This is a genomic window from Mycolicibacterium thermoresistibile, assembly GCF_900187065.1.
GTDB classification, from domain to species: Bacteria; Actinomycetota; Actinomycetes; order Mycobacteriales; family Mycobacteriaceae; genus Mycobacterium; species Mycobacterium thermoresistibile.
Map to the genome: position 1 here is coordinate 1377826 of NZ_LT906483.1, position 227336 is coordinate 1605161.

At 68.9% G+C, this 227336-nt stretch carries 213 protein-coding genes, 1 tRNA gene, 1 other RNA gene and 2 pseudogenes (2 of these 217 only partly in view); 108 read left to right on the forward strand and 109 right to left on the reverse strand.

The genetic code is table 11. The features are described 5' to 3' along the window. The 4 genes in view from CKW28_RS06380 to CKW28_RS06395 are tightly spaced (at most 7 nt apart) and all read right to left on the reverse strand, a layout consistent with a single transcriptional unit that may run on beyond the window. On the reverse strand, positions 1–337 hold the 5' portion of the coding sequence (locus CKW28_RS06380) for an enoyl-CoA hydratase/isomerase family protein (RefSeq protein WP_003927896.1). 377 nt of this gene lie to the left of the window's left edge; only the first 337 of its 714 coding nucleotides appear in the window; its start codon is at positions 335–337; the stop codon falls past the left edge of the window. Between the two features lie 7 nt (positions 338–344). Further along, positions 345–1595 (reverse strand): acyl-CoA dehydrogenase family protein, encoded by a 1251-nt coding sequence (locus tag CKW28_RS06385; RefSeq protein ID WP_003927895.1) that lies wholly within the window; start codon positions 1593–1595, stop codon positions 345–347. Next, entirely contained in the window at positions 1592–2398 is an 807-nt protein-coding gene (locus CKW28_RS06390) for an enoyl-CoA hydratase/isomerase family protein (RefSeq protein ID WP_003927894.1), read from the reverse strand. The genes CKW28_RS06385 and CKW28_RS06390 overlap by 4 nt, the downstream gene beginning before the upstream one ends. Next, a complete protein-coding gene (locus CKW28_RS06395; protein WP_003927893.1) occupies positions 2395–3645 on the reverse strand; it encodes a hotdog family protein in 1251 nt (416 codons plus the stop codon). The genes CKW28_RS06390 and CKW28_RS06395 overlap by 4 nt, the downstream gene beginning before the upstream one ends. 84 nt (positions 3646–3729) lie before the next feature. Here CKW28_RS06395 and CKW28_RS06400 point away from each other — a divergent pair, with 84 nt between their 5' ends. After that, positions 3730–4542, forward strand: a complete 813-nt coding sequence (locus CKW28_RS06400; RefSeq protein WP_003927892.1) for an enoyl-CoA hydratase/isomerase family protein — start codon at positions 3730–3732, stop codon at positions 4540–4542. Here CKW28_RS06400 and CKW28_RS06405 read toward each other — a convergent pair. Then, on the reverse strand, positions 4529–5410 hold the full coding sequence (locus tag CKW28_RS06405; RefSeq protein ID WP_040548580.1) for an SDR family NAD(P)-dependent oxidoreductase: 882 nt from the start codon (positions 5408–5410) through the stop codon (positions 4529–4531). The genes CKW28_RS06400 and CKW28_RS06405 overlap by 14 nt on opposite strands. Positions 5411–5490: 80 nt before the next feature. Here CKW28_RS06405 and CKW28_RS06410 point away from each other — a divergent pair, with 80 nt between their 5' ends. Beyond that, entirely contained in the window at positions 5491–7056 is a 1566-nt protein-coding gene (locus CKW28_RS06410; protein ID WP_003927890.1) for a class I adenylate-forming enzyme family protein, read from the forward strand. Between the two features lie 6 nt (positions 7057–7062). Here the strand turns inward: CKW28_RS06410 and CKW28_RS06415 are convergent, their stop codons facing one another. Beyond that, positions 7063–7440, reverse strand: coding sequence for a Zn-ribbon domain-containing OB-fold protein (locus CKW28_RS06415; protein WP_003927889.1), 378 nt, complete (start codon positions 7438–7440; stop codon positions 7063–7065). After that, positions 7437–8585 (reverse strand): acetyl-CoA acetyltransferase, encoded by a 1149-nt coding sequence (locus CKW28_RS06420; protein WP_003927888.1) that lies wholly within the window; start codon positions 8583–8585, stop codon positions 7437–7439. Before CKW28_RS06420 ends, CKW28_RS06415 begins: the two co-directional genes overlap by 4 nt. Before the next feature lie 128 nt (positions 8586–8713). Here CKW28_RS06420 and CKW28_RS06425 point away from each other — a divergent pair, with 128 nt between their 5' ends. The 5 genes from CKW28_RS06425 to CKW28_RS24065 are packed head-to-tail and all read left to right on the forward strand — an operon-like array spanning position 8714 to position 12904. Further along, entirely contained in the window at positions 8714–9451 is a 738-nt protein-coding gene (locus CKW28_RS06425; RefSeq protein WP_003927887.1) for an HpcH/HpaI aldolase family protein, read from the forward strand. Between the two features lie 40 nt (positions 9452–9491). Next, positions 9492–10601, forward strand: a complete 1110-nt coding sequence (locus CKW28_RS06430; RefSeq protein WP_040548573.1) for a TauD/TfdA family dioxygenase — start codon at positions 9492–9494, stop codon at positions 10599–10601. 2 nt (positions 10602–10603) lie between these two features. Next, the gene (locus CKW28_RS06435) at positions 10604–11698 is read left to right on the forward strand and encodes a hydroxyacid dehydrogenase (protein ID WP_003927885.1); all 1095 of its coding nucleotides are present in this window, start codon (positions 10604–10606) and stop codon (positions 11696–11698) included. Beyond that, positions 11695–12519: an enoyl-CoA hydratase/isomerase family protein gene (locus CKW28_RS06440; protein ID WP_003927884.1), complete on the forward strand. Its 825-nt coding sequence runs from the start codon at positions 11695–11697 to the stop codon at positions 12517–12519. Before CKW28_RS06435 ends, CKW28_RS06440 begins: the two co-directional genes overlap by 4 nt. 34 nt (positions 12520–12553) lie before the next feature. Further along, a complete protein-coding gene (locus CKW28_RS24065) occupies positions 12554–12904 on the forward strand; it encodes a hypothetical protein (protein WP_003927883.1) in 351 nt (116 codons plus the stop codon). 312 nt (positions 12905–13216) lie between these two features. Here the strand turns inward: CKW28_RS24065 and CKW28_RS06450 are convergent, their stop codons facing one another. Beyond that, positions 13217–14428, reverse strand: a complete 1212-nt coding sequence (locus tag CKW28_RS06450) for an amidohydrolase family protein (RefSeq protein WP_040548569.1) — start codon at positions 14426–14428, stop codon at positions 13217–13219. A 212-nt stretch (positions 14429–14640) separates the two neighbouring features. On the opposite strand from CKW28_RS06450, the gene CKW28_RS06455 reads away from it, so the two are divergent. Beyond that, positions 14641–15453 (forward strand): TetR/AcrR family transcriptional regulator, encoded by an 813-nt coding sequence (locus CKW28_RS06455; RefSeq protein WP_003927881.1) that lies wholly within the window; start codon positions 14641–14643, stop codon positions 15451–15453. Here the strand turns inward: CKW28_RS06455 and CKW28_RS06460 are convergent. After that, a complete protein-coding gene (locus CKW28_RS06460; protein ID WP_003927880.1) occupies positions 15450–16583 on the reverse strand; it encodes an acyl-CoA dehydrogenase family protein in 1134 nt (377 codons plus the stop codon). The two genes, CKW28_RS06455 and CKW28_RS06460, sit on opposite strands and share 4 nt — an antisense overlap. Positions 16584–16686: 103 nt before the next feature. Between CKW28_RS06460 and CKW28_RS06465 the strand changes: the two genes are divergently transcribed. Continuing rightward, on the forward strand, positions 16687–17691 hold the full coding sequence (locus tag CKW28_RS06465) for an acyl-CoA dehydrogenase family protein (RefSeq protein ID WP_003927879.1): 1005 nt from the start codon (positions 16687–16689) through the stop codon (positions 17689–17691). 63 nt (positions 17692–17754) lie between these two features. On the opposite strand, the gene CKW28_RS06470 is transcribed toward CKW28_RS06465, so the two are convergent. Together CKW28_RS06470 and CKW28_RS06475 are read right to left on the reverse strand one after the other, a co-directional pair. Continuing rightward, a complete protein-coding gene (locus tag CKW28_RS06470) occupies positions 17755–18141 on the reverse strand; it encodes a PaaI family thioesterase (RefSeq protein WP_040548660.1) in 387 nt (128 codons plus the stop codon). 45 nt (positions 18142–18186) lie between these two features. Beyond that, positions 18187–19095: an enoyl-CoA hydratase gene (locus CKW28_RS06475; protein WP_003927877.1), complete on the reverse strand. Its 909-nt coding sequence runs from the start codon at positions 19093–19095 to the stop codon at positions 18187–18189. A gap of 79 nt (positions 19096–19174) precedes the next feature. On the opposite strand from CKW28_RS06475, the gene CKW28_RS06480 reads away from it, so the two are divergent. Genes CKW28_RS06480 through CKW28_RS06490 form a run of 3 tightly spaced genes read left to right on the forward strand, consistent with a single transcriptional unit; the run spans position 19175 to position 22129 of the window. Further along, complete coding sequence (locus CKW28_RS06480) at positions 19175–20368, forward strand: amidohydrolase family protein (protein WP_003927876.1); 1194 nt, start codon at positions 19175–19177, stop codon at positions 20366–20368. Positions 20369–20411: 43 nt separating this feature from the next. Beyond that, entirely contained in the window at positions 20412–21497 is a 1086-nt protein-coding gene (locus CKW28_RS06485; RefSeq protein ID WP_040548567.1) for an NAD(P)H-dependent amine dehydrogenase family protein, read from the forward strand. Then, positions 21494–22129 (forward strand): nitroreductase family protein, encoded by a 636-nt coding sequence (locus CKW28_RS06490; protein ID WP_040548657.1) that lies wholly within the window; start codon positions 21494–21496, stop codon positions 22127–22129. Before CKW28_RS06485 ends, CKW28_RS06490 begins: the two co-directional genes overlap by 4 nt. On the opposite strand, the gene CKW28_RS06495 is transcribed toward CKW28_RS06490, so the two are convergent. From CKW28_RS06495 to CKW28_RS06505, 3 genes are all read right to left on the reverse strand, one after another. After that, on the reverse strand, positions 22113–23288 hold the full coding sequence (locus CKW28_RS06495; protein WP_003927873.1) for an NDMA-dependent alcohol dehydrogenase: 1176 nt from the start codon (positions 23286–23288) through the stop codon (positions 22113–22115). The genes CKW28_RS06490 and CKW28_RS06495 overlap by 17 nt on opposite strands. A gap of 10 nt (positions 23289–23298) precedes the next feature. Further along, positions 23299–24084: an SDR family oxidoreductase gene (locus CKW28_RS06500; protein WP_003927872.1), complete on the reverse strand. Its 786-nt coding sequence runs from the start codon at positions 24082–24084 to the stop codon at positions 23299–23301. A 96-nt stretch (positions 24085–24180) separates the two neighbouring features. Further along, entirely contained in the window at positions 24181–24807 is a 627-nt protein-coding gene (locus CKW28_RS06505) for a TetR/AcrR family transcriptional regulator (protein ID WP_003927871.1), read from the reverse strand. 40 nt (positions 24808–24847) lie between these two features. On the opposite strand from CKW28_RS06505, the gene CKW28_RS06510 reads away from it, so the two are divergent. Both CKW28_RS06510 and CKW28_RS06515 read left to right on the forward strand, forming a co-directional pair. Then, complete coding sequence (locus CKW28_RS06510) at positions 24848–25993, forward strand: ABC transporter substrate-binding protein (RefSeq protein ID WP_040548565.1); 1146 nt, start codon at positions 24848–24850, stop codon at positions 25991–25993. 31 nt (positions 25994–26024) lie between these two features. Beyond that, positions 26025–27263 (forward strand): cytochrome P450, encoded by a 1239-nt coding sequence (locus tag CKW28_RS06515; protein WP_003927869.1) that lies wholly within the window; start codon positions 26025–26027, stop codon positions 27261–27263. Here the strand turns inward: CKW28_RS06515 and CKW28_RS06520 are convergent. After that, positions 27206–28012, reverse strand: coding sequence for an SDR family oxidoreductase (locus CKW28_RS06520; protein ID WP_050812103.1), 807 nt, complete (start codon positions 28010–28012; stop codon positions 27206–27208). The genes CKW28_RS06515 and CKW28_RS06520 overlap by 58 nt on opposite strands. Positions 28013–28034: 22 nt before the next feature. Beyond that, on the reverse strand, positions 28035–29678 hold the full coding sequence (locus CKW28_RS06525; RefSeq protein WP_003927867.1) for a class I adenylate-forming enzyme family protein: 1644 nt from the start codon (positions 29676–29678) through the stop codon (positions 28035–28037). Between the two features lie 296 nt (positions 29679–29974). Between CKW28_RS06525 and CKW28_RS06530 the strand changes: the two genes are divergently transcribed. From CKW28_RS06530 to CKW28_RS06555, 6 genes are read left to right on the forward strand one after another with little or no spacing between them, the layout of a single operon-like run. Further along, positions 29975–31258, forward strand: a complete 1284-nt coding sequence (locus CKW28_RS06530) for an MCE family protein (RefSeq protein WP_003927866.1) — start codon at positions 29975–29977, stop codon at positions 31256–31258. Then, positions 31255–32277, forward strand: coding sequence for an MCE family protein (locus tag CKW28_RS06535; RefSeq protein WP_003927865.1), 1023 nt, complete (start codon positions 31255–31257; stop codon positions 32275–32277). Before CKW28_RS06530 ends, CKW28_RS06535 begins: the two co-directional genes overlap by 4 nt. Next, entirely contained in the window at positions 32277–33353 is a 1077-nt protein-coding gene (locus tag CKW28_RS06540) for an MCE family protein (RefSeq protein WP_040548563.1), read from the forward strand. Before CKW28_RS06535 ends, CKW28_RS06540 begins: the two co-directional genes overlap by 1 nt. Positions 33354–33358: 5 nt before the next feature. Continuing rightward, on the forward strand, positions 33359–34687 hold the full coding sequence (locus tag CKW28_RS06545; RefSeq protein ID WP_003927863.1) for an MCE family protein: 1329 nt from the start codon (positions 33359–33361) through the stop codon (positions 34685–34687). Further along, positions 34684–36003 (forward strand): MCE family protein, encoded by a 1320-nt coding sequence (locus CKW28_RS06550; RefSeq protein WP_003927862.1) that lies wholly within the window; start codon positions 34684–34686, stop codon positions 36001–36003. The genes CKW28_RS06545 and CKW28_RS06550 overlap by 4 nt, the downstream gene beginning before the upstream one ends. After that, the gene (locus tag CKW28_RS06555; protein ID WP_003927861.1) at positions 36003–37472 is read left to right on the forward strand and encodes an MCE family protein; all 1470 of its coding nucleotides are present in this window, start codon (positions 36003–36005) and stop codon (positions 37470–37472) included. The genes CKW28_RS06550 and CKW28_RS06555 overlap by 1 nt, the downstream gene beginning before the upstream one ends. A gap of 3 nt (positions 37473–37475) precedes the next feature. Here CKW28_RS06555 and CKW28_RS06560 read toward each other — a convergent pair whose 3' ends face one another. Beyond that, entirely contained in the window at positions 37476–38015 is a 540-nt protein-coding gene (locus CKW28_RS06560; RefSeq protein ID WP_131588078.1) for an Rv2253/PknI dimerization domain-containing protein, read from the reverse strand. A gap of 234 nt (positions 38016–38249) precedes the next feature. Here CKW28_RS06560 and CKW28_RS06565 point away from each other — a divergent pair, with 234 nt between their 5' ends. Together CKW28_RS06565 and CKW28_RS06570 are read left to right on the forward strand one after the other, a co-directional pair. After that, positions 38250–39656, forward strand: a complete 1407-nt coding sequence (locus CKW28_RS06565; RefSeq protein WP_040548560.1) for an MDR family MFS transporter — start codon at positions 38250–38252, stop codon at positions 39654–39656. Between the two features lie 16 nt (positions 39657–39672). Then, complete coding sequence (locus CKW28_RS06570; protein ID WP_003927858.1) at positions 39673–39891, forward strand: PLDc N-terminal domain-containing protein; 219 nt, start codon at positions 39673–39675, stop codon at positions 39889–39891. Here the strand turns inward: CKW28_RS06570 and CKW28_RS06575 are convergent. Next, entirely contained in the window at positions 39878–40849 is a 972-nt protein-coding gene (locus CKW28_RS06575) for an NADPH:quinone oxidoreductase family protein (RefSeq protein ID WP_040548557.1), read from the reverse strand. The two genes, CKW28_RS06570 and CKW28_RS06575, sit on opposite strands and share 14 nt — an antisense overlap. A 175-nt stretch (positions 40850–41024) precedes the next feature. Between CKW28_RS06575 and CKW28_RS06580 the strand changes: the two genes are divergently transcribed. Further along, positions 41025–41990, forward strand: a complete 966-nt coding sequence (locus CKW28_RS06580) for an alpha/beta fold hydrolase (protein ID WP_040548554.1) — start codon at positions 41025–41027, stop codon at positions 41988–41990. Between the two features lie 11 nt (positions 41991–42001). Here CKW28_RS06580 and CKW28_RS06585 read toward each other — a convergent pair whose 3' ends face one another. Then, positions 42002–43363 (reverse strand): flavin monoamine oxidase family protein, encoded by a 1362-nt coding sequence (locus tag CKW28_RS06585; RefSeq protein ID WP_003927855.1) that lies wholly within the window; start codon positions 43361–43363, stop codon positions 42002–42004. Positions 43364–43419: 56 nt separating this feature from the next. Here CKW28_RS06585 and CKW28_RS06590 point away from each other — a divergent pair, with 56 nt between their 5' ends. Both CKW28_RS06590 and CKW28_RS06595 read left to right on the forward strand, forming a co-directional pair. Beyond that, positions 43420–44391 carry a TIGR03617 family F420-dependent LLM class oxidoreductase gene (locus CKW28_RS06590; RefSeq protein WP_003927854.1) on the forward strand — a complete coding sequence of 324 codons (972 nt, stop codon included), beginning with the start codon at positions 43420–43422 and terminating at the stop codon, positions 44389–44391. A gap of 30 nt (positions 44392–44421) precedes the next feature. Beyond that, on the forward strand, positions 44422–45942 hold the full coding sequence (locus CKW28_RS06595; RefSeq protein ID WP_050812116.1) for a flavin-containing monooxygenase: 1521 nt from the start codon (positions 44422–44424) through the stop codon (positions 45940–45942). 4 nt (positions 45943–45946) lie between these two features. Here CKW28_RS06595 and CKW28_RS06600 read toward each other — a convergent pair whose 3' ends face one another. Both CKW28_RS06600 and CKW28_RS06605 read right to left on the reverse strand, forming a co-directional pair. Beyond that, a complete protein-coding gene (locus tag CKW28_RS06600; RefSeq protein ID WP_003927852.1) occupies positions 45947–47086 on the reverse strand; it encodes an Rv3169 family protein in 1140 nt (379 codons plus the stop codon). Then, on the reverse strand, positions 47086–48225 hold the full coding sequence (locus CKW28_RS06605; RefSeq protein WP_040548549.1) for a phosphotransferase family protein: 1140 nt from the start codon (positions 48223–48225) through the stop codon (positions 47086–47088). Before CKW28_RS06605 ends, CKW28_RS06600 begins: the two co-directional genes overlap by 1 nt. A 40-nt stretch (positions 48226–48265) precedes the next feature. Between CKW28_RS06605 and CKW28_RS06610 the strand changes: the two genes are divergently transcribed. Genes CKW28_RS06610 through CKW28_RS06620 form a run of 3 tightly spaced genes read left to right on the forward strand, consistent with a single transcriptional unit; the run spans position 48266 to position 49992 of the window. Beyond that, positions 48266–48874, forward strand: a complete 609-nt coding sequence (locus tag CKW28_RS06610; protein ID WP_003927850.1) for a TetR/AcrR family transcriptional regulator — start codon at positions 48266–48268, stop codon at positions 48872–48874. A 33-nt stretch (positions 48875–48907) separates the two neighbouring features. Then, the gene (locus CKW28_RS06615; protein ID WP_003927849.1) at positions 48908–49297 is read left to right on the forward strand and encodes an SgcJ/EcaC family oxidoreductase; all 390 of its coding nucleotides are present in this window, start codon (positions 48908–48910) and stop codon (positions 49295–49297) included. A 2-nt stretch (positions 49298–49299) separates the two neighbouring features. Next, positions 49300–49992 (forward strand): PIG-L deacetylase family protein, encoded by a 693-nt coding sequence (locus tag CKW28_RS06620; protein WP_003927848.1) that lies wholly within the window; start codon positions 49300–49302, stop codon positions 49990–49992. Here the strand turns inward: CKW28_RS06620 and CKW28_RS06625 are convergent. Together CKW28_RS06625 and CKW28_RS06630 are read right to left on the reverse strand one after the other, a co-directional pair. Beyond that, on the reverse strand, positions 49979–50443 hold the full coding sequence (locus tag CKW28_RS06625) for a DUF1942 domain-containing protein (protein ID WP_003927847.1): 465 nt from the start codon (positions 50441–50443) through the stop codon (positions 49979–49981). The genes CKW28_RS06620 and CKW28_RS06625 overlap by 14 nt on opposite strands. A 3-nt stretch (positions 50444–50446) precedes the next feature. Next, positions 50447–51220: an enoyl-CoA hydratase gene (locus CKW28_RS06630; protein ID WP_003927846.1), complete on the reverse strand. Its 774-nt coding sequence runs from the start codon at positions 51218–51220 to the stop codon at positions 50447–50449. Between the two features lie 94 nt (positions 51221–51314). On the opposite strand from CKW28_RS06630, the gene CKW28_RS06635 reads away from it, so the two are divergent. After that, positions 51315–52823, forward strand: coding sequence for an FAD-dependent oxidoreductase (locus tag CKW28_RS06635; RefSeq protein ID WP_003927845.1), 1509 nt, complete (start codon positions 51315–51317; stop codon positions 52821–52823). After that, on the forward strand, positions 52820–53446 hold the full coding sequence (locus CKW28_RS06640) for a TetR/AcrR family transcriptional regulator (protein WP_003927844.1): 627 nt from the start codon (positions 52820–52822) through the stop codon (positions 53444–53446). Before CKW28_RS06635 ends, CKW28_RS06640 begins: the two co-directional genes overlap by 4 nt. 20 nt (positions 53447–53466) lie before the next feature. Here CKW28_RS06640 and CKW28_RS06645 read toward each other — a convergent pair whose 3' ends face one another. From CKW28_RS06645 to CKW28_RS06770, 26 genes are all read right to left on the reverse strand, one after another. After that, the gene (locus CKW28_RS06645) at positions 53467–54975 is read right to left on the reverse strand and encodes an HNH endonuclease signature motif containing protein (RefSeq protein WP_197700616.1); all 1509 of its coding nucleotides are present in this window, start codon (positions 54973–54975) and stop codon (positions 53467–53469) included. Positions 54976–55106: 131 nt separating this feature from the next. After that, positions 55107–56669 carry an NADH-quinone oxidoreductase subunit NuoN gene (gene nuoN, locus CKW28_RS06650; RefSeq protein WP_003927353.1) on the reverse strand — a complete coding sequence of 521 codons (1563 nt, stop codon included), beginning with the start codon at positions 56667–56669 and terminating at the stop codon, positions 55107–55109. A gap of 1 nt (position 56670) precedes the next feature. Beyond that, entirely contained in the window at positions 56671–58272 is a 1602-nt protein-coding gene (locus tag CKW28_RS06655) for an NADH-quinone oxidoreductase subunit M (RefSeq protein WP_003927352.1), read from the reverse strand. Further along, on the reverse strand, positions 58266–60146 hold the full coding sequence (nuoL, locus tag CKW28_RS06660; protein ID WP_003927351.1) for an NADH-quinone oxidoreductase subunit L: 1881 nt from the start codon (positions 60144–60146) through the stop codon (positions 58266–58268). Before nuoL ends, CKW28_RS06655 begins: the two co-directional genes overlap by 7 nt. Before the next feature lie 7 nt (positions 60147–60153). After that, complete coding sequence (gene nuoK / locus CKW28_RS06665) at positions 60154–60453, reverse strand: NADH-quinone oxidoreductase subunit NuoK (protein WP_003927350.1); 300 nt, start codon at positions 60451–60453, stop codon at positions 60154–60156. A 22-nt stretch (positions 60454–60475) separates the two neighbouring features. After that, positions 60476–61237 (reverse strand): NADH-quinone oxidoreductase subunit J, encoded by a 762-nt coding sequence (locus CKW28_RS06670; RefSeq protein ID WP_234785016.1) that lies wholly within the window; start codon positions 61235–61237, stop codon positions 60476–60478. After that, a complete protein-coding gene (nuoI, locus tag CKW28_RS06675) occupies positions 61237–61770 on the reverse strand; it encodes an NADH-quinone oxidoreductase subunit NuoI (protein WP_085975181.1) in 534 nt (177 codons plus the stop codon). Before nuoI ends, CKW28_RS06670 begins: the two co-directional genes overlap by 1 nt. Further along, complete coding sequence (gene nuoH, locus CKW28_RS06680) at positions 61763–63010, reverse strand: NADH-quinone oxidoreductase subunit NuoH (protein ID WP_003927347.1); 1248 nt, start codon at positions 63008–63010, stop codon at positions 61763–61765. Before nuoH ends, nuoI begins: the two co-directional genes overlap by 8 nt. After that, positions 63007–65406 (reverse strand): NADH-quinone oxidoreductase subunit G, encoded by a 2400-nt coding sequence (locus tag CKW28_RS06685; RefSeq protein WP_003927346.1) that lies wholly within the window; start codon positions 65404–65406, stop codon positions 63007–63009. The genes nuoH and CKW28_RS06685 overlap by 4 nt, the downstream gene beginning before the upstream one ends. Further along, positions 65403–66755 carry an NADH-quinone oxidoreductase subunit NuoF gene (gene nuoF / locus CKW28_RS06690; protein ID WP_003927345.1) on the reverse strand — a complete coding sequence of 451 codons (1353 nt, stop codon included), beginning with the start codon at positions 66753–66755 and terminating at the stop codon, positions 65403–65405. The genes CKW28_RS06685 and nuoF overlap by 4 nt, the downstream gene beginning before the upstream one ends. Continuing rightward, on the reverse strand, positions 66752–67501 hold the full coding sequence (nuoE, locus tag CKW28_RS06695) for an NADH-quinone oxidoreductase subunit NuoE (protein ID WP_003927344.1): 750 nt from the start codon (positions 67499–67501) through the stop codon (positions 66752–66754). The genes nuoF and nuoE overlap by 4 nt, the downstream gene beginning before the upstream one ends. Further along, positions 67498–68808 carry an NADH dehydrogenase (quinone) subunit D gene (nuoD, locus tag CKW28_RS06700; protein ID WP_003927343.1) on the reverse strand — a complete coding sequence of 437 codons (1311 nt, stop codon included), beginning with the start codon at positions 68806–68808 and terminating at the stop codon, positions 67498–67500. Before nuoD ends, nuoE begins: the two co-directional genes overlap by 4 nt. Further along, entirely contained in the window at positions 68808–69506 is a 699-nt protein-coding gene (locus CKW28_RS06705) for an NADH-quinone oxidoreductase subunit C (protein WP_003927342.1), read from the reverse strand. The genes nuoD and CKW28_RS06705 overlap by 1 nt, the downstream gene beginning before the upstream one ends. After that, on the reverse strand, positions 69503–70057 hold the full coding sequence (locus tag CKW28_RS06710; protein ID WP_003927341.1) for a NuoB/complex I 20 kDa subunit family protein: 555 nt from the start codon (positions 70055–70057) through the stop codon (positions 69503–69505). The genes CKW28_RS06705 and CKW28_RS06710 overlap by 4 nt, the downstream gene beginning before the upstream one ends. Then, complete coding sequence (locus CKW28_RS06715) at positions 70048–70419, reverse strand: NADH-quinone oxidoreductase subunit A (RefSeq protein ID WP_003927340.1); 372 nt, start codon at positions 70417–70419, stop codon at positions 70048–70050. The genes CKW28_RS06710 and CKW28_RS06715 overlap by 10 nt, the downstream gene beginning before the upstream one ends. A 180-nt stretch (positions 70420–70599) precedes the next feature. Next, complete coding sequence (locus CKW28_RS06720) at positions 70600–71010, reverse strand: Rv3143 family two-component system response regulator (RefSeq protein WP_003927339.1); 411 nt, start codon at positions 71008–71010, stop codon at positions 70600–70602. 60 nt (positions 71011–71070) lie between these two features. Continuing rightward, positions 71071–71472, reverse strand: coding sequence for a nuclear transport factor 2 family protein (locus CKW28_RS06725; RefSeq protein WP_040548044.1), 402 nt, complete (start codon positions 71470–71472; stop codon positions 71071–71073). Positions 71473–71513: 41 nt separating this feature from the next. Then, complete coding sequence (locus CKW28_RS06730; RefSeq protein WP_003927337.1) at positions 71514–72884, reverse strand: phosphotransferase family protein; 1371 nt, start codon at positions 72882–72884, stop codon at positions 71514–71516. Then, positions 72884–74122, reverse strand: coding sequence for an acyl-CoA dehydrogenase family protein (locus CKW28_RS06735; RefSeq protein ID WP_003927336.1), 1239 nt, complete (start codon positions 74120–74122; stop codon positions 72884–72886). Before CKW28_RS06735 ends, CKW28_RS06730 begins: the two co-directional genes overlap by 1 nt. Before the next feature lie 49 nt (positions 74123–74171). Next, on the reverse strand, positions 74172–74783 hold the full coding sequence (locus CKW28_RS06740; protein ID WP_003927335.1) for a TetR/AcrR family transcriptional regulator: 612 nt from the start codon (positions 74781–74783) through the stop codon (positions 74172–74174). Positions 74784–74792: 9 nt separating this feature from the next. Continuing rightward, complete coding sequence (locus tag CKW28_RS06745) at positions 74793–75695, reverse strand: hydroxymethylglutaryl-CoA lyase (RefSeq protein ID WP_003927334.1); 903 nt, start codon at positions 75693–75695, stop codon at positions 74793–74795. Next, positions 75696–76901: a CaiB/BaiF CoA transferase family protein gene (locus CKW28_RS06750; protein ID WP_003927333.1), complete on the reverse strand. Its 1206-nt coding sequence runs from the start codon at positions 76899–76901 to the stop codon at positions 75696–75698. Beyond that, entirely contained in the window at positions 76898–78127 is a 1230-nt protein-coding gene (locus tag CKW28_RS06755) for an alpha/beta hydrolase family protein (protein WP_003927332.1), read from the reverse strand. The genes CKW28_RS06750 and CKW28_RS06755 overlap by 4 nt, the downstream gene beginning before the upstream one ends. Then, positions 78127–79242: a homogentisate 1,2-dioxygenase gene (locus CKW28_RS06760; protein WP_003927331.1), complete on the reverse strand. Its 1116-nt coding sequence runs from the start codon at positions 79240–79242 to the stop codon at positions 78127–78129. The genes CKW28_RS06755 and CKW28_RS06760 overlap by 1 nt, the downstream gene beginning before the upstream one ends. 111 nt (positions 79243–79353) lie before the next feature. After that, positions 79354–80520, reverse strand: a complete 1167-nt coding sequence (locus CKW28_RS06765) for an acyl-CoA dehydrogenase family protein (RefSeq protein ID WP_003927330.1) — start codon at positions 80518–80520, stop codon at positions 79354–79356. A gap of 147 nt (positions 80521–80667) precedes the next feature. After that, complete coding sequence (locus CKW28_RS06770; protein WP_050812068.1) at positions 80668–81246, reverse strand: TetR/AcrR family transcriptional regulator; 579 nt, start codon at positions 81244–81246, stop codon at positions 80668–80670. Positions 81247–81592: 346 nt separating this feature from the next. On the opposite strand from CKW28_RS06770, the gene CKW28_RS06775 reads away from it, so the two are divergent. Continuing rightward, positions 81593–82564, forward strand: coding sequence for an esterase family protein (locus tag CKW28_RS06775; RefSeq protein WP_040548014.1), 972 nt, complete (start codon positions 81593–81595; stop codon positions 82562–82564). Positions 82565–82651: 87 nt separating this feature from the next. Continuing rightward, positions 82652–83236 (forward strand): TetR/AcrR family transcriptional regulator, encoded by a 585-nt coding sequence (locus CKW28_RS06780; RefSeq protein ID WP_003927327.1) that lies wholly within the window; start codon positions 82652–82654, stop codon positions 83234–83236. Here the strand turns inward: CKW28_RS06780 and CKW28_RS06785 are convergent. From CKW28_RS06785 to hisN, 5 genes are all read right to left on the reverse strand, one after another. After that, positions 83233–84150: an alpha/beta fold hydrolase gene (locus CKW28_RS06785; RefSeq protein ID WP_003927326.1), complete on the reverse strand. Its 918-nt coding sequence runs from the start codon at positions 84148–84150 to the stop codon at positions 83233–83235. The genes CKW28_RS06780 and CKW28_RS06785 overlap by 4 nt on opposite strands. A gap of 133 nt (positions 84151–84283) precedes the next feature. Further along, positions 84284–85282 carry an acrylyl-CoA reductase family protein gene (locus CKW28_RS06790; protein ID WP_003927325.1) on the reverse strand — a complete coding sequence of 333 codons (999 nt, stop codon included), beginning with the start codon at positions 85280–85282 and terminating at the stop codon, positions 84284–84286. A 130-nt stretch (positions 85283–85412) separates the two neighbouring features. Then, on the reverse strand, positions 85413–86642 hold the full coding sequence (locus CKW28_RS06795) for an acyl-CoA dehydrogenase family protein (RefSeq protein ID WP_003927324.1): 1230 nt from the start codon (positions 86640–86642) through the stop codon (positions 85413–85415). 52 nt (positions 86643–86694) lie between these two features. Then, a complete protein-coding gene (locus tag CKW28_RS06800; protein WP_003927323.1) occupies positions 86695–88101 on the reverse strand; it encodes an acyl-CoA dehydrogenase family protein in 1407 nt (468 codons plus the stop codon). Positions 88102–88248: 147 nt separating this feature from the next. After that, positions 88249–89061 carry a histidinol-phosphatase gene (gene hisN, locus CKW28_RS06805; protein WP_003927322.1) on the reverse strand — a complete coding sequence of 271 codons (813 nt, stop codon included), beginning with the start codon at positions 89059–89061 and terminating at the stop codon, positions 88249–88251. A gap of 23 nt (positions 89062–89084) precedes the next feature. Here hisN and CKW28_RS06810 point away from each other — a divergent pair, with 23 nt between their 5' ends. Beyond that, positions 89085–89441 (forward strand): hypothetical protein, encoded by a 357-nt coding sequence (locus tag CKW28_RS06810; RefSeq protein WP_003927321.1) that lies wholly within the window; start codon positions 89085–89087, stop codon positions 89439–89441. On the opposite strand, the gene CKW28_RS06815 is transcribed toward CKW28_RS06810, so the two are convergent. Further along, a complete protein-coding gene (locus tag CKW28_RS06815) occupies positions 89418–90785 on the reverse strand; it encodes an FAD-dependent oxidoreductase (protein WP_003927320.1) in 1368 nt (455 codons plus the stop codon). The two genes, CKW28_RS06810 and CKW28_RS06815, sit on opposite strands and share 24 nt — an antisense overlap. Before the next feature lie 163 nt (positions 90786–90948). Here CKW28_RS06815 and prfB point away from each other — a divergent pair, with 163 nt between their 5' ends. From prfB to CKW28_RS06880, 14 genes are all read left to right on the forward strand, one after another. After that, positions 90949–92076 carry a peptide chain release factor 2 gene (gene prfB / locus CKW28_RS06820; RefSeq protein WP_003927319.1) on the forward strand — a complete coding sequence of 376 codons (1128 nt, stop codon included), beginning with the start codon at positions 90949–90951 and terminating at the stop codon, positions 92074–92076. Between the two features lie 39 nt (positions 92077–92115). Next, positions 92116–93096, forward strand: a complete 981-nt coding sequence (locus CKW28_RS06825) for a mechanosensitive ion channel family protein (protein ID WP_003927318.1) — start codon at positions 92116–92118, stop codon at positions 93094–93096. Between the two features lie 3 nt (positions 93097–93099). Next, a complete protein-coding gene (locus CKW28_RS06830) occupies positions 93100–93612 on the forward strand; it encodes an Rv3103c family proline-rich protein (protein ID WP_064774581.1) in 513 nt (170 codons plus the stop codon). 87 nt (positions 93613–93699) lie between these two features. Further along, on the forward strand, positions 93700–94389 hold the full coding sequence (gene ftsE, locus CKW28_RS06835; RefSeq protein ID WP_003927316.1) for a cell division ATP-binding protein FtsE: 690 nt from the start codon (positions 93700–93702) through the stop codon (positions 94387–94389). Beyond that, the gene (gene ftsX, locus CKW28_RS06840) at positions 94390–95283 is read left to right on the forward strand and encodes a permease-like cell division protein FtsX (protein WP_003927315.1); all 894 of its coding nucleotides are present in this window, start codon (positions 94390–94392) and stop codon (positions 95281–95283) included. Between the two features lie 4 nt (positions 95284–95287). Then, entirely contained in the window at positions 95288–95794 is a 507-nt protein-coding gene (gene smpB / locus CKW28_RS06845) for an SsrA-binding protein SmpB (RefSeq protein WP_003927314.1), read from the forward strand. 43 nt (positions 95795–95837) lie between these two features. Further along, positions 95838–96701 carry a maleylpyruvate isomerase family mycothiol-dependent enzyme gene (locus tag CKW28_RS06850; RefSeq protein ID WP_040548011.1) on the forward strand — a complete coding sequence of 288 codons (864 nt, stop codon included), beginning with the start codon at positions 95838–95840 and terminating at the stop codon, positions 96699–96701. Between the two features lie 140 nt (positions 96702–96841). Further along, positions 96842–97208: a transfer-messenger RNA gene (gene ssrA, locus CKW28_RS06855) on the forward strand. Between the two features lie 94 nt (positions 97209–97302). Then, on the forward strand, positions 97303–98550 hold the full coding sequence (locus CKW28_RS06860; RefSeq protein WP_003927312.1) for an MFS transporter: 1248 nt from the start codon (positions 97303–97305) through the stop codon (positions 98548–98550). Further along, positions 98547–98699, forward strand: coding sequence for a hypothetical protein (locus CKW28_RS23530; RefSeq protein WP_003927311.1), 153 nt, complete (start codon positions 98547–98549; stop codon positions 98697–98699). Before CKW28_RS06860 ends, CKW28_RS23530 begins: the two co-directional genes overlap by 4 nt. Before the next feature lie 35 nt (positions 98700–98734). Beyond that, the gene (locus tag CKW28_RS06865) at positions 98735–99472 is read left to right on the forward strand and encodes a DUF4189 domain-containing protein (RefSeq protein ID WP_003927310.1); all 738 of its coding nucleotides are present in this window, start codon (positions 98735–98737) and stop codon (positions 99470–99472) included. Between the two features lie 124 nt (positions 99473–99596). Then, positions 99597–101357: an N-acyl-D-amino-acid deacylase family protein gene (locus CKW28_RS06870; RefSeq protein ID WP_040548032.1), complete on the forward strand. Its 1761-nt coding sequence runs from the start codon at positions 99597–99599 to the stop codon at positions 101355–101357. Next, the gene (locus tag CKW28_RS06875) at positions 101357–101788 is read left to right on the forward strand and encodes a DUF4267 domain-containing protein (protein ID WP_040548008.1); all 432 of its coding nucleotides are present in this window, start codon (positions 101357–101359) and stop codon (positions 101786–101788) included. The genes CKW28_RS06870 and CKW28_RS06875 overlap by 1 nt, the downstream gene beginning before the upstream one ends. Before the next feature lie 137 nt (positions 101789–101925). Further along, on the forward strand, positions 101926–102624 hold the full coding sequence (locus CKW28_RS06880) for an Ntn hydrolase family protein (protein ID WP_003927307.1): 699 nt from the start codon (positions 101926–101928) through the stop codon (positions 102622–102624). Positions 102625–102640: 16 nt separating this feature from the next. On the opposite strand, the gene CKW28_RS06885 is transcribed toward CKW28_RS06880, so the two are convergent. Then, a complete protein-coding gene (locus CKW28_RS06885) occupies positions 102641–102862 on the reverse strand; it encodes a hypothetical protein (protein ID WP_003927306.1) in 222 nt (73 codons plus the stop codon). A gap of 17 nt (positions 102863–102879) precedes the next feature. Between CKW28_RS06885 and CKW28_RS06890 the strand changes: the two genes are divergently transcribed. Continuing rightward, complete coding sequence (locus CKW28_RS06890) at positions 102880–103245, forward strand: DUF488 domain-containing protein (protein WP_040548005.1); 366 nt, start codon at positions 102880–102882, stop codon at positions 103243–103245. 70 nt (positions 103246–103315) lie between these two features. After that, positions 103316–103933 (forward strand): GNAT family N-acetyltransferase, encoded by a 618-nt coding sequence (locus CKW28_RS06895; RefSeq protein ID WP_003927304.1) that lies wholly within the window; start codon positions 103316–103318, stop codon positions 103931–103933. Between the two features lie 39 nt (positions 103934–103972). Here CKW28_RS06895 and mbtN read toward each other — a convergent pair whose 3' ends face one another. From mbtN to crcB (CKW28_RS06920), 5 genes are all read right to left on the reverse strand, one after another. Then, complete coding sequence (gene mbtN / locus CKW28_RS06900) at positions 103973–105136, reverse strand: mycobactin biosynthesis acyl-ACP dehydrogenase MbtN (RefSeq protein ID WP_003927303.1); 1164 nt, start codon at positions 105134–105136, stop codon at positions 103973–103975. Next, a complete protein-coding gene (mbtM, locus tag CKW28_RS06905) occupies positions 105133–106725 on the reverse strand; it encodes a long-chain-fatty acid--ACP ligase MbtM (RefSeq protein ID WP_003927302.1) in 1593 nt (530 codons plus the stop codon). Before mbtM ends, mbtN begins: the two co-directional genes overlap by 4 nt. Further along, on the reverse strand, positions 106722–106991 hold the full coding sequence (gene mbtL / locus CKW28_RS06910) for a mycobactin biosynthesis acyl carrier protein MbtL (RefSeq protein ID WP_003927301.1): 270 nt from the start codon (positions 106989–106991) through the stop codon (positions 106722–106724). Before mbtL ends, mbtM begins: the two co-directional genes overlap by 4 nt. Before the next feature lie 63 nt (positions 106992–107054). Continuing rightward, positions 107055–107435: a fluoride efflux transporter CrcB gene (crcB, locus tag CKW28_RS06915; protein WP_003927300.1), complete on the reverse strand. Its 381-nt coding sequence runs from the start codon at positions 107433–107435 to the stop codon at positions 107055–107057. Continuing rightward, on the reverse strand, positions 107432–107827 hold the full coding sequence (crcB, locus tag CKW28_RS06920) for a fluoride efflux transporter CrcB (protein WP_003927299.1): 396 nt from the start codon (positions 107825–107827) through the stop codon (positions 107432–107434). Before crcB (CKW28_RS06920) ends, crcB (CKW28_RS06915) begins: the two co-directional genes overlap by 4 nt. A gap of 68 nt (positions 107828–107895) precedes the next feature. Between crcB (CKW28_RS06920) and pgm the strand changes: the two genes are divergently transcribed. From pgm to CKW28_RS06935, 3 genes are all read left to right on the forward strand, one after another. Beyond that, positions 107896–109545, forward strand: coding sequence for a phosphoglucomutase (alpha-D-glucose-1,6-bisphosphate-dependent) (gene pgm / locus CKW28_RS06925; RefSeq protein ID WP_003927298.1), 1650 nt, complete (start codon positions 107896–107898; stop codon positions 109543–109545). A gap of 44 nt (positions 109546–109589) precedes the next feature. Continuing rightward, on the forward strand, positions 109590–110813 hold the full coding sequence (locus tag CKW28_RS06930; RefSeq protein ID WP_050812070.1) for an MFS transporter: 1224 nt from the start codon (positions 109590–109592) through the stop codon (positions 110811–110813). A gap of 54 nt (positions 110814–110867) precedes the next feature. After that, positions 110868–110940: transfer RNA gene (locus CKW28_RS06935), tRNA-Ala, on the forward strand. Positions 110941–111048: 108 nt separating this feature from the next. Here CKW28_RS06935 and CKW28_RS06940 read toward each other — a convergent pair. Then, the gene (locus tag CKW28_RS06940) at positions 111049–112002 is read right to left on the reverse strand and encodes a lytic transglycosylase domain-containing protein (protein WP_040548030.1); all 954 of its coding nucleotides are present in this window, start codon (positions 112000–112002) and stop codon (positions 111049–111051) included. Between the two features lie 165 nt (positions 112003–112167). On the opposite strand from CKW28_RS06940, the gene CKW28_RS06945 reads away from it, so the two are divergent. The 3 genes from CKW28_RS06945 (at position 112168) to CKW28_RS06955 (ending at position 114652) form a co-directional block, all read left to right on the forward strand. Next, the gene (locus tag CKW28_RS06945) at positions 112168–112998 is read left to right on the forward strand and encodes a DUF1460 domain-containing protein (RefSeq protein ID WP_003927295.1); all 831 of its coding nucleotides are present in this window, start codon (positions 112168–112170) and stop codon (positions 112996–112998) included. Between the two features lie 132 nt (positions 112999–113130). Continuing rightward, the gene (locus CKW28_RS06950) at positions 113131–113973 is read left to right on the forward strand and encodes an aldo/keto reductase (protein ID WP_003927294.1); all 843 of its coding nucleotides are present in this window, start codon (positions 113131–113133) and stop codon (positions 113971–113973) included. 4 nt (positions 113974–113977) lie between these two features. Further along, on the forward strand, positions 113978–114652 hold the full coding sequence (locus tag CKW28_RS06955) for a nucleoside/nucleotide kinase family protein (RefSeq protein WP_003927293.1): 675 nt from the start codon (positions 113978–113980) through the stop codon (positions 114650–114652). On the opposite strand, the gene CKW28_RS06960 is transcribed toward CKW28_RS06955, so the two are convergent. From CKW28_RS06960 to CKW28_RS06975, 4 genes are read right to left on the reverse strand one after another with little or no spacing between them, the layout of a single operon-like run. Then, positions 114634–115047, reverse strand: coding sequence for a Zn-ribbon domain-containing OB-fold protein (locus CKW28_RS06960; protein ID WP_003927292.1), 414 nt, complete (start codon positions 115045–115047; stop codon positions 114634–114636). The two genes, CKW28_RS06955 and CKW28_RS06960, sit on opposite strands and share 19 nt — an antisense overlap. A 2-nt stretch (positions 115048–115049) precedes the next feature. Continuing rightward, positions 115050–116255 carry a thiolase family protein gene (locus CKW28_RS06965; RefSeq protein ID WP_003927291.1) on the reverse strand — a complete coding sequence of 402 codons (1206 nt, stop codon included), beginning with the start codon at positions 116253–116255 and terminating at the stop codon, positions 115050–115052. Positions 116256–116275: 20 nt separating this feature from the next. Continuing rightward, positions 116276–117418 carry an acyl-CoA dehydrogenase family protein gene (locus tag CKW28_RS06970; protein ID WP_003927290.1) on the reverse strand — a complete coding sequence of 381 codons (1143 nt, stop codon included), beginning with the start codon at positions 117416–117418 and terminating at the stop codon, positions 116276–116278. Positions 117419–117430: 12 nt separating this feature from the next. Further along, entirely contained in the window at positions 117431–118663 is a 1233-nt protein-coding gene (locus CKW28_RS06975) for an acyl-CoA dehydrogenase family protein (RefSeq protein WP_003927289.1), read from the reverse strand. Between the two features lie 238 nt (positions 118664–118901). Here CKW28_RS06975 and CKW28_RS06980 point away from each other — a divergent pair, with 238 nt between their 5' ends. Beyond that, positions 118902–119834, forward strand: coding sequence for a hypothetical protein (locus tag CKW28_RS06980; RefSeq protein ID WP_003927288.1), 933 nt, complete (start codon positions 118902–118904; stop codon positions 119832–119834). Here the strand turns inward: CKW28_RS06980 and CKW28_RS06985 are convergent. The 3 genes from CKW28_RS06985 to CKW28_RS06995 all read right to left on the reverse strand — a co-directional run bounded on the left by CKW28_RS06985 (position 119787) and on the right by CKW28_RS06995 (position 124655). Continuing rightward, positions 119787–121580 carry a putative bifunctional diguanylate cyclase/phosphodiesterase gene (locus CKW28_RS06985; protein ID WP_276007336.1) on the reverse strand — a complete coding sequence of 598 codons (1794 nt, stop codon included), beginning with the start codon at positions 121578–121580 and terminating at the stop codon, positions 119787–119789. The genes CKW28_RS06980 and CKW28_RS06985 overlap by 48 nt on opposite strands. A gap of 37 nt (positions 121581–121617) precedes the next feature. Continuing rightward, positions 121618–123834, reverse strand: a complete 2217-nt coding sequence (locus CKW28_RS06990) for an Rv1355c family protein (RefSeq protein WP_003927286.1) — start codon at positions 123832–123834, stop codon at positions 121618–121620. A 68-nt stretch (positions 123835–123902) separates the two neighbouring features. Beyond that, positions 123903–124655, reverse strand: a complete 753-nt coding sequence (locus CKW28_RS06995; RefSeq protein ID WP_003927285.1) for a hypothetical protein — start codon at positions 124653–124655, stop codon at positions 123903–123905. 676 nt (positions 124656–125331) lie between these two features. Here CKW28_RS06995 and CKW28_RS07000 point away from each other — a divergent pair. The 3 genes from CKW28_RS07000 to CKW28_RS07010 all read left to right on the forward strand — a co-directional run bounded on the left by CKW28_RS07000 (position 125332) and on the right by CKW28_RS07010 (position 128145). Continuing rightward, positions 125332–125784 carry a MaoC family dehydratase gene (locus tag CKW28_RS07000; RefSeq protein ID WP_003927284.1) on the forward strand — a complete coding sequence of 151 codons (453 nt, stop codon included), beginning with the start codon at positions 125332–125334 and terminating at the stop codon, positions 125782–125784. Positions 125785–125884: 100 nt separating this feature from the next. After that, the gene (locus CKW28_RS07005) at positions 125885–127237 is read left to right on the forward strand and encodes a flavin-containing monooxygenase (protein ID WP_003927283.1); all 1353 of its coding nucleotides are present in this window, start codon (positions 125885–125887) and stop codon (positions 127235–127237) included. Then, complete coding sequence (locus CKW28_RS07010; RefSeq protein WP_003927282.1) at positions 127234–128145, forward strand: alpha/beta hydrolase; 912 nt, start codon at positions 127234–127236, stop codon at positions 128143–128145. Before CKW28_RS07005 ends, CKW28_RS07010 begins: the two co-directional genes overlap by 4 nt. Before the next feature lie 42 nt (positions 128146–128187). On the opposite strand, the gene CKW28_RS07015 is transcribed toward CKW28_RS07010, so the two are convergent. Then, positions 128188–129009 (reverse strand): mycofactocin-coupled SDR family oxidoreductase, encoded by an 822-nt coding sequence (locus CKW28_RS07015; protein ID WP_003927281.1) that lies wholly within the window; start codon positions 129007–129009, stop codon positions 128188–128190. Positions 129010–129017: 8 nt separating this feature from the next. After that, on the reverse strand, positions 129018–130202 hold the full coding sequence (locus CKW28_RS07020; RefSeq protein WP_040548025.1) for an acyl-CoA dehydrogenase family protein: 1185 nt from the start codon (positions 130200–130202) through the stop codon (positions 129018–129020). 129 nt (positions 130203–130331) lie between these two features. Between CKW28_RS07020 and fabG the strand changes: the two genes are divergently transcribed. The 4 genes from fabG to CKW28_RS07040 are packed head-to-tail and all read left to right on the forward strand — an operon-like array spanning position 130332 to position 134177. Then, the gene (gene fabG, locus CKW28_RS07025; RefSeq protein WP_003927279.1) at positions 130332–131072 is read left to right on the forward strand and encodes a 3-oxoacyl-ACP reductase FabG; all 741 of its coding nucleotides are present in this window, start codon (positions 130332–130334) and stop codon (positions 131070–131072) included. A gap of 27 nt (positions 131073–131099) precedes the next feature. Beyond that, on the forward strand, positions 131100–132314 hold the full coding sequence (locus CKW28_RS07030; protein WP_003927278.1) for an acetyl-CoA C-acetyltransferase: 1215 nt from the start codon (positions 131100–131102) through the stop codon (positions 132312–132314). Beyond that, the gene (locus tag CKW28_RS07035) at positions 132311–133504 is read left to right on the forward strand and encodes an acyl-CoA dehydrogenase family protein (RefSeq protein WP_003927277.1); all 1194 of its coding nucleotides are present in this window, start codon (positions 132311–132313) and stop codon (positions 133502–133504) included. Before CKW28_RS07030 ends, CKW28_RS07035 begins: the two co-directional genes overlap by 4 nt. 1 nt (position 133505) lies before the next feature. Beyond that, entirely contained in the window at positions 133506–134177 is a 672-nt protein-coding gene (locus CKW28_RS07040) for a GntR family transcriptional regulator (RefSeq protein WP_003927276.1), read from the forward strand. Positions 134178–134186: 9 nt separating this feature from the next. On the opposite strand, the gene CKW28_RS07045 is transcribed toward CKW28_RS07040, so the two are convergent. From CKW28_RS07045 to CKW28_RS07070, 6 genes are read right to left on the reverse strand one after another with little or no spacing between them, the layout of a single operon-like run. Next, on the reverse strand, positions 134187–135758 hold the full coding sequence (locus CKW28_RS07045; RefSeq protein ID WP_003927275.1) for a class I adenylate-forming enzyme family protein: 1572 nt from the start codon (positions 135756–135758) through the stop codon (positions 134187–134189). Beyond that, entirely contained in the window at positions 135751–137301 is a 1551-nt protein-coding gene (locus CKW28_RS07050) for a class I adenylate-forming enzyme family protein (RefSeq protein ID WP_040548023.1), read from the reverse strand. The genes CKW28_RS07045 and CKW28_RS07050 overlap by 8 nt, the downstream gene beginning before the upstream one ends. Next, positions 137291–138772, reverse strand: a complete 1482-nt coding sequence (locus CKW28_RS07055; RefSeq protein ID WP_003927273.1) for a class I adenylate-forming enzyme family protein — start codon at positions 138770–138772, stop codon at positions 137291–137293. The genes CKW28_RS07050 and CKW28_RS07055 overlap by 11 nt, the downstream gene beginning before the upstream one ends. Then, positions 138772–139563: an enoyl-CoA hydratase/isomerase family protein gene (locus tag CKW28_RS07060; RefSeq protein ID WP_003927272.1), complete on the reverse strand. Its 792-nt coding sequence runs from the start codon at positions 139561–139563 to the stop codon at positions 138772–138774. The genes CKW28_RS07055 and CKW28_RS07060 overlap by 1 nt, the downstream gene beginning before the upstream one ends. Positions 139564–139571: 8 nt before the next feature. Next, a complete protein-coding gene (locus CKW28_RS07065) occupies positions 139572–140384 on the reverse strand; it encodes an enoyl-CoA hydratase/isomerase family protein (RefSeq protein WP_003927271.1) in 813 nt (270 codons plus the stop codon). 25 nt (positions 140385–140409) lie between these two features. Then, a complete protein-coding gene (locus CKW28_RS07070; protein ID WP_003927270.1) occupies positions 140410–141231 on the reverse strand; it encodes an enoyl-CoA hydratase/isomerase family protein in 822 nt (273 codons plus the stop codon). Positions 141232–141342: 111 nt separating this feature from the next. Here CKW28_RS07070 and CKW28_RS07075 point away from each other — a divergent pair, with 111 nt between their 5' ends. The 4 genes from CKW28_RS07075 (at position 141343) to CKW28_RS07090 (ending at position 144974) form a co-directional block, all read left to right on the forward strand. Further along, positions 141343–141996 carry a hotdog family protein gene (locus tag CKW28_RS07075; protein ID WP_003927269.1) on the forward strand — a complete coding sequence of 218 codons (654 nt, stop codon included), beginning with the start codon at positions 141343–141345 and terminating at the stop codon, positions 141994–141996. After that, positions 141996–142769, forward strand: coding sequence for a FadR/GntR family transcriptional regulator (locus tag CKW28_RS07080; protein WP_003927268.1), 774 nt, complete (start codon positions 141996–141998; stop codon positions 142767–142769). Before CKW28_RS07075 ends, CKW28_RS07080 begins: the two co-directional genes overlap by 1 nt. Positions 142770–142781: 12 nt before the next feature. Next, on the forward strand, positions 142782–143660 hold the full coding sequence (locus CKW28_RS07085) for an enoyl-CoA hydratase/isomerase family protein (protein ID WP_003927267.1): 879 nt from the start codon (positions 142782–142784) through the stop codon (positions 143658–143660). 138 nt (positions 143661–143798) lie between these two features. Further along, positions 143799–144974: a thiolase family protein gene (locus CKW28_RS07090; RefSeq protein WP_003927266.1), complete on the forward strand. Its 1176-nt coding sequence runs from the start codon at positions 143799–143801 to the stop codon at positions 144972–144974. A 29-nt stretch (positions 144975–145003) separates the two neighbouring features. On the opposite strand, the gene CKW28_RS07095 is transcribed toward CKW28_RS07090, so the two are convergent. Then, positions 145004–145717 (reverse strand): TetR/AcrR family transcriptional regulator, encoded by a 714-nt coding sequence (locus CKW28_RS07095; RefSeq protein WP_003927265.1) that lies wholly within the window; start codon positions 145715–145717, stop codon positions 145004–145006. A 262-nt stretch (positions 145718–145979) separates the two neighbouring features. On the opposite strand from CKW28_RS07095, the gene CKW28_RS07100 reads away from it, so the two are divergent. Together CKW28_RS07100 and CKW28_RS07105 are read left to right on the forward strand one after the other, a co-directional pair. Continuing rightward, complete coding sequence (locus CKW28_RS07100; protein WP_003927264.1) at positions 145980–146777, forward strand: SDR family NAD(P)-dependent oxidoreductase; 798 nt, start codon at positions 145980–145982, stop codon at positions 146775–146777. Positions 146778–146791: 14 nt separating this feature from the next. Beyond that, the gene (locus tag CKW28_RS07105) at positions 146792–147799 is read left to right on the forward strand and encodes a dihydrodipicolinate synthase family protein (protein ID WP_003927263.1); all 1008 of its coding nucleotides are present in this window, start codon (positions 146792–146794) and stop codon (positions 147797–147799) included. A 71-nt stretch (positions 147800–147870) separates the two neighbouring features. Here CKW28_RS07105 and CKW28_RS07110 read toward each other — a convergent pair whose 3' ends face one another. Continuing rightward, positions 147871–149586, reverse strand: a complete 1716-nt coding sequence (locus CKW28_RS07110) for a hypothetical protein (RefSeq protein ID WP_157997566.1) — start codon at positions 149584–149586, stop codon at positions 147871–147873. A gap of 336 nt (positions 149587–149922) precedes the next feature. On the opposite strand from CKW28_RS07110, the gene CKW28_RS07115 reads away from it, so the two are divergent. From CKW28_RS07115 to CKW28_RS07140, 6 genes are read left to right on the forward strand one after another with little or no spacing between them, the layout of a single operon-like run. Then, positions 149923–150786, forward strand: a complete 864-nt coding sequence (locus CKW28_RS07115) for an enoyl-CoA hydratase (protein WP_435405813.1) — start codon at positions 149923–149925, stop codon at positions 150784–150786. A gap of 55 nt (positions 150787–150841) precedes the next feature. Next, positions 150842–152053, forward strand: coding sequence for an amidohydrolase family protein (locus CKW28_RS07120; protein WP_040548018.1), 1212 nt, complete (start codon positions 150842–150844; stop codon positions 152051–152053). 15 nt (positions 152054–152068) lie between these two features. Then, positions 152069–153721: an acyl-CoA synthetase gene (locus CKW28_RS07125; protein WP_003927259.1), complete on the forward strand. Its 1653-nt coding sequence runs from the start codon at positions 152069–152071 to the stop codon at positions 153719–153721. Then, positions 153718–154557: an amidohydrolase family protein gene (locus CKW28_RS07130; protein ID WP_003927258.1), complete on the forward strand. Its 840-nt coding sequence runs from the start codon at positions 153718–153720 to the stop codon at positions 154555–154557. The genes CKW28_RS07125 and CKW28_RS07130 overlap by 4 nt, the downstream gene beginning before the upstream one ends. A 5-nt stretch (positions 154558–154562) precedes the next feature. Beyond that, the gene (locus CKW28_RS07135; RefSeq protein WP_003927257.1) at positions 154563–155606 is read left to right on the forward strand and encodes an acyl-CoA dehydrogenase family protein; all 1044 of its coding nucleotides are present in this window, start codon (positions 154563–154565) and stop codon (positions 155604–155606) included. A gap of 10 nt (positions 155607–155616) precedes the next feature. Next, on the forward strand, positions 155617–156810 hold the full coding sequence (locus tag CKW28_RS07140; RefSeq protein ID WP_003927256.1) for an acyl-CoA dehydrogenase family protein: 1194 nt from the start codon (positions 155617–155619) through the stop codon (positions 156808–156810). Positions 156811–157094: 284 nt separating this feature from the next. On the opposite strand, the gene CKW28_RS07145 is transcribed toward CKW28_RS07140, so the two are convergent. Then, positions 157095–158240, reverse strand: coding sequence for a thiolase family protein (locus tag CKW28_RS07145; protein ID WP_003927255.1), 1146 nt, complete (start codon positions 158238–158240; stop codon positions 157095–157097). Positions 158241–158373: 133 nt separating this feature from the next. Next, positions 158374–159588 (reverse strand): CaiB/BaiF CoA transferase family protein, encoded by a 1215-nt coding sequence (locus tag CKW28_RS07150; protein ID WP_003927254.1) that lies wholly within the window; start codon positions 159586–159588, stop codon positions 158374–158376. 83 nt (positions 159589–159671) lie between these two features. On the opposite strand from CKW28_RS07150, the gene CKW28_RS07155 reads away from it, so the two are divergent. Beyond that, complete coding sequence (locus CKW28_RS07155; RefSeq protein WP_085975179.1) at positions 159672–161231, forward strand: aldehyde dehydrogenase family protein; 1560 nt, start codon at positions 159672–159674, stop codon at positions 161229–161231. Positions 161232–161240: 9 nt separating this feature from the next. Here the strand turns inward: CKW28_RS07155 and CKW28_RS07160 are convergent, their stop codons facing one another. Further along, positions 161241–162428 carry a cytochrome P450 gene (locus CKW28_RS07160; protein WP_003927252.1) on the reverse strand — a complete coding sequence of 396 codons (1188 nt, stop codon included), beginning with the start codon at positions 162426–162428 and terminating at the stop codon, positions 161241–161243. Positions 162429–162463: 35 nt separating this feature from the next. Then, the gene (locus CKW28_RS07165) at positions 162464–163249 is read right to left on the reverse strand and encodes a coniferyl-alcohol dehydrogenase (RefSeq protein WP_003927251.1); all 786 of its coding nucleotides are present in this window, start codon (positions 163247–163249) and stop codon (positions 162464–162466) included. Positions 163250–163410: 161 nt separating this feature from the next. Between CKW28_RS07165 and CKW28_RS07170 the strand changes: the two genes are divergently transcribed. Continuing rightward, positions 163411–164904, forward strand: coding sequence for a coniferyl aldehyde dehydrogenase (locus tag CKW28_RS07170; RefSeq protein ID WP_003927250.1), 1494 nt, complete (start codon positions 163411–163413; stop codon positions 164902–164904). 7 nt (positions 164905–164911) lie between these two features. Further along, positions 164912–166120 carry a cytochrome P450 gene (locus CKW28_RS07175; protein WP_003927249.1) on the forward strand — a complete coding sequence of 403 codons (1209 nt, stop codon included), beginning with the start codon at positions 164912–164914 and terminating at the stop codon, positions 166118–166120. A 7-nt stretch (positions 166121–166127) separates the two neighbouring features. Here the strand turns inward: CKW28_RS07175 and CKW28_RS07180 are convergent, their stop codons facing one another. Genes CKW28_RS07180 through CKW28_RS07190 form a run of 3 tightly spaced genes read right to left on the reverse strand, consistent with a single transcriptional unit; the run spans position 166128 to position 169704 of the window. After that, on the reverse strand, positions 166128–167018 hold the full coding sequence (locus tag CKW28_RS07180) for a metal-dependent hydrolase (RefSeq protein WP_003927248.1): 891 nt from the start codon (positions 167016–167018) through the stop codon (positions 166128–166130). Then, a complete protein-coding gene (locus CKW28_RS07185; RefSeq protein WP_003927247.1) occupies positions 167015–168106 on the reverse strand; it encodes a hypothetical protein in 1092 nt (363 codons plus the stop codon). The genes CKW28_RS07180 and CKW28_RS07185 overlap by 4 nt, the downstream gene beginning before the upstream one ends. Then, positions 168103–169704, reverse strand: a complete 1602-nt coding sequence (locus CKW28_RS07190; protein WP_003927246.1) for a flavin-containing monooxygenase — start codon at positions 169702–169704, stop codon at positions 168103–168105. The genes CKW28_RS07185 and CKW28_RS07190 overlap by 4 nt, the downstream gene beginning before the upstream one ends. 100 nt (positions 169705–169804) lie before the next feature. Between CKW28_RS07190 and CKW28_RS07195 the strand changes: the two genes are divergently transcribed. Continuing rightward, positions 169805–170452, forward strand: coding sequence for a TetR/AcrR family transcriptional regulator (locus CKW28_RS07195; protein ID WP_003927245.1), 648 nt, complete (start codon positions 169805–169807; stop codon positions 170450–170452). A 53-nt stretch (positions 170453–170505) separates the two neighbouring features. Here the strand turns inward: CKW28_RS07195 and CKW28_RS07200 are convergent, their stop codons facing one another. The 3 genes from CKW28_RS07200 to CKW28_RS07210 are packed head-to-tail and all read right to left on the reverse strand — an operon-like array spanning position 170506 to position 173808. After that, positions 170506–172161 (reverse strand): medium-chain acyl-CoA ligase Mig, encoded by a 1656-nt coding sequence (locus tag CKW28_RS07200; RefSeq protein WP_003927244.1) that lies wholly within the window; start codon positions 172159–172161, stop codon positions 170506–170508. After that, the gene (locus CKW28_RS07205; RefSeq protein ID WP_003927243.1) at positions 172158–172784 is read right to left on the reverse strand and encodes a cysteine hydrolase family protein; all 627 of its coding nucleotides are present in this window, start codon (positions 172782–172784) and stop codon (positions 172158–172160) included. The genes CKW28_RS07200 and CKW28_RS07205 overlap by 4 nt, the downstream gene beginning before the upstream one ends. 7 nt (positions 172785–172791) lie before the next feature. Next, the gene (locus tag CKW28_RS07210) at positions 172792–173808 is read right to left on the reverse strand and encodes an aromatic ring-hydroxylating oxygenase subunit alpha (protein ID WP_003927242.1); all 1017 of its coding nucleotides are present in this window, start codon (positions 173806–173808) and stop codon (positions 172792–172794) included. A gap of 114 nt (positions 173809–173922) precedes the next feature. On the opposite strand from CKW28_RS07210, the gene CKW28_RS07215 reads away from it, so the two are divergent. The 3 genes and pseudogenes from CKW28_RS07215 (at position 173923) to CKW28_RS07225 (ending at position 177821) form a co-directional block, all read left to right on the forward strand. Continuing rightward, positions 173923–174942: an NAD-dependent epimerase/dehydratase family protein gene (locus CKW28_RS07215; RefSeq protein ID WP_040548016.1), complete on the forward strand. Its 1020-nt coding sequence runs from the start codon at positions 173923–173925 to the stop codon at positions 174940–174942. Between the two features lie 96 nt (positions 174943–175038). After that, a pseudogene (locus CKW28_RS07220) lies at positions 175039–176653 on the forward strand (flavin-containing monooxygenase). A 124-nt stretch (positions 176654–176777) separates the two neighbouring features. Beyond that, positions 176778–177821: a TIGR03857 family LLM class F420-dependent oxidoreductase gene (locus CKW28_RS07225; protein WP_003927240.1), complete on the forward strand. Its 1044-nt coding sequence runs from the start codon at positions 176778–176780 to the stop codon at positions 177819–177821. Positions 177822–177875: 54 nt separating this feature from the next. On the opposite strand, the gene CKW28_RS07230 is transcribed toward CKW28_RS07225, so the two are convergent. Then, positions 177876–179372, reverse strand: a complete 1497-nt coding sequence (locus CKW28_RS07230; protein ID WP_003927239.1) for an acyl-CoA carboxylase subunit beta — start codon at positions 179370–179372, stop codon at positions 177876–177878. Between the two features lie 61 nt (positions 179373–179433). Here CKW28_RS07230 and CKW28_RS07235 point away from each other — a divergent pair, with 61 nt between their 5' ends. Beyond that, on the forward strand, positions 179434–180516 hold the full coding sequence (locus tag CKW28_RS07235) for an LLM class F420-dependent oxidoreductase (protein WP_003927238.1): 1083 nt from the start codon (positions 179434–179436) through the stop codon (positions 180514–180516). Continuing rightward, on the forward strand, positions 180513–181748 hold the full coding sequence (locus CKW28_RS07240) for a cytochrome P450 (RefSeq protein ID WP_003927237.1): 1236 nt from the start codon (positions 180513–180515) through the stop codon (positions 181746–181748). The genes CKW28_RS07235 and CKW28_RS07240 overlap by 4 nt, the downstream gene beginning before the upstream one ends. Before the next feature lie 15 nt (positions 181749–181763). Here CKW28_RS07240 and CKW28_RS07245 read toward each other — a convergent pair. Then, positions 181764–182102, reverse strand: a pseudogene (locus tag CKW28_RS07245) (amidohydrolase family protein); the annotation flags it as partial. Positions 182103–182160: 58 nt separating this feature from the next. Between CKW28_RS07245 and CKW28_RS07250 the strand changes: the two are divergent. Further along, the gene (locus CKW28_RS07250) at positions 182161–183504 is read left to right on the forward strand and encodes an IS256 family transposase (protein WP_003924898.1); all 1344 of its coding nucleotides are present in this window, start codon (positions 182161–182163) and stop codon (positions 183502–183504) included. Here CKW28_RS07250 and CKW28_RS07255 read toward each other — a convergent pair. The 4 genes from CKW28_RS07255 to CKW28_RS07270 all read right to left on the reverse strand — a co-directional run bounded on the left by CKW28_RS07255 (position 183406) and on the right by CKW28_RS07270 (position 188694). Beyond that, on the reverse strand, positions 183406–184596 hold the full coding sequence (locus CKW28_RS07255) for an amidohydrolase family protein (RefSeq protein WP_081475455.1): 1191 nt from the start codon (positions 184594–184596) through the stop codon (positions 183406–183408). The two genes, CKW28_RS07250 and CKW28_RS07255, sit on opposite strands and share 99 nt — an antisense overlap. A gap of 68 nt (positions 184597–184664) precedes the next feature. Further along, positions 184665–184802 (reverse strand): CstA-like transporter-associated (seleno)protein, encoded by a 138-nt coding sequence (locus tag CKW28_RS07260; protein ID WP_003924901.1) that lies wholly within the window; start codon positions 184800–184802, stop codon positions 184665–184667. Next, positions 184802–187093, reverse strand: a complete 2292-nt coding sequence (locus CKW28_RS07265) for a carbon starvation CstA family protein (RefSeq protein ID WP_003924902.1) — start codon at positions 187091–187093, stop codon at positions 184802–184804. The genes CKW28_RS07260 and CKW28_RS07265 overlap by 1 nt, the downstream gene beginning before the upstream one ends. A gap of 77 nt (positions 187094–187170) precedes the next feature. Then, positions 187171–188694, reverse strand: a complete 1524-nt coding sequence (locus tag CKW28_RS07270) for an ATP-dependent DNA ligase (protein ID WP_003924903.1) — start codon at positions 188692–188694, stop codon at positions 187171–187173. A 153-nt stretch (positions 188695–188847) separates the two neighbouring features. On the opposite strand from CKW28_RS07270, the gene CKW28_RS07275 reads away from it, so the two are divergent. From CKW28_RS07275 to CKW28_RS07285, 3 genes are all read left to right on the forward strand, one after another. Next, positions 188848–189615, forward strand: a complete 768-nt coding sequence (locus tag CKW28_RS07275) for an SDR family NAD(P)-dependent oxidoreductase (RefSeq protein WP_003924904.1) — start codon at positions 188848–188850, stop codon at positions 189613–189615. Between the two features lie 67 nt (positions 189616–189682). Then, positions 189683–191854, forward strand: a complete 2172-nt coding sequence (locus tag CKW28_RS07280) for an acyl-CoA dehydrogenase family protein (RefSeq protein WP_003924905.1) — start codon at positions 189683–189685, stop codon at positions 191852–191854. 132 nt (positions 191855–191986) lie between these two features. Beyond that, the gene (locus CKW28_RS07285) at positions 191987–193051 is read left to right on the forward strand and encodes a phosphotransferase family protein (protein ID WP_003924906.1); all 1065 of its coding nucleotides are present in this window, start codon (positions 191987–191989) and stop codon (positions 193049–193051) included. Between the two features lie 6 nt (positions 193052–193057). Here CKW28_RS07285 and CKW28_RS07290 read toward each other — a convergent pair whose 3' ends face one another. Then, on the reverse strand, positions 193058–193813 hold the full coding sequence (locus tag CKW28_RS07290) for a sulfite exporter TauE/SafE family protein (protein WP_040546519.1): 756 nt from the start codon (positions 193811–193813) through the stop codon (positions 193058–193060). 212 nt (positions 193814–194025) lie between these two features. Between CKW28_RS07290 and CKW28_RS07295 the strand changes: the two genes are divergently transcribed. Then, positions 194026–194529 (forward strand): hypothetical protein, encoded by a 504-nt coding sequence (locus tag CKW28_RS07295; protein WP_040546514.1) that lies wholly within the window; start codon positions 194026–194028, stop codon positions 194527–194529. A gap of 120 nt (positions 194530–194649) precedes the next feature. Here the strand turns inward: CKW28_RS07295 and CKW28_RS07300 are convergent, their stop codons facing one another. Next, positions 194650–196131 carry a cytochrome P450 gene (locus CKW28_RS07300; RefSeq protein WP_003924909.1) on the reverse strand — a complete coding sequence of 494 codons (1482 nt, stop codon included), beginning with the start codon at positions 196129–196131 and terminating at the stop codon, positions 194650–194652. A gap of 119 nt (positions 196132–196250) precedes the next feature. Here CKW28_RS07300 and CKW28_RS07305 point away from each other — a divergent pair, with 119 nt between their 5' ends. Then, on the forward strand, positions 196251–196886 hold the full coding sequence (locus CKW28_RS07305; protein ID WP_003924910.1) for a TetR/AcrR family transcriptional regulator: 636 nt from the start codon (positions 196251–196253) through the stop codon (positions 196884–196886). Positions 196887–196928: 42 nt separating this feature from the next. Further along, the gene (locus tag CKW28_RS07310) at positions 196929–197798 is read left to right on the forward strand and encodes an SDR family oxidoreductase (protein ID WP_003924911.1); all 870 of its coding nucleotides are present in this window, start codon (positions 196929–196931) and stop codon (positions 197796–197798) included. 4 nt (positions 197799–197802) lie between these two features. Here CKW28_RS07310 and CKW28_RS07315 read toward each other — a convergent pair whose 3' ends face one another. From CKW28_RS07315 to CKW28_RS07325, 3 genes are read right to left on the reverse strand one after another with little or no spacing between them, the layout of a single operon-like run. Next, positions 197803–198954 carry an AAA family ATPase gene (locus CKW28_RS07315; RefSeq protein WP_003924912.1) on the reverse strand — a complete coding sequence of 384 codons (1152 nt, stop codon included), beginning with the start codon at positions 198952–198954 and terminating at the stop codon, positions 197803–197805. A 25-nt stretch (positions 198955–198979) separates the two neighbouring features. Continuing rightward, positions 198980–200074, reverse strand: a complete 1095-nt coding sequence (locus tag CKW28_RS07320; protein WP_040546521.1) for a DNA polymerase IV — start codon at positions 200072–200074, stop codon at positions 198980–198982. Then, positions 200071–200700 carry a TetR/AcrR family transcriptional regulator gene (locus CKW28_RS07325; protein WP_050811930.1) on the reverse strand — a complete coding sequence of 210 codons (630 nt, stop codon included), beginning with the start codon at positions 200698–200700 and terminating at the stop codon, positions 200071–200073. Before CKW28_RS07325 ends, CKW28_RS07320 begins: the two co-directional genes overlap by 4 nt. An 87-nt stretch (positions 200701–200787) precedes the next feature. On the opposite strand from CKW28_RS07325, the gene CKW28_RS07330 reads away from it, so the two are divergent. From CKW28_RS07330 to CKW28_RS07355, 6 genes are all read left to right on the forward strand, one after another. Next, complete coding sequence (locus tag CKW28_RS07330; protein ID WP_040546525.1) at positions 200788–201372, forward strand: NAD(P)H-dependent oxidoreductase; 585 nt, start codon at positions 200788–200790, stop codon at positions 201370–201372. Positions 201373–201923: 551 nt separating this feature from the next. Next, on the forward strand, positions 201924–202163 hold the full coding sequence (gene nrdH / locus CKW28_RS07335) for a glutaredoxin-like protein NrdH (protein ID WP_003924916.1): 240 nt from the start codon (positions 201924–201926) through the stop codon (positions 202161–202163). Between the two features lie 12 nt (positions 202164–202175). Beyond that, the gene (gene nrdI / locus CKW28_RS07340; protein ID WP_003924917.1) at positions 202176–202619 is read left to right on the forward strand and encodes a class Ib ribonucleoside-diphosphate reductase assembly flavoprotein NrdI; all 444 of its coding nucleotides are present in this window, start codon (positions 202176–202178) and stop codon (positions 202617–202619) included. Next, complete coding sequence (nrdE, locus tag CKW28_RS07345; protein WP_081475457.1) at positions 202586–204769, forward strand: class 1b ribonucleoside-diphosphate reductase subunit alpha; 2184 nt, start codon at positions 202586–202588, stop codon at positions 204767–204769. Before nrdI ends, nrdE begins: the two co-directional genes overlap by 34 nt. A gap of 255 nt (positions 204770–205024) precedes the next feature. Then, on the forward strand, positions 205025–205513 hold the full coding sequence (locus CKW28_RS07350; protein WP_040546527.1) for an MTB12 C-terminal domain-containing protein: 489 nt from the start codon (positions 205025–205027) through the stop codon (positions 205511–205513). 7 nt (positions 205514–205520) lie between these two features. Beyond that, positions 205521–206213 carry an ABC transporter ATP-binding protein gene (locus tag CKW28_RS07355; protein ID WP_003924920.1) on the forward strand — a complete coding sequence of 231 codons (693 nt, stop codon included), beginning with the start codon at positions 205521–205523 and terminating at the stop codon, positions 206211–206213. A 29-nt stretch (positions 206214–206242) separates the two neighbouring features. On the opposite strand, the gene CKW28_RS07360 is transcribed toward CKW28_RS07355, so the two are convergent. After that, on the reverse strand, positions 206243–207472 hold the full coding sequence (locus tag CKW28_RS07360; protein WP_095176431.1) for an IS110 family RNA-guided transposase: 1230 nt from the start codon (positions 207470–207472) through the stop codon (positions 206243–206245). A 233-nt stretch (positions 207473–207705) separates the two neighbouring features. Here CKW28_RS07360 and CKW28_RS07365 point away from each other — a divergent pair, with 233 nt between their 5' ends. Genes CKW28_RS07365 through CKW28_RS07380 form a run of 4 tightly spaced genes read left to right on the forward strand, consistent with a single transcriptional unit; the run spans position 207706 to position 210378 of the window. Next, a complete protein-coding gene (locus CKW28_RS07365; protein WP_234785038.1) occupies positions 207706–208512 on the forward strand; it encodes an ABC transporter permease in 807 nt (268 codons plus the stop codon). After that, positions 208509–209312: a class I SAM-dependent methyltransferase gene (locus CKW28_RS07370; RefSeq protein WP_003924923.1), complete on the forward strand. Its 804-nt coding sequence runs from the start codon at positions 208509–208511 to the stop codon at positions 209310–209312. The genes CKW28_RS07365 and CKW28_RS07370 overlap by 4 nt, the downstream gene beginning before the upstream one ends. A gap of 13 nt (positions 209313–209325) precedes the next feature. Then, a complete protein-coding gene (locus CKW28_RS07375; RefSeq protein ID WP_003924924.1) occupies positions 209326–210006 on the forward strand; it encodes a FaeA/PapI family transcriptional regulator in 681 nt (226 codons plus the stop codon). 30 nt (positions 210007–210036) lie between these two features. Next, positions 210037–210378: a cupin domain-containing protein gene (locus tag CKW28_RS07380; protein ID WP_003924925.1), complete on the forward strand. Its 342-nt coding sequence runs from the start codon at positions 210037–210039 to the stop codon at positions 210376–210378. A 202-nt stretch (positions 210379–210580) separates the two neighbouring features. On the opposite strand, the gene CKW28_RS07390 is transcribed toward CKW28_RS07380, so the two are convergent. Then, the gene (locus tag CKW28_RS07390; protein WP_003924926.1) at positions 210581–211759 is read right to left on the reverse strand and encodes an NAD(P)/FAD-dependent oxidoreductase; all 1179 of its coding nucleotides are present in this window, start codon (positions 211757–211759) and stop codon (positions 210581–210583) included. Positions 211760–211935: 176 nt separating this feature from the next. Between CKW28_RS07390 and CKW28_RS07395 the strand changes: the two genes are divergently transcribed. The 3 genes from CKW28_RS07395 to nrdF all read left to right on the forward strand — a co-directional run bounded on the left by CKW28_RS07395 (position 211936) and on the right by nrdF (position 215454). Further along, entirely contained in the window at positions 211936–212688 is a 753-nt protein-coding gene (locus tag CKW28_RS07395) for a TetR/AcrR family transcriptional regulator (RefSeq protein WP_040546530.1), read from the forward strand. A gap of 173 nt (positions 212689–212861) precedes the next feature. Then, complete coding sequence (locus tag CKW28_RS07400; RefSeq protein ID WP_040546531.1) at positions 212862–214376, forward strand: flavin-containing monooxygenase; 1515 nt, start codon at positions 212862–212864, stop codon at positions 214374–214376. Between the two features lie 115 nt (positions 214377–214491). Beyond that, positions 214492–215454 (forward strand): class 1b ribonucleoside-diphosphate reductase subunit beta, encoded by a 963-nt coding sequence (gene nrdF / locus CKW28_RS07405; protein WP_003924929.1) that lies wholly within the window; start codon positions 214492–214494, stop codon positions 215452–215454. 29 nt (positions 215455–215483) lie between these two features. Here nrdF and CKW28_RS07410 read toward each other — a convergent pair whose 3' ends face one another. The 6 genes from CKW28_RS07410 to CKW28_RS07435 form a co-directional block, all read right to left on the reverse strand. Further along, on the reverse strand, positions 215484–216230 hold the full coding sequence (locus tag CKW28_RS07410) for an ABC transporter ATP-binding protein (RefSeq protein ID WP_003924930.1): 747 nt from the start codon (positions 216228–216230) through the stop codon (positions 215484–215486). After that, entirely contained in the window at positions 216206–217084 is an 879-nt protein-coding gene (locus CKW28_RS07415) for an ABC transporter permease (protein ID WP_003924931.1), read from the reverse strand. The genes CKW28_RS07410 and CKW28_RS07415 overlap by 25 nt, the downstream gene beginning before the upstream one ends. Then, positions 217081–218145: an ABC transporter substrate-binding protein gene (locus tag CKW28_RS07420; protein WP_003924932.1), complete on the reverse strand. Its 1065-nt coding sequence runs from the start codon at positions 218143–218145 to the stop codon at positions 217081–217083. Before CKW28_RS07420 ends, CKW28_RS07415 begins: the two co-directional genes overlap by 4 nt. 11 nt (positions 218146–218156) lie before the next feature. Continuing rightward, positions 218157–219506 (reverse strand): LLM class flavin-dependent oxidoreductase, encoded by a 1350-nt coding sequence (locus CKW28_RS07425; protein ID WP_040546533.1) that lies wholly within the window; start codon positions 219504–219506, stop codon positions 218157–218159. A gap of 98 nt (positions 219507–219604) precedes the next feature. Further along, complete coding sequence (locus tag CKW28_RS07430; RefSeq protein ID WP_003924934.1) at positions 219605–220651, reverse strand: NAD(P)-dependent alcohol dehydrogenase; 1047 nt, start codon at positions 220649–220651, stop codon at positions 219605–219607. Between the two features lie 92 nt (positions 220652–220743). Next, positions 220744–221802, reverse strand: a complete 1059-nt coding sequence (locus CKW28_RS07435; protein WP_040546546.1) for an iron-siderophore ABC transporter substrate-binding protein — start codon at positions 221800–221802, stop codon at positions 220744–220746. Positions 221803–222019: 217 nt separating this feature from the next. Between CKW28_RS07435 and ctaD the strand changes: the two genes are divergently transcribed. After that, the gene (gene ctaD, locus CKW28_RS07440) at positions 222020–223765 is read left to right on the forward strand and encodes an aa3-type cytochrome oxidase subunit I (protein WP_003924936.1); all 1746 of its coding nucleotides are present in this window, start codon (positions 222020–222022) and stop codon (positions 223763–223765) included. Between the two features lie 42 nt (positions 223766–223807). Beyond that, positions 223808–225094, forward strand: a complete 1287-nt coding sequence (gene serB, locus CKW28_RS07445) for a phosphoserine phosphatase SerB (protein WP_003924937.1) — start codon at positions 223808–223810, stop codon at positions 225092–225094. Positions 225095–225122: 28 nt separating this feature from the next. On the opposite strand, the gene yczR is transcribed toward serB, so the two are convergent. Beyond that, a complete protein-coding gene (yczR, locus tag CKW28_RS07450; RefSeq protein WP_040546535.1) occupies positions 225123–226583 on the reverse strand; it encodes a MocR-like transcription factor YczR in 1461 nt (486 codons plus the stop codon). Positions 226584–226647: 64 nt separating this feature from the next. Here yczR and CKW28_RS23535 point away from each other — a divergent pair, with 64 nt between their 5' ends. Further along, positions 226648–226806 (forward strand): hypothetical protein, encoded by a 159-nt coding sequence (locus CKW28_RS23535; RefSeq protein ID WP_003924939.1) that lies wholly within the window; start codon positions 226648–226650, stop codon positions 226804–226806. An 83-nt stretch (positions 226807–226889) separates the two neighbouring features. Beyond that, positions 226890–227336, forward strand: the 5' portion of a protein-coding gene (locus CKW28_RS07455; RefSeq protein ID WP_003924940.1) for an ABC transporter ATP-binding protein. The gene runs 405 nt beyond the window's last position; 447 of the gene's 852 nt are visible here — the first part of the coding sequence; its start codon is at positions 226890–226892; the stop codon falls past the right edge of the window.

A 227336-nucleotide genomic window follows, 5' to 3' on the forward strand; every position in this document is an offset into this window, starting at 1 on the left:
CGGCGCACACCCCGTTGACCGCGGCGATCACCGGTTTGGCCACCCCGCAGTGCCAGGAGGAGATCTTCAACTCCGCGTCGCGGGTGCGCCGCGAGTGCAGGCGCATCGCGTCCTTGTCCCGCGCCACCTGCACGACGTCCATCCCGGTGCAGAACGGTGTGCCGTTGGCGGTGTTGATGATCACCCGCACCTCCGGATCGGCGTCGAATTCGGCCCAGGCCAGTTCCAGTTCGTCGAGCATGCGCGCGTCGAAGGCGTTTCCGGCCTCCGGACGATTGAGGATCAACCAGCCGATGTGGCCGTCCTTGTCGACGACGAGGCGCTGATAGTCGGTCATGACCCGCTCACGACCTCGGAATGTCCTTCCACGGCTTGCCCTTCCCCGGATCGGGTTCCTTGGGCAGGCCGAGCACCCGCTCACCGAGGATGTTCTTGTTGATGTCGGTGGTACCGCCCTCGGTGCTGTTGGCGAGGCTGCGCATCATGCCGTGCACCTCGCGGGGCAGCGCGTCGGGGTTCTCGGAAGGCTCCCACGCCAATGCTGCGGTGCCCAGCAGATCCACCATCAGGTCCTGGATCTGCTGGTTGAGCGTGGCCTGGTGCACCTTGCCGATCGACGATGCCGGACCCGGCGTCTGACCGGCCGAGAGTGCCGCCCGGACACGATCGTTGGTCCATCCGCGGATCTTCTCCTGCGCCCACAACCGCGCCACCTTGGTGCGCACGACGGGGTCGTCCCACCGTCCGTGTGCCTTGGCGACCTCGATCAGCCGTTCGGCGCTGGAACCGCCGAGTCGGCCCATCCCGCCGGACCCCGATCCGGACACCATCTGCCGCTCACTGGTCAGCGTCGACGCGCTCACCCGCCACCCGTCGTTGACCGCGCCGATGCGGTGCGCATCCGGAATCCGGGCGCCGTCGAGGAACACCTCGTTGAACTCGGCCTCACCGGTGATCTGGCGCAGCGGCCGAACCTCGACGCCGGGCTGATGCATGTCCAGCGCGAAGTAGGTGATGCCGGCGTGTTTGGGGGCATCGGGATCGGTGCGGGCCAACAGGATCGCGAAATCGGCGACGTCGGCCCAGGTGGTCCACACCTTCTGCCCGGTCACCACCCACTCGTCACCGTCGGGCACCGCCCGGGTGGCCAGCGACGCGAGGTCCGACCCGGCGCCGGGTTCGCTGAACAGCTGACACCACACCTCTTCGTTGCGCACGATCGGGGGCAGGAAGCGCCGCCGCTGCTCCTCGGTGCCGTGGCTGAACAGTGCTGCGGCAGCGTTGTTGAGGCCCAACGGGTTCAGCCGGGTCAACCGCAGCGGTGCCAGCACCCGCTCGACGGCCCGCGCCGTTGCCGGAGCCAGTCCGAGTCCGCCATACTCGGGGGCCCAGGTCGGCACCACCAGGCCCGACCGGGCGAATGTCGGATACCACTGCCGGTACTGATCGGGGGAGCGGACCGCACGCAGCGCCGCGGGACCTTCGGCCGCCGCCGCGCGCCAGTGCTCGGGCACGTGGGCTGCGACCCAGTCCTCGACGGCGGCCACGGCGTCGTCGACCGGGGTGGCGGCGGTGATCGGTAGTCGTGCGTTCATCGGCCCCGAAACCGTGCTTCGCGTCTGTCCCGGAATGCCGCCAGTCCTTCCTTGAAATCGTCGCTGCGGAAAGCGAGTTCCAGCGCCATCGCCTCGTTGTGCAGTTGGCGGTCCCGGTCCAGGCCGTTGCCGGTCTGCAGCAGCCACTTGGTCAGACCCAGCGCGACCGTGGGCGCCTGTGCCAGCCGTGCGACCAACTCCTCGGCGGCCTCGGACAACTCGTCGTCGGGGTGGGCGGCGTGGATGATCCCCCACTCGGCGGCGGTCGCGCCGGAGATCTCCTCACCGAGCATGAGCAGACGGCGGCTGCGGGCCAACCCGATGAGCCGCGGCAGCAACCAGGTGGCGCCGCTGTCGGGAGTGAATCCGCGCGCCATGAAGGGTTCCCAGAACCGGGCATCGGTTGCGGCGACACAGAAATCGGCTGCCAGCGCGAGGTGGAAGCCCAGCCCGGTGGACCAGCCGCGCACCACGGCCACGATCGGCACCTGGGTCTCCGTCATCACCGCGATGAGCCGGTTCGCCTTGTGCGGCAGCCGCCGCTGGGTGCTGCCCACGCGCGGTTTGCGGTCGGACCGCGCGGCGTTGGCGATCAGATCCGTACCCGCGCAGAAGTCGGGTCCGGCCGCGTCGAGTGCGATGACGCGCACCCGTTCGTCGGTGTTGGACGCCGCGATCGCGGTCACCATCGCGTCGAGCATCACGTCGTTGACGGCATTGCGCCGGTCGGCGCGATCCAGCGTCAGGCGCAGCACCGGCCCGTCGAGCGTGGCCCGCAGCCCGGGAACACCGGCGTAACTCATCGGTGCTCGAACTCCGCGATCACGGCCTGCAGGACACCGGTGAGAGTGTCGGCGCCGCCGGGCGGGTCGGGCAGTCGGACCGGCCCGTGGCGCCGACTCGGCAGCAGGACGGTGGCGTGGCCGGGTGTGGTGACCTCCCCGCGCTGGTTGGTGGCGGCGAGATCGAGGTCGACGGCGGGCCGGTCACCGTCGGCGAGGTACTTGCGCGCCACCGTGCCGGTGATGGTGTGCAGATCGCCGACGTAGTTGAATCGCCGGAACTCGCAGTCGAGTCGCCACAACCAGCCGTCATCACCCATCCAGTCCGTGCACAGGTGGATCAGCCAGGTCTCCCGCATCCGGCCGTAGTCGAAGGTGGTGGGATTGCCGACGTCACGCGCCGCCCCGGGATCCCAGTGCACACGCTGCGCGACATCGGGTACGCCCTGCGCATCGGGGGTGTAGAAGCGGGGGATGCGCCGGCGGTTCTGCCAGGCCAGCCGTAGCGGCCGCACGCCGTAGAGGCCCATGCCCATGCCGACGTGCCAGCAGACCATGTCGGTGACGGTGAGCGGACCCTTGGTCAGCGGGCCGAGGGTGTCGCCCTCGGCGACGTCCTCCCACCAGCGGGGTTCGGCGCCGCGCGGGTGTTCGGCCGCGTACCGGGCGTCGATCTCGGCGATCTCCTCCGGTGTCCAGGTCTTCGGCTCGATGTCGTCGTACTTGCGCCGGCTGCGGGCGCGGGACCGTTCGGTGCGGATCATGTTGCGGTACTGGGCGCCGAGTAGCGTGCCCGCCTCGTCGCGGAACACCTCGGCGGTCCACTCGTGCACGGCGCGGCCGGCGAAGTCGCTGCGCTTGTCCAGCGCAGCCACCAGCGCGTTGCGCCGGAACACCCGCCGGTCGGCATACAGCGGTGCCCACCACTCCCGCATCGATGAGGCGTAGAACGCGTGCACCCCGCGCAGCGGATCGCCCTTGGTCAGCTCGCGCTCTCTGTCGGAGAGCGTGGTCACCTCGTTCTCGCCGACAAGGGTGTCACCGCCGACGAGCGCCGGGGGTGCGATCGACCCGTCCCAGCGGGTCTTGGCCGCATACTCCGGATCGCACCAGAGCGGATTGGGATCGCCGTAGCACTCGGCGACCTGCCGGAAGCAGTCCTCATTGGGGCGCCGGTAATGGGGTGGCTGGGGGTGCGGAACCGCGATACCGATGGTGGCGCGCAATCGGGCCAGGCCTTCATCGGTGATCCGACCGGTCGCCGTCACGAATGTCCTCCTTCGACGCCGGATCCGCGGCAGTGGAAATAAGATACCCGAAAAGTGAGAATGCGCGTTAACGCAGGGGGCGCAATGGCAGACATGGCCGACGAGCAGCCGGGAATCGGTGTGGTCACCGACGGCGACGGGGTGCGAAGGATCACCATCGATCGGGTCGATGTCGGGAATTCGTTGTCGCCCTTGGCTCGTGATGCACTCACCGAGGCGATCCGGGACGCTGACCGGGACCCTGCCGTGCGTGCGGTGCTGTTGACGGCGGCCGGGAGCCGCCACTTCTGCACGGGTGCGGGAATCTCGGCCGATTCCCGGCCCGGGCAGCGCAGGCCGGGGGATGTCGCCCGGTTGCTGCAACAGGGCTGGCAGCGGTTGGTCGCATCGATCCTCGACTGCGCCAAGCCGGTGGTGGCCGCGGTCAACGGCACCGCGGCGGGTGCGGGCGCCGGCCTCGTGCTCGCGGCCGATCTCGTGGTGATGTCGGAGCGGGCGATGCTGGTCGAACCGTTCGTGGCGCGCGGCATCCTGCCCGACTCCGGTGCGGTGTACCTGCTGACCCGCATCGTCGGGTTGCGCCGCGCCACCGAACTGCTCATGTTGGGCGAACCCGTCGACGCCGCGAGGTGTGAGCAGCTCGGGCTGGTCAACCGGGTGGTGGCGCCGGATGCCGTGTATCCGTCCGCGCTCGAGCTGGCGCGTCGCCTGGCGGCCGGCCCGACGGTGATGCTGTCGCTGACCAAACGGCTGCTCGCGGTGTCCTCGGAGTCGAGCCGGGACCGTGCCTTCACCGAGGAGGCCTGGGCGCAGGAGATCGTCTCGACCACCCGGGACCTGCAGGAGGGGCTGTGTGCCTTCGCCGAACGGCGCGAACCGCGGTTCAACGGGTACTGACGTCGACCCGGACCGGCCCACCCCGGATGGTGAACGACGACGGGTCGTCGATCTCATCGATGGCGGCCGCCACCGACTCCGGCGTGAGTGCGGGGTGGGCTATTCCCTCGCTCACGCCGATGAACACCCGCGACACCTTGCCCCCGCCGACGGAGTAGATGTGGGCGGTGCGGTCGCAGTCGCGATGCGCCAGATAGATCACCACCGGCGTCACCAGTTCCGGATCCATCGCCTTGCCTGCCTCGCCCATGATGTCCTCGGTCATCCGGGTCCGGGCGATCGGCGCGATCGCGTTGACGGCGATGTTGTCGCGGGCGCCCTCGATCGCCAGCACGTGCATCATCCCGATCAACCCCATCTTGGCGGCGCCGTAGTTGGCCTGGCCGAAGTTGCCGAACAGTCCGGTGCCGGAACTGGTCTGGATGATCCGGCCGTGGTTCGCCTCGCGCATGATCGGCCACACCGCCCGAGTGACGTGGAACGCCCCGGCCAGGTGCACGTCGAGCACCGCGGCCACCTGCTGCGGCGTCATGTTCTTGAACGCCGCGTCGCGCAGGATGCCGGCATTGTTGACCAGGATGTCGACCCGGCCGAACGCCTCCATCGCGGTCTTTACGATCGCGGCGCCGCCCTCGGGGGTGGCCACCGAGTCGGTGCTGGCGACGGCGGTGCCGCCGGCGGCGGTGATCTCGTCGACGACCGCCTGGGCCGCCGACGCGGACGCGCCGGTGCCATCGACGTCGCTGCCGACGTCGTTGACCACCACACGCGCGCCGCGGCGGGCCAATTCGAGGGCGTGACACCGTCCGAGACCGCGGCCCGCGCCCGTGACGATGGCGACTTCATTGTCGAAAGTCATTGTTCGCATGCCTGAGAGGTTACATTTGCGATAGTGAGAACGCGCGTTTGCGGTAAAGGTGGCAGAGGAATTCACATGGGATTCGGGTCATGACTGCGACATCCGACCTGCTCGGACATGTCCGTGAGCGGGTGGAGGAACGCCGTGCGCGCTACCGTGCGGCAGGCTTCTGGTCGGCCGAGCCGCTCGACGTGGTCCGGGCGGCGGCCCGGCGGGAGCCCTCCGCCCCGGCACTGGTGCACCGCGGCGGACAACTCAGCTACGCCGAACTCGACACCCGTGTCGACCGGTGGTGTGCAGCGCTGAGACAGGCCGGTGTCGGGCCGTCGGCGGCCGTGCTGCTCGTGGTCGGTAACGACGCGGAATCCGTGGTGGCGGTTCAGGCTGCCATCCGTGCCGACGCGGTCGTCATGCTGGTGCCGCGTAGCGCCGGGGCCGCCCAGGTGGCCGAGATCGCCCGGCGTACCGGGGTCCGGTTCGGGCTGGCGCCGAACCGGCCGCAGCCGCCGGTGACCGGTCTGCCCGACGGCTTCACGTGGCTGTCGGTCACCGGCGAGCCGCCGGGGGTGTCGCTTCCGGAGCCGGTCCGGGCCGCCGACGAACCGTCGTTCGTGCTGTTCACCTCGGGAACCACGGCCGCCCCCAAGGGGGTCGTCCACTCGCTGAGCACCCTGGCCAAGGCCTCGCGCAACTACATCGACGCCGCCGGTCTGACACCGGACGACCGGCTGTTCCTGATCAGCCCGCTCGGTTCGATCACCGGCGTGGTGCAGGCGCTGTTCATCGCGCCGATGCTCACCGCGCCGGTGGTGCTGGAGGATCACTGGGATCCCGCCGCCACCTGCGCGCTGCTCGTGCAGACGCGATCGACCTGGTACGGCGGACCGGACCGGTTGCTGAACCGGCTTCTCGACGAGGCCGTCGCGGCAGATCTCGAGATCCCCCTGCGGGCCGTGTATCTCGGCGGCACCATGCTCGACCGGCGCATCGTCGAACGCGTCGAGGACACCGGCATCGTGGTGATGCGAGCCTACGGATCCTCGGAGGTGCCGGTGAGCACCTCCGGTCTGCGGCACGAGCCCCGCGATCTGCGGCACGGCGATGACGGCCGCCCGCTGGCCGACGTCGAGGTCAGGCTGGGCTCGGCGACGGAGCCGACCGAGTGCTGCATCCGGGGACCGCACGCCTTCCTCGGCTACACCGACGCGGCCGACGAGACGAACGCGTTCGAGGGGGACTGGTTCCGCACCGGCGACGCCGCCGATCTCGTCGACGGCCGGGTGCGCATCGTCGGGCGCCTGCGCGAAATCGTGATCCGCAACGGGCTGAAGATCCCGGTCGCCGAACTCGACGAGGCCATCGGCCGGATACCCGGAGTGCGCGAGTGCGCAGCGTATCCGGTGCCGGACGCCACCACCGGAGAGCGGCTCGCGGTCGCGGTGGTGACCGAGCGGGGCGCCCCGCTGTCCCTGCGCACGGTGGTCGACTCGCTCACCGAAGCGGGTCTGCCGAAATACAAGCTGCCGGAGGAACTGGTGGTGTGGGAGGAGCCGCTACCGGTCAACGCCAACGGCAAGGTGGAACGCACATCGCTGCACGACCGTTCGCACGGCCGGCCGAGGCAGGTCGCGTCCCGGTTGGCCGGGTCATCCTGAGCCCGGTCACCCTCCGCACAGCCGGAACACCGGCACGGTGAACCCGCCGTCGTCGGTGCGGTACGCGACCTCGAGTTCGGCGTCCGCGGCCAGAGCGTCGATGTCGCACCCCTCGACGGCGGTCATCACCCGCGGGCCTTCGAGCAGATCGACCATCGCCACCACGTACGGGTCCCGGCCGGACTGGTGGACGACACTCCAGGTATAGAGCCGCCCGCGGCCGCTCGCCGGTCTCAGTTCGACGCTCTCGCTCCAGCAGTGCGGGCAGAACGGGCGCGGGTACAGTGAGTTTCGCCGGCAGGCCCGGCAGTGGTTGACCATCAGGGTGCCGTCCTGTATCGCGGCCCACCAGGCTTCGCTGTCGGTGTCGATCTCGGGTGTCATCGGTCCCTTCCGAGGATCATGGTGGCGCTGTGTGAGAAGAATCCGCCCATGGCGTGCACACAGGCGAGTTCCGCGTCGGCGACCTGACGCGGTCCGCACTCGCCGCGCAGCTGACGTACCGCCTCGACCATCAGGAACATGCCCCGCATGCCCGGGTGGCACGCGGCCAGCCCACCGCCGTCGGTGTTGGTGGGCAGCGCCCCGTCCGGGCGCAGCGTACCCGACGCGATGAACGGCCCGCCCTCGCCCTTGGCGCAGAAGCCGAGGTCCTCGACGGTCAACAGCACCGTCGACGTGAACGAGTCGTAGAGCTGGCACACGTCGATGTCGGCCGGGGTCACCCCGGCCCGGGCGAACGCCTTCGGGCCGGACTCGGCGGCCGCCGAGGTGGTGAAATCGGCCCACTCGTCCATGCTCACGTGTGATGCGGCGCTCGCCGTGCCGAGAATCCACACCGGCTCGCCGGCGCAGTCGCGGGCGATCCGTTCGCCGGCCAGCACCACCGCGCCGCCGCCGTCCGTGCGCAGGCAGACGTGTCTGGTGGTGAACGGATCGGCGAGCATCGGGGCAGCGGCCACATCCTCGATCGTCAGGCGCTCCCGGTCGAATGCGTTCTCGTTCATCGCCGCCCACTCGTGTGCGGCGACGGCGACCTCCGCCAGTTGGTCGATGGTCGTGCCGTACTCGATCATGTGACGGCGGGCGGCCATCGCGTACTTGGCGATCAACGTCGCCCCGTACGGGGTCTCGTACTGCATCGCCCCGCCGGTCGGCATCGCCGCGGCGGGGGCCCGCTTGCGCCGCTTCACATCCGACCGGGCCGTCGACCCGTAGGTCAGCAGCGCGACGTCGATCTCGCCCGCCGCGATCGCCGCGACCGCGTGCTGGGCCATGACCTCCCAGGATGAACCTCCGACATCGGTGGAATCCACCCATGTGGGCCGCAGCCCGAGGTACTCGCCGACCTCGATCGGCGCCAACAGGGATCCGTGCGCACCGAGACCGTCGATATCGTTCTTGTGCAGGCCCGCATCCGAGATGGCCCGGCGAGCCGCCTGCGCCATCAGTGCGGTCGCCGTCTTGTCGGGGACACGTCCGCAGTCGGAGAGCCCGACACCCACGATCGCCACACCCTTCGCCGCCATTCCTCTTGGGTATCACAACTGATAACGGCATTGACGAAAAAGTGGAATACGCGTTCTCAGTCGGTTAACGTGGCATTGTGCCGGGATCGCTGCGGAATACGCTACGGGGTGACGACCTCGTCCTGTGCATGGCGCTGATGCACTCCCGCACGCCCGATGTCCCCGGCCTCGCCGCGGCCGCCGGATACGACGCGGTGTACATCGATCTCGAACACACCGCCACACCGCTGGAGACGGTGGCGATGTTGTGCGCAGCCGCGGCGGGTGCGGACATCTCGGCCCTGGTCCGGGTGCCGTCCCACGATCCCAGTGTCATCGCCCGGGTGCTCGACATCGGGGCAGTGGGAGTGATTGTGCCACATGTGAATTCGAAATCAGAGGCGGAGTCGGTCGTGCATTCGGCACGATTCCCACCGGCGGGGCGCCGGTCGATCTCCGGGCCGAATCCGGTCACCGGATTCCGGCCCCGGACGGCTCCGGAACTGGCGGCCGAGATCGACCGGTACACCGTGGTCGCGGCGATGGTCGAGACACCGCAGGCGGTGGAATCGGTGGATGACATCGCGGCGGTGGCCGGCCTGGACATGATCCTGCTCGGGCCGAGTGACCTGACCGCTGAGATGGGCATCCACGGCGATTTCGAGAATCACCGTTTTCACGAGGCCGTGGGCGCGGTGGCAGAGGCCTGCCGGGAACACGGTGTCGCGTTCGGCATCGCCGGGATCAGATCGCCGGATCTGCTCGCGCACTTCGTGGACCTGGGCCTGCGGTTCATCTCGGCCGGCACCGACGTCGGAATGCTCACCGACGCCGCGAGTGCGCGGGCGCGGGAGCTGCGCGCGCTGCATCGATCGCACCGGACTTGACCGGCCACACAGGCCGCACACCACAGGGAGGTACACCCGAATGCCGACACCGATATACCGCAGCCCCGTGACCGATGCGATGGCGTGGACCGGCGCGGATTTCACCGGCAAGGAGGATTTCGCCTTCGACCTGACACCGCGTCACGTCGCGGCACTGGAATCCATCCTGCACCCCACGGCGCACAAGGATCGCGACGAGATCACCCCGGAAGACGCCCGCCACCCGGACCTCGACGACGACCTGCGCCGGCTCTACGAGGAGATCATGTTCGGCCGTGGCCTGGTCTGCGTGCGCGGGTTTCCGGTCGAACAGCACTCCATCGACGAGCTCGAACGCATCTACTGGGCGTTCTGCACCCACCTGGGTTACCTGGTGTCGAACAACTCGTTCGGCCATCGCATGGTGCGGGTCCAGGAGGAGGTCCTGCCCGGCGGGAGGCAGCCCGCGCGGGGCACCAAGTCACGGGCGGAGCTGGCCATGCACAATGACGCCGCCGACATCCTCGGACTGCTGTGCGTGTATCCGGCCGCCCATGGCGGCGAGAGCCAGTTCTCCAGCGGCCCGGCGGCGCACAACCGGATCCTCGCCGAACGGCCCGACCTGTTGCCGGTGCTCTATCAGGGCTTCCCGCACCACCGGCGCAGCGAGCAACCCGATGACCAACCCGACGTGACACCCTATGACGTGCCGGTGTTCTCCCAGGTCGACGGCAAGATCTGCATCAATTTCACCTACAGCAGCATCCTGCCGGCGATGCGGACGCTCGGGCGCGAATTCACCCCCGAACAGGAGGAGGCCATCGAGCTGCTGCGCCGGGTGCTGGTCGAGCAGCAGGTCGAGTTCAAGCTGGAGTCGGGTGAGGCGGCGATCGCGAACAACTTCGCGATGTGCCACTCCCGGTCGGACTTCGTCAGCAGTACCGATCCGAAGCGGGCGCGGTGCTTCCTGCGGGCCTGGATGGAGGTGCCGCGAGCGGATCGCCGGCTTCCGTTGGGGCGGGAGTACTTCCACATGGAGAACAAGGATCTGCGACTGGGGTACGACCCGGTGCCCGGACGGGAGGGCCGGATCGCACGCAACGACTACGCCAACGTCGACGAGTCGCTCGCCGAGATGTTCAAGGCGGCGCAGGCGAAACCGAAGATCTGACGGTGAGCGGGATCTCCCGTCCGCGGCTGGTGTTCGAGCGGTGGACCGATCCGGCCGCAGGCGAACTGCTCGGCGCCGCGGACATCGAACTGGTGCGGCTGGACCTGACCGCCGACCCCGCCGACGGGTGGGCGGCACTGGAGTCGGCGCACGGATATCAGGTCGCGACCCGCACCGACGTGGCGTCGATGGCCGACGGCGGGCAGTGGCTGGCCGACCGGAACCTGGTGCGGCGGTGCGGGTTGCTCCTGGCGGTGTGTTCGGCCGGGGCCGGTTATGACGTGATCGACGTGGACGCCTGCACCGAGGCCGGAATCGCGGTGTGCAACAACTCCGGCCCCGGTGCGGAGGCGGTCGCCGAACACGCGCTGGGACTGATGCTCGATCTGGCCAAGAGGATCACCGTCGCCGACCGGATGCTGCGCCGCGGCGACCTCGGCGACCGGCTGGTGCTGCGCGGCAGCCAGCTGCAGCACAAGACCATGGGCATCGTCGGACTGGGCGCGATCGGCCGCCGCCTGGTCCAGCTGGTTGCTCCGTTCGGCATGAAGGTGCTGGCCTTCGATCCGTACGTCGACGAGAAGACCGCCGAAGCCCTCGGGGCTCGATCGGTGTCGTTGGAGGAGTTGCTGGGCTGCTCCGACTTCGTCCAGCTGACCTGTCCGCTCACCGCGGAGACCGAAGGGTTGATCGGGCGGGCGCAGTTCGCCGCGATGAAGCCGACCGCGTTCTTCGTCACGACCGCGCGGGGGCGGGTCCACGACGAGGCCGCGCTCTACGAGGCGCTGACGTGCGGGGAGATCGCCGGAGCCGGGCTCGATGTCTTCCACGACGAGCCGCCACGTGCGGACCATCCGCTGCTCACCTTGGACAATGTGGTGGCCACCCCGCACATCGCGGGTATCACGGCGGAGGCCGCACGCGACATCGCGGTGGCCACCGCCGACCAGTGGCAGACCATCTTCGCCGGCGGGGTTCCGCCCAGGCTGCTGAACCCCGAGGTGTGGCCGCGGTACAGCGCGCGGTTCGCGGAGATCTTCGGCTTCGCTCCGGAGCCGGTCAGCAGGACCCGGGAGAGGGAAGCGGTCGGCAGGTGAGTGGGTACGACACCATCGAATTCGAGGTCCGGGGCCACACCGCGTGTGTCACCCTGAATCGGCCCGACGTGCTCAACGCGATCAATGACGAGATGATCGCGGAGCTGGCTGAGGTCTACGCCGAGATCGAACGGTCCGAGAACATCTGGACGGTCATCATCACCGGCGCCGGACGGGCGCTGTGTGTCGGTGCGGATGTGAACAAGGCCGCCGACCACGACATGGAGAACGCGCCGGGCATCGACAATCAGGGCGAGCCGGTGCTGAGCTCGATGCGACAGTGGGACGCACCGCAGGAGGCCACCCCGCCGTGGCTGCAGATGACCAAACCGATCATCTGCGCGGTCAACGGCATCGCCTGCGGAGCGGGGCTGGATCTGATCACCACGGCCGACATCACGGTCGCCTCGGAGCGTGCGTCGCTGATGGACCCGCACGTCAGCATCGGCGTCACCTCCGGCCGGGAAGGAGTTCGGCTGGCGCGGATCCTGCCGCTGCCGGTGGCCATGCGGTTGATCCTGATGGGCAGGCACGACCGGCTCGACGCGCAGCGGGCCTACGATCTGGGCGTCTTCACCGAGGTCGTGGCCCACGACGCGTTGATGTCGCGGGCGTGGGAGATCGCCGAGATCGTCAACTCGAATGCGCCGCTGGCGGTACGCGGTTCACGGATGGCGGTGCGCAAAGGCCTCACTCTGCCGATCTACGAAGCCGAACTGCTCGCCGAGAACTACCGGATGAAGGTGGCACTGACCAAGGACGCCCTCGAGGGACCCCGTGCCTTCCTGGAGAAGCGCACACCGAACTGGCGGTGCCGGTGACCGCCCGCGCGCACCGACCACTCCGGAGAGTGACATGCAGGGACGAGTCGAATTCGACGTGATCCGTCAGACGCCCACCCTGGCGCATTACCGCCGGGACCGGGTGCCCGCCGCCGGGCTCGGACCGGCCGGAAGCTGGGTGGGGGCGGTCGTCAGCGACGCCGGCGGCCGGCAGTACCGGGGTGTGCGCGGGTGCGACGACTTCGTCACCGGGATGACGACGCATGTGGTGTCACCGATCTGCGGCTTCCGCGCACTTCCGGACCGGCTGGACCTGCCCGCGCCGCACCTGTTCGCGGAGTACTCGACGCTCGACTGGTTCGAACCGATGCGATACCACGACACCGGCGCCGCCGTGGCGCTGAGTTTCACCGCCACGAACTGATTCTCCTCACCGGCACCGTCTCGACGGGCCGGGACGGCGTGCCGTTCGGTCCGGGCTATCAGGTCAGGAAAGGGGTCACGACCGTGCACACCGATGTGGGTGGTGCAACCCGGGTTCCGACTCCTACACGTTCTCGTTCTCTGCCGGCGGCAGTCCCGTCCACGTCTTCGGTCGGGTCACCGGCGCGTCGGCGGAACCCGAGCCGGTCCGGAGCTGGTGCTGGGTGGAATACGCCGGTGCGCAGATGACCCCCGAGGTGTTGGACGCGGCCACCGCGATGTCCGCACTGGCCCGCGGGTGCTGACGGTCACATCAATCCGAAGAAAGCATTCCGAAGAAACGTTTCGCATTGGTGCACAACACCTTCCGCTTTGTCTCCTGATCCAGCCCCGCGGTGGCCTTGTTGGCGACCTCCATACTTCTCGGCCAGTTCGTGTCGTTGTGCGGGTAGTCGGTCTCGAACATCAACTGATCCGGCCCGACCAGGTCGAGAATGCGGAACGCGACCGGGTCGCCGAAGGTGGAGAAGTACACCCGGCCGGGCACCTGGGTGCTCGGCGGATCGGTCAGCAGGGGATGGACGCCGCCCCAGCCGCGACGGTCGTGCCAGACCTCGTCGACCCGTTGCAGGTAGTACGGGATCCAGCCGGCCTGAGCCTCGGCGAAGGCGATCTTGAGGTTGGGGAACTGGATCAGTTTGGCCGAGAACAGCCAGTCGACCAGGGCGATGGTGCAGTTGACGGCCATCAGCGCGCTGGTGACGACGTGCGGGGCGTCCGGCGAGGATTTGGTCAGCGAGGAACTGGACCCGATGTGCAGCATGATGCCGACCTCGTTGCGCTCGCAGGCGGCGAAGAACGGATCCCAGTACCCGCTGTGGATGGACGGCAGGTCCAGCCGGGAGGGCAACTCGGAGAAGCAGACGGCGCGCATGCCCTTGGCGGCCACCCGTTCGATCTCCTTGACGGCCAGGTCGACGTCCCACAGGGGGATGATGCCCAGCGGTATCAGCCGGCCGTTGCTGCTTCCGGCCCATTCGTCGATCTGAAAATCGTTGTAGGCCTCGACGCACAGCCGGGCGAGTTCCTTGTCCTTGGCGTACAGGAAGCGCTGGCCGCAGAATCGGACCAGGGTGTTGGGGAAGCACGCGGAGGCTTCGATACCGGCGATGTCCATGTCGGCGAGCCGATCGGCCGGGCGATAGCAGCCCGGGCGCATCTCGTCGTAGGTGATCGGATCGGTGGTCAGTTCATCGATCTCGTACCCGGCTGCGGCGCTGATGAGCGGGATCGGGATCACCGCGTCCTCGTAATGCCAGATGTCCGCGTCCCTGCCGTCCTCGTCCTCGATGAACGCCACGTCGGTGGTCACGGTCGGATCCATCCGCCCCCGGAGCCGGACGATCCGCGGTCCGACGTCGCGGTAGCGCGCCGGCAGCCGGCTGGTCCACAGATCGGCGGGCTCCACCAGGTGGTCGTCCGGAGAGACGATTCGGATATCTGGGCTCGACACCGCACTGCTCAACGCTGCGCTCCTTCCGGCCTGGAGACGGCGGCCCGCCACACGGACCCCACCACGCAGACCCGTCACGGACCCCGGCACACGGACCCCGACATACGAACGGAGAAATTCCCGAAAATGAGAATGTTCATTTCCAGTGTACGTCATGGAGGCGGCGCGTGAGGGGGACTCGCGGCCGAGCCGGGCCGGTGAGAATAACGGTTTACGATGGGGGCATGAACCGAACCAACGGCGACGAGCAGAACCTCGCGGTCGTCGAGGGCCTCGACGACTCCCCGATCGAGTTGTCGGCCAAGTGGCAGGAACGCACCCTCGAGCGGCGGTTGAGCAACGCGCGGGCCCGGGCGCTGGCCCGCAGCTCCCGGTTCCTCGCCACCGCACTCGAGCTGGTGCAGGAGTCCGGGCGGGCCGACTTCACCATCCAGACGCTCATCGACCGGTCGAACCTGAGCCTGCGAGCGTTCTACCAGCACTTCGCGGGTAAGGAAGAGCTGCTGCTCGCGCTGTACGAGAACATCACCAGCCAGTTCACCGAGGACATCCGGCAGGAGGTCGCGGCAGCCGACGGCCCGATGGAGCAACTCGAGGCGTTCTGCCGGGGGTTCTTGTCCCGTGCGGAGTCCTCCCAGAAGGTCGGCGGCCGGGTGGCGACGATCTACAACCTGGCCCTGGAGATCGAGCGGCCCGCCGACTTCGCCAAGGTGTGGGAGCCGCAGCAGAAGCTGCTCACGAAGATCCTCACCGCCTGCTCGAAGGCGGGTCTGGTGCGCACCGATCTCACCCCGGCGCAACTGACCACCCTGCTGAACTCGACCCTGACGGCCCTCGCACAGATCGGCGTCTTCGGCGGGGACACCCGCGGGGCGGAATTGACCGAGGACGACATGTGGGCCTGGTGCAAGCAGGCCGTGAGTCCGCCCGCGCAGGCCGAGAAGCCCAAGGCGGCCAGGTCGAAAACGGCCGCGGGTTCGCGGTCCCGGTCCGGTTCGACCGCCCGGGCCGCCGGGGGTCGGCGGGCGAAGGGTTAACGGGGTAAACCCAGACCCCGCTGGGCGATGATGTTGCGCTGAACCTCACTGGTACCCGCGTAGATCGTGGTGCCCAGGGAGAAGCGCATCAGGTACTCGAACCGCCCCTGTTCGACGGCGGTGGGTTCGAGCCGGCTGCGCAGGGCGTCCGGGCCGACCATCTCGTTGACGTCCTGGGCGGCGCGGACCAGTGCCTCCGTGCTGAACAGCTTGGACATCGGCCCCTCGGCCACCGGGGTCTGACCCTGTTCGGTCATCCACACGCAGCGCCGCTGCAGCAGCGTCGCGACCTCGAGTTCGATCGCGATGCGCGACAACCGCCGCCGCACATCGGTGTCGCAGATCCGCGCGGTGCCGGACGGATCGGTGGTGTCGCGGGCCCAGTGCTCGGCGTGGTCGAGCAGACGCGCGAGGTGCGGACCCCATCCGGAGGAGTGTTCGTCCTGCAGCGCCAGGCCCAGCACGGCCCAGCCCCCGTCGACCTCGCCGATGCGGTACACGTCGCTCACCCGGACATCGCTGTAGAAGGTGATGTTGGTGCGTTCCCCGGACAGCGTCCACACCGCCTGCGCCTCGACTCCCGGGCTGTCCAGCGGCACCAGGAACATCGTCAAGCCCTTGTGCTTCGGCTTCTCCGGGTTGGTGCGAGCCAACAGGAACACGTAGTCGGCGATGTGTCCGTTGGTGGTGAACATCTTGGAGCCGTTGATGATCCACTCGTCACCGGATCGCACCGCACGGGTTCTGGCCGCGGCCACGTCCGAGCCGCACTCGGGTTCGGTGAAACCGAGCGCGATCGTCAATTCGGCGGCCATCGCCTTCGGAATGATCCGCTGCTTCAGTTCGGGTGAACCGGTCTTGTCGATCACCCCGGCGACCATCCGGGTGGTCTCGGAGAGGTAGACCGGGGCGTCGGCGTACATCAGCTCGTCCTGCAACAGCTGCCATTCCAGTGGCCGGCGGTCCGGGGCGAGCAGGTCCCGGGCGACCAGTCCGCGGGCGAAGTCGTCGTCGTGTGCCACCCCGCTGCGGTAGAGGCGCTCCTCCAACTCCGCGGTCAGCGTCTCCTCCAGGTGCGCCCGCACCGCTTTGCGGAACGCCTGCACCTCGTCGTCGAGTTGAAAGTGCACGGCTCTGAATGCTCCTCACGCCGGCGACCGGAACCGGGACAGCTTGCGGAAATGCTACTCTCAATTCGGAGAGTGTACATATTCACCCGGATCGGTTGACCATATGGACCTGAGCCTGTCCGGCGAGCAGCGTCAGCTCGTCGAGGCGTTCATGACGTTGTACGGCCGGATGTGCGGCCCGGAGCGGGTGCGTGCGGCCGAACCGCTCGGTTTCGATGCGGAGCTGTGGCGCGCCCTGGTGGACACCGGTGCCGTGGAGATGGCGGTCGGCGAGGCCGACGGCGGCGCGGGCGACCTCGAACTCGCGCTGATCGCCGAGCAGCACGGCAGGGCGGTCGCGCCGGCGCCGCTCATCGAGACACAGGTCGCGGCAAAGGTTCTGGCCCGGTGTGGTTCGGACCTGCTCCCGGCGGCGGTGTCGGGTGAGCGGATGGTCACGTTCGCGCCCCGCCCCGCGCGGACCGGCTGCGCCACACTGGTGCCCGCCGGAGCGGTCGCCGATGTGGCGATCGTGTTGCACGACGACCGGTTGCTCGCCGTTCCGGCCGGTGGTATGCGGCAGGTGGCCAACCTGGGCTCGATGCCACTGGCCGACATCCCGATCGGTGCGGACGCCACCACCCTGGCAGCGGGGGAGACCGCCCGCACCGTGCATGCCGACGCCGTCGACCGGTGGTTGGTGCTCACCGCGCTGGCGCTGGTGGGGATCGCCGCCCGGGCCGTGGAGATGGGTGCCGACTACGCCAAACAGCGCGAGGCTTTCGGGGCGCCGATCGGGACCTTCCAGGGGGTGGCGCATCCGCTGGCCGACAGCGCCACCGCGGTCGACGGGGCACGGCTGCTGGGGTACCGGGCGGCCTGCGCGGTCACCGACGAACCGGACCGGGCAGCCGAACTGGCGGCGATGGCATTCGTCTTCGCCTATGAGACCGCCCGCGACGCGACGCTGCGCAGCCTGCACATCCACGGCGGCTACGGGTTCGGGATGGAACACGACATCCAGCTGTACTACCGGCGTGCGCGGGGTTGGGCGATGGTCTACGCCGAACCGGCCGCCGTCCTGGACCGGGTGGCCGATGCTCGCTACGGCCCGGTCCCGGCCCGCTGATCTCCCTGCCGGGCATCCGCAAAGTGACCTGAAATCCGCTGGAACAGGTCACTTTGCGGCTGCTCACGAAACGGAGAGCACCGCGAAGCTCAAGGTCGCCCTGGCCGCATGCCGGTCGGCGCCCACGTCGACGACGTCCACGGCCACCACGATCGAGCGGCGTCCGGCCCGCACCAGGGTGGCGGTGGCCCGCGCCGGGCCCCGCATGATCGGCGCGAGGTAGTGGACGGTCATGTCGGCGGTGGCGGCCGCCGCGAGGTCGCCGGCGTACTTCACCGCCAGCCGGCCGGCCGCGATGTCGATCAGCGTCGCGACCAGCCCGCCCTGCAGGGCCCCGCGGATATTGGTCAGGTCCGGGCGGTTGTGCAGGTCGATGACCACCCTCTCGTCGGAGTCGACCACGTCGAAGAACGGCAGCTTGCCGAACAGGTGGTCGCGGGTCGTGGTCATCGGCCGCGGTGCGGCCACCTCGGTGTTGTCGGTCACGACGGATGATTATCCGTCAGCACGCACTTTGTCCTTGACCGAGACCACGATGGGTGGGGCGGTGCGCCAGTTCGGGACGCCGTGCTCCTCACCCGCGCGGGGCACCTTGTCCTCGCGCACCTCGGCCCAGTGCGAGTGGTTGAGCTGGTGCAGTGAGAAGCACGCCTGCAGCGAGTTGTAGAAGCCCATGTTGTCCATGGTCTGGTTCACCGACTCCTTGATCAGCAGCGCGGCCATCGTCGGCACCTGGGCGATCCGCCGTGCCATCTCCAGCGTCCGCTCGGCCAACTCCTCGCGCTTGAACACCTTGCTGACCATGCCGAGCTGATACGCCTCGTGAATGTCGATGGCGTCGCCGGTGAGCATCAGTTCCTTGGTCTTGCGCGGCCCGAATTCCCAAGGGTGACCGAAGTATTCCATCCCACACATGCCCAGCCGGGTGCCGACGACATCGGCGAAGCGGACCTCTTCGCTGCCGACGATCAGGTCGCACGCCCACATCAGCATCAGCCCCGCCGAGAACACGTCGCCGTGTACCTGCGCGATGGTGATCTTGCGCAGATTGCGCCACCGCAGGGTGTTCTGGAAGAAGTAGTGCCACTCCTGCAACATCCGGCTCTCGGCACCGTCGCGGGTGCCGCCGGTGATCTTCATGGTCGGATGCTGGTCGGGGCCGGGCCGGTACTCCGCCTTGGCCACCGCGGAGCCGATGTCGTGGCCGGAGGAGAACATCTTGCCCTCACCGGCGAGGATCACCACCCGCACCTTGTCGTCGGCCTCGGCGCGGCCGAACGCGTCGTCGAGTTCGACCAGCATGCCCCGGTTCTGCGCGTTGCGTGCCTCGGGCCGGTTGAGCAGGATCCGCACGATCGTGCCGTCGTCGTGGCTCTCCCACATCAGGAACTTGTAGTCGCTCATGAGTCCTCCGGTCCGATAACAACGTTGTCTCAATGTGAGAAGCTATATTCTCATAAGGCCCTGCCGAAGGAGACGCGACGTGACAGCACCAGCTCTGGAGATCTGGGACGCCGACAACCACCTCTACGAACCCACCGACGCCTACACCCGCCACCTGCCCAAGCAGTATCGCGGCGCGATCCAGTGGATTCAGGTGGACGGGCTGACCAAGCTGATGATCAAGGGCCGGCTCACCGACACCATCCCGAACCCGACCTACGAGGTGGTGGCCTCACCCGGCGCGTGGGCCGACTACTTCCGCGGCATCAACCCCGAGGGCAAGAGCCTGCGCGAGCTGGCCAACCCGATCCGCTGCCCGGAGGAGTTCCGCCACGCCGAGCAGCGCCTGCGGCTGCTGGACGCCCAGGGCATCCAGGCCTGCGTGATGTTCCCGACCACCGGCGGCATGCTCGAGGAGCGGATGCTCGACGACATCGAGCTCACCCACGCCGTCGTGCACGCCTACAACGAATGGCTGCTCGAGGAGTGGACCTTCGACTACGCGGGCCGCATCTTCGCCACCCCGGTCATCACGCTGCCCGACGTCGACAAAGCCGTCGCCGAACTGAACTGGTGCGTGGAGAACGGCGCCCGCGCGGTGCTGGTCAACCCGCGCCCGGTGGCCACGATCACCGGTCACACCACGTCGATGGGCCAGCCCTATTTCGATCCGTTCTGGCACCGCGTCGAACAGCTCGGCATCCCGGTGCTCATGCACGCCTGCGACTCCGGCTACGACCGCTACAGCCGTGACTGGGAGGGCAAGGGCGGCGAGTACACCCCGTTCAAACCCGACGCGTTCCGCACCATCGTCTACGAGGACGCCCGGTCCATCCTCGACACCTGCGCCGCGCTGGTCGCCCACGGCGTGTTCACCCGCCATCCCGGCGTGCGGGTCGGAGTCGTCGAGAACGGCGGCGCCTGGGTGCCGCGCCTGATCGACCTGTTCGAGCGGGTGTACAAGAAGATGCCGAACGAGTTCGGCGCACACCCGGTCGAACAGTTCCGGGAACACGTGTGGGTCAATCCGTTCCACGAGGAGGACCTGTCCGGGCTGATCGATCTGATCGGCGCCGACCGGGTGCTGTTCGGCTCGGACTTCCCGCATCCGGAGGGTCTGGCCGAACCGGCGAAGCTGACTCCCGAGATCGCCGAACTGCCCGAACCCACCATCGAAGCGGTGATGGGCGGAAATCTGCGCGAGCTGCTCACGGCGGTGCCCCATGGCCGCTGAAACAACCGATCGGACGGCCATGAGCGCACAGCGGACGTTCCGAGTGATCCTGTGGGGCCCCGGTCAGGTCGGGGTCGGCGCCCTGCGGGCGGTGATCGCCCACCCCGGTCTGGAGCTCGTCGGACTCGTCGTGCACAGTCCGGCCAAACACGGCAAGGACGCCGGCGCCCTGTGCGGTATGCCGGAGACCGGCATCCTCGCGACGAACGACATCGATGCCGCCCTGGCGGTCGACGCCGACGTGGTGGCCTACTTCGCCTCCGGGGATTACCGGTACCGGGAGGCGGCCGAGGACATCGCCCGCTGTCTGCGGGCCGGCAAGAACGTCGTCACCACGTCACTGGTGCCGCTCTGCTATCCACCGGCAGCCGACGCCGAGACGGTGGACCTCATCGAGGCCGCGTGTGCGGAGGGGCGGACCACCTTCTTCAACAGCGGTGTCGATCCCGGCTGGGCCAACGACCTGATGGCGTTGACCATGACCGGTTTCAGCAGCCGCGTCGACACCATCACGATGCTCGAGATCCTCGACTACGCGCCGATAAACCAGCCCGAGATCATGTTCGACTTCATGGGTTTCGGGCATCCGCCGGAGCACCCCGCGCCGTTGTTCGACCCGGAACGGCTGGCCGCGCTGTGGGCGCCGACGGTGCATCTGGTCGCCGACGGTGTGGGTCTGCCGCTGGACCGGGTCGAGACCACCATCGACAAGTGGCTGGCCACCGAGCGGTACCGGGTGGCCTCCGGTTGGATCGAGCCCGGCACGATGGGCGGGATGCGGTTCAAGCTCGCCGGCATCGTCGATGGTGAGCCCAGGGTGGTGCTCGAGCACATCACCCGGATGGGCGAGCACTCCGCGCCGGACTGGCCGCGGCATCCGTCGCCGCACGGCGGGTACCGGGTGGTCGTCGACGGGCTGCCGACCTACACCGTCGACATCGAGATGCACGGGCGGGGCAACAACATGCGCGGTCTGACCTATGCGACGGTGATGCGGGAACTCAACGCGATCCCGGCCGTCGTCGCCGCGCCTCCGGGGCTGCTGTCCACCCTCGACCTACCGCTGGTGACGGGTCCGGTCCGCGGCGGTCGGTGGACCGGCACGCTGCCGCCGACGACCCGGCGATGACCTCGCCGGACCTGTGGACGGTGCTGCGCACCGCCTCGGCGGTGCGCAGGTACCGGGACGAGCCCGTCGACGACGTCGTCGTCGAGAGATGTCTGCGGGCCGCGAGCTGGGCGCCGTCCGGAGGCAATCAGCAGCCGTGGCGGTTCGTGGTGCTGAGGTCGCCCGAGGTGCGCGCGGTGATCACCGCCGCCGCGCGGCGCACCTGGGACGTGATGGCCGACTTCTACGGATTCGACAAACCGGGCACCGCAGATGACCCGAAATCACGTGTGCTGGGGGCGATGTACGAGCACATGCAGGTGGGTGGCGGTGCCCCGGTGTGTGTGCTGTTCTGCCTGCGGCCCCAGCGCGGTGCGTCCGATCTGCAGCAGGGCGGCTCGATCTTCCCCGCCGTGCAGAATTTCCTGCTCGCGGCCCGCGCTCAGGGGCTCGGCGCCGCGATCACGCTGTGGCACGATGCGTGTGAATCCGAATTGCGTTCGTTGGTGGGCATTCCCGACGATTGGCGAATCGCCACACTGGTCACGGCGGGATGGCCCCGGGGCGGACACCACCCGGTGCGCCGTAAGCCGGTGTGCGAGGTCGCCGCGGTGGACCGGTGGGATCAGGCGTGGGTCAGTCGAATGCGATGACGCCGCGGATGTTCTTGCCCGCGCGCAGGTCCCGCATCGCCTCGTTGATGTCGTCGAGCTTGTAGCGGTTCGTGATGAGCTCGTCCAGTTTGAGCGTGCCCGCCTCGTACATCGACAGCAGTTTCGGCATGGCGTCCCGGGGGTTCATCTCCCCGTAGAGCACACCCTTGAGCGTCTTGCACGAGCTGACCATGTCGGGCAGGCTCAACGGCACGTTCAGGTCGGACACCTTCGCCATCCCGGTGAGCACGCAGGTGCCGCCCTTGCGAAGCAGCATCATGGCCGCCATCACCATGTCGGGCGGAACGACGCCCGGGGTGAGCACCACCCGGTCGGCCATCACCCCCCAGGTGATGTCCTTGACCAGGTCCAGGGCGGCGCCGATGTCCGCGACGGCGTGTGTGGCGCCGAAGGTCGGCGCGATCTCGCGCTTGAACTCCACCGGATCCACCGCGACGATGTGCTTGGCGCCGGCGGTTCTCGCGCCCTGCACGGCGTTCATGCCGATACCGCCCACCCCCACCACCACGACGGTGTCGCCGGGCTGGGTGCCCGCGGCCACCGACCCGGAACCGAAACCGGTGGTGACGCCGCAGGACACCAGCGAGGCTGCGGCCAGCGGAATCCAGTCGTGCACCTTGACCAGCGAACGTTCCGAGGCGACCACGTACTCGGCGAACGTGCCCACCTGCATCATCGCCATCAGATCCCGGTCACCGTCCGGGTCGGGCAGGTGCCGTCGCGCGGTGCCGTCCGTGGTCATCCTCTTGCTGTACAGATCGGCGCCGACATCGCAGAGGTAGGTGTGGCCGGAGGCGCACCAGCGGCAACTCCCGCATGCGGGAAGGAATGAGACCGCCACGTGGTCACCGGGTTTGAGGGTTCGGACCTCGGGTCCCACGTCCTCGACCACCCCCGCGCCCTCATGGCCGCCGAGCATCGGAAACCATTCGGGAACCGGCACGCCGGAGGCCCGCATCATCTCCTCCATCTCCTTGCTCGGCACGCTGTCACCGGTGTAGAAGTGCTCGTCGGAGTGGCAGATCCCGGCATAGGCCATCTTCACCAGGACCTCGCCGGCGCGTGGCGGGTCCAACTCGATCTCGGTGACCTCCCAGTCGACCCCGACACCACGCAGCACCGCGGCCTTGGTTCTCATCGGCAACTCCTCATCTCAGGTCGTCCACCGCGCTCGACGGTCGCGGCGCGAGTGTCAGGTGGGGGATGAAACTGCTCTTGCCGCAACGGAGGATCGCGTCGACGGTCTGCACCAGATGGTCGGCCTCCACCAGGCCGCCCTGCATGTAGCCGTGCTCCATCCAGAAGTTCACCGCGTCGTCGAACGCCGCCGGGTCCCAGGACTTGTTGAACTCGGTCTGGGAATCTCCGGTGCCGCCGAGACTGTCGCCGACGGCGAGGCGGGTGAAACCGATCTCGGGATGTTCGACCCGCCATGCCTCGACCAACTTGTCCAGCGCGGCCTTGGTGACGGCGTAGGAACCCAGGCGGGGCCAGGGTGTGGTGTACGACGCGCTGAGCGAGGACAGGTAGACCGCCGATCCGCCGGCCGCGCTCAGATGGGGTGCGGCCGCGGCGGTGATCAGCGCCGCGCCGGTGACGTTGGTGGCGAACAACTGCGCCCACTGATCGGCGGTCATCTCGACCAGCGGGGACAGGATGCCCATGCCGGTGGTGTAGACCAGCGCGTCGAGCCGGCCGAGCGCATCGACGACCTCCGACATCGCCCGTCGACAGGACCCTTGGTCGGTGACATCGCACACCACCGGTACCGCACCGTTACCGGCTTCGCGCGCGGCGTCGGCCAGCCGCTCGCGTCGCCGGGCCAACATGGCCACCTGTGCCCCGCGCTCGGACAGCCCGACCCCGATGCAGCGGCCGAGCCCGGCCGACGCACCGACGACCGCGACCCGCAGTGGCCGGTCAGGTTCGGACATGGCGGAGCGCCTCCTGTCGATCCACGGTGAGAGTGACGTTAGCAGGAATCGGTGAATCAACCTTTCCATTTTCGGAAACGAATGTTTCCGGTGCGCTCAACGCGAACGGCTGCGCCGGCGGGTGAGGGCGTTCAGCAGGGTGTCCAACACGGCCTCCGCATCGGACCGGGCCCGCTCCGGGTCGGTCGAGTGGGCGATGAGCAGCGAGGCCTCCTCGACGGCCGACACGAGCATGTGGGTGAGCGCGGTGACCGGTTGCTCCTCGATGCTTCCGTCCGCGATCGCGCGACGCAGGATCTGCTGAATCATCGCCAGGCTGCTGCGCTCTTCGATCGATCGCAATGTCTGCCAGCCCAGCACGACCGGCCCGTCGATGAGGATGATGCGTTGCACCTCCGGTTCCGCGGCGGCGTCGAGGAAGCCGTGCAGACCCCGGGTGAGGCGTTCCCAGGAATCGCTGCCCTCGGGCGGTGAGGCGATCGAGCGCAGGGTCAGATCCTGCTCCACATCCTCGAACACGGCGCGGAACAACGCCGCCTTGTCGGGGAAGTGGTGGTAGAAGGCGCCGCGGGTGCCGACCCCGGACCGTTCTACGAGGTCGCCCACGCTGGTGTGGAAATAGCCGGGGTCGACGAACAGGGCCCGGCCGGCGTCGATGAGGTCGCGTCGGGTCTGATCGCCGCGGGCGCGCCGGTCCTCGACTCGGCCGCCACGTTTCGACATAGCGGTGATCCTAGCAACATTCATGATGTAGGTTGCGCGTATGGCAGCAGGAGGTACGCGCGCATACGGATCCGTGGCGCCTCTGAAAGTGGGTCTGCTCAACGACTATCCGACCCGGGCCGCATCCGAGGACAACACGGTGGACGCCCTGCGGCTGGTCGTGGACGAAGCCGTCGACGCGGGGGTGCTGGACCGGCCGGTCGAGTTCGTCCGCCGCGATGTCATCGGCCTGCCCAACGGTGAGTACAAGGCGGTCCAGCGGGCCTTCGACGAACTCGTCGAGGCGGGGTGCCTGGTGATCTTCGGGCCGTATGTCTCGGACAACGCGGTGCCGCTGTGCGCACATGTGGAGCGCACCGCGGAGGTGCCCATCATCGTGTTGTCGGGGTCGGAGGGCGCGTTGGGGGAGTGGTGCTTCGCGCTGAACAACGGTTCGATGCCGGAGGAGCCGCGGATGCTGGCCGCGATCCTGCGCGGGGACGGGCACCGGCGGATCGGGATCGCGTGGGAGTCCTCGCTGATCGGCAAGGAGTACCTGGGGTACGCCGAGCGGGCCTACGCGGAAGCGGGTCTGGATCTGGTGGCCACGGTGCCCATACCCCAGGTGGAGGCCGGCAAGGCGGCCGCCGTGGCGGCGCTGCGGGAGGCCGATCCCCAGGCCGTGGTGCACGTCGGCTTCGGGCACGGACTGTGGGGATTCAACGACGCGCTGAGGGCCGCCGGGTGGGATCCGCCCCGCTACACCACGACCGCGTTCGAGATGGCCCACATCGACGACGAGTGGATGCGCCAACTCGCCGGGTGGATCGGGCTGGACAGTTACGACGAGCGCAACCCGGTGGGGCAGGCCTTCCTCGACCGTTTCGAGGCTCGATACGGCCGCCGTCCGGCCTATTTCATGCCGTGCCTGTGCCATGACGTGGCGACCGTGATCGTGCGCGGGCTGGCCGGTGCCCGCCCGCTGACCGGGGCCGGGGTCAGAGAGGCCATCGAGGACATCAAGTTCGTGCCCAGCGCGAGTGGGGCGCCCGGGACCTGTCTGCGATTCGGTCGCCACATCCGGCAGGGCTGGATGGGGGTGGACTACCTCGTCGCGCGCCGGGTGTTGCCCGACGCCAGCGCTCACGTGTTTCATGCCGCGCCGAGCCGGTACATCTCATTGATCGGCCGGTCGTTCGCCGGCTAGCGCAACAGTGCTCACTCGGGAGGAGTCGTCGATGGTGGAGCCGACAGGGGTAAAGGACCCGGATCAGAGCATCCGGGAGGCACAGGCGAGGTTCAACACCGGCATGGGCGCCGACGGCGACGCCTCGCCCTATCCGCTGTTGCGGGAACTGCGCGCGCAGGGTGCCGTGCACGCCGGCTGGCCCGAGATGGGCATGTTCGGCAACTCCGGCGACGGACCGCCCACGTTCACCGCCTACACCTTCGACACCGTCAAGGCGATCCTCACCGACAACGTGACGTTCAGCACGCGCTGTTACGCCGATGTGGTCCGGCCGCTGCAGGGGCCGACGATCCTGGAGATGCAGGAGCCCGAGCACGCCGTCTACCGCAGGCTGCACGAGTTCGCCTTCGCCCGGTCGTCGATGAAGCGCTGGGACGCCGAACTGGTCGGGCCGCTCGTGGCCAGGACCATTCGGAAGTTCAAGGATGCCAAGCGGATCGACCTGGTGTCCGCAGTGTTCATGCCCATCCCGGTGCGGGTGATCGCCGCCCTGCTCGGGCTTCCGGAGACCGACGTCCCGGCGTTTCACCGCCTGGCCATCGACCTCCTCGGGTTCCGTGCCGACATGGACCGCGCCCTGAAGGCATCGGCGGAGATGAAGGAGTACTTCGTCGAGATCCTGGCCGACAAGCGCCGCACGCCCGGAGACGACATGGTCTCGATCCTGGCCGGCGCCGAGATCGACGGCGCGCGTATGTCCGACGAACAGATCTACGGCTTCATGCGCAATCTGCTGCCGGCCGGAGCGGAGACCACCGCGCGCTCCACCGCGAGCCTGGCGCTGGGTCTGCTCACCCATCCCCGGCAACTGGACGCGGTGCGGGCCGACCGCAGCCTGTTGCCGCAGGCGATCGAGGAGGGGATCCGTTGGGAGACACCGCTGCTGAACTTCATGCGCGCGGTCACCCGCGACACCGAGATCGGCGGGGTGCAGGTGCCCCAGGGTGCGACGATGATGCTGAACCTGGGTAGTGCGAACCACGACGAGACCCGCTGGGACGACCCGGAGTCGTTCGACATCTTCCGGGAACGCAAACCCCACATCGGGTTCGGGCACGGCGCGCATGTGTGCCTGGGAATGCATCTGGCGCGGCTGGAGACCACGAAGATCTTCAACGCGCTGTTCGACGAACTGCCGAACCTGCGATTGGATCCGGATGCGCCGGAACCCTATGTGTCGGGGTTGATGTTCCGCTCGCCACCCCGGTTGGACGTGATCTGGGACTGATGCGGTGTCCGCGGGGACAGGTGCACGATCTCGGGCACCACCGACGGATTTGCCCGCGCGACCGCGATGAACGACAGCATCGTGTTGGCGACGTCGTCGACCGCGGACATCGTCGCCGGAATCTGCCCCTGCTGGGCCCAGGAGCGGTACAACTCACCGAGCAGGTCCCGGTCGGCGCCGCGCAGGATCTCGGTGTCCTGCGTCGGTCCCACACTGACCCGGATCACCGGAAGGTCGGGGTGTTCGGTCCGCCACGACCGCATCATCTCGTCCAGTGCGGCCTTGCTCGCGTTGTAGGCGGACACCCCCATCCGCGGGCGGCCGACATCGTGGCTGGAGGCGACCACGATCACGGCGTCGTCGGCGAGGTGGGGCAGGGCGGCGCGTAGAACATGGGTGGCCCCGACCGCGTTCACGGCGTAGGCGTGCAGCCAGGTCGTGACGTCGGTGTGATCGACCAGGGCGAAGGGCACCGTCGCGGTGGTGAACACGATGGCGTCGAGTCGGCCGAACCGCTCGGCGGTCGCCTCGATGACCCGCTCGATCGCGCGCGGATCGGCGACGTCGAGTTCATGGGCCGAGCCGTCCAATTGCTCTGCGAGCTTCTCGAGCAGCTCGATGCGGCGGGCGGCCAGGGCCACCCGCGCGCCGCGGGTGTGCGCGGCCGCCGCCAGCGCCTGTCCGATGCCCGACGATGCACCCACCACGAGCAGGCGGAGGCCGTCGATGTTCGAATGCCGATCAGTCATCCGGTGTCCTCCGCTGTGGTGCTTACAGATCCGCCGTGGCCTGCTGCCGGAGCCTGGCGCTCAACTGTTCGGCGAGCTCGGATCGCACGATCTTGCCGGTGTCGGTGAAGGGCAGGTCCGCCTTGTCGGCGACCCAGATGTGTCTGGGAATCTTGTAGGCCGACAGCATCGTCCGCAGTCCGTCCCGCAACGCCGCGGCGTCGAGCTCATGTCCGCGTCCGGGGACCGCCGCCGCCGCGACCACCGTCGCCCCGTGGGGGTCTCGCGCGCCGACGACGTATGCCTCGAGCACACCGGGAAGCTCGCACAGCGCCGACTCCACCTCGGCGGGCGTGACATTCGTCCCCGACCCCGTCTTGATCAGGTCGCCGAGCCTGCCGGTGAACCGGATCCAGCCGTCGGCGTCGGCGGCGCCGCAGTCACCGGTGCGGTAATAGCCGTCCTCGGTGAAGACGTCCTCCCGTTCGCGCTTGTGCAGCCGCTGCATCAGCGAATAGCCGCGCACCCAGATCTCTCCGGTCTGCCCCGTCGGAACCGGTTCTCCGGTCTCGGGGTCGGCGATGCGATGGGTCAGCCCGTCGATCGACGGACCCACGGTGTCGCGGCGGTGCGGCGGCTGCTCGGCGTAGGGATCGGCGCCCAGGTGGTTCCCGCACAGTTCGGTCATTCCCAGCGAATCACAGGCGACAGGTCGGCGGTCCGGCGGCACCATCGCGGGCATGCTGGTGCGCCGGACGGAGCTGAGATCGCGGATGGCGAAGTCGGGATGTTCGGACAGTGTCCTGCCCTGTTGCGGCCAGCCCAGGGTGATCGTCGCACGGTGGGTTTCGATGAGACGCAACGCGTCTGCGGGATCGAACGCCGGTTGGGTGACCAGGGTGGCGCCGTGGTGGACCACCGCGTGCAGGCCCGTGATCAGTCCGCCCACCCAGAAGAACGGCATCGACGTGAACAGCACGTCGCCGGGACGGACCACATAGACATGGGTGAGGTTGAAGCTGTGCCGGATGAGGGCACCGTGACTGTGCACCGCCCCCTTCGGATCTCCGGTGCTGCCCGAGGTGTAGATCACCGCGACGTCATCGGCGGGGGTGACGCACGCCTCGACCGCGGTCAGATGCCCGGCGTCGACCCCTGGCACGTCCCCGGGCGCGTCACCGAGCGCATCGTCGGCCACCGGGGTCGCCCACCTCCGGTCGGGGGATCCCCACACCGCGACGGTGCGCAGGAACGGCGCCCCGCGGACGGCGATCCGTCCGCAGCGCTGTCGGTCCAGTCCGGGCAGCGCCTCCTCGAGGCGGGCCAGGAAATCGTTGGTGCCGAAGTCCGCCCAGGCGAGCACCGCACGCAGGTCCGCGTGGCGGACCGTCCAGGCCAGTTCGCGGGGTTTGGAGAAGGTGTTGATCGGCACCGCGACGGCGCCGATCCTGGTGACCGCGAACCAGGCGACAGCCCAGTCCACGCTGTTGGGCATCAGGATCCCGACATGATCGCCCTTACCGACACCGTGCCGCAGCAGCGACATCCCCAGCCGGGCCGACCGCCGGTTTAGGTCGGCATAGCTCAGCGTGCGGCCTCCGGCGATGAGGAAATCGGCCGATCCGAACCGCTCACCGCACCACCGCAGCAGCGCCGGCACGGTCGGTTCGATCGTCGGGAAGGGCATAGGCCGCTATGGTAATGCCTTGATCGCAAAACGAGAATACAAATTCTCGACAGTGGCGCGGCGCGGGCGGCGGGGTGCCGCGGGTGTTCGTGACGGCGGTGTGCCGATAGTCGGATCCGTAAATAAATGTTGTCACTCAGTGAAATTAGAAACTCTCTAAAGTGAGAGGCCGCATTGACGTACGATCGGGCAGTGCTGGTCAACGTGGGCTGGTCAACCTGGGCCGGTCGGGGTTGGACCGGTGAGGAAAGACCGATGAGGGTGGTACGCGTCTGGGCATCAGGGGGTTGACGGGGATGCGGCACCTGGGTCCGGGGCCGATGGACCGGTCGGAGACCGCGTCCGCCGCGGTTCCGGCCGGTGTGATGGTCGGCGGTCACTTCGGGGCGCGGAGTGTCAAGCGTCCGTTGGCCGGCCTCGCCACCGTCGCGGTGGTCGTGCTGATCATCGCCCTTGCGGCCACCTTGTTCCGGGATGGATTCACCAGAACCGTTCCGGTGACGGTGATCTCGGATCGTGCCGGTCTGGTGCTGAACCCGGAGGCTCGGGTCAAGATGCGTGGTGTGCAGGTCGGTCGCGTGTCGGAGATCCGCAGCCGGCCCGACGGCAGTGCCGAGCTGCAGCTGGCGATCGATCCGGCGCAGTTGCCCAACATCCCCGACAATGTGCTCGTCGACATCACCTCCACCACCGTGTTCGGCGCCAAATACGTGCGGTTCCAGCCGCCCCCGCAGCCCTCGGCGGCCACCCTGCGCGCCGGTCAGGTGCTCACCGGAGAGCAGGTCACCGTCGAGACCAACACCGTCTTCGAGCAGCTCAGGCAGATCCTCGACCGGATCGACCCACCGAAGGTCAACGCGATACTGTCCACCCTGTCGCGTGCGATGAGCGGGCGTGGCGAGGTGCTCGGTCAGACCGTGACCGATCTGAACACCGTGCTCGCCACCCTGGAGCCGAGTCTGGACAATCTTCGATACGAAATCCGCTCTGCCCCTGCGGTTCTGACCGCTTACGCCGATGTCGCCACGGATATGGCCGCGATCGCCGACAGCGCGGCGGCGATCAGCCGCACGATCGTCGACGAACAGAACCACCTCGACGCGTTGCTGGTGGGCACCATCGGATTCGCCGACCTCGGCCAGGAGGTGCTGAACACCAATCGGCGGGCACTGACCGACGTGGCACACCTGCTGGTCCCGACGACGGATCTGCTCAACCGGTACCACGAGGTGCTGAACTGTTCGCTGAAGGGGCTGATCCCGTTGACGAGCAGTCCGCCGCTGCCGGTGCCCGGGGTGTACATCCTGGCCGGGCTGATGCCGGGCCGGGAGCGTTACCGGTACCCGCGGCACCTCCCCAAGAACAACGCGGACATCAACCCGGAGGTGTGTGAGCTGCTCGGGCTGCCGGAGCTGCTGCCCGGCGAGGTTCCGCCGTTCGTCGTCACCGACGTCGGCGCCAACCCGTGGGAGTACGGCAGCCCGACCATCACCCTCAACACCGACGGGCTCAAACAGTTGCTGTTCGGTCCCATCGACGGGCCGCCCCGCAACTCCGCCCAGATCGGGATGCCCGGATGACGGCCGCCGCGCCCGTGGTCAAACTCGGGGTCTTCGCGACGGTGATGGTCGTGCTGACCGCGGGATTGATCATGGTGTTCGGGGACTACCGGGGCGGGGAGAGCCGGAACTATTCGGCGGTGTTCACCGATGTCTCCCGGCTCGAGGTAGGCGATTCGGTGCGGATAGCCGGTATCCGGGCGGGCACGGTCAACCGCATCCGGTTACGTGACGACCACACCGTCGTGGTGTCATTCGACGTCCGCCGTGACGTGGCGCTGACGACCGGCACGACGGCCGCGGTGCGCTACCTGAACCTGGTCGGCGACCGCTACCTCGAACTGCGCGACGGCCCGGGACCGACCGGTGTGCTGCCCGCCGGCGCGGAGATTCCGCGCGAACGCACGATGCCCGCGCTCGATCTGGACCTGTTGCTCGGCGGCCTCAAGCCGGTGTTGCGCAGCCTCAATCCGGAGGACGTCAACTCGTTCAGCGCCTCGTTGGTCGGAATCCTGCAGGGGCAGGGTGGCACCCTGGAGTCGCTGCTGTCCCGGACGTCGACCTTCACGACGGCGCTGGCCGACAACGGCGCCGTGGTGCAACAGGTGATCGACCGGCTGCAGACGGTGCTGGCCACACTGTCGGAACGGGGCCCGGAGTTCGCGGCCGCCGTCGAGCGGTTGGAACGGTTCATCACCGAGCTGTCCGTCGAACGCGACCCGATCGGTTCGGCGATCGAGGCGCTCGAGTCGGGATCGGCCTCGCTGGCGGACCTGCTCGCCGGCGTCCGTCCCCCACTGGACGGCACGGTCGACGAACTGGCCCGGCTGACGCCGTTGCTGGACGCGGACAAGGACCGGATCGAGGTGGCGCTGCAGAAGGCGCCGCACAACTACCGCAAGCTGGTCCGGCTCGGCGCCTACGGCAGCTTCATCAACTACTACTTCTGCGCGGCCACGATCCGGGTGTCCGACCTGCAGGGGAGGACCGCGGTCTTCCCCTGGATCAGGAACCCCGGCGCCCGGTGCGGGGAGCCCTGATGCTCAGATATCGCGGCGCACATCTGGTACGGAGCGGCTTCATCGGCCTCGTCGTGATCATTCTGATCATCGCGGTCGGCCTCGACTCCGAGGGATTGCTGACCCGGGCCACCGCGGTCCGCTACCAGGCGGTCTTCGCCGAAGCCGGCGGCCTGTCCGCCGGCGCGGACGTCACGCTGTCCGGACTCACCGTCGGGCGGGTCTCGGCGGTGACGCTGCAACGCGGCAAAGCCCATGTCGTGTTCACCGTCGACGGGACGGTCGGGCTGCGCGACGCCACGACGGCCCACATCAGGACCGGGACCCTGCTCGGTGAACGGGTCCTGACGCTGCGGTCGGCCGGAACCCACCGGTTGCGGCCCAACGCCACGATTCCCGAATCGCGCACATCGGCGCCGTACTCGCTGACCGACGCCGTCGAGGAGCTGACGGCCAACGTGGCCGCCACCGACACCGACACCCTGACCCGGTCACTGGACGTCCTGTCCGACACCATCGAACAGATCGCACCCCAGGTCGGGCCCACGTTCGAGGGCCTGACCAGGATCTCCCGGCTGCTCAACGAGCGGGACAGCAGGGTGCGCGATCTGCTCACCGAGGCGGCCGCGGTCACCGACGTGCTCGCCTCGCGCGCCGAGCAGGTGAATGCGCTGATCCTGAACGCCAATGACCTGATCGCGGTGCTCAACGACCGTCGGCAGCACATCGTGCGGCTGCTCGGCTACGCCTCCGCGGTGGCCCGCGATCTGCAGGGGCTGGTGGCCGAGAACGAGGCCGAGCTGGCACCCGCGCTGGAGCGACTCAACTCGGTGACCGCGATGCTCGAACGCAACCGGGACAGCATCGAGGCGGCGTTACCCGGTCTGGCGAAGTTCCAGACCACCCAGGGCGAGACGGTGTCGAACGGCTTCTACTACACCGCGAACATCCCCAATCTGCTGCCCGGTCAGCTCCTGCAGCCCTTCCTCGACTACGCACTCGGATTCCGCCGCGGCGTCAATGCCGGCCAGCCTCCCGACAACGCCGGCCCGCGAGCCGAACTGCCGTTCCCGCGCAACGGGATTCCGGGAGGGTGAGCGTGATGCGCCGACCGAGCACCGGCCTCGTCGCGGTGGCACTGGCGGTGTCACTGCTCGGCGGCCTCGCGTTCGTGGTCGTCAACCGGGTGTTCGCCCCGATGACGATCACCGCGCACTTCACCTCCGCGACCGCGATCTATCCCGGTGACGAGGTGCGGGTGGCCGGTGTGCGGGTGGGCACCATCGAGCGGATCGACACCGGCGCCGACAGCGTTCGGATGACGCTGTCGATCGAGCGCGGACACCGGATCCCGGCCGAAGCCCATGCGGTGATCGTCCCGCAGAACCTGATCTCCGCCCGCTACGTCCAGCTGACGCCCGCCTACGTCGATGAGGGGCCGACCCTTGCCGACGGCGACGAGATCCCCGTCGAGCGCACCGCGGTGCCGGTGGAATGGGACGAGGTCAAGACGCAGCTCATGCGCTTGGCGACGGAGCTGGGGCCGGACGAGGACCCGTCGACCAGTGCGTTGGGCCGGCTCATCGACACCGCGGCCACGGCGATGGACGGCAACGGTGCGAAGCTCCGCCGGACGTTGACCGAGTTGTCCGGAGCCGCCAGGATTTTCGCCGACACCAGCACCGATGTGGCAGAGATCGTGGTGGCGCTGGAGACCTTCGTGTCGGCCCTGGAACACTCGACCACCCAGATCGCGGAGTTCGAGAACAGGCTGGCCTCGCTGACCGGGGTCGTCGACGCCAGCCGGTCCGACCTCGATACCGCACTGCGCGAGATCGCCGCCGCGGTGGGGATCGTGCAGCGCTTCGTCGCCGGCAGCCGGCAGCAGACCTCCGAACAGGTGCAGCGGCTCGCGAACGTGACACAGAGCCTGGTCGATCAACGGCCGGCACTGGAGAACCTGCTGCACGGGGCCCCGACCGCCTTCGCGAACTTCTACAACATGTACAACCCCGACACGGGAACGGTGGTCGGGACCTTCGCGTTGCAGAACTTCTCCAACCCGGTGCAGTTCATCTGTTCGGCAATCGGTTCGGTGCACAACGCCACCGCCCCCGAAACCGCCAAACTGTGCAGCCAGTACCTGGGGCCCGCGTTGGCCGCCATGGATTTCAACTACCTGCCGTTCCCGATCAACCCGTTCCTCGGCCCCTCCGCCCGCCCCGAACACATCGTCTATTCCCCGGCCGAACTCGACCCGGCCGTCGGGGGCCCACCCCCGGGCCCGGCGGACCTCCCGCCGGCGGTGTCGGCATACACCGGGGAAGCGCACGGGCCACCGCCGCCGGGCCCCGCCGGAGGAGAACCCGCCACCACCGACGGTCTGTTGCTGCCCGACGTGCCGCCGCTGCCGGCCGAGGAGGGGCCGTGAGGGGCGGTCTGTGGCGGCGGATCCTGGCACCCGCGGTCGCGGGCGTGCTGGCGGCCGGGTGCTCCTTCGAGGGGCTGAACTCGCTGTCGCTGCCGGGCACCGTGGGCACCGGGCCGGATGCGCACGTCTACCACGTCGAACTCGAGAACGTCGGGACGCTGGAGTCGAACTCGCCCGTGCTGCTCAACGACGTGGTGGTCGGCGCGGTCGGGCGGATGCGGATCGACGGATGGCACGCCCGGGTGGACGTCTCGGTCCGCCCGGATGTGGTGGTGCCGGCGAATGCGGTGGCGACCGTCGGCCAGACCAGTCTGCTCGGGTCGATGCACCTGGCTCTCGACCCGCCGGCCGGGGCGCGCCCGGAAGGGGTGTTGCCGCCGGGGTCGACGATCCGGCTCGATGCGTCGTCCACCTACCCGAGCACCGAACAGACCCTGGCCTCGCTCTCCGCCCTGATCAACGGCGGCGGGCTCGGGCAGATCGGCGAGGTGCTGGGCAACGCGGAGGCCGCGCTGCGCGGCCGCGGCGACCAGGTGCGCGACGTGCTCACCCGGCTGAACGACATCGCCGGGGTCCTGGAGAGCCAGCAGGCCGACGTCGTGGAGTCACTCGAACAACTCGGGCGGCTGTCCGGGGACCTCGCTGCCCAGCAGGACAGCCTGACCAGGGCACTACAGGCGGTTCCCCCGGCGCTGGAGGTGCTGATCCGGCAACGTCCACGCATCACCACGGCGTTGCAGAAACTCGGTGAACTGTCCCGCACCGCGACCGGACTGATCCACGACACCCATACCGAACTGGTGACCAATCTGCAGAACCTGGAGCCGGTGTTGCGGGCGCTGGCCGATGTGGGTCCCGAGTTGGACAGGGTGCTGGCCTATCTGCCGACCTACCCGCTGAGTCAGGACATCATCGACCGCGGGGTCCGCGGCGACTACATGAACCTGTTCGCGGTCATCGACCTGACCGTGCCGCGGTTGAAACGCAGTGCCCTGCTGGGCACCAGGTTCGGTCAACCGCGCACTCCGCTGATACCGGCGCCGGGCGATCCGTGGCACCTCGCATACACCTACGATCCGCTCGGGGTGCCCGTCGTCCCGGTGCCGGATCCGATGGCCGACCCCACGGGGTCGGATGACGAACCGGCCGCGCAGCCGGCCGTGCCGGACGAGGCGGTCGCCGCGACGGACACCGGGATACCGGCCTACGACGGAGCGATCCTGCCGGTTCAACCACCGATTTTCAGCATGTCGGCCGCCGGGCCGTCGGCTCCGTTGTTCGCCGGGCCGTATCCGCACGACCGGGGCGGTGGTTGATGCTCACCCGGTTCGTGCGGACCCAACTGGTCATCTTCGTGATCTCCTCGATCATCGGCATGGCCGTCATGGGGCTGGTGTACATGCAGATCCCCACCCTGCTGGGCATCGGCCGGATCACGGTGCAGGTCGAACTGCCCGACACCGGAGGTCTCTACCGGTTCGGCAATGTGACGATGCGCGGGGTGAAGGTCGGCAAGGTGACCGGGGTCGGCCTGCGCCCCACCAGCGCGGTGGCCACCTTGTCGCTCGAGTCCTCGGCGCGGATACCGGCCGATCTGACCGCGGAGGTGCGCAGCATCTCGGCGGTGGGGGAGCAGTACATCGATCTCCTCCCGCGCCGGGACGGGCCGCCCTATCTTCGCGACGGTTCGGTGATCCCCGCCGCCGACGTACGCCTCCCGCAACAGGTCGGCCCCATGCTGGATCAGGTCAGCGCGTTGCTCGACACCATCCCGCGGGATCAGCTGCAACGTCTCATCGACGAGAGCTACACGGGACTGTCCGGCGCCGGATACGAGCTCGGATCGCTGTTCGACTCGTCCGCGCGGGTCAGCGCCGACATCGGCGCGGTGTCCGAGCGGCTCCGCGACCTGGTCGACGGTGCGGCGCCGCTGACGGATTCGCAGGTGCAGACCACCGAGGCGCTGCGCACCCTGGCGCGCAGCAGCGCGGGGATCACCGGACAGGTCCGGCGGAACGACCCGGATGTCCGCAGACTGCTGGCCGACGGGCCCGGGCTGACCACCGAGGTGTCGGCGCTGTTGGCTCAGGTGAAGCCGACGTTACCGGTGTTGCTGGCGAATCTGGTCTCGGTCGGACAGGTGGGCGTGACCTACCGCAACAACATCCGGCAGCTGATGGTGATGTTGCCGCTGACCGCCTCCGGCATCCAGTCGTACGCCGCCCCGAACAACAACCCGACCGGTATCCCGTTGTCGGAATTCGCGATCGGCATCGCCGACCCGCCGGTGTGCACGGTCGGGTTCCTGCCGCCGTCGGAGTGGCGGTCACCCGACGACACCAGCGAGATCGACACGCCCGAGGGTCTCTACTGCAAACTGCCCCAGGATTCCCCGATCAGCGTGCGCGGGGTCCGCAACAGCCCGTGTGTGGAACATCCGGGCAAGCGGGCGCCGACCGTCGAGATCTGCAACAGCGACCGACCGTTCGTCCCGTTGGCGATGCGTCAACACGCCCTGGGCCCGTATCCGTTCGACCCCAACCTGATCGCCCAGGGCATCCCGGTCGACAGCCGCGTCACCGACGAGGACCACCTCTACGGTCCGATCGGCGGGACACCGATGCCCGCCGGGACCCCGCCTCCCGAGCTGCCACCGCCGCCGTCGGTGGCCGTCGCGCCGTACAACCCGCAGACCGGTCAGTACACGGCGCCCGACGGCTCCGTCGGCTACCAACACGATCTGGTGCGACCGGCGACGTCTCCGGACGATCTGTTCCCGCGCTGACCGTCAGGACAGGCGAACGAGCCGGAACGGCAACGTGATCACCGTGGGGTAGCCCACCCCGCACGCACCCGGCTCCCCGGTGGTGGTGTCATCGCCGGCGAGGACCGAGTCGCCGACCACGTAGGTGCCGCCGGTCATCGGATAGAACCGGTACAGCTGGTGCCCGGGATACACGGTGTCGTCCGGGCACGGCTGCCAATGCTCGAGCGTCCGGCGCAGGGTCCACGTCTGCGTCTGGAAGTGGATGTCGGCACTCCAGCCGGCGTCGCTCACCACCTGCCCGTCGCACGTCTGCGGGTCGCTGCAGGACGATTCGATCGTCCACGTCTGCACCACCGTCGGCAGTGGCCGGTACACATCGTCGATCTTGGCCCAGTCGCCGATGGACACCGCCTGATAGGTGCCGTTCAATGCCGGGGTGGGTGGGGCGGGCACACCAGTAGCCGGCGTGGCGGCGGGTGTGCCCGCCCACACCAGCAGCCCCACCGCGGCGGCTGCCGAGACGCGGATGCCCGAGCGGTCCGGGGATTCGACTCGCGGCACGACCGGCCCTCCTGCGAATGGGTGTTTTCGCCTGGCGGAAACGACATTATCACTCAGATCGTCGCGCGCGGCCCGGGTTTGGCGGTTCGGGAGTTGGACTATCAGGACGCCATTGACTACTAAAGACACCGGTACCGGAAACAGCGGGTACCAGATGCGAGGCACCAGCACGGCCGCGTGAACTCCCAGCAGCCGGCCGGGTCACCGCCGGACGCCGGCAGCGGAGGTAGCGGATTGAGGTTGCGACACGATGCGCGCACCCCGGTGTTGGTCGCCTTGATCCTCACCATGGCCCTGGTCGCCATGGACACCACCATCCTGGCCACCGCCGTTCCCCAGGTCGTCGGCGACCTCGGCGGCTTCGACCAGGTCGGCTGGGTGTTCTCCGGCTACCTGTTGGCCCAGACGGTGACCATCCCGATCTACGGCAAACTGGCCGACCTGTACGGCCGCAGACCGATCCTGATCTTCGGGGTGGTGGCCTTCCTGATCGGCTCGGCGCTGTCGGCGGCCAGCTGGAACATGGCGACGCTGGCGATCTTCCGCGCCATCCAGGGGCTGGGCGCGGGCGCCATCTCGGCGACCGTGCAGACCGTCGCCGGCGATCTCTACACCGTCGCCGAGCGGGGCCGCATCCAGGGTTATCTGGCCAGCGTCTGGGGCATCTCGGCGGTCATCGCACCCGCGCTCGGCGGGTTCTTCGCCCAGTACCTGACCTGGCGCTGGATCTTTCTGGTCAACATTCCGATCGGCGTCTTCGCCCTGTATCTGATCGCTCGCGACCTGCACGAAGACGTCGTCCGGCGACCACACCGCATCGACTATCTCGGCGCCGGACTGGTGCTCGTCTCGGCCGGGCTGTTCATCCTCGGCCTGCTCAGCGGTGGGGTGCACTGGTCGTGGACCTCGCCGACGAGCGTCGTCGTGTTCACCGGCGCCGCGCTGGCCGGTGTCGCGCTGCTGGTGGTGGAATCGCGGGCGGCCGAACCGGTGCTGCCGCTGTCGATGCTGACCCGGCGCCTCACCGCGCCCTCCTTCGCCGCCACCGCGACCGCCGGGATGATCGTGATCGGGTTGTCGGTGTACCTGCCCAACTGGGGGCAGACGGTGCTGGGGCTGTCCCCGGTGGCGGCCGGTTTCGTGCTGGCGATCATGAGCATCACCTGGCCGATCTCATCCGGCTTCTCCGCCCGGCTCTACCTGCGGATCGGTTTCCGCGACACCGCGCTGGTGGGCGCGTCGTGCGCGGTCGCCGCCGGGACCGGTCTGGTGCTGCTCGGCCCCGCGCCGCCGGTGTGGCAGCCGGTGGTGTACACCGCGCTGATGGGCGCCGGGATGGGGTTGCTGTTCTCGCCGTTGATCGTCGGCCTGCAGAACACCGTCGGCTGGGATCAGCGCGGCACCGTCACCGGAGGGCTGATGTTCTCCCGGTTCCTCGGGCAGAGCATCGGCGCCGCCGGCTTCGGTGCGGTCGCCAACGCCGTGCTGCGCCGGTACGAACCGGACACCTCGGCGGCGGCGATGGGGGCGGCCAGCCATGCGGTGTTCGTCGGTCTGCTGGTGGCCGCGGTCGCCACGGTGGTGCTGCTGCTCACCGTGCCGCGCCGGTTTCCCACCCACCACGTCGCCGTCGTGGACTGATTGCCACACTGGTGTCATGGCACAGAAGTGGCAGGACCTGTCTCCGGTGCAACGCAGGGTGGTCGCGGTGCTGGCCACCGTCCAGCTGGCGCTCGCGCTGGCGGCGTGGATCGACCTGGCGCGCCGCCCGGCCGATCGCGTCAACGGCAGCAAGGTGAAGTGGGCGGCGGTGATCGGGATCAACTTCGTCGGACCGCTGCGGTACTTCACCAAGGGCCGCATCAGCGGACGCTGAGCACCACCTTGCCCTTGGCGCTGCGGTTCTCCAGCGACGCGATCGCCTCGGCCGCCCGCTCCAGCGGATAGACCACCGGTTCGGGTGCCGGCACCCGGCCGGACGCCAGCAGCGGCTCCAGTTCGGCCCACTGCTCCTGCAGATAGCCGGGATGCGCGAACGTCCAGGCACCCCAGCCGACACCGACCACGTCGACGTTGTTGAGCAGCAACCGGTTCACCTTGACGGTGGGGATCTCACCGGCGGTGAAACCCAGCACCAGCAACCGTCCGCCCGGCGCCAGCGAGCGCAGCGAATCGGTGAACCGGTCACCGCCGACGGGGTCGACCACGATGTCCACCCCGCGGCCGCCGGTGAGTTCCCTGACCGCATCCTTGAAGCCGTCGGCCAGGACGACGTCGTCGGCTCCCGCCGCGGTGGCGACGGCCTTCTTGTCCTCGGTGCTGACCACCGCGATGGTGCGCGCCGCACCCCACGCCGGCGCCAACCGCAGCGTCGACGTCCCGATACCGCCGGCTGCCCCGTGCACCAGCACCGTCTCTCCCCGGCTCAGCCGGCCGCGGGTGCGTAACGCACAGTGCACGGTCAGGTCGTTGAACAACAGCCCGGCGCCGGCCTCGAAGGACACCGCATCGGGCAGCTTGAACACCCGGTCCGGCGCCAGTGCGACCACCTCGGCCATCCCGCCGTGCAGCATCGTCAACCCGGCCACCCGGTCACCCTTCGCGACGTGCGCACCGGCCGGTGCGCTGCGCACCTCCCCGGCGACCTCCGCGCCGGGGATGAACGGCAGTTCGGGTTTGTACTGGTACAGCCCGCGGGTCAGCAGCGCATCCGGGAACGACACCCCGGCGGCGTGCACATCGATGATCACCGCGTCGGAGTCGGTGGGCTCCTCCCACTCGACGACCTCGACCGCCTCCGGACCGTCCAGCCGGGAAACCTGCACTGCTCGCATTCGCCTGCCCTACCTACCTGCCTCAGCTGCCTGTCTTCGCCGGGAGTGTGCCCCGTGATCATCTAACATCCCCGGCGGTGACCCGCGGCGGCCGACGCGCAGACCCGGCCCCGGCCCCGGTCGTTAAGCTGTCCTGCGCAACGGGGCAACGTCGCCGACGTCGAACGGAGTGCGCATGATACGAGGTAGACGAGCCGGACGAGCGTCCAGCACCCTCGCGGCGGTGGAGCAGATGCCGCCCGGCCGGGTCGTGTCGGTGACCGCCCCCGACGGTGTCCGGCTGCACGCCGAGGTGTTCGGCCCCGCCGACGCCCCGCCGATCGTGCTGGCGCACGGCATCACCTGCGCCATCCGGGTCTGGGCCCATCAGATCGCCGAGTTGGCGGACGACTACCGGGTGATCGCGTTCGATCACCGCGGCCACGGCCGCAGCAGCGTCCCCCGGCGCCGGTGGCAGTACAGCCTGGACCACCTGGCCTCCGATCTGGACGCGGTGCTGGACGCCACGCTCGACCCGGGTGAACGCGCCGTCATCGCCGGACATTCGATGGGCGGTATCGCGATCAGCTCGTGGGCGGAGCGGTATCCGGAGCGGGTGTCCGAACGCGCCGCCGCGGTCGCGTTGATCAACACCACCACCGGTGATCTGCTGCACAACGTGCAACTGCTGCCGGTGCCCGACCGGTTCGCCGCCGTCCGGGTGCGCACCGCGAGCGCCGTGATCAAGACGGTCGCCGGGATGCCGGCGCGGTTGGCCGCGGTGCCGAGCCGCTACGTCGTGTCGATGATGGCGGTGGGTCGTGACGCCGACCCCGCCATCACGAACTTCGTGCACGAACTGTTCACCGAGACCCCGCCGGCGGCGCGGGACGGTTGGGCCCGCACCCTGGTCGACGCGATGGGGCCGCGGCACATCGGCCTGCACAACCTCACCGTGCCGACGCTGGTCATCGGTAGCGACCGGGACCGGCTGCTGCCGCTGGTCTCGTCCCGCCGCATCGCCGAGGCCGCGCCCAACCTGTTCGACTTCGTCGAACTGCCCGGCGGGCACTGCGCGATCCTGGAGTGCCCCGACCGGGTCAACGATCACCTGCGGGCGCTGGCCGCGGCGGCAGCCGACGCCCGCCGCGCGACGTCCTGACCGCCGGAGGTTCAACCGCCGGAGGACAATCGGCGGTGGACTTCGGCGGCGGCGCGTTGCCCGGACCGCACCGCGCCATCGAGGAAACCGGTCCACTGGTCGGCGGTTTCGGTTCCCGCCCAGTAGATCTGGTCGACCGGCTCGCGCAACCAGGGGCCGAATTCGGTCCAGGACCCGGGCGGCACCGCGGCCGTGGGTCCTCCTGGGGCGAAATCATCGCAGCCCCAACAGAAGTCGAGATAGTCGATGGGTTTGAGTGCGGCGTCGCCGAACAGTTTGGCGAACCCGTGTAGGGCCTTGTCGCGCCGGCGGTCCGGGCTCAGCGGATCGAAGGTGCGGGCATCGGTGAACCCGAGCAGGATGCCCGGCCCGTTCTCGTCGGGGCTGACGTCGAAGGTGATGAACACCGGGCCGTCGTCGGACAGCGCCTCACCCGACCGGCCGTCGGCCCGCCAGAACGGGGTGTCGTACGCGGCGTAGGCCTTGCTCAACATGCCCTGCGGCCAGTGTCCGGGCAGCGCGGTGTGCCGCGGCGGCAGTGCCGGGTCGAACTCGATGGCATCCCGGTGCGCCGGCGGCACCGCCACCACGACGGCCCCCGCGGTAACCCCGTCCCCGGATCCGGTGTGGACGGTCACCGTGCCGTCGGGGTTGCGGGTGATGCGGCGCACCGGTGCGCCCAGCCGCACCCGCGATCCCGGTTCTGCGCCGTCGAGCTCCTCGGCCATCCGCTGCGCGATCTGCTGGGTGCCCGCCGGGAACCGGTCCTGCTGCGCCCCGCCCTCGACATCGAGCATCCGGCCCAGCCCGCCGGCGGCCTTCACATAACGCGCCGCGTGCAGCATCGACACCTGATGGGGTTCGCACCCCCAGGTCACCCGTGCCATGATCGCCATCAGATCCCGGGTGGACGCGCTGGCGTACACCGACCGCAGCCACCGGTCGAGCGACATCGTGTCGAGCCGGTGCGCGGCCGGTGCCCGCCACGGCTCGCCGACCGGGATCTGCCGGCACAACCGCTCGAACCGCCACTGGATGCGGGACACGTCGAGCAGCTCCAGGATCGACAGCGTCGGGATCGTGCTGCGGTACGACTTCAGCCGGCCCCGCCACAGGATCAGATTGTTGCCCTGGTGATACGTCCCGACCGTGGGGCAGCCGAGCTCGGCGGCCAGCCCGGTGACGGCGGTCTGGCCGGGGCCGACGAACGTCGCCCCCAGATCGACCGGCACCCCGGCCAGCGTCGCGGTGTACGACCGGCCGCCCACCCGGTCGCGGCCCTCGAACACCACGACCTCGTATCCCAGCCCGGTGAGTTCCCGGGCGGCCGTCAACCCGGCGAAACCGGCCCCCACCACCACGACATCAACCACCCGACCAGTGTCGGGGATCGCGGCCGGGTTTGTCGCATACTTGCCCCGTGAAGGTGATGACCGCGCTGTTCGGACCGATCGACGCCGCCGAGCAGGCGCGGACGCTGCGGGAAGCGGGGGTGGCCGGGGTGTTCACCTTCGAGGGGCCGCACGATGTGTTCACCCCGCTGGTGCGCGCCGCCACCGAGCCCGGTCTGGAGCTGCTGACCAACGTCGCGATCGCGTTCCCCCGCAACCCCATCCATCTGGCCCATCAGGCCTACGATCTGCAGCTGCTCAGCGGGGGACGGTTCACCCTCGGCCTGGGCACCCAGATCCGCACGCAGATCGAGAAGCGGTTCGGCGCCGAGTTCGACCGGCCGGTGGCGCGGATGAAGGAACTGGTCGCGGCGCTCCGGCAGATCTTCGCGGCCTGGCAGCACGGGGAACGGTTGGACTTCCGCGGCGAGTTCTACCGGCACACCCTGATGACGCCCACCTTCAATCCGGGGCCGAACCCGTACGGGCCGCCGCCGATCCAGCTCGGCGCCCTGGGTCCGCAGTTGACCCGGGCCGCGGCCGAGGTCGCCGACGGCCTGCTGGTGATGCCGTTCGGCACCACCCGCTACCTGCGGGAGCGCACCATGGCGGCGGTCGACGCCGGGCTGGCGGCCGCGGGCCGCCGGCGGGAGGACTTCGCGGTGGTCCCCGAGATCATCGTGTCGCCCGGCGACGACCACACCGCCACCCGCCGGCTGCTGGCGTTCTACGGTTCGACCCCGGCGTACCGGCCGGTGCTGGATCTGCACGGCTGGGGTGATCTGCAGCCCGAGCTGAACGCGCTGTCCAAGCAGGGCCGCTGGCAGGAGATGGGCGCCCTGATCGACGACGACATCCTGCACACCGTCGCCGCCTGCGGCGGCCCCGCCGAGATCGCCGCCCACATCCGCGAGCGCGTCGCGGGCATCTCCGACCGTGTCTGCCTCTACGCGGCCGGGCCGATTCCGGTCGAGCGCTTGGCCGCGATCGTCCACGAGCTGGCCGATTGACACCTATCGTGGGTGGCAGAGGAGGTCATCATGACTCTTGACCAAGGCCCGGCGGTCGAGCAGTCCGCCCACCACGGAGACGCCGCCGAGTACTTCGACGTGTTGATCATCGGCGCCGGCATCTCCGGCATCGGCGCCGCGTACCGCATCAAGGAGAAGAATCCGGGCGTCAGCTACGCCATCCTGGAGCGCCGGTCCCGTATCGGCGGGACCTGGGACCTGTTCCGCTATCCCGGCATCCGGTCCGACAGCGACATCCTGACCCTGAGCTATCCGTGGGAGCCGTGGACCCGCCCGGAGAACGTCGCCGACGGCCCCGACATCCGGCAGTACCTCGTCGACACCGCGCGCAAGCACGGCATCTACGACAACATCCGGTTCGACACCCATGTGCTGTCGGCGGACTGGGACTCCTCGACCGACACCTGGACGGTGCAGACGACCGAGGACGGGCTGCCCCGCACCTACCGGTCGAGGTTCGTGTTCTTCGGCACCGGCTACTACGACTACGACGAGCCCTACGCCCCCGAGTTCCCGGGCATCGAGAACTTCAAGGGTGAGGTGGTCCACCCCCAGCACTGGCCGGAATCGCTGGATTACGCGGGGAAGCGGATGGTGGTGATCGGCTCCGGCGCCACCGCGATCAGCCTGATCCCGTCGCTGACCGAGCAGGCCGAACACGTCACCATGCTGCAGCGCACCCCGACGTATCTGCTGTCGAGCCCGCGGATCAACCCCGTGGTGCAGGCGCTGCGCAAGATCCCGCCGCGCTGGCTCGGCTACCGGCTGGCGTGGTTGTACAACCTGATCTTCGTGGTGGCCGTCTACGCGATCGCCAAGGCCGCGCCCAGGTTCAGTCGCTGGTTCATCCGCACGGTCGCGAAGATCTACCTGCCCAAGGACTATCCGGTCGACGTGCACTTCAACCCGCCGTACGACCCGTGGGATCAGCGGTTGTGCCTGATCCTGTCCGGTGACTTCTACAAGGCCATCCGCGAGGGCCGCGCCACCGTGGTCACCGACAACATCGACCACATCGACGAGACCGGCATCGTGCTGCGGTCCGGCAACCGGATCGACGCCGACATCATCGTCACCGCGACCGGTCTGCAACTGCAGGCGCTCGGCGGGGTGCGACTCTCGATCGACGGTGAGGAGATCAAGCCGCAGGACCGGTTCGTCTTCAAGGAGCACATGCTCGAGGACGTGCCCAACCTGGCGTGGTGCATCGGCTACATCAACGCGTCGTGGACGCTGCGGGCCGATCTCACCGCACGGGCCTTCGCCCGGTTGATCGCCCACATGCGCAAGCACGGCTACACCCACGGCTATCCGCATCTGGGGGACACCCCGATGAAGGAGAAGCCGGCCTGGAACATCAACGCCGGCTACGTCAAACGGGCGCTGCACGCGTTGCCAAAGTCCGGGACCCGACGGCCCTGGAACGTGCGGCACAACTACCTGCTCGACGTGGTGGATCACCGTTTCGACCGGATCGACGAATCGATGGTGTTCGGCCGGGTCGGCGCCCCGCTCAAACAGCCGGCCTGATCAGCTAGGGGGCGACGGACATCCAGTCGGTGAACCCGGACGGGTCGTGCCGGCCCAGCGCACCGTGTTCGAACAGCCCCCAGCCCTCGACGGTCCGCCCGTCGATGTGACAGGTGGCCCGGCCGACATGGTCGATCACCCCGAACATCGCGCGGCCCGACACACTCGGGTCGGTCATGTCGTAGGTGAGCCGCTCGGTGAACTTCTCACCCTTCCACATCCCGTGCAGCCAGTCGGAATCGCCGCCGTAGCCGCCCCCGATGTGGATCGGCACCGCCAGCTTCGACTCGACCTCGAATACCAGCGGCGTACCGTCAGGGGTCGATGCGGTGATGGTGGCGCCGTAGGGGATTCGAGTGCCCGAGGTGTAGTGGATCTGCACCCGGGGCCAGCCGAGCTGCTCGACCCGGCCGTCCCGGAAGATCCGGGTGCAGTCGTTGAGAGAGCGGAAGCCGTCGGGTTCCTCCTGGATGATCAGCACGATCGCGAAGTCGTCGAACGCCATCGGCACATACAGCCACCACATGCCCTCGAACGGCGGGTCGGCGGGCCGCCCGGCCGGCTCCGGTTCGCCGATCGGCCGGATACCCCACGACCGGTCCCGGGTGCCGATCCAGTGCCGCGGGTCGACGGCGATCTCCTCACCGTCGACGACGATGACGCCGCTCCAGGTTCCGACCTGGGCGAACCGCTGGGCATCCAGGGTCACCCGGTTCCCGGAGCGCAGCACGTGCGGTTGTTCCTGCACCGGGTCGAACAGGCCTTCCCAGGTCAGATCGACTGCCATGCCTTCGGTTTCCTCGAGCACGACCCGCAGCTTGCGCAGCGGTTCGAGCACCTCGATGCGGTAACCGTTGACATGTTGGTTCAACCGGTCCTGATCGATGGCGTCGGACAGGTGCACCGCGGTCTGGGTCTCGCCGCATCCGCCTGATGTGCCGCTTCCGCGGCGTGCCAGCAGCACGAAGGCGTCCTTGACGCCCAGGTTCGGGTAGTAGCCGATGCCGGTGATCAGGAAGATGTCGCCGGTGCGGTCATGGGCGTTGAGGTAGGACCGGTCGTAGAAGTTGCGGTCGGAGGACCCCGGCCAGGCGATCGGCTGCGGTATCTGGTGGACCGGGAATTCGTCGAGCGGGCCGAGCATCAGTCTCCAATCAGGCGGCGCAACAAGGATGCATGGTAGAACAGCGACTCCACGTCATCGGGTCGCTCGATCTCACCGAAGTGCACCCGCCGCGCACCGGTACGCATGAACACACAGCACCAGATCACCCCGGAGTAGACGTAGAACCAGTGCAGATCCCCGAGGTCGAGGGCGGTCAGCTCCCGATAGCGGGCGCGGACGTCGTCCTCGCGCATGAAGTCCGGCATCCCGGGCAGCCCGGCCAGACCGGTCAGTTCCTGGAATACCATGTGCGCGAAGATCATCCAGGCCACATCGAGTTCACGCGGCCCGAGGGTGGCCATCTCCCAGTCCAGCACCGCCACCGGCCGGAAATCGGAGTACAGCACGTTGCCGATGCGCGCATCGCCCCACGCCAGCACCGGGTCGCCGGCGGCGACGTCGGTGGGGAGGTGATCGTCGAGCCATGCCAGCGCGCGTTCGACCAGCGGTGAGCGTCCGATGTCGGGAACGGCGAAGTCGTACCAGGACTTCAGCCGGTTCAGGTTCTGTTCGAGCGCGGTGCGGCCCGCGTCGCCGGACAGGAATCCGAACGTCTGCTCCGGCTGCGGGATCGAGTGCAGCTTCGCCAGCACCTCGACGGTGCGGTCCTGCAGTTCGCGCTGCCGTTCGGCGGGGGCGTCGTAGAACCAGTTGTCGCCGAACGTGTACGGCATGACGTCGGGCGGTACCACGCCCTCGACGTGGTCCATCAGGAAGAACGGGGTGCCGAGCACGCTGCCGGTGGGCTCCAGCCACCGCACCCGCGGCACCGGCACATCGGTCAGTTCGGACACCAGTCGCATCACCTCGAACTGATGGTCCAGCCGGTAGGAATCGAAGACCGGTACATCCGTCGCGGCCGGGGCGACGCGGGCGACGTAGCGCTCCGGCGCGCGCTGCTCGGCTCGTCCGCCGTCGCGGCGTCTCCAGTCGACGGACAGCACGATCGTCTCCGACGACATCCCGTTGGCGTCGATGCCGCTGTGCACCTGCACCCGTGGGTCGCTTCCGGGTTGTACGGTTGCCAGCCACCGGGCCAGCGCACCGGGTAGGGTGCTCAGATCCCGGGCGGAGCGCTGCAGACGACTGACATCCTCGACAGCCGGTTCAGTTGCCACTGTTATTTCCTTCGCAAGCACTTACGATACGGGGAACGTTATGACCACGAACTCCACTTCGGTTGACAAGGCCGCGGGTGCCGGTCGCCCCCGCGACCCGCGTATCGACGGTGCCATATTGCGGGCCACGGCGGATCTTCTTGTCGAAATCGGTTATTCGAACCTGACCATGAGCGCCGTCGCCGAGCGGGCGGGAACCACCAAGACCGCGCTGTACCGCCGGTGGTCGAGCAAGCCCGAACTGGTGTACGCGGCGACCGCGCCGACCGATCCCGTCGACACGGTGGAGTCCTCCGATGACGTCGCCGGCATCGTCCGGGCCCTGATCGAACGCAACCGGCAGATCACCGCCACCCCGGCGGCCCGGGCCGCGATGCCCGGGCTGCTGGTCGACATGGCCGCCGACCCCCGACTGCACCGCGGGCTGTTGGGCCGGGTGGGGTCGCTGGTGGAGGCGTTGCGCCGCCGGCTCGCCGAGGCGGCCGGACGCGGCGAGGTGCAATCCGGCGTCGACGCGGACCGACTGACCGAATTGATCGGTGGGTCGGTGATGTTCCGCATGGTGCTGCATCCCGACGAGCCGATCACCGAACGGTGGGCGGACGAGGTGGCGGCCATCCTCATCCGCGGAGTCACCAAAGAGGGTTGACCTGAACCAACGTTGAGGTTCGATACTGGCGCGGTGGACATCGAAGACGAGCAGGACATCGCCGCAGTCATGACCGCGACCACCGATCTGTGGCGAGCGCACGATATGGCGGCATGGGGTCGATACTTCACCGAGGATGCCGACTTCATCGCCCACTCCGGGCTGTGGTGGACGTCGCGGCGAGACAATGTCGAAGGGCACCAGGATGTACCGGCCGACGTCATCGCAGGGAAAACCCATTACACCCAACAGGTTGAGTCCGTCGCCGAGGTGGCGCCCGGCGTCGCGTTGGTGCACACCCGGTGGAACTGGCCCGACCCTGAGCCTGGAGCCCGGGACCGCGCCGGCGTGATCAGCTACCTGCTGGTGCAGCGGGACGGACGCTGGCTGATTCGTGCGGCCCACAACACCAGGAGCCGATAGCCATGGGTATGCAACCGTTCCCGGACGACTGGGACACCGCGCTGGTGCTGGTGCCGCATCCCGACGACCCGGAATACGGGATGGCCGCCGCCGTGGCCAAGTGGACCGCCGCCGGCAGAGACGTCCGGTACGTGCTGGCGTCACGTGGCGAGGCGGGTATCGCCGGCATGCCCCCGGAACGGGCCGGCACTGTCCGGGAGGCCGAGCAGCGCCGGTCGGCGGCGGTGGTCGGGGTGCACGACGTCCGGTTCTGGAACTTCCCCGACAGCCGCATCCGCGACACCCCCGACCTTCGTGCCGCCATCGCCGACGCGATCACCCGGGTCGCGCCGCAGGTGGTGATCACCATCTACGGCGGGCCGGAATGGGGGCCGGGGATGCCCAATCAGCGCGACCACATCGAATTCGCCACCGCGGTCGCCGCGGCGTTCGACGAGTCGGCGCACCCGGCGCGCTGGCTGTTCGAGAACGGGCCGGACCCCACCCATGTCGAGGTGGTGGACGGCTACGTCGATCTCGCGGTCGAGGCGCTCGCCGCGCACGAGGTGTATCTGTCGGTCCTCGACCCGCAGACACCCGTGCTCGAACAGGCGCGGCGGCAGATCGCGGCGGCCACCGCCCCGCAGCCCGGATTCGGCGATCAGAGCACCGTGGGGTTCATCCTGAAGCGCGACCGGGGTGTCAGCGCCAGATGAGCCGGTCCTGCACGGCGTCGTTGTAGACCACCTCTGTCGGCGGGGCGCCGGTCACGTCGAAGTAGATGTTGCCCTCGGTCTCCTGGCCCTGGCCCAGCGTCGCCCCGCTGAGCGCCTCCTCGCCGACCGCGGTGAACAACGCCCGGTAGTTCTGCCCGTCGGCGCTGCGGGCGTTGAAGAACGGGATGACCGGGGTGGCGGCGCCCTCGACCGCTTCGACGGTGACGCTCACCTCCCAGAGTCGCCCCTGTAGCGCGACGTTGCTCACGACGTCGTCGCTGGGTTCGAGCTCCTCGAGCGTGTAGGCGATGGTCACCCCGCCGTCGTGAAGGTGCTGGGTGGCGCCGAAATCGGCGACGCCCGGCCGCGCGGGCGCGGGAGCGGCCGTCGCGAGGGCGAGACCGGCGGCCGTCGCCAGAACCACCGGTGCTGCCAGGATCTTCGAGTTCATCGGCTACCCCAACTGTTGTCTGTTGCGTTGCGATACTGCCATGAAGCGTTCGCCGAGCCCGCCGAAATCGCGTAGCTGCGCGGCCGCGATGTCCTGTTCGGCGGCCAGCGCCGGAGCGATCACCGGTCCGATTCCGCGGGCGTAGATCTCTTTGAGGCCGGCCATGGTGTCGGCGGGCACCTCGGCGATCTGCCCGGCCAGCTCCAGCGCGCGGTCCAGCAACCGGTCGTGCTCGACGACCTCGGTGACCAGCCCGAGCCGTTCGGCGCGGGCGGCGTCGATGACCTCCCCGGTCATCGACATCCGGCGTGCCATCGCGGCGCCCACCACCTGCGGCAGCCGTGCCGTCATCCCGCCGCCGGGGAGGATGCCGACGCGCGCGTGGGTGTCGGCGAACACCGCCCGGTCGGAGGCGATGAGGAAGTCGCAGCCCAAGGCCATCTCGAGTCCGCCGGTGAACGTCGGCCCGTTGACCGCTGCGATGATCGGGGTGCGCAGTTCGGCGGGCTTGGTGATGCAGTCGTGGGTGCGGAACTCGTCGAAGTACGTCATGCCGTCCCGCTGGGCCTCTTTGAGGTCCACCCCGGCGCAGAACGCCGGATCGGCTCCGGTCAGCACCATCGCCCGGACCGAAGCGTCCTGATCGGCCTCCTCGAACGCGGTGTACAGCTCGCGGATCAGATTGCGGCTCAGGGCGTTCCGAGATTCCGGACGATTCATGGTGAGCAGCCGCACGGGGCCGTGGTCCGTGCGCGACACCACCCGGTCAGAGGTCATGGGACGAATCTACATCCGGGGTGGCGATGCGCTCACGGGTTCAATTACTGTACGGATACGTAACGTAAATGGCAGAGGTGAGGCGGCGACGAGGATGGCGCGCGAGACGACGACCGACGTCGTGGTGGTGGGAGCGGGGCCGGTCGGCCTCGCGGTGGCCTGCGGGCTGCTCGCCCACGGGCTGGACGTGCGGGTCATCGACAAGGCGCCGGCCCCGGCGACGACCTCGCGGGCCAACTTCCTGCACGCTCGGGGGTCGGAGGTCCTCGACCGGCTCGGTGCGCTGGGAGGTCTGCCCGAACGTTCGGTGCGGGCCATGCAGATCACCACTCATCTCGGCGGCGAGCCGGTGATGCGGATGCAGTTCGGTGATCCGGGGATGCGGACCGCGGCGCCGCCGATGGTCATCTCCCAGGCCGAGGTCGAGGCGGCGTTGCGGAACCGGCTGGCCGAGCTGGGCGGCCGGGTGGAGTTGGACTGCCCGCTGACCGGTCTGCGCCAGGACGCGTCGACGGTGACCGCCGGGATCGGGGGCGGCGGCGAACTGCGCGGCCGCTGGCTGGTGGGCTGCGACGGCACCGGCAGCAGTACCCGGAAATCGGTCGGCATCGGATACCCCGGGGCGCGGCTCAGCGAGCGGTTCCTGCTCGCCGACGTCTACCTGGACTGGCGGTTGGACCGGTCCGGCACCACCGGGTGGATCCATCCCGACGGCATGGTCGGCGCGATGCCGATGCCGGACGGATTGTGGCGCATCATCGCCTACGATCCCGGGCCGGGCGATCTCGATCAGGGCGCGCTGGAGCGGTTGCTGTACGAGCGGACCGGGCACCGGGTGAAGGTCACCGGCACGGTGTGGCAGTCGGAGTTCCGGGTGCACCGCCGTCTCGCCGACACCTACCGCCGCGGCCGGGTGTTCATCGCCGGTGACGCCGCGCACGCCCACGCCCCGTTCGGCGGTCAGGGCATGTTGACCGGGTTGGGTGACGCGGAGAACCTCGCCTTCAAACTCGCGCTGGTGATCCGGGGCTACGCCGGTCCCGCGCTGCTCGACACCTATGAGGCCGAACGGCGTCCGCTGGCCACCGAGGTGCTGCGCAACACCAGCGCCGCCACCAAGCTCAACATCGCCGACCGCGGCGTCGGCCGGTTCCTGCGCGACCGTGTGGTGCTGCCGTTGCTGGCGCTGCCGTCGGTGCAGCGCCGGCTGACCTATCAGACATCGCAGCTGTGGGTGACCTACCGGGGCGGGCCGCTGGCGCCCCGAACGGTGTCGATGACCACCCCGCGGCCGGGGGACCGGGTGCCCGATCAGCGGTGCGTGCGCGATGACGGGCATATCAGCCGGTTGTACGAACAGCTGGGTGGCCGGTGGGCGGTGCTGGAACCCGGTTCGGGCCGGCATCACCGAGAGGGTCCGGGGCTGCTCGGGACGGCCCACACCTTCCTGGGTGAGTACGTCGTCGGATTGCGCGGAGCCGAGATGCGCGGGTGTGACGCCTTTCTCGTGCGTCCCGACGGTCATCTGGCGTGGCGGGGCCGGGACGCGACCGATCTCGCGGACTGGTTGAAGTCGGCGCTGACTGTCGGGCGGGTACGGTGACCGCCACGGACGCGGCCGCCACCGGCCGGGCCGCCGCGCGGGGGCGGCCCCGAGACCCGGCTCTGGACTCCGCGATTCTCGACGCCGCGCTGGAAATCTTCGTCGAGCAGGGTATTTCCGCGCTGAGCATCGAACAGGTGGCCAGACGCGCCGGTGTCGGCAAGCCGACCATCTACCGACGCTGGTCCGACAAGGAGCAACTCGTCGCCGACGCCATCGAACACCGGGTGAGCGCCGAACTGGCCTGGCCCACTCCGGCCGAAGCCTCGGTCTCGGATCCGTATGAGCTGGTGCGGCGCAACATCTCCGCGGCTGCCCGGACCGCTGCGGACCCCGCGTTCCGTGGTCTCATCGCCGCGATCTACGGTTCGGCGGTGACCCATCCGGCGCTGTTGCGAACCTATTGGGAGCACTACATTCTGCCGCGCCGCACCGCCGCCATCGCCCTGCTCCGGCGGGCCCGGGACCTCGGAACGGTGGCGGCCGACGCCGATCTGGACGTACTCGTCGACATGCTCGCCGGCGCAGTGACTTACCGTGTGCTGCAACCTGAGCCACCCTCGGCACGCCAGCTCCGGTGCTATCTGGAGGTGGCCTATCGCCAGGTCGGGCTGCTGCCCTGACCCGCCGGCGGCCGGAGTGGTCACCCGGGGTCTTCTGGTGGGTCGGTGTGTGCGCGTAGGAGTTCTTCGGGGTGGTGGGCGTGGTTGACGGTGGGTGGGTGGTGGTCGTTGGTCCAGGCGAGTCGGCCGGTGGGGGTGATGGTGGCCTGCCAGCGGCCTTCGGTCAGGCCGCTGTGGTGGGGGCCGCAGGCGAAGAACAGGTGGTCGGCGTCGGTGAGACCGCCGTCCTCCCAGGCGGGTTGGTGGTGGGCTTCGGCGTGGTAGCCGGGCTCACCGCAGCCGGGTGCGGTGCAGCCGCCGTCGCGGGCGTAGCAGATGAGGCGCTGATCGGCGGTGGCGATGCGTTTCTGCCGGCCCAGATACAGTGGGCGTTCGGTGTGGTCGTCGAACACCGCCAGGTAGTGGATGGCGTCGGCGGCCATACGGATCAACTCCCGCATCGGCAGCACCCCGGTACCCCCGGTACGCGCCGGCCCGGGCATCGACACCCTGGGGTCGGCCACGGCGTGGGCGGCCTGATTCAACTCGCCCAGGGTGGTGCGCACGATCACCGTCACCGGATGCCCCCGATGCGACCCCAACCGCCCGGAGGCCACCGCGATCTTCAACCCGAGTGTGAGCCCGTCATGGCGGCGCTGAGCCGCACTGCGCAAATCCACACCCCCGGTATCGATATCCCCAACCCCGTCAGCAGCGGTATCGGCGGCCGTCGCAGCGGTATCAGCGGCGGCCGTCGCAGCGGTGCCGGCGGTATCGGTGGTCTCAGTGGTGCCGGTGGTGCCGGTGGTATCGGTGGTGGTGTGGGGTAGATGGCGGCCCGGGCGGACCGCGGCGGTGACGGCCTCCAGATAGGCGCGCAGTTGCGGGTCGATCCACCCGGAGATCGCCGACATCCCATCACGCTGTTGGTCACCGAGGTGGATGCCGCGGCGGCGGGCCCGGTCCTGATCGTCGTAATGCCCGTCGGGGTTGAAGATCTCCTCGATCCGCCGCCCCGCCTGCCGCACGATGCCGGCATCACTTCGGGCGGCCTCGGCGATAAGGCTGGCTTCCACCGCCTCCCGATCGGTCACCGACACCGCCGACGGCAACGCAGCCATCACCGTGGTGATGACCCGCAGATGCTCCTCACCGAGCAGCCCGGACTCGACAGCCCCGGCCACCCGCGCCAACACCGGCGGCAGCGGTGGGCCGCTGAGCCGGCGGCGCGGCCGCAGCAGTGCGGCCACCCGCAACCGGCGTTTCACCTCACCAGGGGTGATCCGCAACCGCGCCCACAACCGGTCTCTGACCGCCGGCACCATCGCCGGTTCATCAGGCGGGTCGGCCAACTGGGCGAACACCCGATACATCAACCCCCGATTGATCCGACACTGCGTCTCCAACCGCTCGGCCAACTCCAGCCGAAACCCGGTACCGACCTCATCGAGACACAACGCGCGCATCTCGGCATACGCCGCATCCACCGCGGCCAGCAACTCACCCACCCGCGCCCGGGCGGCCCCGGCGGTGACGAACTGCTGACCCATGAACCCACCGTATCGAACACCCATTCGACACAGCAGCCCCCATCACCCCGACTGGGGACAAAACCCCCATTGAGGACAACTTGGCCCAGAACACCCGGGAATGTCACACCACCGTGGTAGGGGCGAGTCGCTCAGCGCAGGAACGGAACCGCGCTGTCCGCCAGATCGAGCAGAGGTTGCGGCAACGCCCCCAGCGCGAACGTCACCGCGGCGGTCACCGTGACCACAGCGGTGGTCAGCCCGCTGGGGGCGACGACCTCGGGCGCATCCGAGGGGGGATCGGTGAAGAACATCAACACGATCACCCGCACATAGAAGTACGCGGCGACGGCGCTGGCGATCACCCCGATCACCACCAGCGGAATCGCACCGCCCTCCCCGGCGGCCTTGAAAACCGCGAACTTGGCGACGAACCCACTGGTCAACGGAATGCCGGCGAACGCAAGCAGAAACAGCGAGAACACCACGCCGGCAAGGGGATGACGGCGGCCCAACCCGGCCCACGCCGCCATCGAGGTCGCCTCCTCACCGTCACGTGACCGCACCAACCCGACGAGGGCGAACGCGCCCAGCGAGCTGAACCCGTAGGCGAACAGATAGAACAGCGTCGACGACACCCCGGCCTCGTTCGCGGCGATCACGCCGGTGAGGATGAACCCGGTGTGGGCGACCGCCGAATACGCCAGCATCCGCTTGACATCCGTCTGCGTCACCGCGGTGACGGTGCCCACCACCATGGTCAGAATCGCCACCGCCCACAACATCGGACGCCAGTCGTCCTTGAGGGCGGGGAGCGCGACGTGACAGATCCGCAGCAGCGCGCCGAACGCCGCGACCTTGGTGGCCGCCGACATGAACGCCGTGATCGCCGTCGGGGCACCCTGATATGCGTCGGGAATCCAGGAGTGGAACGGCACCGCCCCCACCTTGAACAGCAACCCGACCATCAGCAGCCCGATGCCGATCAGCGCCAGCGCGGTCGAACCGCCGGGCGGGGTGGCGACCGCGTCGGCGATTCCGCCGAGCCGCAGGGTGCCGGAGTAGCCGTACAGCATCGCCACCCCGTAGACGAAGAACGCGGACGAGAACGCGCCCAGCAGGAAGTATTTCAACGCGGCCTCTTGGGACAGCAGGCGCTGCCGCCGCGCCAGCCCGCACAGCAGGTACAGCGGCAGCGACAGCACCTCCAGCGCGACGAAGATCGTCAACAGGTCGTCCGAGGCACCGAACAGCATCATGCCGCCGGTGGCGAACATGGTCAGCGGAAACACCTCGGTCTGCACCGCACCCGCCCTGGTGGCGACCTGTTCGGCGACGCTGCCCGGCACCGCGGACGCCTGCGGGGTGAACCCGTCCAGACCGCGGGCCGGATCCCGCGATCCGATCTGGCGTTCGGCGATCAGCAAGACACCCAGGATCGCCAGCAGCACGACGGTGCCCTGCAGAAACAGTGCCGGACCGTCGATGACCACCGCGCCCATCATCGCGGTGTCCCCGCCACCGCCGGAGAGTCGGTCGGTCAGGCCGAGCACCGCGAGCAGGGCCGCGACCAACCCGCCGAGCGTCAACGTCAGCTGGACGCGATACCGGAGCCGGCGGGGCAGGAACGCCTCGATCAGCACTCCGGCGATGGCGACGCCGAACACGATCAACATCGGTAGCAGCAGGCTGTACTCCACGCTGGGGGTGGGCATGTCAGCGCCCCTTTCCTGCCGGAACGGGATCGTCTCCCGCCGTGATCGTCGGCCTCGGGTCGTGTTCGCCGATCGAGGTCAAGGTGTGACCGACCGCGGGGTCGATGATGTCCAGCGCCGGTTTGGGATACACCCCCAGCCCCACCAGCAGCGCGATCAGCGGCGCGACCACGACGAGTTCGCGGGGGATCAGGTCGCGGATCGATCGGTTGTCCTCGCGCACCGGGCCGGCCATCATCCGCTGGTAGGTCCACAGGATGTAGATCGCCGACAGCACCAACGCGGTGGCCGCCAGGACCGCCAACACCGGATACCGCGTGAACGTCCCGATCAGCACCAGGAACTCACTGATGAACGGCGCCAGCCCGGGCAGCGACAGCGTGGCCAGCCCGGCCACCAGGAAGGTGCCGGCCAGCACCGGGGCGACCTTCTGCACCCCGCCGTAATCGGTGATGAGCCGGGTCCCGTGCCGGGTCACCAGGAATCCGGCGATCAGGAACAGCGCGGCGGTGGAGAGACCGTGATTGATCATGTACAGCGTCGAACCGGACTGACCCTGACTGGTCATCACGAAGATGCCCAGGATGATGAAGCCGAAGTGCGAAATCGACGTGTAGGCGATCAGCCGCATCACATCGGTCTGGCCGATCGCCAGAATCGCGCCGTAGACGATCCCGATCACCGCCAGCGCGACGACCAGGGGCCGGAAAAGCGTTGCCGCGTCGGGAAACAGCTGCAGGCTGTACCGCAGCATGCCGAACGTACCGACCTTGTCCATCACCGCCATCATCAGCACCGCGGTTGCCGGTGTCGCCTCCACCGCGGCGTCGGGCAGCCAGCGGTGGAATGGCCACAGCGGCGCCTTGATCGCGAACGCCAGCATGAACCCGAGGAACAACAGGTTCAGCACCGCCGGGTCGATCATCAGATCGCCGGCCGACACCGCGGCGACGATCGCGCGGAAGTCGAACGTGCCCCCGCCCGCGGGACCGGCGAGGGCGTCGCTGCCCGCGGTCACCACGTACAGACCGATCACCGCGGCCAACATGATCAACCCGCCGAACAGGTTGTACAGCAGGAACTTCACCGCCGCCCGGCCGCGGTGGGCGCCGCCGAAGCCGCCGATGAGGAAGTACATCGGGATCAGCATGGCCTCGAAGAACACGTAGAACAGCAGCACGTCCAACGCGATCAGCGACATCAACACCATGCCCTCGACGGCGAGGGTGAGCGCCAGATACAGGTGCACCGCACGCCCCGCCAGGCCGGGGCGCTGATCGGCGTCGTTCCACCCGGCCACGATCAGCAGCGGCACCAGCACCGCGGTGAGCAGCACCAGCGCCAGCGCGATCCCGTCGATCCCGAGGATGTAGCCGGTGCCGAAGGACGGAATCCAGCGGTGCGACTCGACGAACTGGTAACGCTCGCCGCCCGGGTCGAATCCTGCCGTGAGCACCGCGGTGATGCCCAGCACGAGCAGCGACACCGCCAGCGCGAACCATTTGGCCAGGCCGCGGCGGGCCGCGGGCAGCAGCACCAGCGCCGCGGCACCGACGATCGGTGTCGCCCACAACGCGGTCAGCCAGGGAAAACCAGTCACCACGCGCGCACCACCAGAACCATGGCGACCACCAGGGCCGCACCCACGAGCATCGACAAGGCATACGACCGGGCGAAACCGGTCTGCAGGCCGCGCAGGGCCTCCGAGAACCGCCGCACCGTCGCAGCCAGGCCGCTGCCGACGCCGTCGACACCGACCTCGTCGACGTGCACCAGGGTGCGGGTCAGGCCCTGTCCGGTGCGCATGAAGACCGCCTCGTTGAAGGCGTCGCCGTACAGATCGCGCCGCGCGGCCACAGTGAGCGCCGAACCCTCCGGAACCTCGACGGGCACCGGGCGCATCGCATACATCCGGTAGGCGACCACGATGCCGACCGCCACCGTCGCCAGGACCGTCGCGGTCACCACCCAGACCGGCACCACATGGTGGGCCTCGTGGACGCCGACCACCGGCTCCAGCCAGTGCTGCAGGGTGCCGCCGACGGCAAGCACCGCACCGGAGGCCACCGATCCGACGGCCAGCAGGATCATCGGCACCGTCATGACCGGTGGCGACTCGTGGGGCTGCGCGGTCGGCTCCCAGCGCCGTTCGCCGAAGAACGTCAGCAGCATCACCCGGGTCATGTAGAAGGCGGTGATGCCGGCGCCCAGCAGCGCAGCCCCGCCGAGCACCACACCCTTGACCCCACCTGCGGCCAGCGCGACCTCGATGATGGCGTCCTTGGAGAAGAAGCCGGCCAACGGCGGCACCCCGATGATCGCCAGGTAGCCGAGCCCGAAGGTGGCGAAGGTGATCGGCAGCACGGACCGCAGACCGCCGTAACGGCGCATGTCGACCTCGTCGTTCATGGCGTGCATCACCGACCCGGCCCCCAGGAACAGCCCGGCCTTGAAGAACCCGTGGGTCAGCAGATGCATGATCGCGAACGCGTAACCGGCCGGCCCCAGACCGGCAGCCAGCACCATGTAGCCGATCTGGCTCATCGTGGAGGCCGCCAACGCCTTCTTGATGTCGTCCTTCGCACAGCCGATGATCGCACCGAACAGCAGGGTCACCGCGCCGACGGCCACCACCGCGAGCTGCGCGCCCGGCGCCAGATCGAACACCGGTCCGGACCGCACGATCAGATACACGCCCGCGGTCACCATGGTGGCGGCATGAATCAGAGCCGACACCGGGGTGGGGCCTTCCATCGCGTCGCCCAACCAGGACTGCAGCGGCACCTGAGCGGATTTGCCGCAGGCCGCCAGCAACAGCAGCAGCCCGATCGCGGTCAGGGTGCCCTCACCGAGTTGCGGTGCGGCGCCGAAGACCCCGCTGAACGACACCGAGCCGGCCGCGGCGAACATCACGGCCATCGCGATCACCAGGCCCATGTCGCCGACCCGGTTGACCACGAACGCCTTCTTGGCGGCCGTCGCCGCCGAGGGTTTGTGCGCCCAGAAACCGATCAGCAGATACGACGCCAGGCCGACGCCCTCCCAGCCGACGTACAGGCCGAAGAAATTGTCCGCCAGCACCAGCAGCAGCATCGCGGAGAGGAACAGATTCAGGTACGCGAAGAACTTTCGGCGCTCCGGGTCCTCGCGCATGTAGCCGACCGAGTAGATGTGGATCAGAGAGCCAACACCGGTGATCAGCAGCGCGAAACACATCGACAACTGGTCGAGTTGCAGACCGAAGTCGATCTGCAGATCGGCGACGGGAACCCAGGAGAACAGGGTCGCCACGGTGCCGCGCTGATCACCGGGCCGGCCCAGCATGTCCACGAACAACACCGCGGCGACGCCGAACGACGCCAGCGCGGCGGCGCACCCCAGCAGATGACCCCACGGGTCGGCGCGCCGCCCGGCCAGCAGCAGCACGGTCGCACCGACGGCCGGCAGCGCAATCAGCAGCCACAGCGGAATCGTCATCGTTTCCCTAGTGTTTGAGCAGGTTGGCGTCGTCCACCGAAGCCGAACGGCGGGTGCGGAAGATGGCCATGATGATCGCCAGGCCGATCACCACCTCGCAGGCGGCCACCACCATCACGAAGAAGGCGAGCACCTGGCCGTCGAGGGAGCCGTGCAGCCGGGCGAACGTGACCAGCGACAGGTTCACCGCATTGAGCATCAACTCGATCGACATGAACATCACGATCGCGTTGCGCCGCACCAGCACCCCGACGGCGCCGATGGTGAACAGCAACGCCGACAGATACAGATAGTTGTCGGGACTCACTGTGCTCCTCGCGTCCGCACGTTCACTCGTGCTCCTCCCGGGGCCGCAGCATCGGATTGACCGAGATCTCCGCGTCCGATCCGTCCGGCAGCCGGGCCGGCACGTCGACGGCGTTGCGGGTCGCGTACACCCCGGGCGGCGGCAACGTCGTCGGATAGCCGCCTTCGCGGAACCGCTCCTCGGCCAGTTCGCGCTGAGTCTTGCGGCGGCCGAAACGTTCCCGGTGGGCGAGCACCATCGCCCCGAGCGCGGCGGTGATCAGCAGCGTCGCGGTGATCTCGAACGCCCACAGATACCGGGTGAACACCAGCGCGGCGACGCCCTCCACATTGCCGCCGCTGTTGGCCTCGTCCAGACCGGTGAAACCGATCTCGGCCGCGACGCTCCCGATCCCGGCGATCAACAGGATCCCGAACCCGAACCCGGCGGCCACCGCGGCGACACGTTGCCCCCGAATGGTTTCCACCAGTGCCTCGGACGAGTCGACGCCGATCAGCATCATCACGAAGACGAACAGCATCATCACCGCGCCGGTGTACACCACCACCTGCACCACGCCCAGAAACGGCGCGTCCTGGGCGAGGTAGAGCACCGCGAGCCCGATCATCGTCATCGCCAGGAACAACGCCGAATACACCGCCTTCGGTGCGGTGACGACGCCGAGAGCGCCGACGACCGCGAGGCCGCCGACGATCCAGAACAGCACCGCCTCGCCGGTCGAGGTGTGCACGGTATTCACCGCGTCGTCGTTCGCGGCGGCGGCGAACGTGATGACCGCTCCGATCACCGCACATCCTCGGTGATCGGCGACACCCTCCCCAGGTAGTAGTCCTCATCGGTGGCTCCAACCGCCATCGGGTGCGGCGGCGGGACCATCCCGGGCTGCAGCGGGGCGAGCAGTTTGTCCTTCCCCCAGATCAGGTCGGCCCGATTGTCATCGGCCATCTCGTAGTCGTTGGTCATCGTCAACGCCCGGGTCGGACACGCCTCGATACACAGTCCGCAGCCGATGCAGCGCAGATAGTTGATCTGGTACACCCGGCCGTACCGTTCACCGGGGGAGTAGCGCTGCGCTTCGGTGTTGTCGGCGCCCTCGACATAGATGGCGTCGGCCGGGCATGCCCAGGCGCACAACTCGCAACCGATGCATTTCTCCAACCCGTCCGGATACCGGTTCAACTGGTGCCGGCCGTGATAGCGCGGCGCGACCGGGCCGGGTTGCTCGGGATACTGCTCGGTCAGCGGTTTCTTGAACATCGCGCCGAGCGTGACGCCGAACCCGGCGATCGCCTCGAGAAACCTCGACAACCTAGACATCAACCGTCTCCTTGGCGTTCTCGGTGCGCTGCTGACCGGCCGGCAGCGACGGCACGGGGAAGGCGCCGGAATGAGTCTGGGGGAGCGCGGGTTCGGCCTCGTTGCGCCGGCTGAACACCCACCACACCACCGCGATCAGCGCCAGGGCGGTGATCGCCGCGACGCTCGTCAACCCGGTGGACCAGCCCACGTAGCCGAAGACCTGCAACCCGCGCGCGGTGGCGACCACCATGATCCACACCATCGACATCGGGATGAGCACCTTCCAGCCCAACGCCATGAACTGGTCGTAACGCAGCCGCGGCAGGGTGGCGCGCAGCCAGAAGAACACGAACAGGAACACCCACACCTTGGCGGTGAACCACAGCAGCGGCCACCAGCCGGAGTTCGCGCCGGCCCACATGTTGATCGGCCACGGGGCAGCCCAGCCGCCGAGGAACAGGGTGGTGGCCAACGCGGAGACGGTGGCCATGTTGATGTACTCGGCCAGCATGAACATCGCGAACTTCAGCGACGAGTACTCGGTGTGGAATCCACCGACGAGTTCCCCCTCGGCCTCGGGCAGATCGAAAGGCGCCCGGTTGGTCTCGCCGACCATCGCGACCAGGAAGACCAGGAACGACGGCAGCAGCAGGAAGAGATACCAGGTGCCCTGCTGCGCGGCCACGATCCCCGAGGTCGACATGGTGCCCGCGTAGAGGAACACCGCGACGAACGTCAACGCCATCGCGACCTCGTAGGAGATCACCTGCGCGGTGGACCGGAGCCCACCCAGCAGCGGATAGGTCGAGCCCGACGACCAGCCGGCCAGGATGAAGCCGTACACCCCGACCGAGGCGACGGCCAGGATGTAGAGGACCGCCACCGGAAGATCGGTGAGCTGCAACGGGGTGCGGTGGCCGAACACCGACACCACCGGGCCCATCGGGATGACCGCGAACGCCATGAACGCCGGGATGACCGCGATCACCGGCGCCAGCAGGTACAGCGGCTTGTCGGCGGCGCGGGGTATCAGGCCCTCCTTGAGCGCCAGCTTCACCCCGTCGGCCACCGACTGCAGCAGTCCGCGTGGTCCGACCCGGTTGGGCCCGAACCGCATCTGCATCCGACCCAGGATCTTCCGTTCGATGAGGATCGCCGACAGCACCGTCAGCACCAGGAAACCGAAGATCCCGACCGTTTTCGCGACGATCAGCCACCACGGGTCGTGGCCGAATGCTCCGGGATCGGGATAGGTCACGACTCGGCCCGCCGGATCGTCACGATTGCCCCGGGGCCGACCCCGAGCCGCCGGTGCACCGCCGAGCCCGGCGAGTTCAACGGCAGCCACACCACCCGGTCGGCCATCTCCGTCACCGCCAGCGGCAGCACGATCTCACCGCGGTCGGTGCCGACCGCCACCGGTTCGCCGTCGGCCGCCCCGATGTCGGCCGCGGTGGCCGGCGACAGCCGCACCACCGGGGCGCGGGCGGTGCCGGCCAGATGCGGTTCGCCGTCCTGCAGCCGACCGGCGTCGAGCAGCATCCGCCACCCGGCCAGCACGGCCTCACCGGAGCCCGGCTGCGGCGGTTCCGCGGCGGCCACCCTCGGAGCTGCGGGCCACGGTCCGGACCAGCGACCCAGCCGCGCCAATTCGTCGGAGGCGGCGGCCGGTGTCGGGGTCCGGAGATCGACGCCCATCTCGTCGGCGAGCACGTGCAACACCCGGGAGTCCGGCAGCGCATCCGTGGGCACGGCGGTGTCGAACGGCCGCAGCCGGCCCTCCCAGTTGACGAACGCACCCGACTTTTCCGTCACCGGTGCGACCGGGAACACCACGTGGGCGCGGTCGGTCACGGCGCTGCTCCGCATCTCCAGGCTCACCACGAACCCGACCGCGTCGATCGCGGCCAGAGCGGCCTTTGGATCCGGCAGATCGAACGGATCCACCCCGCCGATCAGCAAGGCGCCCAGCTCCCCGGAGCGGGCCGCGGCCAGCATCGCGGCGGTGTCGCGTCCGGGTGCCGAGGGCAGGTCCGCGGCGTGCCACGCCGCGGTGACCTCGGCCCGGGCGGCGGCATCGGTGACCGGGCGGCCGCCCGGCAGCAGATTCGGCAACGCACCCGCCTCGAGCGCACCGCGCTCACCGGCCCGCCGCGGGATCCACGCCAGCCTCGCCCCGGTGGCGTCCGCCAGCCGGGCCGCCGCGGAGTAGGCGCCGGGGTGGCCGGCCAGCCGCTCGCCGGTGAGGATCACCGCACCCGGTCGGGTCAACCAGTCGTCGTCGTGCAGCGCGTCGAGTGCCTCGGCCTCCCCGCCCGGGACGGTGGGCAGCAGCCGGCCCCCGAGCTTGGTCAGTCCCGGGCTCGCGTACGGCGCCACCGACATCACCCGCAGACCGTGTTTGCGGACCGCCTTGCGGAGCCGGAGGAACACGATCGGGGACTCCTCCTCCGGCTCGAAGCCGGCCAGCAGCACGGCCGGCGCCCGTTCCAGGTCGGTGTAGGTCACCGGCATCGGGCGGCCGGCGACCACGGCGGCGAGGAAATCCGCCTCCTCGGCGCTGTGGGTGCGGGCGCGGAAGTCGATGTCGTTGCCGCCCAGGACCATCCGGGCGAACTTGGCGTAGCTGTAGGCGTCGGTCACGGTGGCCCGCCCACCCACCAGGACCCCGGCCCGCCCGACCGCCCCGGCCAAACCGCGGGCAGCGGTGTACAGCGCCTCCGGCCAGGACGCCGAGCGCAGCTCCCCGTCGGCGCCGCGCACCAGCGGTGCGGTGAGGCGGTCACCGACGCGGGTGTAGGTGAACGCCCACCGGCCCTTGTCGCAGTTCCACTCCTCGTTGACCTCCGGATCGTCACCGGCCAGCCGGCGCAACACCTTTCCACGCCGGTGGTCGGTGCGTTGCGCGCATCCGGATGCGCAGTGCTCGCACACCGTCGGGCTGGAGACCAGGTCGAACGGGCGGGCCCGGAACCGGTACGCCGCCCCGGTCAACGCCCCGACCGGGCAGATCTGCACCGTGTTGCCGGAGAAGTAGGACTGGAACGGCTGCTCCGGTGCGATGCCGACCTGCTGCAGCGCACCGCGTTCCAGCAGTTCGATGAACGGGTCACCGGCGATCTGCTGGGAGAACCGGGTGCACCGCGCGCACAGCACACACCGTTCCCGGTCCAGCAGCACCTGGCTGGAGATGTTGATCGGTTTCGGGAAGGTGCGTTTGACGTCCTCGAAGCGGGTCTCCGCGCGGCCGGTGGACATCGCCTGGTTCTGCAGCGGGCATTCACCGCCCTTGTCGCACACCGGGCAGTCCAGCGGATGGTTGATCAGCAGCAGTTCCATCACACCGTGCTGGGCGGCGGCCGCCGCCTCGGAGGTGAGCTGGGTGCGCACCACCATGTCGGGCATCACGGTGGTGGTGCACGACGCCATCGGCTTGCGCTGGCCCTCGATCTCGACCAGGCACTGCCGGCACGCGCCGACCGGGTCCAGCAGCGGATGGTCGCAGAACCGGGGGATCTCCACCCCGAGGAGTTCTGCGGCGCGGATCACCAAGGTGCCTTTGGGCACGCTGATCTCGGTGCCGTCGATGGTCAGGTTCACCATCTCGACCGGCGCCCGGCCGGTGCCCGCCGGTGAGCTCGTCGACGACGTCATGCCCGCACCTCCTCGGTGGCCATCAGCGTCGAGGCATGCGGATCGAACGGGCAGCCGGGGGAAGCGGGGTCGAGATGCGCCTCGTATTCGTCGCGGAAGTACCTCAGCGACGACTGGATCGGCATCGCGGCCCCGTCACCCAACGCGCAGAACGACTTTCCGAGCACGATGTCGGAGATGTCGAGCAGCTTGTCGAGGTCGGCCCGGGTGCCGGCGCCGGACTCCAACCGGGCGTAGATCTGTTTGAGCCAGTAGGTGCCCTCCCGGCAGGGGGTGCACTTGCCGCACGACTCGTGCGCGTAGAAGTCGGTCCACCGCGCCACCGCGCGCACCACACAGGTGGTGTCGTCGAAGATCTGCAGCGCCTTGGTGCCCAGCATCGAGCCCACCCCGGCGATACCCTCGTAATCCAGTGGCACGTCGAGATGTTCGGCGGTCAGCAGCGGGGTGGACGATCCGCCCGGGGTCCAGAATTTCAGCGACCGGCCCGCCCGGACGCCGCCGGCGTAGTCGAGCAGTTCCCGCAGGGTGATGCCCAGCGGCGCCTCGTACTGCCCGGGCCGGGTGACATGTCCCGACAGCGAATACAGGGTGAAGCCTGGTGATTTCTCGCTGCCCATCGACCGGAACCAGTCGATTCCGTTGAGCACGATGGGCGGGACGCTGGCGATCGACTCGACGTTGTTGACCACGGTCGGGCAGGCGTACAGCCCGGCCACCGCCGGGAACGGAGGCCGCAGCCGGGGCTGACCGCGCCGGCCCTCCAGCGAGTCCAGCAGGGCGGTCTCCTCCCCACAGATGTAGGCGCCCGCGCCGGCGTGGACGATCAGATCCAGATCGAATCCGGAACCGCGGATGTCGGCGCCGAGGTAGCCGGCCTCGTAGGCCTCGGCGACCGCCTGCTGCAGGCGGCGCAGCACCGGCACCACCTCGCCGCGCAGATAGATGAACGCATGCCGGGCCCGGATCGCATAGGCCGCGATGATCGCCCCCTCGACCAGGAAGTGCGGGGTGGTCAGCATCAGCGGGATGTCCTTGCAGGTGCCCGGTTCCGATTCGTCGGCGTTGACGACGAGGTAGTGCGGTCTGGCGGCCGGATCGGAGCCGCCTGCGGCGCCCGCCTGGGTCGATGCGGCCTGGGGGATGAACGACCACTTGGTGCCGGTGGGAAACCCCGCACCGCCGCGGCCGCGCAGCCCGGACTCCTTGACCAGGGCGATCACCTCGTCCGGAGCCATCTTCAGCGCCTTCTCCAGGGCGCGGTATCCGTCGTGGCGGCGGTAGGTGTCCAGCGACCAGGGTTCCGGCTCGTCCCAGAACCGGGTCAGCACCGGGGTCAGTGGCGTCATGAGGTGGGCTCCGGCGCCGACATGCCGCGCTCGCGCGCCACCCGCAGCCCGGCCAGCGTCGCCTCGCCCGGGCCGCCCGGGGTCTTCGGCCGCGGATCGGGCAGGCCGGCGAGGATCCGGGCGGTCTGCCGGAAGCTGCACAGTGGTGCGCCGCGGGTCGGTTCCGGGGGCCGTCCCGACCGCAGTCCGTCGACCAGTTCCCGAGCCGACGCCGGGGTCTGGTTGTCGAAGAACTCCCAGTTCACCATCACCACCGGCGCGTAGTCGCAGGCGGCGTTGCATTCGATGTGTTCCAGCGTCACCGCCCCGTCCTCGGTGGTCCCGCCCGCCGGGACGCCCAGGTGCTCCTGCAGGGCGTCGAGGATCGCGTCGCCGCCCATGATCGCGCACAGCGTGTTGGTGCACACCCCGACCAGGTAGTCACCGGTGGGCCGGCGCCGGTACATCGAGTAGAACGTCGCGACGGCGGCGACTTCGGCCGCGGACAGCGACAGCTGGTCGGCGCAGAAGGCGATGCCGGCGCGGGTCAGGTAACCGTCCTCGCCCTGGACCAGATGCAGCAGAGGCAACAGTGCGGAGCGGGCCTGCGGATAGCGGGCGATGATCGTCGCCGCGTCGGCGGCCAACCGTTCGGTCACCTCCGGCGGGTAGCTCGCCGGTCCGGCGATCGGCGGCCCGTCCTCGTCGGGACGCTGTCCCAGCTCGGCCACGCTGATGAACACGGGTGTGCCGTTGCCGCCGGTCATCTGTCCACCCCTCCCATCACGGGATCGATCGAGGCCAGCGCCGCGATCAGATCGGCCACCATGCCGCCCTCGGCCATCGCCGCGACGGCCTGCAGATTGGTGAAGGACGGATCGCGATAGTGCACCCGGTAGGGCCGGGTGCCGCCGTCGGAGACCATGTGCACGCCCAGTTCCCCGCGCGGCGACTCCACCGCGACGTAGACCTGTCCGGGCGGCACCCGGATACCCTCGGTGACCAGTTTGAAGTGGTGGATCAACCCCTCCATGGAGCGGCCCATGATGCGGGCGACGTGTTCGGGGGAGTTGCCCAGCCCGTCGGGGCCCAGCTTCAGATCGGCCGGCCAGGCGAGCTTGCGGTCCTCGATCATCACCGGCCCCGGCCTGAGCCGATCCAGGCACTGTTCGACGATCTTCAGCGACTCGTGCATCTCCTTGACGCGGATCATGAAGCGGCCGTAGGCATCACATCGATCATCGGTGATGACGTCGAATTCGTAGTTCTCGTAACCGCAATACGGCTGCGACTTGCGCAGGTCGTGGGGGAGACCGGCCGAGCGCAGCACCGGGCCGGTGACGCCCAGCGCCATACACCCGGTCAGGTCGAGGTAGCCGACGCCTTCGTTGCGGGCCCGCCAGATGTGGTTCTGGCTCAACAGGTCTTCCAGGTCGCGCAGCCGTCCGGGTAGCAGCTCCAACAACTCCCGGACCCGGGGCACCGCATCGGGTGGCAGGTCGGCGGCCAGCCCTCCGGGGCGGATGTAGGCGTGGTTCATCCGCAGGCCGGTGATCAACTCGAAAACCTTGAGGATTTCCTCGCGTTCGCGGAAACCGAGGAACATCGCGGTCATCGCGCCCAGCTCCATCCCGCCGGTGGCCAGTGCCACCAGATGCGAGGAGATCCGGTTCAGTTCCATCAGCATCACGCGGATCACGTTGGCCCGCTCCGGGATCGCCTCGGTGATCCCGAGCAGCTTCTCCACCCCGAGGCAGTACACCGTCTCGTTGAAGAACGGCGACAGGTAATCCATCCGGGTGACGAAGGTGACGCCCTGCATCCAGGTGCGGTATTCGAGGTTCTTCTCGATGCCGGTGTGCAGATAACCGACACCGCAGCGGGCCTCGGTGACCGTCTCACCCTCGATCTCCAGCACCAGCCGCAACACCCCGTGTGTGGAGGGATGCTGCGGGCCCATGTTGACCACGATCCGCTCACCGGTCTGGTCGGCGGCGTTGCTGCGGGCCTCCGCGACGAGCTGATCCCAGTCCTGACCGCCGAGCGTGATGACCGTTTCCGGCCTGGTACTCATCAGTTGTAGGCCCTCCGCTCATCGGGCGGCGGAATGGTCGCGCCGTGATACTGGACCGGGACGCCGCCCAGCGGATAGTCCTTGCGCTGCGGGTGGCCCTCCCAGTCGTCGGGCATCGCGATCCGGGTCAGGGCGGGGTGACCGTCGAACACGATGCCGAAGAAGTCGTAGGTCTCGCGCTCATGCCAGTCGGTGGTCGGGTAGATCCCGAACAGTGAGGGAATGTGCGGATCGGCGTCGGGGACCGCCACTTCCAACCGCAGCCGGCGGTTGTGGGTGATCGACAGGAAGCCGTACACCGCGTGCAGTTCCCGGCCGGTGTCCTCGGGGTAGTGCACACCGCTGACGCCGACGCACAGTTCGAACCGCAGATCCGGGTCGTCGCGCAGGGCGGTGGCCACCGCACGCAGCTGCTCGCGCCGGATGTCGAGGGTCAGTTCGTCGCGGTACACCACCACGCGTTCCACCGCCGCGGCGTATCGCTGCGCACCGAGCGCGGCGATCAGCGCGTCGACCACCGCGTCGAAACAACCTCCGTAGGGCCGGGTCGCCGCGCCCGGCATGGCGACGGGTTTGACCAGGCCGCCGTATCCGGAGGTGTCACCGCTGTCACCGACCCCGAACATGCCCCGGCGCACCGCGATGACCTCGGGATCGCCCCGGCCGGGTTCGCGGTGGTCAGGGGTGTGGTCGCTCATCGCATCCGGCCCTTGAACTCGACGGTCGTGGGTGCCGCGAGCGCGGCCCGCTCGGTCTCCCGGATCACCTCGTCGCGGTGCACGCCCAGCGGCATCTGCTGAATCTTGTCGTGCAGCTTGAGAATCGCGTGCAACAGCATCTCCGGGCGCGGCGGACAGCCGGGTAGATAGATGTCCACCGGCACCACATGGTCCACCCCCTGCACGATGGCGTAGTTGTTGAACATCCCGCCCGAGGAGGCGCACACCCCCATCGCCAGCACCCATTTGGGCTCGGCCATCTGGTCGTAGATCTGCCGCAGCACCGGGGCCATCTTCTGGCTCACCCGGCCGGCGACGATCATCAGATCGGCCTGACGCGGTGTCGCCGAGAACCTCTCCATGCCGAACCGGGCGATGTCGAAGCGCGGGGACGCCGTCGCCATCATCTCGATGGCGCAGCACGCCAGCCCGAACGTCGCCGGCCACAGCGAGCCCTTCCGGACGTAGCCGGCCACCTTCTCCACCGTGGACAGCAGGATGCCGCCCGGCAGCTGTTCCTCTAATCCCACGTCAACCCTCCGCGCCGGCGCACGTAGACGTAGGCCGCGAACACCGTGAGCATGAACAACAGCATCGCCACCAGCGCGAACACGCCGAGGCCGTCGAACGCCACCGCCCACGGGTAGAGGAACACGATGACGATGTCGAAGATGATGAACATCATCGCGGTCAGATAGAACTTGATCGGGAACCGTTGCGCCGACCCACCCACCGCGGCGGACGGTGGCGTCGGTTCGATACCGCACTCATAGGCCTCGAGTTTCGCCCGGTTGTAGCGCCTGGGCCCGATGGCGACGGCGATCCCGACCGAGACCACCGCGAAAACTGCCGCGATGGCGCCCAGGACCAGGATCGGTGTGTACACGTCCATCCCGGCGAAGCGCCCCCTCGTGACCTTGGCTGTGAACTACCACACAGCCTAGTCCGGTTTGGGATACATGCCACACATTTTGGTTAGTATCGGGTCGCGTCCGGGCGTCGCCGCCCGGCAATGCCCGTTTGCCAGGATCGCACGCGAAGGTACAAGCGGCGCAGAGATTTTGGTGACGGGTCAGGATGTGCGTGTGCGGAGCAGCGACAGCACGGCATCGCCGAGTTCGATCGGGTCGATCGGCTGCGGAACCGCGGCTTCCGCCCGCGACCAGCGGGCCAGCCAGGCGTCGTCGCGGCGACCGGTGAGCACCAGGACGGGCGGGCAGTCGGCCAGCTCGTCCTTGAGTTGTTTGGCGATGCCCATCCCGCCGGCGGGGGTGGCCTCACCGTCGAGGATCACCAGGTCGAAGTGGCCCGAACGGAGGTGCTCGTGCACCATCGGTTCGGTCGCGACCTCCTGATAACCCAGCTCGGGCAGGTCGGGATGCAGCCGGGTGCCGAGGGCCGTCCGGACCGCGTCCCGGGTGCGGGGATCGTCGCTGTAGACAAGGATGCGCAGCGCGGCGGCGTCATCTACCGGGCGAGACACGAAGCCGATGCTACTTCGGCCGGTGCGGTCCGCTGTGGAGACGACGAAATATCCAGGGTGTCAACCATCTTGGGCGGCCAGCAGCGGTGCGATGCCGGCCGGATCGAAGTATTCGTCGATGCGGTTGATCAGCCCGTCGGCGCCGATCCTCACCACCAGACAGACCCGCAATGCGATCGACGCGCCGGTGCGGCCCCGCGCGAGCAGGATGTGTTGCTGGACGAAACCGTCGTCGAACACCTGTCGGTCCAGGACCTCATAGCGGCGCTCGACCGTGCCGGAGATGAACCAGTCGATCACCCGCAGCGCCCGCTCCTTGTCCCGGTCGTGCGGATCCCCGGACTGCCACACCGCGATGTCGTCGGCCCACATCCGCGCCACCGCGGCGACGTCGCCGCCCTCGATCGCAGCGAACAACCGGTCGGCCACCTCGGTGATCCGGTCGGCGCCGTCGGACCTCATCGTGTTCTCCCGTCTGCCGTCCAGGGGATGTCCGGCCCCGGTCACTGATCCTCATAGCCGGGGTGGGCGACGGCCAGCCGTTGCCGCACCAGGGTGCGCAGGCAGGCCGTCAGCTCGTCGGCCCGGTCGTCGAGGTCGCCCGCCCGGATGGCGGCGGCCAGCTGCGCCTCGTCGGAGAACCCCAGCGCGGTCAGCGCCTCGTCGGCGGCGACGGACTCGTCGAGCAGTTCGCGTTCGACGATCCGCAGCACATTGGCGGCCACCCGGGCGTGGAAGTTGACCGAGCCGGTGCAGGCCTCGCGAACATCGGTTTCCAGGAACTCGGCGACCGCGGCGACCAGTTCGGCCGCGGTCGGCCGGCCGTGAATGCCGCCGGACCGGCTCTTCGCGCGAGCGCTCATCGGTGTTTGTCGGCTCTTCGCGCGAGCGCTCATCGGTGTTTGTCGGCTCTCCGCGGGGCCGCCTCGGTCCAGCAGATCGAGCAGGTCCCACTCGGTTTCGGCCACCCGGCGGCCGATCGCCGCCAGCTCCACCGAGCGGGTCTGACCGCTCAGATGCCGTTCGGCCTGGTACCGGCAGATGACCCCCCATCGCAATGTGGCGACCGTCAGCCACCACCGGAACGTCTGCCGGTCCACCGGGCGACCGCCGGCCTCCTCGTAGGCGGTCAGGAAGTCCGCCACGCTGCCCAGCCCACCGGCGCCGAGGTGGCGCGGGGCGCCGAACCGCCAGGCCCGGATGCAGAACCACGCCAGATCCTCGTACACCTCGCCGAGGTGCGTGAGCTCCCAGTCCAGCACCGCCGCGAGCCGGCCGCCGTCGACGATCAGATTGCCCATCCGGAAGTCGCCGTGCACCAGCACCGGCTCCGACGGCGGCGGCCGGTCCGCGGCGAGCCGGCGGAACGTCCACTCGAATGTCGCGGTGGTGTCACCGATCTCGTCGAGTTGGCGGTGCCATTCGGTGAGCTGGTCGCCCACGGTCAGTCCGGCGCCCGTCGGATCGGCCCGGTGGATGGCCGCCAGCGCCTGAGCGCACTGGCGCAGCAGCACCGCCCGCCCGGTGTCGTCGAGGCTGCGCTGAATCCGGCGGACGATGGTCTCACCCGGCACCGCCGCACAGATCAGGTACGGATTCCCCAGTGCGGCGGTGGAATCGTCAGCGGTGAGAATCCGCGGGACCGGGGCGCCGGCGGCGGCCGCCCGCCGCTGCACCTCGGCCTCCAGTTCCATACCGGCGTGCACCTCGTCGGGTGGCCCCATCCGCAGGATCAGCGGGGTGCGGGTCTCGCCGGCGACCGCATCGAACGCCCAGGTGGTGCGGCTGGCGCCGCCGGTCAGCCGGGTGAGACCGTCGACCGTGACGCCTTCGCCCAGCACCGGCGCCAGCACCGCCGCGAGTCGGTCCCGCATCAGCGCCTGCCGAAGCCGAACAACCGCTGGGCGACGCGCCTGATCTGGATCTCCTCGGCGCCCTCGGTGATCCGGTACCGGCGGTGGTGGCGGTAGATGTGCTCGAACGGCTCGTGGCGGCTGTAGCCGATGCCGCCGTGGATCTGCATGGCGCGGTCGGCCGCCTCGCACACCAGCCGGTTGGCCCGGTAGTTGGCCATCGACACCTTGTCGGAGACCTGCATGTGGTGGTCGTGGTCGAGGTGCCAGGCCGCGAAGTACACCAGCAGCCGCACCATCTGCGCCTCGGTCTGCAGTTCCACCAGCGGCCACTGCACCGCCTGGTTGACCGACAGCGGCTTGCCGAACACCACCCGCTCGTTGGCGTATTCCACCGCCCGGTCGATGCAGTACTGCGCGGCGCCCAGGCTGCTGGCCGCCTGCCGGATCCGGTTCTCGTGCAGGAAGGTCTGTCCCACCTCGAGTCCGCGGTCGACCTCGCCGAGCACCGCGTCCGCCGGCACCCACACATTGTCCAGCTCCACCTCGCCGTGGTCGCTGGGCATGTTGAAAGTCCACCAGTAGAACGGCACCTTGAAGCCCTCGGCGTCGGTGGGCACCAAAAACGCGGTGATGCCGTGGGCCTGCCCCGGTTCACCGGAGGTGCGGGCGAAGATCAGGTCGTGGGTGGCCCGGTGCACGCCGGTGTTCCAGCGCTTGCGGCCGTTGATGATCCAGCCGTCGCCGTCGGGCTCGGCACGGGTCTCGAGCCAGGTGGCGTCTGATCCGTGGTTGGGTTCGGTCAACCCGAACGCCATCGAGCGCTCGCCGGTGATCATCGGTTCGATCCACTCCTGCTTCTGCTGCTCGGTGCCGAACCGGTCCATCATGATCACCTGCGGGAAGTTGCCCACGATCGAGGATTCGTCCTGAAGGTCGTTGTGCAGGCCGAGCCCCTTGTGTGCCAGATGTTCCCGGATGACGGCCATGTCCAGGTTGGTGCCGTCGCGTCCGCCGAACCGGGCCGGAAGCCCGTACCGCAGCCAGCCGGCGGCGTCGGCGCGCCGCCGCATCTCGTCGAGCAGGTCCTCCCACTCCCGCCGCGGGATACCGCCGCTCTCCCAGTCGGTCCGGGCGTATTCGCGGCGGTGGTCGAAGTACTGCATGTGCTCGCGTTCGAGCGGTTTGATCTCCGCCTCGATGAAGGCGTCCATCTCGGCGAGCAGCCCCGGCAGATGGTCGGGGAGGGCGAATTCCACGGCGGGGTCTCCTTTCCCGCGCGCATCCGGGTGGCGCGGTCGTGGGCGGTCAGCAACCATACAAGGTCTTCTTCCAGATGGTGGCCAGCGTGCGGACCGCGTCGGCGTCGCTGATCTGCAGTCCGGGCCCGCCCCGGCCGACGAAGACGGCGGTGAAGTTCTCGAACATCAACGCGATCGCCGCGGCGATGTGTTGCGGGTCGAGGTCTGTGCCGTAGCCCTGTTGCTGCGCGTGACGCACCGACGCCGCCACGATGTCCATCCCGAAACGGCGAAACTCGTTCTGCACGTCGGCGAATCGCTGTTGGGTGGCGGCCAGCTGGTCGACGGCGATCATGATGCCGATGTTCTGTTTGAACATGTTCCAGTAGCCGCCGACCACCGTGGTGAAGAACTCGTCGTCATCGGGGGAGTCCGGCAACCGGACGCTCAGCCAGCCCGGTGCGAGCACCTCGCGCAGAAACGACTCGGCCAGCGCGGCCAGCAGATCCTCCTTGTCGACGAAATAGCGGTAGAACACCGCCGGCGACTTCCCGGCCGCCGACGTGATGTCGGCCAGCGTGGTGCCGTGGAACCCGCGTTCGGCGAACAGTTTCCGGGCCGCCTGCTCGAGCGCCAGCCTGGTCTGGCGGCCCTTGGAGCTGAGCGTCTCGGCTGCCATCGGACCGGGTCAGCCCAGAATCCGGTCACCCGCGCGCAGCAGCGCGCTGGGCAGGTCGTGGCCCACCGCGCGGCGGGCGACCTCGGCGGCGGCGATCGCGGCCCCCAGGTCCACGTCGACGTCGATCCCGCTGTCGCGCAGCAGATACACCAGATCCTCGGTGGCGATGTTGCCGCTGGCGCCCGGGGCGAACGGGCAGCCGCCGAGTCCGCCGACCGATGCGTCCAGCCGGGTCACCCCGGCGGTGACCGCGGCCCAGGCACTGGCCAGCCCCGCGCCGCGGGTGTTGTGGAAGTGTGCGCCCAGCGGTGTGTCGCCGATCCGCGGCCGCAGCGCCGAGATCAGGTCGATCACCCGTCCCGGGGTGGTGGTGCCGATCGTGTCGGCGATCGCCAGCCGGTCCGCGCCGGCCGCAGTGGCCGCGTCGGCCACCTCCAGCACCCGCTCCGGCGGTGTCGGTCCGTCGAACGGACAGTCCCAGGCGGTGGCGATGATGACCTCGACGGTGGTGTCGCTGTCGTGGGCGATCGCGACGATGTCGGCGATCTGCGCGGTCGCCTCGGCGGTGGACCGCCCGACGTTGGCGCGGCTGTGCCCGTCGGCCGCCGACACCACGTACTCGATCGAGCGCAGACCGGCCGCGACGGCCCGTTTGGCGCCGTTCGGACTGGCCACCAGCGCCGAGAACTCGATGTCCGGGAACCGGTGCAGTTCGGCAGCCAGTTCCGGCGCGTCGGCCAGCGCCGGTACCTTCGACGGCGACACGAACGCGGTGGCCTCCACCTCCCGCACCCCGGTGGCGGCGATCGCCGCCAGCAGCTCCAGCTTGGCCTCCAACGGGATCGGCTGCTCGATCTGCAGCCCGTCCCGCAGCGACACCTCGCGGATGTCGACCTTGGCCGGCAGATCCACCTAGATCACCCCCTGGGCCCGAAGCTGCCGCAGCTCCGCGGCGGTCTTGCCGAGCAGGCCGGTGTAGATCTCCTCGTTGTGCTGGCCCGGCCGGGCCGGGCCGGCGTTGCGGATGGTGCCGGGGGATTCGGAGAGCACCGGCACGACGCCCGGGCCCTTGACATTACGCCCGATCCGTTCGTCGAAGTGATCGGCGATCATGCCGCGGGCCCGCAACTGCGGGTCCTCGACCACCTCCGCGACGGTGTTGATCGGTCCGGCGATCACCCCGGCGGCGTTCAGGGTGTCGATGATCTCGCCCGGCGCGCGTTCGGCGGCCCAGTCCGCGATGATCTTGTCCAGCTCGTCCTGATTGCGGCCGCGCGCGGTGTGGGTGGCGAACCGGTCGTCGGTGGCCAGTTCGGGCCGGCCCATCGCGGCGCACAACCGCCGGAACACGGTGTCCTGGTTCGCGGCGATCACCACCCAGCTGCCGTCGGCGCTGCGGTAGATGTTCGACGGGGCGATGCCCTCCAGCCGGGTGCCCGACGGGCCCCGCACCACCCCGCCGATGTCGTAGTCGGGGATGGTGGACTCCTGGACGGCCAGACAGGCCTCGGTCAGCGCGGCGTCGACGACCTGACCCTCGCCGGTCACCGTGCGGCGGTACAGCGCCGCCATCGCACCCTGTGCGGCGAACATGCCGGCCAGCGTGTCGCCGAGCGACAACGCCAGCCGCGGCGGCGGCCCACCCGGGAATCCATTGAGGTGCCGCAGCCCGCTGGCCGCCTCGGCCACCGAGGCGTAACCCGCCTTGTGGGCGTCGGGACCCGTCTGCCCGTACCCGGACACCCGGACCAGGATCACCCGGTTGTTGTGGGACCGCAGCACGTCGTAGCCCAGATCCCAGCGCTCCAGGGTGCCGGGCCGGAAGTTCTCCACCACGATGTCGGAGCGTTCGACGAGCTCCAGGAACACGTCCCGGCCGGCTGGTTCCCGCAGGTTCAGCGTGATCGCCTTCTTGTTGCGGGCGTGCACGGTCCAGAAGAAGTGGTGGCCGTCCAGTTCGGCCTGTCCCCAGGTGCGTAGGGGATCCGGCGCACCCGGCAGCTCGATCTTGATCACTTCGGCGCCCATGTCGCCGAGCAGCCGCCCGGCGAACGGTCCCGCGATCAGGGTGCCCAGCTCGAGCACCCGGATCCCGTCCAGTGGCCCGGTGACCGTCACATGCCCTCCTTGACCGGTTGCGAGAGACCGTGCCGATTCAGCCAATCGGTGACGATGGTGACCGCCTGCCGGAGCTTGTCCCGCTGATCCGGGCCCGCGTAATAGTGGTTCGCGCCGGGAATCTCGTGCATCTCCTTGTCCGGGTGCCCGATCGCCTCGTAGAGCCGCCGGGTGTGGCTCGGCGTGCAGGCGTCGTCGGCCAGATTACCGATCACCAGGGTCGGCACCGCGACATCGCGTCCGCACCGCACCCCGTCGGCGTTGGCGTCGTCGTAGCTCCACTGCGACAGCCAGCTGCGCAGGGTGCAGAACCGGGCCAGCCCGACCGGGCTCATGTTCACCACCTGCGGGTCGCCCAGATAACAGGTGCCGGGCGTGCGTTCATTGGGGTCGACGGTGGGGTCGAGCCAGCGCGGGTCGGCCATGGTGCCGTGGACGACGAACGCGAACTCGTCATCCGGGCGTCCCGCCGCCCTGAGTTCGGCGAGTTTGTCCTTGACCCAGGCGGTGATCCGGCGGTTGCGGGCGATCTGCGCGGCCCGGTACCGGTCCAGGAACTCCTGGCTGTAGGGCGGCTGGTTGGGGTTGTCCGGGTTGTACAGGTCCAGTTCGGGATCGCGCTTGGTGGGATCGGTCTCGTCGAGGATCGACGCGTCCAGCCACTCGGTCAGCGTGCCGTGCCGGCTGATGTGCGCGGCCAGCAGCATGAGGCCGTCGGCCGGGATCAACCCCAGTCGCGTGAGATCCGGACCGTCGCCCGACGGGCTGGCGGTCACCGTCGGATGCTGGGCCTGCTGCTGGTAGAACACCGACAGCGAGCCGCCGCCGCTCCAGCCGGCCAGCACGACCCTGCGGTACCCCAGCCGGTTCTTGGCGTCCTTGATGCACTCGCCGAGGTCCTGGACCACCTTCTCCATCAACAGCGCCGAGTCGGTGCCGCGGAACCGGCTGTTGCAGTAGATGACGTGGTGGCCGGCGCGGGCCAGCGCGTTGATCATCGGCAGGTACGCGCCGCCGCCGATCGGATGCATGAACACCAGCACGGTGTCGGACGGCCGGTTCTTCGGCCGCAACAGGTGGCTCTCCAGCACGACGAGTTCGGCGACCCCGCCGTAGACGTCGCGGACCCCGGTGGTGTTCTCGAAGGCGATCAGATACGGGATGCGGTCGTACTCGTGCTTGGTGGGGGTCGGGGTGGTCACGGTGTCCTTCGCGGTGTCGGTCATCAGTGCTGTCCCAGGTCGTTCGCGAGCACCTCGGCCGACGGCACCAGCCGGCGCCGGGTGTCGACGGCGATCACCTGCCAGTCCACCCGGTCGTACTCGTCGAACTTGCGCCGGGCCCGTTCCCGCGCCTTCTCCGGGGCCCCGTGGTGCACCCCCTGCGGGGCGTGGCTGATCAGCCCGGGCGGCATCGGGATGCCGTACAGCGATCCGCCGTGGAAGAACGCGATCTCGTCGTAGTCGACGTTGCGGTGATACCACGGGGTGCGCTCGGTGCCCGGGGCGCCCTCGGCCGGTTTGGGCAGGAAGTTCATCACATAGACGCCGGTGGCCTGCATGAACAACCCCGCGGTGGCCGGCAGATGCACGGTGTCGGAGGTGATCACGTTGTAGTCGGCGATGTTGAAGGTGAACGCGAAGTTGTCGCCCCGCCACCCCTCGACGTCGAGGGGGTGGTGCGGGTAGCGCAGCGTCGTCGAGTCCACACCGTCGATCGGCCGGTGCATCAGCCGCACCTCGTAGGAGTCGCGGCCGTCGTCCTCGTGGGGTTCCGGGTCGGGGATCGACACCTGGGCGGGGTCGAACGGGAAGTGCCGGCCGAGCGGACCCGCCTCCGGTACCCGGAACTCGTCGGTGGCCTCGATCATCAGCAGCGTGCTCGTCGCCGACGGAGTGCCGTCGGGGATCAACCGCCAGGTGCACGCCTTGGGCAGATACACCCAGTCGCCCGGGCGGTAGGTCAGCGGCCCGAATTCGGTCTCCATCCGGCCCGACCCCGCGTGCACGAAGATCAACAGGTCGCCGTCGACGTAGCGGATGTGGAAGGGCATCTCGGCGCTGCGCCGCGACAGCGAGATGCGGCAGTCCGGATTGCTGAACAACAGCAGCGGCGCCCCGGCCGGGTCGGTGAGATCACCCGGCTTCAGTTCCGAGGACAGCACGTCCATCGGACGCAGCGGGCCGGAGGCCCGGAAGTCTGTGGGGTCGTGGCGGCGGAAGAAATTGGCGGTGCGGCCGGTGAACCCGCCGCGGCCCAGTTCGTCGTCTTTCAGGCCGTCCAGATCGGCGTGCAACCGCCGCGGTGTCCGGCCTTTACGCAGGTGGACGAACGACTCCATCGGGTCTCCTTCGACAGCTTCGCACTGTAGGGTCGATCACAAAGTAAAACTGACTTTACTTTTATCTCGACTGCCGGGGCAAGCGCCGGATCGCGAGACCGCCGGAATCCGTCAGATCATGGCGAGCGGCGAGACCTTGAGACCCAGTTCCAGTGCGCCGGCGAGTTCGCGGCTGGTGTCGTAGTCGAACACCACGTGGCCGGCCAGCACGTCGACATCGCGTTGGAACCGCTGCATCGGATGCGACAGGAACTGGACGCTCGCACCCGACGCGGCGAGCAGGTCGCCGATGATCGCGCGGGATTCGTGCACGATGTGCGCCGCCGCCAGCCGGGCGTCGGCGCGCACCGGGCGGGGGACCGGGTCGCCGGCCGCGACGAGCTGCTGGATCTGCCCGACGGTGTCGGCCAGCAGGCCGTGCAACGCGCGCAGCCGCACCCGGGCCCGGCCGAGGTGCGCCTGGGCGATCGGCTTGTCTCGCTGGGCGACGCCCTCGTAGGCGATCACCCGGTGACCGAGCCGTTCGGCGAACAGATCCGTCACCCGTTCGGCGCTGCCCAGCGCCGGCATCGCCGCCAACAGGGCCAGCGCGGGCACCATCGGCCACCGGTAGGCCGCCGCGTCGTGCAGCGCCGCGCCCGGGGTGGTGCCGGCGTAGATGTCGGTGACCCGCAACAGCCGGTGCTCGGGCACGAACGCCTCGGTGACGACGACATCGGCCGAGCCGGTCGCCCGCATTCCGACGGTGTGCCAGGTGTCCTCGACGGTCACGTCAGCGGCCGGCAGCAGGGCCAGGGCGGGATAGATCGCGTCCTCGGGCCCGCACAGGGCGCCGACGAGCACCCAGTTCGCGTGCATCACCCCGGTCGCCCACGACCAACGGCCGGTGAGCCGGACCCCGCCGTCGACCGGGAGCCCGCGGCCGGTGGGCGCCAGCGGGGCGGGCGCCAGGACCGGCCGGTCGGCGAACACCTCCTGCTGTGCCTGTTCGTCGAACAGCGCCAGCATCCAGTTGTGCAGTGCGAAGAAGCCGATGGTCCAGGCGCTGGAGGTGCAGCCGTGCGCCATCCGGCGGACGGGGTCGAGCAGGGCGGGGAACTCGGCCTGCCGGCCGCCGTAACGGGCCGGAACGAGTAGTTCGGTGAACCCGGAGGCGGTCAGGTCGTCGATGGTGGCGGCCGGGAGCCGGCGCAGTTCGTCGGCTTCGGCGGCGCGCTCGGCGAGTCGCTGGACGAATTCGGCGGTGATCTCCGCGGTCTGGGCAGCAGTGGCCGACATGCGCGGCACGCTACCATACCTTTTTGTATGGATGGCGTCGTATGGATGGCGTCGTATGCCGGATGGCGTCGTATGGAGGCGTATAGAAGGCGTAGAGGGCACTTGTGTGGCAGGCCCCGATGCGGCGCGTCCGATGCGGGCCGCCCGTCACGGTGTGAGCATCAGCTCGAGAAACCGTTCGCGGTGGGCGATCCCGTGGGCGCCGGGCCGGTCCCCGGCCAGGTGCAGGAAGCCGATGCCGGCGGCGAAGGTGGCGTTCGCCCGCAGATCCGCGTCCGCGGGATCGAAGCCGTGATCGAGGAACGCCTGCCGGACGGCGTCCAGCACCCTGCGGTCCGCGGTGCGCACGCTGGCGGCGGCCGCACTGTCGGTGCGGGCCCATTCCCGCATCGCGCGCTCCAGCATCCAGTGCCGGGGGCTGGTCAGCGCCGTCATCATCCGGGACAACCGTTCGCGGGGCGGCAGCGCGCCGAGCGCGTCGAAATCGCGGCGATCCCGATCCCGTAGTTCGGCCCACGACTCGACCAGTCGGCGGCGGAAACCGGCCATCGATTCGAAGTGCCAGTAGAAGCTGCCCTTGGTGACCGCGAGCCGTGCGCAGAGCCGATCGAGTTTCAGCGCCTTGATGCCCTCCTCGGCCAGGATCGCAAAGCCCGCCTGGATCCAGTCTTCCTCCGACAACCGGGCGGTCACCTGCGGTTTCCTCGGATCTGTGGGCCGGGTCATGGTGCGCAGCCTACGGTCGCGGCACGGTTGCGGGCGGTGTTGTCGGCAGGCCGGGGTCGGCCGCATCTAAAGGTGAAGTCAATTTCGTCTTCGAGGTCACGGCACAGTATCGGCTCGGTACAGAGCATTTCGATGGGCTTCAATGGGCTTTGTGGATCGCTGGCCGCATGTTTTACTGCTGACGCGACAAGTGTGATACGTGGGCCCGCGCTTCGGCGTCTTCAGACTCGGAGGACGGGCCGTGACAGCGCGGTGAAGAAAGCGCCGCGCTGCCGGTTGTGGCGATCAGCGTGAGATCGCGGGGGTGAGCGTGTTACCGGTAACCGGAAGATGGATGGATTCCTCTATGACGTTCCTTGACAAACTTCGTAGCCGTTGGGTGCGCCGGTTCTCCGTCGCAGCGATCGCGGCCCTGCTGCTGCCCGGCGCGGTGGCGCTGGCCGGTGGATCGGCGACCGCGGGTGCGTTCTCCCGGCCGGGGCTGCCGGTCGAGTACCTCATGGTCCCCTCGCCGTCGATGGGCCGCGACATCAAGGTCCAGTTCCAGAGCGGGGGACCGGGTTCGCCGGCGGTGTACCTGCTCGACGGTCTGCGCGCCCGGGACGACTACAACGGTTGGGACATCGAGACCCAGGCCTTCGAGTGGTTCCTGGACACGGGTCTGTCGGCCGTCATGCCGGTCGGCGGCCAGTCCAGCTTCTACACCGACTGGTACGGGCCGGCCTGCGGCCATTCCGGCTGCCAGACCTACAAGTGGGAGACCTTCCTGACCTCCGAGCTGCCGCAGTGGCTGGCCGCCAACCGTGATGTCCGGTCCACCAACAACGCGGCGGTGGGCCTGTCGATGGCCGGTTCGTCGTCGCTCATCCTGGCGGCCTACCACCCGAATCAGTTCCCCTACGCGGCATCGCTGTCCGGCTTCCTCAACCCCTCCGAGGGCTGGTGGCCGTTCCTGATCGGGTTGGCCATGGGTGACGCCGGCGGCTACTCGCCGGACCCGATGTGGGGCCCGGGCGGCAGTGAGGCCTGGATCCGCAACGACCCGATGGTGCAGATTCCGCGGCTGGTCCAGAACAACACCCGGATCTGGATCTACTGCGGCAGCGGCAAGCCCGGTGAGCTGAGCAACGGCGGGCTGCCGGCGGAGTTCCTCGAGGGTCTGACGATCCGCACCAACATCACCTTCCGCGACAACTACCTCGCGGCGGGCGGGACCAACGGGGTGTTCAACTTCCCGCCGGACGGCACCCACGAGTGGTCCTACTGGGGTGGCCAGTTGCGGGCGATGATCCCGGACCTGCAGGCCCACCTGCTCTGACATCCGACGATCCGCGAGCCGGCGGCCTTCGGGCCGCCGGCTCGGCGGTTTCCGGAGCGGTTTTCTCGGGACTGAGAAAGTGAACAGGTGACTGCGCGCCGCAAACCCCGCCAACGCCGGTCCCGGGAGACCGTCGACTTCATCCTGCAGGCCGCCGCGCAGGTTTTCGACCGCGAGGGCCTGGCGGCCACCACCAACCGCATCGCCGAACGCGCCGGTGTCTCCATCGGCTCGCTGTACCAGTACTTCGCCGACAAGGACGCGCTGCTGCGGGCGCTCGCCGAACGGCATGTGCGCGAGGCGATGTCACGGCTGGAGCCCGAGTTCGCCCGGCTACGGGCGCAGTGCCCGCCGTTCGACGACAGCATGCGGGCGATCATCGACGTGCTGGTCGAGCTGCACAATGACCGGCCCGCGCTGCACGCGCTCATGCATCGGGTGGCGCCACGCACCGTCGCCGAGCTGGACGGGATCCGGGCGTTCGAGAGCCGCGTCGTCGAGGAGGTCGCGTTTCACCTCGACCGGTGCGGGCGCGGCGGCGACGATCCCACCTTGGCCGCGCAGACCCTGGTGCACGCCGTCGACGCCCAGCTGCACCGGGTCATGACGGGCCGCAAGATCGCCGCCGAGCCCCTGCTGCAGTTGGTCGAGCAGCTTGCGCCACCCCGCTAGGACGCCGGGCGGCCGGCCACCCGGTCCCGGATCGCGCGCAGGGTGGCGGCCAGTTGGTCCAGTCCGGGTTGCTCGATGGGGAAGTGGCCGCAGTTCTCCAGCAGCACCAGCTCGGTCCGGTGCGGAATACGTTGCAGGAAGCGGATACTGAGCTCGGCCGGGGTCCACCGGTCCACCGCGGGATGGGTCAGGGTGACCGGTGCCGCGTCGAACTCCTCGGGGCTGGTGTGCTCGAAGTTCATCCAGCTGGCCACAAAGCCCAGCGGAATGCGCACCCCACCGCCCTTGGGGTCGGAGGCGCACAACCGGGACAGCGCCGGATCGTTGCTCATCGCCGGCATGTTCACCAGCCAGCGCACCGGCATCCGCAGCCGGCCGGCCACCGGATCGACGGCACGCAGCACCGCTGGCGCCGCCGCACCGGTCCACGACATCCGCGCGGCGGCGCGCCGGGCGGCCGGATCGGTGGGATCGAGCAGACAGGTGGCCGCGACATGGGCCACCCGCCGGGTGCGGGCCGCGGCCTCATACGCGAGCAGTCCGCCCATGCTCGCGCCGAACAACGCCAGCGGCCGGTCGTCGGCGTCGGTCTCCCGGCGGATCAACTCGCACACCAACTCCACCCAGTCCGGGTAGCGCACCGCGGCCGGATCGGGTTCGACGGTGTCGCCGTACAGCGGCAGATCCGGCGCCAGCAGTTCGACGTCCCCGCCCGCGGCATGGGCAGCGGCCGGCCACAGCGCGCCGGAGTACCCGCCGGCGCCGTGTAACACCATGAGCCGCATCGGGGCCTGCGGCCGCCGGGCGCGGGCGATGTGGACGCGCCGGCCCCGCCACGTCCACCAGGTGGAGACCGGCTCGACCGGCGACCGGGATCCGGAGGGCAGAAACGCCGCATATCTCAGGTGATCCATACCGTCAGCGTGACCGGGGCCGCGGTGCTGCACAACTCGCGTTCGCGGGTCTCGTCTGCGGCTCGCGCACCCGGCGTGACCTGCACGGATATCGGTCGTCACGGTTGGCGCCGGCGGTTGCTCACATTCGCTGCTAGAAGCCGCCCGCCACACGCACCACCGCGCGGCCGGTGAACCGGCCGGCCCGCACCTCGTCGATGACGGTCATGACGTCCCTGACGTCCACCTCGTGGGTGATCTCCGCCAGGTGCCCGGGTTTGAGCGGTCCGCCCAGCCGCTGCCACAGCTCGCGGCGCGGCCCGATCGGCATCTTCACCGACTCGATGCCGAGCAGTCCGACCCCGCGCAGGATGAACGGCATCACCGTGGTGTGCAACGCCGCGCCGCCGGTCAGACCGCCGGCCGCGACCGCACCGCCGTACTGCAGGGTGCTCAGCACATCCGCCAGCGTCACCCCGCCGACGCAGTCGACCGCACCGGCCCAGCGGGCCCGGTTCAGCGGCCTCGGTGTGGCGTGGGGATCGGCCGGCAACCGCCCGATCACCTCGGCGGCACCCAGCCCGGTGAGCAGGTCCGCGGCATGGGGTTTGCCGGTCGAGGCGACGACGTCGAAACCGGCGGCCGCGAGCAGATCGACACTCACCGACCCCACGCCGCCGGAGGCTCCGGTCACCACGATCGGTCCGGCGTCGGCGGTGATGCCCCAGCGGGTCAGCGCCTCCACGCTCATCGCGGCGGTGAAACCGGCGGTGCCGATCGCCGCGCCCTCGCGCGGAGTCAGCGACCCGAGCGCCACCACCTGATCGGCGGGCAACCGGGTGTACTCGGCGTATCCACCGTGACGTCCGGTGCCGATCTCATAGCCGTGGGCCAGGACCAGGTCGCCCACGGCGAATTCGGGTGACTCGGAGGCCACCACCTCACCGGTGAGGTCGATGCCCGGGGCGACCGGATACTCGCGCACCACCCCGCCGCCGGGTGTCACCGCGAGAGCGTCCTTGTAGTTGACGCTCGAATAGTGCACCCGGATCGTCACCTCACCGGGCGGCAGGTCCGCCGCGGTGAGCGTTTCGACGGCGGTGGTGATCTGACCGTTGTCTCGGCGCGCTACCAGCGCCGGAAAGGACTCCACCCCCGAACGATAGCGGCCGTCGGGGTGCGAGCGGCCGCGAACTCACACAGATCGCGCACTCACACAGATCGCGCACTCACATCGATCGGGGTGGCGCCCGTGCGACTCCGCGCCCGTTCGCGGGCGGGGGTCACTTGAGTTCGGCCGACGACAGGCCCAGCAGGCGGCGGGCCACCACCAGCAGCTGGATCTGCTGGGTGCCCTCGAAGATATCGAGGATCTTGGAGTCCCGGGCCCACTTCTCCAGCAGCGTCTCCTCGGAATAGCCGACGGTGCCGGCCAATTCGACCGCCTTGAGGGTGATGTCGCTGGCCACCCGGGCGGCCTTGGCCTTGCTCATCGACGCTTCCTTGGAGTTCGGAATGCCGTTGTCGGCCTGCCAGGCGGCCCGCAGGGTCAGCAGATAGCCGGCCTCCCAGTCCGCCTCCATCCGCAGGAACTCCGCCGCCGGTGCGCTCTGGGCGTGGGCCGGCTTGTCATAGGAGATCTCCACCCCGGCGTCGGTGAGGATCTTGCGCAGTTCCTCCAGCGCGGCGCGGGCGATCCCGACGGCCATCCCCGCCACGATCGGCCGGGTGTTGTCGAAGGTCTCCATGACCCCCGCGAAACCCTTCTCGACGTGGATCTCCGGATCGCCGAGCAGGTTCTCCTTGGGGATGCGCACGTTGTCGAAGCGGATCGTCGCGGTGTCGGACGCCTTGATGCCGAGCTTGTGTTCGAGCCGTTCCACGGTGACGCCCGGATGGTCACGGGGCACGATGAACGACTTGATCGCGGCGCGGCCCTTGGACTTGTCCAGAGTCGCCCACACCACGATGTGGCTGGCCCGCGATCCGGCGGTGACGAAGATCTTCTCACCGTTGATCACATACTCGTCACCGTCGAGGGTGGCGGTGGTCGACACCGCGGCCGAGTCGGAGCCGAACCCGGGTTCGGTGATGGCCATCGCGGCCCACACGTCCTTGCCCAGCCGCTCCAGCTGTTCGGGGGTGGCCACCGACGAGATCGCGGCGTTGCCGAGCCCCTGACGCGGCACCGACAGCATCAACGCCACGTCGCCCCAGCTGATCTCGATGACGTTGAGCACGGCCGACATGTTGCCGCCGTTGACATTGGCCTTCTTGCCGGCCTTGTCGCCGTTCTTGCCGGCCTCGGCGAACGCCTCCGCGCCGGCGAAGGAGATCGTCTTGGCCTCCGAGATTCCCTCGAACAGGTCGGCGAGGGTGTCGAGTTCGACCGGGTAGGCGTGTTCCTGCAGGTCGTACTTGCGCGAGATCGGTCGCAGCATCTCGGCGGCGCCTTGGTGCCCCTTCTGCACGACCGCCTGCAGCTTCTTGGGAAGTTCGAGATTGATTGCCATGACAGGGTTTCCGTTCGTTCGGGAAGTCTGCTATCAGCTCAGAGGGCGCCGCTCACAGCACCACGACACCCTCGGCGACGCCGATGGCCCGCAGGTCGCGGTACCACCGTTCGACCGGGTGTTCCTTGGTGTAACCGTGGCCGCCGAGCAGCTGCACGCCGTCCAGTCCGATCCGCATCCCCTTGTCGGTGGCGAACCGCTTGGCCAGCGCCGCTTCCCGGATGAACGGCATACCCTGCTCGGCCCGGGACGCGCCGCGCCAGGTGATCAGCCGTAGCCCGTCGAGTTCGATCGCGATGTCGGCGGTCATGAACGCGACCGCCTGTCGGTGGGCGATCGGCTCGCCGAAGGCGTGACGCTCCTTGACGTAGGGCACCACATAGTCGAGCACCGCGTGGCTGGTGCCGACGGCGAGCGCGGCCCAGCCCAGGCGGGCCAGCGCGACCGCCTCCGAGTAGTTCTGGTCGTGCTCCTGCTCGGAGACGTCCTCGCCGAGGCGCGCGCTCAGCGGCACGGTGACGTTGTCGAGCTGGAGCCGGCCCAGCGCGGCGGGGCGCAGACCCATGCTGGGGTCGGCCTTCACCGACAGCCCGGCGGTGTCGGATTCGACGATGAACAACGTCGGCCGGCCGCTCAGTTGCGCGCCGACGATGAACAGTTCGGCATCGGCCGCGGCGGGCACCAGCGACTTGACCCCGTGGAGCCGGTAGCCGCTGGGCGTGCGCACCGCCGTGGTCTTGAGCATGGTCGGGTCGAACAGCGGCTGCGGTTCGGCGATCACCACAGCGGACTGGGGCACGTTCTCGCCGGCGTACTCGGGCAGGTAGGTGGCCTGCTGATCGGCGCTGCCCCAGTGGGTGAGCGCCGCCGCGACGCCACCCGGCGCCAGGATCGGCAGGGCCAGGCCCATATCGCCGTACGCCAGCGCCTCGGCGACCAGCGCGCTGGTCACGGTGCTGCGGTGGGCGGCGATACCGTCGAAGTTCTCCGGGATGTTCAGCGCCGTGATGCCGAGCTCAGCGGCCTTGCCCATCAGGTCGGCGGGAAACCTGGCCGCGTCGTCGGCCTCCCGCGCCGCGGGGCGCAGGACCTCCTTGGCGAATTCGCTGACCGTGTCGACGATCATCTGCTGCTCGTCGTCGGGGGTCAGGTCGAAGTAATCCGAACCGCTCGGCTTGAGCCGGGTCGGCTCCCCGCGCAGCCCCTGTACCCGCTTGAACTGGCGGGTGGCGGCGCCGGCGGTGGAGAACGCGGTCTTGACGCCGTAGCGCAACGCCCGGTTGAGCGGGTCGCGCAGGTTGTACTTGTCCAGGAATTCTTGGCCAACCAAGGGCGTGATCAGCGCCAATCCGATATCGGTCGCTGTCCGCTTGTGGCGCTGCAGGCCGACGGCACTTTCCGGGCCGGTCCGCTTGCGGCGCGGTGTGGATCCGTTCGTGGACGGCAGGGTATTGGTCATTTCAGCAGCCTCGCATGGTAGGGGCGGTGCAACCACAACCTATCTTACTCCAAAGTAAGATCGGCAGCCGCTGTAACCAAGTTCACAGTCCGGCGCCGCCCTCACGGGCCGCCACAGGATTTGCTGGGTCGCCGGATCGGGCCGCACTCAGACGCCGCGCAGATGCGCGAGCACCGCATTGTGCAGCCGGCCGTTGGTCGCCACCGCGCTGCCGCCGTGCGGGCCGGGTGCGCCCTCCAGGTTGGTGAACGTGCCGCCGGCCTCGCGCACCAGGATGTCCAGCGCCGCGAGGTCCCACAGCGACACCTCGGGTTCGGTGGCGATGTCCACGGCGCCCTCGGCGAGCAGGCAGTACGAGAAGAAGTCGCCGAAACCCCGCACCCGCCACACGGTGTCGGTCAGATCGATGAAGCGGTCCCGGAGTTTGCGCACCGCCCAGCCGGACAAGCTGGAGAACGACAGGCTGGCCGATTCCAGATCCGACACCGACGACACCGAGATCCGGCGCGGGACGTCGTCGCCCACCACCACGTGTGCCCCCTGTCCGGCGGCGGCGTACCAGCGTCGCTGCAGGGCGGGGGCGCTGACCACGCCGACCGTCGGCACCCCGTCCTGCAGCAGGGCGATCAGCGTCGCCCACACCGGCACTCCGCGGACGAAATTCTTGGTGCCGTCGATCGGATCGATGATCCACTGTCGCCCACTGAAAACCGTTGCGCCGCCGAATTCCTCACCCAGAATCGGATCGTCCGGCCGCTGCTGGGCCAGGGTGCCGCGCAGGATCCGCTCCACCGACCGGTCGGCGTCGGAGACCGGGGTCAGATCCGGTTTGGTCTCGACGTGCAGATCCAGCGAGCCGAACCGGTCCCTGGTCACCACATCGGCCTGATCGGCCAGCAGCAGCGCAAGTGCCAGATCGTCGTCACGGATGTCGGGGGCGTCATCGGGGACCGCAGTCATGTCAGCAGTCCTACCATGTCGGTGTGTGGGAACTCGCCGTGCTGATGCTGCTGATCGGGGCCATCGTGGTGCTGGCGGCGCCGTGGATCCGGCGGCGCGCCGGGATCCGCGGCGACGATGTCGCGCACGGCACCCTGCTGGTCACCGGGGTCAGCCCGCGGCCGGACGGTGTCACCGGTGAGCAGTTCGTCACCATCACCGGTGTGATCAACGGGCCCACCGTCAACGAGCACGTGGTGTATCAGCGGATGGCCGTGGACGTCGAACAGTGGCCGACCATGGGCCAGCTGATCCCGGTGGTGTACTCGGCGCGGAATCCGGACAACTGGCACTTCGCCCCGCCGGAGACCCCGGAGTCAACCGTGTCCGACCCGCAGTAGCTCCGCCACGCTGGCCAGCTTGACCCGCGGCCGGCCGCACTGTTGACCGGCGCCGCGTTCATGCTCGTCGATGACGTTCCAGTGGTCGGCGGTGACCAGCTTCGGCTGGCGGCTCGACAGCCAGGCGGCCAGTTCGTCGTGGTGGTCCGGGCCGAAATCGGCCAGCTCGGCGTCTCGCAGATCGGCCAGCAGGGTGTCGACGGTGTCCTGGGAGTCCTTCTTGTTGCTGCCGATCACCCCGGACGGCCCGCGCTTGATCCAGCCCACCACGTATTCGTTGCGGCTGCCCTCGATCCGTCCGTCGGTGTGCGGAATGGTGCCGGACCGCTCGTCGAACGGCAGGCCCGGGGTGGGCAGACCGCGGTAACCGATCGCGCGCACCACCAGCTGGGCCGGCAACTCCTCCCGGGCCCCGGTGTCCTTGGCGACGATGCGGCCGGTGGCGTCGCTGACCAGTTCGTTGCGGCCCAGCACGATCGACTGCACCCGGCCGTCGCCGCGGATCTCGATCGGTGAGGTCCGGAACCGGAACACGATGCGCCGGGGCGCCCCGCGCACCCCCTGCTCCGCGTAGCCCCGCAGCACCTTCACGTTCTGCTTGACCGTCTTGCCGGCGGCCTCCAGGTCCTCGTCGGTGATGTCGGCGAAGTCGGCCGGGTCGACCACCACGTCGACGTCGGCCAACCCCTCCAGCGCACCGAGCTCGCGCAGCTCCAACGTGGTGAAGGTGGCCTGCAGCGGGCCGCGCCGGCCGACGATCACCACCTCCTCGATGCCGCGGGACCGCAGCGCCTCCAAGGCGTGGTCGGCGATGTCGGTCTTGGCCAGCGCCTCGGGATCGGTGACCAGGATCCGGGCCACGTCCAGCGCGACGTTGCCGTTGCCGATCACCACCGCCCGGCCGCCGGACAGGTCCGGGTCGATGTTCTCGAAGTGCGGGTGCGCGTTGTACCAGCCGACGAAGTCCACCGCCGCGACGCTGCCCGGCAGCTCCTCGCCGGGGATGTTCAGCGCGCGGTCGGCCTGGGTGCCGATCGCGTAGATCACCGCGTCGTAGCGTTCGGCCAGTTCGTCGGGCCGGACATGGTCACCGACGGTGATGTTGCCGAAGAACCGGAACCGGGGGTCGGCCGCCACCTTCTCGAACTGGGCGCTGATCGACTTGATCTTGGGATGGTCGGGGGCGACGCCCGAGCGCACCAGCCCCCACGGTGTCGGCAGCATCTCCAGCATGTCCACCCGCACGTCCCGCCCTTCGGCGGAATCGGCGGATTTCAGCAGCGATGCCGCTGCGAAGAAACCGGAGGGACCTGAACCGACGATCGCTACCTGCAATGGACGCATACCGGCTTTCCTGATAAGCATCGAGTCACCGCCCGGCGGCGCGCAGAGGGCTGTCGCGGCGCCGCCCGGCTGAATACGCCTCCGATGCTAGTCGGAGTGCTGTTCGGACTCTGCTGATCGGCGGCAACCCACGCGATCCGGTAGGTGAGTACGCTGAACTTCCGTGGATCCCGACCGCCAAGCCGAAATCGCCGCCCTCGACGCCACCCTCACCACGGTGGAGCGGGTGCTCGATGTCGAAGGGCTGCGTAACCGCATCCAGAAGCTCGAACAGGAGGCCTCCGATCCCGAGCTGTGGAACGACCAGGCCAACGCCCAGCGGGTGACCAGCGAGCTGTCCCACGCGCAGGGGGAGCTGCGCCGGGTCGAGGAGCTGCGCCGCCGCGTGGACGATCTGCCCGTCCTCTACGAACTGGCCGCCGAGGAGGCCGGCGAGGACGGCGACTCGCTCGCCGAGGCCGACGAGGAACTCGAGGCGCTCAAGGCCGAGATCGAGGCGCTGGAGGTGCGCACCCTGCTGTCCGGGGAGTACGACGAGCGGGAGGCGCTGGTCACGATCCGGGCCGGGGCCGGCGGGGTGGACGCGGCGGACTGGGCGGAGATGCTGATGCGGATGTACATCCGCTGGGCCGAGAAGCACGGTTATCCGGTCGAGGTGTACGACATCTCCTACGCCGAGGAGGCCGGGATCAAGAGCGCCACCTTCGCGGTGAAGGCGCCGTTCGCGTACGGCACGCTGTCGGTCGAGCAGGGCACCCACCGGCTGGTGCGGATCAGCCCGTTCGACAACCAGAGCCGCCGGCAGACGTCGTTCGCCGAGGTCGAGGTGCTGCCGGTGGTGGAGACCACCGACCACATCGACATCCCGGAGAGCGACGTGCGGGTCGACGTGTACCGGTCCAGCGGCCCGGGCGGTCAGTCGGTGAACACCACCGACTCGGCGGTGCGGCTCACCCACATCCCCACCGGGATCGTGGTGACCTGCCAGAACGAGAAGTCGCAGCTGCAGAACAAGCTCTCCGCGATGCGGGTGCTGCAGGCCAAGCTGCTGGAACTCAAACGGCAGGAACAGCGCGCCGAACTCGACGCGCTCAAGGGTGACGGCGGCAGCTCGTGGGGCAACCAGATGCGGTCCTACGTGCTGCACCCCTACCAGATGGTGAAGGATCTCCGCACCGAGTACGAGGTCGGCAACCCGTCCGCCGTCCTCGACGGGGAGATCGACGGATTCCTCGAGGCCGGGATCCGGTGGCGCAACCGGCGCGACGCCGAAGTGACCGCCGAGAAGTAGCCGACAGGCACCGGCCCCGAACCAGCCGCCGAGACGCAGATGACGAACAGCAGCTACCTGGCCTTCAGCGCCGCCGACGCCTGGCACGCGTTCTGGCACGGTCAGGTCGGCGCCTGGATTCTGACCAAGGGTCTGCGGGTCATGCTGCTGCTGATCGGCGCCGTGCTCGCGGCCCGGTTCATCAACTGGGCGGCGATGCGGGTGACCAGCCGGCTGGAGGCGCAGAGCGGGGACGCCCTGGTGCGGTCCGAGGCGACCAAGCACCGGCAGGCGGTCGCCTCGGTGATCTCCTGGGTGTCCATCGTGCTGTTGTTCGTCGTGGTCGCGGTGCAGATCACCAACGAACTCGACATCCCGGTCAGCTCGCTGGTGGCGCCCGCGGCGGTGCTCGGCGCCGCGCTCGGTTTCGGGGCCCAGAAGCTGGTGCAGGATCTGCTCGCCGGGTTCTTCATCATCACCGAGCGCCAGTACGGATTCGGCGACCTGGTGCAGTTGAGCATGCTGGGCGCCCCCGAGGAGGCCGTCGGAACCGTCGAGGAGGTCACCCTGCGGGTGACCAAACTGCGCACCGCCGACGGTGAGGTCTACACCGTCCCGAACGGCAACATCGTGCGGTCGCTGAACATGTCCAAGGACTGGGCGCGAGCGGTGGTGGACATCCCGGTGCCGGTGACCGCCGACCTCAACCGGGTCAACGAGGTGCTGCACGAGGTCGGCGATGCGTCCATGGACGACCCGGTGCTCAAGGATCTGCTGCTGGACCAGCCGTCGCTGATGGGGGTGGAGAGCATCGGGCTGGACAACGTCAACCTGCGCATGGTGGCGCGCACCCTGCCCGGTAAGCAGTACGACGCGGGTCGCCGGTTGCGGGTGCTGGTGGTGCGGGCCCTCGGGCGGGCCGGCGTGGTCACCCCGACCGAGGCGATGCCGACGGTCGGCGGACTGCCCCAGACGGCCGCCACCGGTGGCCGTGCGCCGGAGGAACCGCCGCCCGACCAGGCGCCCGAAAGGGAGCGGTGAGTCATGCCCGACCGCAGACTGCGCATTCCCGGCCGGCTGTTCGGGGGGCGGATCCGCACCTCCACGGTGGCGCTGATCGCCGCGTTCATCGGGCTGGTCTGGCTGGATCAGGTCTACGAACCGCCGCCGCCGCCGGAACCCGTCCAGCAGTGGGTGCCACCCGGTTTCGTGCCCAACCCGGACTACACCTGGGTGCCCCGCACCGCGGTGCGTCGGCCGCCCACCACCGAATCCGAGCCCACGACCACCACAACCACCACCACGACCCCGCCCGCCGACACGCCGACGACCACTCCGCCCGCCGTCACCACGCCCGAGGAGCCGACGACGACCGTCATCGATCCGGACGGGCCCGGCCTGCTGCCGCCCACCACGGTCACCGAGACGGACCGGCCCGACCTGGGGGCGCCGCCGACCCCGTGGGGACCGCCGACGACGACCACCGCGCCGGCATTCGGGCCGGGGCAGCAGCCGCAGAACCAGCCGCCCGGCGCGGCTCGGCCACCCGGTGGCTGACGTGACGGAATCGGGATCGTACCGCCGGTGCGGCGCGCTGTGGCGCGGCCCGTGGAGCTCCGCCGCGCACGGCTACACTGGCGTCCCGTGATCACCCTCGACCGCGTCAGCAAGCAGTACAAATCCTCGGCACGCCCGGCGCTCGACAACGTCTCGGTCAAGATCGAGAAGGGTGAGTTCGTCTTCCTGATCGGACCGTCCGGGTCGGGGAAATCCACCTTCATGCGGCTGCTGCTCGGTGAGGAACAGCCCACCTCCGGCGACATCCGGGTGTCGAAGTTCCACGTCAACAAGCTGCGTGGCCGGCACATCCCGAGCCTGCGGCAGGTGATCGGCTGCGTCTTCCAGGATTTCCGGTTGCTGCAGCAGAAGACCGTCTTCGAGAACGTGGCGTTCGCCCTGGAGGTGATCGGCAAGCGCCGCGAGGTGATCGACCGGGTGGTGCCCGACGTGCTGGAGATGGTCGGCCTGTCCGGCAAGGCGAACCGGCTGCCCGCCGAGCTGTCCGGCGGGGAACAGCAGCGGGTGGCTATCGCCCGGGCCTTCGTCAACCGGCCGCTGGTGCTGCTGGCCGACGAGCCGACCGGCAACCTGGACCCGGAGACCAGCAAGGACATCATGGACCTGCTCGAGCGGATCAACCGCACCGGGACGACGGTGCTGATGGCCACCCACGACCACCACATCGTCGACTCGATGCGCCAGCGCGTGGTCGAACTCAGCCTGGGCCGACTCGTCCGCGATGAGCAGCGCGGCATCTACGGAATGGACCGCTAAGTGCGCTTCGGCTTTCTCCTCAACGAGGTTCTGACCGGGTTTCGTCGCAACGTCACCATGACGGTGGCGATGATCCTGACGACCGCCATCTCCATCGGTCTGTTCGGTGGTGGGCTGCTGGTCCTGCGGCTGGCCGACCACTCCAAGAACATCTATCTGGATCGGGTGGAGAGCCAGGTCTTCCTGACCAACGACGTCTCGGCCAACGACCCGACCTGCGACGCCGATCCGTGTCAGGCGTTGCGGGAGCAGATCGAGGCGCGCGACGATGTGCGGTCGGTGCGGTTCCTCAACCGCGACGCCGCATACGACGACGCCATCAGCAAGTTCCCGCAGTACAAGGACGTCGCCGGGCGGGACGCGTTCCCGGCCTCGTTCATCGTCAAACTCCACGATCCCGAGCAGCATCAGCAGTTCGACGAGGCGATGGTCGGCCAGCCCGGGGTGCTCAACGTGCTGAACCAGAAGGAGCTGATCGACCGGCTGTTCGCGGTGCTCGACGGGTTGAGCAATGCGGCGTTCGCGGTCGCGCTGGTGCAGGCCATCGGGGCGATCCTGTTGATCGCCAACATGGTTCAGGTGGCCGCCTACACCCGTCGCACCGAGGTGGGCATCATGCGGCTGGTCGGCGCCAGCCGCTGGTACACCCAGCTGCCGTTCCTGGTGGAGGCGATGCTGGCGGCGCTGATCGGTGTGGTGATCGCGATCATCGGTCTGATCGTGGTCCGGTCGCTGTTCCTGGAGAAAGCGCTCGACCAGTTCTATCAGGCCAACCTGATCGCCCGGATCGACTACCTCGACATCGTCTACATCTCGCCGATCCTGTTGGTGGTGGGGGTGGCGATGGCGGGCATCACCGCCTACGTCACCCTGCGGCTCTACGTGCGGCGGTAGCGCGATGGCGAAGAAGGGTGCGAAGCAGGCCGGACCGGCGCGCCCCGGTGGCAGACAGGTGATCGCCACCAACCGCAAGGCCCGGCACAACTACACCATCCTCGACACCTACGAGGCCGGGATCGCCCTGGTCGGCACCGAGGTGAAGAGCCTGCGGGAGGGGCACGCCTCGCTGACCGACGCGTTCGCCACCATCGACGACGGTGAGGTGTGGCTGCGCAATCTGCACATCCCGGAGTATCACCACGGCACCTGGACGAACCACGCGCCGCGGCGCAACCGCAAGCTGTTGCTGCACCGCCGCCAGATCGATCAGCTGACCGGCAAGCTGCGCGACGGCAACCTGACGCTGGTGCCGCTCTCGCTGTACTTCAGCGAGGGCAAGGTCAAGGTGGAGCTGGCGCTGGCCCGCGGTAAGCAGGCCCACGACAAGCGTCAGGACCTGGCCAAACGGGACGCGGAGCGGGAGATCACCCGCGCGCTCGGCCGCCGTGCCAAGGGCATGCGCTGATTCGGCCGACCCCGCTGCGCGAGCGCGCCCCGCGCGGGTTACGTTGGCGCCTGTGAGCATCACCGCACTGGACAAGACCGAGATCCTCGACGGGCTGTTCGCGGTGTGGGACGACATCACCGCGCTCGGCGGCCGGCTCACCGACGCGCAGTGGCAGACCCCCACCGAACTGCCCGGCTGGTCGGTGCACGATGTCCTCGCGCATCTGATCGGCATCGAGTCGATGCTGCAGGGGGTCGAGACCCCGGACGCCGACATCGACGTGACCACGCTCGAGCACGTCCACAACGACATCGGCGCATTGAACGAACGCTGGATCCGCGCGCTGCGCGGCCTCGAACCGGCCGAGCTGCTCGACCGGTGGCGGTCGGTGACCGATGAGCGGCGCGCCGCGTTGACGGCGATGAACGACGAGGACTGGAGTGCCGTCACCGCCACACCGGCCGGACCCGACAGCTACGGACGGTTCATGCGGATCCGGATCTTCGACTGCTGGATGCACGAACACGACATCCGCGCGGTGACCGGCCTGACGCTCGGCGATGACGCCCTGGACACCCCGCCGGCCCGGCTGGCGTTGGACGAGATGGCGGCCGCCATGGGCCGGGTGGTCGGAAAGCTGGGCAAGGCGCCCGATGGTTCGCGGGTGCGGTTCGAACTGCTCGGGCCGCTCGCGCGCACCATCGATGTGGCGGTGCAGGACGGCCGCGGGCGGGTGGTGCCCGGTTTCGGCGCCACCGGGGACGGCGATCCCGGACCCACCACCGTGATCAGCTTGGACGCGTGGGTGTTCACCCGGCTCGCAGGGGGACGCAGCACGCCTGAGCGGCACCCCGGCGCCATCGGTTACCGTGGCGACGAGGCCGTCGGCCGGCGGATCGTCGAGAACCTGAACTACGTCATCTGACCCGCCCGGAGGCGGGAACTAAAATCGGGTGCCGCGGCGTTGTGCCTTGCGTACGATGGGTGCTCCTGCCGAAGGTCTGCAGGACCTCTGCAGGACCGTAGAATGCGGGAGTACCAGCGAACACCGACGAGAAGTGGAAAGGGGCTGAAAGGTTTCGACTTCGCGCGTCGAATCAAGGGAAGCGTGCCGGTGCAGGCAAGAGACCACCGTAAGCGTCGTTGCAAACAGATAAGCGCCGATTCTCATCAGCGCGACTACGCTCTCGCTGCATAAGCGAAGCTAGTCTGTCAGACCGGGAGTGCCCTCGGCCCGGATCCTGGCATCAGCCAGAGGGATCACCGGTGAGTCCGGTCGCGGGACTCATCGGGACATCACACAGCGACTGGGATCGTCATCTCGGCTTGTTCGCGTGACCGAGAGATCCGAGTAACGACATAGCGAACTGCGCACGGAGAAGCCTTGAGGAGGCGCCGTAGGACCCGGGTTCGATTCCCGGCAGCTCCACCGGCGTGCGGGCCCCCTACCGGTTCGGTAGGGGGCCTTCGCATGGGATGCGGGGTGGACCGGGCCAGACGGCGGACGGGATGACGACGGGAAGACCATGAGCGAGTCGAAGGCGTCGCAGGACGCGTCGGCCCCGGCGGCCGATCCGGTCGACGCCACCGCACGGCGCACCCCGTGGATCGCGATCCTGGCCGCCGCGCTGGGCATCTTCGTGATGATCACCATCGAGGAGCTGCCGATCGGTGTGCTCACGCTGATCGGTGACGACCTCGGACTGAGCAGCGGTGTGGTGGGGCTGACCGTCACCATTCCCGGCGTGCTCGCCGGCGCGGTGGCGGTGCTGACCCCGACGCTCATCGGCCGGCTCGATCGCCGTCTCGCCCTGGTGTCGGCACTGCTGCTGGTCTTCGTGTCGGCCGCGACGTCGGCGATCGCCCCCAACCTCCCGGTCCTGTTGGCGTCGAGGCTGTTCGCCGGGATGGCCATCGGGGTGTTCTGGGCGCTGCTCGCCGTCGTGGTGGCCCGGGTGGCCCATCCCGACGATCTGCCCAAGGCGCTGACGCTGGCGTTCGGCGGGGTGTCGGTGGCCGTCGTGCTCGGCGTGCCGTTCGCCGCCTGGATCGGCGCGATGGTGGGCTGGCGTTGGGCCTTCGTGCTGGTCGGAGCGCTCGGGTTGATGGTCGCCGTCGCGCTGACGGTGTTGTTGCCGCCGGTCCCGGTGGCGGAGCGGACCACGCTGGGTCAGCTCGGCGCCGCCTGGTCGATCCCGGCCGCCCGTACCGGGGTGCTGGTCACCCTGGTGATGGTCACCGCCCACTTCACCGCGTACACCTATGCGAGTCCGGTGCTGCAGGACCGGATCCACATCACCGAGAGCGGTGTCGGGCCGATGTTGTTCGTGTTCGGGATCGCCGGTTTCCTCGGCAACTTCGCGGCCGGCCCGCTGCTCCGCCGTTCGATGCGCGCCACCTATGTCGTGCTTCCGATCGGGGTGATGGTCGGGGTGCTGGTGCTGGGGCTGCTGGCCACCGGTCTGGCCGGCGGTGCGGCGGCGATGGCGCTGTGGGGGTTGTTCGGCGGCGCGATCAGCGTGGTGACCCAGGCGTGGATTCTGCACACCGCGGGCGATCGGTCCGAACCCGCCACCGCGCTGAACAGCGGCGCGTTCAACATCGCGATCGCCTTCGGCGCGCTCGTCGGCGGGCGTGCGTACGACGGCGGCGGCGTCGGCGCGGTCACCTGGTGCTCCGCCGGCGGCCTGGCCCTGGCCGCGGTCCTGGCGCTGTACGCCGTGGTCGGCGACCGTGAGCGAACCCGAACCGGACAGCCGTCCTCGACCGGGTGAGTTTCGCTGAACCCGGCACCGGACCGCCGAACCGGTGGATGATCGACCTCATCGACATCCGCGAGCGGAAGGGGGCCACGATCCGTCCACGCAACCAGCCCCGTCCGGGCGGTACCCAGCGCACCCACTCGTCATCCCTCGTCTCCTGAGTGCCGCCCCGAGGCCGTACTTCACAGGAGGAACCATGACAACCGGACGAGAGCCGGTCCCGAGGCGTTCCGCCGCCGCCCTGCTGACGGCCGCGATCGCGGTCGTGGCCGGCATGGTGACGGGCGCCGTGGTGGGCCCGGTGGGCGGACCCCCACCGGCCCACGCGGCCGACCAGTTCATCGCGCTGGCACTGGGATTCATCAACGAGAACCCGCCGGTCACGATGGCGGGCGGGTCGGCGATCAGCACCACCGAGGAACAGGCCGCCGGCGGCGCGCTGGCCAACTGTTCGAGCAACGGTGGCAGCCACTGTGTCACCCAGGTGATCGGCAGGAACGAGTGCGCGGCCGCCGCATCGAACGACTACGGCGAGATGACCGGCGCGACCGACCCGTCGCTGGGCGCCGCACAGAGCAAGGCCACCGCCAAACTGCAGAATCAGCAGGGCGCGAAGGTGATCGTGTCCGGCTGTGCGAGCGGGTCGAGCCCGCCGCCGCCGAATGAACCGCCGCCACCGCCGCCCGAGCCGAAGCAGGGGCCGACGGTGTCGTTCGAACCGGTGGTGGGCGGTCTGGTCGCGCACATCACGGACCGCAGCGGTGTGTCCTCACAGTGCACGTATGCCACCGACGATTACAACCGCAGCTTCGCCCTGCCGGCGAACTCCACCTACGACCTGCGGATCGTGCCGGCGGTACCGCGGTTCCGGAACTGGACCGTGACGATCACCTGTGACAACGGAACGAGCACCACCGCGACAACCTACTTCTGAGCAGGTCCCGGCGTTCCGGGCCGAACGCGATCCTGACCCGGATCCCCGAAGACCGGCACCGACGCGTCAGTGCGGTGTTACATTCCGCACCGAAGACGCCGGGCCGGTTCTCGAGGAGCGAATGGTGTTCGACCTGAAGATCACTGGCGGAACCGTGGTGGACGGCACCGGGGCAGACCGGTTCCTCGGCGACATCGGCATCGCGGGCGGCACGATCGTCGAGGTCCGCCGCCGCGGGCCCGGCGACCCGCCCCTCGAGGGCGCGGCCGCCGAGACCCTCGATGCGACCGGCACGATCGTCGCGCCCGGCTTCGTCGACATCCACACCCATTACGACGGTCAGGTCAGCTGGGACGATCTCCTCGAGCCGTCCAGCGGTCACGGCGTCACCACCGTGGTGATGGGCAATTGCGGTGTCGGTTTCGCGCCAGTGCGTCCGGGCCGCGAGGAATGGCTCATCGAGTTGATGGAGGGCGTCGAGGACATCCCGGGAGCCGCCCTGTCGGAGGGCATCAGCTGGGGCTGGGAGAGTTACGCCGACTATCTCGACGTCATCGGCGGGCGGAAGCTGGCGATCGACGTGGGAAGTCAGATCGCGCACGGAACGGTCCGCGCCTACGCGATGGGGGAGCGCGGCGCCCGCAACGAACCCGCGACACCCGACGACATCGCGGCGATGAGCCGGATCGTGCGGGAGGCGGCCGAGGCTGGGGCGCTGGGCTTCTCGTCGTCCCGCACGCTGGCGCACCGGGCGATCGACGGAGAACCGGTGCCGGGCACCTTCGCCGCGGAGGATGAACTGTTCGCGCTGGGCCGGGCGCTGGCCGACGGCGGCGGTGCGGTGTTCGAGTTGGCGCCGCAGGGCGCCGCGGGGGAGGACATCGTCGCCCCCGGGAAGGAACTGGAATGGATGCGCCGGCTCGGCGCGGAGATCGACTGCGCCCTGAGCTTCGCGCTGATCCAGGTCGACGCCGACCCGAACCTGTGGCGCGAACAGCTGGAGATCTCCGCGGCCGCCCACGAGGCGGGCAGTCGGCTGTACCCGCAGGTCGCGGCCCGGCCATTCGGGATGCTGCTCGGTTTTCCCGGCCATCACGCGTTCACCCACCGCCCCACCTACCGGCGGCTGGCCGCCGAATGCGACCGTGAAGAACTCGCCGCACGGCTCGCCGAACCCGCGGTTCGGGCGGCCATCCTGGCCGAGGACGATCTGCCCCCGGATCCGGATGTGTTGTTCGACGGCATGTTCGCGTTCGCCCAGCACGCGGTGGATCGGCTCTACCCGCTGGGCGATCCACCCGACTACGAGCCGACACCCGACCGCACCGTCACCGCGATCGCCGCCGAACGGGGTGTCGACCCGCTGACCGCGATGTACGACCTGATGCTCGAGAACGGTGCGGGCGCAATGCTTCTGCTGCCGCTCTACAACTACGCCGACGGCAACCACGACGCCATCCGGGAGATGCTGACCCACCCCGCCGGGGTGCTGGGACTGTCGGACGGCGGCGCGCACTGCAGCATGATCTGCGACGCCTCCTATCCGACCTTCCTGCTGACGCACTGGGCCCGGGACCGTTCCCGCGGGGACCGTCTGCCGCTCGAATACGTGATCCGCAAACAGGCGCACGACACCGCGCAACTGTTCGGGTTGACCGACCGCGGCACGATCGCGGTGGGCAAGAAGGCCGACCTGAACGTCATCGACCTCGACGCGCTGACCCTGCACCCACCGCGGATGGTCTACGACCTGCCCGCCGGCGGGCACCGCCTGGTGCAGGGCGCCTCGGGGTACGTCGCCACGATCGTCGGCGGTGTGGTGACCCGCCGCGACGGTGTGGACACCGGCGCCCGGCCCGGCCGGCTGGTGCGGGGGGCCCGCTGATGGCCGTGGACCGGGCGGCGCTGGCCGCCGGCTGTTTCCGGTTGGCCTCGGGAGTGTCGTTCCTCGTCGACCCGATCCGGGCGAACCGGCTGTGGGGCGCCCCGGCGGACGAACCGGCGCCGACGGCGAGGCTGTTGCTGCGTTCGATGGGTTACCGCGACGCGTTGATCGGGGCGATGCTGGCGACCGCGGCGCTGCGGAACGCGAACACCCGCGGCTGGTTCCTGGCGTCCGCCGGCGCCGACGCGGCGGATCTGCTCGGCGGGATGGGCGTTCACCACCAGATGCCGCGCGCGCAACGGCTGATCGGCTTGGGCGGAGCGGTGGTCGGCATCGCCGTGGGGCTCTGGGGTGCGGGGCGCCCCGCCGGAAGATCCGTGCGCAGGCAACGTCCGGTGGTTCGCCCGGAATCTGAACAGCGCGACCCGTAGTCGTCGGTGGCCTCCGGAGCGATAATCAAGCCCATCGCCCGGGGGAGGACGCGATGTTCGAGGCCGGGTGACCCGTTATCGACCGAATATTGCCCTGATTCCGCCGGTCCGGGACGGGAACGTGACAGGATCACGCAATGACGGTCGTCATCGCGCTCCGGTGCGCGGATGGAATCGTGATGGGTTCGGATTCCCAGATCACCGATCCCGGCCTGGGGCTGACCTACCAGGATCAGAAGCTGCATCCACTGGGTGAGCGGGCGGCCTGGGGCGGCAGCGGATCCCGCGCCGCCCTGTACGACATCGAGCAGACCTTCGCCGCGGACGCCGCGGCGATCGTCGACGCCGACGATGTCGGGCGGGCGCTGCAGGCCCGGGTGGTGCCGCTGCTCAAGCACCATTACGACCACTTCATCGAGACGGTTCCGGCCAAGGACACCGGCGGCGCCACCCCAGCCACCTATGTGCTGGCCGCCGGCTACAGCGGTGACCGTCCCTTCATCGCCGACATCGATCCGCACGGGGCGGTGGGCCGCCATGAGGACACCGGATTCCAGGCCATCGGCAGTGGTGCCCCGATGGCGCAGCTGGCCCACACGATGCTGGCCAACTTCCGGATGTCCGAGCGCGGCACCGATCACGGTGTGCTCGCGGTGCTGCGGGTGCTCGACTCACTGGCGGTGTCGGCGCCCAGCGTGGGCGGCCCGATGGACGTCTGCCGGATCACGCCCGAACGCGCCTGTCACCTCACCCCGGAGGACATCGAGCAGGCCCGCCGCGACATCGAGCGCTGGAAGGAACGTGAACAGCGCGTGCTGGACGACCTGTTCGATTAGTGCCGGTCAGCCGGTGTCAGTCCGCACTGCTGTGACGGCCACCGATATAGCTCAGCAGCGCCGCATCGTCCGAGGTGAACCGGTCCACCTCCGTGCCGCCGTCACAGCTGAACAGCCCGACGGTGACCGAGCGACCGGTGCGGTGCAGCACCCGCCAGTGCGCACCGGAGTCCTCCCAGCGCCGCAGTTCGGCGACCCGGTCGCGGGCCGTCGATTCGGCGGGGCCGTGTTCGCTCATCGTCGTACCATTCTGTCGTGAGTGGAGGCCACCGCGTGCAGGTGGTGCGGGTCTACGAGGAGCCGGGCCCGGACGAGGGGCAGCGGGTGCTGGTGGACCGGGTGTGGCCGCGCGGATTCCGCAAGGACGATCCGCGGGTGGGGCGCTGGCTGCGCGATGTCGCCCCGTCGACCGAACTGCGGCGCTGGTACGGACACATCCCGCAGCGGTTCGACGAGTTCCGCGCCCGCTTCCTCGAGGAACTCGACGCCCCAAAGGCCGCCGCCGCGCTGGCCGAGCTGCGCGAGCTCGCCGCCGCCGGGCCGATCACCCTGGTCACCGCCACCCGTGACGTCTCCGGCAGCCACGCCGCCGTGCTGGCCCACCTGCTGGCCGAACGGTGAACCCGGCGGGGCGGAGGAGACCCGAGGAAGGTAAAGCTACCCTCACTTGCTGCGGTAGGCTCATGCGGCGATGACCGAGACCAGCGAGGCGCCCGAGAAGATCCTCAAGCGGGAGCTCACCACCGTGTCCGACGCCGTCCGTGCGGTTCCGGCCCCGCCGACCCCGGTGCTGGCCGAACCGTACGCGTTCCGGCTCGTCGACCCGGACCGGGATGCGGAGTTGGTGTCGGCCTGGATGAACATGCCGCACCTGGTCGAGGCGTGGGAGTATGCCTGGCCGCCGGACCGGTGGCGGCGCTACCTGCAGGCGCAACTCGACGGTGAGTACTCGCGTCCGTTCATCGGCAGTTTCCGGGGCCGTGAGGTCGGCTACGTCGAGTTATACCGGGCGGCAAAGGATTCCATCGCCACCCGGTACGACGCGGACCCCTACGACATCGGGTTGCACGCCGCCATCGCCGATGTGCGCATGGTCAACCGGGGGATCGCGCCGATCCTGCTGCCGCGGGTGGTGGCGAGCGTGTTCGACCTGGATCCGCGGTGCCGACGCATCATGTTCGACCCGGACCACCGCAACAGTGCGGCGCGGCGGCTGTGCGAATTCGCCGGCTGCGAATTCCTCGGCGAACACGACATGCCGAACCGCCGGATGGCGCTGTACGCGCTGCACCGGCCCGAGTCGACCTGACCGCCGGTCTCGGCCGATGCCGCTGGATGCCGCTGCCGGTCAGCCGTCGGCGCCGTAGATCTCCTGATAGCCGTCGTAATCCGGTTTCATCGCGGCGGCCACCAGCTCCCACAGCACCTCGTCGGTGCCGCCGCCGACACGGGCCAGCTTCATGTCCCGCCACCACCGGCCCAGCGGTGTCTCATCGACCAGATACCCTGAGCCGCCGAAGATGTGCATGCACTCCGAGAGCACCTCTTCACCGAGGCGCGCCGCCGACACCTTGATGGCCGCCGCGGTCCGCAAGTCCAGCCGGCCCTGGGTGGCGATGCCGGTCAGGGCGAACCTCAGCATGTCGGTCCGTGCCTGCAGGTCGGCCATCCGCATCCGCAACGCCTGATGCTCATACAGTGTGCTGCCGAACTGGCGGCGTTTCATCATGCGGGCCAACGTGATTCCGATGACCCGCTGGCAACCCGCGGCCACCTGGCCGGCGATCGACAACCGTTCGTGCGCCAGGCCCCACGAGATCGCGGCGAGGCCGGTGCCCGGCCGGGCGATCAGCGCGTCGCCGGGCACCCAGGTGTCGATGTGCACGGCGGCGGTGTCCAGCGGGCCGGCGCCGACCTTGCGGTACGGGGTCTGCACCTCGACCTGCGTGGTGGGCACCGCGATCAGCATGACATTGCCGTGCCGGCTGGACGGATCGTGGTCGACGCTGCGCGCCACCACCACGATGTGGTCGGCGATCGGGGACAACGAGACGAACTTCTTGGTCCCGCGGACCCGGAAACCGTCGCCTTCCGAACGCACTTCGGTTTCGACGATCTGCAGGTCCGAGCCGCCGGACTCCTCGGAGGCGCCGATGCACAGCACCGCCTCGCCGCGGATCGCCTGCTCGGCGATCTCCCGCAGATGATCCGACCTGCCGAACCGCCGCAGAATCGCGATCGCCGAATCATGCAGGCTGACACCGACACCGATACCGGCGGAGCCGAGCCGGCCCAGCGCCAGCGCCAGTTCGATCAGCTTGGCGACGTCGGGGAGCTGGTGGTCCTGCCATTTCTCGGCGAAAACCCCGCTGCGGCCGAGGTATTCGATCAGCGCACGCGGGAAGCGTTCGGTCTCCTCGGCTTCCGCGGTCCACGCCGTCACCCGCTCGTCGAACACCCGCCCGAGCAGGTCGCGGTAGTCGTCGACGGAGGTTTCCGAGACGGCCGTCATCGTCCCACCCCTTCCAGGTTGCGTTTGACCTCGAGGCGGCGCAGCTTGCCGGAGGAGGTGCGGGGCAGCGACCCCGGCGGCCGCAGCAGCACATCGGTGGGCACCACACCGCATTCCGACGCGACCCGTTGCACGACCTGGCTGCGGGCGCCGGCCTCGTCGCGGCCGCGGTATTCGGCGACGATGACCAGGCCGGGCCGCACCGAGTTCTCGTTGGTTCCGACCGCCACCACCGCGCCTTCGCGGACCCCGGGAACCTGCCCGGCGACCTGCTCGATCTCGGTCGGGAAGACGTTGCGGCCGGCGACGGTGATCATCTCCTTGGCCCGGCCGCACACCACCAGCCCGCCGTCGACGAAGTAGCCGAGATCACCGGTGGGGAACCAGGCCTCGCGGTCGATGGGTGGCTCTCCCAGATAACCCGACATCATCGACGAGCCGCGGATCTGCACCTCGCCGACCTCCCGGCCGGTGATGCCCACCTGCTGATCGGGGCGGGGGGCGATCCGGACCTGCATGCCGGGGATCGCCTCACCGAGGACGGCGTGCCGGCGGGTGGCGGTGCCCGCCTCGGTGACGACCTCGACCTCGTCGATCTGCAGGCCCGCACCCGGGATCGGAACGGTCACCGCGCACGTCGATTCCGCGAGCCCGTACGACGGGCACAGCGCGGCGGCGTCGAAGCCGAATCGGGCCATCTCGGTGGCGAACCGGGTGGTGGCGTCGCAGTCGACCGGTTCACCGCCGTTCAGCGCGAACCGCAGCCGGCCCAGGTCGACATCGGTGACGCGGCGGGAGTATTTGCCGATCAGCCCGTAGGCCATGTTCGGCGCGGCGGTCATCGTGGCCCGGCTGGCGGTGAGCCAGTGCAGCCAGCTGAACGGCGAGGCCGCGAACGCCGTCGTCGGCGCCTGCCACAGCTCGGCGCCCACCAGCGCACCGCTGAGCAGGAAGCTCAAACCCATGTCGTGGTAGAGCGGCAGCCACGAACAACCGACGTCGTCGGTGGTCACCGAGGTCCGGGTGGTCAGACCGCGCAGGTTCGCCAGCACCGCCTCGGCCGGAAGCGCCGCCGTGCGTGGGGTGCCGGTCGAACCGGCCGTCCCCTGCAGGATCGCGATGCCGTTCGGTTCCGACGGCGGCAGCAGCGTGGTGGACCGCCGGTCGTGGGCGACCGTCGAAACATCATGGATCGCCGGGGCGCCCGACGCGTCGTCCACGCCGCGGAGGAGTTCGAGCTGGGCGCCGTGGCTGAACACGGTGCGCACCCCGATGCCGGTGAACCGCTTCAGCGTTCCCTGCGCCCACTGCCGGGGGTCGGCGCCCCGGACCGGGCCGGGCAGAACCGACACCGCCGCGCCGGCGAGCAGGGCGCCGATGATCGCCGAGATGAGCTCGACGGTCGGTTCACCCACCAGCCCGACCGCGGTCGCCTCGTCGGCCAGGACCCGGTCGGCGACGTTCTCGGCGCGGACGTAAACCTCCGGCCACGGATGGCGGCTCCAGGACCGGGTCTCCTGGTCGAGCACCACCAGATCGGCGCCGGCCGTGGTGAGCGCGTCGGCCAGCGCCTGTGCCAGGACCGTCACGGCCGGCTCTGAGCCGCCGGCACCTTCGCCAGGATGGCGGCCTCCAGCTCGCCGACGGTGTCGCAGCTGAGCAGATCCTCCTCGGTGAGCACCACGCCCAGCTTGTCCTCGATGGCGACCATTCCGACCGCGAACGCCACCGAGTCCAGGCCGACGTCGTCGATGAGCCGAGAGTCGCGGGTGACCCGGCGGACGTCGACGTTCATGTCGTCGCGCAAGATCTCCAGGAGGGCGGTGCTGACGGCTTCGGCGGTAGTCGGCTCCATGGCCGGGTACGGTACACCGCCAAGTTAAGTGAGGCTAGGCTTACCCCTCCTGTGCGGCGTCGGTCACAGCATCGACCCGACCCGGTAGCCGACCGCGGCCGCACCGAGCCCGGCCACCACACCCGCCACGATGTTGACCACCGTGTCGAGGACCGCGCGCCGCCGCGGCCGGCGCTCGGCCAACTCGACGGTGTCGAGCATCCAGGTGGAGAAGGTGGTGTAAGACCCCAGCAGCGCGGCGCCGGCGAGCAGCGCCGTCCGCGGGCTCACCGCCGCGCCGGCCAGCAGCCCCAACGCCAACGCGCCGGTGATGTTCACCACGAAGATGCCTGCCGGGAGCCGCGTCGGGGACCGGCGCGACACCGTCCGGTCGACCAGATACCGCAGCACCGCGCCCAAACCGCCGAGCACCGCCACGCCCGCCCACACCCCGAGCGACGTCATCGCCGGCGCACCCGTCGGCCGAGAGCGCGCCCGGCGCACACCGCCGTCACACCCGCCGCGACCCCGGCGCCGACGTATCCGGCGGCCAACCCCAGGCGGCCGGCGTCGACCATCGCGAGCACCTCCACCTGCACGGTCGAGAAGGTGGTCAGCCCGCCGCACAATCCGGTGCCCAGCAGCGCCCGGCGGTACCGCGATCCGGGCCGGGCGGGCGGAAACCGGGCGGCGACGAAACCCAGCACGGCGGCGCCCAGGACATTGGCCACGAACGTCGCCCACGGCCACCCGGACCCGTGCGCCGGCGCGGATTCGGCGAGCAGCACCCTGGCGACGGTGCCCGCCGCCCCGCCGACGAACACCGCCGCCAACACCCGCGCGTCGGTGACAGCCATCCGCCAAAGTATGGCGACCGTCACCGCAGCCGAGCGCAGTCGCGGCCGGATTGGGACAATTGGACATCATGGCGGCCAATCCCCGCGCCGGTCAGCCGGCGCAACCCGAAGACCTCATCGACGTAGCGGCGGTGGTGACCGCCTATTACACGCGGCAACCCGATCCGGACGACGTCGCCCAGCAGGTGGTGTTCGGCACGTCCGGGCATCGCGGGTCCAGCCTGGACAACGCCTTCAACGAGGCGCACATCCTGGCCACCACCCAGGCGATCGTGGAATACCGCCGCCGGCAGGGCATCACCGGGCCGCTGTTCATCGGACGCGACACCCACGCGCTGTCCGAACCGGCCTGGGTGTCGGCGCTGGAGGTGCTGGCCGCCAACGACGTGGACGTGATGATCGACGCCGCCGACCGGTACACCCCCACACCGGCGATCAGCCACGCGATCCTCAGCCACAACCGCGGCGGCGCGCCGGGCGGCAAGGCCGACGGCATCGTCGTCACCCCGTCGCACAATCCGCCCCGCGACGGCGGGTTCAAATACAACCCGCCGCACGGCGGCCCCGCCGACACCGACGCCACCAGCGCCATCGCCGACCGCGCGAACCAGATCCTGCGCGACGGACTCCGCGACGTGAAGCGGGTGCCGCTGGCCCGCGCGCTGCAACGCGCCCACCGTCACGACTACCTCAACGCCTACGTCGACGACCTGCCGGCCGTCGTCGACCTGCACGTGATCGCGGCGGAGAGGATCCGCATCGGCGCCGACCCGCTGGGCGGGGCCAGCGTCGACTACTGGGACGCCATCGCCGAACGGCACAACCTCGACCTCACCGTGGTCAATCCGCTGGTCGACGCCACCTGGCGGTTCATGACCCTCGACGGGGACGGCAGGATCCGGATGGACTGCAGCTCCCCGCACGCCATGGCCGGGCTGATCCGGTCGGTGACCGCCGACCGGGACAGGTATCAGATCGCCACCGGCAACGACGCCGACGCGGACCGGCACGGTATCGTCACCCCGGACGGCGGGCTGCTCAACCCGAACCACTACCTGGCGGCGGCGATCGACTACCTCTACACGCACCGGCCGGACTGGCCGGCCGCCACCGCGGTGGGCAAGACCGTGGTCAGTTCGTCGATCATCGACCGGGTGGTCGCCGGGCTCGGCCGCACCCTGGTCGAGGTGCCGGTCGGCTTCAAGTGGTTCGTCGACGGCCTGCTCAACGGGGACATCGGATTCGGCGGCGAGGAGAGCGCCGGCGCCTCCTTCCTGCGGCGCGACGGGTCGGTGTGGACCACCGACAAGGACGGCATCATCCTGGCCCTGCTGGCCGCCGAGATGCTCGCGGTGACCGGTGAGACACCGTCGCAGCGGTATCGGAAGCTGGCCGAGCGCTACGGTGCGCCGACCTACGCCCGCATCGACGCACCCGCCGACCGCGAGCAGAAGGCCCGGCTGGCCAGGCTGTCGGCGGATCAGGTCACCGCCACCGAACTGGCCGGCGAGCCGATCACCGCCAAACTGACCACCGCGCCCGGCAACGGGGCTCCGCTCGGCGGACTGAAGGTCACCACGGAGAACGCCTGGTTCGCCGCGCGGCCGTCGGGGACCGAGGACGTCTACAAGATCTACGCGGAGTCGTTCCGCGGTCCCGACCATCTGGCGGAGGTTCAGGACGCCGCCCGCGCGGTGGTGAACACGGTGATTGCGTGAGTCCGGTCGCCCGCGGCGAGCGATCCGCCGCCGCTGCCGGCAAGATGGGGCTGCCCCGCGAGGTATGGCTGCTGGTGTCGGCCAACGTCGTGGTGGCGCTGGGCTACGGCGTGGTCGCCCCCGTGCTGCCGCAGTACGCCCGCCACTTCGGGGTCAGCATCAGCGCCGCGACCTTCGTCATCACCGCGTTCGCGGTCATGCGGCTGGTCGGGGCGCCGCCCGCCGGATGGTTCGTCCAGCGGCTGGGGGAGCGGCGCGTCTACATCAGCGGTCTGCTGATCGTCGCGCTGTCCACCGGCGCCTGCGCGTTCGCCCAGACCTACTGGCAGCTGCTGCTGTTCCGGTCGCTGGGCGGATTGGGCTCGGCCATGTTCACGGTGTCCTCGCTGGGTCTGATGATCCGGATCGCCCCGCCGGACGCGCGGGGCCGGGTGGCCGGACTGTTCGCCTCCGGGTTCCTGTTCGGCTCGGTCGGCGGGCCGGTGCTGGGCAGCCTGACGGCCGGATTCGGGCTGGCGGCGCCGTTCCTGATCTACGGCGCGGCCCTGCTCGTCGCCGCGGGGGTGGTGTTCTTCAGCCTGCGGAACTCCACCCTGGCCGCGCCCGCGCCCGAGGACGAGAACCGGGTGTCGGTGCGCACCGTGCTGCGGCACGGCGCGTACCGGGCGGCGCTGTTCTCCAACTTCGCGACCGGCTGGGCGTCGTTCGGGCTGCGGATCGCGCTGGTCCCGCTGTTCGTCGTCGAGGCGCTGGGCCACGGCGCCGGCGCCGCCGGGGTGGCGCTCGCGGCGTTCGCGGTCGGCAACATCTCGGTGGTGATCCCCAGCGGTCATCTGTCCGACCGGCTGGGCCGGCGCAAGCTCGTCATCGCCGGCCTGATCGTGTCCGCGGTGGCGACCGCCCTGGTCGGCTTCACCGACTCGCTGCCGCTGTTCCTCGTCGCCGCCTACATCGCGGGCGCGGCCACCGGCATCTTCGTCGCCCCGCAGCAGGCCGCGGTCGCCGATGTGGTGGGCAACAAGTCCCGCGGCGGCACCGCGGTCGCGACGTTCCAGATGATGGCCGACTTCGGTTCGATCATCGGATCGCTGATCGTCGGCCAGATCGCGGAACACGCATCGTTCGGTTGGGCGTTTGTCATCAGTGGGGCGATCCTCGCGATGGCCGCGGTGGGCTGGGTGCTGGCGCCCGAGACCCGGCCGCGCCGGTCCACCGAGCACACCGAGGCCCGGCCGCTCGGTCCGGAGGCCGGCGGCGAGGTGCCCTGACCACCGGTTTTGAACCCGACGGTGGTGTGGTGTAACTTCGATGGGCACCGACTTGGGGCTATGGCGCAGCTGGTAGCGCACCACACTGGCAGTGTGGGGGTCAGGGGTTCGAGTCCCCTTAGCTCCACTCTTCGACGACCCGCCTCGGCTTCCCGCCGGGCGGGTCCTCGTCTTTCCGGGGGTCTCTCCGGCGGGTCCTTCCGGCGGGTCTTTCCGGCGGGTTGCAGGCCGGAAGCTAGCGCCTGATCGCCAGCGCCTCCGGGTTGCTCGCCAGGTACTCCTCGACCGGGATCGGCGCCTCGGCGTGATAGCCGACCGGCAGCACCACGTCACCGGCGCTCGAGTTGTAGTACACCTCCCAGCGGTAGTAGGCGCCGAACGCCGCGGGATCGTCGGCCATCGCCTCGGCGTACTGGCTGACGGCCCGCACATACTGGGGGGAGTTGTTGTAGTGCCACAGCGCGCGGTCGCGATCGCGGGCGAAACCGCTGGCCGCCAGATAGCGCGCGGCCGCCATGATGCTGTCGTGGAAGGACCGGATGTCGCCGCCGTCGCCGTACCGGGCGAAGGTCGACGGCAGGAACTGCATGGGGCCCTGCGCGCCGGCGGTGCTCACCCCGTCGACCCGGCCGAACGCCGTCTCGACGAGGTTGATCGCCGCCAGATGACTCCAACCGACACCGTGCTCGGCCTCCGCCTTGCGGTAGTAACCGAGCAGTTCCTCCGGTGGCGGCGGCGCCACGATGCGCCATGCCGGCAGGGTGGGCTTCCCGCGCCCGTCGCTCATCGCCTCCAGCTGGCGACGGGCGTCGATATTGCGGTCGTAGACGCCCAGCAGCTGCTCCGGGATCCGGGAGCGGGCGATCGGATCCCACTCCGGATGGCGGGCCAGCAGCCGGTAGGCGGGCTGCTGGCGTCGAGCCGCCGCTGCCAGCACCGCCTCGGGTGCCGACGGGTCGCGCAGCACCCGTTCATCGGCCACCAGATCGTCGGCGAGCCGGACCGGATCGCCGGCCAGCGGCCGGTGGGCCGGATCGGACTCGGGCGCGGGCGGCTGGGCGGCCGGCTCGGGTTCCCCGCTCGACTGCGGCGCCGCGTCCCGGGGCGGCGCCGCGCATCCGGCCAGGGCGATCAGCAGGGCGGCGACGAGCAGCGTGAGACGGCTGGGAAGACGTTGCGATTCGGTGATTGTCGGGCGTGGCGCGGTCGGGTCGATGTGCTGGCTGGTCAAGGCATACCCCCGGACGATCGGGTGAATCGGTCCCGGCCGGGACGGCTTCACCCCCACGTACAGTAGCGAAAAACGCGAGCGAACCCCGTCAGCGAAACCCCACCGGCGAAAAGGGGAGAAGGCATGCCTGTCGGACTCGGCCCGGCCGCGAGACTGTCCCGGCGACGGTCCCTGTGGCCGGTGCTGGTGCTGGCGTTCGTAGCCGCCCTCGCAGGCGCGCCGGCGGCGGTCGCGGCGCCGGCGGCGCAGATCTCCGGCGCCAGCGCCCAGCGGCTCGGTCAGCTGCTCGAGGTGCGCAACGCCACCGCTGCGCCGGCCCGGTCGGAGGTGTTGTCCCGGCAGTTCCTCGGCACCCCGTACGGGGCGGACACGCTCATCGGCTCGGCGACCGAACCCGAGCGGCTGGTCGTCGAACTGCAGCGGGTGGACTGCTTCACCTACGCCGACTACGTCGAGGCGCTCAAACGCGCCGACGATCGGGACAGCTTCCTCGACAGCCTGGTCGACGTCCGATACCGCGACGGGGTGGTCGCGTTCGCGAACCGCAAGCACTTCTTCACCGATTGGGCGGCGGTGCGGCCGGCGGTCGCCACCGACGTCACCGCCGAGGTCAGCGGTGATGCGGTGACGGTGACCAAGAACCTCAACCGCAAGGACTCCGGCGGCACCTACCTGCCCGGCCTGCCCGTCACCACCCGCGTGGTGACCTACATCCCCGGCGGTCGGGTGGACGGTGACGTGGTGAAGCGGCTGCGCACCGGCGACTACATCGGCGCCTACGCCACCGACGGCGGCCTCGACGTCACCCACGTCGGCATCTACGTCGCCACCCCCGGCGGGCCGGTGTTCCGCAACGCCTCATCGCTGAGCTCCGACAACAAGGTGGTCGACACCCCGCTGCTCGATTACGTCAAGACCGTGCCGGGCATCGTGGTGCTGCGCCCGGTGCGGTGAGCGCCGCACCAGATCTATCCAAGCCAGAAACGGGTATGGGCGTAGCGGCGAACGTGTAACCACTGCGCTCCCGGCGCGGATTTTCCGCATGGAATGCACGTTCGCGGCCGCGAGAACAGACCAGGAGTGAACATGACCACCGTTCCAGCCATCACGCTCAACAACGGCGCCCAGATCCCGCAAGTCGGTTTCGGGGTCTACCAGATCCCTCCGGACCAGACCGCCGCCGCGGTGCGTACCGCACTGGACGCCGGATACCGGCACATCGACACCGCGCAGATGTACGGCAATGAGCGCGGCGTCGCCGAAGGCATCCGCGACGCCGGACTGGACCGCGGCGAGGTGTTCATCACCAGCAAGCTCAACAACCCCTACCACCGGCCGGACGACGCCCGGCGGGCGTTCGACCGGACCCTGACCGAACTGGGCTCCGACTACGTGGACCTGTTCCTGATCCACTGGCCGCTGCCCATGCACTACGACGGGGATTTCGTGTCCACCTGGAAGACCCTCGAGGAGTTCGCCGCCGACGGCCGGGCCCGCAGCATCGGGGTGTCGAACTTCGAACCCGCCCACCTCGACCTGCTGGCCGCCGAGACCAGCACCGTGCCCGCGGTCAACCAGGTCGAGATCCACCCGTACTTCGGCAACAACGATGTCCGCCGGTACTGCGCCGAGCACGGCATCGCGGTCGAGGCGTGGGCGCCGATCGCCAAGGGACGGGTGGCCGACGATCCGGTGATCGCGGGCATCGCCGACCGGCTCGGCAGGACGCCGGCGCAGGTGACGTTGCGCTGGCACATCCAGCGTGGCGACATCGTGCTGCCCAAATCGGTGACGCCGGAACGGGTCAGGTCCAATATCGCGCTGTTCGACTTCGAGCTCAGCGACGCCGACATGGCGGCGATCTCGGCGCTCGACAAGGGGGAGGCGGGCCGGATGGGACCGCACCCGGACAAGTTCGACATGATCTGAAGGTGTGCGCACCACTGCCGATGCGGTCGCCGAGCTGACCGACGACGTCCACCGCCTGCTGAACGCACACCCCGGCCGGGTGGTGCTCGGCCTGGTCGGCCCGCCGGGCGCCGGAAAGTCGACGCTGGCGCAGCGCCTGGTGCGGGAGTTCGGCCCGGGCGCCCCGGAGGGGGTCGGCTACGTGCCGATGGACGGGTTCCACCTGTCCAACGCGCAGCTGGACCGGCTCGGCCGCCGGCACCGTAAGGGCGCACCGGACACGTTCGATGTGGACGGGTATCTCGCTGTGCTGCAGCAGATCAGCCACAGCCATCGGATCCGCGACGTGTATGTCCCCGGATTCGACCGCACCCTCGACGAGCCGGTCGCGGCCCGCCACGTGGTGCCGGCCGACGCCCGGGTGATCGTCACCGAGGGCAACTACCTGGCCCTGCCGTCACCCGGCTGGGCGGCGGTGCGGGATCTGCTCGACTGGGTGGTGTACCTGGACAGTCCGGCACCGCTGCGCCGGCGCCGGCTGATCGAACGGCACATCCGCGGCGGACGCGGCGCGGCGGAGGCGGCACGGTGGGTGGACACCGTCGACGACCCGAACGCCGAGTTGATCGCGGCCGGCCGCGGCCGGTGCGATCGGGTGCTCGAGATCGGTGATACGGGGGTTCAGTCCGCCGGCTCGTAGCGCAGCATCGTGATGCCGTGTTCGGGATAGTCGGTGAACACCGGCTTCACCCGCATGCCGACGGTCAACTCCTCCGGTGCGGCGTTGACGATCTCGGTCGAGAACCGCGGACCCTCATCCCATTCCACGACCGCGAGGATCTGTGGGACCGCATCGGCGAAGTGCGGGGAGACGGGCCGGTGCGCGACGGTGAACGTGTACAGCGAACCCGCGCCGGAGATCTCCCGCCACTGCAGGTCGTCGGCCAGGGTGCCGGGGGCGAGCACCCGGGGATAGAACACGTACCGGCCGGTCGAGGGAGAGTACTGGATGCGGATCTTGTGCTCCGTCAGCGCGTCCCAGAACGGCTGGGTGGTGGGTGTGGGGATCGGCATCGGCCGGCTGAGTGCGGACATCGTCAATCGCCCTCCAACACCAGGGTGGTCTGTTCGCTGAGGATGCCGCCGTTGCCGGAGACGAACGCCCGGTTGCAGTCGGGCACCTGGGTCACGCCGGCGCGGCCCATGATCTGGCGGGTGGCGTCGCACACGTGGTGCATCCCGCCGGCCAGCCCGGCCTGCCCGTAACCGAGTTGTCCGCCGGCGGTGTTCATCGGGAAGTCCCCGCGGAAGGTCAGATCGTGTTCGGCGACGAACTGCATGCCCTTGCCCTTGGGGCAGAACCCGGCGTCCTCGAGGCTCAGCAGCACGGTGATCGTGTAGCAGTCGTAGATCGACACCATGTCCATGTCCTGCGGGGTCAGACCGGCCATCCCGAACGCCGATGCGGCTGCCGTGATCATCGGCGTCTGCAGCAGATCCTCGGCGTAGGTCGGGGTCTTGTACGGCACCCGCTCGCCGAAGCCCTTCACCCACACCGGGCGGTTCCGGCCGCGCCGGGCCAGCCGCTCGTCGGCGATCACCACCGCCGCGCCGCCCATCACCGGCATCACGATCTCCAGCAACCGCAGCGGCGCCGCGATGACCGGGCTGGCCAGCACGTCCTCGATGGTCAACGGCTTGTCTTCGAAGATCGCCCCCGGGGTGTGGTTGGCGTTGACGCGTTGATCGACGCTGATCTTGGCCATCGCCCGCTCGTCGTATCCGTACGTGGCCGCGTATCTCGTGGCGACCTGACCGTACGGACCGTTCTGGCCGAGATTCCCGTACGGGATCTCGAATTCGGCCTGCGGCGAGCCGTACCGGTTGCTCGACGCCCCGAAGTACAGCATCTCGGTGAAGTCGACCGGTTTCTCCTCGCAGGTGGGAGTCAGCGGGATCGCCGGCACCACGCACAGCACTGCGCTGCACAGCCCGAGCTCGATCGCCGCGGCCGCCCGCCACACCATCGCCGCCGAACTCGCCCCGCCCAGATCGACCAGCTCGGCGAAATTCGCTGTGATCCCGAGATATTCGATGATCGTCGACGGCGCGAAGAGCTGCGACTCGGGCAGGTGGGTGGTGACGATCCCGTCCACGTCCGCGGCGGTCAAGCCGGCGTCGGCCAGTGCGGCGGCCGCCAGCCGGGCCCACTGCTCGAGGTTGAACTCCAACGGGCCGGTGGGCTGCCGCGTGGCCGGAAGTTCGGTGAAGCCGACGATCGCAGCCTCGCCACGAAGTCCCATTCGGTGTCCCCTTCGGCGTGTCAGGACCGGGTCAGCTGTGCGTACCGGGTGAGGTGGTGGTCGGTGGACCCGAACTCGTACTGCATCGCGGTCAACCGCTTGAAGTAGTGACCGATCGCGAGTTCCTCCGTCATCCCCATGCCGCCGTGCAACTGTACAGCGTTCTGGCCGATGAACCGGGCCGCCCGGCCGACCGTCGCCTTGGCGGCCGACACCGCGCGCGCCCGGGTGGCGGCATCGGCGGTCAGGTTGAGCACCGCGAGGTACACCGCGGCGATCGCCTGCTGGAGTTCCATGTGCATGTCGACCATGCGGTGCTGGAGCACCTGGAAGCTGCCGATCGGCTGGCCGAACTGGTGGCGCTGCTTGCTGTATTCGACGGTGTCGTCCAACACCTTCCGCATACCGCCGACGGCCTCGGCGCAGATCGCGGTGGCGCCCTCGTCGCGGGCCTGCTCCAGCGACGCCCATGCCTGTCCGGCCGCACCGAGCAACGCGTCGGCGGGCAGGCGCACTCCCTCCAGGGTGATGTCGGCGGCGCGCCGGTCGTCGATGGTGCGGTAGGAGTTCAGTGCAAGTCCGGGATGCCCGGCGCCCATGTCCACGAGGAACAGCGAGATACCTTCGGCGTCACGCTGATTCCCCGATGTGCGGGCGGTGACCAGCAGATGGGACGCCAACGGTGCGGTGGTGGCGACGATCTTGGCGCCGTCGAGCACCCACTGGTCGCCGTCGCGGCGCGCCGTGGTGGCCACGTCCCGCCACCAGTCGCCGGACTGCGGTTCGGTGGCCGCCAACGCGACCACCGCGGAGCCCTCGGCGATCCGCCCGAGCAGTCGGTGGGCGGTGTCGCCGCCCGCGCGTTGCAGCAGCCCGCCGGCGACCACCACCGTGTCCACATACGGTTCGATCACCAGCGCATGGCCCAGGGCCTCGGCGATCACCATCGTCTCCACCGGTCCGCCGCCGATACCGCCCACCGATTCGGGCAGGGTGGCGCCGAGCAGACCGAGTTCCTCGGCGAAGGCCTGCCAGATCTCGGGTTGCCAGCCGGGGCCGGTCTTGGCGGCGGCGCGGCTCTTCTCCAGGTCGTAGCGCGTGGACAGGAACTTGGTGAGCCCGTTGCGCAGCAGTTCCTGTTCGTCGGTCAGGTTGAAGTCCATGGATCGTCCCGTCTAGAGCCCGAGGGCCGCTTTCGCCAGAATGTTTCGCTGAATTTCGTTGCTGCCCGCGTAGATCGAGCCCGCGCGGTCGTTGAAGTAGCGCAGCGGAGCCACCGCCTGCCACGGTTCACCGGTGACGTATCCGTCTGCCGGTGGGACGAAGTCCGACACCGGGCCGCCGGGGCAGGTGGCGTGCGGTTGGTAGGCGCGGCCCTGCGGTCCGGCGGCTTCCATCGCCAGTTCGGTCAGCGTCTGGCTCAACTCGGTGCTGAGCACCTTGAGCATCGAGGACGCCGAGCCGGGATTCTTTCCGGCGGCGACGGTGGCCAGCACCTGATACTCGAGGATCTCGAGGACCTCGGTGCGGATGCGGGCGTCGGCGAGGCGGCGGCTGAATCCCGGATCGTCGATCAGCCTGGTGCCGCCCGGCCCGGGCTGTTCGGCTGCCGCGGTGGCGATCTGATCGGCCATCACCTGCAGACCGGGGGAGGTGGCGCTACCGCCGCGCTCGAACTCCAGCAGGTATTTCGCGACCGTCCAGCCCTCGTCGATCTTGCCGACCACATTGCGCTTGGGCACCCGCACCTCGTCGAAGAACACCTGGTTCTGCACGACCTCGCCGGAGGTCATCACCAGCGGACGGATCTCGATGCCCGGGCTGGTCATGTCGATGAGCAGGAAGGTGATGCCCTTCTGCTTCTTGTCGGACCTGCTGGTGCGGACCAGGGCGAACATCCAGTTCGCCTCGACGGCGTGGGTGGTCCAGATCTTGCTGCCGCTGCAGATCAGGTCGTCGCCGTCGTCGACGGCCGCCATCGACAGGGCGGCCAGGTCCGAACCGGCCTCGGGTTCGGAGTAACCCTGGCAGAAGAACACCTCGCCGGTGAGGATCCGGGGCAGGAAGTAGTCCTTCTGTTCCTGGGTGCCGTACGCGATGATCGCGTGCGCCACCATCTTGATTCCCATCGGCGACAACGACGGTGCACCCGCCAGGGTGGTTTCGCGTTCGAAGATGTAGTGCTGGGTCAGGGTCCAGTCGCAGCCGCCGTACTCGACCGGCCACGCCGGTGCGGCCCAGCCGCGCTCGTGCAGGATGCGCTGCCACTCCATGCTGGCCTCGTGGTCGGAGTAGACGCTCGTCTGGAGCCGGCCGGCGCGGCGCAACCCGGGGGTCAGTTTCTCGTCGAGAAAGGCACGCACTTCGTCGCGGAACGCCAGATCGGCTGGCGACCATTGCAGGTCCATGGCTCCCCTGTCTGCTGGACGTTTAGACATAGTCAACCTAGTCAACTGTGTGGGCCGCATCTCATTGACCCCCCGATCGGATCCGATGCACCCGCCCGGACAGCCCGGCGAGCACGACGCGCGACCGGATTCCGCCCACGGCTGGGTAGCGTGAACGCATGACGAATCGCGGCGGCCGTTCGGTGGGACGACACGGCCGGGCCACCGACGGGACACCGCCCGGGAAGCGGACCGGACGATGCTGATCTGGGACGACGAGGTCGACGTCGTCTGTGTGGGCGGCGGGGTGGCCGCGCTGGCTGCGGCGATCGCCGCGGTCGAGCTCGGCGGCGAGGTCTACGTGGCCGGCCCCGCCCATCCCCCGGCCGACGGCCCGTTGCCGGAGACGCTCACCGACATCTGGCTGGGGCCGGACGTGACCGATGCGGAGACGATCCGATACCTGCGGGCACTGTCGGCCGATCTCACCTCGGTGACCCTGGCCCGGGATGCGGTGATTCCGGTGCGTGAAGTGGTGCCACCGCCACCGTTCGACCCGCGGGGGCAGGTGGAACCGTTCATCGGCAGCAGGTTGCGGGACTGGGCCGGGCAGTGCCTGTCCTCTCCGTACGGGTTGCTGCACACCCGGGTGTCGGACCGGGGAATGGATACCCTGCACACACCGCAGGCCGAGATCATCGAGGTCAAGGTCGTGGGCAGTTGGCCGGCGGGCCCGCCGCCGTCGGGCGCCGGGGTGGCCGGATGGTTGGCCGCACAGGCCGAGGACCGGGAGATCGACGTCCATCGTGACGACCGGTTGGAGCGCGTCGTGTTCGAGGAGGGTGAGGTCGTCGGGGTGGTGCTGACCACCGGCCGGGGACCGCGTGCGGTGCGCGCCCGGCACGGGGTCACCCTGACCCCGACCGTGCCGGTCGGCGACACCCCGGCCGAGCTCGGACTGCCCCACTACCAGCACGAGATACGGATCGGGCTGGTGAGCCAGACGGCGAGCCGGTTCGGTCGGCTCGAGGTGCTGACGAGGGCCGGCGGTCTACCGCTACGTGGGCACGTCGCGGATCGGCGGAACCCGGGACCAGCGGACCGCAGGGCGCAGGACCGCCGCATGGCCACCGTCACCGATCTGTCACGGCGTCGCCGAAAACCGCATCGGTATCCGCCCGCGGGCGAGTAGTTCCCTCATCTCGTTGGACGGGATCGGCCGGGACAGCAGGAAGCCCTGCGCCCGGTGACACCCGTGCCGCAGCAGGGTCAGCGCGGCCGCCTCGGTCTCCACCCCCTCCGCGACCAGTTGCAGCCCGAACGCCTCGGCCAGCGCGATGATCGCCCGCACGATCGCCAGATCACCGGGACTGTTGCCGAGATCCTGCACGAAGCCCTTGTCGATCTTCAGGGTGTCCACGGGCAGCGTCTTGAGGTGGGACAACACGCTGTAACCGGTTCCGAAGTCGTCGATCGCGACCTGCACCCCGACCTCGTTGAGCCCCTCCAGCGTGATGCGGGTGGTCTTGATGTCCTGCACCACCACACTCTCGGTGATCTCCAGGCACACCGAGGACCCGTCCAGACCGAACTCGTCGATGATGTCGGCCACCGAGGCGACGAAACCGTCGGTGACCAGTTGTACCGGCGAGACGTTGATCCGCAGCACCGCGTCGAGTCCGATGCCCTCGGCGCGCCACTTCGCGAATTCGCCGCAGGCGGTGCGCATCACCCACCGGCCCAGTTCGCCGGCGAGGTTGACCGACTCCGCGACCCCGATGAAGGTGTCGGGCGCGAGCAGACCGCGGGTCGGGTGATGCCACCGCACCAGCGCCTCGGTTGCCAGGATCTCGCCGGTGCGCATGTCCACCTCCGGCAGGAAATGCAGCAGCAGCGCCTCGTCCTGGATGACGCTCTGGAGGTGGAGTTCGATGTCGTTGCGGAACTCGGCTTCCAGCGACATGTCGTCGGTGAACACCGTGATCTGGTTGCCCCCGGCGCTCTTGGCGGTCAGCACCGCCTGATCCGCGCGCCGCAGCAGGTCCGAGGTGGTGTCCCGTCCGGGAGTACCTTGGGCGACACCGATACTGGCGGTCCGCGTCAGCATCTCGCCGTCGACGCACACCTGCTGCTGCAGCCGGGACCGGAGCCGGTTCGCCAGCTCCAGGGCGGCGTCGGCGTCCACCGGACCGGAGGGCACCACGACGAATTCGTCGCCGCCGAGCCGGGCGATGAGGTCGTCCGGGCCGGCGCCCTCCCGCAACCGTTCGGCGAGCACCCGGATGAACCAGTCGCCGACGGTGTGACCGAGATAGTCGTTGACCGCCTTGAGCCGGTCCAGGTCGAAGTACAGTGCCGACACCGGTCCCGGTTGGCCCGCGGCGAGCCGGGCGTCCAGATGTGCCAGCAGTGCCCGCCGGTTGTGCAGGCCGGTGAGGTCATCGTGTTCGGCCAGGTAGCGGAGCCGTTCCTCGGCCTCTACCCGGGCCTGCACCTGCGCGAACAGCGAGGCGATGGCCTTCAGCGCGTTGAGTTCGTCCGGATGCCACTGCCGGTCGCCGTACTTGACGAATCCGAGCACCCCGGTGGTGATCTCGCCGGAGACCAGCGGCACCGCGGCCACCGTGCTGGCCGGGACACCGCTGGACTCCTCGATCAGCCGCTGGAACTCGTCGGTCGCCGGTTCCGGACGGAAGATGTGGATCTCCTTGGCGTGTTCCGCAAGCGCGAACACCGGGTCGGCGCCCTCGAAGTGCACCACGCCGATGGGGTCGGGATCCGGGACGTTCTCCCGCACCGGCCATTCGGCGATCAGCTTCGATGCACGGATCTCGTGGTCGTTGTGCCGCAGGAAACTGAAGTCGAGTTCGAAGGCCCGCACCAGATCGGCGAGCACCCGCCGACTGACGTCCCTGGCGGTGGCGGCGTCCGCGGCCATCAGTTTGGTCGCTACGCCGGTCACGAGGAGATCGAGTTCAGTCGACACCGATGCCTCCCGACCGCCGGCGGCTGCGCACCGACGCCGGCGGCGCCTCGAACAAGCGGAACACGATGATCTGCGATTCGCCGCGCCGGGTGCCGGCGAGGTCGTGGAACTCGCGTCGCAGGTTCACCAGTGACGACGCGAAACGTGGTGACAGAGCCCGTAGTTCGTCCTCCTCATGGGCGTAGAGAAACAGCGGTGAGACCGGGTGCACCGCGAGCCCGCGCTGCTGCGCGCGGATCCACACCGCTTCCAGCGCCGAACCGCCCCGCAGATAGTCGGCCGGCTCCCGGCCCTCGACGGTCACCACCGCCAGTGCGGAACTGGACCGGATCCGCTCCCGGGTGTAGTCGCCCAGCGCGTCGCCGGCATCCCACTCGGTGAGCGCGGTCATCACGTCCGGGCGGCGGAGGATGTCGAGGACCGCGAGCTGGCCGGGGTCGAGTTCCATGGCCCAGATGTCGATCCCGCTGTCCGGGTCCGGGTCGCCCGGCCAGCGCAGCTCGGCGATCATCTCGGCGTGCAGCCGCGGGGTCAGATACCGGATCCGGTCGGTGGCGGCGATGATCGACGCGGCGGTGTCGAGTTCGGCCGGGCCGGTCAGCAGCCGCAGCCGCGCACCCTGCCGGTCGGCGGCGGCATCGAGCAGGGCGACGGTCTCGTCGTCGATCGGGGCGGCGCGCCCCTTGCGGCGGTTGGTCTCCCGCAGCAGCATCGGGCGGTACAGCTCGGCCAGTCCCGCCAGGTCGGCCGGGTCGTCGGGGCGGTGCGCGTCGCGCAGCCGGATGACCGCGTGGGGCACCGCGCCCCCGCCGTCGCCGGAACCATCGCCGAACTCGACGGCGACCGAACGGCCGGCGGCCGCGGCCGCCACCCGGGCGTTGAACACCGCGGCGCCGAGCGCCACCGTGCTGGCGCGGAACCCGAGGTCCAGCAGCGAGCTGCGATCCCGGTCCAGCCGCAGGGTGATGGAGTCCGGCCCGGTCTGCACGGTCCAGGGCTGCGCGTTGCCGGCCGACGGCGCCCGCACCACCGCGGCGGCCATCCGCGCCATGACGGCCCCTGTCGCCCCTGTCGCCTCTGTCGCCCCTGTCGCCTCGTTCATCTCGGTCGGAGCGGGGCCGGTCGGCGGATCGGGGGCGCGGTCCGGCTGCCGGTCGGGGGGACGCGACGCCGGGGTGGTGAGCTTCTCCAGCGCGTCGTCGACGTCGATGCGGACCCGCCCGGAGGGCAGCGGTTCACCCAACCCGATCCTGCGCACCGCCTTGGCGATGGTGGCCGCGCCGAGGGTCACCTCGGAGGCCAGCTGCGGCCAGGTGGACAGGGTCCGGCCGACCTCGACCATCGATGCCGCGCCCCGCGCGGACAGCTTCGTCGCCTCCAGGATGTTCAGGACATGAGGCACCTTGTCCTTGCTGGGCAGATCCGCCAGCGCCGCCGTGTCGACATCGCCGAGCAGACCGTGCAGGATCGGCCGGTCCGGTTCCAGATCGAACCGTTCGACGTCGATCAGCCCGTGGTCACTGGTCGCCATCAGCACCGGCAGGCTGCGCGCCTTGGCCGCCTGCCGCACCGCGATCTTCATGTCCAGTGAATCGCATTCCTCGACCACGATGTCCAGCCCGTCGAGGAAGGTGTCGATGTTGTCCTCGGTGAGACCGGCTGTGAAGGTCTGCACCCGCAGGTAGGGGTCGAGTTCGGCGATCCGCCGGGCCGCCGCGGTGGCCTTGTTGACGCCGAGATCGAACACCGTGGCGGGCACCCGGTTGAGGTTGGTCAGCTCCAGTTCGTCGAAGTCGGCCAACCGCAGTTCTCCGCAGACGCCCTCCATGGCCAGCATGTGCGCCACCGCGTGGCCCACGCTCAGTCCGACGATCCCGATCCTCAGTTGACCGAGCCGGTCCTGCTCGGCCCGGGTGATCAGGTTGCGGTTGCGGTCGAACCGTATCCGGCGGAACGTCTCCGGATCCAGGACTGCCACCACCGCCCGCCGCCACGGGTAGTACGCCCAATACCGTGATGCGGTGGCCTCGTCCGGTTGCGGAGCATCGAGCAGCCCCGCGCTCGTCGCCGCCTGCCGATCGCGGTGATCGATGACCTCGATCGCGGGGTCGTTGCGGAGTTCGGTGAGAATACGCCGGTCGGCGTCGTCGGTGCTGTCGAGGATTTGTGCGGAACCCCGGTGGGCGGCGGCGACCGTGTGACTCAATTCAGTTCCCAGGCCTCACTGTTGGCGTTGCGGTTTCGTTCCGGCGGCGCTGTTCCGTTCCGGCGGGGCTATTGGGTTCCGGCGGCGGCGGCGACGTCGCGGTGCGCGTCGAGCAGTGCCGACAGGCTGCTCATCTCGGCCACCATCTTGGCAGCCTGTTCGGGCGTCGCGTAGTTGATGAAGTTCGACCGGTCCCACCACATCATCTTGGTTCGGTACCGGTCGTCCGGATACGGGGTGGCGGGAATCCTCGACGCCACCACGCCGCCCGAGGAGCGCCACCGGCCCAGCACATGGCTGGCCGCGGTCGCCATCAGGAACTGGACGTTCAGCACGGTCATCGTCGGATAGGCGGTGCGAGCCAGGACGTCGGCGAGCAGGGGGCTCCGATCGCGGTCACCGTCGGCCCACGCCGACTTCATCTCCACCACGCCGAAGGGTAGTCGATCGGTGATCATCTTGCGTACCGCGGACTCTCCGGGCTGACCCGCCCACTCCACCACGGCGTGCGACTCGTCGGCGGACCGCAGCGGCCGGGTCGCGCGCAAACCGCCGATCACGCACCCGTCCCTGTCGACCGCGGCAAAGAAGACACTGGTATCCCACCCCGGCTTCACCGCCTCCAGATCGAGCGCTTTCTCGGCGCCGTACTTGCGGTAACTGCGGGCCGCCCCATCGAGGTAGTCCAACCACAACTCGCGATCCAGTGCCGGCTGGGACATCACCAATGTGCATTCCGCGTCCGGGTCCCACCAGCTGATCCCGGTGGGGAGCGCATATTCGCCGAAGGTATCGCCATCCAGTTGAGCAGCGGAGGTCATTTGTCCTATCTCTTCTCTGTTCGGCGGCCGGCGCAGAACTCGCCGACCGCATTTGCATTGGCCGTACCCGGTTAGTGGTAAGAATTCGCCATATCAGTATCCGATGTCGAGTCGTGATATCACAGCTAGCGCGCTGATCTTGTCCGGTAGTGTCATCCTCCGTTCATTGCGCCGACGCCGAAGTCGCCCTGCCAAGTCGAAACTGGCAATCCCGCACCGAAATATATTGCCTGTATGAGGGTGGTGTAGCCGGAATTCTGGCGAAGTTACGAGCGAAATATCCGGGCATCTCCGAGTGGCCTTCGTTCCAATTCGATAATTTTGCTATCCGATCATCGGGCCAGTTCTGACGAGAACTTCGGCTCCGAGCAGGGTGATCGCGGTGACCGCCGTTCTGGTTACTGCCGAGTATGAATTCCCGGGCCGGTCCGCTCCCAATCACGACGGCTCGCGGTGGTCGGTCAGCGAATTGCGGCCCTCATGCGGCCGCGCGGGGCCGGGAGGACGAGAATTTGCCCCCCTGTCAGGTTCGGCCCTGCCGCGTTCGGCCCCGTGAGGTTCGGCCCGCTCGCCGCGGCCCGGAGGCGCGGGTATGAGCGCCGCAGCGTTGTGGCACTGTGATGAGCCGTGGGGGCGAGCCGCGAGGCCGACCCCGTCGAGGTGAGAGGAGAGTGCGATGAAGGTGTTCAACGGCATCGAGGAGCTGGCGGCGGCCGAGGGCACCCAGTTGGGCCCGACCGATTGGCTGGAGATCACCCAGGAGCGGGTGAATCTCTTCGCCGACGCCACCGGTGACCATCAGTGGATCCACGTCGATCCGGACCGTGCCGCCAAGGGTCCGTTCGGGGGCACCATCGCGCACGGTCTGCTCACCTTGTCATTGCTGCCGTATTTCTCGCAACAGATGTACCGCGTGGACAACGTCAAGATGGCGATCAACTACGGCTACAACAAGGTGCGCTTCATTAACCCGGTCAAGGTCGGCGCCAGGCTGCGCGGCCGCACCGAGATCACCAAGGTCGACCGCCTCGACGGCGCGGTGCAGGCGACGATGACCACCACCGTGGAGATCGAGGGCGAGGAGAAGCCGGCGGCGGTGGCCGAATCGATCGTCCGCATCATCGGCTGACCCGCGCCGCACCTCACCGCCGTTGACGCGTGTCAGACAGCGTTGACTCTCGTCAAACAACGCTGTTAGTGTCCCGCATCACAGTGGCGTGAGGAGTGCGGTGAAACGTCGATATCCCCGGACCGCCGTCATCGGCGCGGGAATCAGCGGCCTGACGGCCGGGAAGATGCTCAAGGACTACGGGGTTCCGTACACCACCTTCGAGTTGTCCGACCGCATCGGCGGCAACTGGGCGTTCGGCAACCCCAACGGGCACAGCAGCGCGTACCGGTCGCTGCACATCGACACCTCCAAGCACCGGCTGTCCTTCAAGGACTTCCCGATGCCCGAGCACTACCCGGCCTTTCCGCACCACTCGGAGATCAAGGCCTACCTGGACTCCTACGCCGAGGCGTTCGGACTGCTGGACAACATCGAGTTCAACAACGGCGTGGTGCACGCCCGGCTCGACGACGGGGGCGGCTGGCTGATCGAGGATCAGTCGGGCGCCACCCGCGAGTTCGATCTGCTGGTGGTCGGCAACGGGCATCACTGGGATCCGCGATACCCGGACTTCCCGGGGACGTTCACCGGCGAGACGATCCACTCGCACCACTACATCGACCCGGCGACGCCGCTCGACCTGACCGGTAAGCGCATCCTGGTGGTCGGACTGGGCAACAGCGCCGCCGACATCACCGTCGAGCTGTCGTCGCGGGCCCTGCGGAACAAGGTCACGCTGTCCACCCGCAGCAGCGCCTGGATCGTGCCGAAGTACATCGCCGGTCAGCCCGGCGACAAACTGTGGCGCACCACGCCGTACCTCCCGCTGTCCTGGCAGCGCAAGGCGATGCAACTGGTGGCGCCGCTGCTGGGCACCGATCCGACGATGTACGGGCTGCCGCCTGCCAATCACAAGCTGTTCGAGGCGCACCCCACCCAGTCGGTGGAGTTGCCGCTGCGCCTGGGTTCCGGGGACGTGATCCCCAAACCCAATGTCTCCCGGCTGGACGGCGCCACCGTTCATTTCGAGGACGGCACCAGCGACGACTTCGACGCCATCATCTACGCGACCGGATACAACATCACGTTCCCGTTCTTCGACCCGGATTTCATCAGCGCGCCCGACAATCACATCCGGCTCTACAAACGGATGTTCAAGCCCGGTGTCGAGAACCTGGTGTTCATCGGGTTCGCTCAGGCGGTTCCGACGTTGTTCCCGTTCGTGGAATGCCAGTCCCGGCTGATGGCCGCCTATGCGGTGGGCCGGTATGCGCTGCCACCGGTCGACGAGATGGAACGGGTCATCGACGCCGATCAGCAGTTGCACGCCGGGCACTGCATCGACCGGCCGCGCCACACCCAGCAGGTCGACTACTTCTATTACGAACACGACCTGCGGACCCGGGAACTGCCGGCGGGGTTGAAGCGGGCCGGGCACACCGCGCCGCGACGGACGCCGGTGGCGCTGTGAAACCCACCGACGTCACCTTCTCCTCGGGCGGCGCCGAGTGCCGCGGCTGGCATTTCACCGCCGTTGACGGTGCGCCGGACCGGCGGCCGGCGGTGGTGATGGCCCACGGTTTCGGCGGCACCAAGGACTCCGGACTGCAGGGGTTCGCCGAGCGGATCGCCGCCGCCGGATTCGACGTGCTGGCTTTCGACTTCCGTGGGTTCGGTGACTCGGAAGGGCAGCCGCGGCAAAGTGTTTCGATCGACCGGCAGATCGAGGACTACCACGCGGCGGTGGGCGCCGCGCGCCGGCTGCCCGGCGTGGACCCGGACCGGATCGTGTTGTGGGGGGTGTCGCTGTCGGGTGGCCACGTGCTGCGGGTGGCCGCCGATCGGGCCGACATCGCCGCGGTCATCGCGATGACGCCGCTGACCAGCGGGGTGGCGGTCAGCCGCGCCGCCATCGAACACCGCGACGCGTGGTCGGCGCTGAAGTGGACGGCGCAGGGGATCAGGAGCCGGTTCGTCGTCGCCCGGGGCCGGTCACCGGTGATGTTCCCGATCGTCGCGCCGCCCGGTAGCCCGGGAGCCCTGACCCTCGACGGCGCCTACGAGAGCTATCTGGGGCTGGCCGGCCCGAGCTGGCGCAACGAGATCGACTCGGCGGTCGGTCTGGAGGTGGCCAGGATACGGACGACGGCGGCCGCCAAGCGGTTACGCTGCCCGCTGCTGGTGCAGATCGCCGACTTCGACCGCTATGTCCCGGCCGACTCGGTCACCAGGACCGCGGCGCACGGACGCGCCCAGGTGCATCACTACCCCTGCGACCACTTCGACGTCTGGCCCGGCCACGACTGGTTCGACAAGGCCGTCGACGACCAGATCGCGTTCCTCACAAGGACACTGGTCTCGACGACGCCCAGCCGCTGACCGGGTCCCCGGCCGGGACGTCCGATCTCCCGGCGCCGGAGATCAGAACTGGGACGAACCCATATCCACCGGGATCTTCGCGGCGGTGACGAACCGGGATTCGTCGCTGGCCAGCCAGACGGCGGCGTCGGCGATGTCGTCGACCTGGGCGATCCAGTCCGGCAAAAACGGTGTGATCATCTGGGTGAGCGGCGGATTCGACTCCCCGGTGGCAGCCAGTGCGGACACCATCTCGCCACCGCCCATGTCGGTGGCCACCGCGCCGGGATGCAGGCTGTTCACCCGGATGCGGTGTCTGCCCAGCTCGGCGGCGAACGCCCGCGCCATGCCGGCCACCGCGTGCTTGCTGGTGGTGTAGTGGACCATGAACGGCTGCAGTTTCATCCCGGCCAGCGAGCTGATCAGGATGATCGACCCGCCCCGCCGGCCGTCGATGATGTGCCGGGCGCCGGCCATCACCGTGTTCCAGGTGCCGGTCACGTTGATGTCCATGACATCGCGGAAGTCCGCGGGGGTGATCGCATCCCACGTCTGCGGCGCGCAGATCCCGGCGTTGGCGACGATGACGTCGAGCCGGCCGAGGGCGGCGACACCGGCATCCACGGCCTCCCGCAGCCCGTCGAGGTCGCGGGTGTCGGCGACGGCGGCGTGGATCCGTCGACCGGTCGCGGTGACCAACCGCACCGTTTCGTCGAGATCCTCCGGAGTCGCCGGCTCGTAGGGCACGCAGTCGGGCAGTTTCCCCGCGATGTCCACTGCGATGATGTCGGCGCCTTCGGCGGCCATCCGGACCGCGTGTGCGCGGCCCTGCCCGCGCGCGGCGCCGGTGATGAATGCGACCCTGCCGGCGAGCCGACCTGTCATGGTTCTCCTCAGTTCGTCTGTCGCTGAGCGGCTTTGACCAGTCCGCCGCCGATGATCAAGCGCTGGATCTCGCTGGTCCCCTCATACAACCGCAGCAGCCGCACGTCGCGGTAGATGCGTTCGACCGGCACCTCGCGCATGTAGCCGGTGCCGCCGTGGATCTGCACCGCCAGATCAGCGACCTGACCGGCCATCTCGGTGCAGAACAGTTTGGCCGCCGACGGTGCGACCCGGCGGTCCTCACCGCTGACCCACTTCCGGGCGGCGTCGCGCACCAGGGCCCGGCCCGCCATCACACCGGTCTGCTGATCGGCCAGCATCGCCTGCACCAGCTGGAACTGCCCGATCGGGGTGCCGCCCTGGGTGGCGCTGGCGGCGTAGGCCACCGATTCGTCGAGGGCACGCTGGGCGGTGCCGACCGCGAGCGCGGCGATGTGCACCCGACCGCGGGCCAGCGAGGTCATCGCGGCCCGGTAGCCGATGTCCTCCTCGCCCCCGACCAGCGCCGACGCGGGCACCCGGACGTCGGTGAAGGTCACGTCCGCGGTCCAGGCGCCCTCCTGGCCCATCTTGGCGTCCTTGGCGCCCACCTCGACACCGGGGGCGTCGGCCGGCACCAGGAAGACCGCGATGCCGGCGCCGCGTTCGTCGGCCGGCCTGCTGCGCGCGAACACCACGAACAGGTCGGCGACCGGGGCGTTGGTGATGAATCGCTTCTGCCCGTTGATGATCCAGTCCGCGTCAGCGCCGCTGCCGTCGCGTACCGCCCGGCTGCGCAGACCGGCCGGATTGGAACCGGCACCGGGTTCGGTCAACGCGAAGGAGGCGACGACCTCCCCGGAGGCGATCGGTTCGAGCCAGCGGGCCTTCTGCTCCTCGGTGCCGAAACCGACCAGCACCTGTCCGGCGATGCCGTTGTTGGTCCCGAACATCGACCGCAGTGCCAGCGAGGTGTAGCCCAGTTCCATCGCCAGCTCGACATCCTGGGCCAGATCGAGGCCCAGCCCGCCCCATTGCTGCGGGATGGCGTAGCCGAACAGCCCCATCTGTTTGGCCTGCTCGCGCAGATCGTCGGGAACCCGGTCTTCGTTCAGGATCTCCAGTTCCCGTGGGACGACGGCGGTCCGGACGAATTCGCGGGTCTGGCGCAGTATCTGCCGGAAATCCTCGTCGCTGACTTCCGCAGTGCTCATCGGCTTCTCCTTGTGTGTGCGTCCCGGTGGGGCGATGGCGACCCCGCCGGGACGCCGGATATCGTACATCAAATATGATGTTGGAAATCCAGCCGCATCGTCGGCGCGAGGGAAGGACGGGGTGATCAGGTGTCGTTGCTGGCCGGCCAGACAGCAGTGGTCACGGGCGGAGCGCGGGGTCTCGGCTACGCGATCGCCGAGCGGTTCATCGCCGAGGGCGCGCGGGTGGTGATCGGCGACATCGACGAGTCCGCCACCCGGGCCGCGGCGGACAGCCTCGGCGGCGCGGACGTCGCGGTCGGGATGCGTTGCGATGTGACCCGGTCCGATGAGGTGGAGGCGCTGGTCGGCGCGGCGGTGAAGCGGTTCGGGTCGCTCGACGTCATGGTCAACAACGCCGGCATCACCCGCGACGCGACTATGCGCAAGATGACCGAGCAGCAGTTCGACGAGGTGATCGCCGTCCATCTGAAGGGAACCTGGAACGGGCTGCGCGCCGCCGCGGCGATCATGCGGGAGCAGAAGCGCGGTGCGATCGTGAACATGTCGTCGATCTCCGGCAAGGTCGGGATGGTCGGTCAGACCAACTACTCGGCGGCCAAGGCCGGCATCGTCGGGATGACCAAGGCGGCCTCCAAGGAGCTCGCCTATCTCGGCGTGCGGGTCAACGCCATCCAGCCCGGTCTGATCCGTTCGGCGATGACCGAGGCGATGCCGCAACGGATCTGGGACGAGAAGCTGGCCGAGATCCCGATGGGGCGCGCCGGGGAGCCCGAAGAGGTGGCGAAGGTGGCGCTGTTCCTGGCCAGCGATCTCTCGTCGTACATGACCGGTACGGTGCTGGAAGTCACCGGCGGCCGGCACCTGTGAATTCCGCTCGGCAGGAAAGGGACAGCGATGCGTGACACGGTGATCTGTGAACCGGTGCGGACTCCGATCGGCCGGTACGGCGGCATGTTCAAGTCGTTGACCGCGGTCGACCTGGGGGTCGCCGCGCTGCAGGGGCTGTTGCAGCGCACCGGCCTCGCCCCGGATGCGGTGCAGGACGTCATCCTGGGGCACTGCTATCCCAGCAGTGAGGCGCCGGCCATCGGCAGGGTGGTGGCACTGGACGCCGGGCTGCCGGTGACCGTGCCCGGCATGCAGGTCGACCGGCGCTGCGGCTCCGGGCTGCAGGCGGTGATCCAGGCCTGCCTGCAGGTGGCCTGCGGGGACAACGATCTGGTGATCGCCGGCGGCGCCGAGAGCATGAGCAATGTGCCGTTCTACTCCACCGATATGCGGTGGGGCGCCGCGCGGACCGGGGTGCGGATCCACGACGGGCTGGCCCGCGGCCGCACCACCGCCGGCGGCCGGAATCACCCGGTGCCCGGCGGGATGCTGGAGACCGCCGAGAACCTGCGCCGCCAGTACGGCATCTCGCGGGAAGAGCAGGACGAACTCGCCGTCGCCTCGCACCAGCGCGCGGTGGCCGCCCAGCGCAACGGCATCCTGGCCGAGGAGATCGTCCCCGTCACCGTGCCCACCCGGTCCGGTGAGGAGGTCGTCGACACCGATGAGCATCCCCGTGCCGACACCACGATGGAGTCCCTGGCGAAACTCAAACCCGTTCTGGGCAGACAGGATCCGGAGGCCACGGTGACCGCCGGCAACGCCAGCGGGCAGAACGACGCCGCGTCGATGTGCATCGTCACCACCCGGGAGAAGGCCGAACAGCTGGGATTGCGGCCGCTGGTTCGGCTGGTGTCGTGGGGGCAGGCCGGTGTCGCGCCGAACATCATGGGAATCGGCCCGGTGCCGGCCACCGAGGTCGCGCTGAACAAGGCCGGTCTGCGACTCGGCGACATCGACGTCATCGAACTCAACGAGGCCTTCGCCGCCCAGGCGTTGGCCGTGATGCGGGAATGGAAGTTCACCGACGCCGACCGGGAACGCACCAACGTGCACGGGTCGGGCATCTCGCTGGGGCATCCGGTCGGCGCGACCGGCGGCCGGATGCTGGCCACTCTGGCCCGCGAGCTGCACCGGCGCGACGCCCGCTACGGGCTGGAGACCATGTGCATCGGCGGCGGTCAGGGGCTGGCGGCCGTCTTCGAGCGGGTGCAGTCATGACCAGGCTGGCACAGACGCTCGGGCTGACCGAGTTCCAGACCGAGATCCTGCGCACTGTCCGAGAATTCGTGGACCGGGAGATCATCCCGAACGCGGCGGAGTTCGAGCGCACCGACACCTATCCGCAACCCATCGTCGACCAGATGCGGGAGATGGGGTTGTTCGGGTTGATGATTCCCGAGGAGTACGGCGGGCTGGGGGAGTCCCTGCTCACCTATGCGCTGTGCGTGGAGGAGCTCGCCCGCGGCTGGATGAGCATCTCCGGGGTCATCAACACCCACTTCATCGTCGCGTACATGATCCGCCAGCACGGCACGGAGGAACAGAAGCAGCGCTTCCTCCCGCGGATGGCCACCGGTGAGACCCGCGGCGCGTTCTCGATGTCCGAACCCGAACTCGGCTCCGACGTGGCGGCCATCCGCACCCGCGCCACCCGCAACGGCGACGGCACCTACACCATCGACGGCCAGAAGATGTGGTTGACCAACGGCGCCACCTCCACGCTCGTCGCCGTGCTGGTGCGCACCGACGAGGGCGCCGACAAACCGCACCGCAACCTCACCACATTCCTGATCGAGAAGCCCACCGGCTTCGGCGAAGTCGCTCCCGGGCTGACCATCCCGGGCAAGATCGACAAACTCGGGTACAAGGGCATCGACACCACCGAGCTGATCTTCGACGGCTACCGCGCCGATGCCGGAGACATCCTCGGCGAGCGGCCGGGGCAGGGCTTCTTCCAGATGATGGACGGTGTCGAGGTCGGCCGGGTCAACGTCTCGGCACGGGCCTGCGGGGTCGGGATCCGCGCGTTCGAGCTGGCCGTGCGGTATGCCCAGCAGCGGCACACCTTCGGCAAGCCGATCGCCGAACATCAGGCGATCGCCTTCCAGCTGGCCGAGATGGCCACCAAGGTGGAGGCGGCGCATCTGATGATGGTCAACGCCGCCCGGCTCAAGGACTCCGGGGAACGCAACGACGTCGCGGCCGGGATGGCCAAGTATCTGGCCAGCGAGTTCTGCGCCGAGGTGACCGAGCAGAGTTTCCGGATCCACGGTGGTTACGGCTATTCCAAGGAGTACGAGATCGAACGGCTGATGCGGGATGCGCCGTTCCTGTTGATCGGCGAGGGCACCAGCGAGATCCAGAAGAACATCATCAGCAAGCGACTGCTGGCGGACTACCGGATCTGACGTGGCGGTCCCGGAGTTCGCTGCTCGGCCGCAACTGGCCGAGGATGTCGCCCGGTATGTGCGGCGCCGGATCTTCGACGGCACCTACGCGGCCGGGGAGTATGTGCGGCTCGACCAGCTGGCGGTCGAGTTGGGGGTCAGCGTCACCCCGGTCCGGGAGGCGCTGTTCCAGTTGCGGGCCGAGGGCCTGCTGGTCCAGCAGCCGCGCCGGGGGTTCATGGTGCTGCCCGTGACCGAACGCGACCTGACCGACATCGCCAATGTGCAGGCGCATGTCGGCGGTGAGCTGGCGGCCCGGGCGGCGCAGAACATCACCGACGAGCAGCTGCGGGTCCTGACCGCGATCCAGGACGAACTGGAAGAGGCCTATACCCGCGACGACGAGGACCGGGCGGTCCGGCTCAACCACGAGTTCCACCGCGCGATCAACGTGGCCGCCGACTCACCCAAACTGGCCCAGGTGATGTCGCAGATCACCCGCTACGCCCCGGAGTCGGTGTTCCCCACCATCTCCGGCTGGCCGGCCCGCTCCACCGAGCATCATCGCCGGGTGTTGGCAGCGCTTGCCGACCGCGACCCGGACGGTGCTCGCGCCGCCATGTCGGAGCACCTGGCCGCCGGGGCCGGGCCGTTGATCGAACACCTCAAGGAACACGGTGTGATCGCGCAGTGACCGACGGTGTCACGTCACCACCCGGTCCGGATGCGTGGCCAACAGGTCACGCAACCGGTTGACGTCGACCTTGCCGGTGGCCCGCCGGGGCACCGCGTCGTCGGAGTCGAGCAGCAACCACACCGTGGGAACCTTGAAGCTGCTCAACAGCTTCCGCGCCTCCCTGCGTAGCTGCCCGACATCGGTGACGGTCCCGACGACCGCCGCGCCCACCCGGTCGCCGCCGCGACCGTCGGCGACGTCGGTGACGTACGCGGCGCGCACGCCGTCGATACTGCGCAACGCGTCGGCGACCTCGCCCGGATAGACCGTGGCGCCGCTGACCTTGAACATGTCGTCCCGCCGGCCGTGGTAGAACAGGAACCCGTCGGCGTCCAGACGGCCGAGATCGCCGGTGGGGTAGAAGCCGTCCGGGGTGAACACCTCCTCGCGGCTGCGGCGGCAGATGCCGCGCATCAGGTGTGGTCCGCGCAACTGGATCTCCCCGACGGTGCCGGCCGGAACCGGTGCGCCGGAGTCCGGGTCGACGATGCGCACCTCCATGCCCGGGAACGGTTTTCCGCAGCTGCCCCACGCCGACCGCGGCATATCGGTGTCGGCCCGGTAACCGCAGTACGGGCCGAAGGACTCGGTCATCCCGAACAGGTTGGCGCGGGCGCCGCGGTCGGCCCGCTGATCGGGCGGCAGCAGCGCCTCCAGGCTGCCGGGCCGCAGTGACGACAGGTCTGCTCCCACCGATTCCCGGTGCCGTGCCAGCGCCTCGGCCTGATCCGGCCAGCCCCGGAACAGTGTCACCCGTTCCCGTTCCAACAGCCTCAGGGTGGTGTGCGGCTGCGGCTTCTCCTCGGTCACCAGGGTGGCGCCGGCGACCAGGGCGGACAGCACCCCGCCGCCGAACCCGCCCACCCAGAAGAACGGCATCGGCAGATACAAGCGGGTGTCGGCGTCGATGCAGCGGGCGTCGAGCCCGGCCGCCACCGCACCCAGCGCGTTGCCGTGCGAGTGCAGCACCCCTTTGGGCGGTCCGCTGCTGCCGGAGGTGAACATGACGGCCAGCGGATCACTGGGGACGACCCCGGCCGCCATCGCGTCGACGATGCCGGCGGCGCCGGCCGAGGCGGCGAGGTCGCCCACCTGGTCGGGTGTCCAGATCCGGCGCAGCGCCGGCAGTTCCGCGGTGGCCAGCGGCTGCGGTTCGAGCGGTCCGATCTCCGCGGCCAGCCCGTCGAGGTAGCGGTGCCCACGGAACTCCGGCACGCTGATGAGCACCCGGACCGCCGCGGTGCGCAGCTGTGCGACGAGTTCGCGCGGGGCGAGCAGGGTGCTCAGCGGAACCAGCACCGCACCGATGCGGGTGAGGGCCAGCGCGATGCACACCCACCGGGCGCTGTTGGGCATGATCAGCCCGACCCGGGTGCCCTTTCCGATACCGGCCTCGATGAACGCGGCGGCCAGTTCCCGGGTGTCGGCGTCCAGATCCCGGTAGCTGACCCGGGTGTCGGGATCGATCACCGCGGCGCTGTCCGGGTGGATTCCGGCGTGCCGGCGCAGCAGGGCGTCGATGGTGAGGTGGTCAGGCATCGAACACTTTCATCAGTTCGGTCTGGTCGATCTTCCCGCTGGACCGCACCGGGATCTCGGTGCGGGTCCGGGCGACGATACGGCGGGGAATCTTGTAGGAGGACAACCGGTCCCGCAGCCGGTGCCGCAGCTCGTCGGGGTCGAACCCGGCGACGTCGTCGACCACGACGACCGCCGCCACCACCTGACCGCGTTCGGCATCGGGCAGGCCCAGCACATGGGCCGGTCCGCCGGTGATCCGGCTGATGGCCTGTTCCACCTCCGCCGGTGCGACATTGGCGCCCGCGGTCTTGATCATCGCGCCGCGGCGGCCGAGGAAGTAGTGGTACCCGTCGGTGTCGATGCGGACCAGATCACCGGTGTGGAACCAGCCGTCCGGATCGAAGCACTCCTCCCGGCTGTGCCGGTAGTAGCGCTGCATCAGATAGGGGCCGCGCACCCACAGTTCGCCGGGCTGCCCGGGCGGGACCGGATCGCCGGTGTCCGGGTCGACGACCCGGGTGGCGTAACCCGGCGCCGGTCTGCCGAACGATCCGCGGCGGTGTTCGGGCTGATCGGCGTCGTCGCCGTCGAGCAGCACCACGCTGCCGGTCTCGGTCATGCCCAGCATCTGGTGGCGCAGCGCCGGATCGGGCGGCCGCGCGTCCGGGGCCATGATCGGATACAGGTTTCCGCGCCGCATCGACGACAGGTCGCGGTGCGGCAGGCTGGGATGGGCGGCCAGGGCGGCGATCCCGGCGACATAACCGTTGGTCAGTGTGGGCCGCACGGATTCCAGCAGGTCCAGGGTGACGGCCGGATCCTCGGCGTCGGAGCACACCAGTGTCGCCCCGGCGACCATGGTGGCCAGCACCGAGAACGCGATCCCGCCGATCCAGAAGAACGGCGAATTGCAGAACAGCCGGTCGGCCGCGGTGAACCGGCGGATGGCGTTGAGATTGCGTTGATGTTCGATCAGCGCGGTGTGGGTGTGCACGACCCCTTTCGGTGCGCTGGTGGAACCGGAGGTGTAGACGATCGTCAACGGGTCGGCACCGTCGACATCGTCCTGGAGCGCCCGCAGCAGGGTGTCGTCGGTGGTGTCCGCGGGGGCGCGGTCGATGAGGACGTGCCGCAGGTTCGGCACGTCGGGGTGGAACACCCGCCCGGACAGGTCGGCGCCGGACAACACCTCGCCGAGCCGGGCCCGGTAGTCGTGGGACCGGTACCGGCCGGTGGCCAACAGGATCTCGGTGTCACTGTGACGTAACTGGTCACGGAGTTCCGGCGCGGTGCCGAAGGTGGTGAAGGGCACCACCACCGCGCCGATCCGGGCCGCGGCGAGCATCGCGATGATGAAGTCCGGCCCGTTGGGGTACAGCACGCCCACGTGGGTGCCCTTACCCGCGCCCAGGGCGATGAGCCCGCGGGCCAGCTGCGCCGAACGTTTCTCCGCCTCGCCGTAGGACAGCCGGCCGCCGGGGCAGATCAGCAGCGGATGGTCGACGCGGTCGGCGATGCGCCGGCGCAGCAGCGCCGGGATGGTGACGGGCTCACCCGTCATGGCCGGCCGGGGCGAGTGTGCGTCGGACCGCACCCAGATCGGCTTTACCGGACGGGGTGCGGGGGAGGGCGTCCACCACCGCGATCTCGGTGGGAACCTCATACGGCGCCAGTCGTTCCCGCAGAAACGCGGTCAACTCGTCGGTGCCGGCTGCCGCACCGTCGTGCAGTTCCACCAGCGCAGCCGGTGTCTCCCCGAGCCGGGCGTCGGGGATGCCCACCACGGCGGCGCCGCGCACCGCGGGATGACGTTCCAGCGCGGCCCGGACGTCGTCGGGCATGATCTTGAACCCGCCGCGGATGATCGCCTGATCGGCCCGGCCGAGGATCCACAGGAATCCGTCGGCGTCGATGCGGGCCAGGTCGGTGGTGCGCAGCCAGTCCGCATCGGGGCCGAGCTGTCCGGGTTTGACCTCCAGCACGCCGGGCTGATCCGGACCGAGCGGGTTGCCCTGTTCATCGACGACCCGCAGTTGCGCACCGCCGGTGGCGCGGCCGGAGCTGCCACGTTTGGTGCGCCAGTACCGGCGATGATCCGCCAGCGTCCAGCCGGCCACCCCGCCACCGAATTCGGTTGCCGCGTAGGAGGTGAGCACCGGTATGCCGAACTTCTCGGTGAAGGCGTCGGCGTCGTCGGCTGACAGCGGCGCGGTGCCCGACGTCACCGCCTGGATGCTGGCGAGGTCCTCCCTGGTCAGGTCGGAATGCAGCACCATCCGCAGCGCGGCCGGCACCAGCGACACCGCCCGGGGCCGGTGGGTGCGCACCGCCTCGGCCCAGCGCTGCAGCTCGAAACGTTCCAGCAGCACGAACCGCCGTCCCGCGGCGATGCACTGCAGGACCCGGTACACGCCGCCGATGTGCACCAGCGGTGCGTTGACGATCGCCACCCCCCGGCGCAGTTCGGCCGGCGGCCCGGCCTCGCGGAAGTCAGGGCCGATGACGCTGTGCGCCAACATGTCGTAGGTGAGGTCGACCCGTTTGGGTGGTCCGGTGGTCCCGCTGGTCAGCATCCGCACCGCGACACCGGGCCGCGCGGACCCGGTGTCCGGTTCGGCCGCCGCACGCACCCCGACGTCGCCGTCCAGCCCGGTCAGGGTGAGCACGGTGGTTCCCGGCGGGGCGGGCGAGACCAGCGCCTCGACGTCGTCCGGTGCGCCGATGAGCACCGGCAGCGCCAGCGTGGCGACGTCGGTGCGGGTACGGTCGTCACCGCGGGCCGGGTTGATCACCACCACGGTTCCGCCGGCCAGCAGCACCCCGAGCACCGCCGCGACGTGTACCGGCCGGTTCCGCAATAGGATGCCGACCTGGGGCGCCGGGCCGCCGTACCGGCGGCTCTCCTCGGCGATCCGCGCGGCGGCGCGGCCGAGCGCGTCCCAGGTGTGCCAGTGGCCGTCGTATTCGATCGCCGGGGCGCCGGGGTCGAGTGCCAGCACATGGGCGACGCGCTCGGTCAGCGGATGCGTCATCAGCGGATCCTCGGGGCCGGCACGTGGGTCGGCGCCGCCTCGGCCAGCTCGGCCTGGCCCAACGGGTTACCGAGCCGGGTGTAGATCAGTCCCTGTTCCATGGCCGCCCGGTAGGGCCGGTCCAGCGATTCCCAGATCGCCTTGACCGTGCCCTGGGTCGCCGACGGTGGTTTGGCGGCGATGGTCGCGGCGATCTCGTGCGCCCGGTCCCAGAGCTGCTCGCGGGGAACGATCTCGGTGACCAGGCTGATCCGCAGCGCCGTTTCGGCGCCGATGCGTTCGTCGTTGCCCATCAACGCGATCCGCAGGGTCTCGGCCAGGCCGACCTTGCGCATCAGCCCGATCGGCTCCAGGGCGCACACCAGGCCGGCGCTGACATGGGAGTCGAAGAACGTGGCGTCGGGGGAGCAGATCACCACGTCGGCCTCGTTGACGAAGTAGAACGCGCCCGCGGTGCAGATGCCGTGCACCGCGCACACCACCGGCTTCCACATCTGCTGCCATTTCGGGCTGAGCAGCTCACCCGGATCCTCGTGGTTCCACACGTTGTCCGGCTGACCGTAGGAGCTCTTGATGTCCAGCCCGGCGCTGAACGCGCGGTCCCCGGCGGCGCGCAGCACCACCGCGTGCACCCGGTCGTCGAACTTCACCGCCCGCCAGGCCTGCGCCATCTCCTCGCACATGGTGCGGTTGAACGCGTTCAGCCGTTCCGGCCGGTTCAGCGTGATGGTCGCGACGCGGTCGCCGGGCTCCACGTCGAGCCGGATCGTCTCGAAACTCGGCCCACTCATCGACCCACTCATCGACACTGCCACCGGGGTTCGCGCTTCTCCGTGAACGCCCGCGGACCCTCCAGCGAGTCCTCGGTGTGCAGGTTGCGTTCGCGGAACGCCTCGGCGAGGATCTCCGCCTCGTGCAGCGGCAGGTCCAGGCCCTTGACGATGGCCAACCGGGTGCCGCGCACCGCCAGCGGGGCGTTGCGGGTGACGATGTCGGCGATCTCGTGGGCGCGTTCCAGCAGCCTGTCGTGCTCGACGACCTCGCTGACCATCCCGAGTTCGTAGGCGCGCTGGGCGCTCATCCGTTCGTGTCTGCCCATGATGGCCATCCGCAGCGCCACCGACCGGGGCAGCACCCGGGCCAACCGGACCACTTCCCGGCCGGACACCAGCCCGATGCTCACATGCGGATCGAAGAACGTCGCCCGCTCGGAGGCGATCACGATGTCACCGGTGGTCACCCAGTCCAGGCCGGCGCCACAACAGATCCCGTTGATCGCCGCCAGCACCGGTTTGGCCATGGTGCGGAACGGCGGGGTGCCCTCCTGCGGAGCCTCCCACTGCTCGTAGGTCGACAGGTAGGGCCGTTCGTTGATGACCTTGCCGTCCTCGGGGATCTCCTTGACGTCGGCGCCGGAGCAGAACGCCCGACCGGTGCCGGTGACCACCAGCAGCCACACGTTGTCGTCGTTCTCGGCCTCGTCATAGGCCGTTCGCAGTTCGGTGATCATGTGCGGGCTCAGCGCGTTGAGGGCGTCGGGCCGATTCAACGTGATGGTCGCGGTGTGCCCGTCGACCTCGTATTTGATGGTGTCGTACGACGTGTCGGACATGTGCTCTGCGCTTTCTGTCAGCGGATCATCGGCCCTGGAACTCCGGGGCGCGGCGGTCCCGGAACGCCGCCAGGCCCTCTTTGAAATCTGCGGTACGACAGGACAATTCGACGTTGTAGAGTTCGTTGTCCATGGCCTGGGGCAGCGTGGCCTGCTGGCTGAAGTTCAGAGCATGTTTGGCCAGGCCGATCGCGACTGTCGGCCCGCCGGCCAGCCGGGCCGCCAGGTCGGTTGCGGTGCGGTCCACGTCGGCGGCCGGCACACTGGCGTGCACCAGCCCCCAGTCGACCGCGTCGGCGCCGCTGATCTGCTCGCCCAGCAGCAGCATCCGTTTGGCGCGGGCCAGGCCCACCAGCCGGGGGAGCAGCCAGGTCGAGCCGCTGTCCGGGGTGAACCCGCGGTCGATGAACGGTTCCCACAACACCGCGTCGTCGGCGACCACCGTGAAATCGGCGGCCAGCGCGAGGTTGCAGCCCAGTCCCACCGCCCAGCCCCGCACGGCACAGACCACCGGCAGATGGATGGTGTTCACCAGTTCGATCACCCGGTGCCCGGTGTGCGGCAGCCGGCGGAGCAGATGCCCGGTCCGCGGCCGGTCCGACCCGCTCTCGTTGGTGGCGACCCAGTCCGACCCGGAGCAGAACGTGTCGCCGGCGCCCTCGATCAGCACGGCCCGCAGCCCGTCGTCGGTGGCGGCGCTGGTCAGGGTCCTGATCAGGGTGTCGACCATGGTGGGGCTCAACGAGTTCCGGCGGTCGGGTCGGTCCAGGGTGAGCCGCACCACCGTGCCGTCGCGCCGCACCGTCACCGACCCCTCGGCGCCGGTCCTCCCGGGTTGTTGAGTCACCGTGCGAACCCGCCCTTCCGCGCCGTTACGGTTAGCCATACAGTAGGCTATACGATTGCTATCTTGTACAAGTTAGCAAAACAGGTCGCCGACCGAACAGGGAGTGGGCTGATGACAGCCGCCAACGTCGACCGCCGGTTCGGCGAGGATCCGTTACCGCAAACCGTCGCGGCGGCGGGAGCGCTGCGCCGGATCACCGAACTGCTGCTGGCGCAGGAGTTTCCGCAGCCGGTGGTGGATGAGATGCTGACGCGGTTCGCCGACTGGGAACGTCGGCTGGCCGCGACCGCACCGCCGGACAGCGCGCCGCGGCTGGCGGGCGACGACGAACGCAAGCGGATCTATCTGCAGCACGCGTTCAACCCCGGGGTCTACAACCCGTGCTTCCCGGAGTACGAGTTCGACCATCTCGACGAGGAGACGGCGTCGGGTACCGTGACGTTCCCGGCCGTCTTCGAGGGCCCGCCCGGGCTGGTGCACGGCGGGTTTCTCGGTGTCTTCTTCGACACCGTCGCCCAGCATCAGAGCTGCGCGGTGGCGCTGGCCGGGAAGACCCGTTCGCTGACGGTGACCTACCGGCGGCCCACCCCGATCCTCACCGAGCTGCGGTTCGACATCGTCCGCGCCGAGACCGACACCGGCCTGCTGTCGACCGCACGGCTGCTGCTGGGCGACGAGGTGCTCTGCACCGGTGAGATCAGCACGGTCGCGTTGCCGCCGTCGGCGCTGGCCGGCTCGCGATTCGGTGAGCGCCGGCGGAGCTGATGGTCCGACGTGTCCGCGCACCCCGGGTCGCCGAAGTGGTGGCGTCGGCGATCCGCGACGACATCCTGTCCGGCCGGCTGACCGAAGGCGACGTGCTCCCCACACAGGAGCATCTGTTCACCGAGTTCGGGGTGAGTCCCCCCGCGCTGCGGGAGGCGATCCGGATCCTGGAGACCGAGGGGCTGGTATCGGTGCGGCGCGGCAACGTCGGCGGCGCGGTCGTGCACCTGCCGTCGGCGCGGCGCACCGCGCAGATGATCGCGATGGTGCTGCAGTCGCGGTCGGCAACCCCGGCCGACGTCAGCGAGGCGCTCCTGCATCTCGAACCGATCTGCGCCGGGATGTGCGCCGCCCGGCCCGACCGGATGTCGGAGGTCGTGCCGTATCTGCAGGACGAGATCGACCTTCAGTCAACGAGCTTCGCCGACACCGCCCGCTTTGTGTCCAATGCGCGACGGTTCCACGAGATGCTGGTCGCGCGGTGCGGAAACGAGCCGATGATCCTGCTGATCGGCGCGCTGGAACTGATCTGGTCGGCGCATGAGGCCGGGGTGTGGAGCGACGACAGCCCCGGCGGTGGCCGGCCCGAAGCGGCCACCATGCGCGCGGCGCTGCGGGACCACCGACGCATTCTCGACGCCGTCATCGACGGCGATTCGGCGCGGGCGGTGCGGCTCGCGCAGAAACACCTGGCCGCCGCGCGCCGGCACACGCTGGCCTGCGGGGCCGACACGACCATCGAGGCCAAGCTGGTCTCCCGCCCTGACCACTGAGAGGGAAGACACATGCCGACCACCGACGACCGCGTCCTGTTCGACGTGGACCGCGACAAGCGCATCGCGACCATCACGCTGAACAATCCGGCGCAACGCAACTCCTACGACGCGGCGATGCGCGACGCGCTGGAGCGCTGCCTGGATCAGGTGGCCGAGGACGACGACCTGACCGTGGTGCTGCTGCGCGGCGCCGACGGCGTGTTCAGCACCGGCGCCGACATGAACAACGCCTATGCGTGGTACGGCGAGGAGAACTCACCGCAGGCCAGGCGGCGGCCCAGCCAGCGGCGCCGGTTGACCGTGGACCGCAGGACGTTCGGCTTCTACCACAACTTCATGGGCTTCCCGAAGGTCACGGTCGGTGAGATCAGCGGGTACGCGCTCGGCGGCGGATTCGAACTCGCGCTGATGTGCGACATCGCGGTGATCGGCCGGGACGCCAAGATCGGCATGCCGGCCACCCGGTTCCTCGGCCCGGCGCTGGGCAGCCTGCACATGTTCTTCCACCGGCTCGGCCCGGTGCTGGCCCGCCGGCTGCTGCTGACCGGAGACATCATCGAGGCGGGCAGCGTCGAGCACCTCGGGGTGTTCACCGAGACCTGCGATCCGGCGATGGTCGGACCGCGCGCCCGGTACTGGGCGGAGAAGGCCGCCAAGATGCCGGCGGACGGGGTGGTCATCGCCAAGGAGGCGTTCCGGCTGGTCGAGCAGAGCCAGGCCTACCAGGGCGAGGAGGTCGCCAGCTATCTGTTCCACGCCTTCGGCACCAACCTGCAGTTCGCGCCCGGCGAGTTCAACTTCGTCAAGACCCGGGCCGAACACGGCACCAAGGAGGCGTTCCGGCTGCGCGACGAACACTTCCACGTCCCGGAACCCGAGCCCCGGTAGCCGTTCGCGCCGCCGGCGGCCAGGCCTATGCCTGCGCTACAGTTTCTGCTAGTTTTGTAACGCCTGATTTGCAGTGCCGCTGGCTTCGTGGAGTCACGCGGTCACGGTCGAACGTCCGCCAACACGAAGGTCCCTCATATGCCCACACCCGTTATCGTCGGTGCCACCAGAACGGCCATCGGGCGGTCGTTCAAGGGAACGCTCGTCAACACACCGCCGGAGACGCTGATCACCACGGTGCTGCCGGAGGTGGTCCGCCGGGCCGGCATCGATCCGAGCGCCATCGACGACATCATCTTCGCCGAATCGAACTACGGCGGCGGTGATCTGGCCCGGTACGCGGCCGACGCGTGCGGCTGGCAGCAGGTCCCGGGCCAGGCCGTCAACCGGCACTGCGCCGGCAGTCTCACCGCGATCGGCAATGCCGCCGCCCAGATCGGTTCCGGCATGGAGCGGGTGCTGATCGCCGGTGGTGTGCAGTCGCTGTCGATGACGCCGCTGACCAACTGGCGCATCCCCGGTCCCGAGCTGAAGTTCGAGGAACGGTGGATGACGCCCACTCACGTGGAGACCCCCGACGCCCCGATGCGGGACATGTCGATCACCGTGGGCTGGAACACCGCCCAGGCCGTGGGGATCACCCGCGAGGAGATGGACGCCTGGGCGGCGCGGTCACATCAGCGCGCGATCGCGGCCATCGACGCCGGCAAGTTCGTCGACGAGATCGTTCCGTTGAAGGTCCAGCAACCCGACGGATCGGTGATCGACTTCAGCGTCGACGAACATCCCCGCCGCGACACCACCGTCGAGAAACTGGCGCAGCTCAAGCCGCTGCATCCGGAGATCGAGGGCTTCTCGATCACCGCGGGCAACAGTAGCGGCACCAATGACGCGGCGGCCGCGGTGGCGCTGGTCGACCGCGACTACGCGGAGGCCGAGAGCCTCGACGTGATGGCCACGGTCAAGGCCTGGGCGGCCGCCGGGGTGGCCCCCCGCGACACCGGGCTGGGTGCGGTCGCGGTGATCGGCAAGGTGCTCGACCGGGCCGGCCTGAAGCCGTCGGACGTCGCACTGTGGGAGATCAACGAGGCGTTCGCGTCGGTGCCGATCGCGGCGTGCCGCGAGTACGACCTCGATGAGGAGCTGGTCAACTTCTCCGGAAGTGGTTGCAGCCTCGGCCATCCGATCTCCGCGTCCGGTGCGCGGATGGTGACCACGCTGGTCTACGAGCTGCGGCGGCGCGGCGGCGGTATCGGGGTGGCGGCCATGTGCGCCGGCGGCGGCCAGGGCGGCGCCGTCGTCATCGAGGTGTAGGCCGGATCGGCGCGCCGAGCGCGGACGCCCTACTTCCGGGTGCCACCCGCGGCGCGCTCCTCGATCAGCCGTTCGGCGTGGTCGAGGATGCATTCGAGGGTGTACTCGAAGTTGCGTTCATCGGCTTCGGCCAGCCGGTGCCCCTTGGCGAGCAGCTCGGCGATGATCGGGGTGCTCGCCGGGTCGACCGCGGACGGTTCGTCCCCGCCGTTGAACAGATCCTGGGTCTTCTCGTGCAGGCGTTCGAGCACCACCGACCCCCGCACGTGCACCGACACCGCGGAATAGGTGTCGAAGGCGTCCTCCGGGGACAGCCCGGCCTGCACCAGGCTGTCGATGGCGGCCTCCATCTGCTGCAACCCGAGCTTGCGGATCTTGGTGTTGAGCGCTCCGCGGATCAGCACCAGGTCGGTGAGGATGGGGCTGCTCAGGAACGTCTTGCGCATGTTGCGGGCGTGATTGCGCAGCGACTCACGCCAGTTGCCGGCCTCCACGTACGGGGTCTCGAACACGTACTGGCGCAGCGCGCGGTTGGTCATCTCGTTGAGCAGGTCGTCCTTCTTGCGGAAGTACCAGTAGATGCTGGTGACGCCCACCCCGAGATGTTTGCCCAACAACGGCATGCTCAGGTTGTCGATACCGACTTCCTCGGCGAGTTCGAAGGCTCCGGCGACGATGTCGTCCGGATTGATCGAACCTCGTTCACGACGCCGGCGTTTGTCGGCGGTCGCCTGCTTTGCCACGGTGACTCCTGTTGTTCCAGTGTCCGCTGTCACGCCCGTTCACCGAACCGCAGTCAGGCCGGTGAGCTGCAATGATGCGTCTACCCGGAATCCCTTTCGGTCGAACGTGCCAACCGATAACGATACCGGTAGGCATCCGATTCGCCCCTCGGCAAGCGTCGCGGTGTGGTGAGTGTCGCCCCGGTCCGGGTTTCGTTACCCACCTCACCAAACTATGGAAAGCGCTATAGTAAGCCCTTCGGCGACGGACGGGAAGGATGCCATGGATCTCGGGTTCACCGATGCCGCAGCGGTGGTGGTGGGCGGCGGCCGCGGGATGGGCCTCGCGGCAGCGCAGTGTCTGGCCGATGACGGGGCCCGGGTCGCGGTCATCGGGCGGACGAGATCGATGCTGGACGAGGCCGCCGCCGACCTGGCCCGCCGGGGTAGTCCCGATGCGCTGGGGATCGTCGCCGACATCCGGGACGAGCAGCAGGTGGAACGGGTTTTCGCCGAGCTGGGGGAGCGTTGGCAGGGTGAACTCAACGTCCTGATCAACACGGTCGGCCCTGCCGTGATGGGGACGGTCGAGGAATTGTCCGACGAGCAGTGGCGCAGCGCCGTCGACGACGGCGTGCTGGGCATGGTGCACTGCGTGCGGTCGGCACTGCCGTTGCTGCGACAGGCGGAGTGGGCGCGGATCGTGAATCTCTCGGCGCACTCGACGCAGCGGCAGAGCGTCATCCTGCCCGCCTACACCGCCGCCAAGGCGATGGTGACCAGCATCTCGAAGAATCTGTCACTGCTGCTGGCCAAGGACGAGATCCTGGTGAACGTGGTGTCGCCGGGCAGCATCGCCTCGGAGGCACTCGTCGGATGGGCCGATTCGATCGGTGTCGACGGAACCGATCCGTACGCGCTGATGTCGGCCATCGACGAGCACTTCGGACATCCCGCGCACCTGCCCCGCGCCGGGCTGCCGGAGGAGATCGGCCCGGTCATCGCCTTCCTGGCGTCGCGGCGCAACTCATACATGACCGGCGCCAACGTGAACGTCGACGGCGGCAGCGATTTCGTGTGATCCCGGGAGGTGGCGTGGCAACGGCGAAGGAGGCGCGGGACTGGGCCCGGGTGGCGCTTCGCGGCATCGGCGATTCGTTGTACACGCCGTTTCGCGGCGCCGACGGTGATGAGATCGACTGGGACGCCTACCGCACCCTGGTGCGTTACTGCGTCGGCGACCTCGGTCATCAGATGCTCTGGTGCACAAGCGGGATCGCCGAGTTCTGGGCGCTGACGCTGTCCGAGCGCAAGCAGCTGCTCGAGGTCGCGATCGCCGAGGGGCGCGCGGTGAACCCGGATGTGGTGGTACAGGCGTGCACGGCGACCACCTCGGCGAAGGACACCCTCGAGTTGACCCTGCACGCCCAGGAGGCCGGGGCCGACATCGTCTACATCCAGACCCCGATGATGGAGACGCACGGCGGCGAAGGGGTGTTGCGATTCTTCACCTACATCGCCGACCGCACCGACATCGCCCTGGGCATGTTCAACTCGCCGTCCTCGGGCTATGTACTGTCACCGGCTGAGGCGGCGCGCATCTACGAGGAGATCCCGGCGGTGTGCGCGACCAAGGAGGGCGCGTTCCGGCCCGCCGCGAGCCGGCAATTGCACCAGCTCGCACCGGATCTGATGATCTGGGAGTGCGACAAGAACGTGTACCGCGCCGGCTGGTTGCGGGCCGGCATCGTGTGCCCGGCGCAGCTGGGGACGTCCGGGTATCTTTTCGAGACGCCGCGGCGTCCCGTGCTGACCGAGTACTGGCAGTTGATTCTCGACGGCCGGCTGATCGAGGCGATGGACCATGCCCAGCAGACCGGGATGGATCAGCTGGAACTCGATCTGGGTCCGTGGTTCACCTGTTATCCGGGGCGTGCGGACTACTTCACCCACTGGGGCGGGGCGTTCAAGTACGCCGCCTCCGTGCTCGGTCTGCCCATCGGTGACCATCCGCATTCCCGGCCGCCGCAGGCGGAGCTGCCGGAGGAGGCGAAGGTCCAGATCGAGGCGGCCTACAGACGGGCCGGCCTGATCCCGGCCTGACGGGGGCAAGACGCACCAGCGCCGCGCCACCCTGCTGGTGGCGCGGCGCTGGATTGCCGGTCAGCCGGCGGTTATTCGTCGTCGCTGCTCGATTCGGACCTGACCTTGGACGTGCCGGCGTTGTTGTTCGCAGCGCCGGTGTCCTGGCTGTCCGTGCCGCCCCGGTTGAAGCCGAGGTTCTTCCGGACGTTGGACTGCAGGTTCTGCAGCCCCTGCTGGACCTTCTCGGTACGCAGCTGACGCCGCTCGGCGGCCTTATCCTGCCACTGCTTCAGCGATGTGCCCTTGCGCACATTCCTGCTCGCTCCCGAGGTGATGAGCTCGCCACCGGTGGTGCCTTCGCTCGATTCCGGAGCGGTCTCGTCGGTGACCGGCTCCTGATGAGCGGTCTCCTCGGTGGCCGGCTCCTGGGTGGCCGGCGTCTCGGGAGCGTCCTTCTCGACCTTCGATTGCGCATCCCGGGCAACCTTCTGCTCGGGCGCGGATTTCAGGGCGAGCTGCACGGCCGGCTCACTGCCCGGAATGCCGGTGATCGACGCGGTCGACTCCTCGGACTCGGGTCGGGTCAGCCTGAGCACATTCGCGATGTCGGCCGGAACCTCGGAGAAGAAGAAGTTGAAGGTTCCGCGGTCCGAGAAGAGGCCGGGGAAGTAGTCGTCGGCGTTCTCCAGGTCCGACGCGTAACCGTTGATGAACGCATTGGCGATCTTGGCCGGAGCGTTGATGAGGTGGCTGATCGCGGTGTCGTACTCCGCGTTCGCCAATGCGGTGGCGGCGGCGTCGAGAATCTCCATGGTCTGGAACAGCGCGGTGACGGGTGGGGCGAGAATCGCTCGCGCGAAGTTGCCCAACCGTGCGCGCGACAGCAGGCCGGGGCCCCAGCCGTGACGGATCTCTCCGTCTTCGTCGAGTGGATCCATCCAGGTGGTGCCCAGAACGCGTGCCAGCGTCTCGGCCCCGAGATCTTCCAGGAAGTTGCCGGGAACCCGCAACGCGTCGAGGAATCCCGCCCGCTGGTCCGACAGCACATCCATCAGGAACCACAGGTTGACCTCGGCGAATGCGTCGGTGAAATTCCCCTCGGCCAGCAGCCGGATCGTTTCCTGGATCAGCGGCGGCGCCATGTGGGGAATCCCGGTGATCGTCTCATCGGTGGTGGGCTGACCGTTCTCGTCCAGCCACAGCAGCGCGCCCCGTTCGGTACGTGCCTGACGTTCGAAGAACAATCCGGCGAAGGCTTCCACCAGGGCCTGGCCGGTGTTCTGCGCCGCCGCGCTCAGGACCGGCCCGTATTTCCCCGGCGCGGCCAGCAGCGCATTCGGAATCCGCATCGGGTCGTCGATGGTGTTGCGGATGAAACTTGTGAACCGGGCCTGAACCTCGGGATCACCGAGCGCGTCCGCCAGCGCTCGCCAGTGGGTGCTCGTACGCTCGCCGAGGGTTTCCAGCTGGTACAGCAGGCCGGTCGGCCCGGTGAACACGTCCAACCAGACTTCGAGCGGATTCTGGAAGGCCGACAGTTGAACGTCGGCGACCGACGGTTCGACGCGAACGTCCGGCGGCGTGGCGGTGACCACGACCGGGGCGACGGCCAGCGCGCCGGCGGTGGCGACGGTGACACCGGCGGTGAACGCCTTGGCGCCGACTCTGCCCGCGCGGGAACGCGAGGGTTCCGACTCGCGATCCACCGGGCCGGGGTGAGCTAGGTCCACAGCATCTCCTTGTGATGTAGCCATGAATTGCCTGAATGGCGCCTGAACATTAGCTGAGGGTTGCCTAACCCACAATAGGTTCGCCTTACCTAATCAAATTTTCTGTCGTCAAGCACAGTGATCCGTGACGAGAATCACCCTCGACGCCTGTGTGGCAGCCGGGATCTGACGCCGCAGCAGCCCCGGCCGGTGTGTGCGGCGGCGGCCGCGCGAACGGGCGTCGACATGGTGACGGCGTCGCGTCTGTCGTCGTCGGCACCCTGGTCGGAGGTTTGAAAGGTCAACCGGCCGGTTCCAGCGGAAGGTGCTACCGATAGGTGTACAGTATGCGCATACATCCAGTAAGCGCGGTTGGAGGAGGGCTGACGGGTGGGTGCGTCTGACCGGGTGGCCGAACCCTTGGCCCCAGAGGTGGCCCGAGAGAATGCCCCGGCGACTGCGTCCGGGGACATTTCCGGAACTCCCGCGGTGCGCTACGAGGTCCGCGACCCCGGCGTGGCGGTGGTCACGTTCGATCGGCCGGAACGTCTCAACACCTGGGCGCGCGACATCTCGTCGGGCTTCTACGCCGCCATCGACCGGGCCGACGCCGACCCCGACGTCCGGGTCATCGTCTGGACCGGAAACGGTCGGGCGTTCTGCGCCGGCGCCGATCTCGGCTCCGCGTCCGGCGAGTCGCTCGGCGCCGGACTCCAGAAGACCGACGGAACCAACGTCAGCCGGCTGGTGGGGGAGCGCCACCCGTACTTCCTGACCACCGTTCGCAAGCCGATCATCGCCGCGATCAACGGAGCCTGCGTCGGCATCGGCCTGACCCACGCGCTGATGTGCGACATCCGGTTCGCCGCAGCCGGCGCGAAATTCAACACCGCGTTCGCCCGCCGCGGCCTGATCGCCGAATACGGCATCTCCTGGATCCTCCCGCGGCTGGCCGGCTGGGGGGTGGCCACCGAACTGCTGTTGAGTGGCCGGACCTTCCGCGCCGAGGAGGCCCACCGCCTCGGCCTGGTCCACGACGTGGTGCCGGCCGAAGAGCTGACGGAACACACACTCGCGTATGCCGAGGACATCGCCCGCAACTGTGCACCGGCGTCACTGGCCGTGATCAAACAGCAGCTCTACGGCGATGCGATGGACGGCGTCGTCGACGTCAGCGCACGCGCCGAGAAACTGATGCACGAATCGCTGCGCCGACCCGACGTCATCGAGGGAATCACGAGTTTCATCGAGAAACGGCAACCGGCCTTCCCTCCGTTGGCCCCGTCCGACCCGTGACCGTCGTGCAGAACAACACCGGCACAGCAATTCTGCGGCCTGCGAAAGGGTGATCATGACCGAACTGGACTACCGGGCGATCGACGTCGACAACCACTACTACGAACCGCTGGACGCCTTCACCAGGTACCTGCCCAAGGAGTTCACACGCCGCGGGGTGCAGATGCTCACCGACGGCAAGCGCACCTTCGCGCTGATGGGTGAGAAGGTCAATCACTTCATCCCGAACCCGACGTTCGACCCGATCATCGAGCCGGGCTGCCTGGATCTGCTGTTCCGCGGCGAGATCCCGGAAGGGGTCGACCCGGGATCGCTGATGAAGGTCGACAGGCTGGCGAACCACCCCGAATACCAGAACCGCGACGAGCGGGTGAAGATCCTCGACAAACAGAACCTCGAGACCGTCTTCATGTTGCCCACCTTCGCCTGCGGGGTGGAGGAGGGCCTCAAACACGACATCGAGGCCACCATGGTGTCGCTGCACGCCTTCAACCTCTGGCTCGATGAGGACTGGGGATTCGACCGGCCGGACGGCCGCATACTGTCGGCCCCGATGATCTCGCTCGCCGATCCCGAGAAGGCCGTCGAGGAGGTCGAATTCGTGCTGAACCGGGGCGCCAGGATCGTCTGCGTGCGGCCGGCGCCGGTGCCCGGTGTGGTGAAGCCCCGCTCGCTGGGCGATCCAGTGCACGACCCGGTGTGGGCGCGATTGGCCGAGGCCGGGGTCCCGGTGATCTTCCACCTGTCCGACAGCGGATACCTCGCCATCTCGGCGCTCTGGGGCGGAACGGGCACGTTCGAGGGCTTCGGCAAGCGCGACCCGCTCGACAACGTCCTGCTCGACGACCGCGCCATCCACGACACGATGGCCTCGATGATCGTGCATCAGGTGTTCACCCGGCACCCGAATCTCAAGGTCGCCAGCATCGAGAACGGGTCCTACTTCGTCTACCGGCTGATCAAGCGGTTGAAGAAGGCCGCCAACACCGCCCCGTCGCATTTCAAGGAGGATCCGGTCGAACAGTTGAAGAACAATGTCTGGATCGCGCCGTACTACGAGGACGACGTCAAACTGCTCGCCGAGACGATCGGGGTCGACCGCATCCTGTTCGGGTCGGACTGGCCGCACGGCGAAGGGCTCGCCGATCCGATGACCTTCACCGCCGACATCCCGCAGTTCCCCGAGTTCAGTCACGAGGACACCCGAAAAGTGATGCGGGGCAACGCGTTGACGTTGCTCGGTGCCAACGTGCCGGCGACGGCCTGACCCGGGGAGCGCACCATGGGCGAATGGACCATCGGGGCGGTTCTCGACGCGATCGCCGAGGCCGTACCCGACCGGCCCATGACCGTCTGCGGCGGCCGGCGCAGCACCTTCGCCGAGACCGCGGACCGCACCCGCCGGCTGGCGAACTTCCTGGCCGCCCACGGGTTCGGGGCGCACCGGGAACGCGCGGAGCTGGCGAACTGGGAGTGCGGGCAGGACCGCGTCGCGCTCATCATGCACAACGACCTCTACCCCGACATGGTGATCGGCTGTCTGAAGGCGCGCACGGTCCCGGTCAACGTCAACTACCACTACACCCCGCGCGAGGTCGCCGATCTGCTCGCATACGTCAAACCACGCGCGGTGATCTACCACCGCTCGTTGGGCGCGAAGTTCGCCGGTGTGCTGCCGCCGAGCGGCGCCGAACTGCTCATCGCGATCGACGACGGCCCCGAAGGCTCCGACGGCTCCGACTGCTCCAACGGCGTGGGCCTGTCCGGTGCGATCGATCTGGAAGATGCGCTGGCCCAAGGGGATGTCGATCAGCCGATCACACCGTCGCCGGACGATGTGCTGATGATCTGCACCGGCGGGACCACCGGCCGGCCGAAGGGGGTGATGTGGCGGCAGAGCGACACCTACACGGTGTCGATGAACGGCGCCGACCACGACTCGGTCGACGAGATCCACGACAAGGTGCGCCACGCCGGGCCGCCGTGGTTCGCGGTGTCACCGTTGATGCATGCGGCGGGCATGTGGACCGCGTTCGCCGGGGCGCTCAGCGGTCAGACCGTGGTGCTCTACGACAGCACCAGATTCGATGCACGGCGGGTGCTGCGAACCGCGGAGCGGGAGAAGGTCGGGCTGATGACGATGGTCGGCGACGCGTACGCCGGCCCGCTGGTGGCCGAGATGCGGCAACACCGCTATGACCTCTCGGCGCTGTTCGCGGTGGCGGCCGGCGGTGCCGCGACCAATCCGAAGCATCAGCGGGCGCTGCTCGACATGCTGCCGCAGATCACCTTCATCAACGGCTACGGCTCCTCGGAGACCGGCAATGTCGGCTTCGGCCGCAGCCAGCGAGGCGACGAGAAGGAGACCTTCGAACTGCGGGACGGGGCACTGGTGGTCGCCGAGGACTACGGCCGGTTCCTCGAGCCCGGCGAGACACAGATCGGATGGGTGGCCCGCGCCGGGCGGATCCCGCTGGGCTACTTCGACGATCCGGAGGGCACGTCCCGCACGTTCCCGGAGGTCCAGGGGCGTCGAGTGGTCATCTCCGGCGACCGGGGGTCGCTGGCTCCCGACGGCACGTTGGTGCTGTACGGCCGGGATTCCCTGGTGGTCAACACCGGTGGCGAGAAGGTGTTCGTCGAGGAGGTCGAGGAGGTGCTCCGCGCCCACCCGGGCATCGTCGACGCGCTGGTGGTGGGCCGCCCCAGCGAGCGGTGGGGGCAGGAGGTCGTCGCGCTGGTCGCGCTGCGTGGCGATTCCGAGCGCGACTCCAGCCCGTCGGCGCTGCACGCCCACTGCACCGCCGCGTTGGCCGGTTTCAAGACGCCGAAGGAGTTCATCACCGTCGACGAGATCCGCCGGCTGGGAAACGGTAAGGCCGACTACCGCTGGGCGAGGGAGGTCGCGGTGCAGAGCGCAATGAGGATGGCATGACACGAAAGGTGCTGGACTGTCTGGTCAATGTGCATTTCGGTGAGGCCGAGATGCAGCCGGCCTGGATGGAGAAGGTTCGCGACGACTATTTCAAGGGTCCGGAGGCCATGTTCGCGCCGGTCGACCTGGCCGAACTCCTCGACGAGATGGACGAGCAGGGCGTGCAGAAGGCGATCCTGATGGACAACCTGAGCAAGCCCTCGGTCACCGCGCGGAAGTTCGTCGAGGCTCGTCCGGACCGGTTCGCGCTCGCGATGGGCGGGGTCAACCTGCTGCGGCCGATACCATCGCTGCGCGAATTGGCCGCGGTGGCCGCGGATCTGCCGGTCGTCTACGCGGTGGTCGGCCCGAGTTTCTGGGGCGACGGACAGTACCCGCCCAGCGACGCCGTCTACTACCCGCTCTACACCAAATGCGCCGAGCTGGAGCTTCCGCTGTGCGTCAACACCGGCATCCCCGGCCCGCCGATCCCCGGTGAGGTACAGAACCCGATCCACCTCGACCGGGTCTGCGTCCGGTTCCCCGAACTTCGGCTCTGCATGATCCACGGGGCGGATCCCTGGTGGGACATCGCGATCCGGCTGTTGATCAAATACCAGAACCTGCGGCTGATGACCTCGGCGTGGTCACCGAAACGGTTGCCAAACAGCCTGCTGCACTACATGCGCACCCGGGGGCCGAACAAGGTGATCTTCGGCTCCGACTGGCCGGTGCTCACGATGCGCCGCGTCGTCCCCGAAGCCTACGCACTGGACCTGCCGTCCGAGGTGCTCGACAACTACCTCTACAACAACGCCGCCGAATTCTTCTTCGGTGGTCCGGAACAGGAGCGCTGACACATATGGACCGCTACGAGTTGCGCAGGCTCGACTACAGCCTGACCGAGGACCACGAGGCCATCCAGTCGGCCTACCGGGAGTTCTTCAAGGCGCACTGCCCGATCGAGGTGGTGCGCGAGGCCGAACCGGTGGGGTTCGACAAGAACCTGTGGGAACGGTTGTGCGGCATGGGCGGAAGCTCGATGGCGGTACCGGAATCCGTCGGCGGTGACGGTGCCACCCTGGTCGACCTGACTCTGGTGGCCGAGGAGGTCGGTCGGGTGCTGGCCCCGGTGCCGTGGATCGACCACGTGGTGGCGGCCCGGTTGCTGGCCGCCCTCGGCGCCGTCGACGCCGACGTGGTCGCCGGGCGGCAGATCGTGGCCCTGGACCCGGCCCTGGAGGCGGGCACCGGGTCGCGGTTGATGCCGGCCGCGGCCGTCGCGGATCGGTTGATCGTCCGGGACGGCGACGACGTGGTGGCGCTGACGTTCGCGAGCCGCCCGACCCCGGTCGACAACATCGGACGGCTGCCGATGGCGTGGGTGGATCCCGCCACCGCCGACAGTCGCACCGTGATCGGCGGCGGCCTGGAAGCGGCCGCCGCGTACCGGCGTGCCCTGTCGGAGTGGCGGCTGTTGACCGCGGCCGCCCTGGTGGGGCTGGTGGAGGAGACCATGACGATCGCCGCCGAGTTCGCGAAAACCCGTTACACGCTGGGGGTTCCGATCTCGACGCTGCAGGCGATCTCGCATCCGCTGGCGAACATGGCGATCGTGGTGCAGGGCGGTCGCAACCTGGCCCGGCGGGCCGCCTGGTTCCTCGACAACGAACCCGACGAGCGGCCCGAACTGGCGCCCTCGGCGTTCGTCTTCATGGCCGAGGAGGCTCCCAGACACGCCACGATGGCGGTGCACATCCAGGGCGGCCTCGGCGTGTCCTCGGAAGCTGCCGCGACGGCCTATCTGGTCCGCGCGCGGGGGTGGCCGCTCGCCGCCGGTGATCCGGGAGCCACTGCCAAGCACATCGCCCACCTCGTGGCGGAGCGCGAGAGCGCCCACGTCTAGGAGCAGCAGCATGGATTTCAGTCGGGTCGAACTCAGCGACGAGGACCAGGCGTTCTACCACGAGGTCCGCAGATTCCTGCGGGAAGTGGTCACCGATGAGGTGATCCAGCGCGACCGCGAGACCGGGGACAACTTCGACGAAGGCGTTCACCTGGCCCTCGGCGCCGCCGGCTACCTCGAGAAGGAGTGGAAGCCCGCGGACGAGGGCGGCTTCAGCAGGGTGCGCCGGCGCATCTGGGAACTGGAGAAGCGCCGGGCGCACGTGCCCTGGGTGACCTGGGGGACCTCGGCTCTGGTGGCGCGGTCGGTGGTCCGGTTCGGTTCCCCCGAACTGCAGGAGGAGGTGATGCCCGGGTTCTTCAGCGGACATGTGCGGATGTGTTTGGGATACACCGAACCCGAGGGCGGATCGGACATCGCGACCTGCAAGACCCGCGCCGTCCGGGACGGTGATCACTGGGTGATCAACGGTTCCAAGATGTTCACCACCGGCGCACACAACTGCCAGTACGTGTTCCTGATCACCAACACCGATCCGGACGCGCCGAAACATCAGAGCCTGACGATGTTCCTGGTGCCGCTGGACACCCCGGGCATCGAGATCCAGGGCATCCGCACCGTCGACGGGGACCGCACGAACATCGTCTACTACAGCGATGTCCGGGTTCCGGACAAGTACCGGCTCGGTGAGGTCAACGGCGGTTGGCAGGTGTTGCGTGAACCGCTCAACGCCGAGCACGGCGCGGTCGCGGCGGCGCCCGACGGTCTGCAGGACGTGTCGATCATGAATCACCAGGCCGGCTTCCTGGCGACGGCGGTGGACCGGGCCGCGGCGGCGGTGAACCGTGCCGATTCGTCCGGCCGGCGGCTCATCGACGACGGTTCGGTGGCTTACCGGTTGGGGCGCAGCGTGGCCCGGCTGGAGATGGCGTTGTCGACCCCGAGCATCTTCGGGCGGGTCGCGGTCGCCCAGACCATGCGCGACATCTCGCCCGACCTGATGGACATCCTCGGTGCGGCGTCGGCGCTACCCGTCGGCGCCGATGGCGCCGCCGACGACGGGGCGGCTGAATACGTGTACCGGTTCGCGCCGCTGGTCGGCATCTACGGCGGCACCCTGGAGGTCTTCCGGAACATGATCGCCCAGTATGTGCTCGGGCTGGGCAAACCGAGTTACGGGCAGCCGGTGAAGAAGAGCGCATGACCGTTTCGGAGGGCCGCCATGTCCGCCGGCGCAGGTAATCCGCGCCGCCGCGGTAACGAGCCACTCCTGCCGGGGGAAATTCCGCACCGCCGCCGCGGTGAATGTGCAAAGGCCACGGTCAGTGTGGTGAGGCCGCGGTCAGTGTGCAGCCATTGCGCTGAGAGTGTTGCTGTGGCGGGGTTTGGGCCGATGTGGCGCACTGGCGGCACTGCGGGGTATGTGAAGGCGCACTCGCCGCGGGACGTGCACCTTCGCCGCTGAGGTGCCGCCGCCACCGCCCGTGATCACGTTGTCAACACGGTGGCGGCCGCGGTCCCGGGTGCGCCGTAGAGTTGGGCGAAACCGACCTTCGGATTGCCCGGCACCTGGCGGTCACCGGCTTGGCCGCGCAATTGCCGTACCAGCTCGTGGATTTGGCGCAGACCGGACGCGCCGATCGGCTCACCGTTGGCGATGAGCCCGCCGTCGGTGTTGATCGGCAGCGACCCGTTGATCTCGGTGGCGCCCTCGGCCAGCAGCTTCTCCTGTTCACCGTCGGCGCAGAATCCGCATTCGGCCATGTGGATGATCTCCGCGCCGGCATCGGTGTCCTGCAACTGGATCACATCCACATCCGCCGGCGCGACACCGGACTTCTCGAACGCCGCCCGCGCCGCGTATACCGTCGGCGCCACATCCTCCTCGACCGGGGCGAAGGTGGTGTTCACCTCATAGGCGCCGTAACGGCGGGTGCGCACCTCGACCGCCCGCAGATACACCGGCTTGTCGGTGTAGCGGTGCGCGATGTCGGCCCGGCACATCACCACGGCCGCCGCGCCCTCGTTGGGCGCGCAGAACATGTACTGCGTCAACGGGTAGTTGAGCATCGGCGAATCGAGGATGTCCTGCTCGGGGATCGGCTTACGCCGGAACGCATTGGGATTCAACGACCCGTTGCGGAAGTTCTTCGCCGCAACCTTGGCCAACGTCTCCTGGGAAATGTTGTGCTCGTGTAGATAACGGTTGGCCTTCATACCGAAGAACTGGGTGGTCAGATACTGGCCGTTCTCGGCATACCAGCGGGGCATGCCGACCAGCGCCGGATCCTCGGTGAACGCGCCGCGCGGGTGCTTGTCCAGGCCGACTGCGATGCCGATGTCGTAGTCGCCCAACCGGATGCCGTCCGCGCAGGCCTTGGCCGCACTCGCCGCGGTGGCGCAGGCGTTGAACACGTTGGTGAACGGGATACCCGTCAACCCCACCATGCCGACGATCGCGTCCGGGTTGGCCACCGTCCAGCTGCCGCCGGTGGCGAACTGGATATCAGACCACCGCACCCCGGCGTCGGCGACCGCCGCGAAGATCGCGTCCACCCCCATCTGCATCGCGGTCTTACCCTCGAACCGTCCGAACGGATGCAGTCCCACACCGATGATCGCCACGTCATTCACCGTGAAAAGTCCTCTCCGTCAGGCCGGTTGAAAGGCGAGAATATTGTCGTCCGGCCGGGTGGAATCGCCGGGACCAGCGGTCTGGGCATGAATCCTCCGTCTCCGGGTATGAAATCAGTCGGCAAGCAGACAGTCAGGCGATCGCGCCGGAATCCTTCAACTCCGAGATCCGGTCCCAGTCCATGCCGATGTCCATCAGGATGAGCTCGGTGTGCTCGGAGGCCAGCGGAGCCCGGGTGGTTCTCAGCGGCTCGTGGTTGAACTGCACCGGGCCGCGCACCACCTTGAACGGCGGCCCGCCGTCCGCGGCGTCCACTTCCACGATCATGTCGTTGGCGATCGCCTGTTCATCGCCGGCCAGGTCGACCAGGCTCTGGAACGGCGCCCACTGACCCTTCATCGTCTTCAACCGTTCGCGCCAGTAGTCGAACGGCTTGCTGCGGATCGAGTCCGCGATCAGTCGGGCAGCCTCTGCGGCGTTCTCGAACAGCGGCATGACATCGCAGAAGCGGGGATCATCGGCCAGTTCGGGCAGATCCAGATGCTCGAACGCATCGCGGATGTATCCGGTCGGGCTCACGATGCACAGATTGATCGTGCCGCCGTCGGAGGTGAGGTAGTTGCCCAGGAACGGGTTGACGGTCGGCCCTACGGTGTCGGGCATCTGCGACCGCATCGTCTCCCCGGTCTCCATGCCCTGGGTGACACTGGCGCCCGCGGCCCACCAGGCGGTGCTGAGCAGCGAGACATCGATCTCGACGGCCTCCCCGGTGCGTTCGCGGTGGAACAACGCCGCCGCGATCCCACCGGCGATGTTCATCCCGCCGATTGAGTCGCCGAATGCCGGGATGCCTTGCGACAGCGCACCGCCGAGTTCCTCCGGTGTGAGTGCGTGGCCGATCCCGCTGCGGGTCCAGAACGCGGTGCCGTCGAAGCCGCCCACGTCACGCTGCGGGCCCTTGTCGCCGTAGGCGCTCCCGCGGGCGTAGATGATGCCCGGGTTCACCTCCCGGATGTGCTCGACATCGAACTTGTGCTTCTGCCGTTGCACGGGAAGGTAATTGGTCAGGAATACATCGGAGGTCTTGGCGATCTCGTAGAGCACCTCGCGGCCGCCGTCGGTGGAGATGTCGATGCCGATGCTGCGTTTCCCGCGGTTGGGATGCTCGATGAGCGGGTGGCGGTCGGGGTTGAGTTCGAAACCGCCCATGTGGATGAAGCCGCGCTGGGTGTCGCCGCGCACCGGATGCTCCACCTTGATGACGTCAGCGCCCCAGTCGGCGAGGATCGCGCCGGCCGCGGGCACGAACGTGAACTGGGCGACCTCGAGAACTCGGACGCCTTGCATGACCCGTGTCGTCTTCTCGGTCATCGGAACCTTCCGCCGTGTGCGCTGGATCACCCAAGATACTACTGTAACGTTTACCGTTGATGAATCAGTCCCGGGGAGGTGCGGTGGCCGAGGTCGTCACGCAGGAATCCAGCGTCGAACTCGGCCACCGCGCGGCGGCACGAGCCGAAACCCGGATGCTCGTCGACGGTGAACTGGTCGAGGCCGCCTCCGGCGCCCGGTTCGACAACGTCAGCCCCGCCACCGGTCGGGTCCTCGGCGGCGCCGCCGCGGCGGGCGCCCCGGACATGCAACGGGCGATCGGCGCCGCCCGCCGGGCGTTCGACGAGACCGACTGGTCCACCGACCGGGCTTTTCGGCAGCGGTGCCTGCACCAGCTACAGACCGCACTGGAGGCCGAACGTGACCTGCTGGCCGACGAACTCATCGCCGAGGTCGGCTGCCCGGCCATGACCGTCGGCAACGCCCAACTGGACTGGCCGGTCGCCGAATCGCTGCGCTATCCGGCCCGCCTGATCGACGAATTCGAATGGGAGCGAACCCTCGCCGGTGGTGGCCTGTTCGGTGAGCGCAATGTCCGTGTCGTGGTCAAGGAGCCGGTAGGGGTGGTCGCTGCGATCACCCCGTCGAACTTTCCGATCGAGGTGACCCTCAACAAACTCGGCCCCGCATTGGCGGCCGGCAATACGGTGGTGCTCAAACCGGATCCGAACACACCGTGGAACGCCACCCGGCTGGGGCGCCTGATCGCCGAGCACACCGACATCCCGCCCGGGGTGGTGAACGTGGTGCCCACTCCGGACAACGAGGTCGCCGAACTGCTGGCCACCGATCCGCGGGTCGACATGGTGTCGTTCACCGGGTCGACCGAGGTGGGCAAACACCTGCTGCGGCAGGGCGCCGAGACCATGAAGCGCAGCTTCCTGGAACTCGGTGGCAAGTCGGCGCTGATCGTGCTCGACGACGCCGACCCGGACCGGATCATCCCGGCCGCCATCGGGGTATGTGTGCACGCCGGGCAGGCCTGCGCGTCGACCACCCGGATGCTGGTCCACCGGTCGCTCTACGACGACGCCGTCGCGGCCGTCACCGCGGCGTTCGCCGCCGTGCCGGTCGGCGACCCGGCATTGCCGGGCACCGTCGTCGGACCGGTGATCAGCGCCGCGCAACAACAGCGCATACTCGACGCCTGCGATGAGGCCTGCGCGGAGGGTGCCGAGATCACCACGGGAGGAGGCGTTGTCACCGATCTACCGGATCACCTCACCGGCGGGCATTACGTGCAGCCGACGGTCGTGGTCGGGGTCGACAACAGCGCGCCGATCGCCCAGCGGGAGATCTTCGGCCCGGTGCTGGTCATCCTCCCGTTCGCGGACGACGACGAGGCCGTGCGCATCGCCAACGACAGTGTCTTCGGGCTGGCCGGTGCGGTGCTGTCCGGATCCGCCGAACGGGGGATGGCGGTCGCCCGGCGCGTCCGCACCGGAGCGATCGGCGTCAACGGCGGTATGTTCTATGGCGCCGACGCGCCGTTCGGCGGTTTCAAACAGAGCGGTCTCGGCCGGCAGTGCGGTCTGGAGGGATTCCAGCAGTACCTGGAGACCCGGACGATCGCGCACCGGGTGCCGCGGCGGCAGTGATCCGGCCGGTCAGCGCACCGGATCGAAGGTCACCGGGATCGCGGTGGGCGAGCGGAACGGCTGGCCGAAGATGTGCGGATCCCCGTCGGTGACCAATCTGAGGTCGTGTACCCGGCTCAGCAGCGTCTCCAGCGCGACCCGGGTCTCCATCCGGGCCAGATGCAAACCCATGCAGGTGTGCTCACCGGCTGCGAATGACAAGTGCGGCACCCGATCCCGGAAGATGTCGAACTCCTCGGGCCGATCCCAGCGGGTCTCGTCGCGGTTCGCCGAGCCGATGCAGGTGTCCACGACCGCGCCCGCGGGTATCGCCGCACCGCACAACTCGGTGTCCTCGGTGGTGAGCCGCTGCACCGTGGTCAGCGGTGTCTCGTGGCGCAGACCCTCCTCGATCGCCTGCGGGATCAGGCCGGGATCGGCCGCCACGGCCGCGAACTGTTCGGGATGGGTCAGCAGCAGGTAGATCAGGTTGCCCGAGGAACGGTAGGTGGTTTCGAGACCCGCGGGCAGCAGCAGTCGCAGGAATGAGTAGATGGCCTCGTCGCTGAGCTTCTCACCGTCGATCTCGGCGGTGACGAGGTCGCCGATCATGTCATCGGTCGGCTTCGACCGGCGGGACTCCATCTGCTCGAGGAAGTAGTCCTTGAGGGCGGCCGAGGCTTCGAACGCGCGCTGATAGTCGACCGTGTAACTGATCAGCTGAACCGCCCAGCGCCGGAACGTCGGCAGATCCTCCTCGGGCAGGCCGAGCATCCGGGAGATCACCCGGGTGGGGAACTCGAAGGTGAAGTCCCGGACCAGATCAGCGGTGCCGGTGTCGATGAATTCGTCGATCAGGGCGTTGACGATGGGGCGCACGATGCTCGGCTCCCAGCGGGCCAGCGCTTTCGTCTTGAACGCCGCGGAGATCAGATTGCGGTGCGCGCGATGAGTCCCACCTTCCATCGCCAGGAGGGTCGGACCGGTGAACAGTCCGATGGTGGTGTCGTACAACGCCGAGCTGAACACCCTGCCGTCACGGAGGACCCGGTTGACCGCGTCGAACGACATCGCCGCGTAACCGTCGGTGGGGCGCAGTGACTCCGGCGTCCTGGAGTAGTCGATCACGGTGCCGTGAAAGACCCCGGACCCGCGGCGCCGCTCGGCGAAGAACGGGTACGGATCCCGCAGATAGCCGGCCGGTTTGGCGGCGGTCATCACGGAGCCTGGTCCAGAATCCTCCACAGTCGACCTCACAGCTCGATGGGGATTCCGCAGGTCAGCGAGGTGATGTAACCGGCGTCGACATGGATGTCCTGACCGGTGATCCAGCGTGCCGCCGGTGAGCCGAGGAAGTCGATCACCGGCACGACATCGTCGACGGTGGCGTGCCGGCCGACGGTGGCGCGCACCATGTCGAGAATGTCTTTGCCCATGGTCCGCTCGAAGTCGGGCAGGATCGGCGTCTCGACCGGTCCCGGGCTGACGGTGTTGATCCGCACGCCGTACTTCGTCCACGCCGGGCCGGCCAACCGCTTGGCGTACAGGATCACGGCCTGTTTCGAGGAGCTGTACACCGGATAGGCCGGATCCTGCTCGGCCTGCCAGCGTTCCACGGCGTCGGCGTCGGTGGCGTCGAGCAACCCGGCCAGGGTTTCGGTGCGTTGTTCCCAGCCGACCGCGGCGGTCGAGGCGACCGCGACGACGGCGCCGCCCTGCCGCAGCCGCGGCAGCATTCCCTCGGTTATCAGCCGCATGCCCAGGTAGTTGATCTTGAGGACGTCGGCGGCCGCGGCGGTGCCCGGCACCCCGGCGACATGTGCCAGCAGGTCCCAGCCGGTGCCGATCTCGTCGAGGGTCCCGGCGATGTCGGCGGGGTCGCGCAGATCGCATCGCACGTGTCGTGCGGCAGGCGTGTCGTTGGGCTTGATGTCGACCGCGACGACATGCTCGCCACGGTTGTGGAAGTGCGCCGCGGTCGCGGCGCCGATTCCGGAACCCGCACCCACCACCACGATCCGCCGCGGTTCTGCGCCCATGATCTCTCGAGTCTCCCGCTGTCCTCACGGCCGCTTGATGGGCCGACTGTAACCAGAACTGTAAACAATTCGGGCCTGGTGGACAACGGTTGCCACAGCACTTACCGTTAGCCTTACCGCAGGGCTCACAAGAGATGCTGCCAGGGAATTCGGGAGAGGGCATGAGCACCGTCGATGAGCGAATCGACAGCCCGCCGGACGAACGGTCGGTGCTGCGCACCGTGCTGGACCGGCAACGCCGCGCATTCGAGGCCGAGGGCCCGCCGAGTGCCGCGGTGCGGCGGGACCGCATCGATCGACTGATGGCGCTGCTGCTGGAGAACACCGATGCGTTCGTCGACGCGATGGCGGCCGACTACGGCACCCGCTCGAAGGCCGGGTCGCTGTTCACCGAGGTGCTCGGTGTGGTGCCGGTCGTCGAACACACCAGACGCCATGTGGCGCAATGGATGCGGACCACCCCGTTGCTGCGTGCGGCGCGGCTGGTCGGACTGCGCGCCGAGGTCCAGCCCACCCCGCTGGGTGTGGTCGGCATCATCGGGCCGTGGAACTTCCCGGTCAACCTGGTGGTGCTGCCGGCGGCCGCCGCGTTCGCGGCAGGCAACAGGGTGATGATCAAGATGTCGGAGATCACCGGGCGCACCGCGGAATTGATGAAGACCCTGGCACCGACGTACTTCACCCCGGACGAGCTGACCGTGGCCACCGGCGGGCCCGACGTCGCCGCGGAATTCGCCTCGCTGCCGTTCGATCACCTGTTCTTCACCGGCTCACCGACGGTCGGAGGGCTGGTGCAGCGGGCCGCGGCCGACAACCTGGTGCCCGTCACCCTCGAACTCGGCGGCAAGAATCCGGTCGTGGTGGCGCCCAACGCCGATATCGGCCGCTCGGCGACCCGTCTCGCCCAGGCGCGGATGGTCAACGGCGGGCAGGTGTGTGTCTGCCCGGACTACGTCCTGGTGCCCGAACAGCGGGTGCAGGCGTTCGTCGACGGGCTGCTCTCCCAGTGGCGCACCATGTTCCCGACCATCATCGACAACGGTGACTACTGCTCGGCGGTCAACGACGCCAACTTCGACCGGGTGCTGAGCCTGATCGAGGACGCCCGCGAGCGGGGCGCCACCGTGCAACAGGCGGTGCCGGACGGCGAATCGCTGCCGGACCGGGCCACCCGGAAGATCCCGCCGACGGTGATCCGCGATGTCGACGACGATATGCGGATCGCCGCGGAAGAGGTGTTCGGACCGGTGCTCACGGTGCGGGGCTATCGGCGCCTCGACGACGCCATCGCCTACGTCAACGCGCGGCCGTCGCCTCTGGTCGCCTACTGGTTCGGGCCCGACGACGCCGACTTCCGGACCTTCGTCCGGCGTACCCGCAGCGGTGGTGTGGCCCGGAACGACTTCGCCGCCCAGATGATCCCGTCCGACGCCCCGTTCGGTGGGGTGGGCCGCAGCGGGATGGGCGCGTACCACGGCAAGGCCGGATTCGACACGTTCAGTCACCACCGCACCATCGTCGGCAGCGATCTGCCGTTCTCCATCACCGCAAGTGCCGCCCCGCCGTTCGGCGCGGCGATGCGGCGCGGCGCGGAGTTCCGACTCCGCATGGCCCGCAACCGAACCCGGCGTCGGATCCAGCGGAGGAGGCGTTGACCAGACGATGACGACGACGAAACTGATCTTCGACCCGTTCTCCGAGGACTTCTTCAACGGTCCCTATGAGACCTATCGGCGGATGCGCGAAGAGGCGCCCGTCTACTACAGCGAGGAGTACGACTTCTACGCGCTCAGCCGGCACGCGGATGTGGCAGCGGCGTTCAAGGACTTCGAGACCTACTCGTCTGCGCGGGGTGTCGACCTGGCCATGGTGCGCAATCCGGAACCGCCGCCGCACAGATCGATCATCATGATGGACCCGCCGGAGCATCGGCACATGCGCAGCCTGCTCAACCGGGTGTTCACCCCGCGGGCGATCCAGTCGCTGCGGTCGATGGTCGAGGAGGTCGTCGACGACTGTCTGGCTGCCGTGGATCCGGCGGGTTTCGACGCGGTGCAGGACTTCTCGGCGCTGTTCCCGATCGAGATCATCTCCCGGATGCTCGGCGTGCCGACCGAGTACCGGCAGCAGATGCGGCTGTGGGTCGATGATTTCCTGCACCGCGAACCCGGCGAGGTCGAGATGAGCCGACGCGGCGTCCAGGCCGCCACCGAGATGGCCGTCTACCTGTACAAGCTGACCAAACAACGCCGCCACGACCTCGGCGATGATCTGCTCAGCCGGTTGATCACCGCCGAGATCGAGCGGGAGAACGGGAAACGCGGACCGCTCGACAACGTCGAGATCACCCAGTTCGCCATGCTGCTCGGCGGTGCGGGCGCCGAGACCGTCACCAAACTGATCGGCAACGCCGCGGTGGTGTTCGCGCAGCACCCGGACCAGTGGCGGCTGCTGCTCGAGGACCGCTCCAAGATCCCCGCGGCCGTCGAGGAACTGCTGCGCTACGAGGCGCCGGCCCAGTACAACGTGCGGTGCTCGCGCAGAGAGGTGACCCTGCACGGCGTCACGATCCCGGCGGGTAAGCCGGTGTTCCTGATCGGCGGGTCGGCCAACCGCGACCCGCGGGCCTGGACCGACCCGGACACCTTCGACATCGAACGGGACCGCACCGAGGCGCAGAACCTCGGGTTCGGCTACGGCATCCACAGCTGCCTCGGCGCGGCGCTGGCCCGGATGGAGTCGGCGATCGCACTGGAGCGGATGCTGGACTTCATGCCCCGCTACGAGGTCGACTGGGACAACTGCCGCCGGGTCAACATGCAGAACGTCGCCGGTTGGCAGAACGTCCCGGTCCGCATGCTCGGCCGGTGAGTGCGGCTCAGCTGGTGTACCCGTGCGACACGTCGTCGCCGCGGTCGTACCGGGCGATCCAGTCGTCGGCGAAGGCCGGGATGACCGCGTGTGCCGGATTGTGCATCGGCGTCTGGCTGCCCAGCACCCGCCACGCGGTCAGCAGTTTCTGCCGCCACGGCACCGGGTGTAGCGCAGGCCGCACCCCGGGCATGTCGGGGTCCTTCCGGGTGCGGTGGACCAGCCGGTAGAGCGGGATGATCGTGCTGGTGTCGATCGCCCGGTCGGCCGGCGGCACATGCTCGTTGATGCCGTTGGTGATCAGCAGCACCACGTGCATGAGGTGACGCACGATGCGTGGCAGGGCCCGCATCCGGTACCACTTGTCGCCGACCACGGCATCGTAGATGAGCAGGGCCGAGCTGCGATGCTCGATCTCCTCGACGAAGTGCCACACGAACAAGGACGCCACCCGGTCGTCGCCGGGCCGGAACAGCGCCGCCTCGTGATCCAACAACATCGTGAAGAACGGGGTGAACGCCGCTTCCAGGTCGGCCACATAGGCCAGCCGGTGGCGCAGTGAGGTGGTCTCGGTCAGTTGGTCGTAGGCGCCGATCGCCGCGTCGAGGGTCTGCTGCAGGCCGGGATGACTGCGGATGAGCGCCCGCACATGCCGGCGGTGCGCACCGGCGTGCTGAGCCTCCTGCCGCAGGAACGCGTCCGCCTCCTCGGCCACCGCGGGATCGGTGATCAGCGGCATCGCCTCGCGGACCGCGGCGACGAGCATCTTCTCGAAGCAGATGGCCATGATCGAGACCATGTTCATGTAGGTGGAGAAGGCCGGGTTGGCGGTGTTCCAGTTGAACGGCACGGTCTCGTCGAAATCGAAACGGATGCGGCGGATCCGCAATTCGGTCATCGCGCAATCTCCTCGCGCTCGGTCCCGGCGGCGGTGCTGTCGCGCACCGAGACCGCCGCGGTGAGCACGGCCGCCACCAGGAAACACATTGCGGTGTAGGGAACGTTTCCGGCCGGGCCGTCGCCGACGCCGGCGAGTGCGGCGACCCACAGCGCCGCCAGCACCACCAGATACGCGGTGCCGAACACCCGCACGAACGTATTCGGCACCTCCGATCCGGTGACCCGCCGCCGCAATCGGGGGAGCATGGCACGCAGCGCGATCACCGCGAACAGCGCCATGTACACCACGTAGACCGCCCAGCGCAGCGGGCCGCCGGGGTCGCCGCGGCCGGCAAGTGCGATCGGGATGTTGACGATCGTCATCGACACCGGCACCAGCACCGCCACCACCAGGATGCACAACGCCAGCCCCATGGTGCCCCGGCGGCGGTCACCCCCGACGAGCAGCAACACCAAGGCGGTCAGCACGGCCGGCCCGACGGTGGCGAACAGCAGCACGCTGGCCATCGGCACCGACGCCAGCATCGGCTCGTTGATCACGTTGCCGCGGTTCCACGTCCACCACTGCAACTGCGGGCCGAGCTGGTCGAACACCTCGTAGAAGCACTGGTGGACGAACCCGACGCAGATCGCGCCGACGACGATGCCGCGGTCCCGGAAGATGCCCAGGCTGCGCACAATCTCGTAGGCCACCATCGCCATCGCCGGATACAGCGCGACGATGTACAGCGGCAGCCGGTCGTAGAGGAACTGGACCGTGAAGATGTTGTGCGCGAACACCGCCCCGATCAGCTCGTCGACCCCGAACGCCGCCGGGAAGTACAGCGGCGGTTCGACGATCAGCAGGTACAGCACGGTGGCGCACCACAGCACCAGGTTCACCGGGTCGCCGTCGCGGCGCAGCCGGCGCACCGCCCACCACAGCGCCAGCACCGCACCGGCGACGATGAGCAGTTCGATCACCGGCAGCGTCCAGTTGGTCAGCCCGAACGGATTGCTCAGCCGCAGCGCCGGCGGCGAATCCTGGCAACTGAAGCCGAGTTCACGCGCGAGCGCGTCGATGTCCGGGGTGCACTGGTCACTCATACGGCCTCGTTTCCCTCGGCGTGCCGGAGTGCGCGGACCGCGGATCGGGCGGCCGCCGGCCGGCGCTCGAAGCGGTAGTCGGTCAGCGGCGGACGGTGGGCGAACACCAGCGATTCGGTGATGGTCTGTGGCCGGTGGTACACGGTGTCGCGCTGGGAGTTGACGTAGTACGTGTTCACCCCCGGGTTGCACCGCGTGTAGTACAGCCGCGCGGCCTTGCCGGCCTTCCGCATGCGGGCATCCCAGCGTCCGAACGCCTCGTCGGTGACGGTGACGACATCGGCACCGCGGCGGCGGGCGGCGTCGATGATCCGCACCGCATGCTCGGCCATGGTCTCCACGAAGTCGGTCCAGCCCACGCCGACGAACGCCAGCGGGCCGACGATCTCCCACCGGTTCGGCAGCCGCGGATGCGCGGTGCCGCCGTAGCTGCGCAACCCGTTCTCCCGGTAGTCGAGTGCGAGATCGAACCCGGCGTCGCCGAGAATCGTTCCCGGGAAGTAGGTCTCGGGATCTGTCCACAGTTCGTAGCCGGTGGCGGTGACGATGAGGTCCACCGGGCGCTCGACACCGTCGGTGGTGCGGACCCCGGCCGCGGTGATGCGCTCGATCGGCGTGGTGATCAGGTGGGTGCGCGGGTCGTTGAACGCCGGCAGGTAACTGCCGGAGATGATCGGCCGCTTGGCGAGGATTCCGTGTGCCGGCATCAGTCTGCGGCGGGTCTGCGGATCATGCACCACGGCGCGCAGCAGGACGCGGAAAGCGAACCGGGCCAGGGAGTCATAGCCGCGCAGCAGCCGCACCAGCACGCGGTCCGGGACATGCGCCATCAGGTGCACGATCGGCACCACGAAGAACAGGTCGAACACCGCGCGGCCGATGTTGTGCAGGACCGCGGCGACGCCGGGCAGCTCCAGCACCCTCTGCAGCGCCCGGGGCAACGCGAAATCCGGGCGGGGCAGAATCCAGTTCGGGGTGCGCTGGTAGACGTCGAGGCGCGCGACCCGGCCCGACAGAGCCGAGACGATCTGGGCGCCGCTGGAGCCGGTGCCGATGACCGCCACCCGCTTGTCCCGCGTGTCGTACCCGTCGTCCCAGCAGTTGGGGCGCAGGACCTTACCGGTGAAATCGCTCAGCCCTTCGAGGTCGGTTGCCCGGGCGTTGACGTAGCCGCCCACCGAGCTGATGACGAACCGCGCCGTCACCGGCGGCCGGTCACGGACCGTCAGCTGCCACATCGCGTTCTCGGCATTCCACCGTTGTCCGACCACGTCATGGTGTGGGCGCAGCAGCGGATACAGACCGAGGCTGCGGGCGGTGTCGGTGAGGTAGCGGTGGATCTCCGGACCCGGCGCGAAAACCCTGCTCCACCGCGGGTTTCGGTTGAACGAGAACTGGTACCACAGGATCGGGATGTCGACCGCGAGGCCCGGGTAGTGGTTGTCACGCCAGGTGCCGCCGAAATCGTCGCCGCGCTCCAGAATCGCGATATCGGTGATTCCGCGCCGGCGGAGCTTGTGCGCGGCCGCGATACCGCCGGGACCCGCGCCGATGATCGCGACGTCGTATTCGGGACGAACGTCCCCGGTCACCGTCATGGCGGTCCCCTTCGGCCGTCAGTGATACCGAAACCCTGACGATACAGTCGTAGCAGAGATGTATCGCCGGTGTAAAGGGTTGGCCGGTACATTCGCCTGCATGCGCACGCACGGCTGGCGGGGGACACCGCCCAGGAGCGACGACGAGGCGGTCGAGCGCATCCTCGCGGCCACGCACCGGTGCGTCGCCGAACGTGGCGGGCAGACCACGATCGCGCACGTCGCCGCCGAACTCGGGGTCAGCCGGGCGACGGTCTATCGATACTTTCCGAGTACCTCGGCGTTGCTGCAGGCCGCTGCCGTCGAGGGCACCCGGCGATTCCTGCACCGCATGGCCGAGCGGCTCGGCCGCATCGACGATGTCGCCGACGCGATCATCGAAGGAGTGGTGCAGACCGTCGCGGCCGTGCCGAACGAGCCGTACCTGCGACTGCTGCTCGACGAGCCGTCACACGTGCTGCTGCGCGACGTCACCTCGGAGTCCGCGCGTGAGATCGGCAAATCCATGTTGCTCGAGAGCACCTCGGTGGACTGGGCACGGCTGCGGCCGGCCGCGGAGATCGTCGACGAGCTCGATGAACTCATCGAATGGTCGCTGCGGATCGTGCAGTCGTTCCTGACCGACCCCGGCGACCCGCCGCGATCACCGGACGCACTGCGGGCGCACCTGCACCGGTGGCTCGGCCCGGCGATCCGCGAATGGGTCGCCAGCGTCGGCATCGACGCCGAACAATCGCCACCGGAGTGACCGCCGAGAGTGTTCTCCTGGACGCGAATTCGCCGGAAGTGGCGGCGGGAATGCTATTCCGCGGCGACGGAGGCGGTCGCCTGCTCGCGGGCCCAGCGGTAGTCGGCCTTGCCGGCCGGGCTGCGCTGGATCACCGGCCGGAAGACGATCGCCTTGGGCAGCTTGTAGCGGGCCAGTGCACCGGCGGCGTGCTCGATGAGCGCCTCGGCGTCGGCGGTGGCTCCCTCCGCGAGCGCGACCACCGCCACCACCTCCTGCCCCCACCGGTCACTGGGCCGGCCGGTCACCACCACATCGGCGACCGCCGGATGGGAGGCGAGCGCCATCTCGACCTCTTCGGCGAAGATCTTCTCACCGCCGGAGTTGATGGTCACCGAGTCCCGGCCGAGCAACTCGATGGCCCCGCCGTCGAGGTGGCGCGCCCGGTCACCGGGAACCGCGTAGCGCACCGTGTCGATGACCGGGAAGGTGCGTGCGGTCTTGTCGGCATCGCCCTTGTAACCCAGCGGGACGTAACCGCGTTGTCCCAGCCAGCCGAGGCCGGCGTGGCCGGGCGGCAGCACAGTGCTGAAATCCTCGGCCAGCACACAGGTGTCCGGCCCGGGATTGAACGTGCCGGTGGCGACGGCGCCGTTCATCGACATGTGGGTCATCTGAGCGCCGGTCTCCGACGAGCCCACACCGTCGACCACGATCGCATCGGGCAGCAGATCGATCAGCCGTTGCTTGGTGGTCGGCGTGAGGAATGCGCCCCCGTTGGCGATGACGGCCAGCGACGGGGTCTCGCACACACCCTGCTCGAGGGCGTCGGCGAGCGGGCGGGCGATCGCATCGCCCACCACCGTCACCACCGAGACGTCCTCCCGCTTGATGGTCTGCAGCGCGTCGACGGCGTCGACCCGGTCCACGACCGACCCGAACACCACGGTCTGCCCGGTCGTCAACGCCGTCATCGCGGCCCACTGCGCGGCGCCGTGCATCAACGGCGGCAGGATCATCATCTTGGTGCCCGGATTCGCCGCCGCCCGTTCGGCGATCTCCCCGTAGCTGCCGGCTGCCTCCCCGCCGTACAGCGACCGTCCGCCGAACGCGGTCATGAAGATGTCGTGCTGACGCCACAGCACGCCTTTGGGCATGCCGGTGGTGCCGCCGGTGTAGAGCACGTACAGATCGTCCGGGGACGGTTGCACCGGTGGCGGATCGGCCGGGCCGTTGCTCACGATCGATTCGTAATCGACTGCGCCCTCGAGGAGTTCGTGACCGGAGTCGTCGGCGATCTGGATCAGCACCGGCCGCCGCGGCAGGTTCGGCAGGATCTCGGCGACCCGCGGTGCGAACGCGGCGTGGTAGAGCAACGCGGTGGCGCCGGCGTCGGTGAGCAGATACTCGAGTTCGGCGCGCACGTAGCGGAAGTTGACGTTGAACGGTGCAACCCGGGCCCGGAACGCGCCGAGCAGCCCCTCGAGGTACTCGCTGCCGTTGTAGGCGTAGATGCCGAGCAGATCCTGTCCGCACTCGTGCGGCGCCAGCCCGTCCCGTTCGGTATGGCAACCCAGTCCGCGGGAATGCAGGTAGGCGGCCAGCCGGTTGGACCGGGCGATGATGTCGGTGTAGGTGAACCGGCGGTCACGGTGCACCACGAGCTCCCGGTCCGGAAGCACCGCCGCGACGGTGTCTGCCACCTGCGGAACCGTGAATTCCGTTGTCATCCAGCCTCCTGCTTCCACGTGTCCAGTAGGTCGTCGGTGGTGCTGACCGTGGCCAGCAGTGCCAGGGTGTTGTCGATGATCGCGTTGCCGTAGTCCGCCGGCACCCCGGCCACCGCGTCGCGCGGCAGGACCACACGGTACGCGGCGTTGACGGCGTCCATCACCAGATTCGGGATGGCGACGTTCAGCGAGACTCCCACCGCGACGATGGTGGACACCCCGAGGTTGCGCAGGATCGCGTCCAGATCGGTTCCGCCCATGGGGCCCACGCCGTGCCAGCGGTAGAGCACCACATCCGAGGGCGCCGGGCCGAATTCGGGCAGCAGCGTCGCGCCGGCGCTGCCGGGGGTGATGTCGACCGACCCGCGGCCGACGGCGAACAGCCGTGCATTGTGGTTGGAGCCCAGCCCGTCCGGGCGACGCTGAACCAGGCAGTGCACCACGCGCACGCCGGCCGCCCGGGCGGCGGGTAGCAGCCGGGCGATGTTGGGCAGGGCCTCGCGGCGGGCCTCGTGGGCCAGTGCGGCCAGCCCGGCGTCCGGCCCGACCACCGCACCCTGCAACTCCTGGGTGACGATCGCGGTGTGCGCGGGCCTGATCAGCTCGGCGAGCGGTGGGGTCACGCCCGGCTCACGGCAGCCCGGCCGGCGCCCCGGTTGGTGCGACCTCGTAGAACTGCTGGGCCCATTTACGCAGCGCCATATAGGGTTTCGCATCGACTCTGGACAAGGCCGGGTTCTCGACGTACTTCTGGTAGCGCCAGATCTCCAGATCGTCCCACACGGTCACCAGGTACTGCTTCTCGACGCGGGCCCGCACGTCATCGGGCGGCACGTCGGACGGGTCCCCGGGATTGCGGGGCCACCAGATCGAATAGAACATGTTGGAGTATTCGTCGTCGACCGGGGTCACCGCGAAGATCAGCCGATGGTTCGAGGCGCCCTCGAAGGCGCTGATCGCACCGCCCAGCCCGAACATGTGGCTGTGGATGCGCAGTGCCATCTTGTCCGGATCGTCGCTGCTCTCGGCCGGCCAGCCGGTCAGGAACTGCCACTGCTGGTCGACGATCTTCCACTCCAGCATCCGCGGCGTCACCGTGGCGCGGTGCACGTACCTGAAATGTGCGCTGTCCGGGCCGTTCTCGGCGACGATCTGCGGGTGCACCGGTTCGTTCCCGGCGAACCGGGAGAACTCCGGATACGGCCGGTAGTAACGCTGCGGGTCGGTGTCGAACTGGGGGAACGACCGGAAGATGTCGGGCATCTCCCACTGCGGTTCCTTACCGTGGGGGTGATGCCAGATGAACACGCAGTCGTACTGCTCGAGCACCGGGTACACGCGCAGCGTGAGCGCCTTGTTGGGGCGGTCCGGCTGATAGGGGATGTGGGTGTTGCGGCCGTCCGGGCCCCAGCGCCAGCCGTGGAAGGGGCACTCCACACAGTCTCCGATCACCGTGCCGCCGTGGCCGATATGGGCGCCGAGGTGTTTGCAGTGTGCCTCCATGACGTGCAAGGCGCCGGATTCGTCGCGGTAGGCGACGAGATCCTCACCGAAGTAGCGCAGCGGCCGGACCTCGCCGACCGGGAACTCCGGCGCCCAGCCGATCATGAACCAGCCGGTGACCTTCCATGTGAACGGTACCTTCACCCCGGTGCCCTCCTCAGCAGCGAATCAGCGCTTCGAGCCCATACTAAACGTATTACAGTATAGATTTCAGCGGGATGGTGGCAGTCGATGACGTCGGAGGCCGGAGGAATGCGGATGAGCGGCCGTAGGGCACTGGTGATGGGGGCGAGCGGTTTCCTCGGGTCGCACGTCACCCGCAGGCTCGTCCAGCGTGGCGACGACGTGCGGGTCCTGCTGCGGGAGACCAGTCGCACGCGGGGCATCGATGATCTCGATGTGGACCGCCGCTACGGCGACATCTTCGACGACGAGGTGGTGCGCGCCGCGATGGCCGACCGCGATGTCGTCTACTACTGCGTCGTCGACACCCGGGCCTGGCGGAGCGATCCCGCCCCCCTGTTCCGCACCAACGTCGACGGTCTGCGGCGGGTGCTCGACATCGCCGCCGAAGCCGATCTGCACCGGTTCGTCTTCACCAGCACCATCGGCACCATCGCGGTCGGCACATCCGGCCGGCCGGCCACCGAGGACACCCCGTTCAACTGGGCGGGCAAGGGCGGTCCCTACATCGCATCCCGCCGGCAGGCCGAGGAGCTGACCCTGGACTACGCCCGCACCGGCCGGGTGCCCGCCGTGGCGATGTGTGTGTCGAACACCTACGGGCCCGGCGACTGGGTGCCCACCCCGCACGGCGCCCTGGTGGCCGCCGTGGCGACCGGCAAGATGTCGTTCTACATCCGCGGCGTCGGCGCGGAGGTGGTCGGCATCGAGGACGCCGCCGAGGCGATGCTGCTGGCCGGCGAACACGGCCGCATCGGCGAGCGGTACATCGTCTCCGAGCGCTACCTCACCCAGCGGGCGGTGTTCGACATCGCCGCCGGCGCCGTCGGGGTGGATCCGCCACGGTTCGGGGTGCCGCTGCCGCTGATCTACGGATTCGGCGCCGGCGCAACAGTTGTCGGCCGGGTGCGCGGCCGCGACCACCGTCTCAACCTCAACTCGGTGCGTCTGCTGCACCTGACCTCGCCGCTGGACCACTCCAAGGCCACCACCGAACTCGGCTGGCAGCCCGCTCCGGCGCCCGAGGCGATCCGGCGCGCCGCGCAGTTCTTCGTCGAACGCCGGCGTCGACACCGGGCCGCGGCCGGCCGGTGACGGCTCGCCGCTGGGCCCACCGAACCGGTCATCGGAGACCGCGACATTACCGTTTTGCTTACCGTAACCTGCACGGTAACGGGGAGGAGGTGCAGCGTGGCCGACGTCTACGATGCGATCGTCATCGGTGCGGGGTTCTCCGGGTTGTACGCCCTGCACCGGCTACGCGAGCTCGGGTTCCGGGTCCGTGCGTGTGAGAAGGCCGAGAACGTCGGCGGCACATGGTATTACAACCGCTACCCGGGAGCCCGCTGCGACATCGAGAGCATCGAGTCCTCCTACAGCTTCTCCGAGGAGATCCAGCAGGAGTGGGTGTGGACCGAGACCATGCCCGCCCAGCCCGAGATCGAGGCCTACCTCAACTTCGTCGCCGACCGGTTCGACCTGCGCCGCGACATCGCGTTCGGCACCGAGGTCGTGGCGATGACCTTCGACGAGCGGACCGACCGGTGGGAGGTGCGGACCCGGGCCGGCGAGCGGTTCACGGCGTCCTACGTCGTCGCCGCGTCCGGAATCCTGTCGGTGCCGCTCCAGCCCGACATCCCCGACCGCGACACCTTCGCCGGACCGTCGCTGCACACCGCCGACTGGCCCCGGGACGGGGTCGACCTCACCGGAAAACGCGTCGGTGTCATCGGCACCGGGTCCACCGGCGTCCAGCTGATCCCGGTGGTCGCCCGCGAGGCCGGTCATCTGCACGTGTTCCAACGCTCACCGGCCTACACGCTGCCGTGGCCGGTGCGCGCGCTGCGACCGGGCGAGCTGGACGAACTGAAGCGGAGGTACGGCGAGATCCGCGCCGCCCAGCGTGAACACCCCGTCGGCGCCGCCCGGCTGAGCGCGTTCTCGGTGATGCTCGACATGCTCAGCAGACCACCCCTGAAATCGGCCGGCCGGGAGGAGCGGCTGCGCGCGATCGAGGAAACACGGGGTGGCCGGCGCGGTCAGCTGGGGCGACGTGTTCTTCGACATCGAGGCCAACCGGATGGCGACCGAACTGTACGGCGAGGTGATCGCCCGCATCGTGCGGGACCCGGCCACCGCCGCGGCCCTGGTGCCCAGCCACCCGTTCGGCTGCAAACGGCCGATCATCGACCAGGGCTACTACGAAACGTTCAACCGCGACAACGTCACCCTGGTCGATCTGCGGGCCGAGCCGATCCGCACCGTCGACGCGACCGGCATCAGCACCGAACGGCGGCACTACGACCTCGACGTGATCGTCTACGCCACCGGTTTCGACGCGATGACCGGCGCGCTGACCCGAATCGACGTCCGCGGCCGCGACGGCGCGGCGCTCCGCGACGTGTGGGCCGATCAGGGACCGGTGTCCTACCTGGGCCTGCAGGTGGCCGGCTTCCCGAACCTGTTCCTGGTGCAGGGGCCGGGAAGCCCCTCGGCGGCAACGAACTTCATCGCCGCGATGGAACAGCATGTGGAATGGATCTCCGACTGTCTGGCGCATCTTCGGGTCAACGGCCACCGCAGCATCGAGGCGACGGCCACGGCGCAGCAGGACTGGGTCGAGCATGCGGCGTCCCTGGTGGCCGGAACCGTGCTGGTCCACCCCCGTTGCAACTCCTGGTACAACGGCGCCAACGTGCCCGGTAAGAAACGGATGTACATGGGCTACACCGGGGGCATTCCGGAATACCGCCGCCGCTGTGACGAGATCGCGGCCGCCGGATACAAGGGATTCATCCTGCGATGACGGTTCCCCCGCCGACGACCTGTTGGGTGACACCGTCATCCGCCACGAGGGAGTCGACCTTGCGGATGGTCGATGGCAGGATCACCGAAGTCTCACATCGCGGGTACAAGCAAGGAGTCTGGACATGAACCGACCGCTCGACGAGCTGGGCTACTACCTGCTGGCGGGCGCCGGCGGGGAGGGTCCGGCCACCCTGATGGACGAGGCCCGCCGCGGTGAGGAGCTGGGCTTCGGCACCGCGTTCATCTCCGAGCGGTGGAACGTCAAGGAGGCGTCCTCGCTGGTGGGTGCCGCGTGCGCGGTCACCGAACGGATGCAGATCGCCACCGCCGCCACCAACCACAACACCCGCCACCCGCTGATCACCGGATCCTGGGCGACCACCATGCACCGGCTGTCCGGCGGCCGGTTCACCCTCGGCATCGGCCGCGGCGTGGCCGCGATGTACGCCGCGTTCGGGATCCCCCCGGTGACCACCGCGCAGATGGAGGACTTCGCGCAGGTGATGCGCCGGCTGTGGCGCGGAGAGGTGATCTTCGACCACGACGGGCCGATCGGCAGGTATCAAGTGCTGTTCCTCGACCCGGATTTCAACGAGGACATCCGGCTGGCCATCGTCGCGTTCGGCCCGCAGACGCTGGCGCTGGGCGGCCGGATGTTCGACGACGTCATCCTGCACACCTATTTCACCCCGGAGACACTGCAGCGCGCGGTCAAGACCGTCAAGGACGCCGCCGAACAGGCCGGCCGCGATCCGGCCGAGGTGCGGGTGTGGTCGTGCTTCGCCACCGTCGGTGACCACCTGCCGGAGGAACTGCGGCTGAAGAAGACCGTCGCGCGGCTGGCCACCTATCTGCAGGGCTACGGCGATCTGCTGGTCGAGACCAACGGCTGGGATCCGGCGGTGCTGCGGAAGTTCCGCGACGACCCGGTGGTGCAGTCGATTCCGGGCGGCATCGACCACAAGGCCACACCCGAGCAGATCGAGCACATCGCCACGCTGATCCCCGATGAATGGCTGGAACCCGCCGCGACCGGATCGGCGCGCCAATGCGTCGAACGGATCCGCAAGGAGTTCGACTACGGCGCCGACGCGGTGATCATGCACGGCGCCACCCCCGACGAACTCGAGCCGATCGTCGCCGAATACCGCGCCGTCGTCGGGTGATTTCGGCGTGCTGACGATCGCTCAGCGACCGTCAGCACGCCGAAATCGCAACGGTCAGGGGGTGATGACGGTGCGGGCCACCGGTTCGGCCATCTCCTGACGGCTGAAGATGCCGTGCTGCAGCGCCGCCAGCAGCCGGTTGCGGGTCTCGACCGGTGAGATGAGCTCGTCGAAGCCGAGGTGTCCGGCCGACCGGTAACTCGCCTCAAGCTCCATCTGCTTGAGCACCTCGGTGTAGTCCTCACCGGCCTTGGTGGCCCGGCTCAGCGCGGCGGCGCTCATCGCGCCCATGGTCGCGCCCGGATAGGCGAACGTCGCCACCTGATTGTCGAAACCCAACAGCGACATCGCCATCGACCCGAAGCCGAACGCCTTGCGCAGCGTGAGGTGCAGCTTCAACGTCGTCGCCGCGGTCTGCGCGGCGAACATCCGGGCCCCGCTGCGCAGCACCCCGGCCCGCTCGGACGCGCTGCCCGGCAACATGCCGGGATTGTCGGCCAGGAACACGATCGGCAGGTGGAACGAGTCGGCCACGCTGATGAAATGCGCGGCCTTGTCGGCGGCGTCGGCGTCGATCGATCCGGCCATCACCTGCGGCTGATTGGCGACCACCGCCACCGGATATCCGCCGAGATGGGCCAGCGCGCAGATGATCGCCGGCCCGAACCGGGGCTGCACCTCGAACCAGTCCGGCCGGTCGAACACCACGTCGAGCACCGCGCGCATGTCGTAGGCGTGCCGGTTGTCCCGGGACACGATGTCGAGCAGCTCGGGGGTTGGCCGCGGTTCGGCGGTGTCGTCGGCCAGCCGGGTCGGCGGATACGACCATGCCGACGACGGGAAGTAGGACAGGTAGCGGCGGATGTCGTCGATGACCGCCTCGTCGTCCTCGGCGTGGTTGTGGATCACCCCGCTGGCCAGCGCGACCTCGGGGCCGCCCAGATCCTCCTTCGAAACCTCCTCGCCGGTGGACTCTTTCACCACGGGCGGGCCGGCGGTGAAGATCGCACCCTGGGTGCTCATGATGGTGAAGTCGCACACCGGCGCCACCAGCGCGCCGTGCCCGGCGGACGGGCCGAGCACCGCCGACACCGTCGGCACCTTGCCGGAGCACCGGGCCTGGGCGATCAGGTCGGTCGGGGTGCGTCCGTAGTGCTCGCCGCTGGGCCGGAAACCGGCGCCCTCCAGCAGCATGATCAGCGGAACCTTGTTGCGCAGCGCCAGTTCGGCCAGCCGGTACCGTTTGGCGTTGCCGCCCGGGCCGATGCTGCCGGCCAGCGTGGTGAAGTCCTCGGCGCCCACCATCACCGGGGCGCCGTCGATCCGGCCGGCCCCGGCGACCAGGCCGTCGGCCGCGATGTCACCGCCCACCAGCGTGCCCAGCTCGTGGAAACTGCCCGGGTCGAGCAGCCGGTCGATGCGGGCGCGGGCGTCCAGCTTGCCCGTGGCGTGGTGTTTGGCGAGCCGCTCCGGGCCGCCCATGCCGTACGCCCGCTCACGGCGGCAGGCCAGGTCCTCGAGCGTCTCTTTCCAGTCCTGTGCGTCCGTCATACGCCGTGCCTCACTCGGGGTCGTTGACCTTACTGAATTGCTTACTGTAGCGTCATCGCCCATGGGTGGCGGCGCGGTGTCGGGCCTGAAGATCGACAGGGGTATCCCCAGTCAACTCGACCGGGTGCCCGACGTCGCGCGAACGCTGGAACGGCAGGGTTACGACGGGTGCTGGACCGGTGAGATCAACCACGATCCGTTCCTACCACTGTTGCTGGCGGCCGAGCACACCACGCGGCTGGAGATCGGGACCAGCATCGCGGTCGCGTTCGCCCGGAATCCCATGACGGTGGCCAACATCGGTTGGGATCTGCAGGCTTACTCGCGGGGCCGGTTCGTCCTGGGGCTCGGCACCCAGATCCGGCCGCACGTCGAGAGGCGGTTCTCGATGCCGTGGAGCCATCCGGTGCGCCGGATGCGGGAGTTCGTCACGGCGCTGCGGGAGATCTGGTCCTGCTGGCGCGACGGCACCCGGTTGTCGTTCCACGGAGATTTCTACTCGCACACGCTGATGACGCCGATGTTCGTGCCGGAGCCGCAGCCGCACGGCGACCCGAGGATCTTCCTGGCCGCGGTGGGACCGGAGATGACCCGGATGTGCGGGGAGGTGGCCGACGGGCTGCTCGCGCACGCTTTCACCACCCGGCGCTATCTGGACGAGGTGACCCTCCCGGCGCTGCTGGACGGGATGAACCGCGCCGGACGGCGACGCGGTGACTTCGAGGTGTCCTGCCCGGTGTTCGTGGTGACCGGGACGACCGAGACCGAGTTGCGCGCCAACGCCGTCGCGACCCGTAGACAGCTGGCGTTCTACGCGTCCACACCGGCCTACCGCAGCGTGCTGGACCTGCACGGGTGGGGTGATCTGCACACCGAGCTGCACGCGCTGTCCAGACGCGGGGAGTGGGACGCCATGGGCGAGCGCATCGACGACGACGTGCTGGCGGCGTTCGCCGTCGTCGCGCCGCTCGACGAGCTGGCCGGGCGGCTGCGGGAACGCTGCGCCGGGGTGATCGACCGGGTGCTGCCCGCATTCCCGGCCGGCGTACCCGAGACCGCCGTCACCGCCGTCCTGCACGAGCTGCGCGCCGCCCCGTCCCCCACGACCAGCCCAGTCTCCACCGAGAGGAGCCGCCACCCATGAGCACACCGATCATCGACGAGGCCGCCCGGGTCTTCGCCACCCCCAAGGCGTACACCGATGAACGGGCGCTGCATGCCGCTCTGACCCACCTGCGCGCGCACGCGCCGGTGTCCTGGGTCGAGGTGGACGGCTACCGGCCGTTCTGGGCGATCACCAAACACGCCGACATCATGGCGATCGAACGGGACAACGAACTGTTCACCAATTCACCGCGTCCGGTGCTGATCACCGCCGAGGCCGACGAGCTGCAGGCCGGGGTGGGCATCCGCACGCTGATCCACCTCGACGACCCCGAGCATCGCGATCTGCGGGCGATCGGCGCCGACTGGTTCCGGCCGAAGGCGATGCGTGCTTTGAAGATCCGGGTTGACGAGCTGGCGAGAATCCACGTCGACAAGATGCTCGAGCTGGGGCCGGAGTGCGACTTCGTGCAGGAGGTGGCGGTCAACTATCCGCTGTACGTGATCATGTCGCTGCTCGGCGTGCCCGAGGCCGATTTCCCGTTGATGCTCAAGCTGACCCAGGAGCTTTTCGGCAGCGACGACGAGGAGTTCAAGCGGGGCGCCAGCCAGGAAGATCAGATGACCGCACTGCTCGAGATGTTCGAGTATTTCACCAAACTCACCGCGTCGCGCCGGGAGAACCCCACCGAGGATCTCGCGTCGGCGATCGCCAATGCGAAGATCGACGGAGAACCGCTGTCCGACATCGACACCATGTCCTACTACGCGATCGTGGCCGCCGCCGGGCACGACACCACCAGCGCGACGATCTCCGGCGGGCTGCTCGCCCTGCTCGAGCATCCGGATCAGCATGAGCGGCTGCTCGCCGATCCGGAGTTGATGCCGCTGGCGGTCGAGGAGATGATCCGCTGGGTCACCCCGGTCAAGGCGTTCATGCGGACCGCGCAGCGGGACACCACGGTGCGGGACGTCCCGATCAAGGCGGGGGAGTCGGTGCTGCTGTCGTACGTGTCGGGCAACCGCGACGAGGAGGTGTTCGACGACCCGTTCGGCTTCGACGTCGGCCGGGATCCCAACAAACACATCTCATTCGGCTACGGCGTGCACTTCTGCCTCGGCGCGGCGCTGGCTCGCATGGAGGTCAACAGCTTCTTCACCGAGCTGCTGCCGCGGCTGAAGTCGGTCGAACCGGCCGGCCCGGCCGAATTCGTCGCGACCACCTTCGTCGGCGGGCCGAAGCACCTGCCGATCCGCTACGAACTCCGCTGACCCTCGTGCGCGGGGTCAGCTGTTGGCGCTGGCCGCGGCGTGCAGTGCGTCGCCGCGGTTGCCGGTGTGCTTGCTGAGTGCGCGGATGGAGACGTCGTGGCCTTCGGCGGCTTTGCGTAGGGCTCCGACGGTGGCTTTGTCGCGGGGGATGTGGGTGAAGGGGTCGAAGGAGTACCAGCGCATGGCGTTTTCGTGGGTGATCTTGTTGATCTCGTCGTCGGGGACGTTGTTGGCGGTCAGCACCTCCCACAGTTCCTCCGGCGCGCCGGGCCACATCGAGTCCGAGTGCGGGTAGTCGGCTTCCCAGCAGATGTTGTCGATGCCGATGCGGTGGCGTAGTTGCACCCCGACCGGGGGCGTGTTTAGTTTTCTGTGTAAGCCGTGCTGAAAGGACACGCAGCAAGAGATGACGATGACCGATGAAAAGGGCACTTCCTCGACGACGGGTAACGAGCTCGTCGCGCAGCTCCAGGCCAGCGGTGCGCTGGACGAGTTGTTCGCCAAGATCGACTCCGGCGAGGTCGAGATCACCGGCTCGGACGGGCTGTTGCCGGCGCTGTTGAAGACGACCCTGGAGCGGGGCCTGCAGGCGGAACTGACCGGCCATCTGGGCTATGAGAAGGGCGAGCCGGCGCCGGCTAAGCGCCCGAATGCCCGCAACGGCACCACCTCGAAGACCATCGAGTCCGAGGTCGGCTCGTTCACCATCGACGTCCCCCGGGATCGGGCCGGCACGTTCACCCCGAGGTTGATCCGCAAGGGCCAGCGCCGTCTGGACGGGCTGGACGACATGATCATCAGCCTCTACGCCGGCGGCATGACCGTCCGCGAGATCGAGCACCATCTGGCCACGACGATCGGCGTGGAGCTGTCGGCGGGCACGATCTCGGCGATCACCGACGCCGTGGCCGACGCCGTGCTGCAGTGGCAGAACCGGCCGCTGGAGGAGTTCTACCCGGTCATCTACCTCGATGCCATCCGCATCAAAGTCCGCCAAGACCACCGGGTCGTGGGCCGCTCGGCCTACATCGCCGTCGGCGTCGACCTCGAGGGCATCAAGCACGTGCTGGGGATCTGGGTCCAAGACACCGAGGGCGCCTCCTTCTGGGCCCACGTGTGCGCAGACCTGGCCAATCGCGGCGTCCGGGACGTACTCATCGTGTGCTGCGACGGCCTGGCCGGCCTTCCGGAGGCGATCGAGGCGACCTGGCCCGACTCGATGGTCCAGACCTGCGTAGTGCACCTGATCCGGGCCTCGATGCGGTTCGTGTCCTACGGCGATCGCAAGAAGGTCGCCGCCGAGCTGAAGAAGATCTACACCGCCCCGAACGAGGAGACCGCCCTGGCGGCGCTGGCCGAGTTCGAGGCCTCGGCCTGGGGCGCCAAGTACCCGCAGACCGTGGCGACCTGGACCGCGGCGTGGGAGCGATTCACGCCGTTCCTGCAGTTCCCGCCCATGCTGAGGCGGGTCATCTACACGACGAACTCGATCGAGTCGCTGAATTTCCAGCTGCGCAAGGTCACCAAGAACCGCGGCCACTTCCCGAGCACCGAATCGGCCGTCAAGCTGCTGTGGCTGGCGATCTGCAACATCGAAGACCGAAGGGCCCGCGAACGCGCCGCCGAGAAGGGCAAGCCCGCCGGGCAACGGAGGGCCTCAGGCCGCCTCGTCGAAGGACAAGTCACCACCAACTGGAAACAAGCCCTCGCCCAGCTCGCGGCCGCCTACCCCGACCGCATCAACCCCTACCTCTGACCACCCGCATACACAGAAATCTTGACAGGCTCCGGTCAGCACCTCCCACAGTTCCTCCGGCGCGCCGGGCCACATCGAGTCCGAGTGCGGGTAGTCGGCTTCCCAGCAGATGTTGTCGATGCCGATGCGGTGGCGTAGTTGCACCCCGACCGGATCGGAGATGAAACAGGTCAAGAAGTGCTCCCGGAACACCTCGCTGGGCAGTTTGCCGCCGAAGTCCTGATGGGTCCAGGTCGAATGCATGTCATAGGTGCGGTCCACCCGTTCCAGAAAATACGGGATCCAGCCGGTGCCGCCCTCACTGAGCGCGATCTTCAGATCCGGATACTTCTTGATCGGCGCCGACCACAACAGATCGGCGGCGGCCTGCACGATGTTCATCGGCTGCAGGGTGATCATCACATCCATCGGCGCGTCCGGGGCGGTGATCGCCAACTTGCCCGACGAACCGATGTGCACGTTGAGCACCATGTCGGTGTCACACAACGCCTCCCACATCGGCTTCCAATAGTCCAGATCGTGAAAACTCGGATACCCCATCGCCGCCGGATTCTCGGTGAACGTCAACGCGTGCACCCCCTTGGCGGCGACCCGGCGGATCTCATCGGCACACAACTGCGGATCCCAGATCACCGGCAACGCCATCGGGATGAACCGGCCCGGATACGCCCCGCACCACTCCTCGATATGCCAATCGTTGTACGCCCGCACCAACGCCAACGAGAACTCACTGTCCTCGGTGACGAACAACCGCCCCGCAAACCCCGGAAACGACGGAAAACAGATCGACGCCAAAATCCCCCCGGCGTTCATGTCCTTGACCCGCTCATCGACCTGCCAACACCCCGGCCGGATCTCATCGAGCCCCTGCGGCTCCAGCCCGTACTCCTCCTTGGGCCGGCCCGCCACCGCATTGAGCGCCACATTCGGGATCACCACATCCCGAAACTGCCAGGTATCCGAACCATCCGGGTTGTGCACCAACCGCGGCGCATCATCGAGATACTTCCTCGGCAGATGATTGCGGAACATATCCGGCGGCTCAACCGTGTGATCATCCACGCTGATCAAGATCATGTCGTCCTTCTGCACGACGACACCCCCCTCCGCAGACAGGCTTACCGTAATGCTCTCAGGCTAGCCTCCGCGGCGGCGCGGCATCAGCAACATCGCGGATTCGGGCTCGCATCGGTGGCCGCGTGCCGCATCCGCCAGTACTCCCGTTCGGTGAGCACCGGTTCCCCCGGATGGGTGCGCAGCCGATGCCGGACGTAGCGGTGATAGTGGTTGTCGCCCATCAACGTGGCGACGTACCAACCGATCCCGCGGAGGAGGCGGCCAAGGCGTCCCACTGCTTCTGCACCTCCTTCTCCGCGGCGGTGGCGATCAGGCCAGACGGGGCGAAGATCCGCGACGGCACCGGCTCGTCCTCGGAGGTCGGGACGCCGTCGCCGCGCAGATGGCGTATCACCATCACCGCACCGGCGGCCACCACCGTGATCACCAGCAGCGCGAACACGATCGACAAGCTGCCCTGGATGAACGTGTTGCGGATGACGTCGTCGATCTCACCGGGCGTCTTCGCGGCGCCGAACGCGGTCTGGCCGGCGGCCTTGGCCTCGCGGTACTGGAAGTGCTGTGTCCAGTAGCCGACCTTCGGATCGCCGGAGAAGATCTTCTGCCAGGACGCGGTGAGGGTGACGGTCAGATCCCACAGCAGCGGAACCCCCGGTATCCAGGCCCACTTGAGGTGACCCTTCTTGATCACCACGACCGTCACCACGGTCAGCGCGATGGCCGCCAGCAACTGGTTGGCGATACCGAACAGCGGGAACAGCGTGTTGATCCCGCCGAGCGGGTCGGTCACCCCCATCAGCAGGATGCCGCCCCAGGCCGCGACGACGATCACGCTGCACACCCAGGCGCCGATCCGCCAGCTGGGATCCTTGAGCCTGCGCAGCGGCCCGCCGAGGTTGCTCAGCCCGTCGGACAGCATGAACCGGGCCACCCGGGTGCCGGCGTCCACCGTCGTCAGGATGAACAGCGCCTCGAACATGATCGCGAAGTGGTACCAGTAGGCCTTGAGCGCATCGCCGCCGAAGACCTTGCTCAACACCTCCGACATGCCGAACGCCAACGTCGGGGCGCCGCCGGTGCGCGAGACAATCGACTCCTCATCGATGCTCCTGGCGGCCTCGTCGATCTGTTCGGCGGTGATCGGCGCGCCGCGCAGGTCGAGCCTGTTGACGTATTCGGCTGCGGTGGCGGCGGTTCCGCCGGTCTGCGCCGCCGGCGCGTTGAGCACGAAGTACAGATGCGGGTTGATGATCGCGGCGGTGATCAGCGCCATGATCGCGACGAACGACTCGGTGAGCATGCCGCCGTACCCGATCAGCCGCATCTGGCTTTCCTTCTCCAGCAGCTTGGGCGTGGTGCCGGAGGCGATCAGCGAGTGGAAGCCGGACAGCGCCCCGCAGGCGATGGTGATGAACAGGAACGGGAACAGTGAACCGGCGAACACCGGGCCGTCCCCGCGGGTGGCGAAGGTCGAGATCGCCGGCGCCTCCATCACCGGACGCGCCAGCAGGATGCCCACCGCCAACAGTGCGATGGTGCCGACCTTCATGAAGGTGGACAGGTAGTCCCGCGGTGCGAGCAGCAGCCACACCGGAAGCACCGACGCCGCCAACCCGTAGAGGATGATGCACCACGACAGGGTGACCGGAGACAGGTCGAACCACGAACCGCCCCAGGAGGTGTCGGCCACCCAGTCGCCGGACACCACGGCCAGCAGCAGCAGCACGACACCGATCGCGGAGACCTCCGACACCCGCCCGGGCCGCAGGTAGCGCAGATACATGCCCATGAACAGGGCGATCGGGATGGTCATCGCGATGGAGAAGACACCCCACGGGCTCTGTGCCAGCGCCTGGACCACCACCAGCGCCAGCACCGCCAGCAGGATCGTCATGATGACCAGCACCCCGACGATGGCGGCCGCGCCGCCGACGGCGCCGAGTTCGTCGCGCGCCATCTGACCCAGCGAGCGGCCGCGCCGCCGGGTCGAGATGACCAGCACCAGATAGTCCTGCACACAGCCGGCGAGCACCGCGCCGATGATGATCCAGATGGTTCCGGGCAGATAACCCATCTGCATCGCCAGAACGGGTCCGACCAGCGGGCCGGCGCCGGCGATGGCGGCGAAGTGGTGGCCGAACAACACCCGCCGGTCGGTGGGCATGTAGTCGGTGCCGTTCTCGAAGAGTTCGGCGGGGGTGGCGTTGTCGTCGCGGGGTTTGACGATCTTGAGTTCGACCAGCCGGGCGTAGAACCGGTAGCCGACGATGTAGGTGCAGATCGCGGCGATGACGAACCACACCGCGTTGACCGTCTCACCGCGGAAGAACGCGATGATCGCCCACGCCACCGCGCCCAGCAGCGCGATGATCCCGAAGATGATCTTGTGCCTGGTGGTGATCGGGGAGCGGTCGATGATCGCGACCGGCGGCAACTTCTCGTCGGTGCGGATGTAGGTGATGTCGCCGCGCTGTTCCTCGATCCGGTCCGCAGATGCGGTGGATGTGCCCACGATCCCTCCTCTGCCAGGCGCACCGGCGCCGATCCTCGCACCGCGCCGGGGGGTGCGAGCGGCAATCCTAGTTCCGGTCAATCGCCGCGTTCGTAGATACGGCGCACGGTGTCGACGGTGTCGGCCTCGTCGGGTGTCTTGTCGTCGCGGTAGCGCAGCACCCGGGCGAACCGCAGCGCCATCCCGCCGGGATAGCGCGAGGACCGCTGCACCCCGTCGAAGGCGATCTCGACGACCTGCTCCGGCCGCAGTCGCACCACATGCCCCGTGGTCGGACCGTCGGCGAGTTCCAGGAACCGCGCCGTCTGCCACTCGAGCATCGCGTCGGTCATCCCTTTGAACGTCTTGCCGAGCATGACGAAGCCACCGGTCCGCGGGTCGCGGGCGCCGAGGTGGATGTTGGACAGCTTCCCGGCCCGCCGGCCCGACCCCCATTCGACCGCCAGCACCACCACATCGAGGGTGTGCACCGGTTTGACCTTCAGCCAGCCCGCGCCGCGGCGGCCGGCCTCATAGGCGGCCGACGGTGATTTCGCCATCACGCCTTCGTGACCGGCGTCCAGCGTCGCCCGCAGGAACCGTTCGGCGGCCGCGGGATCGGCGGTGACGAGCCGGTCCACCCGGTGCCGGTCGGGGATCAGCGCGTCCAGCACCTCGAGGCGGGCCCCGGTCGGCCGGTCGAGCAGATCGTCGCCGTCCACGTGCAGCAGGTCGAACACGAACACCGACAGCGGCGGCGCCGCCCCCGGGCCGGCGCGGCCGAACCGGGATGCGGTGACCTGGAACCGGTGTGGGCGGCCGTCCGGCCGCAGCGCGATCGCCTCGGCGTCGGCGATCACCTCGCTCACCGGCCACGTCAGCGCGGCCTCGACGACCTCGGGCAGCCGGGCGGTGACGTCGTCGAGGCTGCGGGTGAAGATCGCCACCTCCCGGCGCGAGCGGTGGATCTGCACCCGGGCGCCGTCCAACTTGGCCTCCAACACCGCTGTGCCGCCGAGCCGTTCGAGCGCCTCGGTGACGCCGGCGGCGGTCTGCGCAAGCATCGGGCCGACCGGCTGTCCGACCCGCAGCGTGTAGCGCGACAGTGCGTCGGTGCCACCGGTCAACGCGGCGCCGGCGACGGTCGGCAGCTCCCCGGCGAGCATGGCGGCGCGGCGTACCGCCGCGGCGGGGACGTCGGCGGCCCTGGCGACCGCATCGGCCATCACCCCCACCAGCGCGCCCTGCCGCAGCTCACCGCTGAGCAGGCCGCGCAGGAACCGCTGCTCGATGCCGGTGGCGGCGCCGAACAGCTCGGCGAGCAGCGCCGCCCGCCGGGCCTGCGAACCCTTACCGGTCACCGTCCGGATCTGGGTGAACGCCGCATCGACCGCCGCGACGGTCAGCGTCGGCGCGGCGGCCGGCGGCGGGAGGGACCGCAGCGCGGCCCACCCGACGCCGATCGGGCGTTGCGGCAGCTCACCGGACAGCCAGGACACCACGACCGGTACCAGGGCCGCATCGGTGTCTCTCAGCAGCTCGGCGATGCGCGAGATCTTGGCCGACCGCGCCGTGGTCGCGCCGACCTCGGCCGAGGCGGTGGCGACGTCGACGAGCAGCATCTGATCAGCCTGACACGGCCTGCGGCCGGCGCGGGCCGACATGGGACGACCCGGGGCCGACACGCCCGATCCGCCCGACCCGAAAGCCTTACCGAAAGCCGGGATCGGTTAAGTTGCAAGTCGGTCTTGTCACGTGTGTGGAAAGGAACCTGAATGGAGATCGAGGGCAAGAAGGCCGTCGTCGTCGGCGGAGCCTCCGGCTTCGGCCGCGCGACCGCGGAGGCGCTGGCCAAACGCGGTGCGAGCGTCGCGGTGCTGGACCGGCCGCAGTCGAAGGGCAAGGAGGTCGCCGAGCAGATCGGCGGCTCGTTCTTCGACGTGGACGTCACCGACTTCGACGGCACCGAGAAGGTGCTGCAACAGGCCGTCGACGCGCTCGGCGGCCTGCACATCGCGGTGACCACCGCCGGTGGCGGAATCGCCGAGCGCACCGTGAAGAAGGACGGCCCGCACAGCCTCGAGTCGTTCCGCCAGAGCGTGGATCTCAACCTCATCGGCACGTTCAACATCAGCCGGCTGGCGGCGTGGCACATGAGCAAGAACGAACCGGTGGACGACGAGAAGGAGGAGCGCGGCGTCATCATCAACACCGCCTCCATCGCCGCGTTCGAGGGGCAGATCGGTCAGGTCGCCTACACCGCCTCCAAGGCCGCGATCGCCGGCATGTGCCTGACCATGGCGCGCGACCTGGGCAGCCTGGGCATCCGGGCGCTGGCCATCGCGCCGAGCCTGTTCGCCACCGGCCTCACCGAGGGCATTCCGGACGAGTTCGCCAAGCAGCTGACCAAGGACGCCGCATTCCCGAAGCGCCTCGGAAAGCCCGAGGAGTACGCCAAGCTGGCGCTGGCCATCGTGGAGAACCCGATGCTCAACGGGCAGTGCATCCGGCTCGACGCCGGACAGCGGTTCGCCCCCAAGTAATCGCGATTTCGGCGTGCTCACGATCGCTCACCGATCGTGAGCACGCCGAAATCCCAAGGAGAACACCATGGCGATCGCACTGACCGACGACCACCGCGAGCTCGCCGAGGTGGCGCGGTCGTTCCTGACCTCCCAGCAGGCCCGCGCCGCGGCCCGCGCCCTGCTCGACGCCGACGACGAGGCCCGGCCGCCGTTCTGGTCCGAGCTGGCCGGGCTGGGCTGGCTCGGGCTGCACATCTCCGAGAAGCACGGTGGCTCCGGCTACGGCCTGCCCGAACTCGTGGTCGTCGTCGAGGAACTGGGGCGTGCGGTCGCGCCAGGGCCGTTCGTGCCGACGGTGGTCGCCTCGGCGGTGCTCGCCGACGCCGGCAGCGACGAACAACGGGACCGACTGCTGCCGGGCCTGGTCGACGGCAGCGTGGTGGCCGCCGTCGGTCTGGGCGGCGACCTGCGCGTCGAAGGACCCGTCGAGGCGGCGACGGCGTCCGGCACGGCGGGGGTGGTGCTCGGCGCCGGGCGGGCCGACCTGCTGCTGCTGCGGTGCGGCGACGACGTGCTGATCGTGGACCGCACCGCGCCCGGGGTCACGGTCGAGGTGCCCACCAACCTCGATCCCACCCGCCGGTCCGGCCGGGTCACGCTCACCGGCGTCGCCGTCACCGACGTGCTGCCCGGCGCGGCGGAGACCGCACTGGCCTTGGCCCGCACCCTGTTCGCCGCGGAGGCGGCCGGCGGGGCGGTCGAATGTGTGGAGACCGCGGTCGAATACGCCAAGGTGCGCCGACAGTTCGGCCGCGTCATCGGCACCTTCCAAGCGGTCAAACACCACTGCGCCAACATGGCGGTGGCCGCCGAGTCCGCGATCGCCACGGTATGGGACGCCGCCCGCGCCGCCGCCGGCGATCCGGCGGAGTTCCGGTTGATGGCGGCGGCCGCCGCGGCGCTGGCCTTCCCCGCCTACGTGCACAACGCCGAGCTGAACATCCAGGTGCACGGCGGTATCGGATACACCTGGGAGCACGACGCCCACCTGCATCTGCGGCGTGCACTGGCGGTGCGCGGCGTGCTCGGCGGCGACGGCCCGGCCGCGGATGTCCATGCGCTCACCGCGGCGGGCGTCACCCGGGAGAACAGCCTGGATCTGCCGCCGGAGGCCGAGGAGATGCGCGGCCGGATCCGGGCCGATATCGAGGAGATCGCCGCGCTGGACGGGAACGCCCAGCGGGACCGGCTGATCGAGACCGGCTACATCATGCCGCACTGGCCGAAGCCGTGGGGGCGCGGCGCCGACGCGGTCGAGCAGCTGGTGATCGACGAGGAATTCGCCCGCGCCGGGATCGAGCGGCCCGACTACTCCATCACCGGGTGGGTGATCCTCACCCTCATCCAGCACGGAACACCTTCGCAGATCGAACGATTCGTGGAGAAGGCGCTGCGCCAGGAGGAGATCTGGTGTCAGCTGTTCTCCGAGCCCGACGCCGGTTCGGACGCCGCGGCGGTCAAGACCCGTGCCATCCGGGTGGACGGCGGCTGGAAGGTCACCGGGCAGAAGGTGTGGACCAGCGGTGCGCACTACTGCCGGCGCGGCCTGGCGACCGTGCGCACCGATCCGGACGCGCCCAAGCACGCCGGCATCACCACGATGATCATCGACATGCACGCCCCCGGCGTCGAGGTCCGCCCGCTGCGGATGATCACCGGCGGTGCGGAATTCAACGAGGTGTTCTTCAACGACGTGTTCGTGCCGGACGAGGACGTGGTGGGGGAACCCAACACCGGGTGGACGGTCGCGCGGGCCACGCTCGGCAACGAGCGGGTCAGCATCGGCGGCGGATCCGGTGCCCGGGTGTTCGCGGCGACGAGCCTGATCCCGTTGGTGCAGCGGCACGCCGACCGGTTGGCCGGCGCCGAGGTCCGGGTCGGCACCTTCCTCGCCGAGGAGCATGCGCTGCGGCTGCTGAACCTGCGGCGGGCGGTGCGCAGCATCGAGGGCGCCGGCCCGGGTCCGGAGGGCAACATCACCAAACTCAAACTGGCTGAACACATGAACGAGCGGGCCGCGATCATGGCCGGCCTGCTCGGGCCCGAACTGGCACTGCTCGACGGTGACACCGCGGTGGCCGGTCTGATGGTGCTGGGCGCGCGCGGGATGGCGATCGCCGGCGGCACCTCGGAGGTGACGCGCAACCAGATCGCCGAACGGATCCTCGGGTTGCCGCGCGATCCGCTGATCACGTAGCGCCCTTCAGGCCGGCCGGGGCACCGACACCGGCGGGCCCTGGCCGATCCGGCCCGGATGTCCGGGAGGATGGAATGGGAATACCTGCTCGTCCTGGCCCACAAACGGTGACCGCCCTGGCACCATGACGGCATGCTCGACCACGCGGGCGCACTGCCGACCCTCAGTGCCGACGATCAGGCCGCGCTGCAACGCTGGGTGCGGGACCAGGGCATCGGAACGACGGTGTCGGATGTGCAACCGCTGACCGGCGGCAGCCAGAACGTCGTCGTCCGGGTTCACGTGGACGGGCAACCGATGGTGCTGCGCCGGCCCCCGGTGCATCCGCGACCCAACAGCAATCAGACCATGCAGCGCGAGATCGCGGTGTTGCGGACGCTGGCCGGAACCTCGGTGCCGCACCCCGGGTTCATCGCCGGCTGCGAGGATCTCGACGTGCTCGGGGTGGTCTTCTACCTCATGGAGGAGGTGGACGGCTTCAACCCGGGCAACGAGATCGCCGAGGGCTACGTGCGCGACGCCACCTGGCGCCACGACGTCGGGCCGGCCTACGCCGCGAGCCTGGCCGAGCTGGGCAACGCGCCGTGGGAGGACCGGCCGCTGGCCGCGCTGAAACGACCGGGATCGTTTCTGCAGCGCCAGGTTCCGCAGTTCCTGCGGCTGTTGGAGAGCTACCGGCACGACAACTACCCGGCCGACTCACTGCCCGATGTGGCGGGGCTGGCCGCCTGGCTGGAGGACAACCGGCCACCCGACACCGAGCCCGGGATCATGCACGGCGATGCGCATCTGAACAACGTGCTGTTGCGCCGGGACCGCCCGGAGGTGGCCGCGTTCGTCGACTGGGAGATGTGCACCGTCGGCGATCCGCTGCTGGATCTGGGCTGGCTGCTGGTGTGCTGGCCGCTGGACCCCAATCCGATCGACGTCGGCACCGAACTCGCCGCGCTCGGCGGCCTGGCCGGGCGCGGCGAACTGCTCGAGGCGTACCGCGCCGCCGGCGGCCGCGACACCAGCCATCTGGACTGGTACGTCGCGCTGGCGTGTTTCAAGCTCGGCATCGTCATCGAGGGCACCTGGTCGCGCCATCTGGCCGGGCTGGCGCCCAAGGAGGCGGGGGAGCGGCTGCACGCCTCGGCGGTGGACCTGATCGAACTCGGCAATCGGGTGGCCAAGGGAGCCAACCCCTTCGAGTGAGGGAGCTCAGAGGTAGGTGTCGAGGCCGAGCTTGACGGCCAGCGCCAACCCGGACGCGGCGATCAGCAGCCGCAGCGGGGTGGCCGGGGCGTGCCGGACCACGACCGGCCCGAGCCGTGACCCGATGAGGCAGCCGGCACCCAACGGCGCCACCGCTGCCCACTGCACCGGCGCCACCACCGCGAACACCGCCGCCGCCACGGTGTTGGCCACACCCAGGGTGAGGTTCTTGCCGGCGTTGGCGGTCGCCAGCGTCGCGTCGGAGAGGTTCAGCAGCACCGCCAACAGCAGCACCCCGGCCGCGGCGCCGAAGTAGCCGCTGTAGATCGACACCACGAACACCGCCGCGGCCTGCAGCATGAGCAGCCGGCTGTGGCCGGCGCCGGTCTGATCACGGTCGGCACGCCGCGGCACCGCGATCGCGAGGGCCGCCAGCGCCAGCAACGGCGGCACACTGTTCTCGAAGCCCTCCGGCGGGATGGACAGCAGCAGCACCGCGCCCGCCAGCCCGCCGAGCGCCGCGCCCGGCACCAGGCGCATGATCCAGGCGCGCCGGCCGGCCAACTCCGGCCGCGATCCCCACACCGAACCGACGCCGTTGAACACCAGCGCGACGGTGTTGGTGACATTGGCGGTCACCGGCGGCAGACCGACCACCAGCAACGCCGGGTAGGTGGCGACCGATGCCAGGCCCGCGATGCTGCCGGTCAGCCCCCCGACGATGCCGGCTGCCAACAGGAGCACGACGTCGGTCACCCGGATGTGCCTACCGGTCCGGGACAGGTCGCGCAACTTGGCGGGAACACCCCGGTCAAATGCGTTTGCGAAGCCCCCGGAGACGGTCTAGCATCGCGGACGTGCCGAAGCGACAGGTAGTAAGAACCCGCAGCGAGGTTCGTTCCTGACCGACCCCTCGCTGTGGGTCGTTGCCATTCGTCGGTCAATCAGTTCCTTCTTCCCGAGAAGACCGACACATGAGATCTCAATCGCTGACCGCAAGACATCATCTTCTGAGCGACGCCGCACCGCAGTCGGCCGCCCACGCCGTCGCTCGGGCCCCACGCGCGCTGCGGGAGAAGGTCGAAACGATGTCCCCGGAGGCCGTGCTCGCCGAGTACGCGGCCCCACCGGGGCCGGTGCGGCTGGGCCATTGGGAATGCATCGACGCCGGACGTCCGGTGTCCCGGATGGGGCCGCGGCCGTTGCGCTATCAGGCCACCCTGGCGGTCGGTGACACCACCAGCACGTCGACGGCGACGGCGATCGGCCCGGTGGCGGCGCTGACCGAGATGCTGCATGAGCGCGGTGTCGCCGTCGAGACCGTGTCGTTCCATCAGGTGCCCGCCGGTCAGTGCACCGCGACGTTCCTGCACGGCACCAACGGTGTGCGTGCGGAGTGGGCGATGGGCTGGGCCGAGGATCCGACCAGATCGGCGCTGGGCGCGGTCATCGCCTGCGCCAACCGGCTGCTCAGCTGACGCGCCCGCTTCTAGACACCCGAAGACAGAACGCCCGGAGACAGAACGCCCGGAGACACAGAATCGCACGCCCGGAGGTCCCGGGGTGCGATTCTGTGTCCGGTCGCGGAGGGGACCGGGTCAGCGCAGCCGGCGCAGCACGATCGGCATTCCGTCCATCGGGATCGGCATCCCGCCGTAGTCGTAGCGCGGGGTGTAACCCGGCCGCGGCAGCTCCAGTCGGTACTCGCGCAGCAGGCGGTGCATGACGGTCTTGATCTCCAGCTGTCCGAACACCATGCCGATGCACTTGTGCGCGCCACCGCCGAACGGCGCGAACGCGTACCGGTGCCGCTTGTGCTCGCTGCGGGGCTCGGCGAACCGCTCCGGATCGAACTTCTCCGGCTCGGTCCACAGCTCCGGCAGCCGGTGGTTCATGCCCGGCCAGGTCACGACGTTGGTGCCGGCCGGGATGTAGTAGCCGAGCAGGTCGGTGTCACGGACCGTCTGGCGCACGTTGAACGGCAGCGGCGTCACCAGCCGCAGCGACTCGTTCATCACCAGATCGAGCGACTCGAGCTTCTCCAGCGCCTCGATGTCCAGCGGGCCGTCGCCCAGCCGGTCCGATTCGTCGCGGCAGCGCTGCTGCCAATCCTGGTTGGCCGCGAGGTAATACGCCATCGTGGTCATCGTCGAGGTGGACGTGTCATGCGCGGCCATCATCAGGAAGATCATGTGGTTGACGATGTCCTCGTCGGTGAAGGTGTTGCCGTCCTCGTCGGTGGCGTGACACAGCACCGACAGCATGTCGGTGCCGCCGGAGTCGCGGCGCTCCTTGACCCGCTGCACGAAGTAGTCCTCGAGCACCTTGCGGGCCTGCAGCCCCCGCCACCACTTGAACGGCGGCACCGAGGTGCGGATGATCGCACCGCCCGCCCGGGTGGTGATGGTGAACGCATCGTTGACCTTGGTCACCAGCTCCTTGTCGGAACCCGGTTCGTGCCCCATGAACACCACCGAGGCGATGTCCAGCGTCAGCTTCTTCACCGACGGGTGGAACAGGAACCGGGGGTCATCGGTCGCCCAGTCGCGGACCACCACCTCGGAGGCGACCCGGTCGATGTGCTCGACGTATCCGGCGAGCCGGGGGCGGGTGAACGCCTCCTGCATGATCCGCCGGTGGTACATGTGCTCCTCGAAGTCGAGCATCATCAACCCGCGGTTGAAGAACGGCCCGATGACCGGATGCCAGCCCTTCTGCGAGTAGTCCTTGTTCTTGTTCGAGAAGATCTCCTGGGTGGCGTCCGGGCCCAGCGCCGACACCGAGGCCAACGCCGGCGAGTAGGCGTAGTGCACCGGCCCGTACTTGCGGTAGACCTCGAGCACATAGTCCGGGCCGCCGCGGAACGCCTCGATCATGTGGCCCAGGATCGGCAGCCCGGCATCGCCCATGACGGGTTTCAGGCCGCTGCCGGGGGGCGGGTCGGCCAGCTTGAACTGCTTCCACTCCCGTTCCCGCAGCTTCTTTTCGACGATGCCCATACCGGGAATGTTGTTCACCGTCGGGATGAGCCGGCGCTTTGCCTGATCGAGCAGATAGTCCCGGGTGTTGATGGTGGCCATGTGTGCACTCCTGCGTGTCGCAAGGCTGTGGTGGGTCTCACTCGATCCCTATCCAAGCGAACCGACTTGACGCATGTCAAGTTTTGTTTCCGGCGCCGGGTGGTGCGAAGGTTGTCTGCGTGACCACTGATTCACCCGCCCGTGAGGATCGCCGCAGCCGCGGTGATCGGCAGCGGGACGCGATCGTGGCCGCGGTGCGCGAACTGCTGGAAGAACGGTCTTTCGCCGACCTGTCGGTCAGCACCATCAGCGAGCGTGCCGGCGTGGCCCGCTCGGGGTTCTACTTCTACTTCGACTCCAAGTACGCGGTGTTGGCGGTCATCCTCGGCGAAGCCATGGAGGAGCTCGACAAGCTCACCCAGAACTTCGCCCCGCGCGGGGCCGAGGAGACGCCGGCGGAGTTCGCCCGCCGCATGGTGGGCAGCGCCGCGGCCGTCTACGCCAGCAACGACCCGGTGATGCGGGCCTGTTCGGCGGCCCAGAACACCGACGCCCAGATCCGCGAGATGATGGGCGACCTCCAGGCCATCGTGATCGACAAGATCGTCGGGGTGATCGAGCAGGACGCCAGCGCGCAGCCGATCACCGACGACCTCCACGCACTGGTCCGCACCCTGGTGGCGACCACCGCGCTCACCCTCACCCACGACAGCGCCTTCGTCGGCCGCGCCACCGACATCAGCCGGGCCGTCGACGTCGTGGAGCGGCTCTGGCTGTACTCGTTGTGGGGCGGCGGCAACCTTCCCGAGCGCTGAGCCTCGTTGGCCGGACGGGATCTCGCCGGTAGGGTCGGCGCCATGACGCAGCCTCGCGGCTTCACTCGCGGTTTCACCGGAAAACGTTGCTTCGTCACCGGAGCCGCCAGCGGCATCGGTCGGGCCACCGCGCTGAGGCTGGCCGCCGAGGGCGCCGAGCTGTTCCTGACCGACCGGGACGCCGAGGGACTGGCGGGCACCGTCGAGCAGGCCCGCGCGCTCGGCGCCCGGGTGCCGGCGCACCGGGCCCTCGACATCGCCGACTTCGACGCGGTCGCCGACTTCGCCGCCGACATCCACACCGACCACCCCGCGATGGACGTCGTGATGAACATCGCCGGCGTATCCGCGTGGGGCACCGTCGATCAGCTCACCCACCAACAGTGGAAGGCGATGATCGACATCAACCTGATGGGCCCGATCCACGTGGTCGAGACGTTCATCCCGCCGATGATGGCCGCCGGCCGGGGCGGCCACCTGGTCAACGTGTCCTCGGCGGCGGGACTGGTCGCGCTGCCGTGGCACGCCGCGTACAGCGCCAGCAAGTACGGACTGCGCGGGATGAGCGAGGTGCTGCGGTTCGACCTCGCCCGGCACGGTATCGGGGTGTCGGTGGTGGTGCCCGGAGCGGTGAGAACCGGTCTGGTGCAGACGGTTCAGATCGCCGGGGTGGACCGTGACGATCCCCGGGTGCAGAAGTGGGTGGACCGGTTCAGCGGCCATGCGGTGTCACCGGAACGGGCGGCCGACAAGATCCTGGCCGGGGTGCGCAGGAACCGCTACCTGATCTACACCTCCGCCGACATCCGGGCGTTGTACCTGTTCAAGCGGTTGGCCTGGGCGCCGTACAGTTTCGCGATGAGGCGGGTGAACGTGCTGTTCACCCGCGCGCTGCGGCCCGGGCGGCCGTAACCCGTCAGCGGCTGCCCCAGTCCCACGGCGGCGTCGACAACATGGTCTGGCCGGCGACCTTGGTCTCACCCCGGTCCTTGTACAACTCGACGCCCTCGGCGGCGTCACCGAGCAGTTCCAGCAGGGCGGCCGAATGCGTCACCACCACCAGCTGGGTGCGCTGCGCCGCGGCGCGGATCAGGTTCGCCACCGGGCGCACCAGCTCCGGATGCAGGGACGTCTCCGGCTCGTTGAGCACCATCAGCGACGGTGGTTCGGGGCTGAGCAGCGCGGCGGTCCACAGCAGGAAACGCAGTGTGCCGTCGGACAGTTCGGCGGCACGCAGCGGCCGCAGCATGCCGCGCTGCCGCACCTGCAGTTCGAACAACCCGTCGTGCACCGCCACCGACACCGTGGCGCCGTCGAACGCGTCGCCGACCGCGCGGGCGAGATCGTCGAACCCGGTCTCGGTGATGGTGGCGATCGCCGCCGCCAGGTCGTGGCCGTCGTCGGACAGCACCGGGGTGCGGGTCCCCACCTGCGGCCGGCGTGCCGGAGCCGCCGCATCGACCCGGAAACCGTCGTAGAACCGCCACCGGCGCAACCTGTTGCGCACCGCGGCGAGCTCCGGCAACGCCTCCGGGTGGGCGTATTCGGCCAGCACGCTGTGATACGACGGCAGGCTGCGGGACAACTCCTCGAACCCGGTGTCGGCGCGCATCTCGGCGTGGTCGCGGGTGCGCCGGACCAGGGTGGCGGCGGGCCGCGGAACAGGGCCGGCGAAAACCACCTCGCGTTTGATCTCCGGATCCCGGGCGAACACCGAGCCCGGCCCGGCCGACTGCGGCAGTCCGAGGTCGATCAGATAGCCGAAGTCCGTAGCGGCGAAACCGAGTTCGAGCGACACCGGGCGGGTCCGTCGGGTGCCGTGGGCGGCGCCGGTGCGCTCGTCGGCATTGGGGTGCTCCGGCCCGGCCCACAGCACCGACTGCAGCCCACCCGCGCGGGCCAGGGAGCCGATCACCTCACCGCGACCGCAGTCGGCCAGCAACCGCAACGCCCGGTACAGCGACGATTTGCCGGTGCCGTTGGCTCCGGTGATCACCGTCAGCCGGGACAGCGGCAGCACCACCTCCCGCAGCGAACGGTATCCGCGGATGGCGACCGTCTGCAGCATGCTCACCCTGTCGTTTCCGATGACGTCATCGACCTGCCTGCCCGGCCTGCGCACCCGACTCCATGGCCAGTTCCAGCCGCACCCCGAGGAGTCGCACCGGACGCTCGATGTCGAACAGGTCCATCACCGCCAGCGCGGTGGCGGTGATGAGATCCGGGTCGGTGCTCGGAACGGGCAGCTTCCGGATCTTGGTGCGGGTGGAGAAGGTGTCGGTGCGCACGGTGACCGCCACCCGGGTGACGATCCGGCCGGCCGCGACCACCTCGTCGACGGTGCGCCGGGCCAGGTCGGCCACCGCCGCGTCCATCTCCGCGCGCTCGGTCAGGTCACGGGGGAAGGTGACGACATGGCTGCGGGAGCGGGGCACCCACGGTTCGGCGCTGACCTCCGTGTCGCCGCCGCCCTTGGCCAACAGCAGCAGCCACAGCCCGGTGCTCGGCCCGAACGTCGTGGTCAGCACCGTCGCGTCGGTGGCCTCCAGATCGGCCACCGTGGTGATACCCAGGGTGGCAAGCCGTTTGGCGGTCTTGGGCCCGACACCCCACAGCGCGTCGACCGGACGGTCTCCCATCACGGCCATCCAGTTGGCGTCGGTGAGCCGGTAGATGCCGGCCGGCTTGGCGAACCCGGTGGCGACCTTGGCCCGCTGCTTGTTGTCGCTGATCCCGATCGAACACGACAGCCCGGTCTCGGCGGTCACCGCGGCGCGGATGTCCTCGGCGAGCGCCACCGGGTCCGTCGCCGCGGCGCTTCCCCCGACACCCTCCCCGGTGCCGCCGCCACCGATACCGATGAACGCCTCGTCCCAGCCCAGCACCTCGACCGGGTGACCGAAATCCCGCAGCAGGTCCATCACCTGTTCGGACGCCGCGTCGTAGGCCTGCGGATCCGACGGCAGAAACGTCGCATCCGGGCACTTCCGCGCCGCGGTGCGCAACGGCATCCCGGCGTGCACCCCGAACCGGCGCGCCTCGTAGGAGGCGCAGGTGACCACCTTGCGCGGTTCGGTCGGATCGCCGCTGCCGCCGACGATCACCGGGGTGCCGGCCAGCTCCGGCCGCCGGCGCAGTTCCACCGCCGCCAGGAACTGATCCAGATCGACGTGCAACACCCAGGTCATCGCCGGCACAGCTTCCGGGCCACGTCGCCCCAGGAGTCGGCGAGCGCGTCCAGGGCGACCCCGCGGTCCGTCACCTGATGCCGGACGTAGTCGGGGTCGGTCAGCGCCAGCAGCGCGTCGGCCTGGACGTCGAGGTCCCCGTCCGCGTCGGCGGCGGCGAGCAGACTGCGGATGTGGGTGTGGTGCAACGTCATCGGTGGTCCGAACCGGGTCTGTGGTTCCCGGGACACATCGGTCAGCAGTGCATGGTGGTCGCACACGAACTGCAGCCGGCGGCGGCCGTAGGCCAGCAGCCGCTCCAGCGGTTCGGCGCCGGGGCCGAGCGGGGGCGGACCGAACATGAACGCCTGCTGGAACGCGGTCTCGTCATCGTGGAGGAGTTCGAGCATCAGCCCTGCGCGGCTGCCGAACCTGCGGAACAATGTGCCCTTGCCGACTCCGGCGGCCGCGGCGATGTCGTCCATGGTGACCGCCTCGGCGCCGCGTTCGGCGATGAGCCGGCGGGCGGCGTCGAGCAACAGGGCGCGGTTGCGTGCCGCATCCTCCCGCTCGGGTGGCGCGGTCGTGGCCGTCGGCGCCGCGACATCGGTCGCCGGACGGGCCGGGAGCAGCTCATCGGCGCTCATCAACGACACTTTAGCTCAGGTCGAAATAAACCGGACCCTGGTCCGGTTCTTCGGGGGACAATGTCCACGAACACGTGAGGAGTGACCATGGCGGACAGAAGCGAGCCGGCGGCCGGCGGGGCGGACACCAGGGTGCTGGTGCTGCTGGGCAGCCTGCGGGCCGGTTCGATCAACCGTCAACTGGTGGAGGTGGCGGTCGAGACGGCGCCGGCGGGCGTCCGGCTGGAGCTGTTCGACCGATTGGGCGAACTGCCGTTCTACAACGAGGACATCGACACCCCCGGCCGCCTCGCCGAACCGGTCGCGGCGCTGCGGTCCGCCGCGGCGGAGGCGCACGCCGCCCTGGTGGTCACCCCGGAATACAACGGCAGCATCCCGGCCGTGTTGAAGAACGCCATCGACTGGTTGTCGCGGCCGTACGGGAACGGTGCGCTCCAGGGGAAGCCGGCGGCGGTGATCGGCGCCGCGCTCGGCCGCTACGGCGGGAAGTGGGCCCACGACGAGACCCGCAAGTCGTTCGGAATCGCCGGTCCGCGGGTGCTGGAGGACCCGGCGCTGTCGTTGCCGACCAAGACGCTCGACGGCAGGCATCCGCGGGAGAACGCCGAGGTGACCGCCGCGGTGCGGACGGTGGTGGAGAAGCTCGCGGCCGAGGCCCGGGTGGGCGCATAACCGGCTGAGTCGGGATCTGGAGCGGGCCGGCGACCGTGCCGGCCCGCTTCTCGTTGCGGGCCGAAATTGCGCTGGCATGACCGGGGGATCGGCCGTCCGCGCTGGCACCGGGCGTCCGGGAGGCCGCCACCGGTTTGCTGGGCGGGTGCGTCGGCGGTCCTGGCCGGCATTGCTGTCGGTGCCGGGTGGTACACCTGATCCGACCGGTCGGCGCGACGCGCCGAAGAAACGCGACACGCCGGGAGGTGGGGCGGAAATGAAGCTTACGACCTGGGAATTTCAAGAATGTGGTTCAGAACATCTTGTAGGGCTTCGCGTAGGCACCCACTAGGTGTAGTGTCTAAGGCACCGACAGGCCACGAGGTTCCGAAGGGTCGGCCGGACCCGGAACACCGCCCGCGAAGGTCATGAGACCGGACGGCGGATGCCGGTCCGGACGTCCGGAATTTCGCGGGTCTGGGGGGTGCTGATTAACAGCGAGATGCCGTTTCCGTCAAGTTGCCAGTTCCTGACTCCATACCCGCCGTGATCGCCAAGAGGAGCCGTACCGCATGACCGTCACCGTCTACACCAAGCCCGGCTGCGTGCAGTGCAACGCCACCTTCAAGGCCCTCGACAAACAGGGCATCTCCTACGAAACGGTCGACATCAGCCTGGACGACGAGGCCCGTGACTACGTCATGGCGCTCGGCTACCTGCAGGCGCCGGTCGTGGTGGCCGGCAACGAGCACTGGTCGGGCTACCGGCCGGACCGCATCCGGGCGCTGGCCCGGGTCGCCACGTCGGCATAGGGGGCGGTGACGGTGGGCGGCCTGGTCTACTTCTCCAGCGTGTCGGAGTACACGCACCGTTTCGTGGAGAAGCTCGGGTTGCCCGCCACCCGGATCCCCCTGCACGGCCGCATCGAGGTCGACGAGCCGTACGTGCTGATCCTCCCCACCTACGGTGGGGGCCGGGCCACCCCGGACATCAACCACGGCGGCTACGTGCCCAAGCAGGTCATCGCTTTTCTCAACAACGAACACAACCGGTCGCTGCTGCGCGGCGTCATCGCCGCGGGCAACACCAACTTCGGCGCCGAATTCGCGTATGCGGGCAATGTGGTGTCCCGCAAGTGCGGAGTGCCCTACCTCTACCGATTCGAATTGATGGGTACCCCCGACGACGTGGAAGCCGTCCGCGCGGGCCTAGCTGACTTCTGGAAGGAACAGACGTGCCACCTACCGTCACAGCTGCAGAGCCGGTAACCGCTGCCTCGCCGGAGGCCGATCTGACGCCCGGCGCCGGCGGGCCGGACTACCACGCGCTCAACGCGATGCTGAATCTGTACGACGCCGACGGCAAGATCCAGTTCGACAAGGACAAGCAGGCGGCCCGGGAGTTCTTCCTGCAGCACGTCAACCAGAACACGGTCTTCTTCCACGACTACGACGAGAAGCTCGACTACCTGATCGAGAACGACTACTACGAGCCCGAGGTGCTCGACCAGTACAGCCGCGATTTCGTCAAGAGCCTGCTGGATCGGGCCTACGCCAAGAAGTTCCGGTTCCCGACGTTCCTCGGCGCGTTCAAGTACTACACCTCCTACACACTCAAGACGTTCGACGGGAAGCGCTACCTCGAGCGGTTCGAGGACCGCGTGGTGATGGTGGCGCTGACCCTGGCCGCCGGTGACGTCGAACTGGCCGAGAAGCTCGTCGACGAGATCATGGACGGCCGCTTCCAGCCGGCCACCCCGACGTTCCTCAACTCGGGCAAGAAGCAGCGTGGCGAGCCGGTGTCGTGCTTCCTGCTGCGCATCGAGGACAACATGGAGTCGATCGGCCGGGCGATCAACTCCGCGCTGCAGCTGTCCAAGCGCGGGGGCGGGGTGGCGCTGCTGCTGAGCAACGTCCGCGAGTTCGGCGCGCCGATCAAGAACATCGAGAACCAGAGCTCGGGTGTCATCCCGATCATGAAGCTGCTCGAGGACTCGTTCTCCTACGCCAACCAGCTCGGCGCGCGGCAGGGCGCCGGCGCGGTGTACCTGCACGCGCACCATCCGGACATCTACCGCTTCCTCGACACCAAGCGGGAGAACGCCGACGAGAAGATCCGGATCAAGACGCTGTCGCTGGGCGTGGTGATCCCCGACATCACGTTCGAGCTGGCCAAGAAGAACGAGGACATGTACCTGTTCTCGCCGTATGACGTCGAGCGCGTCTACGGGGTGCCGTTCGCCGACATCTCGGTCACCGAGAAGTACTACGAGATGGTCGACAACCCGCGGATCCGCAAGAGCAAGATCAACGCGCGCGAGTTCTTCCAGACCCTGGCCGAGCTGCAATTCGAGTCCGGTTACCCCTACATCATGTTCGAGGACACGGTGAACCGGTCGAACCCGATCGAGGGCAAGGTCACCCACTCGAACCTGTGCTCGGAGATCCTGCAGGTGTCCACGCCGTCGGAGTTCAACGACGATCTGTCCTACAAGGTCGTCGGCAAGGACATCTCCTGCAACCTGGGGTCGCTCAACATCGCCAAGGCGATGGACTCGCCGGACTTCGGCCAGACCGTCGAGGTCGCCATCCGGGCGTTGACCGCCGTCAGCGACCAGACCCGGATCGACTCGGTGCCGTCGATCGTGCGGGGCAACGACGAGTCGCACTCGATCGGCCTCGGGCAGATGAACCTGCACGGCTACCTGGGCCGGGAGCGGATCTTCTACGGGTCCGAAGAGGCGATCGACTTCACCAACATGTACTTCTACACGGTGTGCTACCACGCGGTCCGGGCGTCGAACAGGATCGCCATCGAGCGGGGGAAGCACTTCGTGGGCTTCGAGAAGTCGAAGTACGCCACCGGTGAGTTCTTCGACAAGTACACCGACCAGGTGTGGGAGCCCAAGACCGACAAGGTCCGTGAGTTGTTCGCCAAGGCCAACATTCACATTCCCACCCAGGAGGATTGGCGGCGGCTGAAGGAGTCGGTGCAGAAGCACGGCATCTACAACGCGTACCTGCAGGCGGTTCCGCCGACCGGGTCGATCTCCTACATCAACCACTCGACGAGCTCGATCCACCCGATCGCGTCGAAGATCGAGATCCGCAAGGAAGGCAAGATCGGCCGGGTCTACTATCCGGCGCCGTACATGACCAACGACAACCTGGAGTACTTCCAGGACGCGTACGAGATCGGCTACGAGAAGATCATCGACACCTATGCCGCGGCCACCCAACACGTGGACCAGGGGCTGAGCCTGACGTTGTTCTTCAAGGACACCGCCACCACCCGCGATGTGAACAAGGCGCAGATCTACGCCTGGCGCAAGGGCATCAAGACGCTCTACTACATCCGGCTGCGCCAGATGGCGCTGGAGGGCACCGAAGTCGAGGGTTGCGTGTCCTGCATGCTGTAGGGACGCTTTCGCTGACTCGCCGGCCAGGGATCTGTCCCTGGCCGGCGCTTCTCTTCGGGTGGGCTCGGCTGCTCGCGCCGCGGACGGTCGGTCAGTCGCGCCCGCATGGCTCTGGCGCGGCGGGTGTCCGGCCTCGCGAGGGCGGCCGGACAGCGGGTGCGGTGTGGGCCAGAACACCACTAGGTAAGCCTTGCCTAATTAACTGACGCTGGCTACATTAAGCGCAAAAGTTTCCTCCAAAAGGGAGTGTGCGCGATGGCAAGGCGTTTCTCCGTGATCGCGGCGCTGGTCGCGGCCGTCACGACCGCGTCGCTGGGGTTCGCTCCAACGGCGTCCGCCCAACCGGGCCAACCGACCGGGTCGGTCGAGGACTTCGCGATCACCTCCGAGGTGCCGACGCTCGAGGAACTCGACGCCCAGATCCGGCTGCTGGTCGGCACCGCGGCGCCGGACTGGGTGAAGGCGGCGCAGCTGGAGGGCGGTGACCGTGCGGTGATCGTGCCGAAGATGGTCTACCGCATCGGCTTCTTCCGGCCGCCCCGGGGATCCAGCCGGGTGACCGGCCCCGAGACCCACGACGGCGATCGCCACACCGCCGTCATCAACGCCAGCCGGCAGGGGGCCCCGACGGTGCGGGTCGAAGCCGAATGGCGCCGCATCGACGGCCGGTGGAAGCTGGCCAACAAGTCGTTGTGCAACGGCATCGAGACCATGGGCCTGCCGATACCCTGCAACTTTGAATGATCGCATTGTGATCGAAATCATCGGTCTGACAAAGGCTTTCCGCGGCCGCCGGGCAGTCGACGACGTCAGCGCGGAATTCCCGTCGGGTGCGGTGACCGCGCTGCTCGGCCTCAACGGAGCCGGGAAGACGACGCTGTTGCGGCTGATCGCCGGACTGGACCGGCCCGACGCCGGCACCATCCGGATCCACGCTCGTCCATCCGGCGGCGACCCGCGGCTGGTGGGATTCCACCTCGGGCCCGACGCGATGGATCCCCGCCACACCGTGGCCCGGCACCTGCGTTGGCTGGCGGCCCTGAACGGTGTCGACACCGGCCGCGTCGACGCCGTGCTGGCCGACACCGGGCTCACCGAACGGCGCCGCGACCGCATCGACCGGCTCTCACTGGGGATGCGGCAACGCGTGGCGATCGCCGGCGCCCTGTTGGCCGAACCGCGGGCGCTGCTGTTCGATGAACCGCTCAACGGACTCGATGTGCCGGGCATCGTGTGGTTCCGCGCCCTGCTGCGTCGGCTGGCCGACCAGGGGCGCACCGTCGTGGTCGCCACCCATCTGCTCGGCGAGGTGGCGTTGACCGCCGACCACATCGCGGTTCTGGTGGACGGACGCATCGGCATCTCGGGGGAGCTGAGCGAACTGGCGCCGGCCGGGGCGGACCCCCGCGGATGGCTCGAGACCACGCTGCTGGAGCACGCATGACACTTCCTGAGTCAACCCCTACGCAGTTTTCATGCTGCGGTGTGCAGTTTTTGTACGGCACCGTGCCGGGCGGGGTCGTAGGGGCTTTGGTCGTGCCAGCAGCGGTAGATGACGCGAATCCAGGCGCGGGCGAGGATTCGCACGGCGTGGGGGTGGTCGTGTCCGCGCGCGCGGGCTCGGTTGTAGATGTCGGCTGCCCAAGTGCTTTGGTGTCGGCTGTTGTCAGCGAAGGTGGTCAGTGCTCGGCGGAAGCGTTTGTTGCATGCCCAGCGGAAGTGCACGGCGTGTTGTTTGCCGGAAGATTTGGTGACGGGAGTGACCCCGGCCAGGGCGGCCACGGCGTCGGGACCGTCGTAGGCTGCACGGGAGTCGCCCCACTCGGCGAGCACCTGGGCGGCGTTGATCTGACCCGACCTTGGCAGCGACGTGAAGACCTCGGCGTCCGGGTGCTCCCCGAGGCGGGCGATGACGGATCGGTCGAGGGCCTTGCCTGCGCTGTTGAGCGCCTCGATGACGCTGACGAGGGCCAGCACGACGTCGCGGACGGCGATAGTCAGGACGGGATCGGTGGTGCCTGCGGGTGCGCTGCGCAGCCGGGTCAACAGTTCTTTGACTGGTCGTCGACCGGAATAGGAATGCTTGACAAGGAACGCAGCCAAGCGTTTCTCTCCGAGTCGAGCGGCGCTGGCCGCGGTGGGATAGCGACGCAGGAACGCCAGGCTGATTGGAGATTCGACGTCGGCGAAGATCGCTTTGGCGCCAGGCCAGTGATCATCGAGCAGGGCGCTGAGTTGGTTGGTGGCCGCCACCCGCATGGCGACAACGTCGTCGCGGGTGCGGACCACCGTGCGCAGCGCCTTGGTCGACGAACTGTACGGGGCTGCGGGGCGCAGTCGATGGTGGCGCAAGCGCAGGTATTCGGCGATCACCAGGGCGTCACCGGCATCAGACTTGGCGCCGGAGATGACTTCGCCGTCCCGCCACGTTTTGATGGCGTTCGGGGATACCGGGATGACCGGGTGGCCGGCTTCGAGCAGCAGGTCGACCAGCCGCCCATTGGGTCGTTCGATCCCGATGTGCACATCGGCGGGATCGCCGAACTTGGACAGTTTGCGAATCAGTGTGGCGATGCCATCGGCAGTATGGTCAATCATGAACTGCGCCAGTATCTTTCCCACTGCGGACAGCACGCACACGGCATGAGTGGCGGCAGCCCAGTCCAACCCGACGTAGATGATTTCTGCGGTTTCCTCGGACAACGAATCTCCTCAAGGTGGCAGCGACGACGCGGCGAGGGGGTCGACCACCGGACGGTCACTAACTGGCGCTCTGCGGCGCGTCTTCCTGATGCCGGTCTGCGACTCCGGGAGGGCCGAGGGCGGCGGTGTCATGCTGGCCCTCTACGAGCGACCGCACCTGGCCGTCACCTCGGCCCCCGCCGAGTCCCTTCAACGAACACCCATCAGGCATCCGCAATAAGGATGGTGCCCTAGTGACCGCCCCGGTGTCCCCGGCGCCCGACGCGATCACCGGCGTGGTGCGCGGTGTGCGCGCCGAGGGTGTCCGCACCGGCGGCCGCAGCCGGCTGTGGGCGGTGATCATGCCGGCCGCGGTCGGGATCCCCGTGGTCATCACTCTCGGCATCGCCCTCATCGCCGAGGCGTTCGCCCGCATCCCGGGCCAGATCTCGGTGCTGCAGGTGTCCACCTCCAACGCGGCGTACTGGGTCATCACCATCACCACCACGCTGGTGGCGGTCGCGGCCGCGGACGGCCAGGCGTCGGAAAGCCGTCATGGCACAGCCGAACACGTCCGGCTGGCGATGCCGTCCCGATGGTCGATGCTCACCGCCCGCTGGGTGTTCTACGGCGGGCTGGGCGCAGTGATCGCCGCGCTCACCCTGATCGGCGTGTTGTCGGCGCTGCCCGCCGTCGCCCCGACGGTGTACGGGACGGTGTCGTGGACCGATCCGGTCGGGCTGCGCCTGCTGTGGACGGTGCCGCTGCTGGCCGTGTTCGCCGCCGGCGCCGGTGTCGGCGTGGGGGCGCTGGTGCGCTCACCGCTCGCGGCGGTCAGCGCGATTCTGTTGTGGGCGTTCGTCTGTGAGACCGCCGCCGGGTATCTGCCCAGCGGGGCGACCCTGCAGCGCTTCATGCCGATGCTCAACGCGGTGTACGCCACCGGGCAGGACACCGTGCTCACCCCGCCGTGGGGCCAGAACCCGGCACTGCTCTACACCTGCGCAGTGTTCACGACGATCTTCGCGATCGCCGCCATCGAAAGGACGATCAGAAAATGACTGCCAAATCACCACTTCCGCTTGCCAACCGGTCCGACGCCGACCTGCCCGGCCACTGGCTGCTGGCGCGGCTGGGCAAGCGGGTGCTGCGCCCCGGCGGGCTGGAACTGACCCGGCGGCTGCTCACGGCCGCCCGCGTGACCGGGGCCGACGTCGTCGAGCTGGGCCCCGGCCTGGGGCGCACCGCCACCGACATCGTCGCGGCCGGGCCCCGCTCCTACGTCGGCGTGGACGACACCGCCGCCGCCACCGAAGCCGTCCGCAGGATCGTCGAACCGGTCGACGGCAAGGTGGTGGTGGCCAACGCGGCCGACACCGGCCTGCCCTCCGGCAGCGCCGATGTGGTGATCGGTGAGGCGATGCTGACCATGCAGGGAGACCGGGACAAGCGGGCGATCGTCAACGAGGCGTTCCGGGTGCTGCGCCCGGGCGGGCGGTACGCGATCCACGAGCTCGGTCTGCAGCCGGACTCGTTGCCGCAGGACACTAAGGACCAGATCCGCAAGGACATGGCCCGAGCGATCAAGGTCAACGCGCGGCCGCTGACCGCCTCCGAGTGGGTCAACCTGCTGACCGACGCCGGGTTCGAGGTGGTCAGCGTCGATCACGCGAAGATGGCGCTGCTCAACCCCGGCCGGGTGCTGGCCGACGAGGGTCTGTTCGGTGCGCTGCGCATCGTCGGCAACCTGATCAGGCGTCCGGCCGCGCGGAAACGGGTCATCGGTATGCGCAAGACCTTTCAGCGGTATCGTCACTCGCTGACCGCGATCGCCGTGGTCGGAGTCGTACCGGAGAAGTGACGAACCGGAAGGGATGTCAGTGTCAGCGCCGCGCCACGACCTCGATGCGCCGCAGTCGGAGCGGGCCGCCGGCCGGCAGCGCCGGAAGGTGCTCGACGTGGTGAAGCGGGCCGCGGAGCCCGTCGACGCCCAGCAGGTCGCCGACGCGCTGCGGATCCACGTCACGACGGCGCGGTTTCACCTGTCGACCCTGGAGGGCCAGGGGGCGATCCGGCGCCGCCGGGCCCGCAACGGCGGCCGCGGCCGTCCGCGGCTCACCTACGAGCCGACACCCCGGCTCGACTATGCCGACATCGTGTCGTTGTTCGCCACCCACCTCGGCGGCACCCCCGTGGAACGGGAACGGCGGGCCACGTTGATCGGGGCGGATCTGGCCCGCCGGGTCCGGGTGGCGCGCCGCCGCGACGAGTCCACGGTCGCCGACCTGGTGGTCGAGACGTTGGGCGAGCTGGGTTTTCAGGTGCGCAATGTGCTGACCTCGTTCGGCGAGGTGACGGTGCAGATCTGCACCTGCCCGCTGGCCGAGGTCGCCGAGACGGCGCCGGAAGTGGTCCGGGGTATCCAGCAGGGCCTCATCCAGGAAGTGGTCGACCGCAATGCCGAGGTCATCGGCGGCCGCTACCGGGTGGCCGTCACCCCCGACCCGCGGGCCGGGTCCTGCGAGGTTGGCCTGATCCTGCGGCCCGGCGACTGACCACCGATTCATCGAACGAGGGAGACTCCAGTGCAACCAGTTTCGCTCACCGACCTGAGCGAGGAGCAGCTCACCGCGGCGAAGGACGCCGGCAGCGGGCGTACCGTCGCCACCGTTCACGGCGGTCGCGATCACACCCTGAAACAGGTGGTGCTGACACTGGCCGCGGGCCACGAGCTGTCCGACCACGAAAACCCCGGCGAGGCAACCCTGTTGGTGCTGCGCGGACACGTCCGGCTGGGGACCGCCGGCGGCTCCGTCGAGGTCGCCGAGGGTGAGTATCTGGTGATCCCGCCGGAGCGGCACCACCTCGTCGCCGTCGAGGACTCGACGGTGCTGCTGTCGGTCGTGCCCAGGAACCGGGCCGGCTGAACGCCTCTCGGCGCCGCCGGTCTCAGGGTGTGATGGTGAGGGTGCCGTCGTCGTGGACGGTCCACCGCGGGTTGTGGGCCACCTCCAATGCCGCTGAACCGGCCGTCGATCGGGCGGCGCGCGTCCTCGGCGAGATCATCCCGGCCGAAGAGGGCCAGCCCGATCCCGGGCAGCTGGTGAGACGCCACACCGTCGGCGTGGACTACTTCACCGTGTGTCGAGGCCCGTGTTTCTTGTACAGCGCCCTGAGCATGCGGTCGCGGAACGCGCGGTTGTCGATCAGCCTCACGCCGGCCTCGGCGATCTTCGGGTAGCCGATCAGTTTGTGCATGTAGCGGCCGCGACGGTACTCCTTGCCCCAGGCCGCCTCCATGCGCTGCGCGTAGTTGGTGAAGTCGTCGGGGCCACCGTTGAGCAGCGCCGCGATCGCGCATTCGCCGGCCGCCAGCCCGGATTCCAGCGCCTTGGAGATCCCGGCCCCGGACGCCGGTTTGCCGGCGCCCAGCGAGTCGCCGGCGAACAGCACGCCCGGCCGCCACGGCGGCCACGCGGTGAACCCCATCGGCAGCCGCCAGGCGCGCACGCTCTTGTTCTTCTTGAGCTCCTCGATCGGCGGGAGGTCCCACTCGCGCGGCAGCGTGCGCAGGAACTCGCCGAGAAACTGGGTGGCATTGATCGACTGCCAGTTCTTGTAACTGTTGACGTAGCCGAGGCCGATGTTGAACCGGCCGCCGCCCATCGGGAACACCCAGCCGTAGCCGGGCAGCTGATCCCCCTGGAACACCAGCTTGAGGTAGATGTCCAGCGAGTCGGAGTCCGGGCGGTTGGCGTGCATCTCCGAGCGGATCGCGATGGCGGAGTAGCCGTTGTACTGCGAATCGAGCTTGAGCGCCCGTTTGATGGGGGAGTAGGCGCCGTCGGCGGCGATCACCGCGTCGCCGTACACCTTCTCGCCGCTCTTCAGCGTGACCCCGACGACCCGCCCGCGTTCCACGATCGGCGCGGCCACCTCCGCGGACTGCCGCACCTCCGCACCGGCGGATTCGGCGTGCTTGAGCAGCAGCGCGTCGAGCACGGTCCGGCTCACCGTGTGGCCGTGATCGGGCATGCCGGGGCGCTGCGGGAACGACAGCTCCCACTGGCTGGGGCTGAACACCGTGACCCGGTTGATGCGGTGGAACTTGGCGACCTCGTCGGCCAGGCCCATCTTCTGCAGATAGCTCACCGCGCGGGCGGTCAGACCGTCCCCACACGGTTTGTCGCGCGGGAATTCGGCCTTGTCCAGGACCACCACCTTCGCGCCGGTCTGGGCCGCCTGCCAGGCGGCCGCGGAGCCCGCCGGGCCGCCACCGGCGATGACCAGGTCGTAGCGCTGCGTCATAAACCTCGTTCCACTCGTCGAGTTTGTCGCCCGCGATAGTACCGAAGCCCTCGGTGGTCAGCGCGTCGAGCGATTGGCCTGCGCAGCCGGGTTCGTCGGGGTGTGCCGGCGCCGGACGTCGGTACCGGAAGCCGGGCCTACCAGGTCAGACGGCGTGCCGAGGGTACAGTGAGGGAGTGCGACGAGGGTCCAAGCCACGCAGCGGTGGCGCACCGGGTGCCAAGGCCGGCGCCAAGGTGGACGCGCGCAGCGAACGCTGGCGCGAACACCGCAAGAAGGTGCGCGCCGAGATCGTCGACGCCGCATACCGCGCGATCGACCGGCTGGGCCCGGAACTGAGCCTGCGCGAGATCGCCGCCGAGGCCGGCACCGCCAAACCCAAGATCTACCGCCATTTCACCGACAAGGCCGACCTGCACCAGGCGATCGGCCAGCGGCTGCGGGACATGCTGTGGGCGGCGATCTTCCCCTCGATCGACCTGTCCGCCGACTCCGGCCGCGAGATCATCCGGCGCAGCGTCGAACAGTACGTGCGGTTGGTCGACCAGCATCCCAACGTGCTGCGGTTCCTGCTGCAGGGCCGGTTCGCCGACCAGAGCGCGTCGGCGGCGCGGGCCCTCAACGAGGGCCGCGACATCACGCTGGCGATGGCCGACATGTTCGACAACGAACTCCGTGAGATCGAGCTCGACCCGACGGCGCTGGAGCTGGCCGCGCACGCGGCGTTCGGATCCATCGCCTCGGCGACCGACTGGTGGCTGGGCGCCGAAACGGACAGCCCCCGCCGCATGCCGTCCGACCAGTTCATCGCGCATCTGACCACCATCACCGTCGGCGCGATCAACGGCACCTGCGAGATGCTCGGCATCAAGATCGACCCTGATCTGCCGCTGCACGCGGGGGTGCGCCGCCGCGAGGACGTCGCCTGATTCACCTGCCTGATCCGCCTGCCTGACCCGCCTGCCTGATCGACCCGCCTGTCCCGCCTGACTGATCGACCGGGCCCGACGAGTCATTGACACCGTCCCCCGACGACCGGACGATGGAGGTATCCGGTACCGCCGGTCCCAGGATCGGCAATCGCAGTAGGAGAGACGCAACGATGACCGTGACCGAGCCGTCGGCTGACATCACGCCGGCGAACACCCCGACGCAGCCGCCGGTCCGCACCCGTGCCCTGATCGTCGGGACCGGCTTCTCCGGGCTGGGCATGGCGATCGCGCTGCAGCGCCGGGGGATCGACTTCCTGATGCTGGAGAAGGCCGACGACATCGGCGGGACCTGGCGGGACAACACCTACCCGGGCTGCGCCTGCGACATCCCCTCACACCTGTATTCGTTCTCCTTCGAGCCGAAGGCGGACTGGCGCCACCTGTTCTCCTATCAGGACGAGATCCAGGAGTATCTGCAGGGCGTCACCGCGAAGTACGGCCTGCGGCGCTACATCCACTTCGATTCGCTGGTGGACCGTGCCCACTGGGATGACACCGAGCACCGCTGGCACGTGTTCACCGCCGACGGTCGCGAGTACATCGCCCAGTTCCTGATCTCCTGCGCCGGCGCACTGCACATCCCGTCGATCCCGGACTTCCCGGGCCGCGACCAGTTCGCCGGTCCCGCTTTCCATTCCGCCCAGTGGGACCACAGCGTGGACCTGACCGGGAAGCGGGTCGCGGTGATCGGCACCGGCGCCAGCGCCATCCAGATCGTGCCCGAGATCATCGACCGCGTCGCGCAGCTGCAGCTCTACCAGCGCACGCCGGCGTGGGTGGTGCCCCGCACCAATGACGAACTGCCGGCGTGGCTTCGGCGCGCTCTGGAGAACATCCCGGGCCTGCGGCTGGCGCTGCGCGGCGGCATCTACGCGCTGCAGGAGGCGCTCGCGGTCGGCATGACCAAATATCCGGGCATGCTGCGGATCGGCCATCTGCTGGGCAAGTGGAACATCAACCGCAGCGTCAAGGATCCGCAACTGCGGGCCAAGCTGACACCCGATTACCGGCTCGGGTGCAAACGGATCCTGAACTCCAGCACCTACTATCCCGCCGTGGCCGATCCGAGAACCGAGGTCATCACCGAGTCGATCGACCGGATCACCACCGACGGGATCGTCACCTCCGACGGCACCGAACGCGCGGTCGACGTCATCGTGTACGCCACCGGGTTCCACGTCTCGGACTCGTACAAGTACGTGCAGATCAAGGGGCTCAACGGCGAGGACATCGTCGACCGGTTCAACCGGGAGGGCCCGATGGCGCACCGCGGCACCGCCGTGGCCGATCTGCCGAACGCCTACCTGCTGCTCGGCCCGAACACCGGCCTGGGCCACAACTCGATGGTGTACATGATCGAATCGCAGATCAACTACGTCATCGAGGCGATCAAGGCGGTCGACAAGGCCGGCGCCCAGGCACTCGCACCCACCCGCGAAGCCCAGGACCGCTACAACGCCGAGTTGCAGGCCAGGCTGGGCCGGTCGGTGTGGAACACCGGCGGGTGCCGCAGCTGGTACCTCGACGAGCACGGCAACAACCGGGTGCTGTGGGGCGGGTTCACCTGGCAGTACCGGCTGGCCACCCGCACGCTGGATCCGGCCGAGTACCGGTTCTGGGGCTGACCGGGCGGATATCCCGCACGACACACGATGTTGTGTTCACCTCCCGCCGGGTACACCACGGGTAGTGTTCGGGTACAACGTCCCGACGTCCGAGGTGGGTACTGTGAGCGAGGGCATGAAGCTGGTCAACCGGGTATCAGCGATCAACTGGAACCGGCTCGAGGACGACAAGGACGCCGAGGTCTGGCACCGGCTCACCGGCAACTTCTGGCTGCCCGAGAAGGTGCCCGTGTCCAACGACATCCCCTCGTGGAACACCCTGACCGACACCGAGAAGCAGTTGACCATGCGGGTGTTCACCGGTCTGACCCTGCTGGACACCATCCAGGGCACCGTCGGCGCGGTCAGCCTCATCCCGGATGCGCTCACCCCGCACGAGGAAGCGGTCCTGACCAACATCGCGTTCATGGAGTCGGTGCACGCCAAGAGCTACAGCAACATCTTCTCCACGCTGTGCTCGACGGCCGAGATCGACGACGCGTTCCGCTGGTCGGAGGAGAACCCGAACCTGCAGCGCAAGGCCGAGATCGTCATGCAGTACTACCGCGGGGACGAGCCGCTCAAGCGCAAAGTGGCGTCCACACTGCTGGAGAGCTTTCTGTTCTACTCCGGCTTCTATCTGCCGATGTACTGGTCCAGCCGCGCCAAGCTGACCAACACCGCCGACATGATCCGGCTGATCATCCGCGACGAGGCCGTGCACGGCTACTACATCGGCTACAAGTATCAGCGCGGTCTGGCCATGGTGGAGCCGGCCAAGCAGAAGGAGCTCAAGGACTACACCTACGACCTGTTGTTCGAGCTCTACGACAACGAGGTGGAGTACACCCAGGACCTCTACGACGACGTCGGGCTGACCGAGGACGTCAAGAAGTTCCTGCGCTACAACGCCAACAAGGCCCTGATGAACCTCGGCTACGAGGCCCTGTTCCCCAAGGACGAGACCGACGTCAACCCGGCGATCCTGTCGGCGCTGGCGCCCAACGCCGACGAGAACCACGACTTCTTCTCCGGGTCGGGTAGCTCCTATGTGATCGGGAAGGCCGTCGTCACCGAGGACGAGGACTGGGACTTCTAGTCACGCCGACAGGGTTCAGCCAACACGATTCAATCGTCGCCGACACCCAGCGCGGCCAGCAGCGCCTCCCGGTGCGTCACGAACTCGGGGTTGCGCAATGTGCGTCGGCCGCGGAACGTCAACTCGCGGTCGGTGACGAACCGCCCGTCGGCCAGCACCAGCACCCGATCGGCCAGGGTCACCGCCTCGTCGACGTCATGGGTCACCAGCAGCACCCCGGGCCGGTACTTGGCGCACAGCTCCTGCAGCAGCCGGTGCATGCGGATGCGGGTCAGCGCGTCCAGCGCGCCGAACGGTTCATCGGCGAGCAGCAGGGCCGGATCGCGCACCAGCGACCGGGCCAGTGCGACGCGCTGCTGTTCTCCACCGGACAATTCGTACGGCCACGCCCGCTCCCGGCCGGCCAGCCCCACATCGGCCAGCACGGCGGCGCCCCGCCGCTCGGCGTCCCGGCCGGACAGCCCCAGTGTGACGTTGTCCAGCACCCGCGCCCACGGCAGCAACCGCGAATCCTGAAACACCACGGCGACATCGCGGGACACGTACACGTCCCCGCCACCCCCGCCTGCGCCGCCATGATCCAGCCCGGCCAGGGCCCGCAGCAGGGTGCTCTTCCCGGACCCGCTGCGGCCCAACAACGCGACGAACTCACCCCGGCGGATCGTCAGATCGATGCCGTCGAGAACGGCGCCGGCCCCGAACGACCGGTGCAGTCCCCGCACCACCGCGACCGGCTCGGCGCGGTTCCCCGTCAGCCGCCCAGGGCCCGCCGCCATGACAGCGCCCTCCGTTCGATGGTCCGGACCAGATGGTCGCCGGCCAGCCCGAACACCGCGTAGACCACCAGGCCGACGACCACGACCTCCAGCTGGCCGTACAACCGGGCCTGGGTCATGAGAAAGCCGACCCCGCTGGTGGCGTTCACCTGCTCGACCACCACCAGCGCAGTCCAAGAAATCGTCACCGCCAGCCGCAACCCGGTGAAGAATCCGGGCAACGCCCCGGGCAGTGCGACCTTCCGGATGAACTGGACGCGCGACAACCCGACCGTCTGCGCCAATTCCACATGGCGCAGGTCGACCCCTTTCAGCTGCGCGGTGGTGTTGATGTACACCGGGATGAGCACACTGGTGGCGATGATCACGATCTTCATGGTGTCGCCGATGCCGAACCAGATGATCGCCAGCGGGATGATCGCCAGGGTGGGCACCGCGCGCTTGATCTGAATGGGTCCGTCGACGAGCGCCTCGCCGATCCGGCTCAATCCGGCCAGCAGGGCCAGCGCCAGACCCGCCGCCACCCCGATCGCCAGCGAGATCAGCGACAGTTTCAGCGAGGCCGCGACGTTGGCGGGCAGCCGGCCGTCCGACCAGAGTTCGGCGGCGGTCCGGGCGATGTCGAACGGATGCGGCAGGGTCCGCGGATCGAGAATGCCCAGTTGCGAGGTGATCAACCAGAGCGCCACCAGCAGCAGCGGTCCGACGGCAAGCGCCGCCGGGACGGCCCTGCCCGGCCCCAACCGGGTCCGGTGCTCGCCGCGGTGAAGCAGCTGCGCGTCGGTGACGTCGGCCCGACGCTGCGCCGGTGATCGCAACCGGGGCGCCGGTCGGGCGGTCTGCAGGCTGGTCACGGTTGTCCTCCTCGGTTCTCGGTCGGCGAGTCGGCGGTCAGATCGGCGAACCGGAAGTCGAATTCGTCGCGGGCACGCAACTCCCGGCCGGCGAACGCACCGGCCTGCTGCAGCAGATCGATTGTTTCCTGCTGGGTCGCCACCACCTCGTCGGTGAACCCGGGAATTGATGCCACACCGTCGGATTCGACGATCTTGCGCGCATCGTCGACGTCGACGTGCTGATCCTTCACCAGATACTCGGAGATCCAGGTGTCCTGATGGCCGTTCCGCCACAGTTCGGCGCGGTACCAGGCGATGACGAACTCGCGGACCGCCGCCGCACGCGCCGGATCGATCAACGCATCCCGGCCGGCGTACAGATAGTTCAGGCCGGTGTTCGCGCCGGGGGCGTTCGGGATCTCGATGGCCCCTTCGGCTGCCGTCGACTCCAGATAGCGGGCGCGGTCCGGTTGCTTGAGCACGGCGGCCTGAATCTGTTCGGCCCGCAGACCGTCGGCGAACTCGGCGAGCCCCAGGTACACCGGTTCGACGTCGCCGATGCCCAGCCCGACGGATTGCAGATTGCGCAGCAGGGTTGCCTGTTGCGAGGTGCCCTCGTTGACACCGATCCGCTTGCCGGCCAGATCCGACAACGACGTGATGCCGGAGTCGGGGGAGGTGGCGATCAGCGCGCCGGTCCCGTCGCGCCGGACCGCTCCCACGATCGGCACGTCCGCATCCGAGTAGTGCGCCAGGATCGGCGGTACGTCCCCGACGTAACCCAGGTGCGCGTTGCCGGTGCGGATCGCCTCCAGCCGCAGCGGGCCACTGCTGAAATTGGCGTAGCTCACCTCTCCGGTGAGCCGGTCCTGCTCACCGGAGAGCGTCAGCAGCGTCCTGAGCCGGTTGGCGTCGTCGGCGACCACCAGGGTGGTGTCCGGCGGCACCTCCGTCGGCAGCGCGGCGTCGGCCGGCAAGCCCGGGGAGTCAGGGGATTGCGTTGCGCCGCAGGCGGTCAGCGCCGCCGCGGAGATCAGTGTGGCCAGCGTCAGCCGCAACATCTCGATGGCAGTGTGCATCTCGGCTCCGCTCAGCTGGCGGCGGCCACCGGCCGGCCGGTGGTGAACCGGTTGCGGGGCCGGGGGAGACCGAGATGGTCACGCAGCGTGGTGCCGGTGTATTCGGTGCGGAAGAGGCCGCGGCGTTGCAGTTCCGGCACGACGTGGTCGACGAACGCCGTCAGCGATGACGGCAGCGCCGGTGGGATCAGGTTGAACCCGTCGGCGGCGCCGGTGGTGAACCACTCCTCGATGGTGTCGGCGACCTGTTCGGGGGTACCCGCGAACACCCGGTGTCCCCGGCCGCCGCTCAGCCGCAGCAACAACTCCCGCACGGTGAGGTTCTCGGTCGAGACCAACCGGCGCACCAACGCATACCGGCTCTGCATGTGAATGGCCGGGGGATCGTCGGAACCGAACTGCAACCGCCGGTCGAGGTCGTCCCGGCCCACCCGGTAGCCGACGATGCGGCTGAGTTGTTCCAGACCGTAATCGGGGACGGTGAGATCCTCGAGCCGGCGCTGAATCCGCCGCGCCTCCTCCTCGGTTCCGCCGATGATCGCCGACAGGCCGGGCAGGATGTGCACCCGGTCGGGATCGCGGCCGTGTTGGCGGACTCGGGCTTTCACATCCGCATAGAACTGCCGGGCCTCCTCCACCGTCGGCTGGGCGGTGAAGATCGCCTCGGCGTACTTGGCGGCCAACTGCTTTCCCGGTTCGGACGATCCGGCCTGGAACAGCACCGGATGCCCCTGCGGGGACCGCGGCACCTCCAGCGGGCCGGCCACCGAGAAATGCTCACCCCGGTGGTCGATGGCGTGGATCTTGTCCGGGTCGACGAACCGCGGAGCCTGCTTGTCGCCGACGATCGCGTCGTCTTCCCAGCTGTCCCACAGGCGCAACGCCACCTGCAGGAACTCGTCGGCACGCGAGTAGCGGTGTTCGGGATCCGGATGTGCCGGTCGGCCGAAGTTGGCGGCGGCCGCCGCGTTCGCGGTCGTCACGATGTTCCAGCCGGCCCGGCCCCGGCTCACATGGTCGAGGGTGGCGAACCGGCGGGCCAGCCCGTACGGCTCGGTGTAGGTGGTGGATGCTGTCGCCACCAGGCCGATGTGCGTGGTGGCGGTGGACAGCGCCGTCACCAGCGTGACCGGGTCCAGCGCGTCGAACGGGCGAAACTCGGTCTTGCCCTTTAGAACCGGATGATCGGCGAAGAAGATCGCGTCCAGTTTGCCGCGTTCGGCGATCCGGGCCAGTTCGAGGTAGTGGTCGATGTCGGTGATGCCCGACAGCCGGGTCTCCGGCAACCGCCAGGCCGCTTCATGCTGACCGACGTTGCGGAGAAAGGCGTTGAGGTGCAGTCGTCTTGTGCTGGCAGCCATTCTCGGCGGCTCCTCTGCTCGGTGTCGTGGGGCGTATCCCATTCCAGACCGGCAGCCGAGGAGCCGAAACAGTTTCGATCAGCGAAATTCAAGCTCTTTCAGCCGCGCAGCGAGGCGGTGTCGATGACGAACCGGTACCGCACGTCGCTGGCCAGCACCCGCTCATAGGCCGTGTTGATGTACTCCGGCTCGATCACCTCGATCTCCGGCAACACCCCGTGTTCGGCGCAGAAGTCCAGCATCTCCTGGGTTTCGGCGATCCCGCCGATCAGCGAACCGGCCAGCCGGCGCCGACCGCCGACCAGCGGAGCCGCCGGCACCGTCATCGGTTTCTCCGGCATGCCGAGTTCGACCAACGTGCCGTCGACGTCCAGCAGCATCAGATATCGGCCCAGATCCAGATTCGCCGACACGGTGTTGATGACGACGTCGAAGGAACTGCGCAATGCGCGGAAGGTGTCCGGATCGGAGGTGGCGTAGTACGCGCCGGCGCCCAGCCGCAGACCGTCCTCCCGCTTCTTCAGCGACTGGCTGAGCACCGTGACATCGGCGCCCAGCGCCTTGCCGAGCTTCACCGCCATGTGCCCGAGGCCGCCCAGACCGACCACCGCAACCCGGGTCCCCGGGCCGACGTTCCAGTGCCGCAGCGGCGAGTAGGTGGTGATCCCGGCGCACAGCAGCGGAGCCGCCGCGTCCAGCGGCAGGCTGTCGGGGATGCGCAGGACGTAGTTCTCGTCGACGACGATGGCGCCGCTGTAGCCGCCCTGGGTGGGCCGGCCGTCGCGGTCCACGCCGTTGTAGGTGCCCGTCATGCCGCGCACGCAGTACTGCTCGTCGCCGGCCAGGCAGTGCCGGCACTCGCGGCAGGAGTCGACGAAGCAGCCGACGCCGACCCGGTCACCGACGCGGTACCGGGTGACCTCCGAACCGACCGCCGTCACCACACCGGCGATCTCGTGGCCGGGCACGAGCGGGAAGGCGGGCTCACCCCACTCACCCTTCACGGTGTGGATGTCGGAGTGGCAGATGCCCGCGAAGTGGATGGCGATCGTGACGTCGTGTGGTCCCATCTCGCGGCGGGTGATCGTGGTCCGGGTCAGCGGTTCGGAGACCGAGGTGGCGGCGTATGCGGACACGGTCGTCATGCGTTACCTCACGTTCGTTGCACGGTCGGACTGTCAGCCGGGAACAACGCGGGCGGTGTCCCCGGTCATCCCGGCCCGGTCGGTTGTCGGCGTCAGTTGATGGGAGCGTTCACCCACTGCAGATCGTCCAGGATGCCCCGGGCGGCGACGATGTTCTGACCGGTCTGCCACACCTCGTTGTTCACCGTGAACACCCGGTTGTCCTTGGTGGCCGACAGCCTGCGCCAGGCGTCGCTGGTGAACACCGTGCGGGCGCGGTCCCGCGCCGCCGGCGACGCGAACGACACATAGACGATGTCGCCCTCGGCGATGCCGAAGTCGGCGTCGGCCAGTTCGGCGTCGGTGGCGCCGATGTCGATGTAGGGCCTGTCGGTGAACCGCTGCGCGGCCGGCCGGTCCAGCCCGACGGCGGCCAGCACACTGCCCGGGAAGGTGTCGGCGCCGAAAACCCGCACGGTGGTGTCGGTGAGCTGCACCACCGACGCCTGGAAATGGGCCGCGTCGTTCTGGGCGCCGGTCCTGCGGGCGTCCTCGGCGAAACCGTCCAGCAGTGCGTCGGCGGCAGCCGAGCGCCCGGTCGCCGCGCCGACGGTGCGCAGGTTGCCCTGCCAGTCCGGGCCCGGAGCGCCGGTGAACACGGTGGGCGCGATCGCGGCCAGCCGCGGATAGTCGGCCGGGGTCAGCGCCTGTGATCCCAGGATCAGATCGGGTCGCGCCGCGCGGATGGCATCCAGGTCGGGTTCGGTGCGGGTGCCGGCCGCGGGCAGCTCGTGGATCACGGTTCCCAGATAAGCCGGCTGGACCCCGGTGTCCTCGGGCACCGCGGCCGCCACGATCCGCGACTGCAACCCCAGCGCGCACAGCGCGTCAAGCTGGTCGCCGGACAGCACCACGATGCGTTGCGGGTCGGCCGGCACCGCCGTGCTCCCCGCGGCGTGAGCAACATCACGCACCGGCGGACCCGGGTCCGGTGCGGCCGGTTCGGCGGCGCACGACTCGTCCGGGCGGCGTTGGTTGCCCAACACCCCGGCGCCGGCGATCTCGGTGGTGCTGGTGATCACCGTCTCCCGAGGCGGCGCGGGTTCGGCGCCCTGCGGTGCGCCACACCCGGTGGCCATGGTCAAGAAAACCGCCGTGACCAGCGACACCATGCCGGCGATCACGCGTATCCGCCGTCCCGGAACGATCACGTCGCCGACGGTAACACCTCCGCGCCGCCGGTCCGGGCCGGGTTCGAGCGGCACGTCGAACCGCTAACCGTGCTAAGTACGACGGTATGTAGGAGCCCCGGGTGGTCGCGTCTGGGGCAGCAGATAGGATTCGGAACCGTCCACTGCGGGACCGCCCGCTGATCGTATGGAGGAACTGTTGGTAGCCGAAGCGCCCCCAATCGGACAACTCGAGGTTCGGCGTCCGTTTCCGGCCCGGACCGGCCCCCGGGGGAGTCTCCTCTACAAGCTGATCACCACGACCGATCACAAGCTGATCGGGATCATGTACTGCGTCGCCTGCTTCACCTTCTTCTTCATCGGTGGGCTGATGGCGCTGCTCATGCGTGCCGAGTTGACCGCGCCGGGACTGCAGTTCCTGTCCAATGAGCAGTTCAACCAGCTGTTCACCATGCACGGCACGGTGATGCTGCTGTTCTACGCGACGCCGATCGTGTTCGGGTTCGCCAACCTGGTGCTGCCGCTGCAGATCGGCGCGCCGGACGTGGCGTTCCCGCGGCTGAACGCGCTGTCGTTCTGGCTGTTCCTGTTCGGCGCCACGCTGGCGATCTCCGGGTTCATCACCCCGGGTGGCGCCGCGGACTTCGGCTGGACCGCCTACGCGCCGCTGGCCCACTCGATGTACTCCCCGGGCGCCGGCGGTGACCTGTGGATCTTCGGCCTGGCGGTGTCCGGTCTGGGCACCATCCTCGGTGCGGTCAACATGATCACCACCGTGGTGTGCATGCGCGCCCCGGGCATGACCATGTTCCGGATGTCGGTGTTCACCTGGAACATCCTGGTCACCTCGGTGCTGGTGCTGATCGCGTTCCCGCTGCTGACCGCCGCGCTGCTGGGCCTGGCGGCCGACCGTCTGCTCGGCGCCCACATCTACGACCCGGCCAACGGTGGTGTGCTGCTCTACCAGCACCTGTTCTGGTTCTTCGGGCATCCGGAGGTGTACATCATCGCGCTGCCGTTCTTCGGCATCGTCAGCGAGATCTTCCCGGTGTTCAGCCGCAAACCGATCTTCGGCTACACCACGCTGATCTACGCCACCATCGGCATCGCGGCCCTGTCCATCGCCGTGTGGGCGCACCACATGTACGCCACCGGTGCCGTGCTGCTGCCGTTCTTCGCGTTCATGACGTTCCTGATCGCGGTGCCGACCGGGATCAAGTTCTTCAACTGGATCGGCACCATGTGGAAGGGGCAACTGACGTTCGAGTCGCCGATGCTGTTCTCGATCGGCTTCATCCTCACCTTCCTGATCGGTGGCCTCACCGGTGTGCTGCTGGCCAGCCCGCCGCTGGACTTCCACGTCACCGACACCTACTTCGTCGTGGCGCACTTCCACTACGTGCTGTTCGGCACCATCGTGTTCGCCACCTACGCCGGCGTGTACTTCTGGTTCCCGAAGATGACCGGCCGGATGCTCGACGAACGGTTGGCCAAGCTGCACTTCTGGCTCACCTTCATCGGCTTTCACACCACGTTCCTGGTGCAGCACTGGCTGGGTAACGAGGGCATGCCGCGGCGTTACGCCGACTACCTGCCCACCGACGGGTTCACCGAGCTCAACATCGTGTCGACCGTGGGTGCGTTCATCCTCGGCGCGTCGGTGCTGCCGTTCGTCTGGAACGTGTTCAAGAGCTGGCGTTACGGTGATCCGGTGACGGTGGACGATCCGTGGGGTTACGGCAACTCGCTGGAGTGGGCGACCACCTGCCCGCCGCCGCGGCACAACTTCTACGAGCTGCCGCGGATCCGCTCCGAGCGTCCGGCGTTCGAGCTGCACTATCCGCACATGATCGAGCGGATGCGCGCGGAGTCGCACATCGGCCGGTCGCACGGTCCCGCGGACGGCGACGTCACCCGGATGGAGGATACGAACGTCCGGACCTGACGATCCTCGGTCAGCGGCGCTGACCCGGTACGGAGGCTGACTATGGCCGGGCCGACGAACAAGAAGGTCCCGACGGAGAAGGTCCCGAAGAAAGTCCCGAAGAAAAAGGTGTCGGTGCTCATCACCGTCACCGGCGTGGACCAGCCCGGCGTCACCTCGGCGCTGTTCGAGGTGCTGGCCCGGCACCGGGTCTCGCTGCTCAACGTCGAGCAGGTCGTCATCCGCGGCCGGCTCACGCTGGGTGTGCTGCTGGCGGCCCCACCCGAGGTGGCCGACGGACCGGCGCTGCGGGCGGAGGTCCGGGAGGCCATCCACCGGGTGGGGCTCGACGTCACCATCGAACGCAGCGACGACCTGCCGGTGATGGACGAGCCGTCCAGCCACACCATCACCGTGCTGGGACGGCCGATCACCGCGCAGGCGTTCTCCGCGGTGGCCCGGGAGGTGGCCGCGCTCGGGGTGAACATCGATTCGATCCGGGGCGTGTCGGACTATCCGGTGACCGGGCTGAAGCTGCAGGTGTCGGTGCCCGAGGGCGCGGACTACGACCAGCTGCAGCGCAATCTGGCGCAGGTCGCGGTCGACGAGGCCGTCGACATCGCGCTGGAGGACTACAGCCTGTCCCGGCGGGCCAAACGGCTCATCGTGTTCGACGTCGACTCGACGTTGATCCAGGGTGAGGTCATCGAGATGCTGGCCGAGCGCGCGGGAGCCGGGGCGGCCGTCGCCGCGGTCACTGAGGCGGCGATGCGCGGCGAACTCGACTTCGCCGAGTCGCTGCACCAGCGGGTGGCCAACCTGGCCGGCCTGCCGGCCGAAGTGCTCGACGAGGTCGCCGAACAGATCGAACTCACTCCGGGCGCCCGCACCACGCTGCGCACCCTGCGCCGCCTGGGCTACTACTGCGGCGTGGTGTCCGGCGGCTTCCGCCAGGTGATCGAGCCGTTGGCGCACGAGTTGATGCTCGACTACGTCGCCGCCAACGAACTGGAGATCGTCGACGGCAAGCTGACCGGGCGGGTGATCGGACCGGTGATCGACCGGGCCGGAAAGGCCAAGGCGCTGCGCGACTTCGCCCAGCAGGTCGGGGTGCCGATGGAGCAGACGGTCGCGGTCGGCGACGGCGCCAACGACATCGACATGCTCGCCGCCGCCGGTCTCGGTGTGGCGTTCAACGCCAAACCCGCGCTGCGGGAGGTCGCCGACGCCTCGCTGAGCCACCCGTACCTGGACACGGTGCTGTTCATCCTCGGCGTCACCCGCGCGGAGATCGAGGCCGCCGACGCGGTGGACGGGGTGCTGCGCCGCGTCGAGATCCCCGACGACTGACGGAGCCGGCCGCGACGAGCCGGGGCTTTCAGACCACCACCGGCGACGGTCCGGCGGTGACCGCCGTGCCGGTGACCGCACGCCAGGCCCGGCCGAGCAGCCGCACCGCCTCGACCAGCTGCTCCTCCGGCAGTGTGTAGGGGATCCGCACGAACCGCTCCAGCGTGCCGTCGACGCCGAACCGCGGGCCCGGCGGCAACTCCACCCCGAGCCGGGATGCGCCGGCGCACAACGCGGTGCTGACCGGCGCCGGCAGCCGCACCCACAGTGACATCCCGCCGCCACCGGGCAGCGGCAGCCAGTCCGGCAGCTCGCGGCGGACCAGGTCGATCAGCAGCGCCTGCCGGGTCCGCAGAATGTCGCGCCGCGCCGGCAGCATGTCGTCGGCGCGTTGCAGCAGCCATGCGGCGGCGAGCTGGTCGATCACCGAACTGCCCAGATCGACCGCCGGACGGACCGCCCGGATGGCCGCCAGCGTGCTCGGCTGCGCTCGGATCCAGCCGACCCGCAATCCCGCCCAGAACGATTTCGACATCGAACCCACGGTGATCGCCAGGTCGGCGGGTGCGGTGAGCGCCGCGCGGTTGAACGCGGCCAGCGGGGGCGGCACCGGCTTCTCGAACCAGAGGTCGGTCATCGTCTCGTCGATGATCACGCGGGTGCGGCTCGCGGCGATGATGCCGGTCACCCGGTCCCGGTCGGCGGCCGGCATCGTGAAACCGGTCGGGTTCTGATTGTCCGGCACCAGATAGGCCAGGCTCGGCGCGAGCTGGCGCACCGCGGCGTGCAACCCGTCGACATCCCAGCCGGTGTCGGTCATCGGGACGGGGACCGCCCGCGCGTCGGCGGCCGCGATCGCGGTGAGCGCGCCGTGGTAGGTGGGCTGTTCGACGAGCACCCGGTCGCCGGGCCGCAGACAGGTGGTCATGATCAGCCCGATCGCGTGCTGGGCGCCGCTGGTGACCATGATCTGCTCCGGGTCGGTGGGCAGACCGCGCGCACAGTAGCGTTCGGCGATCGCGTCGCGCAGTGCCGCGATGCCGCGCAGGTCGTGGCCGCTCTGCTGCAGATGGCCCGCCGCCTGGGCGGTCGCCGCGGCGAACGCCTCCTGCATCGCGGCGGCGCCGGTGGTCGGCAGCGCGGCCGCCGCGAGGTTGATCGTCGCCGGCGCGTCGGCCGGGACGTCCGCCGGCGCCGACGGCAGCACGATGGTGCTGCGGGCGCCGCGGCGGGCGTGCAGATAGCCGTCGTCGCGCAGCTGGTGGTAGGCCGAGGTGACCGTGGTGCGCGACACCCGCAGCGCCTCGGCCAGCGTCCGCTCGCTGGGCAGTTGCGCGCCGACCGGCAACCGGCCGTCGACGATCAGCATCCGCAGTGCGTCGGCCAGACCGCGATAGGCCGGGCCACTTCGCCCTGAGGTACGCCAGTTTCCCAGCTCCCGGCAGACGAACTCGATTCCGAGGGTCCGGGCAGGCGTCGAGATGCTCATCAGAAGGCCAGTATGTGTCAACTGGCTATTGAAACACAATCCAGATGGATCGGACGATCGGTCGGTGAGCAACTGGTTGACCCGATTGATCCGGCTGATGGATGCGGTGTTGGATCCGCGGGTGGCGCCGTACCACCGCGAACCGCTGGACTGCGACCGGCGCCGCGTCGACAACGAACTGAACGCCATCCGGTCGCGATTTCGGCGTGCGCACGATCGCTGAGCGGTCTGTGGTGTCTCGGCACGCCGAAATTGCCGGTTGGACCCCGAAGTGGCGGTGACACCGCAATACGGCACGATGGTTCCGTGCCGGAACAACCGGAAGATCTCGAGGAACACGCCGACCCCGACCTGCTGATCGACTTCGCCGACGTCACGCTCCGGCGCGGTGGCCGCACGCTGGTCGGCCCGGTCACCTGGTCGGTGGAACTGGACGAACGCTGGGTGGTCGTCGGGCCCAACGGCGCCGGCAAGACCTCACTGCTGCGGATCGCCGCCGCGATGGAACACCCGTCGTCGGGCACGGTGTACGTGCTCGGCGAACGGCTCGGCCGGGTCGACACCACCGAACTGCGGGCCCGGGTGGGCCTGAGCAGCGCGGCGCTGGCCGAACGGATTCCGGGCGGGGAACTGGTCCGCGATCTGGTCGTGTCGGCCGGGTACGCGGTGCTGGGTCGCTGGCGGGAGCAGTACGACGACATCGACTATCAGCGTGCGCTCGACATGCTGGAGAGCGTGGGCGCCGAGCATCTG

Coding starts and splice junctions, on each gene's coding strand:
- CKW28_RS07060 (WP_003927272.1), bottom strand. CDS start 139,563: ATGAGTGGGCCGAGTTTCGAGACGATCCGGCTCGACGTGGAGCCCGGC.
- CKW28_RS06515 (WP_003927869.1), top strand. CDS start 26,025: ATGGTGGAGCCGACAGGGGTAAAGGACCCGGATCAGAGCATCCGGGAG.
- CKW28_RS06405 (WP_040548580.1), bottom strand. CDS start 5,410: ATGCGAACAATGACTTTCGACAATGAAGTCGCCATCGTCACGGGCGCG.
- nrdF (WP_003924929.1), top strand. CDS start 214,492: ATGAAGCTGGTCAACCGGGTATCAGCGATCAACTGGAACCGGCTCGAG.
- CKW28_RS06795 (WP_003927324.1), bottom strand. CDS start 86,642: ATGGCAATCAATCTCGAACTTCCCAAGAAGCTGCAGGCGGTCGTGCAG.
- CKW28_RS07420 (WP_003924932.1), bottom strand. CDS start 218,145: ATGCACACTGCCATCGAGATGTTGCGGCTGACGCTGGCCACACTGATC.
- CKW28_RS06420 (WP_003927888.1), bottom strand. CDS start 8,585: ATGGCGGCGAAGGGTGTGGCGATCGTGGGTGTCGGGCTCTCCGACTGC.
- CKW28_RS06860 (WP_003927312.1), top strand. CDS start 97,303: ATGAGCGAGTCGAAGGCGTCGCAGGACGCGTCGGCCCCGGCGGCCGAT.
- CKW28_RS07285 (WP_003924906.1), top strand. CDS start 191,987: ATGCTCGACCACGCGGGCGCACTGCCGACCCTCAGTGCCGACGATCAG.
- CKW28_RS06685 (WP_003927346.1), bottom strand. CDS start 65,406: ATGACGTCGTCGACGAGCTCACCGGCGGGCACCGGCCGGGCGCCGGTC.
- CKW28_RS06475 (WP_003927877.1), bottom strand. CDS start 19,095: ATGAGCGACTACAAGTTCCTGATGTGGGAGAGCCACGACGACGGCACG.
- CKW28_RS07160 (WP_003927252.1), bottom strand. CDS start 162,428: ATGACCGCCGCCAAACCGGCCGGCTATCTGCGGGATCCGTACCCGTTC.
- CKW28_RS07015 (WP_003927281.1), bottom strand. CDS start 129,009: ATGACAGGTCGGCTCGCCGGCAGGGTCGCATTCATCACCGGCGCCGCG.
- CKW28_RS07250 (WP_003924898.1), top strand. CDS start 182,161: ATGACCGATGAAAAGGGCACTTCCTCGACGACGGGTAACGAGCTCGTC.
- CKW28_RS06580 (WP_040548554.1), top strand. CDS start 41,025: ATGATACGAGGTAGACGAGCCGGACGAGCGTCCAGCACCCTCGCGGCG.
- CKW28_RS07140 (WP_003927256.1), top strand. CDS start 155,617: ATGGATTTCAGTCGGGTCGAACTCAGCGACGAGGACCAGGCGTTCTAC.
- CKW28_RS07170 (WP_003927250.1), top strand. CDS start 163,411: ATGAGCACCGTCGATGAGCGAATCGACAGCCCGCCGGACGAACGGTCG.
- CKW28_RS06595 (WP_050812116.1), top strand. CDS start 44,422: ATGACTCTTGACCAAGGCCCGGCGGTCGAGCAGTCCGCCCACCACGGA.
- CKW28_RS07390 (WP_003924926.1), bottom strand. CDS start 211,759: ATGACGCAGCGCTACGACCTGGTCATCGCCGGTGGCGGCCCGGCGGGC.
- CKW28_RS24065 (WP_003927883.1), top strand. CDS start 12,554: ATGCAGGGACGAGTCGAATTCGACGTGATCCGTCAGACGCCCACCCTG.
- CKW28_RS06415 (WP_003927889.1), bottom strand. CDS start 7,440: ATGACACCCGAGATCGACACCGACAGCGAAGCCTGGTGGGCCGCGATA.
- CKW28_RS07275 (WP_003924904.1), top strand. CDS start 188,848: ATGGAGATCGAGGGCAAGAAGGCCGTCGTCGTCGGCGGAGCCTCCGGC.
- CKW28_RS07200 (WP_003927244.1), bottom strand. CDS start 172,161: ATGACAACGGAATTCACGGTTCCGCAGGTGGCAGACACCGTCGCGGCG.
- CKW28_RS07175 (WP_003927249.1), top strand. CDS start 164,912: ATGACGACGACGAAACTGATCTTCGACCCGTTCTCCGAGGACTTCTTC.
- CKW28_RS06575 (WP_040548557.1), bottom strand. CDS start 40,849: ATGCGAGCAGTGCAGGTTTCCCGGCTGGACGGTCCGGAGGCGGTCGAG.
- CKW28_RS07050 (WP_040548023.1), bottom strand. CDS start 137,301: ATGACGGGTGAGCCCGTCACCATCCCGGCGCTGCTGCGCCGGCGCATC.
- CKW28_RS06950 (WP_003927294.1), top strand. CDS start 113,131: ATGACCACCGTTCCAGCCATCACGCTCAACAACGGCGCCCAGATCCCG.
- CKW28_RS06645 (WP_197700616.1), bottom strand. CDS start 54,975: ATGGGTCAGCAGTTCGTCACCGCCGGGGCCGCCCGGGCGCGGGTGGGT.
- CKW28_RS06830 (WP_064774581.1), top strand. CDS start 93,100: ATGCCCGACCGCAGACTGCGCATTCCCGGCCGGCTGTTCGGGGGGCGG.
- CKW28_RS06785 (WP_003927326.1), bottom strand. CDS start 84,150: ATGGATCACCTGAGATATGCGGCGTTTCTGCCCTCCGGATCCCGGTCG.
- CKW28_RS06880 (WP_003927307.1), top strand. CDS start 101,926: ATGACGGTCGTCATCGCGCTCCGGTGCGCGGATGGAATCGTGATGGGT.
- nuoN (WP_003927353.1), bottom strand. CDS start 56,669: ATGCCCACCCCCAGCGTGGAGTACAGCCTGCTGCTACCGATGTTGATC.
- CKW28_RS06770 (WP_050812068.1), bottom strand. CDS start 81,246: ATGACCCGGCCCACAGATCCGAGGAAACCGCAGGTGACCGCCCGGTTG.
- CKW28_RS07150 (WP_003927254.1), bottom strand. CDS start 159,588: ATGCAAGGCGTCCGAGTTCTCGAGGTCGCCCAGTTCACGTTCGTGCCC.
- CKW28_RS07020 (WP_040548025.1), bottom strand. CDS start 130,202: ATGAGCACTGCGGAAGTCAGCGACGAGGATTTCCGGCAGATACTGCGC.
- CKW28_RS07325 (WP_050811930.1), bottom strand. CDS start 200,700: ATGAGCGCCGATGAGCTGCTCCCGGCCCGTCCGGCGACCGATGTCGCG.
- CKW28_RS06530 (WP_003927866.1), top strand. CDS start 29,975: ATGCGGCACCTGGGTCCGGGGCCGATGGACCGGTCGGAGACCGCGTCC.
- CKW28_RS07215 (WP_040548016.1), top strand. CDS start 173,923: ATGAGCGGCCGTAGGGCACTGGTGATGGGGGCGAGCGGTTTCCTCGGG.
- CKW28_RS07280 (WP_003924905.1), top strand. CDS start 189,683: ATGGCGATCGCACTGACCGACGACCACCGCGAGCTCGCCGAGGTGGCG.
- CKW28_RS07230 (WP_003927239.1), bottom strand. CDS start 179,372: ATGACGGACGCACAGGACTGGAAAGAGACGCTCGAGGACCTGGCCTGC.
- nuoE (WP_003927344.1), bottom strand. CDS start 67,501: ATGACCGGCGGCAACGGCACACCCGTGTTCATCAGCGTGGCCGAGCTG.
- CKW28_RS07155 (WP_085975179.1), top strand. CDS start 159,672: ATGAATCAGTCCCGGGGAGGTGCGGTGGCCGAGGTCGTCACGCAGGAA.
- CKW28_RS06500 (WP_003927872.1), bottom strand. CDS start 24,084: ATGTCCGAACCTGACCGGCCACTGCGGGTCGCGGTCGTCGGTGCGTCG.
- CKW28_RS06760 (WP_003927331.1), bottom strand. CDS start 79,242: ATGGAGTCGTTCGTCCACCTGCGTAAAGGCCGGACACCGCGGCGGTTG.
- CKW28_RS06865 (WP_003927310.1), top strand. CDS start 98,735: ATGACAACCGGACGAGAGCCGGTCCCGAGGCGTTCCGCCGCCGCCCTG.
- CKW28_RS06930 (WP_050812070.1), top strand. CDS start 109,590: ATGGGGCTGCCCCGCGAGGTATGGCTGCTGGTGTCGGCCAACGTCGTG.
- CKW28_RS07075 (WP_003927269.1), top strand. CDS start 141,343: ATGACAGCCGCCAACGTCGACCGCCGGTTCGGCGAGGATCCGTTACCG.
- CKW28_RS07035 (WP_003927277.1), top strand. CDS start 132,311: ATGACCAGGCTGGCACAGACGCTCGGGCTGACCGAGTTCCAGACCGAG.
- CKW28_RS07400 (WP_040546531.1), top strand. CDS start 212,862: ATGACCGTGACCGAGCCGTCGGCTGACATCACGCCGGCGAACACCCCG.
- CKW28_RS07240 (WP_003927237.1), top strand. CDS start 180,513: ATGAGCACACCGATCATCGACGAGGCCGCCCGGGTCTTCGCCACCCCC.
- CKW28_RS06505 (WP_003927871.1), bottom strand. CDS start 24,807: ATGTCGAAACGTGGCGGCCGAGTCGAGGACCGGCGCGCCCGCGGCGAT.
- CKW28_RS06570 (WP_003927858.1), top strand. CDS start 39,673: ATGGCACAGAAGTGGCAGGACCTGTCTCCGGTGCAACGCAGGGTGGTC.
- CKW28_RS06545 (WP_003927863.1), top strand. CDS start 33,359: ATGCGCCGACCGAGCACCGGCCTCGTCGCGGTGGCACTGGCGGTGTCA.
- CKW28_RS06540 (WP_040548563.1), top strand. CDS start 32,277: ATGCTCAGATATCGCGGCGCACATCTGGTACGGAGCGGCTTCATCGGC.
- CKW28_RS07295 (WP_040546514.1), top strand. CDS start 194,026: ATGAGATCTCAATCGCTGACCGCAAGACATCATCTTCTGAGCGACGCC.
- CKW28_RS06705 (WP_003927342.1), bottom strand. CDS start 69,506: ATGAGCGACCACACCCCTGACCACCGCGAACCCGGCCGGGGCGATCCC.
- hisN (WP_003927322.1), bottom strand. CDS start 89,061: ATGACTGCGGTCCCCGATGACGCCCCCGACATCCGTGACGACGATCTG.
- CKW28_RS07300 (WP_003924909.1), bottom strand. CDS start 196,131: ATGGCCACCATCAACACCCGGGACTATCTGCTCGATCAGGCAAAGCGC.
- CKW28_RS06980 (WP_003927288.1), top strand. CDS start 118,902: ATGCTGATCTGGGACGACGAGGTCGACGTCGTCTGTGTGGGCGGCGGG.
- CKW28_RS06985 (WP_276007336.1), bottom strand. CDS start 121,580: ATGGCCGCGGACGCCGCCACCGCCAGGGACGTCAGTCGGCGGGTGCTC.
- CKW28_RS07085 (WP_003927267.1), top strand. CDS start 142,782: ATGCCGACCACCGACGACCGCGTCCTGTTCGACGTGGACCGCGACAAG.
- CKW28_RS06410 (WP_003927890.1), top strand. CDS start 5,491: ATGACTGCGACATCCGACCTGCTCGGACATGTCCGTGAGCGGGTGGAG.
- CKW28_RS06800 (WP_003927323.1), bottom strand. CDS start 88,101: ATGACCAATACCCTGCCGTCCACGAACGGATCCACACCGCGCCGCAAG.
- smpB (WP_003927314.1), top strand. CDS start 95,288: ATGGCGAAGAAGGGTGCGAAGCAGGCCGGACCGGCGCGCCCCGGTGGC.
- CKW28_RS06630 (WP_003927846.1), bottom strand. CDS start 51,220: ATGACCTCTGACCGGGTGGTGTCGCGCACGGACCACGGCCCCGTGCGG.
- CKW28_RS06765 (WP_003927330.1), bottom strand. CDS start 80,520: ATGTCGGCCACTGCTGCCCAGACCGCGGAGATCACCGCCGAATTCGTC.
- CKW28_RS07310 (WP_003924911.1), top strand. CDS start 196,929: ATGACGCAGCCTCGCGGCTTCACTCGCGGTTTCACCGGAAAACGTTGC.
- CKW28_RS07375 (WP_003924924.1), top strand. CDS start 209,326: ATGTCAGTGTCAGCGCCGCGCCACGACCTCGATGCGCCGCAGTCGGAG.
- CKW28_RS07260 (WP_003924901.1), bottom strand. CDS start 184,802: ATGGGCGACAACCACTATCACCGCTACGTCCGGCATCGGCTGCGCACC.
- CKW28_RS07130 (WP_003927258.1), top strand. CDS start 153,718: ATGACACGAAAGGTGCTGGACTGTCTGGTCAATGTGCATTTCGGTGAG.
- pgm (WP_003927298.1), top strand. CDS start 107,896: ATGGCGGCCAATCCCCGCGCCGGTCAGCCGGCGCAACCCGAAGACCTC.
- CKW28_RS07425 (WP_040546533.1), bottom strand. CDS start 219,506: ATGGCTGCCAGCACAAGACGACTGCACCTCAACGCCTTTCTCCGCAAC.
- CKW28_RS07100 (WP_003927264.1), top strand. CDS start 145,980: ATGGATCTCGGGTTCACCGATGCCGCAGCGGTGGTGGTGGGCGGCGGC.
- crcB (WP_003927299.1), bottom strand. CDS start 107,827: ATGGCTGTCACCGACGCGCGGGTGTTGGCGGCGGTGTTCGTCGGCGGG.
- CKW28_RS06400 (WP_003927892.1), top strand. CDS start 3,730: ATGGCAGACATGGCCGACGAGCAGCCGGGAATCGGTGTGGTCACCGAC.
- mbtL (WP_003927301.1), bottom strand. CDS start 106,991: ATGGAGCCGACTACCGCCGAAGCCGTCAGCACCGCCCTCCTGGAGATC.
- CKW28_RS06755 (WP_003927332.1), bottom strand. CDS start 78,127: ATGACCGACACCGCGAAGGACACCGTGACCACCCCGACCCCCACCAAG.
- CKW28_RS06590 (WP_003927854.1), top strand. CDS start 43,420: ATGACCGCGCTGTTCGGACCGATCGACGCCGCCGAGCAGGCGCGGACG.
- CKW28_RS06975 (WP_003927289.1), bottom strand. CDS start 118,663: ATGGACCTGCAATGGTCGCCAGCCGATCTGGCGTTCCGCGACGAAGTG.
- CKW28_RS06490 (WP_040548657.1), top strand. CDS start 21,494: ATGACCTCGCCGGACCTGTGGACGGTGCTGCGCACCGCCTCGGCGGTG.
- CKW28_RS07320 (WP_040546521.1), bottom strand. CDS start 200,074: ATGACCTGGGTGTTGCACGTCGATCTGGATCAGTTCCTGGCGGCGGTG.
- CKW28_RS06390 (WP_003927894.1), bottom strand. CDS start 2,398: ATGAGTTACGCCGGTGTTCCCGGGCTGCGGGCCACGCTCGACGGGCCG.
- nuoF (WP_003927345.1), bottom strand. CDS start 66,755: ATGACGCCACTGACCCCGGTGCTGACCCGGTTCTGGGACGAGCCGGAA.
- nuoL (WP_003927351.1), bottom strand. CDS start 60,146: ATGACGATTCCGCTGTGGCTGCTGATTGCGCTGCCGGCCGTCGGTGCG.
- CKW28_RS07120 (WP_040548018.1), top strand. CDS start 150,842: ATGACCGAACTGGACTACCGGGCGATCGACGTCGACAACCACTACTAC.
- crcB (WP_003927300.1), bottom strand. CDS start 107,435: ATGACGTCGCTCGGGGTGTGGGCGGGCGTGGCGGTGCTCGGCGGTTTG.
- CKW28_RS07180 (WP_003927248.1), bottom strand. CDS start 167,018: ATGACCGAATTGCGGATCCGCCGCATCCGTTTCGATTTCGACGAGACC.
- CKW28_RS07370 (WP_003924923.1), top strand. CDS start 208,509: ATGACTGCCAAATCACCACTTCCGCTTGCCAACCGGTCCGACGCCGAC.
- CKW28_RS06430 (WP_040548573.1), top strand. CDS start 9,492: ATGCCGACACCGATATACCGCAGCCCCGTGACCGATGCGATGGCGTGG.
- CKW28_RS06960 (WP_003927292.1), bottom strand. CDS start 115,047: ATGTCCGCACTCAGCCGGCCGATGCCGATCCCCACACCCACCACCCAG.
- CKW28_RS06815 (WP_003927320.1), bottom strand. CDS start 90,785: ATGCGTCCATTGCAGGTAGCGATCGTCGGTTCAGGTCCCTCCGGTTTC.
- CKW28_RS06535 (WP_003927865.1), top strand. CDS start 31,255: ATGACGGCCGCCGCGCCCGTGGTCAAACTCGGGGTCTTCGCGACGGTG.
- CKW28_RS07090 (WP_003927266.1), top strand. CDS start 143,799: ATGCCCACACCCGTTATCGTCGGTGCCACCAGAACGGCCATCGGGCGG.
- CKW28_RS06995 (WP_003927285.1), bottom strand. CDS start 124,655: ATGACCTCCGCTGCTCAACTGGATGGCGATACCTTCGGCGAATATGCG.
- CKW28_RS07225 (WP_003927240.1), top strand. CDS start 176,778: ATGAACCGACCGCTCGACGAGCTGGGCTACTACCTGCTGGCGGGCGCC.
- CKW28_RS06610 (WP_003927850.1), top strand. CDS start 48,266: ATGACCACGAACTCCACTTCGGTTGACAAGGCCGCGGGTGCCGGTCGC.
- CKW28_RS07185 (WP_003927247.1), bottom strand. CDS start 168,106: ATGAGTGACCAGTGCACCCCGGACATCGACGCGCTCGCGCGTGAACTC.
- CKW28_RS06885 (WP_003927306.1), bottom strand. CDS start 102,862: ATGAGCGAACACGGCCCCGCCGAATCGACGGCCCGCGACCGGGTCGCC.
- CKW28_RS07435 (WP_040546546.1), bottom strand. CDS start 221,802: ATGGTGTCGCTGGTCACGGCGGTTTTCTTGACCATGGCCACCGGGTGT.
- CKW28_RS06825 (WP_003927318.1), top strand. CDS start 92,116: ATGACGAACAGCAGCTACCTGGCCTTCAGCGCCGCCGACGCCTGGCAC.
- CKW28_RS07195 (WP_003927245.1), top strand. CDS start 169,805: ATGCGCACGCACGGCTGGCGGGGGACACCGCCCAGGAGCGACGACGAG.
- CKW28_RS07330 (WP_040546525.1), top strand. CDS start 200,788: ATGGCGGACAGAAGCGAGCCGGCGGCCGGCGGGGCGGACACCAGGGTG.
- CKW28_RS06385 (WP_003927895.1), bottom strand. CDS start 1,595: ATGAACGCACGACTACCGATCACCGCCGCCACCCCGGTCGACGACGCC.
- CKW28_RS07235 (WP_003927238.1), top strand. CDS start 179,434: ATGGGTGGCGGCGCGGTGTCGGGCCTGAAGATCGACAGGGGTATCCCC.
- nuoD (WP_003927343.1), bottom strand. CDS start 68,808: ATGAGTACCAGGCCGGAAACGGTCATCACGCTCGGCGGTCAGGACTGG.
- mbtN (WP_003927303.1), bottom strand. CDS start 105,136: ATGACGGCCGTCTCGGAAACCTCCGTCGACGACTACCGCGACCTGCTC.
- CKW28_RS06425 (WP_003927887.1), top strand. CDS start 8,714: ATGGCGCTGATGCACTCCCGCACGCCCGATGTCCCCGGCCTCGCCGCG.
- CKW28_RS07165 (WP_003927251.1), bottom strand. CDS start 163,249: ATGGGCGCAGAACCGCGGCGGATCGTGGTGGTGGGTGCGGGTTCCGGA.
- CKW28_RS06620 (WP_003927848.1), top strand. CDS start 49,300: ATGGGTATGCAACCGTTCCCGGACGACTGGGACACCGCGCTGGTGCTG.
- CKW28_RS06455 (WP_003927881.1), top strand. CDS start 14,641: ATGAACCGAACCAACGGCGACGAGCAGAACCTCGCGGTCGTCGAGGGC.
- CKW28_RS06730 (WP_003927337.1), bottom strand. CDS start 72,884: ATGCGGGACCGACTCGCGGCGGTGCTGGCGCCGGTGCTGGGCGAAGGC.
- nrdH (WP_003924916.1), top strand. CDS start 201,924: ATGACCGTCACCGTCTACACCAAGCCCGGCTGCGTGCAGTGCAACGCC.
- CKW28_RS07190 (WP_003927246.1), bottom strand. CDS start 169,704: ATGACGGTGACCGGGGACGTTCGTCCCGAATACGACGTCGCGATCATC.
- CKW28_RS07080 (WP_003927268.1), top strand. CDS start 141,996: ATGGTCCGACGTGTCCGCGCACCCCGGGTCGCCGAAGTGGTGGCGTCG.
- CKW28_RS06740 (WP_003927335.1), bottom strand. CDS start 74,783: ATGGCAGCCGAGACGCTCAGCTCCAAGGGCCGCCAGACCAGGCTGGCG.
- CKW28_RS06715 (WP_003927340.1), bottom strand. CDS start 70,419: ATGGACGTGTACACACCGATCCTGGTCCTGGGCGCCATCGCGGCAGTT.
- yczR (WP_040546535.1), bottom strand. CDS start 226,583: ATGAGCATCTCGACGCCTGCCCGGACCCTCGGAATCGAGTTCGTCTGC.
- nuoI (WP_085975181.1), bottom strand. CDS start 61,770: ATGTCTAGGTTGTCGAGGTTTCTCGAGGCGATCGCCGGGTTCGGCGTC.
- CKW28_RS07410 (WP_003924930.1), bottom strand. CDS start 216,230: ATGGCGGCGGGCCCTGGGCGGCTGACGGGGAACCGCGCCGAGCCGGTC.
- CKW28_RS06625 (WP_003927847.1), bottom strand. CDS start 50,443: ATGAACTCGAAGATCCTGGCAGCACCGGTGGTTCTGGCGACGGCCGCC.
- serB (WP_003924937.1), top strand. CDS start 223,808: ATGGCCGGGCCGACGAACAAGAAGGTCCCGACGGAGAAGGTCCCGAAG.
- CKW28_RS07055 (WP_003927273.1), bottom strand. CDS start 138,772: ATGACGCATCCGCTGACCGAGCGCGTCGCCCATGTGCTGGCACTCGAC.
- CKW28_RS06510 (WP_040548565.1), top strand. CDS start 24,848: ATGGCAGCAGGAGGTACGCGCGCATACGGATCCGTGGCGCCTCTGAAA.
- CKW28_RS06525 (WP_003927867.1), bottom strand. CDS start 29,678: ATGCCCTTCCCGACGATCGAACCGACCGTGCCGGCGCTGCTGCGGTGG.
- CKW28_RS06775 (WP_040548014.1), top strand. CDS start 81,593: ATGACGTTCCTTGACAAACTTCGTAGCCGTTGGGTGCGCCGGTTCTCC.
- CKW28_RS06470 (WP_040548660.1), bottom strand. CDS start 18,141: ATGACCACGACCCGCGACCACCTGTTCGGCAAGCTGCCGTTCTTCGAC.
- CKW28_RS07000 (WP_003927284.1), top strand. CDS start 125,332: ATGAAGGTGTTCAACGGCATCGAGGAGCTGGCGGCGGCCGAGGGCACC.
- CKW28_RS06965 (WP_003927291.1), bottom strand. CDS start 116,255: ATGGGACTTCGTGGCGAGGCTGCGATCGTCGGCTTCACCGAACTTCCG.
- CKW28_RS06945 (WP_003927295.1), top strand. CDS start 112,168: ATGCCTGTCGGACTCGGCCCGGCCGCGAGACTGTCCCGGCGACGGTCC.
- CKW28_RS07270 (WP_003924903.1), bottom strand. CDS start 188,694: ATGCTGCTCGTCGACGTCGCCACCGCCTCGGCCGAGGTCGGCGCGACC.
- CKW28_RS06555 (WP_003927861.1), top strand. CDS start 36,003: ATGCTCACCCGGTTCGTGCGGACCCAACTGGTCATCTTCGTGATCTCC.
- CKW28_RS06875 (WP_040548008.1), top strand. CDS start 101,357: ATGGCCGTGGACCGGGCGGCGCTGGCCGCCGGCTGTTTCCGGTTGGCC.
- CKW28_RS07125 (WP_003927259.1), top strand. CDS start 152,069: ATGGGCGAATGGACCATCGGGGCGGTTCTCGACGCGATCGCCGAGGCC.
- CKW28_RS07315 (WP_003924912.1), bottom strand. CDS start 198,954: ATGCTGCAGACGGTCGCCATCCGCGGATACCGTTCGCTGCGGGAGGTG.
- CKW28_RS07350 (WP_040546527.1), top strand. CDS start 205,025: ATGGCAAGGCGTTTCTCCGTGATCGCGGCGCTGGTCGCGGCCGTCACG.
- CKW28_RS07135 (WP_003927257.1), top strand. CDS start 154,563: ATGGACCGCTACGAGTTGCGCAGGCTCGACTACAGCCTGACCGAGGAC.
- CKW28_RS06895 (WP_003927304.1), top strand. CDS start 103,316: ATGACCGAGACCAGCGAGGCGCCCGAGAAGATCCTCAAGCGGGAGCTC.
- CKW28_RS06495 (WP_003927873.1), bottom strand. CDS start 23,288: ATGAGAACCAAGGCCGCGGTGCTGCGTGGTGTCGGGGTCGACTGGGAG.
- CKW28_RS07065 (WP_003927271.1), bottom strand. CDS start 140,384: ATGTCCGACACGTCGTACGACACCATCAAATACGAGGTCGACGGGCAC.
- CKW28_RS06635 (WP_003927845.1), top strand. CDS start 51,315: ATGGCGCGCGAGACGACGACCGACGTCGTGGTGGTGGGAGCGGGGCCG.
- CKW28_RS07030 (WP_003927278.1), top strand. CDS start 131,100: ATGCGTGACACGGTGATCTGTGAACCGGTGCGGACTCCGATCGGCCGG.
- CKW28_RS07045 (WP_003927275.1), bottom strand. CDS start 135,758: ATGCCTGACCACCTCACCATCGACGCCCTGCTGCGCCGGCACGCCGGA.
- CKW28_RS06520 (WP_050812103.1), bottom strand. CDS start 28,012: ATGACTGATCGGCATTCGAACATCGACGGCCTCCGCCTGCTCGTGGTG.
- CKW28_RS07430 (WP_003924934.1), bottom strand. CDS start 220,651: ATGACGACCGTGTCCGCATACGCCGCCACCTCGGTCTCCGAACCGCTG.
- CKW28_RS06465 (WP_003927879.1), top strand. CDS start 16,687: ATGGACCTGAGCCTGTCCGGCGAGCAGCGTCAGCTCGTCGAGGCGTTC.
- CKW28_RS06725 (WP_040548044.1), bottom strand. CDS start 71,472: ATGAGGTCCGACGGCGCCGACCGGATCACCGAGGTGGCCGACCGGTTG.
- CKW28_RS06600 (WP_003927852.1), bottom strand. CDS start 47,086: ATGCTCGGCCCGCTCGACGAATTCCCGGTCCACCAGATACCGCAGCCG.
- CKW28_RS06970 (WP_003927290.1), bottom strand. CDS start 117,418: ATGGACTTCAACCTGACCGACGAACAGGAACTGCTGCGCAACGGGCTC.